We start from the raw sequence: 224,082 nt of genomic DNA on the forward strand, positions 1-224,082 counted from the left end.
CGAGACCGCGGCTGTCGAGCGCAGACGCATCGACCGCGCTGACCGCGATCGGCACATCCTGCAGCCGCTCTTCGCGGCGGCGAGCGGTGACGACGATGTCGCTGCCCTCTGAAGTGGCTGCTCCGGGCGCACTGGTCTGCGCCAGGGCCAGCCCCGGTGCTGCAAGGGCGATGAGTGATACTATCGGATAAAGCGTCTTGCGCATGGTTTCCTCCCCAAAAACCGTTTTATTTTGCGAGCGACTATAACGCCGCCATTCCCATTCTCCAGCAGGCCGCTGCAAAAATGCAGCCGCTGTTGCGTCCGCGCATCATCATCAGGGCGCGGCGGCGTCCACCCAGGCCCGCTTCTGCACTCTTCGGGCGAAACGCCATCCGGCGGCAGTGCGCGTAAGTTCGTCCTCGTACCAGAGGCCGATATGATTGTTCTGCTCGCTTCCGTCCGGCCCCCTGGCTGTCATGACGACATGCGCCGCTGAACGGACGGACGCCCTGTCTCCGTCAAGGTCGCATATGATGCTGGCGGTGGAATGATAACTGCCCGCCAGCCCCTCCACCACCGGCTGTAGAAAGGCGACGAGCATGTCCGCATCACCCTTCGGACCGCCGAACGCGGTGAAATCGACCTGCGCATCATCCGCGAATAACGCCGTAGGTCGTTCCACCGGTGTTGATCGATCGCATGGCAATATCTGGCCAGCAGCTCATGTATGGCGAGCCGGTCAGCGATCTCTTGTCCGTTCATACGCCCCACTTCCGATGCGTCAGGCGGCTTCCCACTCGATCAGATGGCTGATGTCGCTGCGTTCTTCGGGCTTGCGGCCTGCCGTTGCAAGATGATGGGATGTGATTTGCGCGTCAGCGGCGAGCGGCCGGATCATTTCGAACACGCGATCATATTCGGTGCTGGCGATTTTCCACACGCCACCTTCGCGCCGGTAGATGTCGCGATAGATGGCGCTGCCGATCGTGTGGCTGCGCATCTCGGTATTGATGAAGATGTCTTCCAGATACCAGAGGCCCTCCGCGCTGTCTTCGCCGGTCAGAGTGATCTCCGGCATATGGCCATGGTGCATGGCGACAGCGCCCGAATGAAAGCTGTTGGCCAGGAATTCCAGCATGTTGTCGCGGCCCTGCAAACGGACCCGGTAGGTGCCGCCGCGATAATCCACGCGAAGGTCTTCGGTGAACAGGCCGCTCAGCAATTCGATATTCGCCGTGTCGATGCCCCGGAAATAGCGGTGCTTCAGGGTACGGATATCTTCCAGGTCGCTCAGCTGCTGCAGGGTGTAAGCCATGAACCTCTCCATCTGATGACGCAATTTGCGCTTGTTATGCCTCCCTATACCCGATCTGCGTAACAATCTGCAATGGTGGCTGCATAATCACTGGCGAATAAGGGCATGGATTGAGTATGGAGCCTTTCTGTGGTGATGCGCTCGCTGCGCATCATGAAGGAAAGGATTGAGCTGTGGGCGATACGGGTATTGGCAAGGTAGCGATCGTCACGGGCGGCACGCGCGGAATCGGCGCGGCGATTGTGCGACGGCTGTTGGCGGAAGGCTATGCGGTGGCGACATGCGGACGCACTGCGCCTGACGAGCCGATCGGAATCGACGGGCGCGCCGCCGAGTTTGAAGCGTGCGACATTCGTGATCCCGCAGCAGTGGCGGACTGGGTTCAGGCGCTGGTGGCGCGTCATGGTCGGATCGACCTGGTCGTCAACAATGCCGGCGGATCGCCGCAGGCGGAAGCGGCGACCGCCAGCCCACGCTTTTCCGAGCGTATCCTGCAATTGAACCTGCTGGCGCCGCTGCATGTCGCGCAGGCGGCCTATCCGCATCTGAAGGCGGTGGGCGGCTCCATCGTCAACATCGCCAGCGTATCGGGCGCGCGGCCTTCGCCCGATACGGCGATTTACGGCGCGGCGAAGGCCGGGCTGCTCAGCCTCACCACCAGCCTGGCGCAGGAATGGGGGCCGGAGGTTCGCGTGAACGCGATCATCGTCGGCCTTATCGAAACGGAGACGGCGGAGATGACCTACGGCACGCAGGCGGCGCAGGAACGCATCGCCGCGTCGCTGCCGCTCGGCCGGATGGGCCGGGGCAGCGACATCGCCGAAGCGGTCGTGTTTCTGGGCTCCCCCGCCGCCGCCTATGTCAGTGGCGCGAAGCTCGAAGTGCATGGCGGCGGCGAACGGCCGCTGTTCCTGGAAATCGTCAAGGAAGAAGCGGCTAGGGCTTGAACGGCGACGCTCGGTCACCGTTCGCCTTGAGCTTGTCGACGGCTTTGCTGCGCTGGAGAAGCGGCTTCGACAGGCTCAGCCCTAACTGAGGAGGTAAGGTCATACCGTCAGCCGGTACGGCTCAGGCCTCCTTAAGCGTCGCTTTCCCCACCATGCTTCCATAACCGGCCGCGGCCTCCGTCTGCGGTCGGGCCGCGCGCGCCAGATCGGCGGGATAATGGCTCGCCGCGCGCCAGAACAGCCATCCACCCAGCACCGTCAGCACCGACATCGACATCAGGCTGATGCGCAGCGATTCCGCGCCGAACCGGCCGGTCAGCAGATCGCTCACCACGCCGCCCAGCACCGGGCCAAGCGCACTGCCGATCACATTGATGATGACCACCAGCATCGCGGTCGCTTGCGCCCTTTGGTTGGGCAGCACCAGACGGGCTGCAGCGCCGAAGGCAGGGCCGGCCCACATCGCCGACATCATGCCTGTCAGGATCGACAGCAGCGCCACGCCGGGAATGCGGAAGCCGCCCAGATCAACGGCCGCTCCGCCCGGCAGCAGATACATGATCATGAATAGGGGGAAGGCGAGCAGGAAGGCGATGGCAGGAACCCGCAATTGCCAGATCTCCCCACGGACGCGCACCCGATCGACAATGAAGCCGCTCAACATGCTGCCCGTGATGCCGCCGATGGCCGCGCCGATGCCCAGCCATGATCCTGCTTCCACCATCGTCATCCCATGCGATCGCATGAAGAAGGCGGGCTTCCATACGGCAGCGGCATAGCCGAAGATGTTGAAGGTCCCGACACCGATCGCCAGCAGGCGCAGCGACGGAATGGCCCAGAAACGGCGGGTCGATGCCCACAGGCTTTCACTCGGGGCGGCCTTGGCGGTCGGAGCGGCCCTCACTCGTCGCGGGCCGGTCAGCCACAGCAGCAACGCCAAAGGGAAACCAGGGATCGCAAGAGCATAGAAGGCCCAGCGCCAACCCCACAAGGCCGCAACCGCAGCACCGCCGGTCAGACCCAAAACCACGCCGACATAGGTGGCCGACGACAGGACGCCCATCGCGCCAGACCGGCGTCGCTCGTCATACAGGTCCGCCAGCATCGACTGCGCCGGCGGCAATCCGCCCGCCTCACCAATGCCGACGACCAGCCGGGATAAGGCCAGTTGCGCCATGCCGCCCGCAGCGCCGCACGCAGCCGTCGCCGCGCTCCACAGCGTTGCCGACAGCGTCAGTACCCCGCGCCGCGACCAGCGGTCGGCCAGGCGGGCGAGGGGCATGCTGAACAGCACATAGCTGACGATAAAGCCGGGCCCGCCGATAAGCCCCAGCAGCGAGTCCGTCGCCCCAAACTCCGCCTTGATCGAAGGGATCAGTACCGAAAACACATGCCGGTCGGCATAGCTGAGCGCGTTGATCGCCAGCAGCAGGACCAGAATATACAGCGCATATGCCGGACGCGCGGGCCGCTCCTCGCTTGGCAGCATTTCTCTCTCCCTCAGATATTTTGGCAACGGCGACGCCGCACTTCGCAGGGATGGCCGCGCCGCCCTTCCGGCGCAAGCCGCTAACAACAGAATCCGCCAGTGCGGAGCGGGCGGTATCCCGTCAGAGGGCGTTTGCGGCAGGCCCCTTGGGCGGATGACCGACCAGCGCGACCCGTTTCATCACGCGGCGCGTATCATAGTCCGCGATGGCGCAATGCTGCGTCGACCGATTGTCCCAGAAGGCGACGTCGCCGACATTCCAGGAAAAGCGCACCTGAAATTCAGGCCGCTTCACATGATTGAGCAGGAAATCGAGGAGCATGCGGCTCTCCTCCTGGGAAACGCCGACGATCTCCGTCGTCCAATTGGCGTTGACGTTCAACGCCTTGCGCCCGCTCACGGGGTGGACCTCGACAAGGGGGTGGATGGCGGTCGGAAAGCTGTGCAGCCTTTCGCCCAGTGCTTCCCTTATCGGTTCGCTGCGTGCGGCCAGCGGTCGGATCGAATGCAGTGCAGAAAGGCCGTCGATCAGTTTGCGAATGGGTTCGGACAGCGCATCATAGGCGGCGACCGAACTCGTCCAGCATGTGTCGCCGCCTACCTCGGGCTTCACCATACATTGCAGCAGCGATCCCATCGGCGGCGCTTCCAGATAGGTGCGGTCGCGATGCCAATATTCCGCGCCCTTGCCCTTGGCGGACTCGCTTTCCATCCACAGCACTTCGCGGTTGGCCGATGGCTTGGGCTGGATTTCCGAGATGTCGAGCGTCCCGAAATGACGCCCGGCGCGCATATGCTCTTCTTCCGACAGCGGTTTCTGATCGCGGAAAAACACGACATAATTGTCGAACAGCGCGTCCTGTATCGCGGCGATGGTTTCGGGCGGCAATTGGCCCGACAGGTCCACGCCTCTGATTTCCGCGCCGATCGTTCCGGTCAGCTTCTTCACTTCGATCATGATCTTTCCTCCAGCGGCTCAGGCCGCATCCAGTGCGGCGCCCGGCGACACCACATGGCCCGGCATCGCGCCCGTCAGTTCGCCATTCAGCACGATCGGCTCGCCATTGACGATCGTGGCCTTGACCCCGGTGCCCAGCGCCTTCCAACGGCCGATGCCGCCCGGCAGGTCGTGGATGAATTCCTTGCGCCAAGGGCCGATCGTTTCAGGGTCAAAGATCATGATATCGGCCCAGCCGCCGATGCGCAGCGTTCCCCGATCGGCAAAGCCCAGCATCGCTGCGGGAACCTGCGTGATCTGGCGGATGCCTTCCTCCAGCGTCCAGCGCTTGCGGTCCAGCACCCAGGACCGCAGGAAATAGGAACTCCAGTCCGCGCCATCGTCCTTGTGCAGATGCGCGCCGCCGTCGGACACGCCGACGATCATGTTGGGATGCCCTTGCGCCACATCGACGGCGGCAGCCCATTCCGGGCTTTCGGTACGCCAGCGAAAGCTGGTGCGCAGGTCCTCGTCCAGCGCCAGGTCCAGCATGGCGTCCATTGGCGCGACACGCCATTCTTCCGCCAGGGCGGCGATGGACTTGCCCTCCACCAACCGGTTGCGCTCCTCGGCAACCTGAACGACATAAACGTCCCGCCATTGCGGCGGGGGCAGGGTGGTGCCCTTGGCCGGGTCGCGATTGCAGTTTTCGACCGCGTGGCGCACCCGGTCGCGCCAAAGCGTATCGCGGAGCGCTGCGCGCCGTTCCTCTTCCGGCAGGTTCAGCAGGGCGTTGAAGTCGAAGCAGGCTTTATAGTGAACATTATTCGGCCCGATTTCGACAGTGCGGTCGAACGGGCGGCTCATCAGCAGGGAATAGATGGGCGTGCCCCGCGCTGTCGCCTGATCCAGGAAGCGCGACGCCGCCTCCCATCCCGCCGTCGGCACATCGACCTTGCTGCGGCCGCCGATCCCCTGGATGATGACAGGCAGGCCCGACGCCGCGCCCATTTCCAGCAGCAGGTCATAATCCTCCTGCGTCATGCCGCCGATCGCGCTGGCAGGCAGGTAGCAGATGGTGCCCGGCCGCGCCTGGCCAGCGGTTTCGCAAAGGGCCAGCAATTCCTCCCGGCTCGCCTGACGCGAGGGCACAGGCCGTCCCTTGATATCCAGATGCGTCGGCGCCGCAGAGGAGGAGAGGCCCGCCGCCCCTGCCCGGATCGCGTTATCGACGATCGCCTGCATGGCGCCGATCTCCTCGTCCGTCGCATCACGATCATAGGCCGCTTCTCCCATGACCCAGCGGCGCACGTTGGAATGGCCGACATAGCAGGCGAAATTGACGCCCAGCTTGCCCTTCAACGATGTGAGATATTCTGGAAAGGTCTCAAAATTGTCCCATGGTACGCCGGACAGGGCGATGGGATTCATGTCCTCGACGCTCGCGAAAATGTCGGTCAGGAACTCGCGATCGTCGCTACGCACCGGGGCAGCGGAAAAGCCGCAATTGCCTGCCAGCACTGTGGTCACCCCATGAAAGCACGACATGGTGGCATAGGGGTCAAAGGTGATCTGCGGATCATAATGGGTATGCGGATCGACGATGCCCGGCGCGACGATCATACCGGTGGCGTCGATCCGCCGCTGTGCGGCCGCGCCCTCCAAATGGCCGAAGGTGGCAACCCGGCCGTCCTTCACGCCGATGTCCACGCGGCGGCGCGGCAGCCCCGTGCCGTCGATCACGAGACCACCAGTGATGATTAGATCGAATGTCTGTTCTGTCATGACCCTTAATCCGAAACGGGATGATGAAAGATTATTCGATATTTCAAAGAATCATTCCATATCGTCCGCCATCCTGCCGGATAGCCGGAAAAGGGCGCGACGAACCAAGCACGCCTTCGGCATGCGTCGCAGCCAGGGCGCGCTTTTTACTTCTGGAGGATGGTTGCCCTGGAAAGGGCGTCGGTCCGAACTAACTCGCGCCCGGCGATGAAGGCGCTGATGCGGCCGCAGGCTGCACGTAGCCGGTCGCTCATGGCCGCTATCTCCTGACCCTTCGCCGGATGGCTGAAGCCCAGCAGGTTCAGGCTGAACGCCACCTCGCCGCCACGGCCGAATATCGGAACGGAGATGAAGGCGAGATTATAGCTTGCGCCCGGCTTCAGTTCCGCCACGGAATAATCCGTCATATCGCGGCGGCTCTGCAAGGCCAGCGCATGTTCCGGACTATCGAGCGGCGCAAGCCGCACGCCAAAGGTGAAGCCGTTGCGCCGGAGAAACTCGACCGTCCGCAATGCCGCCTCTCGGCCTGTGGCGTCGAGCGGCGGCTCCGCGAGCTCAAGCCAGCGCTCGATGATCTCGCTGCTGCTCCATGCCATGAAGACGCTGCCCGCAGGAGCCGTCGCCTTGTGCGCCGTCAGCGCCTTGGCGTTCCAGGCGATGTTCGACACGGATGCCGCCCGCTCATGAACGATGACATCCTCGCCCTCCAGAAAGGACGCGGAGCAGACGACATCGAATTCATCGGCAAGCAGGCGCATTTCCGGCCGCACGACCTGCATCAGCGTCTGCATGGTCAAGCGGGGCTGAGCGATCTGGCTGAGGGCCGGACCGATCACATAGGATTTGGCGGCTGTCCGATAGACATATCCCGCCTCCGCCAGCGCGCTGAGCAGGCTGTGGCAGGTCGCGCCGCTGATGCGCAGCGACTTGGCGATCTCGGTAAGGGTGAAGGCCTGTCCCGCGTGACCGCCAAGGAAATTGAGCACGGCCACCACACGGGCGATAGGTGGAGAAGAGGACATGAGTGGCGGCAATCCTGAACTCCGCGCCTCCTGGCGTCAATGCCCACCCGTCCCAACAGGTTAAGCCTGGCCGGGCACATACCCGGCCAGGCCCATGGCTTTATTCCGATCCGAAGCGATAGCGGATCTGGAAGCCGAACATCCGCGGCTCATTGTAAACGGAATCGTCAAAGCCTGTAGAGCTGCTCAGGCTGGACGCGGTATTGCTGACCAGGAATGTCGAGTTGGTCAGGTTGGTGACGAACGCACGTAAATCGACGCTCGTCCCGCCCACGCCGTTCCAGTCGATCGATGCGTTAAACAGATTATACGCATCGACATAACCGCCCGGCTGTTCCTGGGGCAGGGTGGTGACCGCCGTCCAATTCTTGTCCGCATGGGAGTAGTTGCCCGACAGGACCAGCGTCCCAAGGTCGCCTTCCAGCTCATGCGAATAACGTACATTGATGGCGAACTGGTTGCGCGGGATGAAGGGGAAGGGTGCGCAGCTCAGGTCCAGTACCGCGCCGGGCACGCCAATCCCCTTGGGAACGGTGACGGGGCCGGTGCAGGTCTGGCGCACACCGCTGCTGGCGCCGGTCGGCGGATCTGGCGGCAGGGTGAGCTGATAATCGAGATATTTGCCCTTGGTGTAGGAATAGCTGCCCGACACTTCAAATCCGGGGAAGAGCCGCGCGGTCGTTTCCAGTTCGATGCCGTGCACACGCGCAGTACCCGCATTATAGGTGATTGCGCCCTGGTCCAGCCCCGTCGTGTTGCAGAAGGGGTTGGCCGCGTTCGGGCATCCATTGGGGTAATTATCGCCCGCAGCGCGCTGGATGCCCTCATAGTCCAGGCGATAGGCCGACACGTTGAAGCGGACCGGCACCGCGCCCACGTTGAAGTCGGTCTTTGCGCCGATTTCATAGCTTTTCACATATTCGGGCGCAAAGGTCAGACCGTCGGGTCGCACGCCCGCATAGTTGAAACCACCCGCCTTATAGCCCTTGGTAACCTTAGCGTAGAGCAGAGCATGCTGCATCTGATAATCGAGGCCGAGCGTCCAGGTCGTCTTCTTGTAGGTATCGCTCGCGGCCGCGACCGGCAGCACCACATAGTTGGGCGAGATGCGGCGTCCGTCAAACTCGTCCTTGGTGTAGCGGATGCCGCCAGTCACCTTCAGCCCGTCGAGTGACGGCGAGAATGCCCCCAGGTTCAGCGTACCCTGCGCATAGGCCGCCGTGCTCTTGGTCGTGATCCAGAAATAGCCGCCGCCATAGGTAGCCGCATTGTAACTGCCGGTGCCCTGCAATCCTTCCGGTTTCGACTTGGAATAGAAGAGGCCGATCACGCCATTCAGATTGCCGTCCAGAAAATTGCCCTGAAGCTGGGGCTCTACGGTCAGCAGGCTGAGGTTGGTGACATCGGCCCGCTTGCCTGCGGTCAGTTCGGGGAAGCGGGCGGCGGTTGCTGCCGTCACGACATTGGGCACCTGCGACAGGATGGGCAGGTAACTGCCGTCGAGATCCCAGCTATAATCCTGCTTCATCCGCTGATAACCGAAGATGTTGCGGAAGGTCAGTGCATCCGACAATTGGACGCTCAGCGTATCGACCAGGCTGTAGGTTTCCAGGCGATAAAACTGGTCCTGGTTAAGCGAAACGCGGCGCGGCCCAAGCGCCTGCTGGCGCGCGACCACCGCCTGGGCGATGGTGGAGTTCGCCGAGGTAAAGGCCGCGGGCGCACCGGGGCCGAAGCTGTTGCCATAGGAATTGGCGACCAGATTGGTCAGCGTCGGGTGATCCGTAGCAACGGCGCGGATGACCTGACCCGTGCCGTTATTGTGCGACTTGGCATAGTTGACCACCAGATAATTTTCGATGGTGTCGGTCGGATTGAACAGGACGCCGATGCGGCCGACCCAATAATGGCGGTCGTCATAATCCTTGCCCCGGAAATCCTGCCGCACGTCATTGACGCCGGGCAGGCCGCGCACGCCGGTGTTGGGGCCATAGCCCGGCAGCACGCGGCCTGAATTATTATAGACGATGGGCGTGAAGCCCGGTCCTTGGAAAGGCAGCGAAACCGGTAGGTCGCCGGTGCCGACGTCTCGGGTATAGCCGTCTCGATCAACCTTCTTGAACGATACGCGCACCGCCAGCTTGTCGGCGATCAGCGGCATGTTGACGACGGCTTCGAACTCGCGATCGTTATAATTGCCGAACTGCGCCGACAGCCAGCCTTCCAACTTGTCGGTGGGCTTTTTGGGTCCGACAAGCAGCGCGCCGCCCGTCGTGTTCTTGCCGAACAGCGTGCCCTGGGGACCGCGCAGCACCTGCAGCGATTCAATGTCGAACATCGTGCCGGGGCCGCCTTGGTTGCCGATGATCGACCCGGCGATCAACGGCACTTCGGCGAAATAGGTGACGACGCCTGTGGGTGCGAGATAGGTCTGGCCCTGACCGCGGATGGTGATCGTTTCCGATTCACGCTGCTGACCGTTGGTGGTGACGTTCAGGGACGGGATGCGGCCCAGCAGGTCGCTCGCGGACGAGATATTCTGTTCGCGCAGCGTTTCGGAACTAAGCGCGGTCACCGCGGTCGCGACCTTCTGCATGCCTTCTTCGCGGCGGTTCGCCGTCACGATGATGTCGGCGATGCCCGGACCGGCCGGATCAGCTGCAGCCTGCGCAAATGCGGCTTCGGGCGCTGCCACGGCAAGGCTTGCGCCTATGCCCAACACGGACGCAGACAGGATAAGGGATTTCCCGTAGTGCAATTTCATCTCCCCATAATGTAGCTGTGTCCGCTCTGACCGATTGTCGGCGGCTCTTCTGGGCTCTGCCGCCGATTAGGCGCGGCGATGAGCGCGGCAGACATGCTGGACTTGCAGCTATCTGCCAATCTTACCTATGTTTATTCCACCAATTCGGAAAATGACTGGTTTTCAATCTGGAAGCGAAGCGTCGCTACTTTAATTGATGGCTGGCGACCGGCCGCCGTCACTCCGAAAATTCGCGCCGTTGATGAAGTCGGCGAGCGGGCTGCAGAGGAATGCTGTCAGCGCCGCTATGTCGCGCACGCGCCCTACGCGTGAGACGGTCTGGTGAACGATATGCTCCATCGCCCAGGCTTCGGCTTGCTTCGCCGCGCCGGCGCCGGTCCAGCCTTTTTCTGCGGCGATCTGCTCGAACCATTCATCCACAGATGGCGTCGCGATCATGCCGGGGCTTACGGTATTCGCCGTTACGCCACTATTGGCGAACGCCTTGGAAAGTCCGACCGTCAGGTTGATGATCGCGGCCTTGGACGCCGCATAATGCGGGACGGCGGAGCTGGGCGAATTGGCGGCGGAGGACGCGAACTGGATCAGCCGGCCCCAGCCCCGTTCCTTCATCGCCGGCGCAAGGCGATGAATCATGCGCAGCGTCGCGATGGTATTTTTCTGGTAGGTATCCGCCCAATCCTGCGCGGACGCGCTCATCCAGTCCGCAGCGCCGTCGCCACCTGATCGGCCGCCAGCATTGTTCACCAATATGTCGATGCCGCCAAAGGCGGCAAGCGCCGCAGCCGCGACGGCGTCAGCCCCCTCGTCGGTCGAAAGGTCGCCGATCGCCACTGCGGCAGTCCCGCCGCCGTCCCGAATGGCGCGAGCGATGGCCTCTGCCCGGCCTTCATGACGGCCATGGACGATGACCAGCGCACCCTCCTGCGCCAGTTCGGCCGCGATGCCCGCGCCGATGCCGGAACTCGATCCGGTCACCAGCGCGCGCTTTCCCGTCAGTTGCAGGTCCATGCCGGTCCTGCGACATGATGAGGCATTCCTGTGCCCTGCACCCTCACCACTCCATTTCGGGCGGAACGACCAGTTCCTTCACCGCGTCGGGCGCGTAAGTCCAGGGCTCGTCGAATCCCACCGAGACCGAGCTATAGCCCATCAACTGGCGCAGCACCTTGGAAGAACCCTTCATCACTTCGGGATTGGTCGTCATCGGGAAGTTGATCATCGGCTTCCACCAGGGCGGGCAGTAGCCGATGATGACCCCTGCACGTTCCAGATTGGACGAGACATTGGCCCCAGTGCCGTGCAGCAGCAGGTCGGTATAGATCAGCACCGACCCGGCGGGTGCTTCGGCGGGGACCGATTCATATTGCACCGTCCAGGATTGCGGTTCGGTATCGCGATGACTGCCGGGCACCACGCGGGTCGCGCCATTTTCCTCGACGAAGTCATCCAGGCACCAGATGAAGCGGGTCTGCGCCGCCCCTGCGATCAGGGGTACCGCGCCGCTGCGGTCGCGATGGATGCCCTGCTGGGCGCTGCCGGGCCGCGTGACGTTCGCGCCATAGCTGTGCACCAGATAGGATTCGTTCAGCGTCTGCGGCCCCAGCAGTTCCTTCGTGATCTGCAGCGGCAGTTCATGCTCCAATATGTCGCGGAAGAAAGGATGCCGGTTGACCAGCTGCGAACCCGACATGCGGCGGTTAAGGTCGTCATTGTCGGTGTAGAAACGCCGCACCCGTTCCTCGTCGATCGCTTCCTCGCGCGCGATTTCCGCCGCAAGGAAGTCCCGCATCTCGCGCGCCTTTTCCTTGGTGAAAACCTCTGCCGCGATGGCATAACCGGCACGATCCAGGTCCGCCCTGATCTGGTCCCGATCTGTAGTAGGCTTCGGCAGCGGACCATCGAATTCGAGCGGCTTTACAGGGCGCGTATCACCGCCGCCCATGTCCTTTGTCACCTGCTTCTTTGCGTTTCCCACGGCCATGTCCATCTCCTGTCTCAATGCCAGGCCGGGTTATCCGGCCTTGATGATTGTTTCACTCTGTCGGCAATCGGCCGACGTCCGCGCCATCCCGCGACCAGCGCCGTGCCCGGTCCAGCGCATCCTGCCGCTTCGCTTCTACCTCATCCTGCCGTGCCTGTGCGAGCGCGGCTTTCGCTTCGTCGAGCGGCACATGCGTGCAATAGACCGGCATGCCCGGTTGCTGCCGCCATGACTGGGCGAGCGGCCCGGCATCCAAGCCATCGAAACCGATGAGGTCCGCCAAGGCGATCGCCCGCGCCTTCGCCGCCACGTCGTCCCCTGCAATCGGCAGGCAGATGCGGTCCGGCGCGCCAGCAGGCCGGTGCGCGTCGGCGATGCGGCCTGCATGGATGGTGTTGAACATCTTGATCACCGGACGGCCGATCTGCTGTTCCACCCACTGGCTGTCCGGCATTCCCGCATCGATCTCCGCGATCGTTCCGTCCCGCAGCCGAGGATAATAATTGCCCGCGTCCAGCACCACCGTTTCCGGATTGGTACTCGCGAACAGCCGGGGCGGCAGCTTCGCGACGGCATGCTGGGGAATGGCGATCAGCACGAAGTCCGCTGCGCCTGCCGCATCCTCCAGCGTCCCTGGGGTGATGCCCAGTCGCCGCGCATGATCGGCAAGGGACAACGGCCCGCGCGAATTGGCCATGATCACCTCATAGCCCACTGCGGTCAGCCTTCCCGCCACGGCGCTGCCGATATTGCCCGATCCGATGATCCCAGCTTGCGGCATGACGAACTCAGGCTCCCGCGCCAGCCGCTGCTGCTTCCCGCCGGAGCAAGCGTGCCGCAAATGCCCAGTGCCATGCGCCCAGCAGAAACAGCACCGTTATGCTCATCATCGCGTCGCGCAGCCCCATGGCCGCGTCGCCGCCCCGCAGCTGCGCGAACCAGTCGCTCAGCACGCCCGTCACCAGCGGCCCCATCGACACGCCGATCAGGTTGGCGGCGACGATATAGACAGCGCTCGCCCGCGCGCGCATCGCGACGGGGGCCAGGCTTTGTGTCAGGGCGATCGACGGCGCGGTCCACAGCGCGCCCAGGATGATGGCGGGGATCAGCATCAGCAGCGCGCTCTGCCCGGTCCCCGTCAGCAGCGCGACGATGTAGAGCGGCCCGCACAGCAGAACGCCCGCGATCGGCACCCATAGCGCCATATGCAGGCCAGACCGGCTGAGGCGCGTGCCCTGCCAGCCGCCCGCCCATGTACCGAGCGCACCGCACAGGCCGGAAAGCAGCCCCAGGCTAAGCCCGACCTGTGCCAGGTTCATGCCATGGTTGCGGATGAGGAAGGATGGCATCCACGCCGATATGCCTGTCTGCGCGAAGGCGATGGCGGCGCTGCCCGCGATCACATGCACAAAGGCGCGCCGCTCGGCGAGGATACGCAGCCCGTGAAGGAAGTTCGCAGGCCGTTGATCCTCCCGCCCGTCATGGACGGCTTCCTCCGTGCCGCCGCGCGCCGGTTCGCGCGCGACAAGCGGAAAGATGATCGCGATCGCTATGCCCGGCAGACCCGCGAGCAGCAGCGCCGTCCGCCAGTCGGTCGCCTGCGCCACGACGCCGCCGATCGACAGGCCGGCCATCACCCCGACAGGCACGCCGATCGCGAACAGGCCCGCCGCTGCCGACCGCTCCCGTGGCGGATAGAGGTCGGAGATCAGCGAGTGGGCGGCCGGGGCAAAGCCCGCTTCGGCAAGGCCGACGCCCATGCGCGCGCCGAAAAATTGGGCGAAGCTGCGCGTCAGCCCGCACAGCGCCGTCATGATGCTCCAGCTCGCCGTGAACAGCGCGATCAGCCGTACCCGATTGACGCCGCGATCGATGACATGCGCGATCGGAATCCCCATTGCCGTATAGAATAGCCCGAACGCCCCGCCCGTCAGCAGGCCCAGCTCCCAATCGGCCAGGCGGAATCGGCCTTGATCGGCTCCTGCAGGATGATGACGATCTGCCGGTCGAGATAATTGAGGCTGTAGATGAAGGCGAGCATCAGCAGCATCGCCGTGCGCCGCCGCTTCATCGATCCTTCGGCTGCGGCCGGGGCATCGGCCGCCATCGCCGGAAAACCATCGGGCGCCGTCAGCGGAACTTGATTTGTCATCGCTCTCCCTCGCCGGGAATCCTGTCCCGCGCATCGCGGCGCAGGATCGGCCGCTGGCCCGCAGGATCAATGCGCGCGAGCAACTTTCCGCGCATATGGAAGCACGCGCCTCATGCTCGCGGCAGGCCCAGATGATGCTGCGCGATGATGCCGCGATGCACTTCGCTGGTGCCGCCATAGATGGTCTGGCCGATCGACTGGCGATAGGATTCCTCGATCTTCGCCAGCGCAGGCGTTTCATGCCGCAGCGTTGCTGGAGCCGCCAGCGCCGCCAGGTCGCCCGCATCCTCCATGTAGATTTCCGTCGCGAACATCTTCGCCATCGGCCCGATCGCGCGATTCATTCGCCCTGCCTCGATCGCCCATGTGACCCGGCGGCACATCAGGTCGGCGATCTCCATGTGCGTGCGCACGCGCGCCAGCCGCGCCCGCACCGTCGCCTTGTCGATCGGCCGCACGCCCTTCGCATCGGCGCTGTTCGCCCATTCCACCGCCGTCTGCATCAGGCTGTGGTGATAGATATGATAGCCCTCGCCGCCATGCTCGATCTCCATGGCCGCCGCCATGACCTTCAGGCCGCCATTGACCTCGCCCAGCCGGTAGCGGTCCGGCACCCGCACCTCATCGTAAAAGGTGATGTTGGTCCGTTCGTCCTGCAGCGTATCGACCGGCTGGATGGTGATGCCGGGCAGGTTCATGGGGAAGAAGAAGATGGTGATCCCCTTATGCTTGGGTGCATCCGGATCGGTGCGCGCCAGCATCAGGATATAATCGGAGATATGCGCTCCGGTCGTGAACATCTTCTGCCCGCTGATGATCCAGTCATCGCCGTCGCGAACGGCCCGTGTGCGCGCCGCATACATGTCCGATCCCGAACCCGGCTCGGTGAAGCCCAGGCAACCGAGCGCCGATCCATCGGCCAGGCGCGGCAGCACTTCCGCTTTCATCTCGGGCGAGCCGAACTTCATTGTCATGCGCGCGCCCATATTGGTGCAGCCGATCGGGATGCGGGAAATGCCGAACTCCTCGAACACGCGGCCCAGAGCGGTGACTTCCATCGGGCTGCGATCCTGCCCGCCCCACTCCCTAGGCCAGTCCGGATAGGCGAGGCCCGCCGCCGCGAGCTTGCGGTGCAGTTCAGGGATATGCCCGTCCGTCGATGCCCTTGCCTGCGCCCGCACTTCAGGCGTCACGGCGGTTTCCAGGAAGCGCCGAACCTCGGCGGCGAAAGCCTGTTCGTCGGGCGTAAAGCCCATCTCCACACCCGTCTCGCCAGCATCGGGCAAGGCCGCATGCGCGCCCGCCCACAGCCGGTCACCCGCCAGCACAAGCCGCTCCTCCGGATCGCCCTCGGCCAGCGCCACCCGATCGATCGCCAGGAAATAGAGGTGAATGTCATATTCGTCCGACAGGCCATAGCCGCCGAATGTGCGTAGCGCTCGCCGCACCGCCGCGCGTGCGGTCGTCGCTGTCCACCAGCTCGTCATGGCGGAGAGGGCGCCCGCATGCGCCTGCCCTTGGGAAATGCCCCAGATGCTGCGCCACAGCAGCAACCGCCCGCCCTCCATGTCAGTTATCGAGTCTGCCAGCGGGAAGGCGACCCCCTGGAAAGCGCCGATCGGCTGGTCGAACTGCTTGCGCTCGGTCGCATAGCCAGAGGCCATTTCGATCGCTCGCGTGCCCGCGCCCACCAGCCAGGCCGATCGCAGCAGCGCGCGTTCGGTCAGCGCCGCCTCGAAAAACTGCCTCGCCGCATTGCCGCTGCCGACAAGCTGCGTTTCACCATCCGGCCGAACGGCATGGATGGCATCGCCGTCCCAGATCAGCTGAACGCATCCCGGCTGCGCGTCGAAACCGATCGGCGTACCCATCGCCTCCTCCAGCAATCCAGCCGCCGCTTCGCCCTCCAGCGCGCCCAGCAGGCCGCATGCGGCGATCCCGTCCGCGATCGGAATGGGGGCGGCGCCCCGGCCCGCCGCCTCGCAGATCAGCGCTGCTTCCATCAGGCCCATGCCCAGGCCGCCCTTGCCCTCCGGCGCGCGCATCGCGACGAAGCCCATGTCAGCCGCTTCGCGCCACAGCGCCGCATCGGCCCCGCCCTTGGCCGCGCGCGCTGCTTTCACCACCTCTTCCCGATCGAAGAAGCGGAGCGCCGCTTCCTGCATCATCACCTGCTGTTCGTTCAGTTCCAGGTTCATCTATATTTCCACCTTGTTCGCGCTCCCATGCTTGGCCATCCTGCGGGCGGCGATGTCAATTTGGCGGCGCAGCGCTTCCGGTCACGCGGAAGGGCGCGGGTAACGGATGTCGGCCGCGCTGATCGCGCGCAACCAGCGGTGCAGGAGACTTTATCAAATGGCACAATTTATCCGTTATGCTGTCGAGGACCGTGTCGCCACGATCACGCTGGATCGCGCCGACCGGGCGAACGCGCAGAATGAACCCTTCCTGCATCAGCTGAACGAAGCGTGGGAGAAAGCGGCGGAGGACGAGTCCGTCCGCGTCATCCTGCTGCGCGCGGAAGGCAAGCATTTCTCCGCCGGTCATGATGTCAGTCCGGAAGCCATTCGGGACGGGTCCTTCAACCGTATCCGCGAAACGATACCCGAACGCGGCCTGCTCGGCATCCATGAATGGGAAGCGAAACATTATCTCGGCTATTCGAAGCGCTGGCGCGACATTCCCAAGCCCTCGATCGCGGCGGTGCAGGGCGCGTGCATCGCGGGGGGCCTGCTGCTCGCCTGGCCATGCGACCTCATCATCGCCGCCGACGATGCGCGCTTTTCCGATCCAGTCGTGCTGATGGGCATCGGCGGCGTCGAATATCATGGCCACACCTGGGAACTAGGCCCCCGCAAGGCGAAGGAGATGCTCTTCACCGCCAAGCCGATCAGCGCCATTGAGGCGGAACGGCGCGGCATGGTGAACCGCGTCGTGCCGCGCGCCGATCTGGATGCAGAGGCGCTCGCGCTCGCTCGCGAAATCGCGCAGATGCACCCCCATGCGCTCGCCATGGCCAAGCGGGCCGTCAACCAGACGCTGGACATCATGGGCCAGAGCGCGGCTCTGCAAAGCTGCTTCGACATTCATCAGCTCGGCCATGCGTCCGCTTTTGGCCAGACCGGCGAATTCATCGTAGCGGGCATGGACAAGGTGAAGTCGCACGCATGAGCATCCTGACGCAGGTAGAGGATGGCGTTGCTAATCTGACGCTCAACCGGCCGGATCGCCTCAACGCGGTGACGGAAGCGATGCTGGACGAAATCGCGCTGACACTGCGCACCTGGTCGATCGACCCGTCGATCCGGTGCGTCGTGCTTGCTGGGGCAGGCCGTGGTTTTTGCGCCGGTTATGACCTTTCGGGAGACGGCAAGGAGGAACGCGCCGAGCCGATGCGCCCCGACGAGGCGGCCGCGCGCATGACGCTGCACGCCGAAATCCCGCTGCTCCTCCACCGCATGCCAAAGCCCACTGTCGCTTGCATTCGTGGGCCTGTAGCGGGCAGCGGCCTCGTCATGGCGGCCGCTTGCGACCTGCGCATCGCGTCGCGTACGGCGAAGTTCAAGCTCGCTTTCGCCAGCGCCGGACGCTGCGGAGATCCGGGCGGCAGCTTCTTCCTGACGCAATTGCTCGGCGCGGCGAAGGCGCGCGAGATGTTCCTGCTCGACGGTCCGATGACCGGCGAAGAGGCGCTGGCCGCAGGGCTCATCACGCGCCTTGCCGACGATGAGGCGTTGGACGCGGAATGCGCGGCCCTGGCGGCGAAACTAGCGAGCGGCCCCACCGCCGCCTATGCCGCGATGAAGCGCAACCTCAACGCCGCGGCGGCTGGCACGCTCGACGAAACCATGGCGCAGGAAGCAGTCGCCAACGCTCAGATTAGCCTGCTGTCCCACGACGCCAGCGAGGCAGGCAAAGCCTTCATGGCACGCCGCCCGCCGCGATTTGTGGGCTACTGAGCCCGCATCTCCTCATCCGTCATCCTGAACTCGTTTCAGGATCCAAGTGCCTCGCAGAGCCGCCGTCCTTGGGGCAAATGGATGCTGAACCAAGTTCAGCGTGACGGACATCTGATCATTTCCGCTATTGCGGAATACAGCGCATCCGCCGTCACCCACCACCAAAAATTCGATATTGCAAAAAACAACAAAGGCCGCGACTCTTGTCATGTCGCGCTGAATCATGGGGTGACGGAAATGGCTACGGCGGCAAAAGCTATCGACACGGACTATATCCGGCGTGCGGTCGAACTGGCGGAGCCCAATGCGCTGCGCGTCGCCCTCTATCAGAATAGCGGCGACGAAGAGATTGCCGCCCTGCCGCCCGCGGCGCGCATGACTCCTGAACAAAAGGCATTGTTGCTCGACCGCGCGACAGACTGGCTCATCGACAATGCGGGTAGCGCGGAGCTGCCCGAACCGCCGGAAGGCGAATTGCGCAAGCTGATGACCATGATCACCGGCCTTGAGATGAACGAGGTCGAGTTCGAGGCGCGCCGCGACCTTCCCGCCTTCCGCCCCTTTCCCTGCGCCGTCCAATGGCAGGGGGAAAAGCCCGACATTCCAGAAGACTTCCGCGTCGTCATCATCGGCAGTGGCCCGGCGGGCATCGTCGCGGGCGTGCAGTGCGAACTGCTCGGCCTTCCCTATATCCTCTTGGAACGTCAGCCCGAAGCGGGCGGCACCTGGACGATCAATCGCTATCCCGATGTGCGCGTCGATACGCCGTCCATCACTTACGAATATAGCTTCGAAAAGCTCTACCCCTGGTCCGAACATTTCAACCGGGGCGAGGAAGTGCGCGCCTATCTCCAGCATGTCTCGCGCAAATATGGCGTGATGGCGAACAGCCGCTTCAACCATGATGTGAAGGGCGCGTCCTTTGACACTGGCCGCAACATCTGGACGATCGACGTCGATACGCCTGCCGGGTCTCAGCAGATCGAGGCCAATGTCATCATCACCGCCTGCGGCACCTTCGCCAACGCCCAGCTTCCTGACATTGAAGGCGTCCCTGACTTCGCGGGCCAGATCGTCCATCCCTCCGCCTGGCCGAAGGATCTGGACCTCACCGGCAAGCGCGTCGCCATCATCGGCAACGGCTCGACCGGCGTGCAGCTTTTGAGCGCCGTCGCGGGAAAGGCCGCTCATGTCACCGTCGTTCAGCGCACCCCGCAATGGATCAGCCCGCGTGAAAAATATGGCTCGCCTATCGAGCCGGAACTCGCCTGGCTTTACGAGAATATGCCCGGCTACTGGAACTGGGCCCGCTACGCCGCCACCGCGCCGCTGTTCGACATCGACCGGCTGCAGCGCGTCGATCGCGAGTGGCAGGCGCAGGGCGGGAAGGTCAGCAAGGCCAATGACGACATGCGCGCCTTCCTCACCAACTATATCCGGCAGGAAACCGGCGGGCGGGAGGATCTCATTGAAAAGCTGATCCCCGACTACGCCCCCATGTCCCGCCGCCCGGTCGTCGATAACGGCTGGTATCGCGCGCTCACCCGCGACAATGTCGAACTGCTGACCGGCTCCGTCGCCCGCTTCACCAAGACCGGCTTCGTCATGGCTGACGGTACTGAGCGCGACTTCGACATCGTCATCGCCGCGACCGGCTTCGACGTCCTCAAATATCTCTGGCCCGCCCGCTACAAGGGCCTTGAAGGGCAGGACCTGCACGACACATGGGACGCCGGCGACGGCCCCCGCGCCTACCTCTCCATGATGGTGCCGCAATTCCCTAATTTATTCATGCTTTACGGCCCCAACTCGCAGCCGCTGACCGGCGGCACCGGCCTGCCGCAATGGTGGCTCATATGGGCCAGCTACGCCGCCCAATGCATGATGCGCATGCTGAAGGAGGGGAAAGGCCGCGTCGATGTGAAGCGCGAGGCGTTCGAACGCTATAACCGCGAACTCGACGAAGAGGCGCAGACCTGGCTGCAGATGACGCCGGAGGGCGGTATCGAAAAAAATTACTATGTGAACCGCGAACATCGCCGCCTGCAGGTGAATGCGCCGTGGCTCAGCCCCGATTATCACCGCATGTGCACGGTGGTGAACTGGGACGATCTGGAACTCAGCTGAGGGAATAGCCGTGCCTCGCCCCGCCTTGGCCGCATCGCGCGCCATCGACATTTTGAACTTCATGGCGGCGGACCCGATGCGGGGCTATTCGCTGACGGAGCTGGTGCGGCATCTGGATCTCAACCCGGCGTCCTGCCACGCACTGCTGGGCGCCATGACGCGCGACGGCTACCTCGTCCGGCAGGAGAGGGGGCGGACTTACCGTCTCGGCCCTGCGCTGATCGCGATCGGCCATGCCGCGCTCCAATGCCATCCGGTGGTGGCGGCGGCACGCGACCAGATCGCCCGCATGTCGGCCGACCTTGACCTGGACAGCCTGCTCACCGCGCGACTTGGGGATCGGCTGATCGCCTTGGCGTCGGAGGGACCGGGGCGGCTCCCCGGCTTGCGCATCGGCCAGCGCGTGCCATTGATCCCGCCACTCGGCACGCCCTTCCTTGCCTGGGCGGATAGCCGGGAAGTGGACGATTGGCTCGGCAAGGCGGCCGGACCGATCGAGCAGGACCGCCTGCGCCAGTCGCTCGCGATGGTGCGCCAGCGCGGATACGCCGTGATGCGCCGCAGCCCGGAGCAGGTGGCGGCAGGTCTTGCGGTACACGACATGGCGGAGGAACCCCTCGCCGACGACCGGCAAAAGCGCGCCGCCGAACTGATCGGCCAGATGGGCGAAGATTATCTGATGATCGAGGCGCAGGCGGATCGCCTCCATTCGGTCGATATGATCTCCGCCCCGGTCTTTGGCCACGATGGTGCGGTGTTGTGCACCCTGTCGCTGTTCGGGTTCGACCGGCCCTTGTCTCTGTCGCGCATCGCCACGCTGGGTGAGGCGATCGGCCGTTACTGCCGCGCCGCCTCGACGGAAAATCAGAACATATTGGGAGAAGCTGAATGCGTGCGCTGATCTATGAAGGTCCCGGCAAAATCCGTTATGTCGAGGATGTGGAGGTGCGTGAGCCCGAAGCGGGCGAAGTGCTGGTGCGCATCGCGGCCAGCGGCATCTGCCATTCCGATATCTCCGTCATCAACGGCACGATCGACTGGCCCGCGCCCGCCGTGCTGGGCCATGAAGGGGCAGGTGTGGTCGAAAAACTTGGTCCCGGGGTCAACGATCTGGCGGTCGGCGATCATGTCGCGCTCCATACGCTCGCCAATTGCGGCCGCTGCGGCCCCTGTGAAAGCGGAAAACCCACCCATTGCCGCCAGTCCTACGGCAACCGCTCGCAGCCCTTCATGCGCAATGGGGAGCCCGTCTCCAGCTTCGCGGCAACATCGACCTTCGTCGAAAAGACGGTGGTGAAGTCCAATCAGGCGGTGAAGATCGACCCAACTGTGCCACTGGACACCGCCTGCGTCGTGGGCTGCGGCGTGCTGACCGGCGTGGGCTCCGTCGTCAACCGCGCGCGGGTGCAGCCGGGCGAGACGGCGGCGGTGTTCGGCATTGGCGGCATCGGCCTCAACGTGCTGCAGGGCCTGCGCCTTGCTGGAGCGAGCCGCATCATCGCCATCGACCTGCTCGCTTCGCGTGAGGAGAAGGCGCGCGAGTTCGGCGCGACCGATTTCATCGACGCGTCGCAGGGCGACACGCCGCAGCGGATCAAGGACATTGTGTCGGGCGGCAACCCGGATCATGGCAGCGGCGTCGATTGGGCGTTCGAGTGCGTCGGCAATACCCGCGTGCTGAACGACGCCATGGCGAGCCTTGGCTGGGGCGGCAACTGCGTGATCGTCGGCACCACGGCGGCGGGCACCACCGCCGAAGTGTCGCTGACCCCGCTTGCCTTTGTAGATCGGGGCGTCATGGGCGCGCGCTATGGCGCATCGAGGCCGCATCGTGACATTCCCTCCTACATCGCCCAATATCGCCAGGGTAAGCTGATGCTGGATGAGCTGGTGACGCAGCGCTATGACCTGGCCGACTTTGAGCAGGCTTTCCACGATCTGGAGGAAGGCAAGCTGGCGCGCGGGGTGTTCGTGCTGTGACCGGCGCTGGCGCCTGGGATCTGCCGCCGTTGCGCGACGGTCATCCTGCAGATGTGGGGCTGCTGGAACGGCGTGCCCGCGCTGGTGGCAGCCTGGGCGAGGGGGACGCTCCCGAGGAAGCCCATATCGGCGGCGTTCGCTGCTTGCTGGTTGAGCCGCAAGACGGCTCGGCACAGGGCGACATCCTCTATCTGCATGGCGGTGGATACCGGCTGGGTTCGCCTGTCGCTTATATCGCTTATGCGCAGGGGATAGCCGATCAAGCTGGGCGGCGGATCATCCTGCCTTTTTATCCGCTCGCACCGGAAAATCCTTTTCCCGCCGCGCTGCACAGCATCGTCGCTGTCTATCGCGCGCTGGAGGACCGCCAGTCTGCGGTCATTGCCGGAGACTCCGCCGGTGGCGGCCTGACCGCCGCGCTCTGCATCCTCGCCGCGCGGGCGGGTGAGCGGCCTGCTGGGGCCATTCTGGTCTCGCCGATGCTCGACCTGACGGCGCAAAGCGAAAGCCTCGATCGCAACGCAGAACGCGATCCGCTTTTTTCCAAGGCGGCGGTTCTGGATTCCGTGCAACTCTATCTTCAGGGCCATGCGCCGGACGATCCGCTGGTGTCCACACTCAACGCCGATCCCGCCGATTTCCCGCCGACGCTGATCCTGACCGGCAGTGCGGAAGTGCTTCTGGACGAAGCGCTTGCCTTCGCAAGAAAGCTGGCGCTCGGCGACCGCCGCGTCACCTTGCATGTCGCACCCGGCATGGGCCATGTCTGGCCGCTCATGGCGCCCGGATCGCCCGAAGCCGTCGGCGCCGTTGCAGCCATGGCGGCCTTTGTCAAAGCCCTGAAACCCGCAGTTTCCCGCGCTTCCATGTAGCCGGAAAGCCGCCTCGCTCAATTGACCGGACCGCCGGGACTGACCGACAAGCAGACCATTATTTCTATCGAGAGACGTCACAATGACCACGCCCAGCCTGCCCTTCCCCGTCTATGATGCGGACAATCATTTTTATGAACCGGAAGACGCGCTGTTCCGTCATCTGCCCAAGAAGTGGCACAAGGATTTCCGTTTCGTGGAAGTCGATGGCCGCAAGCGGCTGGCGATCAAGGGACAGATTTCGGACTATATTCCGAACCCCACGTTCGAGCGCGTCGCGGCTCCGGGCACCCACGTCAATTATTATAAGGCGAACAACCCCGAGGGTCTGACCATGCGTCAGATGACCGGAAAGCCGATCGCCCCCCCGGAATCCTGGCGCACGGGCAAGGAGCGTCTGGCGGTGCTGGACGGCCACAATGTGCATGCCGCGCTCATGTTCCCCACTCTCTTTTCGGTCATCGAAAAGTGGATGAGCTATGATCATGAGTTCCTGCACGACGCCCTGCATGCGCTCAACCAGTGGACCAGTGAGGAATGGGGCTTCGCGCGCGAAAACCGGCTGTTCGGCGTGCCGGTCGTTTCGCTGGCCGACATGGACCGGGCGATCGCGGAAACCGATTGGCTGATCAAGGAAGGCGCGCGCACCATCTGCATCCGTCCATCCCCCGTTCCGGGCTATCGCGGCGGCCGGTCGATGGGCCTCAAGGATTTCGACGCATTCTGGGCGCGGATCGAGGAAGCCAAGATCTTCGTGTCGATCCACGCGTCCAATTCGGACTACGACCATCTCATCGAGATGTGGACCGGCGGCGCGGAGTGGCTGCCGTTTGAATCCGACCCCTTCGTCAACTGCCTGCGCATCATCGAACGGGCGATTTCGGACACCATCGCGGCAATCATCTGCGGCGGCGTGTTCGACCGCTTCCCGGGTGTCCGGCTGGTCAGTGTGGAGAATGGCGCGAAGTGGGTGATCCCGCTGATCGACCAGCTGAAGCATGTTTACGGGCAGATGCCGCAGAAATTCATGAATGATCCCGTTGATCAATTTCACCGCAATGTTTTCGTGACCCCTTTTGTCGAGGACGACTTTGGGCAGTTGAAGGAACATATGCAGGTGAATCGTATCCTGTTCGGCAGCGACTATCCGCATCCGGAAGGAACCGAACATCCTCTCGACTTCCTTCATGAATTGACCAGCTATTCCATGGCGGAAAAGGAAATGGTCATGTCTTCCAACCTCAAGGGCCTGCTGGAAGGCGTGCGGAATTAAGGAAGCGCTGTGAGCCACGACGTCATCGAACAGCTGCGCGCCAATCTGCGCGACCATGCCAGCGAACGCGGTATCGAATTTGAGGGCCGCTGGGTCAGCTGGGGCGATGTCGCGCGCTATGGCGAGGCCGTCGTGGCGCAGCTGGAGGCGGCCGGCTGCTCACCATCGGCGAAGGTGGGGATCATCATCCGCAACCGCCTGGCGCATGCGGCGGCGGTCGTGGGATTGCTGGCGCACCGCCGATCGATCAGCTTCGTCTATCCCTTCCTTCCCGCCACCGCGATCGCCGACAATATCGATAGTCTCGGCGCAGCCGCGATCTTGGCGGACGAGCAGGACTGGCCGAATTTCCGGAAGGCGGCTGAGCAAGCGGGCTGTGCCGGCATTGCTCTGGCAGGCATCGATGCCGCACCAATGCTGGTGGAGGGGCTGGAGAAGTGCACGCGCACCAGCTTCGACGATGCCTTGCCCGACGGCGGCATCGAAGTGCTGTCGAGCGGCACCACCGGCACGCCCAAGCGCATCCCGATGCCGCTCAAGCTGTTGGAACGGGCGGTGATGAGCGCGCCGGGTGCGGAGTCGGGCAAGGCTCCCCCGGTGCAGATCAACATCTGGCCGCTGGGCGGGGTGGGCGGCGTGTGCCTGCTGACGGGCGCGGCGGTCAACAATACGCCGCTGGTGCTGATGGAGCGGTTCACCGTCGATGGCCTGGTGGATGCGCTACGCCGTCACCGGCCCGACACGCTGGGTCTCAATCCCACCGCGATCGCCATGATCATGGACGCCAACGTGTCGCAGGAAGACATGGAGAGCGTGAAAAGCGTCTCGGGCGGCTCGGCCTATCTCGACCCGGACCTGCAGGACCGGTTCGAAAAGCGTTACAATCTGCCGATCCTTTGGGGCATGGGCGCAACGGAGTTTTGCGGCACCATCGTCCGCTGGACGCCGCAGATGCGGGCGGAAAAAGGCGACAGCAAGCGCGGCAGCACCGGCCTACCGATGCCCGGCGTCGAAATCCGCGCGATCGATCCGGAAAGCGGCGCCGAAGTGCCGCGTGGCGCCGAAGGGCTGCTCGAGGTCCATTGCCCATCCGTTCGTCCGGACTGGGTGCGCACCACTGATCTGGTGATGATCGATGAGGACGGCTACGTCTTTCACCGCGGGAGGTTCGACGGCGCCATCGTGCGTGGCGGCTTCAAGATTCTGCCTGAGCGCGTGGTCGATGTGTTGCGCCAGCATCCTGCGGTGGTCGATGCCTCTGTCGTCGGGATTCCCGACGCCCGCCTGGGCGCGGTCCCGGTCGCGGCGGTCGAATTGAGCCAGAGCGCCGGGACGGTCGATGAGCAGGCGCTGCTGGCGCATCTGCGCGCCGAATTGCCGCCTACCCATGTGCCGGTGGAAATCCGCATCGTCGACGCTCTGCCGCGCACGCCGTCGCTGAAGGTCAGCCTGAACGATGTGAAGAAGATGTTCATGGCCGACGCGGCCTGAGAGGATGAGAAAATGACCGTGTCATTGCTGGGTCTGGAAGGAAAGAAGGCGCTGATCGTCGGTGGCGGCCGCGGCATGGGCGAAGCAAGCGCCCTGTTGCTGGCGGAAGCCGGATGCGACATCGCCGTGCTGGACAGCGTGCTTGAAAGGGCCGAGCAGGTCGCGAAGGAAGTGCGGGCGCTGGGCCGCGCGGGCATCCCGATCGAAGCGGACATATTGGACGAAACTTCGGTCAAGCAGGCGCTGGCCGATGCGGAGGCGGCGCTTGGCGGCCTCGACATATTGGTCACGATTGTCGGGCAGGCTTTGTTCAAGCCGCTGCTGGACGTGACGCTGGAGGAATGGGATTATGACCAATCCCGCAACCTCCGCTATTTCTTCGTGACCGGTCGCGCTGTTGCACAATCGATGATCGCACGCGGCGTGCCCGGCTCGCTGATCTGCATCGGATCGGTGGACGGCGCTGTCGGTTCGCCCATGCACGCGCCCTATGGCGCGGCCAAAGCCGGTCTTATGCATCTGGTGAAGTCCATGGCGGCGGAATGGGGGCGTCAGGGCATCCGCGCCAATGCCGTTGCACCGGGCAGCATCACCACCCCCCGTCTGCCGGAGACGCCGGAGTCGCGCGCGCTGATGGAATCGAGCGTTCTGCCGATCGGCAGGCCCGGCACCACGCGCGACGTCGCCGGGGCCGTCCTGTTCCTCGCTTCCGGTCTATCCGAATATGTGACCGGACATACGCTGTTCGTCGATGGCGGATGGATGGCTGCGAACCATTTTGATCCGCGCGTCATGGCGACGAAGAAAAGCAACGAATAACCATGGTGCGGCCGATCATTGAGCCAGAAACTGTTCAATCGCGGCGCGGCACGCGTCGAACGCATCATGCTGCGGCCAATGCCCGCTGTCGGCCAGCCTGACCTCCCGTACATTCGGGATTGCGCTCAGCAGGTCGGCGGGCACGCCGGACGGCCAGCTACGCGCGCCATAGAGCAGCAGCGCCGGGCAAGAAATGTGACGCCACAATGTGCGCGCTTCGTCGGGTGTGATGTCGGGAAAGGGCCAGACGGCGAGATAGGGGTCATGCTTCCACTGCCAGTTCGCCTCGCCCACCCGCTTCAGGCCATGGCGCGTCAGATGATGCGCCTGGGCGGCCGACAGAAACGCGTGGCGTGCCCGCATCCTGTTCACCGCTTCATCGATCGACGCGAACTGGCGGGGGGCCGTCAGCGAAGCAGCATGCCGCTCCTCCAGCCAATCGCCTATCTTCCTTTCGATCGGCTGACCCAGACGGCGCGCTTCGATGGCGGGAGGTGCGCCGACCGCTTCGATCGCTACGACCCGGCGCACCTTGTCCGGGTAAACGGCGCTGAACCGCAGCGCGATATGTGCGCCCAGCGAATGGCCGATCAGCACCGCTTGGCGATCCACGCCAAGGCCAAGCTCCTGCGCCAGCGCTGCCAGATCGGACAGATAGGCGGCGAAGTCATAGCGCCCGTCCTGCGACCAGCCGCTGTCGCCATGGCCACGCAGGTCCGGCGCGATGACATGATAATTTGGCTGCAACGCTTGCGCCATCGCATCCCAGCTGCGGCTATGATCGCGGCTCCCGTGAATCAGGATGACGATGGGCGCTCCCTGATTCGGCCACTCGCTATGGTTGAGCGGCATGCGGCTGTTTAGGAACGGGCGCTGTAAGGCGGCGGTGACGCGGCTTCTTTCTTCCGGCATTCCTCAACGTAAAGAGGAGGGTGCGGCGGTTGGCGACCTGGAAAAGCTTGGTTTCCGCATGGCTGTAACAGCCCTGTTTCGCGGGAATTTGGGACGCTTGAATCCATCGTGCGCTCAGAATATAGTAGCTGTTACTATAAATCGGCGGACGGTACGGCCGGCGTCGAAAAGGCGAGGTGTGTAGGAGGCGGAATGGGCTCTAGCTCACAGGCGGACGGTAGGTCTCGTGGTCGGGGTAGCGTAAAATCCTGTCTGCGGACTTTGGAGGTCCTCGAATATTTCATGAATGCGGGCGTTCCGGCGCGTACGATCGAAATCAGCGAGGCGCTCGGCATCCCCAATTCCAGCGCGGATGAGATATTGCGGACGCTCGCGGCCACCGGCTATCTCACCTACAATCAGGCGACCAAGCTTTACGCTCCGTCCTACAAGATCGTCGCCAACGCCTCCTCGATCGAACAGAGCTTCTTCGGCGGCGGACAGATTAGCGAGATCATGGAGGATATGCGTCGCGAAACCGGCGCGACCGTGTTCGTCACGCAGCAGAATGACTGCTGGTCTGAAAGCATCGCTGAAGTTTCGGGCGACTGGAAAGCATCGCCGGACGTAGCGCCCAGCTATCCGGCCCAGATGGTCTGTTTCGAGCGCGACAGCTGGCGTCCGAGCACCAATTTCACGGCGGCGATGCTGGCACAGCAATCCAATGTCGATATCATTCAGCTCGCCACCCGGACACAGCGGCTGGGCTTTGGTCCAAAAGGGCCGACGCTGATGAAGCATCTGGTGGATCGGATCGCCCAGACGCGCAATCGCGGCTTTTCCATCTGTCGCCGCAGCCGGTCGCAGCCGGTCGATTCCATCGCCATGCCTCTACGGGTGCCGCATGGCGTCGCCTCCTACGCGATTGGCGTCGTGGGCGATCCCTTGTTCTCCAGCGACAATGATGTGCGGCAGATGCTGTCAGCCATGCAGTCGGTGATCTTCCGCTACAATGACGGAATCCGCCGGAGCAAGACGATCAGCATTCAATAGGGGCCGGACGCCTGCAGCGCTTGTTCAATGTCATCGGCGCTGGCGATGCGGGCGACCATGCGCAGCTGGTCCCTTATGATGACTTCATGAGTGGCGGGGTCGGCTGCCGCTATGCAATCTTCTGCGATGATCACATGATAGCCCAGATCAGCCCCAGCCATCGCGCAGCCCGCAACAGCGACATTGGTGGAAACGCCAGTGATCACGATCGTGTCTATGCGCATCCGCCGCAGCATGGCGTCGAGCGCCGTGCCGTGAAGCCCGATCAGCCCCGAACTGCGCGCGACCACGAAATCCTGCGGCGCGGGCACGAGGTCACTTACAATCTCTGCTTCCGGGCTCCCCGCGATCAGCAGGCGGTTCTTGCGCGCCATCACCGCGAGCAGGCTGTTGGGCTGAACATCCGCAAAGTCGGGGCGGTGAGCGATGATCAGGTGGCATACAGGGAGGCCCGCCGCCCTGAACCGCTCGGCAAGACGGGCGATCTTCGGTAGGGTGCGGCGTTCCTCAACCTGCCCGATCAGGCCGGCAAAGCCGCCCATGCCATGTTCCACGATCCCGCGCTGGCATTCGCTGATGATAAGGGCCGCGCGGCCATGAAGTGGAACGGCCAATGTCCTGCTCCTGTCGTAAATGTCTTTGGGAAAGAAGACCGTCGAAGCTGGCCGGGCAAGGCATGGTGCGGCGGCTCCACAGATATGGAAATGCCGGTTTGAACCTTGGTTCCTCCCGGCAGCCCGATAGACCTGCAAGCAATCAGAATAGCGTTTCTTGAGGAGTGAGTGAATGGCTGCCCAATATGCAGATGTGGTGGGGACCGCCCCCGCCGACTTGAAGGCGCGCAAGCTGCCGCTGAAGGATAGGCCGGAATTGCGGCAGGCGCTGGCGGAAGGCGAAATCCACACTCTGCTGATGACCTATGTGCATCTGAGCGGCGATGAGTCGATGCTCGACAAATTCGCTCCGCATATCAAGTCGCCTTATGCCTATCCTCCGGAAGAAATCCCGGCGGAGCTGAGCGAAGAGCTGCGGCAGAAACTGCTCCATGTCCTAACCACGCCGGGCGCGGCGCTGGAGGGTGAAATCTCCGACACGCTGATGCACCGCATGATGACCGTGGGCCTGGCCGAGGAAGTCGCCGACGAATTCCTGCCGCTGCTCTACGACCAGATCGGTTTCCGTCCTGAAGTTCCGCGGCGCGAGCGCAAGGACCGCAAGCCTGCGCCCGCCGGCTTCAAGGTGCTGGTGATCGGCGCGGGCATGACCGGCCTTGCCGCGGGCGTGAAACTGGCCGAAGCGGGTTATGATTGGGAAATCATCGAGAAGAATGAGGAAGTCGGCGGCACCTGGTGGGAAAACCGCTATCCGGGCGTCGGCGTCGATACGCCCAGCCACTTCTACTCCTTCTCCTTCGCGCTCAATTCCGAATGGCATAATTACCATCCGCAGGGCACGGACATGTTCGCCTATCTCAAGCGCGTGGCGGACGACTTCAAGCTGCGGCCGAACATCCGCTTCAACACGATGGTCGAAAAGCTCGTGTGGGACGAAGGGGCTGCGGTCTGGAACGTCACCGTCCGCAAGAAGGACGGCAGTGAAGAGGTTATCCGCGCCAATGCGGTGATCAACGGCCACGGCCCCGTTAATCGGCTGAAGTGGCCCGCCATTCCCGGCCTCGACAGCTTCCAGGGCACGCGGCTGCACACCGCCACCTGGGACACGTCGATGGACCTGAAGGGCAAGCGCGTCGGCGTCATCGGTACGGGCGCCAGCGCGGCGCAGCTGATCCCCGCCATCGCCAAGGATGTAAGCGAACTGCATGTCTTCCAGCGCAGCCGCCATTGGGTGATGCCGAGCCCGGCGGGCGACGATGAAGTCACCGAAGGTGTCAAGTTCGCGATGCGGCATATTCCGCATTATCTGGAATGGTTCCGCTTCCGCATCTACTGGTACGCGGCCGACGGGCTCTATCCCAATGTGCTGCTCGACCCCGAATGGCCGGAGGACTCCCCGTCGGTTTCCGCCGTCAATGAAGGCATGCGCAAGTTCGCGGTCGGCTATATCGAGAAGATGTTCGCCGACCGGCCGGACCTCAGGGAAAAGCTGACGCCGGACTTCCCGGTCTTTTCCAAGCGCATCATCCTTGACCGCGGCCCCTATTTCCCGACCTATCTGCAGCCGCATGTCCATTTGGAGCAAACGGGCATCGAGAAGGTGACGCCCAAGGGTCTGCTGCTGAAGGATGGACGCGAGATCGAGCTGGATGTGCTGATCTGCGCTACCGGCTTCGACGTCGCCAACATGATGGGGAACCTGGAAATCGTCGGCATCGGCGGCAAGCATCTGCGCAGCGAATGGGGCACGGAAGATCCGCGCGCCTATTTCGGCATGCTGATCCCCGGTTTCCCCAATTATTTCCACACGGTCGGGCCGAACAGCGCGCCCAACCATGCGGCTGGGCAGAACCTGATTTCCGAGCGTCAGGTGAATTACGCGATTGAATGTCTCGATTGGATCAATGCCGAGGAAAAGAAGGCGCTGCAGCCCACCAAGCCTGCCTTCGACGCCTGGCAGAAGAAGGTCGAGACCCAGATGGTCAAGATGATCTGGAGCCACCCGCGGGCCTACAGCTATTACAATAATAGCAAGAAGCGGAATTTCCTGTCCTGGCCATGGCGGCTCATCGACTTCTGGAGCGAATGCCAGGGGCCGCGCAAAGAAGACTTTGAATTGCTATAAAGGGGGGCAGGGCGGCCGTTCGCGCGGCCGCCCTCGTTCGCTGACCCGCCGTCAAAGCTGGTCGGTATAGGTGTCGGTGCCCACGACGGTAGGGATGAAGGGTGAGGCGATGGCGATGCTGCCGATCCCACTTTCCTCGATTGCCTGGCCGAGCGGCACATAGGCGCTGTCCCAAACGGCCTTGGGGTCTTCGATCGAGAAGCTCAGGAACACCGCGCGGTCATTCGCCTCGACGGGCACATCCTTCGGACTGGTGGGATCGAGCGGCAGCGGCGATCCGCTGAGCGCCACGTCCCCCGGCAGGTCACGCGCGCGCAGGAAGTCCGAAAGGTCGGCCGCGCTCTTTCCGGGATTAAGGTCGACGATGAAGGCGACCACGCCGCCATAAGCGCGGTCGAGCGCCAGTTCGATCGGCATGCTGCTGCCCGGCGCATTATATTCCGCGTCGAAATTGTAGAAGCTGGTGTGGATATGGTCGCGTTCCTTGAACATGCGGCCGGTCGCGTGCAGGTCATTCACCTGCTTTACCGCCCAGGCGTCCCAATCCTTGTGATGCCCGTCCAATATCCAATAGAGCGCAAGGTAGGACCCCTTGGCCAGGTCCATGCTGCCGGACCCGAAGCGCTTTGCCTTTTCCGCGCGCGTGGCAACATAGCGGCCGCCCGCGACGGTATAGGCGCCGATCATGCAGCCGCTGTAGAAATGGTCGCGCTCATACCAGCGATTATAGGCCGCCTCATATCCGGGACGCGGTTCGACCATGGTGAAGAGCAGCGATCCCAGGCGGATGGGCCGGTCGGCGCGAGGAATGTCGGCTTTGCTGAACAGGGCTTCGCTCGTCTGCATCAATCTCTCCTTTTGGAACGACGTGATTGAACGGCAGGCGGAGCCTTCGTCAAAGCAGGGCGGCGCCTGTTCCGTGTCAGCGGAAAGGTCGCTGGTCGCGCTACCGGCCCGCCAACGCGCGATAGGCTGGGTGGCCCACATCGGAGAGGATGTTGAGATGGCGCGGCGTCCAGCCCAGTTCCCGTCGTGTTCGCGGGCTGCGCGAACGGCTGCAGGTCGCCATGCCGATCAGCGTTTCGAACTTGCCCCAGCGGCGCACGCCTTCGGCGAAATCCACGCTGTGGGCATGGACGCCAAGATCGTGCGCTACCGCCTCGGCCAGCATGCGGTTGTTCAACTCCCCAGCGACGGCATGGTAGAGCGCGCCCGCCATGCCTTTCTCCAGCGCCAGACGATAGACCTCCGCCAGGTCATCGACATGGACGTTGGAATAGAGGTTCAGCCCGGCACCCAGATAGGCGACATCGCCGTTGCGTCCTGCATCCGTGTAGAACATGCGCAGATGGCCGCAGCCGCCATGGCCCCAGATCATCGGCGGCCGGACCACCATGGCGCGGACGCTACCCGATGTTCCCGCCTGCCGGATCATCGTTTCTGTGACGAGGCGATAGCCGATATATTTCGACGGTGTGAAAGGATCGTCTTCGGCGAAATTATCCTCGCTCCACGCCCCGTCCGTCCTTTGCGACAACAGGCCGGTGCCACTGGTGAAGAGAAAGCTATGCGACCTGCCGTCCATCGCCTTCAACAGTGCTGCGATCGTGTCGAACTCCTCCTGCAGCATCAGTTGGGCGGCGTAGATGGTCGCATCATGCTCGCGCACCATGTCGATGACGGCGTCCAGCTGGCCAAGGTCGCCGCGCAGCGGTCTGACGCCCTCTGTCACCAGTGCCGCATCGCGGTCGCTGCTGCGGCTGAGGCCGCTGACCTGATGACCGGACGCCATGAGGTGACGGGCGATATGCGAGCCGAGATAGCCGGTCGCGCCGAGGACAAGAATGCGCATCAATTTCCTTCCGAATGCGCACAAGCAGCAGGACCGGCATAGCGGTCAATCGATCGGTTTGCACCTTCCACCAGCGCGGAATACTTCCTCCTGCCCTATCAACTCACCCTCGTCCGGGCTGAGCTTGTCGATGCCCATCCGATCCTTGTCCGGGATCGCCTCAAACGGGTGAACAGGGCCGATCGTGGCGTGACAGCTAAAGCGAATTCACCATATGCCCGCCGTCCACGACCAGTTCGGCGCCCGTGATATAAGCGCCAAGGTCCGACGCCAGCAGAAGCAATGCGCCGTCCAGATCCTCGGGCTGGCCCAGCCGCCGCTGCGGAATCCGCCCGATCATCGCCTTGCCCGCGTCCATTTCCCAAAACTGCGCGTTGATTGGTGTCATGATATAGCCGGGACATAGCGCATTAACGCGGATGCCGTGCCGCGCCCATTCAAGCGCCATGACCTTGGTCATCTGCACCACGGCTGCCTTGGAGATGGCATAGGGACCCACCTGAGCGGCTTGCCGCAATCCCAGGATCGATGCGATGTTGATGATGCTGCCCCGGCGTCCGTCGGCGACCATCGCGCGTGCCGCGCCACGCGCCACCAGATAGGCGCCGCGCGCGTTGGTATCCATGATGCGGTCCCATTCCGCTTCATCCTGATCCAGAAGCGGACCGCCGCCTGCGATTCCTGCATTGTTGACCAGGATATCGACCGCACCCACCTCGTCCCACAAGCTGTGGATGGACGATCCGTCCTGGACGTCCAGCGTTACCGCGCGTGTGTCCGGCAGAGATTCGGCAAGGGATTGGAGCAGATCGCTCCGCCGCGCGGTCAGGATCAGGCGCACGCCCTGCGCCGCGAGCGTATGGGCGAAATGCGCGCCGATCCCGCTGCTCGCGCCGGTAATGAGCGCCGTCTTGCCTTCAAGGCCGAAGCTGGGAAGCGTCATGCGGCCAGCGCCTCCCGCTGGTCGAGCGGCGCTTCGGCGGGATAGGTGGTCGGGCTGATCGCATAGGCGGCGGTCAGCGTAGCGATGAAGGCGGGGTCAGTCATAGGGTCGGTCGGCACCGTGAAGGCGATGCCCTTCGCCTTGAGATCGGTTATCAGCATGTCGAACGCGCGATCGCGGGTAAGGTCGTCCGTATGGTCATAATAGCGCTTCAGGTCCGCCATATCTGTGAAGACATGGGCGCTATAGTGGAACAGGACGCGCATGTCGCTCGGCGCGTAGCGGGCGATGACCCGATCGCCATCGAGAATCCGCCAGCCATCGTCGCCATCAGCCTCCAGCACCGACTGCAGCGTCATGCCCGCGGGCGTTTCGCGCCGATCGCGCGGCCCGCACGCCTCTCCGCGATGGAACATATGCTGATTTTCGGTGAGCAGCCCGCTGTTCCAGAAGGGCGCTGGAATACGCTGCGGCGCGCGATCGGGGCCATCGGGCCAATAGGTGAAGCCGCCATCGACGTCAGACGGGTAGTAATAGGAAATGACCTGACCGGCCTTGACTTCCCACGCGTCGAACAGGCCGGACTTCGCCATGACCGCGCCCAGCCAGGCCGGCATGTTGGTCGGGTCCATACCGCGCCAGCTGCGCCCGTCAATATGGCCAGGGTCATAGCCATGGGACGGGCCCTGCATGTTGAACTGGAACAGGTAGGGCGCGCCATAGCGCGCGCCGTGCATGTCCTTCACCAGGTCCAGCAGCTTGCGGCTGTAGAATATCTCGTGCGCCTCTTCCTCATAGGGAAGGCCATTATTGCCGAAGAAGCCGCGAAAGGCGGGGGTCAGCATGTCGGATAGCGATCGCGGCCGCGCATTGGCGCCGGGGCTCGACACGGCCAGCAATTCTTCTGCGGACTTGAAGTAGATCGCGGCGATCAGCCGCCAGGGTCCCTTGGTGCGCAGGATGTGGAACAGCCGCGCATTTTCCTCGCTGGTGAAGATATCCTGGAGCAGCCGGGGCGGCGCGATCGGAGTCATGGGACGGCGCCGGTTGGACATGCTCTTTTGATCCTCTCACCCTTGTTTTGTATCTGAATGTCTGTGCCGGCCCCGCGAACGCGGGGCCGGCACATCGTCGTCGGTCAGGCGGCCAGCACTTCTTCCGGTTCAGGCGGAAAGATCGAAGGCTTGCCCGGATCATAGGTCTGGACCAGCAGCGTGATGAACTGCTTGTCGGTCAGCGGATCGGTCGGCACTTCGAACGTCAGGCCGCGCGCCCGCAGGTCGGCGATCAGCATGTCGAACACCTGATCGTGGCCGATGTCGTCGGTATGATCGAGCGACTGCTTGAGTTCGGTATAGTCCATGAAGATGTCCGCGCCCCAGTGGATCAGGAAGCGGAATTCATCTTCCGGAATCTTCTGGATCACCTTGCCGTCAGTGGTGATCTGCCAGCCATTGGGGTCTTCGGGGTCCGCGCTCATCAGAGAATTGATCGCCAGGCCTTCGGGCTGGCGCATCGACGATGGACCGACGGCTTCAGCCGTGTGGTACATCATTTCATTTTCGACGACGACGGCGCGGCTCCACATCGGCGCCTTGATCTGGGCGGGCTGCGCCTTGGGGCCGTCGGGCCAATAGTTGAAGCCGCCGCCGATCTTGCCCTTGTAATACCAGGTGATCACCTGTGCTTTCTTCGCGCGCCAACGTTCGAACAGGCCCGATTTCACCATGATGTTCATCAGCCAGACTGGCGAGGTCTGCATGGAGATGCCGCGGAAGCGGGTCGCATCGACGTGCGGCGTGTCGCTGCCGCGCGAGGGCCCCTGGATGTTGAACAGCATATTTTCGGGGCGGGCATATTCCGCCTTCCAATATCCGCGCACGAGGTCGAGGAACTTGGTGTTGAAGAAGCAATCCTCGATCTCGGGATGCTGGACGGTCGATCCCTGCGCGAAATAGCCGCGGAACACCGGCGACAGGAACATGTCCCAGGTCGGCTTGAACCCCGCAGGTATGTTGCCCGACGTGGTCGCGACGACTTCCTCGGGGGATTTGAAATGCTGCGCCAGGATCAGCGACCAGGGTCCGTTTTCCCGAACGACGTTCAGCATCCGGCGATGCTGGTCTTCGCTATAGGCGCCCTCGATGATCTGGGGCGGGGCGACGGGGCGGAATTGGGTGATCATTCAATGCTCTCCTCGTTCTTATGAACGTTGAACTGGTTTGGATTGGCAGCCTGACTGCGGCGCGCAGGCCCCATCGGCATGCCGATCCTATCTCATCTGCCCGGCAAAGGCAATATATGACAACGAACGATGTAGTTAGGCGGGCTGGCCTTCGGACAAGGCGGGAAGCCATTCGCGCACCGCATTTTTCAGCAGCTTTCCGTTCGGATTGCGGGGCAACGGGCCTTCCACGATATAGACATGATCGGGCACCTTATAGTCCGAAAGGCGCTCCGCGCAGAATTGACGCAGGCTGGCATCGTCCGCCTGTTCCTTCGTCACGACGAACGCCTCTACCCGTTCGCCCAGAACAGGGCAGGGGCGGCCGACCACAACCGCTTCGGCCACGGCCTCATGCGCCATCAGCGTGTTTTCGACCTCGACCGAGTAGATTTTAAATCCGCCTCTATTGATCATATCCTTCATGCGATCGAGTACGCAGATATATCCGTCCGCATCCATCGCGCCGATATCGCCCGACTTCCAATAGCCGGCCGCAAAGCCTTTTTCAGTCGCTTCGGGATTGTTCCAGTAGCGCGGGACCGTCATCGCCCCTGCAATCCAGATTTCGCCCTGCTCGCCGGGCGGCACCTGCCGCCCATCCTCGTCCATGATGACGATATCGGCATAGGGAAGTGGCTTGCCCACCTTGTCGCGATGAGATGCGCATTGTCCCAGCGGCATCATCACCGCAGGGGACGAGGTCTCCGTCGAACCGTAGATGTTCACCAGCGTCAGCTGCGGCACATGTTCGGCCAGCGCCTCGATCGTCGCTTCGGCCATCGGCGCTCCGCCGAATGCGCCGATCCGCCAACTCGACAGATCGAAATTGTCGAAGTCGGGGTCCATCAGGCACAGCTTGTACATCGCCGGAACCATGATGGCGAAGCTCATGCGTTCGGCTTGCGCCAATTCCAGGAACTGCCGCGCCTTGAACGCCTCCTCCACGACCACCTTGCCGGCCACGCGGACGCTGAGCATCAAGACAAGGCCGATGCCGGTAACGTGCGACGCAGGGACGGCCAGGATCATCGACTCGCCGTCTTTCAACTGCAGATGATTTTGACTGCCGATGCAGATGGTGATGAGTCCGAGATGGGTCAGCACCGCGCCCTTCGGCCGCCCGGTGGTGCCGGACGTATATAGGATGCAGAAAGGATCGTCCTCTCCCACTGCGGAGTGATCCGGCCTGTCTGCTCGCGTTTCCGGCCCTGCGGCTGACCAAGCTGCCGCTTCCGCTCGATACGGGAGCCAATGGCGCACCGCGGGCAGGCTGGCGCGGTCGGGCAGTTGGTCTTCCAGCGAGTCGTCATAGATGATCGCCGCCGCGCCGCTATCGGTCAGCGCATAGGCTGTCTCGGGCGGGCGTTGGCGGATGTTCATCGGGACTGCGATGACGCCGAGCCGCGCTGCCGCCATCAGCAAGGTCATGTAGTCAGCGCGGTTGGAAAGAAGGATGCCCATCCGATCGCCAGCGGCAAGGCCGAGCGCGGTCAGCCGCGCGGCGCAGGCGTCCACGCGCACGGAAAGAGCCGCATAAGTCCATCGCACATCGCCTTCTACCAATGCGATCGAGTCAGGCGCGCGCCGCACCGCATCCAGGAACATCGCATAAATGTCCCGCGGCCGATCCGCGTAACAGTCCACCACCCTGCCGTGGTGCAATTCCTTGCGGAGATGCTCTTCCTTCATTTGGATGTCGTTCCTCTCGGCGCGACCGGCTATGGCGTGTTCACACACAGCTCGCCGGGCTCTTTTAATTACACCTTGCATTGTGGTTCTGGCCTTGGCAAGCGCCAACAAACGAAAGGAGCGGAGATGGCGACCATAGATCATGAGGATGGGCGAGCTATAGCCCAAAAGGTCGAAAGGTTCGTCCGCGACATCGTCGTATCCTATGAGACGGACAGCCGCCGGGACGATCATGGGCCGCTCGATTCATTGGTACAGGAAATGCGCGCCAAGGCGCGTGAAGCCGGGGTACTGACGCCGCATATCCGCCCCGACGGCGGCCATCTCAGCCACCGGGCGACGGCGCGGGTTCTGCGCGCGTCGGGACTTTCGCCGCTGGGTCCGTTGGCGTGCAACACCAACGCGCCCGACGAAGGCAATATGTTCCTGCTCGGGAAGGTCGCGACGCCGGAGCAGAAGCAGCAGTTTCTCGACCCCATGGTGGCTGGCGAGGGCCGATCCTGCTTCCTGATGACGGAGCCGGCGGCCGATGGGGGCACCGGGTCCGATCCATCGATGATGCAGACGCGCGCCGAATTACAGGGCGACGAATGGGTCGTGAACGGACGCAAAGCGTTCGCGACGGGTTTCGACGGAGCGAAATTCGCTATCCTTATGGCGAAGACCGAGCGGGAGGATGGCACGCCTTCCGCGACCATGTTCCTGGTCCCCCTGCCGCACCCTGCGCTTCAGCAGGAACGGTTGATCAGCACGATCGACAGTTCAATGCCGGGCGGCCATGCGGTCGTGAAGGTGGAAAATCTGCGCCTGCCTGCGTCGGCGATCCTCGGCGCGGCGCATGAAGGCTTTGCCTATGCGCAGATCCGCCTCGCTCCTGCGCGGTTGACCCATTGCATGCGCTGGCTGGGCGCGGCGACGCGCGCCAATGAGATCGCGACCGAATATGCCGTCAAGCGGCACGCGTTCGGCAAGCCGCTGATCGACCATGAAGGCGTTGGTTTCATGCTGGCCGACAACCTCATCGACCTGAAGCAGTGCGAGTTGATGATCGATTGGTGCGCCGACGCGCTCGATGCCGGGGAGAAGGCGATCACCGAAAGCTCCATGGCAAAGGTCGCGGTATCCGAAACCCTGTTCCGTGTGGCGGATCGCTGTGTTCAGATCATGGGCGGCACCGGCGTCAGCCACGACACGATCGTCGAGCAAGTGTTCCGTGAAATTAGAGCCTTCCGGATCTATGACGGGCCGACCGAGGTGCATAAATGGTCGCTGGCCAAGAAGATCAAGCGCGAGGCATCGGGCCGGTCATGAATGTCGAAGAGCTGAATGCGGGCCTTACCGATGTGCGCGAGGCGCATCGTTTCAATGAGGACGCTCTGCGGGCTTGGTTGCGCGATCATGTGCCGGAGGCGGAAGGGGAGCTGACCGTTCGGCAGTTCAAGGGCGGCCAGTCCAATCCGACCTTCCGGCTGGACACGCCGGGCCGTTCCTTCGTCATGCGGCGCAAGCCGCCGGGTGTGACGGTGCCGGGCGCTCATGCCGTGGATCGGGAGGCGCGGGTGATCAGCGCGTTGGGTAAGGCCGGCTTCCCGGTGCCGCGAGTCTTTGGCCTGTGCACTGACGAAGCTGTGATCGGCAGTTGGTTCTATGTCATGGAATGTGTCGAGGGGCGGGTCTTCTGGAACTCCCGCTTCGAATCCGTGCCCGCAGAAGAGCGGCCTGCTTATTTCGAAGCGATGAATGCGACGCTGGCGCAGCTTCACAATTTTGATCCGGCAGCCTTGGGCCTCGACGACTTCGGAAAGAAGGGCAATTATTTCGAGCGGCAGATCGCGCGCTGGTCCCGCCAATATCTGAGCGATGAGGCCGCGGGCCGCGACGCCAATATGGATCGGCTGATCGAATGGCTTCCGGCGAACATTCCCGCCGGCGATGAGAGCCGGATCGTGCATGGCGACTACCGCGCGGACAATATGGTCTTTCACCCGACCGAGCCGCGCGTGGCGGCAGTACTCGACTGGGAGCTGTCGACGCTGGGGCATCCCTTGGCGGACTTCGTCAATCATATCATGATGTACCGCCTGCCGCCCGAGATCCTGTCCGGATTGCGCGGGGTTGACATCGCGGCGCTGAACCTGATGCCCGAAGAGGATTATATCGCTGCCTATTGCCGCCGGACGGGACGGGATGGGATTGAGAACATCGGTTTTTACCGCGCATTCGCGCTGTTTCGTCTTGCCGCCATTTATCATGGTATCAAGGCCAGAGCATTGCGCGGCACTGCCGCGTCGGCGCACGCAGAAGAACTGGCGGCGCAATATCCTCTGCTCGCTAAATTGGGGTGGGGCGAAGCGGAGGCGGCTTGAACATAAGGGGATTTAATGAATGAAAACGCGGATTACAGAGCTTACGGGGACACGCTATCCTATCATTCAGGGTGGGATGCAGTGGGTTGGGCGTGCGGAACTGGCTTCGGCGGTGTCCAATGCCGGGGGGCTCGGTATCCTGACGGCGTTGACGCAGCCTACCCCTGAGGCGTTGGCGGCTGAAATCGAACGGTGCCGTACGATGACGGACAAGCCGTTCGGCGTGAACCTGACCATCCTGCCGACCGCGCAGCCTGTTCCCTATGAAGCCTATTGCGAGGTGATCGCCGGTTCGGGCGTCGGCGTGGTCGAGACGGCGGGCCGGAGCCCCGCGGAGTTCATCGCCCGCTTCAAGCAGGCGGGGGTGAAGATCGTGCATAAGTGCACGGCCGTCCGCCATGCGCTGTCGGCGCAGCGCGCAGGCGTCGATGCAGTTTCCATCGACGGGTTCGAAGCTGCTGGCCATCCTGGCGAGGACGATATTCCGGGCATGGTGCTGATCCCCGCCGCCGCCCGCGCGCTCGACATCCCCATCCTGGCCGCTGGCGGCATGGCGACCGGCCGCAGCATGGCCGCAGCGCTGGCGCTGGGCGCCGAAGGCGTGACGATGGGAACGCGCTTCATGTTGACGAAGGAAGCGCCGATCCATGAGGCGATCAAGCAGGCGGTCGTCCAGGGCAGCGAGCGCGACACGACGCTGATCTTCCGCCAGCTGCGCAATACGGCGCGCGTTTTCCGCAACGCCGTCGCCGAGGAAGTGAACGTCAAGGAGCGGGAGCCCGGCGCGACCTTCGAGAATATCAAGGCGCTGGTCGCCGGTGCGCGCGGGCGTGCGGCGCTGGAGAGCGGCGAGGTCGATGGCGGCCTGGTCTGGGCGGGCCTGGGCATCGGCCTGATGGACGACATCCCGACCTGCGCCGAATTGATCGAGCGGATCGTGGGCGAGTGCCGCGACGCGCTTGCCCGGGCCACGGCCCTGACTGCGGAGTGACCATGAGCAAGAGCTACAACACCATCCGATATGAAGTCGAGGATGACGGCGTCCTGCTGCTGACGCTCAATCGGCCCGACAATCTGAACGCCTTCACCGTTGAAATGTGCGAGGAGCTGATCGACGCCTATGGCCGCGCGAGCCAGGATGATGCGGTTCGCGTCATCGTCGTGACAGGCGAGGGCCGCGCCTTTTGCGCCGGCATGGACCTGTCGGTCGGCGGTAATGTCTTCGGCCTGGACGAGAGCATGACGCCCACCATGGAGGATCTGCGCGAGCGTAGCGACGATCCGGCGATCCTGAAGGGCGTGCGCGACACCGGCGGCCGCGTGACGATGGCAATGTATGACTGCCTGAAGCCCATCGTGGGCGCGGTGAATGGCGCGGCGGTCGGCATCGGGTCCACCATGTTGCTGCCCATGGATTTCCGGTTCGCGTCGGAAAAGGCGCGCTTCGGTTTCGTCTTCGGGCGGCTGGGCATCACGCTGGAAGCCTGTTCGTCCTTCTTCCTGCCGCGCATCGTCGGGTTGGAGCAGGCGCTGGAATGGGCCTACAAGGCCGATATTTTCGACGCGGCCGAAGCCCATGAAAAGGGTCTGGTGCGCGGTGTGTTCCCGGCCGAAACGCTGGTCGATGAGGCTAAAGCCTTCGCCCGGTCGCTGGTGAAGGATCGTTCGCCTGTGTCGATCGCGCTGATCCGCCAGATGCTGAACCGCAACAGTGCGCAGCCGGACCCATGGCAGGCGCATCTGACCGAGTCTCTTGCGGTGTTCTACACAAGCCAGGCCGATGGACGCGAAGGCGTGCGCGCCTTCAATGAAAAGCGCCCCGCGCAATTTACGGGCAAGGCGTCGCAGATGCCGTCCTTCTTCCCATGGTATGACAAGCAATAATAGTTGGAGAGAGAGATGATCACGCTGGAAGACAAGGTCGCGGTTCAGGAACTGATCGCGCGCTTCACCCGCTGTTCCGACTTCGGCGACTGGGAGGGGCTGGCGAAGATCTATACGCCCGATGTCGTCACCGAAATGGAAGGCATCACCATCCGTTACGAAGGCATCGAAGCGCAGGTCGAACATGCCAAGGAGTCGGATCGGCAGGCTGAGGGCAAGAACCGCCACTATAATTTCAACATGATCGTCAGCGAGGAAAATGGGCAGGTCTTTGCCGACTATGCCTTCATGAACGTCAATGCGGGCCATAACCCGATGGGTTCGCGGATCGTCGTGACCGGCCGTCAACGCGACACGGTCGTCAAGACGGGCGAGGGGTGGAAAATCGCGCGCCGCTTCGTTCAGTTCGATCAGGCGGTAAGCCTGGACTTCTGACCCGAGGGAGAAGCGATTGTGGATGTGAAGGATCTATGTGCAGTCGTAACCGGCGGCGCGTCGGGGCTTGGCACGGCAACCGCCGAAATGCTGGCGAGCCGGGGCGCGCGGGTGGCGATCTTCGACCTTAACGAAGAGGCGGGGCGCGCGCTGGCCGAGCGGCTGGGCGGCAGTTTCCACCGCGTCGATGTGACCAGCGCCGAATCCGTCGATGACGGTCTGGCGGCTGCTGCCGAGCGACTGGGCACGCCGCGCATCTTGGTGAATTGCGCCGGGGTCGCTCCGGGTGCGCGCGTCATTGGCAAGGACGGCGCGCCGCATTCGCTCGATCTCTTCCGCAAGGGGGTCGAGATCAACCTGATCGGCACGTTCAACGTCATCTCGCGTTTCGCCGCCCGGCTCGCCGCCGCCAATGTGGAAGGCGAAGAGGCGGGGGTCATCGTCAACACGGCGTCGGTCGCCGCGTTTGAAGGACAGATCGGTCAGGCGTCCTATGCAGCGTCCAAGGCAGGCGTCGTCGGCATGACTTTGCCGATCGCCCGCGACCTGGCGCAACATCGTATCCGCGTGATGACGATTGCACCGGGCATTTTCCTGACGCCGATGCTGCAGGGTCTGCCCCAGGCGACGCAGGATTCGCTGGGTACGCAGGTGCCGCACCCTTCGCGATTGGGTAAGCCATCCGAATATGCGCAATTGGTGCAGAGCATCATCGACAATCCGATGTTGAACGGCGAAGTTATCCGTCTGGACGGCGCGATCCGCATGGGACCGCGCTGAACGCGCCGCACGAACATGGGCGAGGTCTAACAGCGCCCGGAAGATAGAAGAGGATAGCCGCACATGCCCGAAACGCTGGAGGCCATGATCGACCTGCCGGAAACGGAGGCTACGCTCCACAAATTTATTGAGGATGGCGTCATCCCCGGCGGCATATTGGCATGGGGAACGGTCGGTGGGCCGGTCCGCTATCATTCGGAGGGAAGGCTGGGTTACGAGCGCGGCGCTGCCGTTGATGAACGCTCCGTCTTCCGCATCTATTCCCAGACGAAGCCGATTACCGGCATCGCCGCGATGATGCTGATCGAGGATGGCGTGATCGCGCTGGATCAGCCAATCAGCGAAATCCTGCCCGCCTTCGCAGACATGCGGGTGATGGAAGGCGACGATCCGGAAGTGACGCGTCCCGCCGCGCGTCCAATCACCGTGCGGCATTTGCTGACCCACACCGCCGGATTTGGCATGGCGGGCATGACGCTGGGCGCACTCTACATGAAGCATGGGGTGGCGCCCGGTACGCGCGAACGCATTGCGGGGCCGGGCGAGCTGCCGACGCCGACATCGCTCGCCGAACTGGGCGAGCGGATCGCCGCCCTGCCGCTGGCGACGGATCCGGGCACCCGCTTCGACTACAGCGTGGCGCTTGATGTGCTGGGACTGGTCATTGAAGTCGCGTCGGGCATGCCGTTCGAAACCTTCCTGCAGCGCCGCCTGTTCGAACCGCTAGGCATGGTGGACACCGGCTTTTCGATCCGGCCCGACCAGGTCGCGCGCTTCGCCGACTTGCCCGAGAAGAAGGACGGGAAATGGGCGCTGGCCGATGATGCGTCCGACAGCTTCTATGCGCGGCCCTATTATCCGGCGGGCGGTGGCGGGCTGGTGTCGACGGCGCAAGATTATGTGCGCTTCGCCACCATGTTGCTGAACGACGGCGAGCTGGACGGCGTGCGGGTGCTGAAGCCAGAGACGGTGCGGCTGGCCCGGTCCAACCTGTTGCCCGAGGCTGTCACCCATGTGGACCTGCCCATCGGCCAGACGCTGTCGGGCGTCGGCTTTGGCGCGGGCATGTCCGTTTCCCTGACGCGCAGCGAGCGGACCGGCGGCATGTTCGATTGGCCGGGCGATGTGCCTGCTGGCGTGTTCGGCTGGCCGGGGGCGGCGGGCACGGCGTGCTGGATGGACCCGGAGCGCCGCTTCTTCCTACTCTACCTCGCGCAATATTGGCCAAGCTGGCTGAACGGCGCCATGCGGCCCGACATTGTTGCGGCGGCCTACCGCGACCTGGAGCGGCGATAGAGCATCTTGGGCGCGGTGGTTTGAGGGTGATCCGTTCGCTCGAAACGAACGGAAGAAGGCGGATCGATTTAAAATTGTCGAGCGGTGAAGGGAGAGGTTCGTGGCGGTATTGGACAATCAGGCTGATTTCTCGCCGCAGCTCGGTTCACCCGCGACCGGTGTGGTGATCACCGGCGGCGCGTCGGGCATCGGCCTGGCTGCGGCCCATGCTCTTGCCGCAGTGGGGCGTCCGGTGGCGCTGTGGGATATCAATGCGGATGGCGCGGCAGGCGCGGCGGATATCATCAGCCAGCGTTATGGCGTGCGTGCGGTTGGGTTCAGCGTCGATCTGCGCAACCCGCAGGCGGTGACCCCCGCCGCCATCGCGACGCGGGAGGCGATCGGACCGGTGGGCGGGATCGTTCATTGCGCGGGAACGGCGGAGACGACGGGCATCGATGGCGTGACGCCGGAAAATTGGGACGCCGGGATCGCACTGCATGTCCGGTCCATCGTGCTGATGACACAGGCTTTTCGGGAGGATTTGCGCAGCCTGCCGGGCAGCGCGATCGTGGCGCTGTCGTCGATCAACGCAACGTTGGGCAACGGCATGATCCCGATCTACAGCGCGGCGAAGGGGGCGGTGATCTCGCTCGTCCGCTCGATGGCCGACGAACTGTCAGCCGATGGCGTGCGCATCAATGCGGTGAGTCCCGGGATGATCGACACGCCGATCATGGCGGGGACGAAGGCGGCCCTGCCCGGCCATTATGAGCGCAGGATCATGATGGGCCGCTATGGCGCGCCGGAGGAATTGGGTCGCGTCATCCGCTTTTTGCTGTCGGACGAGGCGAGCTACATGACAGCGGCGGAAATCATCGTCGATGGCGGCAACATCAACTCGCAACGGCAATAGCATGGCCGCCGGAGCGGCCATGCGTATCGAAATCAGAGCTTGTTGACTTCCTTGGCGGTCAGGCTGGTCACCAGACCCTTTTCCGCCGCGCTGAGCGTGGTGGCGGGGATGACGACGAAGCGGCCGCTGTAGATGATCTGCACGCCGGTCGGTTCGCCAGCGGCATTCTTCAGCACGCGGTCGATGAAGCCGACCTTGCGGCCGTCAACGGTCTTCACCAGGGCGCGGTCCTTGATGACGGGTGCGTCGGCGGCGATGGCGGCAGCGGGAAGAGCAAGCGACAAAGCCGCTGCAAAAGCGAAAGAAAACTTCATGATGATCCCCTTTGAAAATGGAATGGGGGGCCGATAGCATGTGGAACAGCAAATAATAAAGACATCCGTCGTTGCAAAATATGCAATTCGGAAGATTGTTCGGAAATTAGCGCCTGAGCGGATTTCATAATCGTCATCTGGAACGCGCGGACGGTAAAATAGAGGGGCATTTTGGCATCATGACGGACCAGGCGCGCGAATCGGGGCCGAGGCTGGCGGCCTTTTCCGTCACCAGCATCGCGACCGGCGGGTTCAATATTCCGCTCCAGACCTATCTGCCGGCCTTTTACGCGACCGCCATCGGCATGGACCTGGCGACCGTGGGGCTGGTCTTCATGATCAGCCGCCTTTGGAGCGCAGCTGCCGATCCGATAATCGGATGGGCGTCGGATCATACGCGCACGAAGATGGGCAGGCGCAAGCCGTGGATATTGGGTGGCGGGCTGCTGTTCCTGCTGTCGCTCTTCGCGGTATTTTCGCCGCCCGTTGGGGCGAGCCCGCTCTATCTGGGCGGCTGGCTGTTGCTGCTGTGCCTGGGCTGGACCGCCACTTCGACGCCGCTTTACGCCTGGGGCGGGGAGATGGCGGCGTCACCCGTCGAGCGTGCGCGCGTGCAGGCCTATATCCAGACGGGATCGTCGATCGGCATCTTTCTGGTCCTCGTCCTGCCTGCGCTGCTCGACGCGATGGGGCGCGGCAATCCGGAGATACGGGTGGGATCGATGGGCGCGCTGGTGGCGGCGGTGCTGGCTGTGGGCATGCTGCTGATCGCGCTGCTGTTCCGTGAGCCGGCTGTTCCGTCGCGGCCGTCCGTCGCGGTGAACTGGCGGCAGGGGATAAGCGCCGTGCTGCGCGACAGGGCGCTCTGGCGGATCGTCGCGTCGGACTTCTTCGTCGCGCTGGGGCAGGGGTTCCGCACCGCCGTCTTTCTGTTTTTCGTCACGCGCTACATGGGCATGGCGTCGCCAGCCCTGCTGCTGATGCTGCAATATGCCTTCGGCATCATCGCGGCGCCATTGTGGGCGCGCATCAGCTACCGCTTCGGGCGGCTGCGCACGCTGGTGATGGCGGAGGCGGTGCAGGTGGCGATCAACCTGATGGTGCTGTTGCTGACGCCGGACCGAATGTGGCTGTTCGTGCTGCTGATCGTGGGGCAGGGGCTGACGCAAGGGTCGGGCAATCTGATGCTGCGGTCGATGATCTACGATGTGGCGGACCGCCATCGGGAAAGCAGCGGGATCGAGCGGGCCGGGCTGTTCTCGTCCGTCTTCAACGTCACCACCAATGCGGCCTATGCCGTGGCGGTGGGGATTGCGCTGCCGGTCATTGGCCTGCTCGGCTTTGACCCGCGATCTTCGGGGACAGAGGGGCTGGCGGGCATGCACCTGTTCTTCGCGGTCGGGCCAGCGCTGGGGCATGCGCTGTCGATCCTCGTCATCTGCTGGCGCGGCAGGGAAGGTAGCGGAGCGGTGGCGGGCGCGAGCCGGTTGCCGTCGGCCTGATCAGAGGTGGAGGGCGCGCCTGGGAGGATCGTCTGTTGCGATCCTCCCCCGCCTCTTCATCAATCGAGCGGTTGGAGCAGTTCCAGCAAATGCCCTTCCGGATCGGCGATATAGGCGACCTTCAGCTGGTGGTCGGGAACATCGACCGGCGGGGTTATCACTGATCCCCCCGCGCCGGTCGCCGCCGCGATCACAGCGTCCATGTCATCGACGGCTAGACCGACGACCGCTTCACCCGGCGTCGGGCAGGGGCGGTCCAGATATTGCACCAGGTTGAGCAATGTTTCGGACTGGCCCACGACCAGCACCGTTTCGCGTATCGCATAGCCTGGCTTGTCCACCGCGATCCGCGTTCGCACTGACAGGCCAAGAACGTCGACATAGAAGCGCTCCATCGCCGCCAGATCGGCGACGATGATCTTGGTGAACGCATAAGCCTTGATCACTGCCCTTGCCCTCCCTTGCACCGTCGCGGCATCAGATGCCGAGCAGGTCGGCGGCCGACTTGCCGAAGAAGCTTTCACGCGTGGACTGGGGCAGGCCCTCCAATTGTGCGTCGTAAAGGGCGACGGCTTCCTGATGTCCCTCGACATGCGGGAAGTCGGAGGAAAAGACGATGATGCCTTCCGGCACGCGTTCGATCGTCGGGCGCAGCATGTCCTGCTGGTGGACCACCGACACGCGCACCTGGCGCTGCACATATTCGCTGGGCTTGAGCGGATAGCTGTAAGGCGCGAAGCTCAACATGCGCGGGCGCTTGTCATCGGCTTCCAAATCGATCGCTTCCAGGAAATCGGGGAGCCAGTCGATTCCCAGTTCCGACACGATGACGGCGAGACGCGGATAACGCTCCAGCACGCCGCCGAAGATGAGCGAGGCGACGGCGAGTTGCGGCACCAAACGGCGCGACAGATTGGCAAGGCGATAGAAGGCCGCGATGTCGCCGCCATTATTCGCCCAGCCCGGGTGCATGGCCGCCCGGCCGCCGCCGACATGGAAGAGGATGGCGACGCCCAGATCCTCGCATGTCGCCCAGAATGGCTCGAAGTCCGGATGGTTGAGCGCCTTGCCCCCGTGCGGATCGGCCTTCACGAATACGGCGCGGGCGCCCCGTTCGCGACCGGCGACGACCTGCGCGATCGACCATTCGACGTCCATCAGATCAACGACCGTGGCGGGGATCAAGCGGTCGGTATAGCCAGCCAGCTGCTCGGTGGACCAGCGATTATAGGTTTCCAGCGTCGCGAGTGCGAGTTCCGGCGCATTGCGCATCGCATGCCGGTAGGGGTGATAGCCGTTGGAGGGCAGAAGGATCTGCTTGTCGATGCCGCGCTGATCCATCCATTTGATGCGCGGTTCGGGCTGATAGGCTTCGGGCGAGAAGGAGCCGGAGTCGATCGCGATCTGCGGCGGGTCGCCACCTGCCAAAGACCGTTCATAGGCGTCCACCACGACGGGCGGGATGAGGGTGAGCGGGTCGGGACGCAGGGCCGGGGGGACGGAGGAGAAGAGGTCGCCGACCAGAATGTCGATCAGCTGTTCGGCGGCCGTCATCTTCGGCAGCTTTGCGGCGAGCGTGGGATTGGCCTTTGCGAACCAATCGGTCGGCTCGTTGAAATGGCTGTCGACGTCGATGATCCGCATGCTGGCTCTCCTGTCACAATCGTGCCGGAATCGCGGTTCCGGCTTTGCTGCGTCACATCCTTTTTATCCGGAGGCGTGCGCCAGTCAATAATTTACGAGCGCCCATTCATTTATTTTTGAAAGGAGGAGGTAAAGGCCATTTCCGCCAGCGGGGAACAAGATCGGGGGCGCTGGAATAGCGGCTTCGCCTGCTGCTACCGCCTCGGCATGATTCGTTTTGACCTGGCGGGCTCCGCCCTCGATCCTTCTCTGCGCCGTTCGATGCTGTTGCGCGCCTTTGTCGCGCAGAATTGCGCGGTGGGCTGCGCCTATGGGGGGTTCGGGGTCAGCATCCTTCCGTTGCAGGACAGGTTCGACGCGAACCGCGCGACCGTTTCCGCTGGATTGTCGCTGGTGGTGCTGATGACGGCACTCTGCGGGCCGCTGGTCGCGTCGCTGGCAAGGCGGTTCGGCCTGCGCTCCATCATGGTGGCGGGCGCACTGCTGTGCTGTGCGGGCTACGCCTTGCTTAGCGTTGCATGGAACATGACGGTCGTGCTCGCAGCTTATGCGTTGCTGGTCGGGCCGGGCGTCGGGCTTTCCGGTACCTTGCCCGCCAGCCTTCTGGCGAGCGGCTGGTTCCCCGAAGCGCGGGGCCGCGCGATCGGCCTTACGACAATGCCGGTGGTGCTGGCCGCAGCGCCCATGGCCGGATTGGCGCTGATCCAGAATTTCGGCCTGCCCGGCCTCTATCTGGCATTGTCCGCGTTGCATCTGCTGACGGTGCCGCTGCTGCTGGGTGTTAGGGAAGCGCCGATCGCGCCGGTAGCGGCGGGTGACGTCCATCAGGACGGAGCGGCGGGGCGGGCGCGGGGCCTGCTTTCTCACCCGCTATTCTGGTTGGCGATGGTGGGGGCCGGACTGCTCAACGCGACCGGCATCGTCGGATCGGTGCATATGGTCGCGGTGTCGGTGGAGCGCGGCCTGCCGATGGCGCAGGCGGCCTTGCTCGCCTCGTTGATGGGCGGGGCGAGTGTGTTGGGCGCGGTCGCGATCGGCTGGCTGTGCGATCATCTGGGCGGCGCACGGTCGCTGGCGGTGGTCGCGAGCGGCCTTGCGCTTGGCTGGACGATCATCGGCCTGACCGGATCGCTGCCGCCGATGACGCTGGCCATCCTGTTGATCGGGGCGAGCGGTCCGGGCGTTTTCCCCAGCGTCAGCCTGCTGTTCGCGCACAGTTTCGGTCCTGCCGCCATGGCGCGCGCGGTCGCGCTGTTCGGCATGTTCAGCGTGCCGCTGACCTTCTTCCTGCCGCCTGCCGCTGGATGGCTGCATGATATGGCTGGCGACTATCAGCCGGTGATGGCGGCGATCGTCTGCACCTGCTCCGTCGTCGCCATGCTGTTCGCGCTGATCGCGCGGCGCGAAGCTGGGAGCGGCAGCGTTTCGTTGGAGGGAGTGGGGGCGTCTGCGCCCCGTTAGAGTATCCGTGATGATCAAGCTGGAGATTGCGTCCAGCATCGATCGGCTTTGAGCAGGGCGTTCGCGGTGACGACGAGCTTTCGCATGACGGCGGTGATGGCGATCTTGGCGGGCTTCCCGGCAGTAACGAGCTGCTGATATTTTGCCTTGAGATCGGGATTGTACCGGGCGGCGACGAGGGCCGGCATATAGAGAGCCTGCCGCACGTTGGCGCGTCCGCCACGGATGAAGCTCTTGCCTTTCCATTGTCCGGACTGTCGAGCGACGGGGGCGAGGCCGGCGAGGGATGCGGCCTGCTTGTTCTCGAGGCTGCCGAGTTCGGGCATGGTGGCGATGAGCTGGTTGGCGGTCAGCGTTCCGACGCCGGCGATGCTGGTGAGGATCTCATGCCGGCGGGCGAGCGCGGCATCGGCGGCGATCAGGTTGGCGATCTCGGTATCGAGCGCCTCGATATGCCGATCGATCTGCTCGAGCCGCTGCCGGCACTGGCGCTTGAGGAAGGCGATGGTGAGGTTCTTCTCGCGATTCTTGAGCGCGGTGCGATCGCGCACGAGGCCGTCTCGGGCATTGATGAGCTCCGCCATCTGCGCCTGCTGTGCGCTTCGAGCGGGTCTGACCGGCGGCTGCAAGGTGGCCGCCATACGGGCCAGCAACATGGCATCGATGCGATCGGTCTTGGCCAGAATGCCAGTCGCCTGGGCGAAGCGCCGGGCGCGCTCCGGGTTGAGCTTCACGCAGGGCCAGGCAGCCAGAGCCGCCTCCAGCGCCCGATGGTAGGTTGCGGTTGCCTCATAGGCGATCCGCTCGACCGGCCATTGTCGCAGCCAGGCGATCAGCGCCTTGTGGCCCTTGGCGGTGTTGGCGAACTGGCGCTCGGCGCCGGCAGGGTGGACATGGCAGTCGAGGCTCGCTTTGGAGATGTCGATGCCGATCGTCTGTGGTAGATTGTCGCTCATCTTTTCCGCTGTCCCATGCTTGTCATCCGGGTCCAAAACCCCGGTATCCGTTCGGGCCTGATGGAAAAGAAAGGGGCGATCCTACTCTAACCCGGTCCCACAACGACCGGCGCTTTCACGATCCGTCCCCTTCCGCCCGGGCCGGGGTGGCCACCCCGGCCCGGGCAATCCAGCATGACCCAAACGGACCGCAATGTCATAAGACAAGCGCTGAACAAGAACAGTTCGCCCTGAGCCTGTCGAAGCGCTCTCCGACAGGCTCAGGGCGAAGGGGGGTGGAGCGGGTCTCTAAGCGGGCACCGCCTGTGCGCCACGGACGAGGCGGCCGGGGCGCGCGCCTGTTGCAGCGTCGCTGCGGCGGATCACCTCGCCCGACACGATCGTCGCGACAAAGCCTGTCGCCTTTTGATCGAGCCTGCGCCCGCCGCCCGGCAGGTCGTAGCGCACATAGGGTGCGTGGAGATGAAGCGCGTCCATGTCGATGATGTTGATGTCCGCCTTATATCCCGGCGCGATCCGGCCGCGGTCCCGCAGTCCCATGGTTTCGGCGGGCCGCGACGACAATGCCTGCACGGCCTTTGCAACGCTTAGCTTCGGACCGTTGCGGTCACGCGTCCAGTAGGTCAGCAGGAAGGTCGGATAGCTGGCGTCGCAGATCGCGGCATAATGGGCTCCGCCATCGCCCAGCCCCATCACGGTCGCCGGATGGTTGATGAGGTCATGGATCGTGTCCAGCCGGTTGCGATAATAGTTGCCGAGCGTGGCATAGAGCATCCCGCGCCCGTCGCCGCCGTTCATCAGCAGATCATAGGCGACTTCTTCGGGCGCGACATTCAGGCTGCGGGCCTGCGCGCCAATGCTGCTTTCGGCGGGCGGCTCGTAATTGGGCGGGTCCGACAGCGGGAAGATCCAGTTCCAATTGCGCGTCATCATCGCCAGCGGGTTGCCCTCATGCGGCGCTTCGGCGATCAGCTTTGCGCGGAAGGCGGGATCGCGCAGATGCACCAGCTGGTCCTCCAGCGGCAGACCGGAAATCGCCTCATAGGTGGGGCAGAGGGAGAAGGGATGGCTGGACAGCTCAAAGCCGCAGATCATGCCGACCGGGCGCGGCAGCACCTGCGGACTGATCTCCATGCCCTTTTCATTGGCTTCCTCGCAAATGCGCAAGGCTTCTTCCCACACCGGCTCACCCCCATTGGAGGTGCCGAGCGTGAAGGTGGCGGGCCTGCCCGCCGTTTCGGCCACCGCCAAAAGGTGCGACAGCTCATCTGACCAGCTTTGGAAAGGCGCATCCAGCACCATCTGCAGCACGCCGGTGCCCGCCTCTCGCATAGCGCCCGCGATCGCTTTCAGTTCCTCGACATCGGCCTGGTAGCTCGGGATATTCTCGCCCGCCTTGGTGCGGTGGATGAGCAGGCGGGAGGTCGCAAAGCCAATGGCGCCTGCGTCGAGCGCTTCACGTGCGATCGCGCGCATCTGTTCCAGGTCTTCGGCCTGCGCAGGCTCGCGTTGCGCGCCGCGCTCTCCCATGACGAATACGCGGAGCGGGCTGTGCGGGAGCAGCGCTGCGACGTCGATGTCGCGGCGGCGTGCATCCAGCGCGTTGAGATAATCGGGGAAGCTTTCCCAATCCCAGCTGAGCCCTTCGGCCATGACGACGCCAGGGATGTCCTCCACGCCCTCCATCACTCGGATCAGACGGTCGTGATCGGTAGCGCGGCAAGGCGCGAAGCCGACGCCGCAATTGCCGATCACGACAGTGGTCACGCCGTGGGAGGAAGAGGGGGAGAGTTCTTCCGACCAGACGGCCTGGCCATCATAATGGGTGTGGATATCGACGAAGCCCGGCGTGACGGTGAGGCCCGTCGCGTCGATCACCTCCTTCGCCTCTCCGCTGAAGGGGCCGACGCTGATGATGCGGCCGTCCCGCACGGCAATGTCGCCGGTGAAGGGCTCACCGCCCCCGCCATCGACGATCGTCCCGCCGCGGATGAGCAGATCGCAAACCTTAGTCATTCCGCCGCCCTCGCAATCGGGTCGAGTGGAACCTTGCCATCCGACGCCCAGAAAGCGCCTTCGCGCGAGGTATCGACATCCTCCACGCCGCGTACGCCCAACGCCTCGCGCGCTTCGGCCAACGGCAGGTGGAATGCGGTCTCCAGCTTCTTCATGAAAAGCGCGTCGCTCTGCTGCCCCACCTTCATGCCGCGCTGGATCGCGTTGACGCAGGTCGGCCACACTTCGGGATAGTGCAGCATGGTGCGCACGGTGTAGCGGAGCGATCCGAAGATGTGGATCATGTTCACTTCGGCCGCCAGATGCGGGTTGTGCATATGTTTGGGCACGTTGGTCAGGCGATACCAGTAGGGGACCAGCTCGCCCATGAAGTTGAAGCCGCCGCCGGTAAGAATATGTTCGAAATCATGCGTCTGACCGGAGCGCAGGTTGTAATATTCAAGCTGGGTCCTGGGCTCTTTCCACGGCGTGATCTGGATTTCATAATCGCCCGCGGTCATTTGGCTGTAGAAGATGCCGCCCAGCGATCCGGGCGCATATTGGGCGAAATCCTCGATTTTGTAGGTGGAGATGAAGCCTTCGCTGAACCAGGCGTCCAGTTCCGGGTTCACCTTGCGCTCTTCGGTGAACATTTGCTCGATAGCGTCATAGTCGCGCAGGGAATCGAGAATAGGCAGGAATTCGTACATTTCCGCAGGCGCAGGCATGTCCGCGCCATTCTTCCGCAGCAGGATCATCGCCAGCCATTCGCGCAGGCGCGGGTTGTTGAGATATTTGGACGAGGAGATGAGGATGCTGCTTTCGGTTTCGACGGGCATCACGCCGCGCATCAGATAGGGAATGTCAGCCATGGTCTGTTTTCCTTCAGTCAAGCACCAGTTGTTTGCCGCCTGAACCCCAGGCGCTGATCCGTTTGTCCCCCACCTCGAATTGCGGGAGCAGGTCGAAGAAGCTTTTGTCGGCGACCACGATGCGCTGCAGCTTGCGCGGGCTCATGCCGGTCAGGTCGCCGCGGGCATGCTGGAGAGCAATATTGTCCCAGATGACGATGTCGCCATTGTTCCAGCGGTGGCGATAGATTCGGTCATCGCGGTAAAGTTCGGCGAACAGCGCGTCGAGCGTCGCGTCGCTTTCTTCCCGATCCATCCCCATGACGCGCGCCGTCTGCATGTCGCTGATATAGAGGACAGGCTCGCCAGTGCGGGGATGGGGGATGATCAGCGGGCGCAGCTGATGCGGCATTTCGTCGGAACTGTCATAGCCGACCGTGCGGTGCGTCTGGATCGGCGCGATCATGGTCATGGCTTCCCGATCGGCCACCTTGGCCTTGAGGTCCGCAGGCAACGCGGCGGCGGTGTCGGCGCCGTTCACGAAATCGGTATAGCTCTGCCCGTCATTCACGGCGACGGCGTGCAGAGAAATGACCTTGAACGGTTCTTCAGTGAACGCCAGATCGCTGTGCCAAGTGAGGGGGCCTGAACCAAGCCCGCCATCGGTGGAAATTTCGCGATATTCGCCATGCGAGCCAAGCACCCGCCCGAAATTTTCGAGCAGCTTCACCTGATCGGATTCGGCCAATTGCTGGTTCCTGAAAACCAGCAGCTTATGGCGATCGAACAATTCGACCATGCGCTGTTCGAAGCCTTCTGGCAGCGGCCATTGCAGCCTGATGCCGATTTCCATGCCGAACGGCGCAAGCGGCCGTTCCGTCCATGGGCTGTCCATGAGTCGCTCTCCCAAAGCAGATTATCTTCCCGAACGGTATCGAACCGTTCGGTTGTCGTCAAGAAGCATGGGTGCATCCTCGCGCCGTGCTGATATAGCGCACCAATGTTTAGCAGTTATGCCGGATGAAAGATGCAGCAGAGGTGAGGACGGAACTGGCGTCGCCGCGCGTCCGGCACCTTTTGGCGTCCGCGCGCGCCCAATTTGTCGAGCGCGGCTTTGACGGGGTGAGTATCGACGCCATCGCGCGCACGGCGGGTGTGAGCAAGGAAACCATCTATCGCCACTTCGCCGACAAGGAGGCGCTGTTCCGCGCGGCTCTGGATGCGCAGGGCGCAGAGTTCATCGCGCGCGCGGCGGCCGTGCATGAAAGCGCAGCGAGTGGCGGGTCGGAGTTGGCAGGGCTCGCCCGCGCGATACTGGATTCGGCGCTCGATCAAGGCATGTTCAGCGCGTTGTGGGTCGCGGCGGGCGTGGCGCACAAGATGCCCGACCTCGCTTCGGCGTTGCAGAATGGCCAGGGCATGCGGCTGGAGCCGGTGCGACAGGCGCTGCAAGATTATGCGCGGGAAAAGGGCATGGATCGTCCCGTGCCTTTGGAACTGGCGCTGGATTTCGGATCATTGGCGGTCGAAGGGCCGGTGGTGCTGATGGGCTTTCCGCCTGCACCGCCTGAAGCGCGCGACCGCATCGCGCATCATGTCGCCGCCCTGTTCGCGCAGGGCATAGGCAGCGCGATCGAGCCCGCTTTGCCTATGCCCGACGCGTTGCCGTCGGTCGCCCCCGAGCCATTCGAGGCACCGCCGTCGCATATCCGCACGCTGCTTGATGTAGCGGGACGCCATTTCCTGGGCCAGGGTTATGAAAGCGCCAATCTGCACCTGATCGGCGAAGAGGCGCGGGTGGGGCGCGGCACGCTTTATCGCCATTTCTCCAGCAAGGCGGGGCTGTTTGCAGCGACCATGCGGGCGCTGGCCCAGGCGTGCGCGCAGGAAGCAGCGCCGCCCGCGATGCCTGAAGGGCGAGCCGACCTGGAAGTGTTGACGGCCTATGTCGAAGCTGCCCTTGCGGTCCTTGCCTCCGCTACGTCGATCCAGCTGCACCGGGTCGTCATCAGCCAATCTCGCCGCGATCCGGCCCTGTCACGCGACGTCTATATGGCTTTGCGCGCGCCTTGGGTGCGGGGCCTCGTCCCCTGGCTGCACAGCATCGGGGTGCGGCAGGGCAGCGAGTGGCATGCGCGCCAGCTGTTGGTGCTGGCGCTACGCGGCAACCGTATGTTCGCTGGTGGGCATCCGGTGTCAGGGCAGGAGAGGCGGCGCTATGCAGAGCGCGCCGCCGGCATCTTCCTGAACGGCTTTATCAGTCTGCTTTGACGCTGGCGTTCAGCCGGGCAAGCCGGTGAAGGCTGTGATCCCGCCATCGACCACCAGTTCGGTGCCGGTGATGTAGCGCGCCTCATCGGAGCTGAGGAACAGCGCGGCATGGGCTACGTCCCAGGCATCGCCCATCCGCCCCATCGGCACCTGTTTGTGACGCTTGGCGACCATGCCTTCATAGTCGCCCTGATTGTAGCGCTGCGCCAGCCGCTCGACGAGGGGGGTGAACATCAGCCCGGGCACGACGCAGTTGAGCCGCACGCCCCTTGCCGCATAGGCCACTGCCGTCACCTTGGTGAACTGGACCAGGCCCGCCTTCGCCGCGGCATAGCCCACCTGATCCTTGCCGACCCAGCGCATGCCCGCGATGGAGGATATGTTGACGATCGCTCCTGCGCCCTGATCGGCCATGACGGGCAGCGCCGCCTTGCTGGTCAGGAAGGCGCTGGTGAGATTGAGGTCCAGCTGGTCCTTCCACACCTGCTCGTCCATCGTTTCCGGTGTGCCGGGTTCGGACCGGCCGACATTGTTGATCAGGATGTCCAACCGGCCGAAGCGCGCAACGCAATCGGCGACCAGGGCATCGACCTGCGCGGAATTGGTGACGTCGCAGGCGGCGGCATGCATGCTGTTGCCTTCACCCTCGACGATGTCCCGCGTCGCTTCGGCTGCTTCCAGGCTGAGGTCGACACCATAGACGGTGGCCCCCTGCCGCGCGAGGAGCGTGGCGATGGCCTTGCCATTGCCCCAGCCGGGTGCGGAACTGCCGCAGCCGGTCACGATCGCGACGCGTCCGTCCAGTCTCAACATGTTCAACACTCCCTTTTGCGTAGCGATTCACCCTTGCCCTGCGCTGATGGCACCGTCATTGCGGCGTGGCAACTTTTGGGACGGAGAGCAGGATGAGCAATGCGCCGCGTATCATGATGATCAGCGCCCTGGCGCAATCGCCGGGACCCGCCATGGCCGCGATGCGCGAAGAATGGCCCGAGGCGGCGGTCCATAATCTCATCGACGACTCTCTGGCATCGGACTTCGCCACAATCGGTGAAATCAGTCCGGCGATCCACGACCGCTTCCAGGCGCTTGGCCGCTATGCCGCCGGAGCCAATGACGGAAAGGCGGAGACGGCGGGCATCCTCTTTACCTGTTCGGCCTTCCGCCCCGCCATCGAACGGGTGAAAGCGGATCTTTCCATCCCGGTTGTCACCCCCAATGAAGGCGCGTTCGACGAGGCCTTGGCGTTGTGCAAGGGCAAAGAAGGGGGCGGGCGGGTTGGCCTGCTGCTGACCTTCCAGGGGTCGGTCGCGCCGCTGGAAGGCGAAATCCACGCGATGGCGGACGCGATCGGTCAGGCGCGGCCGCTGATCGTCCCCGCCGTGGCGACTGGCGCTTTGGAGGCGCTGCAGGCGGGCGATGCGGACGAGCATGACCGTTTGAGCACAGCGGCTGCCGAAGCGATGCCGCCAGTGGACGTGATTGTCGTAGGTCAATTTTCGATGGCCCGCGTCGCTCCGTTGGTCCGGGAAATCCGATCCGAGCCGGTTCTGACGACCCCGCAAATGGCGGTGCGCAAGCTGCGGCGGCTGGTCGAAACGGGGCGCTGATGGGCAGGGGGCGGAAGGTTTCCGCCCCCTCTCTATTGATCAGACAGCCAGCGTTTCGCTGCGGGCCGGGACGATCAGCGGATCGCCTGTCCGCTCAAGGGCCGACAAGAAATTGCCGCCCATGAACAATTCGCGGCGGCGCGCCGGGAAGCGGCCTGCGTGCTTGTCGAAGAATTCGCGATAATGACCGGCCGGGTCGCTGAAGCCTTCAAAATGGGGGAAGTCGGAGGAGAACATCAGCATCTCCTCAGGCAATTGTTCCATGATCAGGTCCAGCGGATTGTCGCTTCCGCAGTTGAGCGGCGTGCCGCGTACGTTGCGGCGGATATAATCGCTGGGCTTCATCGCATATTTCCACTTGCCCAGGAACAGTTCGGCCGTAGGCGTGGCGCGTTCGTCAATGTCGTTGAGGACGAAGGGCATCCAGCCGATACCCAGTTCCGCGATCGTGACGGTCAGCGTCGGATGCCGTTCGAACAGTCCTGAAAAGACCATCGCGTTGATGTTCATCATTGCGGTCACATGGCGGAACCCGCCGCCAAATTGCCGTAGCAGCGTGGGATCGGCCGCCATGTTCGACCAGCCGGGATCATAGGACATGCGCTCAAAGCCCGTGTGCAGCATCGCCATCATGCCGTTGTCGGTCACCGCTCGCCAGAACGGGTCCCAATCGGGATGGACGATCGACTTGCCCGCGACCGGGGCGCCAGGGATCAGGACGATGCGGCTGCCACGGCGGCGCATCCGTTTGAGTTCGGCGATCGCCCAGTCCAGATCCTCATAGTCGAGCGCAGTCACCGGCAGCAGCCGTCCGCCGCCTTCATCGCAGGTGTCCGCCAGCCAGTCATTGGCGGTGCGGATGGTTTCCTGCCGTAGCCCGAGGTCTTCGATGAATGTCTGATAGGTGATGCCCGACAGGCAGATGACATTTTGCAGGTCGATGCCCTGGCTATCCATCCATTTGATGCGCGCCTTGGTATTGGCGACCTCCATCTGGTTCTTGCCTTCAAATTCGGCGCGGCGTCCCTTTTCATCCTCCTTTTCCTTGGCGAAGAGGGTGAGGAGGCCGGGCGGGGTCAGTTCCTCCATGGAGGGACGGCGGTCTTCGGGGATGGATCGCACCAGATCGCCGCAGATCACCTTCACGGCCAAGGCGCCGCCGTCGAGATCAGGCAGCCGCTTAGCGAGATCGGGGTAATTGACGAGCCATTCAGGTCCCGGTTCAAAATGCGCGTCGACATCGATCACCAAGCTCATCGCTCTCTCCTTGTTCATCCGCTTTTGCTGTGCGGAATTTCATGCTTCGTAATTTTACGCGCCTCTTCGCTCATGGTCCATCCGCCTATTCGGAAGCGATAAGATTGAGCGGCTTGCCGGGCTTCTGAAGCGCGTATTTTTAATTCCTGCTTGCGTCCAGTCGCTACGCATTTCAGACATGAATGAAGTCGAACGGGCCAGAAAAGAAAATCCGAGTCCGATTCGAACAGCAGTATTGAGGAGCGGGTTCAGCGTCGTTGCTTCACCAAGTCCGACCGGAATGGGCGATTTCGCCACCGTGAATTCCGCATGTCCAGGTGAAGAAAAGGCGAGGTTGGGTTCGCATGATGAGGATGACATGATCAAAGGCTTTCCCCATTTCGGCATCTATGTGGCTGACATCGCGCTTTCGACGCGTTTCTATGTCGAAGGGCTGGGTTTCGAGCCGCAGGAAAATGGACGCACTGACGCGCCGGGGCCGCTGCTGGAGATGCCGGGCGCAATGATACGCACGCAGTTCATCCGGCATGAGCAAGGCATGCGGATGGAATTGTGGACGGTGGAGGACAGGCCGCCCGCCGGCGTTGCCGATCCTCGGCCAGCCAACCTGCCTGGCCGTCCTCATCTATGCTTCCTGGTGGATGATCTGGAACAGGTCGCCGCGCGCATCGTGGAATTCGGCGGTTCCAAGCTGGACGGAACGCTGTCCGACCTTGGTTATGGCAAGCTCATCTTCTGCGCGGACCCGGACGGGACGCGCATCGAGCTGGTTCAGATCACCAGCGGATGGGCCGGATACGACCAGGAACAAGGCTGATCACGCCTCGCCATAGCCCGGCGCGAACAGGAGACGACCGAATGAATGGATTGACTGGGGCCGCCGTGGCCGGCGCCGCGCCGATCGAACATGCCGGGCAGAGCCGCATGATGGTGGCACGCGCGTTCCTGGCGCAGAATGTGGCGGTGGGCTGCGCCTTTGGCGGTTTCGGGGTGTCCGTCCTGCCGCTGCAACAGCTTTACGGAGCCAGCCGGGGCACGACGACATTGTCGCTTGCCTTGTGCGTGCTGGTGCTGGGGCTTGTCAGCCCGTTGATCGGCACGCTGATCGGCCGCATCGGCCTGCGTTGGACTATGACGATCGGCACACTGATTTCCGGCGCGGGTTACGCGTTGCTGGCCATCGCGCCCAGCATGCCGGTGGTGTTGTTGCTCTACGCGCTGCCGATCGGCGTCGGGCTGGCGATGTTCGGCCCCTTTCCGGCCAGCGTCCTCGCCAGCAACTGGTATCGGCATAATCCCGGCCCCGCGCTGGGCGTGGCGAATACGCCTTTGTTCGTTGCCTTGCTGCCAGTGATCGGGCTGATCGTGATCCGTGATCATGGGCTGGCCGCCTTCTACCTGACCCTGGCGGCGTTGCACGTGGCGCTGCTGCCTATCATGCTGGGTGTGTCTGACGCACCGGCCGACGCGGGGCATCAGGCAGGCCATCCGCACGGCCATGGTGGTGGGGCGATGATCGCTGCCCGTGCGCTGCTTCGCAGCCCGGCCTTCTGGGTCATGAGCCTGGGCGCTGGTTATCTGAATGCGGTGGGCATCACGGGCGTGTCGCACCTTGTCGCCTTCGTCGCTGAACGGGGCGTGGCGGCTGGCGAGGCAGCCGGTCTGCTGTCGATCATGGGCGGCGCTGCAGTGATCGGCTCGCTGGTGATCGGTTTTCTCTGCGGCCGCCTGGGCGCGCCATTTTCGCTTGGGCTGATCGCTGCTGGACTGGCGGTCAGTTGGCTGGCGTTGCTCGGCACGACCTCCTTCCCGCTGATGGCCTTGGCGTCGTTGATGCTGGGCGCAGGCGGGGCAGGCGTTTTCCCGGCCGTTAGCATGCTTTCGGGCCGCCTGTTCGGCCAGGAGTCGCTGCCGCGCGTCATCGGCCTGTTCGGTCTGGTGACGCTGCCGCTGACCTTTTTCCTGCCGCCGCTCGCGGGCGTGCTGCGCGACATGGCCGGGGGTTATGCGCCCGTCGTGATGATCATCATCGGCGGCTGCGCCGTCATGGCCCTGATCTTTTTCGCCATGGCGCGCACTGGCCGCCAGGTGCCGGCCGCAGACCTGTGATTATCTGAACAAGAAAGGGAAAGTCATGACCTATCAGATCGATGCAGACGGATCGGTACAGCTGGGCAAGGCGGTCGTGCCGGTGCCGCGTACGGTGAGCGTGGAGGCGCAGGCATTTCTGGCGACGCCGCCATGGGCGCAGCCGCCCGACCCCGATGCGGAACGCCTGCCCATGTGGGCGCTCCGTTCCTTTGTCGACGAACAGATGAAATTGGGCGGCGAAGCAGCGCTGCAGCAATATCCGGTCGAAGTGCAGGAAATCGAGATCGCCGGAGTGCGATGCCATCTGGTCAAGCCGCACGACATTCCGGAGGAGAATAAGGGCCTGACCCTGATGAACCTGCATGGCGGGGGTTTCGTGATGGGGTCGGGATCGCTGGTTGAAGCCATTCCGATCGCGCATCAGGCCAAAGTGCCGGTGATCGCCGTCGATTATCGCCTGGCGCCCGAGCACCCCTATCCGGCGGCAGTCGATGACGCGGTCGCCGTCTATCGGACGATGCTGGAATATCATCGGCCCGATCAGATCGGCATCTATGGGTCATCGGCGGGCGGGTTCCTGACCGGGCAGACGATCATCCGGCTGGAACGGGAAGGGCTTCCCCTGCCGGCTTGTTGCGGCATTTTCACCGCTGGCGGCGATCTGAGCGATCTTGGCGACACGGCGAAGATATTCACGCTGATGGGATTTTGGGGCGACCTGATCCTGCCGACCGATCACGAGATCAGCGAAATTCGCGCCTATCTGGGTGGTGCGGACCCGAAAAGCCCGGAGGTTTCGCCAATTCATGGGGACCTGTCGCGCTTCCCGCCCACGTTGCTGATGAGCGGCACGCGGGACGCCGTGTTGAGCGCGACCGCGAGTTTTCACCGAGCGCTGCGCCGTGCTGGCGCTGAAGCGGACCTGTTCGTGTTCGAAGCCATGCCGCACGCGCACTGGTATATGTTCCATCTCCCCGAAGCGCAGGAAGCGATCGGGGTGATGTGCGACCATTTCCTGCGGCACTTGCGGCCCCAGGGCTGAACGGCGGCAGGGAGGCCGGCGGCTACCGGTCTCCCTCTGCTGCGGGTTCCATCTGATCGAGGAAGCGGGCTATCCGCTCTTCGGCGATGCCTATGCCGCGAGCGCAGAAGAGGATCGCTTCGCGCAAGGTGCGGTTATCATCCTCATCATAGGGGATGACCATTTTATCGTGGCACCGCGCCATCATCAGCATCGTGCTGATATTTTCCACGAACATCGCGGCATTGGCGGCCGACATCATCTGTCCGGTAAGGCCCCCATCGGCGCGCGCGGCCTTCAGCGCGATCTCAAGATCGGGAAGCGTGAGGCGCATGGCGCGGCGATAGACAAGCCGCGCATAACCGCCGTCGCCTGCGAGGCTACCGACCACCATCCGCATGCCTTCGGCATTGGCAGCTTTCATGCCCTGCATCGCGTAGCTGATCGTGCGCTTTAATATCTCCAGAAGTCCTTCGGTGCTGGGCGCTGCCACACCGTGCATTTGGAAGGTGGCGTTCTGGTCGGCGATGACCTCGCGCAGCACCGCCCGGTAAATATGCGTCTTGGAGGAGAAATGACGGAAAAGCAGCGCTTCGGAAATGCCCGCGGCCTTGGCGATCTGCTGCGTGCGTGCGCCTTCCAGCCCGTGCCGGGCAAAGACCGCCTTCGCCGCGGCGATGATGGAGGCGCGGCGGCCGGCGCTGGAAAGGCGGGTGGCTGACATCGGCGGGAATATCACTCCGGGAAAAGGCAGAGGTTCGGGCAGTTCGTTGCCAGACGAACGCTCCGGGAAGGACAGGGGCGCAGCTTAGGCATTTACGCAGGAGAAACAAGGCAATCACATGCGCGGTATAGGCGGAGCGCCCTTCATCTTGCCGGTTGTGATCCTTGTTCGATGGATTCGATGAAGCGGCTCAGCAATTGTTTCTGCCGGTCGATCATCTCCGGAGACAGCGGGTCCGCGCCTGACAAGCCGCGCGCCAGGGGCGCCGCCCAGAAATAGCCGAACATGAGATTGAAGATCGCGATAATCTGCAGGATCAGGTCCTCCGGCGCGGGCTCGAATTCTGACGCGCGCGTGATCCGCCGTCCGTAATCGGCCAGCCGGTCAACCCAAGCCATGCCGATCTCGTCCCGATGCGAGGGCGGCGACAGCAACGACCGGATGAGCAGCATCGGCACATTGGGATGCTGCGCCAGCACATCGATCAAGCGAGAAGATAGGGTGCGGAAGGACAGCTCCTGCGGGGAGCGCAGAATGGTCTCTTCCATCTCGTCCGCCAGTGGTTGCAGCGCGCGCTGCAGCACGCGGCGGTAGAGTGCATCCTTGCTCTCAAAATGCTTGTAGAGGCCCGGCTGCTGAATATTCGCCGCCGCCGCGATGTCGCGCAGCGATGTCGCGTCATAGCCTTGCTGAGCGAAGAGGAGTTCGGCCGTGTCCATCAGCCGGTCGGCAGTTCGCTGACCCTTGCTCGTCCGGGGCAGGGATGGTTCGCTCATCGGGCTCTGCACTGTGCTGGTCATGACCGCACCGTAGCGGGACGGAAAGGCTTTGGCCATGGCTGGTTATCGATCGATAACCGATCCTGGCTGATGAGCGTGACGAAGGGATAGTTGCTCCACATATCCGGAAGCATGCGGATCACCTGCGTTTACCGCCGGATAGTGCGTCATCATCTGCCTGCGCCCAAAGCGCAAGGGGAGGTGCAGGGGTACAATCACAAGGCGGGGGAACCGCCGGTCATCTCTATACACCCTCTTCAAATAAAATTCAAATCTCATTCGAAAATGAGGAGGAGAGAGGATGGACAGTTTTAAAAGGGGCTATGCCGCATCGCTGCTGGCGAGTGCCGCATTTCTTGGCGTGATGAGCCCGGCGCAAGCGCAGACGGCTCCGCAGGCTGAACCCGCTCAAAATTCACAGATCAGCGACATCATCGTGACGGCGCAGCGGCGCGAGGAACGCGCGCAGGACGTGCCGATCGTCATCAGCGCCTTTTCGCCGGAGAGAATCCGCGAACTGAACATTACCGAACCGCAGAAGCTCTACGGTAACGTCCCGTCGCTGGTGGTCGGTACCCAAGGCCAGGCGAGCCGCGACGTGCAGAGCTTCTCGATCCGTGGGCAATCGACCGGCTTTCTCGCGCTGCCTTCAGTGGCGACCTATATGAACGAAGTGCCGCTGGTGGCGTCGATCAGCCTCAGCCTGCAGGGCGGCCCCGGCCAGTTCGTCGATCTGGAAAATGTGCAGGTGCTTTCGGGTCCGCAAGGCACTCTGTTCGGCCGCAACACGACTGGCGGCGCGGTGCTGCTGTCGGCGCACAAGCCTTCGACCGACCATGTGGAAGCCTATATCCAGGGTTCGTACGGCAATTACGACCTGGTCAATATCGAAGGGGCGCTCAACGTCCCGCTGATCGAGGACAAGCTCGCGATCCGCGTGGCGGGGGCTTATTATGACCGCACCGGCTACACGCAGGATATTGTCTGGAACAAGGATCGCGATAACCAGCATTGGTACACCGGCCGTGTCAGCATCCTGGCGACGCCGACCGATCGGCTGTCGAACAACCTGATGGTCTATGGATCGAAGTCCCGGAATAATGGCGCAGGCTACATCAACCGTGGGTTCCGTATTCCCAGTCTGGTCACCGGCAATTGCGGCACACCCCAATGTATCGCGATCTACAATCGACAGACCCAGATTTCACAGCAGATCGGCCCCCGCAAGACGCGCAACGACGCCGATAGCTATTCCAACATCGACGCATGGGGGGCGATCAACACTACTGACCTGGAACTGACCGACGAGTTGAAGCTGCGAAACATTGTCAGCTATCAGAAGCTGAAGTCGGATTATGGCAATGACAATGACGGTACGCCGCTGCAGGGGTATCAGATCAGCCAGAACGCGAATTTCCCGGACTTCCCCATCCCAGGCCTGACGGATGAGTTCGGGATCCCTGTCGCGGGTTATAATAATGAGGTCAGGTTGGCCCATCCGCGTGACTATCTGGAGCAGATCACCGAGGAACTGCAGCTTCAGGGCAACATGTTGGACAATCACCTGACCTATACCGTTGGCGGGTTCTACATCGACACCAAGCCAGCAGGTCTGTGGGAGTCCGCTGCGGTGCAGTTCTGCTCGCCCATCAATACCGGCAATCCTGTTACTTGCGCCGGATCGCGTGGCAGAGCGGGCGTCACGAACAAGTCCAAGGCGCTCTACGGCCAAGGCACGCTGGATTTCGGTGCGTTCTCCGAGGCGTTGGAGAATCTGCGCTTCACGGCGGGCTATCGCTATACCTGGGACACGGTGAAGGGCTTCTCCGCGTCATGGTCGCCTCTGGCGAACGGCACCGTGCGTTGTTCAGTTGACAATACGATCCGGGCCACGGGCGATGATTGCCGCTTTGATGCGACACTCAAGACCAAGGCTCCGACCTGGACCGTGGGATTGGATTATAAGCCTTTCTCCGGTCTGATGGTCTACGGCAAGGTCACGCGCGGCTATAAGGCGGGCGGTTTCAACTCGGTGGCGGTCAATCCGCAGTTCCGTACGTTTGAGCCGGAAAAACTGACCAGCTACGAAGCTGGCTTCAAGTCCGACTGGCGCATCGGTTCAATGCCAGGCCGCCTGAACGTCACCTATTTCTATTCGGATTATAAGAACATCCAGCGTCCAGGCTCCGACTTCAACCTGACGACCTTTGCTGGCGGCGCCAAGATCCTGTCGGCGACCGCGACCATCCAGGGTGTCGAGGCGGAAGCATCGATCCGTCCGTTCGAGGGACTGGAGATTGGCGGTACGTTCAGCCACACGGACGCCGATTACAAGAAGTACCAGTTCACCTCGCTCGGATCGGATCGCACGTGCCTTCCGGGCGGCGGCTTTGCGAGGGTTCCGTTCGGCGGCACCGTGGATGCGAGCTGCTTGCCGTTCCAGTTCGTGACGCCTTACATCTACAATATCCACGCAACCGCGAAGCTGCCGATGGGTGAGGATCTGGGCGAGCTGTCCTATCTCATCAGCTATTCGCACTTCTCCAAACAGCACACGTCACCCACGGGTGACCCGTCTTTCGAGCCGGGATCCATGCTGGAAGCCTATGGCCTGCTGAATATGTCGCTCGACTGGCGGAACATTCGTCAGACTGGCCTGGACGCGAGCCTGTTTGTCACCAATGCGACGAACAAGCTGTACCGTGTTGCGAACGCCAACAGCTATAACGGCCTTGGCATCTTCTCGTCGCTTTATGGCGAACCGCGCATGTATGGCGTCAAGCTGCGTTACAGCTTCGGGGAACGCTGAGCGGCCGGTTCCGACCGCTTGGGGCCAAAGGCCAGCGCAGCTAAATCGCTCTAGCTGGAAACAGAAAAAGGGGCCGCCCGGACATTCCCGGCGGCCCCCTTTTTGCCCGAAGCGTGGCTCAGGCGGCCAGTTCTTCGATCGGTTCGGGCGGGAAGATTACGGGCTTGCCGAGGTCATAGGCGCGGATCAGCAGGCGGACGAACGCGCGATCGTTCAGCGGATCGGTCGGTTCCTCGAATGTCTCGCCGCGTGCGCGCAGGTCCGCGATCAACATGCCGATGGCGCGTTCGACCGTCAGGTCGTCGCTATGATCCATGGTTACCTTGAGTTCGTCATAGTCCATGAAAAGCTGCGCGCCCCAATGGACCAGGAAGCGGATTTCCTCATCGGGAATTTGCTGGATCACGCGGTCGCCGGTGGTGATCTGCCAGCCATCCGCGCCCGCGCCGATCCGGCTTTCATAGGCCAGTCCTTCGGGCCGGCGCAGCGCCGAAGGCCCGTTCGCTTCAGCCGTGTGGTACATCATTTCATTTTCGACGACGACGCCCTTGCCCCACATCGGCGCCTTGAGCTGCTTGGGCGCATTGCGCGGACCATCGGGCCAATAGGTGAAGCTGCCGCCCACCTTGCCGCGATAATACCAGGCTATGACCTGCGCCTTCTTCGCCTGCCAGCGCTTGAACAGGCCCGACTTGGCCATGATGTTCAGCAGCCAGACGGGCGAACTGTCGAGGTTTAGGCCGCGAAAGCGCGTGCCATCGACATGGGGCGATCCGCCGCCGCCGCAGGGACCCGAAATATTGAACAGCATGGATTCAGGCTGCGCATATCTCGCGCCATAATAAGCGCGCGCCTTGTCCAGAAATGCCGGATTTGTGTAGCAATCCTCTATCTCTGGATAGAGGCACACGCCGCCGCGCGCGAGGTATCCGCGGAACACCGGGTTCAGGAACGGTTCCCAGGTCAGCGTTCCTTCTTCAGGAACTTCGCCCGAACTGGTCGCGATGACTTCTTCGGGCGTTTTGAAATGATGCGCCAGGATCATCGGCCAGGGGCCATGATCGCGCACCACCCCGATCAACCGCCGATATTGGTCGTCGCTATAGACGTTATCGACGATTTGCGGTTCCGCAACAGGGCGGAACGTGTCTGCCAAATCTGTTTTCATTTGCCTCTCCTGCATGCCGCCGGGTTTTCAATCCTATGCCGGCGACTCTGACTGGTGATCAAAGCATCTCCACGACTTCGATCAGGTGCCCGTCGCTGTCCTTGATGAAGGCTACCTTGACGCCATGCTGCGGCTGTGCATGGGCGGCGCGATAGACGCTGCCGCCTTCGGCCCAAGCCTTTTCCACGGTGGCATCGACATCATCGACCACGAAGCCGAGCGTCACTTCGCCCCGGTCCGGGATGGGACGGTTGGGAAAACGCTGGATGACCAGAGTTGGGCTGGAATAGCCCGCCTCATCGGCGCCCATGATGATTTCGTCCAATTCATGCTCGCCTTCGCCCTGCCGGACGCGCGCCTTTTCAACCAGGCCGAAGACCCGATTGTAGAAGCTGTAAAGATTATCGACGTCGGACACGATCAGCTTGGTGAAACTGAAACCCGTCCTGGCGCTGTCTGCCATAATTTCCTCTCCCTCTTTAGTGCATTGCTGGTCCCGATTGTTGCACCCGCCACGCGAGCGGGACAAGAAATTTTTGGCATCTATTCCTAAAATACGGAAAGACCGGATCTGCGGCTTGACAAAATGGGCGTTTGGCCGGTCATGGCGTAATGGATTCTGACTTGCAGCAATTGGCCGCGCCGGTGCGCGCCGGGCGGGGGCGTCCCGCCAAAATTACGGCAGCGTTGATCGTCGCCAAGGCTCGCGAAATGCTGCTGGTGAAGCAGCCGGAGGAGATTACCTTCGCGATGCTGGGGCGGGAACTGCGCGTGCCCAGTTCATCTGTCTACAATTATTTCCCCAACCGCGAAGCGCTGCTCGCTGCCGTCGCGGCGGATGTTTTTGCAAGCTTCCATTTCGACGATCCAGGACCGGACGCGCCTTGGCAGCAGCGGCTGCGCGCCTGGCTCGATGAAATCGACCGCTTCTTTGATCGCAATCCGGTGGCGTTCCGGGTGATGGCGACCAACAGCCAGGCGTCTTCGGCCTGGATCAACGTCCGTGCGCCGCTGCTGGATGTTCTCTATGGCCTTGGCTATTCGGGGCGGGAGTTGACGCTTCTTCATGCCTGGTTCGAAGGGCAGGTCACGGGCATGCTGCTGATCGAATATCATTCGGCGCTGAACCGCGCGATCGCCGGAGACTTCGAACTCGATCTGGCATCGGCGTCGAGCGAGGCGGAACGTTGCGATATGGAACGGCGGCACTATCTTCCCACCATCAGGCGGGAAGAGATTGTGACGATGGGTTATGACAGCTTGATCGGCGCGCTTGAACGCATGGTGGCGGACAAGGCGAAGGGCGGATAGGCGCCACCTATCCAATTTGTCAGAACGCGCGCATCGCCCTTGACAGTTCCGCACGGCGGCGCATGAGCAGCTTCAAATTTTTCCGGCGAGGGGCGCGGGCCCGGCCGATCGTTCAAAGGACCATGAGATGGAAGATATCTATATCGTCAGCGGCGCTCGCACTGCCATCGGCGACTTTGGCGGCTCGCTGAAGCCCTTCAAGCCTTCGGAGCTGGGCAGCATCGTGGTGAAGGAAGCGCTGTCGCGCGCCGGTGTTCCGGCGAGCGATGTCGGTCATGTCGTCATCGGCCAGGTAATGCCGACCAGCGCGCGCGACGGCATGCTGTCGCGGACCATCGCCCTGCAGGCGGGTGTGCCGATGGAGGTTCCTGCCCTGACCCTCAACCGGCTTTGCGGGTCGGGCGTCCAGGCGATCGTATCCGCGGCGCAGATGATGAAGCTGGGCGAGGCGGACATCACCGTCGCAGGTGGTGCGGAATCGATGTCCAACGTGCCCTATCATGACCATGGCCTGCGCTGGGGCCGCAAGATGGGCGACAATGTGGCCGAGGACGCGCTGGTTTGCGGCCTGCAGGATGCGAGCGGCGGCTATCATATGGGCGTTACCGCTGAAAATTGCGCCGAGCGCCATGGCATTACTCGCGAACAGCAGGACGCGCTCGCCGTCGAGGGGCATCAGCGCGCGGTGCGGGCGATCGCCGAGGGCCGCTTTAAGGAGCAGATCGTTCCCGTCGAAATCAAGACCCGCAAGGGCGTCACCATCTTCGACACCGACGAACATCCGCGTGCCGACACCAACGCCGAGACGCTGGCTGCGATGCGCCCCGCCTTCAAGAAGGATGGCAGCGTCACGGCCGGTAATGCGTCGGGCATCAATGACGGGGCGGCGGCCGTGGTGTTGGCGACCGGTAGCGAAGTCGAAAAGCGCGGGCTGAAGCCGCTGGCGAAAATCCTCGCCTGGGGCCATGCGGGCGTCGAACCCGAATATATGGGTGAAGGGCCGATCAAGGCTGCTCCGGTGGCGCTCAAGCGCGCGGGCTTGACGCTGGAGCAGATGGACGTGATCGAGGCGAATGAAGCTTTCGCCGCGCAGGCGCTGGCCGTCGCCAACACGCTGGGTTTCGATCGTGAAAAGCTCAACCCCAATGGATCGGGTATTGCTCTGGGTCATCCGGTCGGCGCGACCGGCGCGATCCTGACGATCAAGGCGGCCTATGAGTTGAAGCGGACCGGCGGCCGCTATGCCCTGATCACCATGTGCATCGGTGGCGGGCAGGGCATCGCCCTTGTGATCGAGAATGTCGGCTGATCACTGACCGCAATTGATAATGCGTGAGAGCGGCGGGATCGGATTCCCGCCGCTCTTTGCGTTTAAATCTTCCACTCGCTCCTTCTGACCAGAACTCAATCACTTGCTGTGCGTTGAGACAAGGCGGCGGCCGATCTGCTGCCTGCTTGGAGCGAACTATGTCTGTTTTCGTCGAGTTTCCCGACGGCGAGTGCCGCGAAGTTCCCGGTCAGCTTCGCATGATATCAATGCAGCAATCCCATGGCCCGGTGGAATTTGAACAGGTCCCGCTGAATTGTGACCCGGTCTGGAAATATGAACGCGACGGCAACCGCTGGGTGGCTGTTCGGCGCACCGGGCAACTGCTGCCGCTGCGCCCCCAGGCTCCCGCCTGGTGGCAATTTGTCGAATTGATGTTGGAGCCGGAAAGGCGTCCCGTTCCCAAACCCTATGCGGACGAGGATGACGATATCAAGCTGCAGTCCGCCGCCTGACGCGCCTGACCGTGCGGTTGAGGCGATGGAATCGCTCCGCTGAACCGTTTGAGGACTCGCATCGGTGAAGAGCAGACATTAACATGGATAAGCTCGCCTCTCTTCTGGCGATCCAACATCGAGGATTTTCATGCCGGTTGAGATCGAGCGCAAATTCCTCGTCATCAATGATAGCTGGCGACATTCCGCCGGGCCCGGGCAGGTGCTGCAGCAAGCCTATGTCGCCCAGGAGGAGCATGCGAGCGTCCGGGTTCGCCTGTCAGCCGAGCGCGCCTGGCTGACGTTGAAGAGCGCGCGGGCGGGCATGGTGCGCGATGAATTCGAATATGAGATTTCCCGCGCCGACGCCCGCGACATGCTGAACAAATTATGTCCCGGTCCGATCATTGAGAAGACACGCTATCGCGTTCCGCACGGCGGGAGGATATGGGAGGTCGATGTGTTCGCCGGTCGCGCCGAGGGGCTGGTGATGGCCGAAGTCGAACTGCCGTCGCCGGACGAGCCGTTGGTTCTGCCCGCATGGGCGGGGCGGGAAGTGACCGACGATCCACGCTTCCGCAATTCCGCTCTGGCGCTCAACCCGCCTGTTCCTGCATGACCGGACGCCGCTTGCTCCACTGAGAGACAAGGTCGCGGAACGCGGCGAGCAGCCCGCCGCCATTTTGCCGCATCCATACCAGATCAAGGTCAAGGCCCACCCGGAACTCGCGCACGCGGCGCAGCGTCACTTCGGCTGGCAGGGTGAAGCGCACCGACGCGTTGACCAGGCCCAGCCCGAGCCCCTGCCGTACCAGTGCGATCTGGAGCCGTTCGGAATCGACTTGTATCACCGGCCGGGGCGTGAAGCCGCTGGCATGGCATCGGGCCGCCAGCTTGCTCTGCGACAGCCAGTGCCGATCGGCGGATATGGCGACGAAGGGCTCGTCCATGATGTCGGCGACGGACACCGTCCGCTGCGCCGCCAGGGGATGATCCCTGTGCAGCGCCACCACGAAATCGTCGCGCGCGATCGGCAGATGGTCGAGTTCGGTCATGGCGCCTGGCCGTTCGATCACGCAGCCCGCATCGATCTGCCGATTGCGCAGGGCGCGGAACTGCTCGATCGAGGTCATCATCATCGCCTTGAGCTGCACGGCGGGATGAAGCCGGACAAACTCGGTGAGCGCCCCGACCACCGTAGGATGGCGCACGGCCAATTCGTTGACGCCGATCGTCAATGAACCCAGAGATCCTGCGGCGGCCATGCGCGCCTGATTGAAGGCATTATCGACCTGCGCCACCGCACCGCGGCAATCGTCGAAGAAGACGCGGCCGACAGGCGTCATGTGAACGCCGCTGGCAGATCGTTCGAGCAGGGGTGCGCCGACGCTTTCCTCCAGCTCGGCGATGTGGCGCGACAGGGCGGATTGAGCGACGTTCAACGCTGCCGCTGCGCGGCTGAAACTTTGATGCTCCGCGACCGCGATGAAGTATCTCAACTTGTGCAGGGACATTCAGTGTCCTCCCTCTCCTCGCGCCACTCTATCTCATTTCAAGATGGCGTCCACGCACATCGCTATTGGACTGCGCCGCGTCGCTTGGTCACAACATCGGACAAAGAGGCTGGCTTACCAGGCCAATTAGGAGAGAGACTTTGGGCCGCATTCCGCCCCGGAATCCTGCGCGGATCGTCCGCGCCACGCCCCGCTTGCGCGCAGGCATGATGCTGATATGACAAGCGTGGGCAAGCAGATCATCCTTGGGGCGCTCGACTGCTTCACCCCCGGCTTTCTGGCGCAGGGCATGTGGGCCCATCCGGCAGACCGGACGGCTGGCTTTAATCAGCTGAGCTATTGGACCGATTATGCCCGCCTGCTTGAGCGCGGGTTGTTCGATCTGCTGTTCCTGGCCGACACGATCGGCGTCTATGATGTGTTCGGCGGATCGCGCGACGCCGCGTTGCGGCTGGGCGTCCAGGTGCCGATCAACGACCCGTTCGTGCTGATATCCGCGCTGGCCGGAACCACTACCAATCTTGGCCTGGCGGCGACCGGGAACCTGCTCTACGAGCCGCCTTATCTCTTCGCCCGCCGCCTTTCGACGCTCGATCATCTGAGCGGCGGCCGGGTGGGCTGGAACATCGTGACCGGCATCCTCGCCAGCGGCGCGCGCGCGTTCGGCCGCAATCTTATGGGCCATGACGAACGCTATGACTTTGGCGACGAGTTCATGGAGATCGTCTATCGCCTTTGGGAGCATAGCTGGGAGGACGGCGCGGTTCTGGAGGACCGGGCGCAGCGTCGCTATGCCGATCCCGCCAAGGTGCATGAGGTCAGCTTCGATGGCGATCACCTGCACATGTCGGGCATCCATCTGGCTGCGCCGTCACCCCAGCGCACGCCTGTGCTGTTCCAGGCGGGCGCCTCGGGCAGGGGCAAGCTCTTCGCCGCGCGTCATGCCGAGTGCATGTTCGTGAACGGCACGTCCCGTTCCTCGCTCGCCCGCGCAGTGGCGGACATGAAGGGCGCGCTGGAACAGCAGGGGCGCAGGCGCGATCAGGTGCGCATCCTCGCAGGGCTGACGGTGATCGTCGGCGATACGGCGGAACAGGCCCGCGAAAAGCATGAAGCCTACAAGGCGGCGGCAAGCGCGGAAGCGACGCTGGTCCACGCTTCTGGAGGGCTGGGCGTGGACTTGTCCCGCTACCCCTATGACAGCGAGATTGAATATAGCGAGACGGACGCCAACCGCACATTGATGGAAAATCTGACGCGCGGCCCGGATGGCAGCCGCTTCACCATCCGGCAGGTGGCGGACAGCATGTCGATATCCTCGCGCAACCTGCTGATCGTCGGCGATGCGGAGCATGTCGCGGAAGAGATGATCGCTATCGTCGATCAGACGGGCATTGACGGCTTCAACCTCGCCCGCGTGCTGATGCCGGATTCGATCGAGGATTTCGTGCGCCTCGTCATCCCGCGTCTGCAGGAGCGTGGGGCATATAAGACTGCCTATCGGCCCGGCTCGCTGCGGGAAAAGCTGGGGCTGGGGGAAGGGGCGCAGATCGCCCCTAATCATTACGCCCGCACGCTTGGAAAGGCTTTCGCCGGGGAGAAATTTGGGTAAGGATAAATCCGGCACACAAAAGAATGATGCCAAAAAAAGAGAGGGGAAAATCATGAAACTGAAGGGAAATTCGGCCTGCCGAAAGGCCGCCATGCTGCTGCTCGGCAGTACCGTCGCCATGCCTCTGTCTGCTCTGGCGGCGCAACCCGCACAAGGCGTAGCTCAACCCGCGGATGAGGCGGATGGCGAGATTGTCGTCACCGGATCGCTGATCAAACAATCGTCCACGCCATCCCCCACCGACGTCGTCAGCGCGCAGACGATCGAGGCGCGCGGCATCGTCAACGCGTCCGAACTGGTGCGTGCCGTCGCCGCGAATGCCGGGTCTGAATCGCAGGTCGATTCCCTCAACCAGACGCTGACGGCCGGTACGGCGCAGTTCAACCTGCGCAACCTTGGCCTCGGCTCCACGCTCGTGCTGCTGAACGGCCGCCGCCAGACGCTGAGCGCCGTCGCTTCCATCGACGGCAGCACCTTTGTCGATATCAACTCGCTCGTTCCGCTGATCGCGATCCAGCGGATTGAAACGGTCAAGGATGGCGGCGCGGCCACCTATGGGTCGGACGCTGTGGCGGGCGTGGTGAACTTCATCACGCGCAAGTCGGTCGATGGTCTTGAGATGAACGCCCGCGCCTATTTCATGGATGGCGCGCAGCAATATTCGATCGAGGGACTGACCGGCTTCAAACTTGGCGGCGGCGATCTGGTGCTGGCTGCATCCTATTATGAAAGCACGCGGCTCGCCAGCTACGAACGGTCATTCAGCCGCGCGCGGACCTTTGGCCGTCCCAGCTGGCATTCGGTGTCCAGCTATGGCCAGCCCGGTTCCTATTTCGTGCCCAGCCAGAACAGGTTCGTGCCGGACCCGAACTGCACCAACGCGGCCTTTCCAGACAGCTATCGCAATTCGCCCGCCGATACCTTCTGCCGCTTCGACTTTTCCGATTTCTACGACCTGGTGCCCAAGGAACAGCGGGCGCAGGCGTTTGCGTCCTACAATGCCGATCTTGGCGACAGCATGACGCTGACGCTGGAGGGCGCCTATGCCTATACCAATTCGGAAACCACCTCTTCGCCGTCCTTCCCGATCCTGTCGATCAGCCCGGTGGTTCCCGCGAGCAATCCCTACAACCCCTTCGGCGAAAATGTGCTGTTCCGCGGCCGTACCCGGGGTGCGGAGTTCGGCCCGACCATCACCATCAACCGCTACAACACCTTCCGCCTCGCGGCGGCGCTGGAAGGAAAGCTGAGCGAGAGCTGGCGCTGGACCACGGCTGCGACCTACAGCCAGCAGACGGTGCTTTACGACAAGCCCGACACGATCGCATCGCGCTTGACCTCTGCGCTGAACGGCTTTGGCGGACCGGGTTGCAATGCCACGACGGGCACGGCCGGGGTGGGCGCATGCCAATATTATAATCCTTTTGGCACGGCTATCCTCAACCCGGCACAGGCGAACAGCCCGCAGCTGATGGAATGGCTGTTCGGTTCGACCGGCATGCATGGCAAGAGTTCGCTTGTAACCGCCGAAGGCGTGCTGAGCGGCGACATCTTCCAATATAGCGGCGGCACAGTCGAGGGTGCCTTTGGCGTCCAATATCGGGGCAGCACCTTCCGCCACAATTGGAGCGACCTGGTCAACGCCGGAGAGTTGATCACCGTGGGGCAGGCGCCCGATTTCTCAGGGCGGCAGGATGTCTATTCGGCCTTTGGCGAATTGCGCATTCCCTTTGGCGAACAGGTCGAGGCGCAGATTTCCGGCCGCTATGAAAAATACAAGTCGAGCTTCAGCAACTTCAGCCCCAAATTCGCGCTGTTGGCGCGTCCGACCGACTGGCTGTCGCTGCGTGGTTCATATGGGAAGGCGTTCCGTGCCCCGTCCATCTACCAGACGGTGGCGGTGCAGAGTTCGCAGCCGTCCGTCAGCGATGGCGGCACCTTCGTCTTCGTCAATACCCAGGCCCGGGGCGACCCGAACCTGCGCCCGGAAAAATCGACCAACTATAATCTGGGCTTCACCGTCAAACCGGCTCGCCAGATCGACCTGTCCCTCGATTATTATTCCTTCGACTATCAGGACCTGATCGTGAAGGAAAATCCGCAGATCTTCATCAATCAGGAACGGGCCGACACAGCCGCTGGCCTCACCAACACCCCTGCGCAGCAGCGGGTGGTGCGCGATCCACTGGGTGCGCTGCGCTTGGTGAAGATCAACTTCATCAACGCTTCGGCGGTGAAGACCAAGGGGCTCGATCTTGCCGCAAATGCGGGTTTCGATACCGGCCTTGGGCATATCGGCCTCAATGCCCAGTGGAACCACATCATCAATTATCGCATCCTGATCGCGCCGGGATCGGCGGTGATCGACGGGGCGGGCAGCGTCAACTTCAACAATCTTGGCCGTTCGCTGCCGCGTGACCGCGTCGAATATGGCGTCAACTGGTCCAGCGGCCGCCACAGCGTCAATGTGCTTGGCCATTATGTCAGCGGCTATACGAACGACCGCACCGGCATTACGGAACGGAAGATCAAGTCGTGGAACACGTTCGACCTGCAATATATACTCGATCTCGACGGGGTAGTTGGAAAGAGCACGCGTCTGACCGTGGGTGCGATCAATATCTCCGATCGCGACCCGCCGCTGGCGCAGCTCAATCTTGGCTATGATCCCATCGTCCACGATCCGAGGGGACGGGTGATCTACGTTTCTATCGGGCAGAAATTCTGATCATGGCACGCGGCGACGAGGAATTGACCATCGAACACCCTATCGGCGTCAGCGAAAAGGCCAGCCTGCGGCAGGCCCATATCGCGCTGGGCATATTCCTCGTCGCCTATATCCTGTCTTTTGTTGACCGGCAGATCCTCAGCCTGATGGTCGAGCCGATCAAGCAGGACCTGGGGCTGAGCGACCTTCAGGTCGGCCTGCTGCAGGGGCTGGCCTTTGCCATGCTCTATGCGGTGGTCGGCATCCCCATCGGCATGCTGGCGGACCGGATCAGCCGTCGACGGATCATCGCGGTGGGCGTGCTGTTCTGGAGCGCCTGCACCGCTGCGTGCGGCTTTGCGGGCAGCTATGCCCATCTCTTTATGGCGCGCATGGGCGTTGGCCTTGGCGAAGCGTCCTTGTCGCCGTCGGCGCATAGCTGGCTGAGCGACGCCTATCCGCCCGCGCAGCTCTCCCGTGCCATGGCGATCTATAATCTTGGTATCACCATCGGCGGCGGCCTGGCGCTGCTGGTGGGCGGTGCGGTGGTCGATATGGTGGCGCAGAGCGGGGCGCTCGTCCTGCCGCTGGTCGGAGCGATGCCAACCTGGCGCGCGGCTTTCCTGCTGGTGGCGCTTCCTGGCGCGCTGGTGGCTGCGCTGGTCTTCGTCGCTCGCGAACCCGCACGGCGCGCCCACTCGGCGGCCGGGATGCCCCTCCGCGCGGCTCTGGCTCACCTGCGCGATTATAAGCGGGCGTTCATTGCGATTTACGCCAATTCGACGCTGCTTTCGATCATGGGCTACGGCCTCACCGCCTGGTATCCGACTTTGCTGATCCGTACTTTCGGCCTGACGCCGGGACAGGCTTCGCTCCGGCTCGGACTCATCTATCTGCTGCTCGGCAGCATCGGATCGCTGGCGGGCGGCTATACGGCGGAGCGGCTGTCACTGCGGGGCGTGCGGGACGCGAACCTGCGGGTCGTGATGATCGTCGCCTTGCTGTGCCTGCTCCCCGCACTGCTCGCGCCGCTGATGCCTTCGCACACACTGCTGCTCATCTTCTTCGCGCTGCTCACGCTCTTCTTCAACGGCTATTTCGGTTGTTCGCTGGCGGCGATCCAGTTGGCGACGCCGCCCCGGATGCGGGCGACCGGCGCGGCGCTCTTCCTGCTCGCCAACAGCCTTGTCGGTTTGTCTCTCGGCACCGCGATCGTGCCGCTCATCGACAGGGCCTTCTTCGGAGGCGATGGGCAGATCGGTCCGGCGCTGGCGACTGTAGGTGTCTGCGCGACGCTGCTGGCGGCCGCGGCGGCATGGTCCGGCCTGCGTGCCTATGCGCAGACGATCGAGTCCGTGGCGCGGACCTGAACGAGCGCACCCATGATCTTTCGCGGTGATGGCGAGGCCGCCAAGGGCTATGACTTTGTCGTCGTAGGCGGAGGCGCGGCGGGATGCGCGGTGGCGGCGCGCCTGTCGCGGATGGCGGGATGCCGCGTCCTGCTGCTGGAGGCGGGCGGCATCGGACGCAGTCCATGGCTGCGGGTGCCCGCCGCAGCTGTGTTCACGATGCGCAACCCGCGTTATGCCTGGCGCTATGATACCGAAGCAGGCGCGGAGGATGATCGCCCATCGGGACTGCTCGCCGGGCGGATGTTGGGAGGCGGGACCGGCATCAACGGCATGATGTATCTGCGTGGCCAGCCCGCAGATTATGACCGTTGGCGCGACGAGGCGGGATGTCCCGGCTGGGGCTATGCCGATCTGCTCCCCTTCTTCCGTCGCACCGAGGCCAGCGATCGCGGCGCCAGCGCCCTGCATGGCGACGCAGGACCGGTCGGGACCAGCAGGGGCGGTTCGTCGCTGCCTATAGCCGAAGCCTTTCTCGACGCCTGCGAACGGAGCGGCCTGCCGCGTGCCGATGACCTCAATGCCCTTAGCAGCGAAGGGGCGGGCTATTATGACGGCATGATCCGCAACGGCCTCCGTTCGACCGCGCGCGATTATTTAAGCCGGGTGGCCGACCCGCGGCAGTTGACCATCCTTACGGGATGCCATGTGACGGGCGTCGACATTGTCCAGGGCCGCGCGGTTGCCGTGCGCTATGTCCGCAAAGGAAAGCCATGCCGCGTCGAAGCCGCGCAGGAAATTCTTCTCGCATCCGGTTGCGTCAACACGACCCAGCTGCTGATGCTCTCGGGCATCGGTCCTGCTGACGACCTGCTGCGCCACGGCATAGCCGTCCATGCCGACGCGCCCGAAGTTGGCGCGAACCTCCAGAACCACGTGGCAGCCACGCTGCAGTTCGGCCTGGATGCCGGGCTCACCGCCACGGACCAGTTGCGCGGAGCCGGTGCGCTGAAGGCAGCCGCGCAATATCTGATCGGCCGCCGGGGTCTGCTGTCCGAACTGCCCACGCCCGCCGGAGCGCTGATCCACGCCGGGGAGGGTGACGGCCCCGATACGCAGATCATCCTGGGCGGCGGCTTGCCGGGGCGGGGGACCGGGTGGAGGGCGGTGCTGTCGAACATGCCTGGCTTCATGCTGATGGTGAATCAGGGACGGCCGCAAAGCCGGGGCAGTATAGCGCTCCGCTCCGCCAACCCGTTCGATCCCCCGCTGATCCATAACGGCTTTCTTCAGCACCCCGCAGATCGGATGACTCTCGCCCATGCAGTGAGCCGTGCCAAGGCGATCGTCCGGTCAGGCTTCCCGGCCGCAGGCGGAGCCGAGCCCCAGCTGCTGAGCCGCTTCGCGCAGCAAGAGGATGTCGAAGCGCTCGCCTCCACCATCCACCGCTATGTCGGAGCCTATTATCACATGGTCGGCACATGCCGCATGGGCAGCGATGCGGGCGCGGTCGTCGATACGTCCCTGCGAGTGCGGGGCGTCTCCGCCTTGCGTATCGCCGATACTTCCGTCGCGCCCCTGCTCGTCAATGGCAATACGACCGCGATGGCCTATATGATCGCGGAGCGCGCGGCCGAATTCATTACAGCTTGACCGAAGTTGCCGCATATTCGCTGGCGAAGGCGAAAGGGAACCGCTTTTTGTAATGGGGAGTTTCGGTCGGGCGGAGCGACCGCATCCCGCTCAACATGAGTTCCGGTCTAGAAGGTGTGCAAAGTGTGACGATTTCGGACCGGAACGCAGAGGGCGACTATCATGATTTTCTGAGCGGCGGCGGAGAGATGGGTGACCTGATCGCCCTTTTCGACTGGTCCACAACCAGCATCGGCCCGATCGACAGCTGGTGCGGCGCGATGAAGAGCATGCTCGGCTTTGTGCTGCATTCCCCAGTCCCGATCGTGACATTGTGGGGCGACAAGGGCGTCATGATCTACAATGACGCCTATCGCTCCTTCGCAGGCGGCCGTCATCCCGCGCTGCTCGGCACCAATGTGCTGGAGGGCTGGCATGAGGTCGCGGACTTCAACGCGAACGTGATGCAGAAGGTTTATCGCGAAGGGGGAACGCTGTCCTACAAGGATCAGGAACTGACGCTGATCCGCGACGGCACGCCCAAGCAGCTGTGGACCGACCTTGAATATTCCCCGGTGCTGGATGAGGGCGGCACGCCGATCGGTGTGGTGGCGATCGTTATTGAAACGACGGAAAAGGTGCTGGCCAGCCGCCGACTTCAGGACGACCGGAACCGGCTCTGGTCTATTTCTCGCGATCTGCTGCTTGTCTGCACGCTGGATGGGACGATCACGGCAGTCAATCCGTCAGCGACGCGCATGCTGGGGTGGGCGGAGGAGGAAATGGTCGGTCATAACCTGGCCGAATTCATCCATCCCGCCGATCTCGACCGCACCAGCGGCGAGATGACCAGTCTGGGCGAGGGCATCAGCACGCTCGCGTTCGAAAACCGCTATCGCACGCGGGAGGGCGGCTATCGCCTGCTTGCATGGACGGCGGTCCCCGACGCCGGGCGCGTCCATGCTGTCGGGCGCGATATCACGGAGGAGCGGCATCTTGCCCGCGACCGCGACCGCATCTGGAACCTGTCGCCGGTGTTGAAGGTCGTGACCGACACGCATGGCTATATCACCGACGTAAATCCGTCCTGGACGGACAAGCTCGGCTGGTCGCGGGAGGAAACGCTGGGCCGCCGCAGCACCGATTTCATGGTGGACGATGAGGCGGGCTGGCACGAGCGTGTCGCCACATTGCGCGGGGGCACGCCGTTGCTCGATTACCGCACGACGCTGCGCGCCAAAAATGGCGATCATCGCACCGTTCAATGGACGACCGTCCCGGAAAACGACACCTTCTATGGCTTCGGGCGCGACGTAACGGCCGAAATAGAGGCGGCGGCCGCCCTCGCCGACGCGGAGGCTGCACTGCGCCAATCGCAGAAGATGGAGGCGGTCGGACAGCTGACCGGCGGCATCGCGCACGACTTCAACAATCTGTTGCAGGGGATCACCGGCAGCCTGGAGATCGTACAGCGGCGGGTGGCGCAGGGCCGGCTGGACGAGTTGGATCGCTTCATCAACGGCGCATCGACCGCCGCCAACCGCGCCGCGGCCCTGACGCATCGCCTGCTCGCATTTTCCCGCCGTCAGCCGCTCGATCCAAAACCAGTTCGCTCCAATGCCCTGGTTTCATCGATGGAGGATCTGCTGCGCCGGACCATCGGGGAAAAGATCGACCTGGAGCTCGTCCTGGCGGGCGGGCTGTGGGTCACCAAATGCGACCCCAACCAGCTGGAAAGCGCCATTCTCAATCTGGTGATCAATGCGCGCGACGCCATGCCCGATGGGGGCAAGCTGACCATCGAGACCTGCAACGCCCATCTCGATCGGGCCTATGTCGCGCGGCAGCGGGGCGTACGGCCGGGACAATATGTGTGCCTGTGCGTCAGCGACACCGGCATCGGCATGAGCCAGGACACGATCAGCAAGGCGTTCGAACCCTTTTTCACGACCAAGCCGATCGGCCAGGGTACGGGTCTGGGCCTGTCGATGATCTACGGCTTTGCGCAGCAGTCCGAAGGCTATGCGAAAATTTACAGCGAGCTGGGGCAAGGAACGACCTTCAAACTCTATCTGCCTCGCTATCGCGGCAGTGCGGAGGAAGAGGACGAGCCGACGCCGCCAAGCGCCATGCAACAGGCCGAAGAAGGCGAAGTCGTGCTGGTGGTCGAGGATGAGTCCGTGGTGCGTGGCCTGATCCTCGAGGAACTGCATGAACTTGGCTATGCGGCGCTGGAGGCGGTTGATGGCGCGAGCGGATTGGAGATGCTGCGGTCGAAACGGCGCATCGACCTTCTGATCACGGACATAGGCTTGCCCGGCCTGAACGGGCGGCAGCTCGCGGACGCCGCGCGGGAGCTGCGGCCTTCGCTCAAGATTTTGTTCATGACGGGCTATGCGGAAAATGCCGCGCTCGCGTCGGGCTTCCTTGAACCGGGGATGGAGATGATCACCAAGCCCTTCGCCATGGAGGCGCTGGCAACGCGCATCCGATCGATGCTGACCGAGTCTTCCTAGGGCAATCCAACCTTCCGACAAACTCCGTTGGGGCCGAGCTTGTCGAAGCCTTTCTCTTCCTGGAGAGCGGTGAAGCCCTTCGACAGGCTCAGGGCGAACGGAGCAGAGTGATCGGCTGCTCACCCCATAGCAGCAGGATCATCCTTCAACCCTTCGATGGGTCACTCCATGATCCCGCCCGCCACTTGCCCTTTACCGAACTTGCGGTGCCCTGACCCCTCGCGATAGCTTTCCTTCAGCACGATCGCCGGCAAACAGGCGACACAGATGCAAGGCTTCGGCCTCGAGGGACAACAAGCCTTCAAGAGGAGAGAGAGATGACGGACATGCTGATCCGCGGCGGCACGGTGGTCGATGGCACGGGTGCGCCCGGCTATGCCGCCGACGTGCGCGTGGCAGGAGGCAAGATCACTGAGATCGGCGCGGGGCTGACCGCCGCCGCCGGTGAGGAGGTGGTGGACGCCAGCGGTTGCTACGTGACCCCCGGTTTTATCGAGAGCCACACCCATTATGACGCGACCATGTGGTGGCAGCCGGACCTTGATCCGTTGCCCGGCAATGGCGCGACCACGGTGATCCTGGGCAATTGCGGCTTCTCCGCCGCCCCGCTGTCGAAGGAAAGGGCCGCGCAGCTGGAGATGATCAAGATCTTCTCCTTCTTCGAGGATATTCCGCTGAAACCCTTCCTTCAGAACGTCCCCTGGGACTGGGAGAAATGGTCGGAATATAAGGCGTCGATGGCGCGCAACATCAGCCTGCCGGCCAACTATTCCGCCTTTGTCGGCCATATTGCCCTTCGTCTCGCGGCCATGGGAATCGAGGCATGGGACCGCGCCGCCACTCCGCAAGAAATCTCACGCATGGCCGAACTGCTGGACGATGCGTTGGCGGCTGGTGCGCTGGGCATGTCGGACAATCTGCACGACCATGACGGCGATGATCGCGCCATCCCGACGCTGCTCGCCGATGACGCCGAATTCGAAGCGCTGTTCGCTGTAATGGAACGCTACCCGGGAACCACCTATCAGGTGATCATCGACACCTTCATGCGCAAGACCGGGCCGGAGAGCCTGGAGCGACTTGGTCGCCTGCTCAAGGCCCGCGCGATCCGCATCCAGGTCGCAGGCGCCGTGCCGACGCTGGAGTTCCAGAAGGATATTCTTCCCCGGCTGCAGGACACGATTGCGAAACTGAAGGCGGAAGGCGTCGACATCTGGCCGGGCTACGCCCATGTGTCGCCCACCAGCACGTTGAGCCTCGTCAAGTCTCTGATCTTCGCTCAGTCCAACGACTATGTGTGGCATGAAGTCGTGCTGGCCGAAACGCATGAGGAAAAGGCGCGGTTGCTCGCCGATCCCGACTGGCGGGCGCGGGCGCGGGAAAGCTGGGATACGAAGGCCTGGCCCCATTCGCCGATGAACAACCCGCAGGACCTTTACCTGCTGGACAGCGAGAATGGCGCGGGCCCCGTCGGCGGCACGCTCAAGGAGTTCGCTGACGCGCGCGGTCTTCATCGATCGGACGCGATGGCGCAGTGGATCCTGGAGAATGGCACCAAGTCCACCGTGCACATGGCGCCCTTCCCCAAGGATGAGGACCTGACCATCCAGCTGATGCTCGACCCAAAGACTGTCGGCAACATCTCCGACGCGGGCGCGCATCTTCAGATGCTGTGCGGTGGGGGCGAGAATATCCTGCTCTTCACCAAATATGTGCGCGAAGGCTTGCTGACCCTGGAGCAGGCCATTCATGTGAAGACGGGCAAGCTCGCCAACTTCTTCGGCCTGCACGATACGGGCGAGATCAAGGTTGGCCGCCGCGCGGACATTGCGGTCTTCAATCTGGACGAAGTCGAATATCGCAACATGGAAAAGCGGTTTGACGTGCCGGATGGCGACGGCGGCACTACCTGGCGCTTCACCCGCCCGGCTGCGCCTATGCGGCTGACGCTGGTGAACGGGATCAAGACGTTCGACGGCAAGAGCTATACCGGCGCACGGCCAGGCGAATATCTTGTTCCCACGGCGGCGGCGAACGACGCGCTGACGTCCCTCGAAGCGGCGGAATAAGGTCGGAAAGGAGCGGGCGGTTCACGCCGCCCGCTCCTCTTTTTTTTTATTAACGCGGGGATGTCGCCTTGGCCAAATTTGGTGCGATCGATCAGACGGGCATATTGGTTCAGGACCTGGACGCCGCCATCGCCCGCTGGATCGCTCATTCGGGCGTGGGACCATGGACTGTCTTTCGCAATGTAAGACTGGACGGCCGCTACCGCGGTGAGCCCACCGTCGTCACCATGGATGTGGGTCTTTCCTATCAGGGCGAGATGCAGATCGAGCTGATCCAGGTCACCAATGATGCGCCGTCACCCTATCGCAGCGATGACGGACGGCCTTTGCTTGGCCTCCACCATCTTGCGCATATCGTCGATGACCTTGACGCTGCGGTGAATGACGCCGTGGCGGGCGGCATGGAAGTGCTGTTCACCGCGCAAAACCCCGCGACCCGCGTTGCCTATCTGCAGGTGCCGGGCGATCCGGGGCAGCTGTTCGAATTCATCTGCGGCGCGGACATGCGCGCCATGTGCGAAGCGGGCATCGCGGCCGCACGGGATTGGGATGGGGGCGATCCTGTAACAGTGATCGACTTCGCGGCTGCGTGAGAGGGTGGCGTAACTGCCACGAAGGCACAACCTTCATCCCAAAACACAAACGTCATCCGGAACTTGTTTTAGGATGACGAGCAGAGGGAAGGGGGCACTGGTCCCCCTCCCGTAAGAGACCTCACTCCGCCGCCATGGACGTCAGACCCTGATGACTGGGCCTCGGGTCCTCACTCACCGTGTTGGTCCACGACCAGATGCCCGGCGCTGGCGGTTCGGTAATGCCGAACTCCTCGCGAATATCCTGCACCTGCCAATCCAGATAATCGCGATAGGGGATGAGGAACAGCGGATGCTTCCAGTTGCGGCCCTGCGCCGCCCCGATATCCTCTGCGTCCAGTTCTATCTTCACCGCCTCAGGATAGAATAGCCCGCTCTTCATGACCGTCTTGGCCTTCAGATAGGAACTCACCCGATTGAAGAAAGACGCCAGTTCCGGCACGAAATATTTGTAGAGCGCACGCATGTTCGCTGCGAGCAGGGCGACTTCACCAGCATGATTTGTCTCAAAACCCGTGATCATATGTTCGATGTCATGGGTATGAGTCCGCTCCTTCATATAGAAGTCGAAGTCGGTCTTGATTTCCATACCCTGGAAGAAGTGATCCATGTTATAGCCGCTGTTGACGACGAAATCATAGATCACGGCGCGCAGCGTACCTGGATCCGCGCCCGCCAGTTCTTCATTCTTGAACAGCGAAACCTTTTTGCCGTCGAGCCAGCTTTTGAACTCGGGCAGGCGCGCCTTTTCCTCCTCGAACAGCTGGAAGATGCGCGGCCAATCCTCCAGCTCCATCAATATCTTCACCACATCGGGGATATAGGCGGTGTTGGGTAGCTCGGCCCCGTTCCGCCGCAGCATTTCCTGCGCGATCAGCGCGCGAAGTTGCGGATGGTTGAGATAGGGCGAAGAACTGATCAGGACAGAGCTTTCCGTCGTGATCGGCGGTCCCGATCCATTGTAATAGGCAAAATCCGCGCTGCTCACCCGCGCTGAAATTTCGTTTTCCATCATCTCTCTCCTTCATGTCTTTTCAGAAGTTGAAGCCGAGTTCCACCCCGTAGGTCCGTCCGCGCTCATAGCTCGTCACCAGTTGCAGCACTGGAGCTCCGAACGGATTATAATGTTCGTTGAACAGGTTCTGCCCGAATACCGAAAGCGAGACCTTCCCGCCGCCAAGCGGCATGTCCACCCACCCGATACGGCCATCGACCAGCCAATAGGCTTTGGTGAAGGCATAGTTCTCCAGCGTGGCTATATTACCGGAAAGGTCCCGAGGGGGCGTTGAAACCAGTGGCGCCTTGCTGCGATAACGGGCGTCCACGCGTGCGGACACATGGCCTCCCACGCCCAACTCCTCGCTGTCATATTGGGCCGATGCACGCCCCTGCCATTTGGAGGCATAGGTGGTGCGGGCGACATCCGCGACATCGACCCCGTTCAGGATGAACGTCTTGTAGTTGAAGTCGGTGTAGCTGAGGTTGCCGCTGAGCGTCAGGCCGCGGACCGGTACGAGATCGACCTCGGCTTCGAAGCCCTTGATGCTCGCCTTGCCCGCATTGTCGAAGAATTGACGGCCGTTGATGAAGTTCTGCGTCTGCAGGTCCTTATAGTCGCTATAATAGACCGCGACATTGGCCCGCAGCCGGTTGCCCCAGCTTTGCGTTTTCAGCCCCAATTCATAGGCGGTCAGCGTCTCCGGCTTGTAGGGGATGCCGCTCAAGATGCCGCCGGCGACATAGCCGGTCGATACCTTGCCATAAGCGGTCAACCGGTCGCTCGGTCGCCAAGTGGCAATCGCGGCCCAGGTCGCCTTCTTGTAATCGACCTTATAGTCACCAATGCCCAGCTGCCCGCCTTGTCCCCCGGCAATCGCGCTGATGCGGTTTTCGCGCTTGTCGATCGTGTAGCGGATGCCGCCGGTCAGATCGATGGTGTCGGTCAGATGGTAGGTCAGCTGGCCATAGGCGGCATAGCTGTCGTTGATCGCCCGCGTGCGCGTGATGCCGCTGCCAAAGATGCTGTCGAGCGAGGGGTTGCTGTCCGCTGCATTCACGACGCCGTCCCCGTTTATATCGAACGGCAGCTGCCCGACAGGGAGGCCCGGAATGACGCCGACGGTGGAAGTATCGACCACCACGCCATTCGCCACGGGCTGGAAAATCCCCAATATATCCGTCGCCGGGGAATTTTCGTGGAAGTAGAATAGCCCCGTCGTCAGGTCGATGGCGTCGGAGGTTAGTTGGAGCTGGAATTCCTGGCTGAACTGCTTCTGGCTTGTCGAGCGTGACGTCAGCAGGGAGAAGAAGGAGTCGTTCGGCCCCGGTGCATTGGCTGGATTCAGCACGCCCGGCACGTTGCCAGCCAGCAACGCCTGCAGCTGTGCCGTCGTAAAGCGCAGGCCGCCGGACGCCGCAAGGTCATAGATGTTCGGGTCCTGCCGGAACTTGCGATAGGCGCTGATGCTTTTGAGCGTGATCGCATCGCTCAAAGGATAGGTCAGCGTCAGGCTGTGCCCCTGTGTCACCACATGTTCGGTGCTGCTGGCGTTGGCGACGGTCGTCAATCGGTCGGTCGAGATGTTGGTGATCCCGCCGAACAGCGGTTGCAAGGCGATGATCGGCCCCAGCAACTGCCCGGACGCATCGGGTAACACGCCAAAGCTTTGCACCATGCGGCCCGTCGCGCGCGCATCGGTATAGTCGAAGCGATAATCGGCGGTCAGGTCGCCCAGCTCCAGCCGTGCCGCCACGCCCACGCCATCCACATTGCGTTCACCCAGCCGGTCGGCGATGCGCTGCACCCCGAAGGCCGGATCACGCTGACGCAGGTCGATCGTGCGGCCGCCCAGCAGGTTCTTGTAATCGCCCTCTATCTCGTCGTGCAGATAGGAGAATTTGAGCGACAGCGGCCCGAACGCGGGCAGATCGACCGACACCTTGGCGCGCTTCGCATCATAATTGCCGTAGGAAACCGATCCGCGAACACCAAACTCGCCGGACGGTGCTGCGGTGACAAGGCTGATCGCGCCGCTGGTCGCATTGCGCCCGAACAGCGTGCCCTGCGGACCGCGCAGCACCTCCACCCGCTGAATGTCGGACAGGTCGAAGATCGACCCCACCGTGCGGCCGATATAGACGCCGTCGAGATAGATGCCGACCTTGGGATCGACGGCGTTGTTCGATGTACCCGACGCAACACCGCGGATGATGATCGTGGGATTGGACTGCAGGCCCTGCGTGTTGATCTGAAGGCTGGGCGCGAGGCCGGCGAGGTTGCGGACATTGGTCACGCGCAGCTGGTCCAGCTGTTCCGCGCCTATAGCGGTCACGGCCACGGGCACCTTTTGCAGGCTTTCCTCGCGGCGCTGCGCCGTCACGATAATGTCGGCCAGCTGTCCCTGAGCCGCGGCCTGCGGGGCCGGGTCGGCAGTCTGTGCCAGAGCCGCTGTCGTGGCGAACGATGATATGCCCGCTAACGCAACGGCAATAGATGAACGCATGGCAATCCCCTTCCTTTCGTCGGGCGATGGCCATCCCTCGGTACGGGCCAGGCTCTTTCAAGAGCCTGATCCCCGCCCGCTTTCGCACGCGTTCAAACGCGCCCAATCACGGACGTCTGGCGGTTTGCCGCCATTATTGTCTTCACGATGCAGCTTGACCCGCGGCGCATGTCCGCGATCCCTTTCTGCATCCTCTCCTAATAGCTCCGGCCACTGCTCATGGCCTCGGTCCGGGCTACCTTCTTTGCGCGCAGCGTGTCTTGAAATGATCCCTTCGTCAAGCGCGATCCGCAATCAACGCGATTTGAGCGGTGAGACCGGGCAGGCCACGGCCAATATGGCGTGCCATTCGCCCGGCAGCGCGGATGTGCGGCGGTCCGCCTGCGCGATTTCCCGCAGTTCGGCCCGGAAACGCTCGATCCTCTCAGCGACGCGGGCTACCCCGACAGGCGACAATTTCACCGTCTCCACGCCAAAGATCGTGTCCGGATCGCCATAGTCGAGCGTGAAGAACAAATGCTTCATATGCTGTTCGAAATGCCGCCGCATCGGCTCGCGCTGCCACACATGGGCCGGGTCCAGCCGTGCGCGGAGCCTTCCGCCGGGCAGTCGGTCGATCAGCGCCAGCCGCTCCAGCCGCTCGACATGCTGGGCGATATGATCGGCCGGTATGCCAAAGCCCTCTTCGGCCTCCGAAACCGGCCAGCCGGTGACGATGATGAAGAAGATGGTGGACAGCTCCGGGCTGCTGGTCAGCGCCTTTTCCTGCGCCAGCGTCAGCTTGTCGGACGATCGGTCGCGCACCGCCGCTTCCTCGGCGATTTCGGTCAGCGTCGTATCGGCCAGCGCGCAAAGCTGCGACAATGTCCGCAAACCCAGCCCCCGGCCGTGCAGCCAACGCTTCACGGTTGCCGTCCCAACCTCCAGCTTTTTCGCGACATCGGCCTGCGTCAGCCCCGCCGCGCGCAGCCTCCGCCGCAGTGCTGCCAGCAGCAGTTCATGTTCCATGCCGAAAGGGTCGTTGGACGGAGGTGCGGGGCTCACCAGATGATCCCCTTCGCCGCTGTGTTGATGCCGCCTTGTGAAGTGCGCGCTAGATTATGTCCTGCGATGTTTGATCGCGGACGGTTCCGAGATCGATATCCATCCCTCGACTCTTCGGCTGCACGGCTTCCGTGCAGCCGAAGCTTGTTCCCTTTCCCGCGCATGACCTCTCCGCCCTTATATGCTGCCGGCCATGGTAAGTCGTGCCCGGCAGCTTACAAGATCGAAGTGTAGCGGGTCACACCTTCTCGTCCTGGCGCACCTGCCTCCGCAGATCCTCGGTCGATCGCCGCTGACCGATCCGCAGCGCCTCTATGTCGCGCGGGGCATATTTCCAGGGGAGGTCAAATCCCATGTTGACGGTGCTGTAGCCCAGCAGCTGGCGCGTACGCTCCGAAGCGCCCGCCATCATCTCTGGATTGAGGAGCAGCGGGTAGAATGCCATCGGCCGCATCCAGGGGTGGATATAGCCGGCGATCACGCCCGCCCGCTCCCGGTCCTTGCTGCTGTTCGCGCCGGTGCCATGATAAAGGCGGCCGTCGTAAATCAACGCCGAACCGGCGGGCCCCTCCGCCGCGACGCTTTCATATTTGACCGAACCATCCTTGACCGGCAGATGGCCCAGCCGATGGCTCCCCGGAACCACGCGGGTCGCGCCGACCTCTTCGTCGAAATCGTCCAGGAACCATATGACGCGGGCGAAAAGTGGCGCGTCATAATGGGGAAGGATATAGTCTGTATCGCCATGGATGCCCATGTCCCGGCTGCCCGGCCGCGTCACATTGGCGCTGAGGCCATGGAGCAGAAAAGGCTCGTTCAGATAGCTGGGGCCCAGAATGAAGCTCGCCATGTCGAGCGCCATCGGGTCTTCGACCAGGTCGCGAAAACAGGGATGCCGGTCCATCAGGATGGACAGACGCCGGTTGGCGGAATCGCGGTCGGTGTAGGATTCCTTGATATTGCCTGCCTTCTCCTCCTTCTCGATCTCGGCGCTCAGGACGGCGCGCATCGATCTGACCTGTTCGGGGGTCAGCGCATCCTTGACGATGCCATAGCCGAATTTGGCGACGTCCGCCTTCACCTGGTCGCGATCCGTAGTGGCGGTGGGGAAAGGGCCCTTGGGCAAGGACATGATCTGCACGGAACGATCCTCTCTTATCTGCTCGTCAATGCGCCATTTGCTAGGATGCGCCTTTCCACCCGGCATCGTCCTGCAGGACCATATGCGTTTGGCTCGTCTGAAACGGGGAATAGTCCTGCGGGACTATGATGGCGCCGTCGCACGCGGCTATGCTGGCCGGTGGCTGTTGTCATGATGTGATAGTCGGATTAGCACTATCAGCAGGGTTACGGGTCGTAAGAGCCTGAACCCTATGAAGCGGGCGCGGTACATCGCCACGCTGGAGGAGAGGCATGGCGATGAACATGGATGATGCCGTTTCGCTAAACGCCGTGATAGATCAGATCTATCGGGATTTCTGCAAGATCCGCCCCGACAGCACCGCGATGAAGATGTTTAGGACCGGGGTCGATGCGGCTACGGCGGGGTTGCAGGCTGCGCCTCTCGGATCATCCTTCCGCTACGAATATCTGGTCCATTCCGGCTTCGACGCGCGTCCTCAGGTCGATGACCGGATCAGGTCGCTCAGCAGGGAAATAGCGGGCAAGATGGGGGAGACTTTTCCCCTGCCTACGGAAGCGGCGATCCGCGTCCTCGATTTCGAAGCCTGTCTTCCTGCAGAGGGGCCAGGTGGCGAGCTGCGGTCCTATTTCGCGCATATCGGCCTGCGCCATGCCATGCTTTCTCCCTGCCTCATCATCCATGACTGGCGCTATGTGCTGTTCGTCGCCCGTTCGCCGGGACAGCCAGCCTTTGGAGATCGGGAACTGGCGTGGATGGAGGCGCTGATACCCCATTTCCGATCCGCCCTGCGCGCGCGCACTCGTCTCGTCGTATCGCAAAGACTGGCCGAAAGTTGCGGGGCGGGGCTGGACCGGCTGGGCATCGGCGTCATCGTCATCGACGCCTGCGGCCAGTTGGTGGAGGTAAGCCCCATCGCGGAAGGCATTTTGGCCGCAAAGGATGGCCTGCTGTCCTCGCCCCGCCTCGCGGCCAGTTGCAATGCCGATAATCGACGTCTCCAGGCACTGCTGCGCCGCGCCGGGTCATCCGATTGGAAAAGGGGCGGGACCGCCCTGTCGATCGAGCGGCCCTCCGGCCAGCCCAATTACCAACTGGTTATCGATGCTCTGCCGCAACCTCCCGGCGTGCCTAGCGACGGCTCCGTCGTGCTCTATCTGCGCGACAGGACCATGGGGCCTGCCAATGCGCTAGAGGCTGGCCTGCTTCAGGACCTGTTCGGGTTGACGGAGGCGGAGGCGCTGGTCGCGCGTGCCGCGGCTGACGGCCGCAGCGCTCATGAAATCGCCAGGGACTTGGGCATCCGTTACAATACTGTGCGGGCGCATTTCCGCTCCATCTTTGCCAAGAGCGGCTTTTCCAGCCGCGCCGATCTGGTGCACATGGTCGTCAACAGCCCGGCCTCGCTCGGCAGACCGGGTCAAGGGGCAGGGGAGGTGCAGGCGCATGCCATATCCGCCTGACCATCTGCCGGATTGCGAGCCACCGATCGCTGTTCTGGACGCCATTTATGATGATTTTGTCCGCGTGCGCATCACGCCGCGCGCTCTGGCGATGGCGCGTGAATGGCTGGGAGCGCTCAGCCTGGATCTCTTGGACCCCGAACAACTGGTTGCAAGCGCCGGGGGCTCGGTGCTGATGAATCTCGCCGCCATCGATGGCGAGAGCGTGGAGCAGGCTCCCGTCCTGCTGGCTCGGTGGTCGGGTGCAGATGATCTAAGCCCGTTGAGGCGCAACCAGTTCGATGCTCTCGTCCGCCATATCCAGCGCGCCAGGACCTTCCGCGCCAAGCTGGTCGAAACGCGCCGGATAGGGGATGTCTTCAACAGCGGCCTTGACCGTCTGTCGATCGGCGTCATGACGATCTTTCCCAACGGCCGTCCCATCGCGGCCAATCGCATCGCGTCGGAAATGCTGCAGGCGGGGGACGGGGTCAGTCTGGTCGCGGGCAAGGTCGCCCTTGCTTTCCCGGCCGATCAAAAGGCTTTCCGGGATATTTGCAACATCGCGCTCTCCGGCGCGGTGCCGCAGGGCGCATTGTGCGTCGGCCGTCCGTCCGGAAAGGCTGATCTCAACCTCCTCATATTGCGCCCGCCGCCAAAGCCCGGCGTCATGCGCAGCGGTCTGCGCATCCTGTTGCGCGATCCGGAACAGCAGACCATTCACTCCCGCAACGCCCTGCGCGATCTTTATGGACTGACTGATACGGAAGCGGCCGTCACCATCCACCTGGCCAATGGCCTGAGCGCGGAGGAGGTCGAAGCGCGCTTCGGCATTCGCCACAACACAATGCGGGCTCACCTGCGGTCGATCTACGCCAAGATCGGCGTCAGCTCGCATGCCGAACTGGTCTATTCCATCCTCGCCGGGGTGAGCGCTATCGCGCTTGAAAACCCTGACGAACTTCCGCCGCTGGAACCCGAAGCGCAGCTCTTGCAATAGGCGCGGATGCGGACGCGCTTAGTCCCGCCGGACTATGTGCCGGGCAGCGCGCCCCGCTATGCCGATCCTGCCAAAGATGGTTGAAATTCAAACCGCTTGGTAGGAGAGCGATGTGAACCAGCATGCGTGGACAACCCCTATGCCCGCGCGGGAAGTTGATCCGGCTACGGCCATCGACATAGCCCGCGTACCTTTCCCGTCTGCACGCACGGCTTGGCGCTCCGTCATCATATTGACGCTGCTCTATTCGCTGTCGCTGATGGATCGTCAGCTCGTTACGCTGCTCGTCACCGACATCAGGGCGGACCTGGGCATCAGCGATTTTCAGATGGGCCTGCTTCACGGCCTCGCCTTCGCGCTCTTCTATGTGACCTTCGGACTGTTGTTCGGCTGGGCGGTCGATCGTTACCCGCGCCGTTCCATCATCTTCTTCGGCGTTCTCTTCTGGTCGCTTGCCACCGCCGCTTGTGGATTTGCCCGGAATTTCGGTCAGTTCCTGGGCGCTCGCTTTGGCGTAGGCGCTGGTGAAGCGGCGCTCAACCCGGCCGCCTATTCCATCATCGGCGACAGCTTCCCAAAGCATCGCCGCGCCGTCGCTCTGTCCGTATTCGGATCGGGCAGCTATTTGGGCGGCGCGTTGGCCGTGGCGCTCGGCGCGTTGCTGATCGGGGCCATACCGTCCGATGGGATCGTGCTGCCGCTGGTCGGCCATCTGCGTCCCTGGCGCATAGCGATGATCGCCGTTGGCCTGCCCGGATTGTTGATCGCCTTCCTGGTGTGGGCAGTCATCGATCCCCCGCGTCAGGAAAAGCAGTCCGACAAAGCCGCCAGCCTCACTGACGCCCTTCGCTTCATGCAGGCCAGATGGCGGCTGTTCGCGTGCCACTTCACCGGTTTCGGGTTGCTCGCTGCCAATGCCTATGGCTTCGGCGCGTGGACGCCCACCTATCTCATCCGCAAGTTCGACCTGCCGATCGCGCTGGTCGGGCTTTCGACCTCGGGTCTGGTGCTTGTCTTCGGCATGGGCGGAACGGTGCTGAGCGGTTGGATCATCGACCGGCTCTTTGCCCGCGGCCGGACCGACATCCACCTGCGCTTCTACATCTTCTGCGCCGCCTTGCAGATCGCCATCCTCTTTTGCGCGGCGGCGGTGGACTCGCTGCCGCTATTTCTCCTGCTCAACGGCTGCGCGATGTTGCTCGCCTCCTACACAGGGGCGGCCGTCGCCGCGTTGCAGATCGCGACCCCCAACGAGTATCGCGGGCAGGTTTCGGCTGTCTATCTCTTCGTCTTCACACTGCTGGGCATTGGCCTTGGCCCCACGCTGGTCGGTGCCATTACGACCTTCGTCTATCGGGACGATGCGATGCTCGGCTGGGCGATTGCCACGGCGGCGGCTATCATCCTGCCGCTTGCCATCACTGCCCTCACGCTTGGCCTGCGCCCGATGCGCGGAGCGGTGGTGCAGGCGCGCCAGTGGTCAGAGGACCGCTAGATGGAAAGCGGGGGCGGATCGTGCCGCCCCCACATCCCTTTTTAGAATTCCACTCCGAAGTCGACGCCATAGGTGCGCGGAGCCTGGAAGGTGCCCAGGGCCCAGGTGTCGAAGATGGGGAACAGGAATTCCGGCTTGTTGGAATTGTTGAGGTTCTTGCCCCACAGTGAAATGCGGCCTTTGACATTCCCTACCGGAATCTCGGCAAAGGTCATGCGCGCGCCAATCTCCCAACTGGACGGGATGACCAGCTGGCGGTCCAGCGCCGCATCGCCGGCACCCAGACAGCCTTCGGTCGGCGACTGGAGCGAACCGATCGGGCACTGCAGCCGGTAATGCTTGCCCTCATATTGGCCGTCTATGCGGAAGCTGAGCTTCGTGCCGTCAGGGAAAGCGGCAGCTTCATAATTGGCGGCCAGATAGGCGGTATGCCGTGGCTGATATGTCCGCACCGGTGTCGCCAGAGGATTGGACGTTTCCGCCTTGGGCTTCACGTCGGTAAAGCCGTAATTGGCCGTCAGCGTCAGGCCGTCCGCCGGAACGAAGGTCGATTCCACTTCCACGCCGCGCGCCCGCTCGGTGCCGGTGTTGAGCAGGATGTTGCCGCCCTGATTGGGGTCGAAGCCCGTCACCTGCAACGCCTTGCGATCCGCCTGGAACAGCGCGACGTTCAGGCGAACGCGCCGGTCGAGGAACTCGGACTTCAGGCCCACTTCATAGGATTTGATCGTCTCCGGATCGAACTCGGCGCCATGGAAGATACCGCCCGACACGAAGCCGGTGGTGAACTTCGCATAGACGCTGCTGTCCTGTGCGAATTTGTAGCGGATCGACGCGTCATAATCGAACCGGCCCTGCTTGGCGCTGAAGCTGCCGCGCGGCACGGTCGGCGTGCGCGGTGCGGCGAGCAGGTCATTTTCCGTCCGGTCGTCCTTGGAATAGCGGGTGCCGCCGCTGATTTCCAGTTCATCGGTCAGGCGGAAATCGACGTGGGCATAGGCCGCATAGGACTTGTTCAGCACCTTGAGCAAATCGCCGCCGGCGAGATAGCTGTCCGGGTTGACGATGGGGATGGGCTGCCCAGGCTGCGTCACCAGGCCGAAGATCACCGGACTGTTGAGGAAAGCCTTCTCGCGATAATAGAAAAGCCCACCGACGAAATCGAGCCGGTCCATATGGCCGAGCAACTGCAGTTCATGCGACCATTGCCGCTGCTTGGCATAGCGCACGGCGGCCAGCGCCTGGTAATAGCCGCCCGTGCCGCCATAGGGATCGACCAGCGCATTGCCGTCCAGATCGGATGAGCTGTTCACCTTAAAGCCGCGCAGCGCCCCGATATATTTGATGCTGATCGCATCATTGAGGTCATAGACCGCTGTCAGGCTGTGCCCCCAAGTCTTCTGGGTGGCGGGCGAAAGCCCGTCGATCGGCACGCTGCTCAGCCGCTTCAGGCTCTCAACAGCGGTGCCGCCCAGCGCGGGCTGGTTCGGGAAATTGGTGATCGCATTGAAAGCCGCGCCGCTGTGCAGCAACTGCATGGCGTCCAGCGTCGTCACCAGATCGGCATAGTCGAAACGGTAATCGAGCGTCAGGCCATCGATGCCCGCATAGCGTACCGCTGCGAAGACGGCTTCATTATTGTTCGCGCCGAAGCTGTCCGCGCTGGTCTGCGGGCCGAAGGGTGCGGGATAGAGATAGGTGCGGCGCGGGCCGCTATTCTTCACATAGCCGGTATTTTCATCATGCGCATAGGTGACGCGCGCCGACAGGCCATGCCATTCGGGCGTGTTGACCGTGATGCGTGCGCGCCGCCGCTGGTAGTTGCCGATCGTGGCCTCAGCGATGACGCCGAACTCGCCAGTGGGCGCCGTCGTCACGAAGCTGATCGCGCCGCCGGTCGAGTTGCGCCCGAACAGCGTGCCCTGCGGCCCGCGCAGCACTTCGATCCGCTCGATGTCGGCAAGGTCGAACGCCGAGTTGCCGGGACGGCCAAGATAGACGCCATCGACATAAAGGGCGACGCCGGAATCGATCTGGAAGTTGATGGAGCCCGAAGATACGCCGCGAATGTTGAACTGCGGCGCGGTCGGTGATCCTGCCTGCTTCTGGATCAAGACGTTCGGCGCGGTCTTGCCGACGTCCTGGAAGCTTTCGATCTGCAGGTCCGCGATCATCTTCGCGTCCATCGCCGTCACGGCGGTCGGAACATCCTGCAGACTTTCCGCACGCTTGCGCGCGGTAACGATGATATCACCCAGCCCGCTCTGTGCCGCAGGGGCGGGTGTCGCCTCCTGTGCGTGGGCGATGCCGGTCATCAAGGCGGCCGGCGCGGCGCATCCGAGCAGCGCGCGGCAGATAAATCGAGACATGTTGGTCCTCCCCATTCTCATGCCAGCGCCTGACGAAGCGGCGAGACTGGCCATGTCGCGGGAGTAAGGGATCGGCGCCAACCCATCTTTTGCAGGCATTGTCTGACCATCCATCCTCTCCACGCGTCTGCTTCAGCAGATCGTCGAGGAAGAGCATCGCGCGGAGCGCGTTCGGGCGATACCTTCAAATCAATTAGGTGAATTGGTAGGGATTGAGAGGTCGCCCGCCTGAAAAAACAGCGTCATCCTGAAACAAGTTCAGGATGACGGCTATTGCGATGTGGCTGGGCCCACCCCCCCCCCCCTTCGCCCTGAGCTTGTCGAAGGGCATTAGTTGGGTTCAGAAAAGACGCCGTGTGAAGCCGCCTCTAGCCCCGCTGCAGCGTCAGTTCCGGCAAACTCGTGTGGATCAGATGTACCAGCTGCGACTGTCGAGCCACCCCGGTCTTCGCAAAGATCGACCGCAAATGCGCGCGCACCGTATTCTCCGCGATCCCCAGCCGGTGCGCGGTGTCGATCACCGAGACGCCGTTCGCCAGGGAAGCGGAGATCGCCGCCTCGGTCGGCGTGAAGTTGAACAGTTTCCGCACCGCGTCCGCCGTCACGACGCATTGGCGCTCCGGATCGCCCAGAAACAGCGCGAGGGCGGGTGAAGTCCCCGTGTGCATGAACCCGGGTATCTGCACCGGCTGCACGACGATGCCGATGTCGCGATGCCCCGAAGGCCGCTCTGCCAGGAAGACCGAACGACCGCCGCCATTGCCGCATTCGGATACCGCTGCCTTCAACCGCTTGCGAAACTCCGCATCGCGTGTGGGATTGGTCAGCGCAACGCGTCCGCCCACCAGGCTGATGCCATCTGAATCCGCCAGGATCGACGCGGCGACCTCGTTCATCTTCAGGACCTTCAGATTATGGTCCAATATTACCGTTCCCACGGCGAACTGTTCGATCGCGCCGATCATCACCGCCTGTTCCGACCGGGACGTTTCCAGCCTTTGATACAGTTCGATCGCTTGTCTCAGATGCGGCACGATCTCTTCGACATGCCGCACTTCTTCCCGGTTGAACGGATCGCCGCTCGGTGCACGGGTCAGCCGCAGGCGCGCCTCGAACCCACCGCTCATGCGCAGATCGACGCCCAGCACATGGGAGCCGTCCATCGATTCAACCCACTCCTTGTAATAGGTGCTGTTCTTGAGCGCCGCCTCGCCCACATATTCGTAAAGCGTCATGACCTTGCCCTCCGGCAGGTTCACAAACGGGTCGATTTCCAGGTAGCGGTCAAGATAGCGCTGGATGGACTCGTTCGGGGCGGTCGGCGTGATCATCGTCGAAAGCGACAGGTCCGGCGGCGTCAGGATCAGCGTGCCGTAGCGCGCATTGGTCTGGTCCCGCAACATCAACAGGAATTCGCGCCACGGATCATCGCCCAGCAGGCCGTTGTTGAGCGCCAGCACCAGGCTCGAAAATTCCGCCAGCCTGCCTGCATCATCATTCATGTCCGTGCCTCTCCTGCACCGGTCCTGTTCGACCCTTCTCAGCATGGTAGAGGCTTGCATGGACATTGCAAATTGCGACAGCCGTTCAGGCTTCCGCGATCATGTAGCCGCCACTGGCGATCAGACATTCGCCGGTGATGAAGCGCGCCGCAGGGCTCGCCAGGAACAGCGTGGGCCCCGCAATATCCTCTGGCGTCCCCCAGCGGCCGAGCGCCATCCGTTGCGCCGTCGCGGGACCATAGACAGGATCATCGGCATAGCGTTCCGTCATCCGTGTCCGCACTGGCCCCGGCGCCACCGCGTTCAGGCGCACGCCCTTCGCCCCCCATTGCTGCGCCAGCGATTTGGTCAGCAGCAGCAATCCTGCCTTGGCTGCGCTGTAGCCGGGGAAAATGGAGTTGCCGAACACCGCCATCATCGACGCGATCGTCACCACCGCGCCGCCGCCGTCATGCTCGCTCCGCTCCAGCAGCGGCAGGCAGGCGGTAGTGAGCGCATGAACCCCTTTCAGGTTCGCGTCGATCGCGGCGTCGAAATCCTCCGGCATGGAGGTGCCGCCCGCATTGTTCACCAATATGTCGAGGCGATCGAGCTCGCTGGCGAGCGCGTGGATGCTTTCCCGGTCATGCAGCCGCAGCGGCCGATAGTCGGCTCCTGCCGGAACAGCGTCCGCCTGCACTTCGTCGCGCGTGCCGGTGATGGTGACGCGCGCCCCCGCTTCGATGAAGGCGGTGGCGATGCCCCCGCCGATGCCACTACTGCCGCCCGTCACCAGCACATGGCGTCCCGTGAAGTCGAACATCGCCTTACCCTTCATCCGATCGCGATGGCGGCGTCAGCCGCATCCTGCATCGCGCCCTCAATATAGCCGACGCCATTGGCGTCGCCGATGCTCTGCACCTGAAAGCCCGCTTCGCGCAACCTGTCCGCCAGGCGGTGGTCCCCCTGCGCACCCTTGGCGATGATCACCTGATCCGCTGCGACAGTCCTGCGCTGGCCAAAGCCGTTTGCGTAGCTGACCTTATGTTCGCCGATCTCGATATCGCTGACGCCTGGCAGCAGTTTGACGTCCAGATGCTTGAGTTCATCCAGCACGCGCCAACGCCGCACGACCTGCAGCCCCGCACCCATGCGCTGCGCTTCGTCCACCACGACAACGCGGCGGCCACGCTTGGCGAGGAACTCGGCCAGTTCCAGCCCCACCAACTCGCCGCCGATGATCACGACCTGCTTGCCGAAGGGCATCCAATATTCGCTGGCCGTGCGAACGAAGCCGGGGCGGGCGGTAAGGCCCGTCACCTTGCCCGCGCGCATCATCAGCCGGGTTTTGCCGTCGATCTTGCCGTCCAGCTGATCCAGATCCTGCGCCAGCATCAGGCTGCGCATTTCATCGCCGCTGAACACATTGTCCCGGTCCGCGCCCGGAATAGGCGGCAGTTCACGCCGCGCGCCGGTTGCGACGATCACTTCGTCAGGGGCCAGCTGCTTCAGCCATTCTGGCGTGGCGCGGCTATTGAGGCGGATGGTGATATTGGCATGGCCTTTCACCTCGCGTTTCAGCCAATCGACGATGCCCTGATTGGGTGCATAGGCGATGGAGGCGAAGCGCGCCGTGCCGCCGAGCCCGCCCGTCGCTTCGATCAGCGTCACGCGATGGCCGCGCTCCGCTGCTCGCCGCGCCGCTTCCATGCCCGCCGGGCCGCCGCCGATGACGGCGACATGGCGGGCCTTGGTGGCGGGCAGAAGGGCGCGCTCGCGCTCGAACCCGGTTTCCGGATTGACCGCGCATTTGACCGGGCGGCTGAAGAAGATCTGGCTGATGCAGGTATAGCAATAGACGCAGGGACGAACTTCCTCGCGTTTTCCCGCCTTCAGCTTGTTGGGCAACGCTGGATCGGCCAGCAGCTTGCGCCCCATCGTCACGAAGTCCAGCTTGCCTGATGCGATGAAGCGGTCGGCATCTTCGGGCTCGATGCGGCCTGGGCAGATGACGGGAATGTCCACCCGCCCCTTGATGCGCGCCGCCGCCTCGACAAAGCCGTTGCGCATGTCGGTGGCGTGACCGGTCGAATAGGTGAGCCCGCGTCCAGGATGGCCATCGGCGGAAATATGGATCGCGTCGGCCCCCGCTTCCTGGGCGAGCCGTGCCGTGGTCGCTGCATCCTCGACCGTGATGCCGCCGTCGATCAGGAAGTGCTGGCTGTCGAGACGCGGCCAGATCGGCATGTCCGGGCCGACCGCCTGCCTGATCCCATGAATGATCTCACAAAGTAATCGCGCCCGGTTCTCGATCGATCCGCCATATTCATCTTTTCGCTGATTCATTAATGGATTCAGGAAAGAGGAAATCAGATATCCATGCCCCGCATGGATCTCCACCGCATCGACCCCGGCCCGTTTCGCCCGTTCTGCGGCACTGGCGAACATCTGCACCAGATGTTCGATATCCTGCGCCGTCATCACCTTGTAGTTCGGCTCCCCCATCGCGGCGAAGGGCGCAGTGAAGATCGCCAGTTCATCCTCCAGGAATCCGTCCATCATGTCGCCGTCGCTCTTGCCGACAGCCGGGATGGAAGGCGTCCAGATCGGCCGCCCGGCAAGCATGTCGTTCATCGCGACCAGCCCGGCATGCTGCAACTGCATCGCCAGCTTCGCCCCATGCGCATGCACCGCATCGGCGAGCGCCTTGACGCCCGGAACATGCCGCTCGTCCGATATCGCCTCGTTGCGCCAGTTGCCCGAACCTTCGGGATAGCCGATCGACACCGAACCCATGGTGATCAGCGCCGCGCCGCCTTTCGCCCGCGCCTCATAATAAGCGCGCAGGCGATCGCCGGTGATGCCGTCCTCATCCGCAAGGTTCGACCCCATCGGCGTCATGAAGATGCGGTTGCGCAGCGGCATCGACCCGATACGGCCGGGGGAGAGCAGATGGCGGTAGGACATGTTCCGTTTTCCCGTCAGATGCCGTAGCCGCCGGACACGTTGATCTGCTGTCCCGTCACATAGGCAGCGCGTTTGGACGCCAGGAACACGGCGGCGTGGCCGATCTCCTCCGGCTGACCCCAGCGCTTGAGGGCCAGACCCTTCTGCACTTCGGCCACCCAGGCGGCGTCGAACACGCCCTGACGAGTAAGTTCGAGGAACATGCCCGCCTCGATCACGCCGACCAGCACGCTGTTGGCGCGGATGTTGTTGCGCCCTTCCTCCTTGGCGATGCCACGCACGAGCGATTCATTGCTCGCCTTGGGCGCGACGGACAGGCCATCCTTGTCCGGCCAGCGCATATGGCCCGCCGAACCCAGCGTCACGAAGGAGCCGCCGCCCTGTTCGCGAAAATGGGGCAGGGCCGCCTGCACCGCGTTGAAGAAGCCGTGCACTTCGGTATCGATCGCCCGCCGCCATTGCTCATGCGTCATTTCGCTCAGCATGACCTGATCGACGAGCGGTCCCGCGCCCCAGACAACTGTATGAATGCGGCCATGCGCTTCCACCGCGGCCTTCATTGTCGCTTCCACCTGCGCCGGGTCGCGCACGTCGCCGCCATGGACCGACGCCTTGCGGCCCAGCTTCTCTATCTCACCAGCCAGCGACTGCGCCGCATCGACCTTTGAATGATAGCCGATCGCCACGTCCGATCCGGATTCCGCAAAACATTGCGCCACGCTGCGGCCAATGCCGCCACTGCCGCCGAACACCAGAGTAGCGCCCGCCGGGAAAAGTGCCTTGTCCATCATCTCTCTTCTTCTTTTGTTATGCGCCGTCAGGCGGCGGATTGTTGCGGGCGGCTGTCATAGGTGGTCACCTGACCTTCCACCCGCCGCTGAAATTCGCCCGCGCGGTCGCGGGGATTGTAGAATTGCCGATACCAGATGCGGACCTTGTGGGTCGGCCCGTCAGCCGGGATCTGAAGCGGATTGAAGCAGGGGCGCTTGTTGCCCCAGATCTCAAAATCCTGCGCCAGCGCGAGACGTCCGGTTTCGGCATAAGCCTCCGCCGCCGCGATGTCTTCGGGCGTTGGCGGCGTGTTCGCTGCCTTGGACATGAGAGCGTGCCAGACCATCACCACGCCATCCTCGACCGGCGTGTGGCAGATCAGCATGAGCGAGGGGTAGGAGCCGGTGAGGCGCGACTGGAGAATGGCGGGGCCGGTGTACCAGGTATCCGTTTCCAGCATCGCCTCGCTGCCGACCAGCGTGCGGTGCCCGGCCCCGAACTTCTGCCAGAGGATGGCGCCTTCAAAGCTGTTGGTGAAATAGGTGCATTCGGTCGAACCATGTACCGGGACCATGTGCGGAGCGTCGGCCATGTTATCGAGGATCTCCTGCGGATGGCAGTCGATGATCCCCAGATGATCGATCTTCCAGCGGACCCAGCTTGGATCATCCCATTCGGCAAAGGGCGGCAGATCGATGTCGGGCTCCAGCCCCTCAGGGTCATGCCAGAACCAGATGATGCCTGCCCGCTCGACGATCGGATAGGTTTTGAGCTTGGCCGTCTTGGGGATGAAGTCTGAATAAGGAATGTTCTTGCACGCGCCGTCGGGGCCGAACTGCCAGCCGTGGAAGGGACAGCGGATCGATTCTCCTTCGATCTGCTCACCGTCTCGCACGATATAGCTGGTCGCATTCTTCGCAAGATGCGCGCCCATGTGCGGGCAGTAGGCGTCGACCATATAGGCCGTTCCGCTCTCGCCCCGGTAGAGGACGAAGTCCTGCCCGAAATAGTGAACCGTGGTTGGCTTGCTGGTCACCTCGGCCGCTTCGGCCACCATGAACCAGCCGCGCGGGTAGGTGTATTCGCCCAGCCCATATTCTGCTGTGCGCGCCATCATCGCTCTCCTTGATCTTTGCCGCAGGGTGGCGTCGGGACAGCCATCCCGATACGTCGAAATCGATTAGGTTCGAGCGTATTGCTCAACCCCGTTCAACTGAGCCTGTCGAAGGGTCTGCGCGGGCTTCGACAAACTCAGCCCGAACGGAGGGGGGTGGTTCAGGCCCGACGTCGCCGGTCAAACCTGACGCTGCGCGCCGCGGTCTTCGCTCCAGGACGCGCCTTCACCCACGGTTTGCGCCACAATTTGCGGGTTCACATATTCGCGCCAGCGGGTGATCCGCCCATCGGCGAAGTCAAACACACTGATGTAGCGGTTCGAATAGGGCGCGCCCGTCGGCAGGTAGCGGCTGTGCGAGCTATATTCCGCGATCAGGCGGTCGTCCGCCGCCAGATCGTGGATCGCCTCTATGCGGTAGGCATAGTCGTCGAAATCCTGCCAGCTGTTCTCCATCGCCTCGCGGAACCAGCGTGCCCCCCTATGCTCGACAGGAAAGCCCTCCATCACCGGGAAGGGCCATTCGAACAATATATCTTCGGCCAGGCAGGGTTCGACCGCATCGAAATCCTTACGCCCGAGCGCGTTCAACATCGTTACAAACAGATCCCGGTTCGCGCTACTCGTCATGATCCTCTCCTTTTCTTTGAAGATAGCGGAGCATGACGAGGCGCGATTACTCGATTTAAAGGACGTCAGTTGGCACCGGTCGCATGGCGCGCGGCGATATAGCCGAAGGTCATGGCGGGGCCGATCGTCGATCCCGCTCCGGGATAGGAGCGGCCAGTGACCGACGCGGCGCTGTTGCCGATGGCGTAGAGCCCTTCGAGCGGCTGGCCCGTCTCATCCACGACACGCGCATATGCGTCGGTCGCCAGTCCGCCATTGGTGCCGATATCGCCCGCCTGGACCGGCAACGCATAAAAGGGCGCTTTTTCCAGCGGCAGCAGATTGGGATTCGGCGTGACCTTGGGATCGCCATAATAGCGGTCATAGGGCTGCTGCCCGCGTCCGAAATCCGGGTCGTCGCCTTGCCGCGCATGATGGTTGAAGCGAGTGACGGTATCCTTGAGAACAGCAGGGTCCACACCAATCTGCCGGGCCAATTGTTCGATGCTGCTGGCCTTGCGGAGTATCCGGCGCACCGCTGGGGGGTGCATCCAGGCGGGGATCATCGGCATCAGCGGCCCCATGGGATATCGCCACTTGAAGCGGGAATCGAGGATCACCCATGCCTGGCCGCCTCCAGCGTCGCGCATGGCTTCGCCTGCCTTGTGATAGGAGGCCGCTTCGTTGAGGAAGCGTCGCCCGGCCGCATCGACGATGATCGATCCGGGCAGGGACCGCTCGAAGAAGAGAGGGCGGGCGCGATCTTCGTCCGGCACCTTGATGGTGGGCGCCCACCACGCCGAATCCATACGGACAGTGGCCGCGCCGACCTGCTGCGCCGCCCGGATGGCATCGCCGGTATTGCCGCTCTGGCTGCCGGACCAGCGGGGATCGGGCGATCCCGTCAGATGCTTACCCCGCATCTGCGGGTCGCGTTCGAACCCACCCGCCGCCAGGATCACGCCGTGCCGCGCGCCGATGCGGCGGACGCCCGAGGGTGTCTGGACGACTGCGCCGCGTACTCGGCCATCCTGCTCGATGAGGGAGGCAAGGGAATGGCCGTAGCGGATCTTCACCTGCCGCGCGTCGAGCGACAGTTTGAGCCGGGCGAGGAGCGCATTGCCGGAAGTGAGAAAACGGCTGCGCTTCGACCGCAGGCGCTGGCCGATGTCCGAATAATGCCGCCACAGCGCGCGGGCTAGCATGCGCTGCCATCCGGCCATGCGCGTGATCATCGGCGCTGCTTCGGCCGCGGTCCAGCTGATCCGGCCGAACAACATGCCGGCGGGATGAGTCGGGCGCAGCCTTGCCAGATCAGCGCCCAGGCGGCGGCCATCGATCGGTTGGGGGTCGTGGCTGCGCCATCCCATTTTGCCGCCCGGCAGTTCGGCATGATAGTCGGTGTAGGGGATGGACGCGTAGCGCACCTCCGTCCGCTCCTCCATGTAGGAGAGCATGCGTGGTGCATTATCGACGAAGGCGCGGATGCGATCGGGTTCCGCGTCGCTTCCGGCGAGCGCGGAGATGTAGCTGGCCGCCTCTTCCGGACTGTCGTCCGCGCCTGCCGCTTTCGCCAGATGGCTCGCGGGAATCCAGATGACGCCGCCCGACGTTGCCGACGTGCCGCCAAACTGGTCACTCTTTTCGATGATGGCGACATTGGCGCGATTGTCTGCGGCGACGATGGCGGCGGTCAGCGCCGCCGCCCCCGATCCGACCACCAGGACGTCAACTTCCTCGTCAAATGCGTCCATCCGGTCAGTCCCTCTCCATCGTCAACATCACCTTGATCGCTTCGGGTGCGCATTGGGCGTCGAATGCCTCAGGCGCTTGCGAAATGGGGAAGCGGTGAGAAATCAGCGCAGTGCGATCGACTTTCCGCTGCGCCATATAGGACAGCGCCTCAACCAGTTCCTCCGCCGCATAGCCGTTCGATCCCATGATGGTGGGCTGCTTCTCGATCATCGGCCCGAAATCGATAGTCATCGGACCTTCATAGGCGCCGAAGCATACGATTCTGCCTTCCTTGAGATCGATCAGGCGCAGCGCGGTTTCCAGCGGGGGCGGTCCTGCCATATGCTTGATATAGCCGGCGCAGTCGATCACCGCGCCGATGCGGGCCGAAACGCCCTGATAGCCTTCTTCGGTGCCGGTTATCGCCGCGATCTGATCGAACACATCCCCGTTGCGGGCGTTGACCGCTTTCGTTGCGCCTTGCGCCAGCGCAGCGTCGAGCCGTGCCTGATGCACATCGACGGCGATTATCTCACCGGCCTGGATGCCGCGTGCATGGATGGCTTGAATGACGCTGAGGCCGATGATGCCGACGCCGAAGATGACGACATTCTCGCCGGGCTGGATGGCTGCCTTTCGTACCATCTGCAGGCCGTCGGCGAGCTGTTCCGTGGTTGCCGCCTCGACCATGCTGACGCCATCAGGAACGCGCACCAGCTGGAAGGGATTTACAGGAACGGCAACATAATCGGCCATGCCGCCGCCAAAGCCGGTGACGCCTACGACCCGGTCGCCGACCGCCCAGCCCTCTACGCCTTCGCCGACCGCCGCGATCGTCCCGGCAAATTCATGGCCGGGCACATGATAGCCCTCCGGCGTCGCGCGGACGAGCTGGTCGCGATAGCTGCCGTTGCGGAACATGTGCAGGTCCGACCCGCAAATGCCGCAGGCCGCGACCCCAACGATCACTTCGCCCGGCGCAGGCGTCGGCGGCGTCGCATCGCTGCGGGCGGCGATCTGTCCCGGATCGATAAAGTCCGCGACGCGCATGGTGGCTTGCATCATCTTGCTCTCCTTCAGCCGGGCATGAATTCGCCGCCGTTGATGTCCAGGCTCGCGCCCGTCACCACGGAGCAATAGTCCGACAGCAGCATGATGATAGGCCGTGCACATTCGCGGTCAGTGGGCATACGGCGGAGCGCGATATTCTGTTCCTGTGCAGCTTTTAGTTCAGCGACGCTCTTGCCGCTTTCCTTCGACATATAATCGAACGCCTGCTCGACCGAATGGCCCCACATCCAACCCATGAAAGTGGAGTTGACGCGGATGTTCCACTGGCCGACTTCCGTCGCCATCTGCACCGTCGCCATGGCGAGCGCCGCCTTCGACGTCGCATAGGCGGCCTGCTGCACCCAAGGCTTGCGCGTCACCTGCGTATTGACGTTGACGATCGAGCCCCCCCCGGTCTCACGCATCTGGCGGATGACCGACTGGCAAAGACCTACCGTGCCGAACAGGTTGACGTCGAAGGTCCGCCGCCATTCGTCGAGATCAGCATCGACCACATCGGTGAAGGCGCCGGGGATGTAGGCGCTGTTGACGAGGCCGTCGATGCGGCCGAAGCGCTCCATGGTCGCGCCGACTAGCCGATCCACATCATCCCGGCTGGAAATGTCGGTGGGGACCTTGAGCACGGTTACGTCATGCCCCGCGTCTCGGATCATGGCTTCGGCTGCGTCAAGCTTCGACGCCGTGCGCGCGGCCAGGACGACATGAGCGCCTTCGGCTGCGGCGAGCGCGGAGAGTTCCTGACCCAGGCCGGGGCCGATGCCCGACACGATGATGACCTTGTCCTTCAATATCACTTCAGTCTCTCCATTTTCGATATGCGGGCGCTGCGCCGCTCCAGGATCAGGAAGATGATCGCGGAGAGGGCGAAGCCCGCGATTTGCATGGCGATTGGTGTCCAGTAGCTGCCGCTTGCATCGAACAGGGCGCTGGCGAGGGGCGCTGCGCCAAAGGTGAAGGGCACGGTGAACAGCGTCACAAGGCCCATCACCTGTGCGAAGTTACGGGGGCCAAACAGGCGCGTGAGCAGAACGCCCTGAGCCGCCGCGATGCCGCCGCCGCAGGCGCCGACGATCACCGCGTCGACCACCAGCAGCCAATAGGGCGCGGGCTGCAGGAAGATGAACCAGACAAGTCCCTGCACGATGCTGTTGATCGCCAGCGCCGTACCGGGTCCCAGCCGGTCGGCGAGCCAACCGAACGCGAGCGCGCCGAGGATGCCGGTGCCACCCGAAACCGCGAAGAGGAAAGATGCTTCCTCCAGGCTCCAGCCCTGGCCCATGATCAACGGAACCATATGCGCCGCCTTCAGCACGCCCCCGCCGACCGCGATCCCCACGGCGATGGTGACGAACCAGAGCGCCGGACGGCTGAGCAGCGTCTTCCAGGGCAGCATCGGTTCCGGCTCGCCGCGCGATGCCGCGTCCTCATAACCGAGCGGCTGCTGGCCAACTTGTTCAGGACGGTCGATGACGAAGGGCATGAGCGGCAGGACGAGCAAATGGGCGAGGCCGACCCCGACCAGCACGGCGCTGAGGCCATAATGATGCAGCGCCCAGGCGCTGATCATCGGCACCAGCATGACGAAGACTGGCATCGTGACGAAGCCGAGCGCCCGCCCCTGATGCCGGACGAACCAGTTGCTGGCGAGGATATTGGAAGGCAGCACACCCAGCAGCAGGAAGGCCGGAGAGATGAGCAGCGCGAAGATCGCGAGGAACTGACCGATGCTGGCGGCGAGCGGCAGCAGGCAATATCCTGCCGCGCCGAGCAACGACCCGATCGTCAGCACCCGGCGGATCGACGTGCGGGCGATCAGCGGACTGATCAGCGGGGCGCTGAGCGAATAAATGAGGATGACGAGCGAGATGCCAAGTGCGGAGAGGGTCCGAGTGGTCGCGAACCGCTGCTCGATGGCGAGAACCAAAGTGCCGAAGGAGCCAAAGGTAAGGCCCACGGCGACATTCTGCGTCACCGCCGCGATCGCGACCATGCGCCATCCCAAGAAGCCGGGCCGCGCGGGTATGTCCTGTGGCGCTTGGTGGGAAGACATGCTGAGGCTGCCCATCATCGTCCCAGCCGTTGGACGTGCAGCGTCTCCGCCCGCGCCTTGAGCGCATGGGCGGTGTCGTCGAATGCGCGCTTCACCCACGGGCCGCAGAAGCGCATGACATGGACGCCATTTTCGCCGAGGAAGGCGTCGGTCGACCAATAGCGGCAATGGCCCCCGTCAACCGGTTCGATGAACTGGTCGCGGCGCGCCGCATAGGGCCAGTCTTCATGCCAGCGCGCTTCCCAGGACAATTGCCGTTCCGGCTCGAGCGCGCAGATATATTCGCATCCCTGCAGCAGAGAGCCGGGATTGGGATAATTGACGAGGCTCATATGCACGGGCGCCCCCATTTTCAGCGTGGAACTGGCGCTCACGCAAAAGGGGTTCCATTCGCCGTAGCGATCAAGGTCGGTCAGGATTTCCCAGACGAGCGAAGGCGACGCTTCGATAATGACCTTTTCCGATGTGACGACATTGGCCGGGTCGTAGCTGGTTTTGGCATCCATGATCTGACGTCTCCGGATTATTGGGCGGGTGCGGGGGGAAAAGCCGACAGTAGGGCTGCGTCCACGAGCTGCGCCTGACCGTTGATCGCGGCCGATGCCGGGCCGAGCAGGAACAGCGCGACCTCCGCGACCATTTGCGGGCTTAGTTCGCCACGATAAGCGGGCGTGCCCAGGTCCGAGGGCGGCACGATGCTGTCCTGCCGTGCTGCGCCGACAAGCGGCGTCGCCACCGCGCCGGGGCAGATGGCGTTGACCCTGAGCCCGCGCTGCGCAAAGTCGCGGGCGGCTGAACGGACCAGCCCCACGACGCCGTGCTTGGCGCTGCTGTATCCTGCCGCATCGGCAAAGCCGGTCAGCCCTGCGGCCGACGCCGTGACCACCGCCGCACCGCCAGGACGCAGCCGCCGCTGCGCTTCCCGCAAGCCGAGGAAGGGGCCGCGCAGGTTGATGGCGATCATGCGGTCGAATTCTTCGACGCTCATCTGGTCGAAGGGGCCATAGCGCTGGATCGCACCGGCGTTGAGGAAGGCGAGGTCGAGGCCATTCAAAGCTGCCTCCGCCTTATCGAAGAAATGGCTATTGTCGGCTTCCAGTGAAATGTCGCCAGCGATCGCCAGCGCCTTGCCACCGCTGCTTTCGATCAAGGCTGCGACACGTTCGGCATCCTCCAACCGGATATCGACGATCGCGACGCGGCATCCTTCGGCCGCCAAGCGCATCGCGGCAGCGGCGCCGATGCCTGACCCACCGCCCGTTACAAGCGCGGACTTCCCCGCTAGGCTCATGCATCTTCTCCATATTTGCCGGTCCTGCGCCGGCTTCCTTTTGGAGCATGGCTGAGCCTAAATGCGTGCGCCTCATCCAAATAGAGGAGGCGCGTAAATGAGCACAAGGGCTCTACTGGTTTCAACGAAGAAGGACGGCCCGTTTGACGGCAGCCAGTCACATGAATGGAGAGATGCGCATGACCGGCGATGATTATTTCGCGATCCAGAACCTGCTCTTTTCCTACCCCTATCTGCTGGACTCGGGGGATTTCGACGGCGTCGGCGAGCTGTTCCGCCATGCCACGGTCCATAGCGGAGGCGCTGTTCTGGCGGACAAGGACCCCGCCGCTATGGCCGCGTCCTTTCGCGACTGGGTCGTCACCTATCCCGACGGGACGCCGCGGACTCGGCATTTCCTGGCCAATGTGATCATCCGTCCGGAAGGGCCGGAGCGGGCGGTCGTCAGTTCCTATGTCATGGTGTTCCAGCAGACCGACGCGCTGCCGCTGCAGCCGGTGATCGGCGGCGATTATCGCGACGTCGTGGAAAAGGTCGACGGCGTCTGGCGCTTTGTCGAGCGGCGGATGGGGAATGATCTGGTCGGAAACCTGACATGCCATGGCCGGGATTTGGGGACAATCCGGCCGAGCCGTGCAAATTCATGAATGAAGAGGCGAATAAAATGCGTTTTCAGAACAAGGTTGTGATCGTCACCGGTGCTGCATCCGGCATCGGGAAGGCGACCGCCCAGCGCCTGGCTGCGGAAGGGGCGCGGCTGGTGCTGGGCGACGTCAATGTGGAGGGGGCGCAGGCCACGGCGGATTTGTTGCGTGAACGCAACGATCATGTCGTTGCCGGATTCGATGCGGGCAATGCGGCGAGTTGCCGCGCTTTCATCGCCGAGGCGGCGGAGAAGGCCGGGCGGATCGACATGCTGTGCAACATCGCCGGGATCATGGACTGGGCGCCGCTCGACCAGTTCACCGAGGAGCGGTGGGAAAGGATGATGCGGGTCAACCTGTCCAGCCATTTCTATCTGTGCCAGGCCGTGATGCCGCATCTGGTCGCGACCAAGGGGAATATCGTCAATATCAGTTCGGCCGCGGGCCTGGTCGGGATCGCCTATACGACCGCCTATTGCGCGGCGAAACATGGGGTGATCGGCCTGACCAAATCGCTCGCCATCGAGTTCGCCAGCGCGGGCGTGCGGGTGAACGCCATCTGCCCGACGGGGGTGAAGACGCCGATGACGTCGGGCGCTTTCCCGGAAGGCGTCGACGTATCGCTGCTGATGCGCAACGCGTCCAAGATGGGCGACATGATCGATGCGGAAGAGGTGGCGGGCGCTATCGCTTATCTCGGCTCTGAAGATGCGCGTAGCGTCAGCGGCATCGCGCTGCCGGTGGATGGCGCGCAGACGGCGGGCTGATCTTTGCCATCGTGCGCGCCGTTGACCTTCGGTCGCCTCCGGCCAGACAGGCTCAGGGCGAACGGAGGTTAGATAAAAGCGGAGATTAAATAACAAGGAGAGGATGATGACGGCGACAGCGGAACAGGTTCGCCAGGTGCTGCAGGATTATATCCGCGCCTGGACGATCAAGGACAAGGCTCTGCTGCTTTCCCTGTTCGCGGAGGATGCGGTGCTGGAGGACCCGGTGGGCACGCCGCCCTTTCGCGGGCATGAAGGCATCGGCAAATTCTGGGACTTTGCGCTGTCCGACAGCACGCGCCAGATCACGCCGCGTTTGGAAGAGATACGGGCCTGCGGCGATCAGGGCATCTTGCGCTTCACCATGGAAGTGCGCCTGCCGGAGGAGGGCAAGGGCCTGAACCTGTCCATCATCGAGCATGCGCAGCTGAACGATGAGGGCAAGCTCAGCCATTTGCGCGCTTTCTGGGATGAAAACTCAGTCGGCTGTCCAGAGGGTTGGGAGTTGTTCGTGCCCAATATCGCTGACGCCTATGACAATGCCGACTGATGCGGAGGCGCTGGCGCGGGTCAAGGTGACTGCGCGGTCCTTTTTCGACCTGCTGAATGACCGGCGGGTGGATGATGCGATGGCGCTGCTCGATGACGGGGGCAGCTGGTGGAATGTCGGCCCGCGCACCGCCGTGCCCATGACGAGTTTCAAGCAGTCGGGCACGGAAATCATGCGCATCATGCCGATGCGCTTCGTCCTGCATGGCGTCCTTGCCGAGGGAGACACGGTGCTGCTGGAGGTGGAGAGCATCTCCCCCAAGCCGGACGGCGGCACCTATAATAACCGCTATTGCTATGTGATGGTCGTGCGGGATGGCCGCATCCTGCACGTCCGCGAATATCCCGATACCAAATATGCCGCGGAAATGCTGCCGCCCGAAGCATGGGCGCATGAGATCGGATCGTGGGAGAAACACCACGGCAGCTATTGGCACAAGGATTTAGGAGCCTGACATGACCTACCCGCATGAGGAAGTCGAAGCGTCGATCATCCGCCTGAAGGAAGCCTTCGTCGAAGCGGAGAAGCGCAATAGCTGGGCGTGGATCGCCGATGAGCTCTATCATGAGGATTGCGTCTATATCTGCCCCTATGCAGGCGCGATGCCGGTGGTGGCGGAAGGGCGCGAGGCGATCCGGCGGACGCATTATGGCCGCGACATGGACGTGGGATCGGGCTGGGCGGGGTGGAGCTTCCCCATCCTGGACTGGGCGATCAATGGCGACCGGATCATCAGCTATTGGGTCAATCGGGGGCCGGGGCAGCGTCCGGACGGCAGCTATTATGAGACCAAGGGGGTGTCCTTCATCACCTATGGCGGGGGCGGGAAATTTTCGTCGCAATATGATCTGTTCGACCTCGCGCACCAGATGAAACTGTGTGACGAGTTGGAGGAAGCGGGGTTGCTTGATCCTCAGTTGAAGCAGGAGTGGGTGGTGCCGACCAAGCGGAAGCTGATTGATATGCTTGAGCAGAATTTTGAGGGGTGATTGGGGGCTGAGCGCGCCCTTCGACAAGCTCAGGGCGAACAGGGCGGGGTTTCACTGTTGGGGTTGAATCATGTTCCTGCGGAGGCAGGAACCCAGTTCTGCCGTCTGAGCTAGGCTCCTGCCTTCGCAGGAAAACGATGTGCGTGTGACAAGGTCGAGGCGAACAGAGCAATTAAAAATCCAAGACCCATCCAGCACGGAAGGGATTCAGCTTACCGCTGCCCTCGCCAGCTTGTGGATGAGTGCGCGGAAGCTTTCCAGTTCGGCGGGGTCGGCCGGATTATAGGCGCGTTCTTCGCCGATTTGGCCGCCATTGCAGACATAGAAGAGCGCGCCGCCCGCGACGCTGTTCAATATGTGCATGGCTGAGACGGGGCGGAATGCGCCTGAACTGACGCCGGCCGCGATCACCATCTCTATGTCGCGCAGGGACGTTTCGGAAAAGCGGACGGGATTGTCGCCGCGCGGGCGGAAATCGGCGATGAGCCGCTGGATGATCCGGGCCGCCGTGGGGCGGGAAACAAGGAAATCGAGCCAGGCGTCGAGCAGCGCGAGCAGCCGGGCCATGGGATCATCGACGTCCGCCACCCGCTTCAGCACAAAATCGTGCATCGACGCGAAGATGTCGGATTCCACTTCGTCGTAAAGCTGCTGCTTGCCCGGAAAATAATAGACGATCGATGGACGGCGGATGCCGACCGCCTGCGCGACATCCTCTAGCCGCGCCGCCGCATAGCCGAGGTCAGCGAACACCTGTTCCGCCGCATCCAGGATCGATTGCCGGGTGGCGTCTCCGCGCGGCTGCCGCGCCACCTGCCTGTTTGCGTCCGCCACCATTGCTCCTTTGCCGCCCATCGCGGCCATCCTGCTGTCCCTATCGGGCAAGCCGAACAGGAAATGCAATCTTCAATCTTGATATTCTACCGTCATGTAGGTAGGAAATCTACCAGAAGGTAGATAAGCCGCGCATGGATGTGGCGAAAAGCCTGATTTTGAGGGAGAGAATATGCCGAATCATTTTGTCGCCTACGCCATTCTCACGCCGCTGCTCGCATCGGTGGCGCTTCCCGCGCTGGCGCAGAGCAGTGCGCCCGAGGGCATTGAGGAAATCGTCGTCACCGCGCAGAAGCGCGAGGAGTCGCTGCAGGACACGCCGGTTTCCATCGCGGCGTTCAGCGCGAAGGATCTGGAGGCGAAGGGGATTAGCGGCCTGACCGATTTGCGCGCCAACGTTCCGGCGTTGCAGCTGACGCCTTTCCCGAACAATGCCGCGACGACGCAGATCTTCATGCGCGGCGTTGGCCTGTCGGATGACCAGATCACGCAGGATGGCGGCGTCGCGGTTTACATGGACGGCGTCTATATCGCACGCAGCCAGGGGCTGGCGGTGGAAGTCGCCGATCTGGAGCGGATCGAGGTGCTGCGCGGGCCGCAGGGTACGCTTTACGGGCGCAATGCGACCGGGGGTGCGATCAATTTCATCACCCGCAAGCCTGACCTCGGCGATTTCGGCTTCAAGGGGCAGGCAACGCTGGGCAATTATGACCATCGGCGGTTCAAGGCGGCGGTCAATGTGCCGATCGGTCAGACCATCGCGGCGCGCTTTTCCTATGTGAACCAGCAGCAGGACGGCTTCATCCGCAATCCGGGGACGGGCATCAAGCGCTGGGGCGACGAGGATCGGCAGGCGATGCGCGCCGATGTGCTGTGGCAGCCGTCCGATAGGTTCAACCTGCGCTACAGCTATGACCGCACCGAAATTGGCGACACGCCCGCTTATGTGGCGGTGTCCCCGCTGTTCCCGCGCGTCGCGGCGCGACCCAAGGCGGGCAGTCCGTTCGTGCGCGACGTTCTGCCCAACGACATCGTATCGCAGGGGCACAGCCTGATCGGCGAATGGGAACCTTCCGATACGCTGACGGTCCGGTCCATCACCGGCTATCGCAAGCTCTTCAATTTCCAGAACCAGGATTATCTGACCGGCGTCACCGGCCCCAATCCGCTGCAGAAGAATAGCAGCCGGACCAAGCAGGACCAGTGGAGCGAGGAATTGCAACTGGTCGGCAATGCGTTCGACGATCTGGTGCAATATGTCGCGGGGCTTTATTACTTCACCGAAGAGGGCAGCAATTTCAGCAACAGCTATAGCCCTCCCACGCTGACGCGCAGCTTCACCACGGCCACGATCAAGAACCGGTCCTATGCGGTGTTCGGGCAGGCGACGGTGACGCCCGATTGGCTGGACAAACGGCTGCACTTCACGGTCGGCGTGCGTCAGAGCTGGGACAAGCGCGAAGCGACGCTGGCGCGGCAGACGCAGATTGCAGGCGGGCCGATCACCACCGTGCCGGGCGTTGGAGATGGCAGCCGCACCTTCAAGGATTTCAGCCCGAGCTTCGTGATCGGCTTTGACGCTTCGCGCGACGTGCATCTCTACGCCAAGGCGGTGAAGGGGTATAAGAGCGGCGGCTTCAATATCCGCGCCAGCTCTATCGCGCGGTTCAATGAAGGCTTCGCGCCTGAGACGCTGTGGTCCTATGAAGCGGGGATGAAGAGCCAGTGGCTCGACAATCGCCTGCGCTTCAACGTTGCGGGCTTCATTTCCAAATATCGCGACATTCAGGTCAATGTGCAGTCCGACCCGACCAATGCGCGCATCACCGACGTGCTGAACGCCGGTAGCGCGACTGTGAAGGGGGTCGAGATGGACCTGACCATCGCGCCGACCCGAGCGCTGCGTGTCACCGCCAACTACAGCTATCTAAAGGCGCGATACGACAGCATCATCAGCGCGACGGGTGCGGATATTTCCAGCAACTACCGATTTACCAATGCGCCTGAACATACGTTCGCGCTGGACGTCACCTATGACTTGCCACGACTGCCGATTGGTCAGCTGACCGCCAACGCCAACTATACGGCGCAGAGCGACAAGTTTACCAATGCGACGATCAGCGGCGGCAAATATATCGTCGGCGACTATGGCCTGATCAATGCGCGGCTGGGGCTGAGCGATATTCCGGGACTGCCGGGGGTGCGGGCGGCTGTGTGGGGCCGCAACCTGGCGGATAAGGAATATTATCTGATGCAGTTCAACATCGGCCGCCCCGGCGCGATCTTCGGCGAGCCGCGCACCTATGGTATCGACCTGAGCGTCGAATTTTAAAAGAGGAGGCGGGGATGAAGCACCGCGCCTTGCTGACCGGAGCGCTCGCGCTGCTGCTATGCGGCGCGGGGGCTCCGGCTGGAGAGTATCGGCCGGGCGCTCCTGATGTGGCGTGGACGGCGAAGGACTTTGCGGGGGGCGGGCAAGAGTTCCGCTTCGCCGTTATCGGGGACCGGACGGGCCAGCACCGGCCCGGCGTGTTCGAGGATGCGCTGCGCAAGGTGAACGGGCTGCGGCCCGACTTCGTCATCAACATCGGTGACCTGATCGAAGGCAATAGCGAAGATCTTGGCCAGATCGATGTGGAATGGAAAGAGGTGGAGGGCGCGACGGCTGGGCTGGACATGCCTTTCTTCTATGTTCCCGGCAATCATGACCTGACCAATGATGTGCAGTTGAAAGAATGGCGCAGGCGGATCGGGGCGGACTATTACAGCTTCACCTACAAGAATGTGCTGTTCCTGGTGCTGAACACGGAAGACCCGCCGCAGCCCAAGATCGCACGGAGCAGGCTGCTGCGTGAATATGGCGCGGAGGCGATGGGCAGGGCGCTGAAGGCTTTGCAGGGCGATCCGGAGGAAGCGAAGGCGCTGTTCGCGCGGGATGCGCGGATCGGTGAGCTGGCGGGCAAGGTGAAGGCGTCGGAAAATGTCGCCTTCAGCGCGGCGCAGGTCGCGATGGTGCGGGCGGCGCTGGCGCGCAACCGGGATGTGCGCTGGACTTTCCTGCTGATGCACCGGCCTGCGTGGAAGGTTGATTCTGCGGCGTTCCACGAGATTGAGGGGATGCTGCGCGGGCGCGACTACACGGTGCTGGCGGGGCACTTCCATAAATATGAGCATCAGCTGCGCGACGGGCATGACTATGTGCAGCTGGGCGTGACCGGGGGCATGCCGGGCGGGCAGGCAGGCGATCCGGCGGTGCTCGACCATGTCATGTGGGTGTCGGTCGCGAAGGGCGCGCCCAGTATCACCAACATAAGGCTGGACGGCTTCCTCCCGAAGGAAGGGCTTGCGCGACCGGCTCCACGGCCCTGAATTTTGAAAAGAGGATATGTGCGATGACTGTTTCTCCTGCTTTGGGAAGTCCCGGAACCGCCGTCGTCGTGACTGGCGGCGCGTCGGGCATTGGGCTGGCCTGCGCCGAAGCGCTGGCGGCGGTCGGCCGCGGGGTCGCGCTGTGGGACATTAATGGCGAGGCGGCGGAAGCTGCGGCCGCACGCATTGCTGGGGAATATGGGGTGAAGGCAGTCGGGGTCCGGGTGGACCTGCGCGATCCTGCTGCCATCGGTCCGGCCCTGGAGGCGAGCCGGGGTGCCGTGGGTGCTTTGGGCGGGCTGGTGCATGCGGCCGGGACGGTCGATACAGCCTCGATCGACGGGCTGACCGTCGAAAGCTGGGACGCGGGAATGGCGGTGCATCTGCGGTCCTTCGCCTTTGTGACGCAGGCGATCCATGCGGACCTAGCTGCGCAGCCGGGGTCGGCGATTGTTGCCATTGCCTCGATCAATGCGACGCTGGGCAATGCGATGAACCCGATCTACTCGGCGGCGAAGGGTGGCATGCTGTCGCTGGTGCGGTCGTTCGCGGACCGGCTGGCGCGCGATGGTATCCGCATCAACTCAGTGTCGCCCGGACAGATATTGACGCCGATGATGCAGCCCGCGATCGATGCGCTTCCGCAAGGCTTCTTTGAAAAGCGCATATTACTTGAACGGATTGGCGATCCTATGGAAATAGGTCGCGTGGTGCGCTTCCTCCTGTCCGATGAAGCAAGCTATATCACCGCCAGCGAAGTGGTGGTGGACGGCGGCAATATCTCATCCCAGCGAGGTTGATCATGAAGCGCGACTTTGTCCTGACAATAATTGCGGCGATGCTCGCCGGTTGTGCGCCGGTAGGAGAACGGCAGCTGGCGAGCGCGCCCAATGCTGCCGTCGCGCAGGTCGCGCAAAGTCCGTTCAAGGCTGCGTCGGTCGAGAAGGGCGCGGACGGGAGCTATCGGGTCGCCTGGCGGGCTCCAGCTACCGGACGCGTTCGCGTCTATGCGGGGGCTGACCCGGCGGGCACCGCGAGCGGCGCTGTCTCAGCAGAGGGCGGCGCGGAAGGCAGCGCAGTCATCAGTGGTCTGGATGCGGGCAAGCGCTGGTATTTCACGCTGGTCCCGGATCGCGGCGCAACGCTGACCGTTGCGGATCAGGGGCTGCATCTGGCGACCGCGCCGAACTTTCGGGATGTTGGCGGATATCGGACGGCCGATGGTCAGTGGGTGAAGCCGGGGCTCATCTTCCGGTCCGATCAGCTCAACCGGCTGAGCGACAAGGATCTGGCCGCCATCGACGCGCTTGGGCCGTCCCTGGTCGTGGATCTGCGCACGCAGTCGGAACGGGATCGCGAGCCGGACCGCATTCCGCCGCGCGGCCGGCCGCTGGTGCTGGACGTGGCGGCCGATGCGAGCGGGACGCTGGGCGGAGACATGCGCCAGGCGCAGGCGGCGATCGCGTCGGGCAAGGGCGCGGAAATGCTGATCAGCGCCAATCGCGACTTCGTAACGCTGCCAAGCGCGCGTGCCGCTTACGCCGCTCTGCTGCGCCGCCTGATCGACGGCGGGCAGGAGCCGGTCATCTATCACTGCACTGCGGGCAAGGATCGCACCGGTTGGGCAACGGCGGTGATCCTGACGCTGCTGGGCGTGCCGCGCGAGACGGTGATGGCGGATTATCTGCGGAGCAATGCGTATCTGCAGGCCAAGAATGACGCGACGATGAAGGCGCTCGCAGCGTCGGGCGCGGGAATAAACCCCGCCTTTCTGGAACCGGTGCTGACGGTCCGGCCCGAATATCTGCAGAGCGCCTTCGATGAGGTCGATCGCAAATATGGTTCCATGGAAGCCTATGCGCGCGACGGACTGGGCTTGTCCGCATTGGACATCGCAGTGCTGCGCCGCAAATATCTGAGTGGGTCGAAATCCTCGCAAGGCTGAAGATCGCACACTGTTACTGATAGGGTTCCGGTGAAGTCAGGTGACGCATGTCGTCTGACTTCGCGGAGATTCGCCTGTTCATTTAGTTTTAGCGCGACTCCGAGCTGATATTTAATCTAGATAAATATAATTGGTCTGATTTCTTAATCTGCATCAAAATTAAGGCTAAGTTAGCTTAAGTGTTGTTTTACGAAGTAAATCTTATTCAAGGAGGCAAGTTGAAAATAACAAATTAAGGGGGGTGTTGTTTTGCTCCGCAATCGATCTTCCTTTTTGAAGCGGCTCGCCAGGAGCGAGGCAGGCAATACATTATCGATCATTGCGGCGTCGATGATTCCGATCATTGGAATATTGGGCAGCGGCCTGGATATGAGCCGCGTGTACCTGGTCCGGTCGCGGATGCAGCAGGCGTGTGACGCATCCGTACTCGCGGGGCGGCGAGCGATGGTTGGATTGTCGTGGACAAGCAATGACGAGGCGCTCGCCAGCCGCTTCTACCATACGAATTTCCCCGACGGGACGTTGGGCACGCAGAATGTCAACCTGCGCTATAGCGCCAGCGGGACGGGAGCGATCACGGCGAACGCATCGACCGTACTTCCCATGACATTGATGCACGTGCTCGGCTTCAATGAAAAGGCGATCGCAGTAACGTGCAAGGCAGAGTTGCAACTGCCCAATTCGGATATCATGTTCGTGCTGGACACCACCGGATCGATGGCCGAGACCAATCCGGGAGATCCCACGACACGCATAATCGCAATGCGTTCGGCGGTGGAATCATTCTACCAGACGCTGGAAAATGCACGGACATCCGGCTCGATCATCCGCTATGGTTTTGTGCCCTATTCGGAGAGTGTGAATGTCGGCCTTCTGCTGAAGCGCGACTGGATGGTGGATAAATGGACTTATCAGTCGCGTCGGCCCAATGGCGTGCCTGAACCGGTGGAAACGACCACTACGACGACCAGCACGAAGACAAACAGCGCCGTGGAATATGTTTCCGGTAAAGTGGAGACCATTAAATCCACACTGCCGCTGGAGGACTGTGCGGCCCCTGCAAGCACGCTCAAGACCACGACGGTGAATATGGCGACGCGGACGAGCCCTTATCCATCCGGCGGTACGCAGACGGAAGTCGACAAGCAGCGCACCCGCGACGGCAGCAGTTTCAGCGTAGCGATGTCGGGTGGCCAGTGCGTTCTTACCGAGACCCGTTACACCGTATATGTCGATAAGTGGACGGAGACGACGATCCCGGTAGGATCGACGACGACGTCTACATCCACCCGTTATTATTGGGATTATGGGCCGATCGAATATGATGTGACGCCCCTTAAGGGAAATCTAGCTTCCAACCTCATGGCGGGCGGTAAGATAACCGCAACGATCGGCAATAATCACTCCAGTCGTCAGGTGACCTGGGCGGGCTGTATCGAGGAGCGGGATACGGTCACCGGCACTGATTATACCAATGCCTATGACATGGACATCGACCTGCTGCCCACCAACGATCCGAAAACACGATGGAGGCCGGCGCTGCCGCAGCTAGTTTTCGCGCGGACGTCGATGACGAGCTATACGATTAATCCCATCATCCGAACGACAACCAATTATCAGAATGTCGGCGATTATTTTGCCGGCACCTATGCGGTATGCCCATATAGCGCGTCCAAGTTGAAGCAGCGGACATCCACGGAAATCGCCACCTATCTCGGCAATCTGAAGCCTTCCGGACAGACCTATCATGATATCGGCCTGATCTGGGGCGCGCGGCTATTGTCGCCAACCGGCATTTTCGCGGATGAAAATTCCATAGCCGCCAATGGCGGTACGATCGCCCGGCACATGATCTTTATGACGGACGGCAACACCGATACCGAAGTCAATCATTATGACGCCTATGGCTGGCCTGCGCTGGATCGACGCCGTTCCCCCGGACTGCAGACAAAGACCGAGCAGGACGCCACCGTTGCCGCTCGCACCGCAGCGATCTGCACGGCGGCCAAGGCGAAGGGCATCACCTTGTGGGTCATCGCGTTCGGCACATCACTAACGTCACTGCTGCAGAATTGCGCCAGTCCCGGACGTGCCTATCAGGCGAATAATACCGCTGAACTGAATGCACGCTTTGCCGAGATCGCGACGCAGATCGCCCAACTGCGGATCACGGACTGACCCATGATGAGCAGCCATATTCACCTGTTGAAACGTGACGAGCGGGGCGTTTCCATCACTGAATTCGCCCTGGTCGTGCCGGTGCTTCTAACGCTTATCCTGGGTCTGTTCGACATTGGTCACGAGCTTTATGTCAAATCGATCACGGAGGGGGAGATGCAGCGCGCGGGCCGTGCATCCGCATTGGAGACGGCCGGCGGGGCCCGCCAGGCGCAACTGGATGAGGATGTCCGTTCGCAGATCATGCGGGTTGCGGGCGCCGGCGGAGACGTCGCTTTCACGCGTCAGGCCTATCTCAGCTATCAAGCGGCGCAGGCGAAGGCGGAGCCGTTTCTGGACGCCAATAATGACGGCCTCTGCAACAATGGCGAGAGCTTCGATGATTGGAACGGCAATGGGACGCGCGACCTGGAGGGCGCGCGCAGCAGTCAGGGCAACGCGCGCGATGCAGTCATCTACACAGCGCATGTGACCTATCCTCGCCTGTTGCCCATGGGGGCGCTGCTGGGATGGTCCAATACCGTCTCGATCACCGCATCGACAGTGTTGCGCAACCAGCCCTATGGAGACCAGGCGGCTACATCCGTCCGGAAATGCATATGAAATGGCTTAGCCCTAAGGTGCTGGTCGCGGATCTGCGCGGCGTGGCGATGACCGAATTCGCGCTCAGCCTGCCCTTCATGGTCATGCTGGGCACGCTGGGCATCGAATATACCCATTATATCGTCATCAAAAAGCGGGTGTCCGAGATTGCCGCGCAGATCGCCGATAATGCTTCGCGAATGGGCGATGTGTCCGTTTTAACGAACAAGCCGGTGAGTGAAGCGGAGATCAACGACCTGTTCGTCGGCGCGTCGCTGCAAGCGGGCGATCGAATGGACCTGCGGGGGAACAGCCGCATCATCCTGTCCAGCCTGGAGCAGAATAGCGAGGGCGGCCAATGGATACATTGGCAGCGCTGTTTCGGAACCAAAGTCCATGCGTCAAGCTATGGCGTCGAAGGCGATGGCGCCAACGGGACAGCCTTTCAGGGAATGGGGCGCCCTGGCACGAAGATCACGGCGAGCCGGGGCAGCGCGGTCATGTATGTGGAGATCGCCTATAGTTACAGGCCTATCATCGGCGTGATGCCCATATCGCTGAACGACATTGTCGAGGTGGCCGCCTATAATATCCGCGACATGCGGGATCTTAGCCAAGTTTATTCAAGCCCCGGGGTTGCTGCATCGACTTGCAGCTGATCAGCTCTTGGTCATGGGATGGAGTCCTGCGGAGTGATTTTCCGGTCGCATTCGCCGCAGCTTTCTATAGTCTTGCGGTGACTTCAACCGGCATGCGGGGGCCTGCATCATGAGCCAGTTTTTCGATTATCTTCAATCCAGGGCCGATAAGGAAGATGTGTCGGACTGGCTGCTGGTCAGTCAGGAGATGATCGATCAATTCGCCGACGCGACCAAGGATCACCAATATATCCATGTCGATCCTGAAGCCGCCAAGCAATCACCCTTTGGCGGCACGATAGCCCATGGCTTTCTGACGTTGTCGCTCTTGTCCTATCTTTGCGCAGATGCGCGGGGGGACATCATTCCCGAGGGTGCGACCGAAATCAATTATGGCAGCAACAAGCTGCGTTTCCTGTCGCCGGTGCGGTCGGGCAAGCGTGTGCGCGGGCGGTTCAAGCCGCTGGAGATCGTCGAGAAGCGGCCGGGGCAGATTCAGGTGACGACCGAGGCAACGGTAGAGATAGAGGGCGAGGATAAACCTGCGCTAATCTGCGAATGGATTACCCAGTTTAAACTTTGAACCAAAGCATCGCCTATCCGTTTGCGTGTCGTAGAGACATAAAGCGGAAACAATTATGGCGGCCGGCAAAGAGGGCAAACCCCGTATCAAGCCATTCCGGGGTCCTGCGGGAGGCTGGGGTTCTGTCCGCTCGCTTGCCGAGATCCTGCCGCGCGAGCATTTCCCCGTTGAAGGCGTGCGGGAATTGGCGCGGCAGAATAAGCCCGATGGCTTCATGTGCGTCAGTTGCGCTTGGGCGAAGCCGGGCGATCCCCATCCGGCGGAGTTTTGCGAGGAAGGCGCCAAGGCGACCGCCTGGGAACTGACCAAATTACGGACGACGCCCGAATTCTTCCTGGAGCATAGCGTCACCAGCCTGCGCGAGTGGCGGGACTATGATCTGGAGCAGCATGGGCGCTTGACCCACCCGCTGCGCTATGACGCGGCGGCGGACAAATATGTCGCCTGCTCATGGGACGAAGCGTTTGACGCCATTGCGGCCAGCCTGCGGCCGATGGATCCCAAGAAGGTGGTGTTCTACTCGTCCGGGCGCACCAGCCTGGAGGCGTCCTACATGTACGGCCTGATGGCGCGGATGTATGGAAACCAGAACCTGCCGGACAGTTCCAACATGTGCCATGAATCCACTTCGGTGGGGTTGAAGGCCGCCATTGGTGTGCCGGTCGGAACGACGCAGTTGAAGGATTTCGACGAGTGCGACGCGATCTTCTTCTTTGGCCAGAATGTCGGGTCCAATTCCCCCCGCATGCTGCACGACCTGCGGCGGGTGCGGAAACGGGGGGTGGAGATCATCACATTCAACCCGCTGCGCGAACGCGGGCTGGAGCGCTTCACCGATCCGCAGAATCCGATCGAGATGGCGACGCTCCAGGAGACCGGCATTTCCACCCAATATCATCAGGTGAAGGCCGGCGGTGACATTGCGGCCATCACGGGGCTGGCCAAGTTCCTGATCGAATGGGACGATGCGGCCAAGGCGGTCGGCGACCCGCCGGTGCTGGATCACCAGTTCATCGAGCAGCATACGAAGGATTTCCACGCCTTTGCGGACAAGGTGCGGGCGTCATCCTGGGAGGAAATAGAGCAGGAATCCGGCCTTACCCGCTGGGCGCTGGAAGAAGCGGCGCGCGTCTATGCCCGGTCCAAGGCGGTGATGGGCATTTACGGCATGGGGCTGACCCAGCATGTGAAGGGGGTCGAGAATGTTCGCATGCTCGTCAACCTGCTGCTGTTGCGCGGAAATATCGGTAAACCCGGCGCTGGACCGATGCCGGTGCGCGGCCACAGCAATGTGCAGGGGCAGCGCACGGTCGGCATCACGGAAAAGACGGAACTGGTGCCCGTTGAGAAGCTGAAGGAGCTTTATGGGTTCGACCCGCCCACGGAAAAAGGGTTCGATACGGTCGAGACATGCCAGGGCATAGTCGATGGATCGGTGAGGGCCTTTGTCGGGCTGGGCGGCAATTTCCTGCGTGCCATCCCCGATACCGAGAAGATGGAGGCGGCCTGGCCGCGCCTGGACCTCGCCGTGCATATCGCGACCAAGCTGAACCGCAGCCACCTGTTTCCGGGCCGCCTGACCTACCTGCTCCCCTGCCTCGGCCGTATCGAGCGGGATGTGCAGCAAAGCGGCCCGCAGGCGGTGTCGATGGAGGATTCCACCAGCTGTATTCATGGGTCGCTGGGCAAGGCGGAGCCTGCGAGCAAGCATCTGCTGTCCGAACCGGCGATCGTGGCGGCGCTGGCCAAGCGGCTGCTGCCGCCCAATTCGCGGATCGATTGGGACAGCTGGGTCGCGGATTACAGCCGGATCAGGGACGCGATCGAAGCGACCTATCCCGACAAGTTCAAGGATTTCAACCAGCGCCTGTTCCAGCCGGGCGGCTTTTGGAAAGGGAACAAGGCGGCGGAGCGGATATGGGAGACGCCGAGCGGCAAGGCGGAATTCCTGCCGCCGTCCGGCATGTCGGCGACCGGCTTTGCGGACAAGGGTGGTCAGTACCGGCTGATGACGCTGCGCTCCAACGATCAGTTCAACACGACCATCTATGGCTATCATGATCGTTTCCGCGGCGTGAAGGGGACGCGCGACGTTCTTTTCATGAACGCAGAAGACATGATGCAGGAAGGGTTGCGGGAAGGCGACGTCGTGACGTTGGAGGGCGCTTCGCAGGACGGGCGGGTGCGGCGGCGGCCGGGCCTGATCGCCACCGTCTATAATATCCCGCGCGGCTGCCTGGGCGCCTATTATCCCGAATGCAATGTGCTGATCCCGATCGAGCATCATGCCGAGGAAAGCCATGTTCCCGCGGCGAAGTCGGTGCCCGTGACGATCAGCCGGGCATCCTGAGGAGGCAGGCGTGGCATGCGACTGCGGATCGGCGCGATCATCACAAGCCTTCTTCTGGCGGGAGGATGCAGTTCCGAACAGCGCGCATTGACAGCGCCGCAGCCGACATCAGCCCCGACCGGGCCGGACGATCCGCGCATCGCCGCCATCAAGGACAATTTCTATCAGATCTCGCAGGGGGGGCGCTATTTCATCTGGTATGGCTGCACCGATTGCCATGGCGAGCCGAAAGCGGGATGGCCGCCGCGCCTGTCGTTCGTGACCTATTATGCGCGGATCGGCCACAAGGGTTATGACCGCAGGATCGCTGCCGAACAAAGATGGCAGATCAGCGCCTATCTCAATTCACTACCCGCCACCGACCCGGCGAAGCGGCACCGGCAGGCGGTGGACCAGAAGGGCGAGCCGATAGCCAAGCAATGGCAGGGGCCCTTATGAGCCGTTGGCTGGCCCTGCTGGCGTTGGCGCTACTGCCGGGATGCGGGCAGCGGCAATCCGCCTTGCACCCGGCGGCCGATCATGCGGCGACGCTCATGTCGCTGTTCCAACTGATGCTGTGGGTGTGCGGCATCGCCTATCTGCTCGTCATCCTGTTCCTCGGCTGGAGCCTGGTAAGGCGGCGCGCCGTCGCTGGCACTGGAGAGCAGGGCGTGCGGGCGGCGCTGGGGGTCTGGATCGGACTGATCCTGTTCGGGCTGGTCATTCTGGTGCTCGGCAGCTTCCTTGCCGACCGGACGCTGGGCGCGGCCCCGCAACAGGCGCTGCGCGTGCGGGTGACCGGGCATCAATGGTGGTGGCGCATCGAATATGAGGCGGGGCGGGGACGATGGATCGAGACCGCGAACGAACTGCACCTTCCGATGGGCGTTCCCGTGGCGCTGGAACTGCGAGCGGCGGATGTGATCCACAGTTTTTGGATTCCCAATCTGGCGGGCAAGATGGACATGATACCGGGGCGGATAAACAGCATGACGGTGACGCCGGGCAAGATCGGATGGTTCAGAGGACAATGCGCTGAATTTTGCGGAACGCAGCACGCCAATATGGCGCTGGTGGCGAAGGTCGAGCAGCCGGGCGAGTTCAGCCGCTGGCTCGCGCATCAGGCGGAGCCTGCGGCGGGCAATGCAGCAGGGCGGGCGATCGTCGAGCAAGGCAGTTGCGCGGTCTGTCACCAGATAAGGGGGACGGGCGCGCAGGGGCGGGTCGGGCCTGATCTTACCCATCTGGCGTCGCGCCGAACGATCGCGGCGGGCATGGCACCGCTGACGCGGGGCAGCTTGCGCGGGTGGATCATACAGTCCCAGGCGATGAAGCCAGGGACGTCCATGCCGCCGAGCGACCTTTCGCCCCGGGATGCCGAGGCCGTGGCCCGCTATCTGGAGACGCTGCGATGAGCGTGGAGCATGACATGCTGCGCGCCACCTGGTCGGACCCGCCGGGGCTGTGGGGTTTCCTGACCAGCGTGAACCCCCGCCGGATCGCCGGGCGATACATATTGACGGCGATGGCGCTGCTGATCCTGTCCGGGTTGCTGGCGCTCGACATGCGCATTCAGCTGAGCCAGCCGCAGATGCACCGGATGACGGCGCAGCTTTATAATGAATCCTTCGCCCTGCATGGATCGACCATGTTGTTCCTGGTGTCGGTGCCGGTGATGGAGGCCATGGCGATGTGGCTGGTGCCGTTGATGCTGGGGCAGCGGACGATGGCCTTTCCCCGCCTTAACGCGTTCAGTTTCTGGTTGTATCTGGGCGGCGTCCTGATGCTGTGGCTGCCGCATATGGTGGGGGTGACGCCGGACCTTGGCTGGTTCGAATATCCCCCCCTGTCTGGGCTATCCTATTCGCCCGGACATCGTGCGGACATTTGGGCGCAGATGATCACATTCACAGAGGTCGCGGCGCTCGCGGTATCGGTCAATGTCGCCGTCACCATATTGAAGATGCGGCCGCCAGGCATGACGCTGGCGCGGATGCCCGCTTTTCTGTGGGCGATGCTGGTGTCGGCGGTGATGACCATTTTGGCGTTGCCCGCGGTGATGCTGGTGACGTCCATGCTGATCGCCGACCGGCTGGTTTCGACGCATTTCTTCAGTCCCGCGAGCGGCGGGGACGTGCTGTTGTTCCAGCATCTCTTCTGGTTCTTCGGCCATCCGGAAGTTTACATCATCTTCCTGCCGGGACTGGGTTTCGTTTCCGCGATCGTGGAGACATTTTCGCGGCGGCGGTTGTTCGGCCATGTCCCGGTGGTGCTGTCGATGCTGGCCATCGCCTTCCTCGCCTTTGGCCTGTGGGTACATCATATGTTCGCCGTGGGCCTGCCCAAGGTCGGCAACGCGCTCTACACGGCGGCGAGCATGGCGATCGCATTGCCGGCCGGTATCCAGATATTCTGCTTCATCGCGACCATTGCCCTTGGACGGCCCAGCTATCGCACGCCGCTGCTGTGGATCGTGGCGTTCATCCTGACGTTCGTCATTGGCGGGCTGTCGGGCGTGATGACCGCGTCCGCGCCGCTGGACCTGCAGCTGACCGACACTTATTTCGTCGTCGCGCACTTGCATTATGTGCTGATCGGCGGCGCGATGTTCCCGCTCTTTGGCGCTTTCACCTATTGGTATCCCAAGGCGACCGGGCGCATGATGTCGGATCGCTGGGGGATAGTCAGCTGCGCGCTGATCGTCGCGGGGTTCAACATCGCCTTCTTTCCCATGCACCTGCTGGGCCTGATGGGCATGCCGCGCCGCATCTACACTTATGGGCCGGAGATGGGCTGGGGCGACCTGAACCTGGTCGCGACAGGAGGCACGGTCATCGCGTCGGCCGGAGCGGCGATCTTCGTCGCCAACGCCTTTTTCAGCTATTGGCGGGGCAGGCATGCGGGCGCCGATCCCTGGGGCGGATCGACGCTGGAATGGGCGGCGAGTTCGCCGCCGCCTGCCTATGGCTTCGCCTATGTGCCGGTCGTCAAGAGCGCCACGCCGATGTGGGATGATGAGCTGGAGCCCTTCCCCGTTCTGCGCGGCCTTTCGAGCCGGGACAGGGAGGTGCTCGTCACCTCGCTGGTCGACGCCAAGCCGCAATATCGCCAGCCGAGCCCTGGGCCGTCAATCTGGCCGCTCGTCTCCGCGCTGGTGACGTCGGCATTGTTCGTGGGGAGCATCTTCACGCCATGGGCGCTGGTTTGGGGCGCGCTGCCGCTCGGCGTGGCTCTGACTTTGTGGTTCTGGCCGACCCGGCGGCGGCGCAAGGAGGCTGTGGCATGAGCGACCGGCCGATCTCCATCCATGGCGACCTGTCGGACCTGCCCGCCAGCAAACATGGCGCGGCGAGCCTGGCCTGGTGGGGCAATACCGGCTTCATGGCGATAGAGGGCACAGCCTTCCTGCTGGCGGGCGGCTCCTATCTGTATCTGATGGTGGCGAGCCCATCCTGGCCGCCCAAGGGCTTTGCTCCGCCGGAATTGCTGTGGGGCGTGGTCTTCACCCTGGGTCTGCTGCTGAGCGAGATACCCAATAGATGGCTGATCAAGAAGGCGCGAGCCCAGGATGAGCGCGCGGTGAGGATCGGCATCATCGTGATGAGTGCGGCCGGATTGATGCTGTTCATTCCGCGCGCGCTGGAGTTCACCGTGCTGGGGCTGCGATGGGATGAGAATGCCTATGGCTCCGTGCTGTGGATGCTGATGATCCTGCATACGGTCCATCTGGTGACCGACTGGGGCGACACGGTGGTGCTGGCGCTTTGGCTGCACACGCATGAGGTGGGCGACCGGCAGTTCGCGGATGTCGAGGATAACGGCAATTACTGGCGGTTCGTGGAGCTGAGCTGGCTGCCGATATATGCGCTGGTCTATTGGGCGCCGAGGCTGGCATGAGCAGGAACGCCCGCTACGCCATCCTCTTCGCCGCGCCGCCGCTGCTGTGGTTTGCAAGCCAGCAGGGCCTGAGCTTCATACTGCACGCGGCCTGTCCGCCAGGGCCGCCCTGGACCGCCGTAGGGATGGCGCTGTTCCTGCTGATCATCGGCCTCGCCAGCTGGGCGCTGGTGCGGCTGGCTCCGGGGAAATGGGGCGCGCTGTTGTGGGTGGGGATATTCTTTCTGGCGCTGCTGTTTCAGGCATTGGCGGTGCTGATCCTGACGGGGTGCCGGGCATGAGGCGCATTCCATCCAGCCTTTGGTTCGCAGCGCTGCTGGGCGGATTCGGCTTGCTGGGCTCGATCGCCAGCTTCGTGGTGCAGCAGCGGCAGGAAAGCAGCATGCAGGAAGCGCATGCGCAGGCCCTGACCGGCGGCGCGGTTGAACGGGGGGAGCGGGCGATCATCGCCCGGCAGTGCAGCGCCTGCCACGAGATACCAGGCATTGCGGGACCGCGCGGCGCGTCCGCGCCTTCGCTGGCGGGTTTTTCGGCGCGCAAGACGGTGGCTGGGGTGCTGCGCAACGATCCGGCCGCGTTGGTGCGCTGGATCCGCTTTCCGCAATCGGTCGTACCGGGCAACGCCATGCCGGACATGGGCATCGGTGATCAGGAAGCGCGGGACATTGCCGCTTATCTTTATACCCTGTCGCCCAGGCCGACATAGGTCAGCGGCTGTTCTTCCGGCTCGGCAAGAATGTGCCAGGCGTAGTAGAGGGTGGCGGCAAGATAGAGCGTGCCGCCCGGTATCCACATGAGGAGCCCCGCCATCTGCTGATCTGCGAGGGGGCTGAAGTCCCAGGCCTGAGTGGTCAGCCAGTGCGGCCGATAGAGGGCCGTGCCCGCGAAAGCAATGAGTGCGCCGAGAAGGCTCATCTGCATCATGGTCGCAAAGAGCGCGATGATCTTGCCCGGCAGCGCCGAGCGTGCGAGCGCATGCCAGAAGGCCGCGGCGGAGATGAGGATGCTGAACTGCATCGCCCAGAAGACGAGCGAGGACGAGAGCGCCCATTCATAGGCGGCAGGGGCATGCCAGAACCAGAGGATCAGCGCCTGCAGGACGGTCCAGGTGGAGAGCGATCCCTTGATACGCCACCCTCCTGCGGCGCGAGCGAGCAGGGGGGCTGCGATCAGGATAAGCGCGAGGTGATGGACAGCGCGTGCCGAGAAGAGGGCCGATCCCAGGGCGCAGAAGGGTGAGACATAGAGGAACGCCCAAAGTCCGGCGAGGCCGAGCGCTGCGCCGCGGCGGCCGGGGGGCAGGCGCAAGGCGATGAACAGGCAGGCAGCGAGGAAGACAAGGAGAAGCGGGTCCCAATTCCACCGCGTCCACAGCTCATCGGGAAGAGGCGCGCCGCCGCAATATGGGACCGGGCTGTGATACAAGGGGAAACCTCATCCTCTCTTCCCCTTGTCCAAGTCATGAGCGCGCGGATCGTTCCCCCCGCTTCGCAGGATCAGGCGAGTTCGACGGCCATGGCGGTCGCTTCCCCGCCGCCGATGCACAGGCTGGCGACTCCGCGCTTTAAACCGCGGCTTTGGAGCGCGGCGATCAAGGTGGTGAGGATACGCGCGCCGCTGGCCCCGATGGGGTGACCGAGGGCCGTCGCGCCGCCGTTGACGTTGAGCTTGTCGGCAGGGATGCCCAGTTCCTTCGCGGCGATCATGGCGACCACGGCGAAGGCTTCGTTGACTTCGAAAAGATCGACGTCCGCCACCGACCATCCAGTGCGGTCGAGCAGTTTGGTCATGGCGGGGACAGGTGCGGTGGTGAAGCGCGAGGGCTCATGGGCATGGGCGGCGCTGGCGACCACGGTGGCGATGACCGGCAGGCCGAGGCGATCGGTAATGCTGCGGCGGGTCATGACGAGCGCGGCCGCGCCGTCGGATATGGAAGAGGAATTGGCGGCGGTGATCGTCCCGTCCTTGACGAAGGCGGGCTTTAGCGAGGGGATTTTCTCCGGGCGGGCCTTGCCCGGCTGCTCGTCGGTGTCGACCAGCGTTTCGCCGGAGCGGCCGGGGACGGACAGGGGCGTGATCTCCTGCTGGAATGCGCCGCTGGCGATGGCCGCCTGTGCCCGTTCCAGCGAGCGGACGGCATAGGCGTCCTGCTGCTCGCGGGTGAACTGATAGTCGCGGACGGCTTCTTCGGCGAAGACGCCCATCGCCTTGCCGGGTTCATAAGCGTCTTCCAGTCCGTCCATCATCATCGTGTCGATGATGCGGTCATGGCCGATGCGCGCGCCGGAGCGATGCTTGGGCAGCGCATAGGGGGCGTTGGTCATGCTTTCCATGCCGCCCGCGACGATGATGTCGGCGCTTCCGGCGAGCAGCGCTTCCTGCGCCATGATCGCGGCCTGCATGCCTGAGCCGCACATCTTGTTGACGGTGGTGGCTTCGACCGAGCGAGGGAGGCCAGCGCCGAGCGCGGCCTGGCGGGCGGGGGCCTGTCCCAAACCGGCGGCGAGGACGCAGCCCATATAGATGCGGTCGATGGCGTCGGAAGAGACGGCCGATCGTTCGACCGCGGCCCTGACGGCGGCTGCGCCGAGGTCTGTCGCCTTGAGAGGAGACAGGACGCCCTGGAAGCCGCCCATGGGGGTTCTGGCGTAGCCTGTGATGACAACCGGATCCTGCATCTTTCTATCCCGTCCCGCGATTATCTTGCGGTTCCTAGATGGGGGCGGAGACGAAATAATGAAGGAAGTGGCGAGAAAAATGCGCTCGGGCAGGAAGGCCATGAAGGGAGGACATGGCGGGCCTGCCCGAGCGCTTCCGGGGGGCTGCGAAATTTAGTCTAGGGGATAGTTTTCAGGCGGCGGTGTTCGCGGCGTGGATGCCGAAGGCCATCCGAGCGGCGCTGATGGTATATTCATATTCCTCGCTACCAGGAACGAGGTCATGCCAGTTTTTATTTGAGATAGCGGCGAAACTGTCTTGCCAGATCTTACAAGCGATCAGTTGTATTTCAGTTTCTTTTGGCGCGCGCTGTGCTTCCAGGCAATCCCGCAAGATTGCGTGGAAGACGGCGCCCCTGACGGGTGCATGTTTCATTGGCATCCTCTCCAGCAGCCGATTCTTTTGTTCAGCTTGCCGTAGGGGAAAGTTACACAGCGAGGAAGCCGCGTCAACTATTGCTCGAAATTTTTCAAAGCCATAACATAAGTAAAGCAGATATATATCTAAATAGCCTGCACCTTTTACTTTAAGGACATGAGCGTTCTTTTAGCCAAATGATAATGGGAAGGCGGCTATCCGCAGTTCCGGCAGCGGCCTTCCCGGTGATCATCAGAAGCTGAACTTCGCGCCGACCCGCAATGTGCGCGGTTCCACGACGCGGCTCAGGCGGCCTTCCACCGGCCCGCCAGCGTCAAAGGACGGAATGTAGGATTCATAATAATAGGCGATGTCCTTGTCTCGGCTGGCAAGGATGTTGAGCAGCTCGCCATAAATCTGGACATGCTTCCCCTTCCAGGCGGCGCGGGCGTTGACGACGGTGCTGCCGGGATCGCGCACGCTATTGTCCTCGATCAGCGGCGAGGGGCCGAGATGGCGCAGGCGGATGCTGGCTTCCCATGGGTCGAGAACGATCGCCGCCCCGGCGGAGGCGGCATTTTTGAACGCGTTGGGAATATGATCGCCATTGTCGTAGCGCGAGTGGCTGGCGGTGTAGTTGCCGTCGAAGGCGAGCCAGGGGAAAGGACGCCAGAAGGCGACCAGTTCATAGCCATGGCGGCTGCTGGCCCCTGACGGTTCGACGGCGTTGGAATCGCCGACGAAGCGCAGTTCGCTACCGACATTCAGCCACCAATAGGTGGCGGTGAAGGAGAAGCCGGGCAGTTGCAGGCGCGCGCCCAATTCCTTGCCGGTGCCGCGGACGAGCAGAGGGACGGGCGTGGTGGCGTTCACCGCGCCGCGCACATCATTGGAATGAAAGCCCCGGCCCCAATTGGCGTAGAGTTCGACGCGGGGACTTAGCTGATAGGCGATCGCGGCCTTGGGCGAAACGAGGGTGTCGGAGCCGCTGCCTTCGCCCAAGGCTGCGGCGGCCGCGTCCTTCGCCGTGACCGAATAATGATAATGGTCGCCGCGCAACCCGCCGGTCAGGCGCAGGCCGGGCAGGGGCGTAAGGGTCGCTTCCCCATAGAGGGCGGCGGAGGCTTCCTTCACCCGGTAGCGGCCGAGCGAGGCCAGGAAGGCGCGGTCTGCGGTGCGGTTGACGCCGACATTGCCGATCGCGTCATAGCGGTTCTCCGTGCCGAGTTTCAGCTGGAGAACGGGACCCAGGTCCCAGCGCTTCTCGCCGGTCAGGCCAAGGACCCAGCGGCGGTCGAACTGTTCGATCTGCGCGCTGGTCCCGTCCGGATCGGCATAGGTGGGATTGGAAAACATCGTCCAGTCGTAGAATTGCGCGTAAAGATTGGCCCGCCACGTCGGCTGGACGGTGGCGAGATTGCCGATGATGCGCGTGGTTTCGCCGCGTGCGGATGGATCGGGCGAGCAAAAGACGTCCGGACATTGGGGCGTGCCGATGATCCGTTCGGGAATCTGCTCGGTCGGGCGCCAGGTCGCACGATAGGCGTGGACCGATGCTTCCAGCTTTCCGGGGCCGGCGGGCAGCGCATATTTGGCGAACCCTGCATAATGGCGCAGATGTTCCGGTTCTTCCCAAGGGCCGTCATAAGCCTTGGCCTGCGCGACGAGAGTGAGGTCGCCGCCGCCCGCTTTCACGGTGCCGCCCGCCGCCAGCCTGCGCCAGCCATAGGAGCCGCCCTCCGCCGATATCCAGGGACGGTCATAGCCGTCGATCGTGGTCATATAGGCCGCGCCCGCCAGCGCGAAGTCGCCGCCGTCCGCGCGGTAGGGACCTTTGCGAAAATCCTCGCGCGCGACGATTTCGGGGATGAGGCCGTTGAGGTCGAGATAGCCATGACCATGGCCATGGGTGCGAAAGTTCATCTGAACGCCGTCGATATAGGTGGTGAAGTCCGACCCATGATCGAGGTTGAACCCGCGCAGGAAATATTGATTGGCCTTGCCGCTGCCCGAATGCTGGGCGGCGACCATGCCGGGCACGGCTTCGAGCAGTTCGGCGACGCGCAGCAGCGGGCGGACGAGCAGGTCCGCGCCGCCGACGCTGCCTTCGCTGGCGGCATGTGCGGTGCCGATCTTATCCTCTCCCCGGCCGAAAACGACGATGGTGGCGGCGGCTTCGGCGGTTTCCGCATCATCGGCGGCACGTGCAGGGGAAGCGGAAAGACTGGTGGTCAGGGCGCAGGCCGCCCATGCCAGTGAGTTACGGGATTTCATGTCATTCACTCCGGGCGTCTGGCGACATCCGGTAAGAGACCTGCCGCCCACGCGAACGGCCGGCGCACGCCGACAGCCGGACGCCCCCAAGGCGGCCGCCAACGTCACCGAAGCGGCCTCCACCGCTCGTTCGTCGCTCAGACGGAAGTTACCGTGCCGCGGCCATCCCCTGGACCAAGGCAAGAGCGACCAGACGCAGGCAGGTCTCCTGGCTCGCGGGTCGTCGCTTGATGCACGGCCTTCCCGGGCCCCGCAGGATTTAGCGTCCGGCCCAGTGACTTGCCCTTCCTGCCTGTGAGGAAGGGCGATGTGCATCGCGCTCGCCGCTTACAGTTGCAGGGACAGCCTTGGCTTGAGGAGGCGGACGCCTCCTGCACCATGTTCCCTTTTAAGCCTCTTTCGAGGCACCGGCGCGATCAAACCGGGGTGACCCGGGTGGAGTGGCGATAGCGAGCGTGCAAGCGGAGGGCAAGGGGGTGAGTTGGTGGGAGCCGCCATCCCCGGCGGAAGCTGGGATCTTAGAGGGCGCGCTGTGGGCAGAGATGCCAGCTTTCGCTGACATGACGGGCTGAGGGCGCAGGGAGCGGGCAGGCCGGAGGTTGCGCAGTTCCCCTCCACCATCGGCGGGGCCGATGGCACCCCTCCCCATCTTTGACGGGGAGGGTTTAGGATTTGAGCTTTCGGATCAGTTCAGCGCGTTGCCGGAGTTGCGCTTCAGGCGCAGGGCCATGGCCTGGTAGCGGACGGCGCGTTCATTGTGCAGGGCGATGGTTGCCTGGTCCGCTCCGCGCAGGCGAGCTTCTCTGGCCTGCTGCGCTTCATGGGCCGCGCAGGCGGTAAAATGTGATGCGTCATGGGGGCGCATGGCCCAAATCCTCTCTCTTATTTCTTATGGCGGTCCCTATATCACCGGGACGCTCGCAGCGGCTATAAAACAGGTTAAACGCGACAAGCATCAACTTTTTTGAAGCAGTTCGCGCGCTTGTCGCGTCTGCGCCGCCTTAGGTCAGGAGGACATAGGCCGCGCCCGCTATTGCCGAGCAGAGGAGGACGGGGAGCACTCCGGCCTTGAAGCGCAGGACGGCGATCAGGGCGGCGGCGGAGAGGATGAGCGCGGGCACGTTGATCGACGCGAGGACCGGCACGTCGAGCGATCCGGTTGGAGTGGGCATGGCGTGGACCCTGGCGAAGAGCGTGTGGATCGCAAACCAGAGAGCAAGGTTCAGGATCACGCCCACGACTGCCGCCGTGATGGCGGTGAGGGCGGAGGACAGGGCGCGGTTGCCGCGCAGGCGTTCGATGAAGGGCGCGCCTGCGAAGATCCAGAGGAAGCAGGGGACGAAGGTCACCCAGGTGGTGAGGATCGCGCCGAGCGTTGCGGCGGCGAGCGGGGCGAGCGCTCCTGAATCGCGGAAGGCGGCGAGGAAGCCGACGAACTGCGTCACCATGATCAGCGGGCCGGGGGTGGTTTCGGCCATGCCGAGGCCGTCGAGCATCTCGCCGGGGCGGAGCCAATCGAAGGTGCCGACCGCTTCCTGCGCGACATAGGCGAGGACCGCATAAGCGCCGCCGAAAGTGACGACCGCCATCTGGCTGAAGAAGCCGGCGATGCGGGTGAAGACGTCATTCGGGCCGAGGATGAGGAAGAGCGCGAGGACCGGGGCGAGCCAGAGAGCCAGGAGCACCGTGGAGATCTGGAGCGACCAGCGCAGATTGGGTCGGGCGTGATCGGGGAGCGTTTCGCCCAGCGCGGTGTCGCGGTCGTGGATGATATTGCCCGAGGCCGAGCCGTGGCCGCCGCCGCCTTTGAATTGCGCGATGCCGCTGCGACCGCCCAGATAGCCGATGAGGCCCGCTGCCAAGATGATCAGGGGGAAGGGTGCGTCGAGGAAGAAGATGGCGACGAAGGCGGCAGCGGCGATGCCGCGCATCACGCCATTCTTGAGCGCGCGGGAGCCGACGCGCACGACCGCTTGCACCACCACGGCGAGGACGGCCGCCTTGAGGCCGAAGAAGAGCCCTTCGATCAGCGGGACCTTGCCGAGGAGGACGTAGATGTAGCTGAGGCCCAAGATGGCGAGGAAGCCGGGGAGGACGAAGAGGATGCCTGCGATCAGGCCGCCCTTCGTCTTGTGGAGGAGCCAGCCGATATAGATGGCGAGCTGCTGCGCTTCCGGGCCGGGGAGGAGCATGCAGTAGTTGAGGGCGTGGAGGAAACGCTCCTCCCCGATCCATTTCTTTTCCTCGACCAACAGGCGGTGCATGACCGCGATCTGGCCCGCGGGACCGCCGAAGCTCAAGGCGGCGATCTTCGTCCAGACGCGGGTGGCTTCGCCGAGCGGGATGCCGTGGTCGGGCGCGGGCGCGGCGGCAGAGGAGAGGGTCGATGCGTTGCTGCTCATCGATCGGCCTTTCGATTGCTGAAGAAAGCGTGGAACTGGTTGAGGGCGTCGCTGGCAAGGGCGATGCGCTGGAGGTCGTCGTCGGTGGAGGCGCAGACGCCCGACAGGATCGCGCCGAGGCCCGCAGTTTCCGGGCGGGCGAATTTGCCGTCGGCTATATCGAGTTCGTGGATGATCTCACCGATGGCGCGCAGGGCGGGATCTTCGGTGAGGGCGGCGCGCAGAAGCAGGGTTTCGAAACTGCAGCGGTCGCCTTCATGAGTGAATTCCGCGTCGGCCATGTCGAAGCGGAGTTCGCCCGGCTCGGGGGTGTGGGAGCGGCTGTCGACGAAGCGGAAGCTGGCCTGAGGGTCGATGAAGCGCTGGATCAGCCAGGCGCAGGCAATGCGATCGACATGGACGCCGCTGCGCGTGACCCAGACGCGGTTGGTGAGATCCTGCGGCGCGGGGGTCTGCGCAGGCTCCGCGCGGGTGACGTCGGGGTGCTGGTAACGACGGCGGTCGAGTTCGGCGAGGGCGGCTTCGGCCTCCTGGCGGCCATGCGCGCCGAAAAAGTCGATGCGACTGATTTCTTCAAGACGCTTCTGGAGCTTGGCGATGTCGGCGGCGGTGGCGGGGCCGGTTTCCATCAGGCGGCGGGCAGATTGGGCGAGATCGTCATAATCTGCGTCGCGGGCGGTGTCGAAGAGGGTGCGGACTTCGGCGTCCGACTGGCCCGCGATGAGGCGGGTTTCGGTGAGGATGGCTTCGCCGCCGCTGCTGGTGATTTCTTCGAGCAGGGCGCGGAAGGCGGCTTCGGAATCGTCCGAATGAGGGAGGACATGGACGGCGTTTTTGAGCGGAACGGCGCCGATGGATTGGAGGCGGCGCCAGATTTTGACGCGCAGATAGGGGGGCTTGGCGGGGAGTTGATGGAGGAGGGCTAGCCAAGAGGTCATGATGCAGGTGTATCATGAGATTTTTTGGAGGGAAATAGCTATATCGTTTGAGTTCGCGCAGAGGCGCAGAGTTCGCGGAGTAAAGTTCAGCGCTCTCTGCGCTTCCGCGCGAACAAAAGGGCGATGGGCTCCTGGCTTTGCAGGAGCAGGGTGAGCGTTAGTTCCGGAGCTGTTCGATGAGCGCTTTTGCGGCCTTGGTCACATCTTCCCAAGTTTCATCGAAGCCTTCGTCCTCGCCGAAATAGGGGTCGGTGACGCTGGTGCCCTCGCGGCCGGGGACGAGGTCCATGAGGAGGCGGAGATCGGCGGTGCCGTTCGATGGGCGGATGCAGCGGAGGTTTTTGAGGTTTTCCGCGTCGAGGGCGAAGATGTGGTCGAAGCGGTGAAAATCCTGGGGCGTGACCTGGCGGCCGCGATAATGGGAGATGTCGATGCCATTGCGCAGGGCCACGGCCTGAGCGCGCTTGTCGGGCGGGCAATCGACATGCCAGTCGCCGGTGCCAGCGGAATCCACTTTGACCGCAAGGTTCGCGCGTTCAGCTTCGGCGCGCAGGGCGGCTTCGGCCAGGGGCGAGCGGCAGATGTTGCCGAGGCAGACGAAGAGGACGGAGACGCTCATCCTTCGGCCGCCGCAGTGGAGAGGCCGAGTTGCGGCACGCCGATCGAGCGGCGGCCGCCGAAATCGGTGCGGGCGACGATGACGCCGATCTTTTCCATATAGTCGATCAGGCGGCGGACGCGGCCGGGCGAGCTGGTGCCATAGGCGCGGGCGAGGGCGGCATCGTCGGGGCAGGGCAGGCCCTGCATCGCGGCGCGGGCGATGAGGAGGAAGGGGGCCAGCATGTCTTCGGGCAGCGGCTGGGCGGCCTTCATCGCATCGTCCCAGCGTGGGTCGGCGGCGTCGAACATGCCCGCCTGCGCCATGGCGAAGCGCTTGCGGAAGGCGGAAAGGTCGAGCGGGGGCGTGCGCAGGCCCTTCATGCGGCAGCGGACGCCGAAATCTTGATAGAGGGTGGAGACGCTGGGCTGCGCATCGCCAAGGTCGGCCACGATCTCTTCGAGGACGGCGATGACCACGGGCTCATTCTGGCCGAAGTCGAGTTCGGGCGCGGCGGGTTTAGCGGAGGGCGCGTTGGCGAGCGCGCGCATCAGTTCCTCGGCCGGGAGCGGCGGCGGGTCGGCGCGGGCCGGGGGAGGCGGCAGCGCGTCATCCTCTCCAGCGCTGGCGAAGAGCAGTTCCTGCATATTTTCGGTCGCCGCGGCCGGGGGCGGCATGAGCTTGTGGGTGCCGCCGCGCGTGCTGGTTTTCACGGCGCCGATCTTCACCGCGACGGGGCGGCGGCAGATGGCGGGGCCGAGCGCGAGGAAGCGTCCGCGCTCCAAATCGCGTATCTGTTCGGCCTGGCGGCGCTCCATGCCGAGCAGGTCGGCGGCGCGGGCCATGTCGATGTCGAGGAAGGTGCGGCCCATGAGGAAGTTCGACGCTTCGGCCGCGACATTCTTGGCGAGCTTGGCAAGGCGCTGGGTGGCGATGACGCCCGCAAGACCACGCTTGCGGCCACGGCACATGAGGTTGGTCATGGCGGCCAGCGACAGGCGGCGGGCTTCGTCGGAGACGTCTCCGGCGGCGACGGGGGCGAACATCTGCGCTTCATCCACCACGACGAGGGCGGGATACCAATGGTCGCGCGGGGCGTCGAACAGGGTAGAAAGGAAGGTCGCGGCGCATTTCATCTGCGCTTCGAGTTCCAGGCTTTCGAGGCTGAGGACGACCGAGGCGCGATGTTCGCGGATGCGCGCGGCCATCTTGACGATCTCGCGTTCATTATAGTCGCCCGCGTCGATGACGACATGGCCATATTCATCGGCGAGCGTGACGAAGTCGCCTTCAGGGTCGATGACGACCTGCTGGACGAGGGTCGCGCTTTCTTCCAGCAAACGGCGTAGGAGGTGCGACTTGCCGGAGCCCGAATTGCCCTGAACGAGCAGGCGGGTGGCGAGCAATTCCTCGACGTCGATCGGAACGGGGTTGCCGTTGCCGTCGGTTCCTATGCTGATGGTGGCGGTCACATATGTCCTTTGGCCCAGGCGGTGGGATTCGCGCAAGGGCGGTGTGGCTAACGGCGTGCGCGGGCGGGCTTCGACAGGCTCAGCCCGAACGGGGGGTGGGGGTGGCGGCTTGGAATTAGAGCCGTAGCCTATTTTCATTGTCGTCACCCCAGGCTTGAGCCGGAGTCTCGCTTCCTTATTCACATGGCTTGAAGAAAAGCGGGATCCCGGGTCAAGCCCGGGATGACGATCTGGATGTTAGGACCCTTGACCCGGCGATTGTTGCGGCGCAGCATCGATTTCATGGCGACTCTTTCCTCTCCCGTTCCTCCGGTTACGCAAAATCCGGATATTCGGTATCTTGGCCGCCTGCTCGGCGATGTGATCCGCGCCTATGGCGGGGACCGGCTTTACCGGCAGACGGAATATATCCGATCCGCTTCGGTCGATCGGGCGCGCGGGCTGCATGGCGCGGATGTGGTGGATACCGGGCTGGAGGCGCTCAGCCTGGACGATACGCTGTCGTTCGTCCGGGGGTTCATGCTGTTTTCGATGCTCGCCAATTTGGCCGAGGACCGGCAGGGCGTCGCGGCCGATCCGGACGCGGATGTGGCTTCGGCCATCGAGCGGCTGGAGGCGCATGGGATCGATCGGGAGGCTGTGCTTTCGCTGCTCAACCATTCGCTGATCGTGCCGGTGCTGACCGCCCACCCGACCGAGGTGCGGCGCAAGAGCATGATCGACCACAAGAACCGCATCGCCGACCTGATGCTGCTGAAGGATGCGGGGCGGAGCGAGACGGAGGATGGCGAGAATCTGGACGAGGCGATCGCCCGGCAGATCGCCCTGTTGTGGCAAACACGGCCGCTGCGGCGGCAGAAGCTGTTCGTGCAGGACGAGATCGACAATGTCCTGACCTATTTCCGCGACGTATTCCTGCCGGTGCTGCCTGCCCTCTATGCGCGGTGGGAGCGGGTGCTGGGGGTGCGGCCGCCCAGTTTCCTGCGGGTGGGCAACTGGATCGGGGGCGACCGCGACGGCAATCCCTTTGTCCAGGCTCCGCAGTTGCGGTCGGCGCTGGCGCGGGGGTGCGAGGCGGCGGTCGCTTATTATCTCGACGCGCTGCATGCCCTGGGCGCGGAACTGTCGCTGTCCACCGAGCTGGCGCATGTGCCGGACGGTGTGCTGGCGCTGGCGGAAGCGAGCGGCGACAGCTCGCCCAGCCGTCAGGATGAGCCCTATCGCCGGGCGATATCGGGCATCTATGCGCGGCTGGCGGCGACCTATCGCAGTTTGACGGGCAAGGAGCCGCCACGGCCTTCGCGGCTGGAGGGTGAGCCCTATGCCCAGCCGGGCGATTTGCGGCGCGATCTGGTGACGGTGGCGCAGGGGCTGGCGAGCGAGGGCGACGGCGCGCTGGCGACCGGGGGCGCTCTGGGGCGGCTGATCCGGGCGGTGGAGACGTTCGGCTTCCACCTTGCCACGCTCGACATGCGGCAGAATAGCGATGTGCATGAGCGGGTCGTCGCGGAGCTGCTGAAGGTCGCGGGCGTGCAGGAGGATTATGCCGCGCTCGATGAATATGCGCGGATCGCGCTGCTGCGGCGGGAGCTGGCGAGCAATCGGCCACTGGGATCGCGCTTTTCGGAATATTCGGAAGAGACGGCATCCGAACTGGCGATCGTGCAGGCCGCGGCCGAGGCGCATCGGACTTATGGGACCGCCTGCATCAGCCATTATATCATTTCCAAGGCGGAAAGCGTTTCGGACCTGCTGGAGGTCAACCTGCTGTTGAAGGAGGCGGGGCTGTGGCGCGCGGCGAAGGGCGATGCCCATGCGCAGGCGGCGATCATGGCGGTGCCGCTGTTCGAGACGATCGCGGACCTTGAGGCCGCGCCCAGCATCATGGCGGCCTATTTCGGCCTGCCCGAGATTGCGGGGGTCGTGCGCGAGCGGGGTCATCAGGAAGTGATGATCGGCTATTCCGACAGCAACAAGGATGGCGGCTATATCACCTCCACCTGGTCGCTCTATCAGGCGAGCAAGGCGCTGGCGCCGGTGTTCGAGAAGGCGGGGACGGCGATGCAGCTGTTCCACGGCCGGGGCGGCGCGGTTGGGCGCGGCGGCGGATCGTCCTTCGCGGCGATCCAGGCGCAGCCCAAGGGGACGGTGCAGGGGCGCATCCGCATCACCGAACAGGGCGAGGTGATCGCGGCGAAGTTCGGCACGCGCGATGTGGCGATGACCAATTTGGAGGCGATGACGAGCGCCACGCTGCTCGCCAGCCTGGAGCCGGAGGGCATTTCGGATCGGGACGCCGCGCGTTTCGCGGTCGCCATGGACGAGCTGTCCAGGACTGCCTTCGCCGCTTATCGCGACCTGGTTTACGGGACGCCGGGCTTCAAGGAGTTCTTCCGCCAGCTGACGCCGATCCAGGAGATTTCGGGCCTGAAGATCGGGTCACGGCCCGCTAGCCGGACGAAGAGCACGCGGATCGAGGATTTGCGCGCCATTCCGTGGGTGTTCAGCTGGTCGCAGGCGCGGGTGATGCTGCCCGGCTGGTATGGCATGGGGCAGGCGTTCGACGCCTTCAAGGATAAGGCGCTGCTGGCCGACATGGCGCAAAGCTGGGCATTCCTGCAGTCCGCGCTCGCCAATCTGGAGATGGTGCTGGCGAAGTCGGACCTGGGGATCGCGGCCCATTATTTGCCGCTGGTCGAAGATCAGGCGAGCGGCGCGGCGATATTCGAGCGTATCCGGGACGGATGGCAGCTGACCCATGATGGGTTGCTCGCGGCGACGGGCCAGTCACGCCTGCTGGAGAAGAATCCCAAGCTGGATGAATCGATCCGGTTGCGCCTGCCCTATATCGAGCCGCTGAACCTGTTGCAGGTCGAATTGATGAAGCGATATCGCGGCGGGGAGGATGACGCTCGGATCAAGGAAGGCATCGAACTGTCGATCAACGCGATCGCGACCGCGCTCCGTAACAGCGGGTAAGATAAGGGAATTCGGGACGGCTGCAGTCCAACACCGCCCCGAACCCCTGGCCTCCCGAAGGAAGGCCGAAGCGGATAAGACAGGGCCAAGGGCCGCCTGTCCAGTGCTTATGAAAACGATTCATCCCTTTCCGACGATGAAGCATGGATGAACGCCAGGTCGGGCTTCTTTGTCTCTTCATTCACAACCAATTCAACCGGGAGACGTTATCCTGCCAATATTGGAGAAAAGGAGAGAGGCGATGACGTGGTCCGGACAGAAGTTTCTGGCTGCGATTGGCCTTGCTAGCGCCGTCGCCCTGGGCGGCTGCGCCTATGACGATGGCTATTATGGCGGCGTGAGTGTGGGTTCGGGTTATTATGGCAGCGGCTATTATGGCGGCTATGATGATTATTGGGGCCCAGGTTATTACGGCCCCGCCTATGGCTGGTATGGCGATTATTATTATCCCGGCAGCGGCTATTATGTCTTTGACCGGGGCGGCCGCCGCCATCGTTGGAGCGAAGGCCAGCGCCGTTACTGGGAAGGCAGGCGCGGCCAGGCCCAGCAAGGCGGGCATTGGCGCGGCAGCATGGCGCAACCTGAACAAGGCCGCACCTGGCAGGGTCAACGCTGGCAAGGTCAGAGCGGGCAGGGTCAGCGTTGGCAGGGCGAGCGCGGGCAGGAACAGTCCTGGCAGGGCCGAGGCTGGCGCGGGCGCGATGGCGCTGGCGCTACGGCCAATCCGCCGGTGACGCGTAGCGAGCCGGGTGCGGGCAGCCCGCGCGGCGGCTGGACTGGCGGCCGGTCGGGTGACTCCGGCGGCAGGCGAGACGGGCGGTCCGATGGCGATCGTTGGCGCGGGACGTTGCGTCGCTGATGCGGGTGAAGGCCGGCGCAGCAGCGCTTATCGCATGCCTCTCGCTCGCCGCCTGTGACGGGCGGGAGGAAAGCGCGATCGACAACCTCGCCAACGGGGCCAATGCCGCGCAGGTGGAGAACAGCTTCCAGGCGGAAGCGCTGGCGGCGTTGGAGCCGCTGAAGCCGCCCGAGCCCGGAACGCCGGGCGGCCTGCCGGACGACAGGACGCCGCTGGAGGAAGGGTCGATCGATCCCAAGGGACCGCAGGGCGCCGCCCAGGTGGTGCAGGGCTATTATGGCCTGCTGGAGGAACGGCGCTTCGACGATGCGCAGGACCTGTGGAACGACCAGAGCGCCGTGGGCGCCGAGGAGGACGAGGTCTTTGCGCGGCGGTTCCGCAATTTCAGCGAAATCCACGCCAATGTCGGCGCGCCCGGCCAGATGGAGGGCGCGGCGGGATCGCTGTATGTGGTCGTGCCGGTGCAGGTCTATGGGCGGCTCGCGGCCAATGGGAAGCCATGGTACAGGCTTCGGCAGGTGACGTTGCGACGGGCCAATGATGTGCCGGGGTCGAGCAAGGCCGACCGGCGGTGGCATATCGAGGCGATCGGGCCTTATGTCGCGCCTGCGGAGGGTGAGGCCGGGAATGCGGCTGTGGCGAATGGTTCGGAATGATGGGGGCGGGAAACCGCGTTCCGTTAGTTAGAGCGAAGTCGAGAAACCTGGCGTAGCGCCATCCGCTTCTCGACTTCGCCGGAAGCGAACGGGGGAGGGGTTTGGATGACGCCCCTACAAAGAAGAAGGGGCTGATCTTTCGATCGGCCCCTTCGCTCTTATCAGGAAATGGTCGCCTTCAGGATCTTGCCCGGGGTGCGGGGCGGTTCGCCCTTGGGGAGGGCGTCCACATGTTCCATGCCGGAGGTGACTTCGCCCCAGACGGTATATTGCCCGTCGAGGAAGGTGGCGTCGTCGAAGCAGATGAAGAACTGGCTGTTCGCGCTGTTCGGGTTCGCCGCGCGGGCCATGGAGCAGACGCCGCGGACATGGGGTTCGCGGCTGAATTCCGCCTTCAGGTCAGGCAGCTTCGATCCGCCCATGCCGGTGCCGGTCGGATCGCCGCCCTGCGCCATGAAGCCGGGGATGACGCGGTGGAAAACCACGCCGTCGTAAAAGCCTTCCTTGGCGAGCTGAGTGATGCGTTCGACATGGCCGGGCGCAAGGTCAGGGCGCAGCTTGATGACGACATCGCCGCCGCTGTCGAGGGTGAGGGTGAGCGTTTCGTCGGCCATGAAAATCTCCTCTTTCGGGGGAGTGGGGAAATGTTGGTCCATATAGAGCGTTAGGCGGGGGATGGAAGCGCCTCAATCAACCTTTGAGGCATTGCATTTATCCCGTTCATCGGCAAAAGCAGCGAAATGTTACAGGAACCGGACAGTAGGGGACGCGATGAGCGAGCGAGCCGATATGGCCGAACCCCGGCCGGACGAACTGCCTGTTGACGGCGCTGTCGTTGATGGCAGGGCCGTCGAGCAGGCGGAATCCCGTCATGACGAAGATGACCGGCTGAGGCCGGACTTTGTTTCCGCCGTGCTGGACGCGGTGGAAGATGGCGACCGCGACCGGGCGCGCGAGCTGGTGTCGCCGCTGCACCCGGCGGATATTGCCGACCTTCTGGAACTGACGCCGTCCGACCGGCGCGGCGATGTGGCGGCTGCGCTGGGCGACCTGGTCGGCGCGGAGGTGCTGTCAGAGCTGAACGATTATGTGCGCGACGACCTGCTCGACGCGCTGGAGCCGCAGCAGGTCGCCGACTTCGCAGCCGAACTCGATACGGACGACGCGGTCGCGATCATCGAGGATATGGAGGAGGCCGACCAGCAGGCCGTCCTCGAAGCGTTGGACCCGGAAGATCGCGCGGCGATCGAAAGCGCGCTGTCCTATCCCGAGGAATCCGCCGGTCGCCTGATGCAGCGCGACCTGGTCGCGGTGCCCGAACATATGACGGTCGGGCAGGTGATCGACTATCTGCGCGACAATCGCGACCTGACCACCGATTTCTGGGAAATCTTCGTGGTGGACGAGGCGCATAAGCCGATCGGCACCTGCCAGTTGAGTTGGATCCTGACCTGCCCGCGATCGGTCGCGATGGCGGACGTCATGAAGCGGGAACAGACGCTGATCCCGGTCGATATGGACCAGGAGGAAGTGGCGCTCCGGTTTCAGAAATATGCGCTGATCTCCGCCGCGGTGGTGGATGCCAGCGGGCGGCTGGTCGGCATGATCACGGTGGACGACATTGTCCACATCATCTCCGAGGAAGCGGGCGAGGATATTCTTCGCCTGTCGGGTGCGGGCGAAGGCGACATCAACCAGCCCATTTTCGAAACGGTGCGCACGCGCCTGTCATGGTTGGTGCTGAATTTGGGGACGGCGGTGCTGGCGGCCTCGGTCGTCGGGCTGTTCCAGGGCACCATTTCCAAATATGTGGTGCTGGCCGTGCTGATGCCGATCGTGTCGGGCATGGGCGGCAATGCGGGGACGCAGACGATGGCGGTGGCAGTTCGGGCGCTGGCGACCAATCAGCTGACCAGTTCCAACACGATCCGCCAGATTGTCCGCGAATTCCGGATCGCGAGCGCGAACGGGACGGCGCTGGGCATATTGATCGGGATCGCGGTGGGGCTGATCTACGGCAATCATGATTTGGGGCTGGTGATTGCTCTGGCCATGCTGATCAACAATCTGGTCGCGGGGCTGGCCGGCATATTGGTGCCGGTTACGCTGGACAGGCTGAATATCGACCCGGCGGTGTCGTCGGCGGTGTTCGTGACGACCATGACCGATGTGATGGGCTTTTTCTCCTTCCTGGGACTGGCGACGATCTGGGGGCTTTGAAGGGGGCTGTCCCTTGACGGCTTCCGGCAAGCGCCCATCTTGATTCCATGCCGCTTCACATCACCAAGATCGCCTTTGGTAGCGAGAGTCCCGCGACCTTGCGGGCGTGGCTGGAAGGCCATGCGGAAGAGGCGCGGCTGACCACCCGCTATCTGCCCAAGCGGGTGAGCGAGATGGAGGGCGGGTCGCTTTACTGGATTCATCAGCATCGGCTGGTGGGACGCAGTCCGCTGATCGGGTTTCAGGAGACGGGGCAGGGACGCTTCTGGATCAGGCTGGAGCCGCGGCTGATCGCGGTGCGGGGTGCGCCGAAGCGGGCGCATCAGGGGTGGCGTTATCTGGAGGGGACGGATGCGCCGCCTGACCTGGGGTCGGATGAAGTGGATGATCTGGACGCGATGCCGCCTGCGATGCTGGGGGAATTGACGCGGTTGGGGCTGGTTTGAGGGCTTTGGGATCGCGCCCATTTACACGCGACTTCATTCTGAACTTGATTCAGCATCCTCGCGCGCGCGGTCCTGTGGGGCGCTATAGATCCTGAAACGAGTTCAGGATGACGGGTGTGGGCTGTTGAAGCGAACGGAGTTGGAGGGCGGCGGACCGGATCAGGCCGCTTTGCCTTGCAGCGCCTTTTGCCGCCGTCGCTGGACGGAGGAGCCGATGCCCAGAGACTCACGATATTTGGCCACCGTGCGGCGCGCTATGTCCATGCCTTTGGCGCGAAGCAGATCGACCAGCGTGTCGTCGGACAGGATGGCGTCCGGGGCTTCTCCGGCGATCAGGGCCTTGATGTGGCTCTTTACCGCTTCGGCCGATACGGCGCCCTCGCCATCGGAAGCCGCGATGCCGCTGGTGAAGAAATATTTGAGTTCATAGACGCCGCGCGGGCAGGCGAGATATTTGTTCGAGGTGACGCGGCTGACGGTCGATTCATGCATGCCGATGGTTTCGGCGACCATCTTGAGCGTCAGCGGTTTCAGGTGCGCGACCCCCTTGCGGAAAAAATCCTCCTGCTGGCGGACGATTTCGGTTGCGACCTTGATGATCGTCTTCTGCCGTTGGTCGAGCGCCTTGACCAGCCAGTTGGCGCTGGCGAGGCAGTCGGCGAGCCATGCCTTTGACGCGCGGTTCTGCGGGCCCGAGGCGAGTTCGACATAATAGCTGCGGTTGATGAGCAGGCGGGGCAGGGTCGCGCTGTTGATTTCGATCGACCAACCTTCGCGGGTAGGATTGACGAATAGGTCGGGGGTGATCGGCGCGGCGCGATCGGCCGAATAGCGGAGGCCCGGCTTTGGGTCATAGGCGCGCAATTCGCGGATCATGTCGGCCATATCCTCCTCATCCACGCCGCAGATACGGCGCAGCTGGGGGAGGGCTCCTCTGGCGAGGAGGTCGAGATTGGCGAGCAGCTTCGCCATGCAGGGGTCGTAGCGGTCGGCTTCCTTCGCCTGTAGCATCAGGCATTCGGCGAGGGAGCGCGCGCCGACGCCGGTGGGATCGAAGCTGTGGATGACGCCTAGCACCTGTTCGGCCTGCGCAAGCGGTACGCCCAGGCCGTGGGCGGTTTCAAGGAGGTTGGCCTCCAGATAACCCGCCTCGTCAATCTGGCCGATTAGCTGAGTGGCGATGAGCAGGTCGATGCCGGAGAGGGCGCTGCGCGCCTGATCCATAAGATGTTCCTGCAGGCCCTGTTCGGGATTGGCGAAGCTGTCGAAGTCGGGGGCTTCGCCGCTGCCGGAGAGCATGTCGATGCCGCCTGATCCGATGGCGGACGCGGCGCGATCGGCCGGGCCGTCGTCGATGAAGGTTTCCGCGCCATAATCCACGTCCAGCGGGGCGTCGGCTTCGCCCAGCCCCTGGCCGATGAGATCGTCCGTTGCGCCGGTTTCAGCGGAAAGGGTTGGACGCTCAATCTGTGCATCGATGCCGTCGGGACTTGCCGTGTCGGTCGGCGCGCCGGTCTCGAGCAGCGGGTTCTTTTCAAGTTCCGCCGCGACGAAGGCGTCGATTTCCAGATTGGAGAGCGCCAGCAGCTTGATCGCCTGCTGGAGCTGCGGCGTCATCACCAGAGACTGGCTTTGCCGCAGGTCGAGGCGCGGCGCGAGAGCCATCAGCCGGCGCCCTTGCGCTTATGGTGCAGGGGGGCGCGGGGGGCGCTCATCAGAGCGAGAAATTCTCGCCCAGGTAGAGGCGGCGGACCTCGGCGTTGGCGACCAGTTCGGTCGGGCTGCCCGCGAAGAGAACCTGGCCGCCATAGATGATACAGGCGCGATCCACGATTTCCAGGGTTTCGCGGACATTATGATCGGTGATGAGGACGCCGATGCCGCGCGTCTTCAACTGTTTCACCAGATCGCGAATGTCGGCGATGGAGAGCGGGTCGATGCCGGCGAAAGGCTCGTCGAGCAGGACGATCGAGGGGTTGGCGGCGAGCGCGCGGGCGATTTCGCAGCGGCGGCGTTCACCGCCCGACAGCGCCATGGCGGAGGAGTTGGCGAGGCGGGTGAGGCCGAATTCATCGAGCAGCTGGGCAAGCCGGGCTTCGCGCGAGGCCTTGTCCGGTTCGGCCAGTTCCAGCACGGCGCTGATATTCTGAGCGACGGTAAGGCCGCGGAAGATGGAGGTTTCCTGAGGCAGATAGCCAAGGCCCAGAATCGCGCGGCGGTACATGGGCAGGCCGGTAATGTCTTCACCATCGAGGATGATGCGGCCGTGATCGGGGCGGACGAGGCCCATGACCGAGTAGAAGCAGGTCGTCTTGCCCGCGCCATTGGGGCCGAGCAGGCCGACGACCTCACCCTTGCCGACGGTCAGCGAGACGTCGGTCAGGACGGCGCGCTTGTCATAGCTTTTGGCGATGGAGATGACCGATAGTCCTTCGCCCAATTCCTGCGGCGAAAGGGGCGCGGACACGCCCTGTCTATCCTGCATCATGAGATCGTCCATCATCCGTCCTTGCTGCTCCGTCGCCCGGAGATAAAATACCAGCACCGCCAAGGCAATTGGCAAGCTTTGTGCATGGGATCGCGGCCGGGGCAAGGGGAAAATGGGGAGCCGTGCCCTTCCCACCGTCAAAAGCTTGATTTAGCGCTCTGCAAGGGTCAGTGCAGGGGTAGGCGGCAACCGCGGCTATGCGGACCGAAAAAAACATCCGCTACTATAAAATTCAGCGGCCAGAATAAGAGGCGAGGAATGAGGATCGAGGATTTGGGTTCGGCCGTGTCATGGGAAGAAGCCCTGACGCGTCAGCCGCTGGAGGCGCTGCTGGAGCAGGCCGAGGCGATGACGCTGGGCTCGTTCGGCGCGACCGTCACCTATTCGCGCAAGGTCTTCATTCCGCTGACTCATCTGTGCCGCGATGTCTGTCATTATTGCACCTTCGCCAAGGCGCCGCGCCATGCAGGGTCGCCCTATCTGTCGATCGAGCAGGTGCTGGAGATTGCGCGGGCGGGCGAAGCGGCAGGGTGCCGGGAGGCGCTGTTCACGCTGGGGGACCGGCCGGAGGACCGCTATGCGGTGGCGCGTGCGGCGCTGGAGCAGATGGGGCACGACTCCACGCTCAGCTATTTGCGGGAGGCTGCTGCGGCGGTGCTGGCGGAAACGAGCCTGCTGCCCCATTTGAACCCCGGCATCATGGGGGACGATGATCTGGCGATGCTGCGGCCCGTTGCGGCGTCGATGGGGCTGATGCTGGAAAGCACGTCTGAGCGGTTGTGCGCCAAGGGTGGCCCGCACTATGGGTCGCCGGACAAGATCCCGGCGGTGCGGCTGGAGGCGATCGAGGCGGCGGGGCGGGCGCGGGTGCCCTTCACCACCGGCTTGCTGATCGGCATTGGCGAGACGCGGGTGGAGCGGATCGAGGCGCTGCTGGCGATCCGCGATGCGCATGCCAGGCATGGGCATGTGCAGGAAGTGATCATCCAGAACTTCCGGGCCAAGCCGGACACGCGGATGGCGGATCATGCCGAGCCGCCGCTGGAGGAGCATCTGTGGACCGTCGCGGCGGCGCGGCTGATCCTGGGGTCGGAAATGACGATCCAGGCTCCGCCCAATTTGCAGCCGGACGGGCTGGCGGCGCTGATGCGGGCGGGGGTGAATGATTGGGGCGGCGTGTCGCCAGTGACGCCCGATCATGTGAACCCGGAAGCGCCGTGGCCGCATCTGATGGCACTGGCGGCTGCAACGGCTGCGGCGGGACGGGTGCTGACGGAGCGGCTGGCTGTTGGACCGGCTTATGCCAAGGAACCGGAGCGGTGGCTGGAGCCTGAAGTCGCGCTGAAGGTGCGGCGGGCGGTGGATGCGCGTGGCCTGCCGATCGTCGAGCATTGGCGTGCGGGTGCGGGCGAAGCGCCGCCGGTGCTGCCCAAGGCCGGGCGGACGCTGATGGGCGGGCGGATCGAGGAGATCATCGCCAAGGCGGGCGAAGGGTTGGACGAGAGCGAGATCGTCACGCTGTTCCAGGCGGCTGGGCCGGACGCCGGGCGGGTCATGGAAGCGGCGGACGCGCTGCGGCGGAAGGCGGTGGGCGACGCGGTCACTTATGTGATCAACCGCAACATCAACTATACCAATATATGCACCTATCGCTGCGGCTTCTGCGCCTTTTCCAAGGGAACGGCGAAGGCTCTGCGCGGACCTGCCTATAAGCTCGATCTGGAAGAAGTTGCGCGCAGGGCGGCCGAGGCACAGGCGCGGGGCGCGACCGAAGTCTGCCTGCAGGGCGGTATTCATCCGGACTATGATGGGCATACCTATCTGTCGATCGTTCGGGCGGTGCGGGATGCGGCTCCGGGCATCCATGTCCACGCCTTTTCGCCGCTGGAGATTTCGCATGGGGCCTCCACGCTGGGCATGGAGCTGGAGCCCTATCTGGCGATGCTGAAGGAGGCGGGGCTTTCGACGCTGCCCGGCACGGCGGCCGAGGTGCTGCATGAGGAAGTGCGGGCGATCATCTGTCCTGACAAGGTATCGACCGACGAGTGGATCGCGGTGATGCGGGCGGCGCATCGGGTGGGGTTGAAGAGTACGGCGACGATCATGTTCGGCCATGTCGATGACTATCGCCATTGGGCGCGGCATTTGAGCGTCGTGCGCGGCCTGCAGGAAGAGACGGGGGGCTTTACCGAGTTCGTGCCGCTGCCCTTCGTCCATATGGAAGCGCCGATGTGGCGCAAGGGCAAGGTTAGATCCGGGCCGAGCTTTCGCGAGGCGCTGCTGATGCAGGCGGTGGCGCGGATCGCGCTGCACGGCGCGATCCCGAACATCCAGGCGAGCTGGGTGAAGCTGGGCGAGCAGGGCGTGATCGCGGCGCTGGGCGCGGGCGTCAATGACCTGGGCGGCGTGCTGATGGACGAATCCATTACGCGTGCGGCTGGCGGGGCGCATGGGCAGTTTTTCGATGTGGAGCGGATGCATCGCACGGCAGAGGCGGCGGGCCGCTTCGGCCGGCAGCGCACGACGCTCTATGGTGCGGTCGAACGGGAGGTTGCGGCCTGATGTATGGGGCGCTGGACGCTCTAGACCCAGCGGTGCTGGAAGAGTGGAAGGCAAGCGTCGGACGGAGCGAGACCCGCACTGAGATATTGGAGCATGAGAGCCTGCGCCGCTATGCGCTGGCGGTGGGGAGTGATCCCAAGATCGAGCAGATCATGCCGCCGCTTGCGCATTGGGCCTTTTTCCTGCCGCAGCCGGAGGATGGCGAGATTGGTGAGGATGGGCACCCCCGGCGCGGCGGCTTTCTGCCTGCCATCACCCTGCCGCGGCGCATGTTCGCGGCGGCGGACATTAGATTTGAAGCGCCGTTGCTGCTGGGCGAAGCTGCGGAAATGCTGAGCAGCATAGCCAATGTCGCGCACAAGAGCGGGCAGTCTGGCGATCTCGTCTTCGTCGATGTCGATCGGACGATTAGTCAGCAGGGGAGCGTCCGCGTGCGGGAGCGGCAAACCTATGTCTATCGGAACATGAGTTCTCCTGCGCCCATGCCGGTTCCGCTGGACCCGCCGGTCGAAGGGGAGTTGTGGCAGCCGGGGCCGGTCACTCTGTTCCGCTTTTCCGCCGCCACCTTCAATGGCCATCGCATCCATTATGACCTGCCCTATGCGCGGGAGGAGGAAGGCTATCCGGCGCTGGTCGTGCATGGGCCATTTACTGGGGCGAAGCTGGCGGCTTTTGCCGGGCGCGAAGGGAGGCTGGCACGCTTCAATTTCCGGGCGCAATCTCCACTGTTCCTGGGGCAGCCGATCCGGTTGCAGCGGGGCGATGGCGAGGTGCGAGCTATGCGCTGCGATGGGGCGACGGCGATGACGGCGAAGGTGGTATATCAATGAGCGGAATAGGCTTGCGTTCGCTGCTGTTCGTGCCTGGCGACCGTCCCGAGCGGATGCGCAAGGCGCTGGGCAGTGGCGCGGACGCGCTGATCCTGGACCTGGAGGACTCCGTCGCGTTGGACGCCAAGGCGCAGGCGCGGAAGGAAGTATCCGCCTTTCTGGAAGAGGCTGGGCGCGAGGATCCCGCGCTGTTCGTTCGTGTTAACCCGCTGGACGGGTGTCTGACCGACGCCGACCTGGACGCGATTGTGGGAGCCCGTCCAACCGGGATCATGTTGCCCAAGGCGGAAGGGGCGGCGTCGATCACTGACCTGGACGCCCGGCTGCGGGCGCGGGGCGACGAGCAGGCGTTGATCCTGCCGATCGTGACGGAGACGCCCAAGGCTCTGTTCCGGCTGGGCGAATATGCCGATGTGCGCGAGCGGCTGGCGGGACTGACATGGGGTGCGGAGGATCTGCCTGCGGCGGTGGGCGCGCTGACCGCACGCCATGCCGATGGCAGCTATACGCCGCCCTATGAGGTGGCGCGCGCACTGACCCTGTTTGCGGCGAGCGCGGCAGAGGTGCCGCCGATCGAGACGGTGTATCCGGCGATCCGCGATCTGGATGGGCTGGCGGTCTATGCGGAGCGGGGGGCGCGTGATGGCTTTCAGGGCATGATGGCGGTGCATCCCGATCAGGTGCCGGTGATCAATGCAGCTTTCACGCCGTCGGCCGAAGAGATTGCGCGGGCGCAGGCGGTGGTTGATGCCTTCGCCGCCAATCCCGGTGCAGGGGTGCTGACGCTGGACGGCAAGATGATCGACCGGCCCCATTTAAAGAGGGCGCAGGCGCTGCTGGATCGTTGCTGACGCGGCATTGACCTTCGACCTCCCATATGGGAGAGCGGGGCATGCCGTCGCTTTGGGCCGATCAGAATGAACTGTTCCTGCCGCTGGTGGACGGCATCCATGAAAGTCCGCCGTTCGGCGCTTTCATCCGTAACCTCGTCAGCCGCACCTATGCGCGCCGGGCCTTCCTGATCATCACGCTGGCCAATGCAATGCCAGAGCAGGAGCCGACGGTGATCCATGTCGCCGCGCCCCGTGCGTCGCAGGAGCCGCCGCTGGATTTCAAGCGGTTGGAAGCGCTGCGGCTGCATCCCTATGGTTCGTTGCGGCCGGGGCGCGTCTATGCGCTCGATGAGATGCTGAATTACGACAATGCGCAAGAGCTGGAGCGCCAGCGCGAGGCGTTGGACGAGATGAACATCCGCTATGGCCGCTGGTTGCGCGTGGCGGCGGGAGGCGCGGCCGATGCGCATTTCCTGCTGGTGCGGGAACGGGAGGATTTTTCCGCTTCCGCCGTCGCCGTGCTGTCTAGCATCGTACCCCATTTCGCGGCGGCGCTGCGGACGCTGGTGGCGTTGATCGAGGCGCGCTTGCAAGTGGGGATGGCACAAGGCGCGCTGGCGCGGCTGGGCGTGGCGCAACTGGCGTTCGATTGGGGCGGGCGGGTGATGGCGGCCGATCCGGCGGCAGAGGCAATGCTGACCTTTACCGTCAAGCCGGGGCCGAGTCCGGAACGGCGGCTGCAGCTGCTGCCCGAGACGGCGCACGCGCTGAATCGGGCTTGCGCGGAGATGGCCTCCGCCGCGCCGGGCGTCACGCGGGTGATCCGGATCGACGAGGCGCGCGAACTGGATCTGCTGTTGCGCAAGTCGGACCTGACGTTGAGCGAACCCTGCGCCCTGCCTGCGGTGATCGGGATAGTGCGCACGCCCCGGCGTGAGCCTGCCGTGGCGGCGACCGGCACTCTGGCTGTGCTGCACGGATTGTCGGCGAGCGAGGCGGCGCTGGCGCATGCGTTGAGCAAGGGTGAGAGCATTGTCGGCGCGGGCGAACAACTGGGCCTGACCAGCGAGACGGCGCGGAACTATTCCAAACGCATCTATGAAAAGACGGGCGCGAAGGGGCAGGCTGATCTGGTGCGGCTGATCCTAACGGGCCTTGCGCCCCTGGCCTGACGCGGTGCTTGCGGGGTTTTCCGGAGCCTTGAAACTGTAGAAAATATCGCGCCTCACCTGCAACTTTCGCGGTCTGTCGTCTGGCGCTTCAACAGAAAAGTGGGTAAAGGGCCGCCCAACTCTACGCATATAAATTTGGACCGGTAGGCGAGTATGACCATTGGAAAGGCAGCCCTGGAGGGCATCCGCGTTATCGACATGAGCCGCGTATTGGCGGGTCCCGTTGGCGGACAGATATTGGGCGACCTGGGCGCCGACGTAATCAAGGTGGAACGTCCCGGCGTCGGCGATGACGGACGGGGCTATGGCCTGGCCGAGGTGCAGGGCAAGGATGGGACGAGTCTCCGCCAAGGAGGGTTTTTCGCGGCGGCAAACCGCAACAAGCGCTCCATCACGCTCAACCATTCCAAGCCTGAGGGCCAGGAAATCCTGCGCAAGCTGGTGGAGAGCGCCGATGTCCTGATCGAAAATTACAAGGTCGGCGATCTGAAGCGGTTCGGGCTGGATTATGAGAGCCTGAAGGCGATCAATCCCGGCCTCATCTATTGCTCCGTCACCGGTTTCGGCCAGACGGGGCCAATGGCCGCGCGTCCCGGCTATGACGGGCTGTTCCAGGCGACGGGCGGCATGATGGCGGTTACCGGTATTCCCGATGGCCAGCCCGGGGCAGGGCCGCTCAAGGCCGGACCCAGCCTGGTCGATTTCATCACGGGCCATAATACCGCCATTGCTGTCTTGGCGGCGCTGCAGCATCGTAACCGCACTGGTGAAGGGCAGCATATCGATATCGCCTTGTTGGATAGTTCCGTGGCGATGCTGAGCCATATCATGCAGGATTATCTGCTCAACGGTGTTCCCCCGCCGCGCCTTGGCAATGGCGGCAATGGCGGTGGGCCGGCGGATCTGGTTCATACCAAGGACGGCATGCTGTATCTGACCGCGGGCGGTGACGAACATTGGCGTCGCCTGACCGTGCTCATGGGGCAGCCTGAATTGTATCAGGACCCGCGCTTCGACGATAATTACAAGCGGGGCAAGTTGAACCGTCTGGAGTTGATGGACATCATCAACGCATGGAGCCGCGGCTTCACTTCGGAAGAACTTCAGGCGAAGTTCGATGAAGTCAGCATCCCCGCCGCCCGCTACAATGAATTGCCTGAAGTCTGGGAAGATCCGCAGGTCCAGCATCGCGGGTTGCGCATCACGACGCCGCATCCATGGGCCGCGACGGGTTCGGTCGACCTCATCGCCAGCCCGCTCGCCAATATGTCGGCCTCCCCGGCCACGATCCGCAGGGCTCCGCCGCTGCTGGGCGAGCATACTGCCGAAGTGTTGGGTGAGCTGGGCTATGATGAAGCGCGTCTGGCCGAGCTGCAGGAACTGAAGGTCATCTGATTTGGGGGCTCCGGCGGCGGTTTCGCGCCGCCGGGCCTTTATTGCATCATCCTCTGGGTTCGCGTGGCATAGCGAGTGCGCGTTCGGATATGATGTTGCGTTGGATTTGGTCTGTGCCTGCGTAGATGGTGTCGGATCGTGACATGAGGTGCATGGTTGTGAGGCTGTTCATGCGTTCGTCGCTGACGCCTATTTCGCCTTGTTGACCCATGACCTCCATGGCGAGTTCGCCGAGCGCCACGTGCCATCGGGACCAGTAGAGTTTGTAGGTGTATGCGGCGCCTGAGAGTTCGGGGTTGTTTTCGCCGCCTGAGAGCATGCGCAGGCCGTTGTAGCGCATGATCTTGAGGCCGGCATGGGCCTGCGCAATCTTCTGGCGGATGAGCGGGTCGGATGCCTTGCCGTTGGTTTTGGCGATGGCGATGATGTCGTCGAGTTCGTTCTTGAAGTGCATTTGCTGGGCGAGGGTGGAGACCCCGCGTTCAAAGCCCAGGAGCGCCATGGCGACCTTCCAGCCTTCGCCTTCCGCGCCGATGCGGTCGATGGCGAGGGCTTCGGCTCCGTCGAAGAACACTTCGGCGAACTCGGCTTCGCCGGTCATCTGGCGGATCGGGCGGGCATCGACCCCGGGCTGGTCCATGGGGACCATGAGGAAGGAGAGGCCCTTGTTGCCCACGCTCCCGGGCTCGGTGCGGGCGACCACGAAGCACCAGTCGGCGATGGTGCCCATCGAGGTCCAGATCTTCTGCCCGTCGATGATGTATTTGTCGCCTTCAAGCCGCGCCTTGGTCTTGACGTTGGCGAGGTCGGAGCCTGCGCCCGGTTCAGAATAGCCCTGGCACCAGATGGCGCGGCCATGGGCGATGTCGGGGAGGAACCGGGCCTTCTGCTCTTCGCTGCCCATGGCGATGAGGGTGGGGCCGAGCAGTTCGACCCCTAAGTGCCCGGCGCGGGGCGGCCCCTTGGCCCGGGCATATTCCTCGGCGAAGATGATCTGCTCGGCGATCGAGGCATTGCGCCCGCCCCATTGCTCGGGCCAGCCAACGACGCTCCAGCGCGCCTCGCCCAGCGCTGCTTCCCAGGCGCGGCGTTCCTCGACATTGTCGACCTGGTTGGTCTGGCCGCGGATGGACTTGAACGGGCCGGAGAGCTGGGCGTTGAGCCAGTCGGCGGCTTCCTGGCGGAAGGCCTTGAGTTCAGGGGCGAAGGCGAGCTGCATGGATCAGGCGACCTCGAACAGGCCGGCAGCGCCCATGCCGCCGGCGACACACATGGAGACGACCACATATTTGACGCCGCGGCGCTTGCCTTCGATGAGGGCATGGCCAACCAGGCGCGATCCGGTCATGGCGAAGGGGTGGCCGATGGCGATGCCGCCGCCATTGACGTTCAATTTCTCAGGATCGATGCCGAGCGTGCGCTGGCAATAGATGGCCTGGTTGGCGAAGGCTTCGTTGATTTCCCAAAGGCCGATGTCGTCGATCTTGAGGCCGGTGCGCTCGAGCAGCTTGGGGATGGCGAACACGGGGCCGATGCCCATCTCGTCCGCGCCGCAGCCTGCGACCTGAAAACCCCGATAGATGCCCAGGACGGGCAGGCCTTCCTTCTGCGCGGTGTCAAGGTCCATGACCACCTGGGCGGACGCGCCGTCGGACAGCTGGCTGGCATTGCCCGCCGTCACATGCTTGCCTTCCTTGATGACCAGGCCGTTCTTGAACACGGGCTTGAGCTCAGAAAGCTTCTCGTAAGTGGTGCCCGCGCGGATGCCCTCGTCCTTTGTGAGGGTGAGTTCCTCCTTGCCGGTCTCATTGCCTTCCTTGTCGAAGAGCGCCTTGGTGACCGTGATGGGGACGATCTCGTCATCGAACTTGCCCGCTTCCTGGGCGGCGGCGGCGCGCTGCTGCGAGAGGGCGGCAAAGCGGTCCTGGTCCTCGCGGCTGATGCCATAGCGTTCCGCAACGATCTCGGCGGTTTCGATCATCACCATGTACGCGTTGGGATCGCGCGCCTTGATGAACTCGGACCGGTTGCGGAAGGCGGGATAATGTTTGTCGATGGTGAGCGAGACATTCTCGACCCCGCCGGAGATGGCGCAGTCGATCTCGTTGGCGATGATGCCGCGCGCGGCAAAGGCGAGCGCGTTGAGGCCCGAGGAGCATTTGCGGTCCATCGAGAAGCCTGCGGTGCTGTCGGGGAGGACCGAGCCGTGGACGGTCAGGCGACCGACATTGTAGCTCTGGGTGTTCCACTGGTTGGCAACGCCGAGATAGACATCGTCGACGCGGGCGGGATCGATGCCTGCGCGGGCGATGGCGGCATCGACCACATGGGAGGACATGAACGGCGCTTCGGTGTCGTTGAACGCGCCGCGATAGGCTTTGCCGACCCCGGTACGGGCGGTGGAGATGATGGCTGCTTCACGCATCGAATGGTCCTTTACTTAAAAGCCGTGCATGTTGGTGGGGCCCCAATAGGCGCGCATTTCGACGACCTCATTGGCTTCGTTGAAGCGGAAGGTGTCGATGACGTCGATGCGCTTGTGGCCGCCGTCATAATTGAGGTTCACCGAAAAGGGGAAGACGGCATAGTCGCCCGCGACCCGGACGGGGCCTTCGAGCTTCAATTTGGCGCCGGTCTTCATGGATTCGGCGTAGAAGGCGCGGATCGCTTCGCGGCCCTTGTGGATGGGTGAGCCGATCGGGTCTTCGACGGTCGCATCCTGCGCATAGAGGGTGGCGACCTGGTCGGCGCTGCCCGCTTCGAAGGCGGCGACATAGGCGTGGACGGCGGCTTCCATCCTGGTGGGATCTGGCATGGTTTTGGCTCCAACGGGACTGGTGGCGAGCAGGCTCAATGTGAGGGCGAGGAAGGCGCGGGCCAAGCGGCTATTCCGGAAAATAGCGGTTGATGGTGTCGACCACGCAGGCGGGCTTGTCCTTACCCTCGATCTCGACGGTGACGCGGATCACCGCCTGGATGGCGCCGCCCTTCACTTCTTCGGCCGAGACGATTTCGCCTGTGCCGCGAATGCGCGAGCCGACCACGACGGGATTGAGGAAGCGGGTCTTGTCCATGCCGACATTCACCCCTGCGGAAAAGCGGCGGACCTCGACGATCTGGGGCATGAACAGGTTGACGAGGCTGAGGGTGAGATAGCCATGCGCGATGGTCGCGCCGAACGGACCGTCTTTCGCGCGGACCGGATCGACATGGATCCACTGATGGTCGCCGGTGCAGTCGGCAAAGGCGTCGATGCGCGACTGCTCGATGGTGAGCCAGTCGGAGGTGTCGAGCTTCGTGCCCTCCTTGCCGAGGAGATCGCGCGGATTTTCGAAGATGGTCGCCATGTTACGCCCGCTGGCTCGAGACCGCGACGATCTCGCCGGTCATGTAGGAGGAGAGATCGGAGGCGAGGAACATCATGACGTTGGCGATTTCCCAGACCTCGGCGGGGCGCTTGAAGGCTTCCTTTTCGACGAGCTTGTCCAATGCTTCCTGGGTGGTCACCTTGGCGAGGAAGGGGTGCATGGCAAGGCTGGGCGAGACCGCGTTGATGCGCACGCCATATTCGGCCGCCTCGATCGCGGCGCAGCGGGTGAAGGCCATGACCCCGGCCTTGGCGGCGGCATAATGGGCCTGGCCCTTTTGCGCGCGCCAGCCCAGCACCGAGGCGTTATTGACCATGACGCCGGACTTGGCGGCGTACATGGAGGGGAGGAACGCGCGGGTCATGCGGAAGAGCGAGGTCAAGGTGACGTCGAACACGCGGGCCCACTGCTCGTCGGTCATGTCGATAATATCGACCTCGCCGCCCAGCCCTGCATTGTTGATGAGGACATCGACCCGGCCCAGCTGGCCAAGCGACGCATCGCGCAAACCCTGCACGGCCTCTTCGCTGGTGACGTCGCAGACGAACAGGGCAGGCCGCTCGCAGCCGACTTCATCGGCGATGCGGTCGGCGGCCTCATTGAGGCGGCGTTCGTGGAAGTCGCTGATGAGGAGCTTGGCGCCCTCTTCGGCGGCGCGCTTGGCGGCGGAGAAACCGATGCCGGTGCCGGCCGCCGCGGTCACGACCACGGTCTTGCCCTTGAGAAGCCCAAGCGGCGTCGGATAGGGCGGCACGGGCGAGGTCGGGGTCATGCGGAATGGTCCTTCATGGTTGCGGCGGTAGTGGCCGCCTGATGGTCTGTGACAAGGATGATCTTGCCGCGCACATGGCCCTCGCGCACGCGCGCCATGGCGGCGGCGGCCTCGCTCAAGGGGAGGGTTTCAAGCGGCGGGGGCGTCATGCGCCCTTGCGCGGTGGCGGTAACGAGCGCTGCGAGATGGGCGGGCGCGCTTTCGAAACTGGCCGAGGTGCGGATCGTGGCTATGCCCTTGGCGGCGAAGCGCTCCGCATCGGGCAGCGTTTCATCAGGAAGCATGGTCTCGATCGCGACATAGCGGCCGCCCGGACGGATCAGCGCGGCGGGATCGGCAATGCTGCCCTGGCCGACCGTGTCGAGGAGGAGATCGACGCCATCGGGCGCCCACTGCGCGATCCTTTGCGCCACATCCTCATGGCGGTAATCGATCGGGCAGGCGACGCCGAGCGCGGCGAGCAAATCCTGGTTGGCGGGCCCTGCGGTCGCGGCGATCTGGGCTCCGGCTTCTCGCGCGATCTGGATGGCCCAGAGGCCCGTGCCGCCCGATCCGCCATTGACGAGTACGCGCTCGCCGGACGCGAGCTGCCCTTGCGCGAGCAGGGCTTCACGCGCGGAGATGCCGGGCACCGGGATGGTGGCGGCAGCGGCAAAGGAGAGGCTTTCGGGCAGGGCGACGGCCTGGGCGGCGAGGCAGATGGCATAGTCGCCCCAGGTGCCGCCGCGCCCCAGCGGCAGGGAGGACAGGAAGGCGACGCGCGTCCCGGGCTCGAGCCCTTCCACCCCTTGCCCGGTCGCCACGACCGTGCCGGTCCCGTCAAAGCCGGGGATCAGGGGCAGGAAGCTGTCGGGCAGGAAGGGGAGAAAGCCCGCGCAGGCTTTCCAGTCGGCCGGGTTGACCCCCACCGCCGCGATCTGGACCAGCGCCTCCCCCGGGCCGGGCGCAGGGACGGGCAGGTCGCGGGCGCGGATCGCCTGCGGCCCGGTAAAGCCGTCCATCGCCATGGCCTGCATGGGGGAGGAGGGGGCGCGGGCGCCCGTCATGCGGCGATCTTGTCTCCGTCGAGCAGCAGCGCGGCCAGGGCTTCGCGGTGCGCATCGGGCGTGCCGAGCCAGCTCGCAGTTGCGCGCGCGCGCTTGAAATAGAGATGGGCGTGATGTTCCCAGGTGAAGCCGATGCCGCCATGGAGCTGGATCGCGTCGCCCGAGACCGAGCGATAGGCGTCCGACACATAGGCCCGCGCGGCATGGGCGGCCTCGGCCAGTTCCTCGCCATTTTCATCGATCGCGGCGGCGGCGTAATAGGCCGCCGAGCGCGAGGCTTCGACCAGCAGCATCATGTCGGCGAGCATATGCTTATAGGCCTGGAAGGAGCCGATGAGACGGCCGAACTGAACGCGCTGCTTGGCGTAATCGACGGTGGCGTCGAGGCTGTATTGCATGCCGCCGGTCTGTTCAGCCGCGAGCAGGCCAGCGCCGATGGTCAGCGTGCGCGCGATCGCCGTCTTGGCGCTGCCGGGTTCGCCCAGGATCATGTCCGGGGTGACGGCGCAGTCGAAGGTGAGGCAAGCAAAGCGGCGGGTGCGGTCGAGGCTGGGGAGCGCTTCGATCGTGAGGCCGGGCGTGTCGGCTTCGAGGACGATGAGGCTCTCATCAGCGGTGGCGACGATGATGAACTCTGCGACATGGGCGAAGGTCACGAACTCGGCCTTGCCGGTCAAGCGGCCGTTCGCCAGGGTCGGACGGCTTGCGGTCCCTGCGAAACTGGCGCGGGTGCCTGATGCGAGGCGCGGCAGCAGCGCCGCCTGCTGTTCCTCGCTGCCTGCGGCAAGCACGGCCTGGACTGCGAGCACGGCGGTCTCGAAAAAGGGAACCGGCGCCAGGACCCGGCCGGTTTCTTCCAAGACCAGCGCCATTTCGACCGCGCCCAGGCCAAGGCCGCCCTGGGCCTCGGGGATCATGAGCCCGGCAAAGCCCATTTCGGCAAAGCTCGCCCAGAGCCCTTCGTCAAAGCCGCTGGCCCCTTCGACCGCGGCGCGGATGACGTCGGGGTTGGCGGCGTCGGTCAGGAAGTCGCGCGCGGCTTCCTGGATCGCGCGCTGGTCGTCGCTGAGCGCAAAGTCCATCAGGCGGCTCCGTAAACCGGCTTTGCAGGCTCGCGGGTTTGGAGGAGCTTGCGCACGATCGCATCCATTTCTTGTGGCTCGAGCCGCGCGCCCTTGTCGAAGGCGGGGCTGTCGGTCCAGCCTTGCGAGAGGAAGACCTGGCCGCCCTTCAGCTCGAACACCTGGCCGGTGACGCCCTTCGACTGTTCCGAGACCAGATAGGCGACGAGCGGGGCCATGTTTTCAGGCGCGAACAGGTCGAACTCGCCTTCCTTGGCCTCCATGTCGAACGCGCCGGTATTGGTCATGCGGGTGCGGGCATTGGGGGCAAGGGCGTTGGCGGTGATGCCAAGGCGGCCAAGTTCGGCCGCCTGCACCAGCGTCAGCGTGGCGATGCCGCCCTTGGCGGTCGAATAGGCCGACTGGCCGACCGAGCCCTGGAGGCCCGCGCCGCTCGTCGTGTTGATGATGCGCGCGTCGACCGGGTTGCCCGCCTTGCTCTGCGCGCGCCAATATTCAGCGGCGTGGCGCGAGGTGCAGAAATGGCCGCGCAGATGGACGCGGATCACCGCGTCCCATTCTTCAGGGGAGCAGGTGAAGAACATGCGGTCGCGCACGAAGCCGGCATTGTTGACCACGGCATGCAAGCTCCCGAAGCTGTCGAGCGCCTGTTCGACCATGCGCTTGCCCGCGTCCCAATCGGCGACGTCGTCGGTGTTGGCAACGGCCTCACCCCCCATCGCCTTGATCTCGTCCACCACCTGTTCGGCCGCGCCCTTGGTCGCGCCCGCCTCGCCATGGGTGCCAACGCCAAGGTCGTTGACCACGACCTTGCAGCCTTCCGCCGCGAGGCCCAGCGCATAGGCCTTGCCCAGGCCATTGCCCGCCCCGGTCACGATCGCAACACGTCCTTCGCAGATACCCACTTGCCTTACTCCTTCAAAAGCCTGTCATGCGGCGACCGGGATCAGCAGATGCTGGCTCACGTCGCCTACCAGATCGAGCAGCGAATAATCCCGCTGCGAAAAATGCCATGCCTTGTCCACCCGGACGAAGGCGTCATGATAGCGGCCCGCGCAGATCGCCTGGAGCGGCAGGTCGGGGGTCGCCTGGAACACGGTGTAATAGGAACGGCAGGTGGCGGTCCCTGCCGCCTCGTCCACCTCGACGATGGGGTTGGTGATGATGTGCTTGGTGCGCGGCGTGCCGCAAGGGTAAAGCCGCACATGGGCGCGCCAGAGCGCGAGCATCGGCGCTGACCCTTCGACCACTTCGCCGCCGCCGGTCTTGACCTGCGCGCGCTCGAACAGCGCGGCGACGCCTTCAAGGTCGCCTGCGTCCATCAGCTCGGCATAGCGGTAGAGGAGGTTGGTGATCGCCGTGGCGCTGCTCATGGCTTGCCTTCCCGCTGCGCCGCTTGGGCTTCGCGATGCTGCGCGGTCTCCCCGGTCAGGCGCACGGCGACCGCCTCCGACTGGCTGCGCTGCGCCTGACGCGCTTCGTCGGCCTCCCGCAGCGGCTGCGCCTCGATGAGGTCGCTGAGCGCCGAGCGGGCGAGCTTCTGATACTCCCCCTCGCCATTGTTGCGCCAGGTGACCTGGTGCGGCTCGAAACTCTTGACCACCTTGGCCGGGTTGCCCACGACCAGGCTGCGCGGCGGGGTGACCGTGTCGGACTTCACCAAGCTAAGCGCCGCGACGAGATTTTCATCGCCAATGACCGCATTGTCGAGGATCACCGCATTCATGCCGATCAGGGCATTTTCGCCGATCTCGCAGCCATGGATGATCGAGCCATGCGCGATCGTCGCCCCGCGCCTGATCACCGTGTCGCGCAGCTGGTTGGCGTGCACCGTGACGCTGTCCTGGATCGAGCTGTCGCCCTCGACGATGATCCGCCCGAAGTCGCCGCGCAGCGACGCGCCCGGGGCGATGAAGCAGCCCGGCCCCACGATCACGTCGCCGATCAGCGAGGCGAGCGGATGGACGTAGCTCGATGGATCGACGACGGGCGTGATCCCCTGATAGGCGTAGCAGGGCATGGGGGCCGCTTTCCCGTCAGAGCCGCTCGATGATGGTGACGTTGGCCTGGCCGCCGCCTTCGCACATGGTCTGGAGGCCATAGCGGCCGCCGGTGCGCTCAAGGGCATTCAAGAGCGTGGTCATGAGCCGCGCGCCGGTGGCCCCGATCGGATGGCCCAGCGCGATCGCGCCGCCCTGCACATTGACCTTCTCATGGGGCACGTCGAGTTCCTTCATCCAGGCCATGGTGACGCTGGCGAAGGCCTCGTTGCATTCAAAGAGGTCGATGTCGTTGATGCTCATGCCCGCCTTTTTGAGCGCATATTGGGTGGCGGGGATGGGGCCGGTCAGCATCCAGACCGGGTTTGCGGCGCGCACCGAAAGATGATGGATGCGGGCGCGGGGTTTGAGGCCATGTTCCTTGACCGCCCTTTCGCTGGCGATGAGGAGGGCGGCTGCCGCGTCGCAATTCTGGCTGGCGACGCCCGCGGTGATGATGCCGCCTTCATTGACGGGCTTCAAGGATGCCAGGCCCTCGAGCGAGGTGGTCGGGCGGATGGTCTCGTCGCGGGCGAGGCCCTCGAACGGAGCCACTTCCTTGTCGAACCAGCCATTGTCCCAGGCGGCCTGGGCGCGCTGGTGCGAGGCGAGGCTGAACTCTTCCATCGCGGCGCGGCTGATGCCCCATTTGTCGGCGATCATCTCGGCCGACTTGATCTGGTTCACTTCTTCATCGCCATAGCGCTCGATCCAGCCCTTCGACCCATGGAAGGGGCTGTCGAAGCCATATTGCGCGCCGGCGATCATCGCGGCCATGATCGGGATCTGGTTCATCGCCTGGCTGCCGCCTGCGACCACCAGGTCCTGCGTGCCGCTCATCACGCCTTGCGCGGCGAAATGGACCGCCTGTTGGCTTGAACCGCACTGGCGATCGACGGTGACGCCGGGCACATCTTCAGGCAGACCCGCGACCAGCCATGCGGTACGGCCGATGTCGCCCGCCTGGCCGCCGATCGTCTCGGTGCAGCCCCAGACGACGTCCTCGACCTGGGAAGGATCGATGCCGGTGCGGGTCACCAGTTCCTTGATCGGATGCGCGCCAAGGTCGGCCGGGTGGACATGGGCAAGGCTGCCCTTCTTGCGGCCGACGGGGGTGCGGACGGCGTCGATGATATAGGCTTCAGGCATTGGCGGCCTCTCGTGCGAAGGTCTGGTCCGGCCCCATGGGCTGGGTGAAGATGCGCGTGGCGATGCGCGCGCGGTGATAGGCAGGCGTGCCCCAGCTTTGCGTCAGGGCGACGGCGCGCTTGAGGAACAGGTGGACGTCCACCTCCCAGCTATAGCCCATCGCGCCATGCACCTGGATCGAGGCGCGGGCGGCCTTGTCGGCCGCTTCCAGGGCAACCAGCTTGGCATGGCTGACGCGGGCGCGGGCTTGCGTGTCGCGCGCGCCGATTTCGGCGGCGGCGGCGGCCACCACAGGCTTGGCGAACTCGATCGCGACCTGCGCGGAGGCGAGGTGATGCTTGACCGCCTGGTAGCTGCCGATCGGCTTGCCGAACTGCTGGCGTTCCTTGGCATAGTCGACCGCAAGGTCGACCGAGCGCTGGGCGAGGCCCAGGGCGAAGGCGGCGTTGAACAGGGCCGCGCGGTCCAAGGCCAGGTCCCAGTCGGCCTTCCCCAGCGCGGTTGCGTTGCTCGGGCTCCACTCGACCGAAAAGAGGCGGCGGAAGGGGTCGATGCTGGGCTGGGCGGTCAGCGTCACCTGGTCGGGCGTGGCGAGATAAGCCTCGCCATCCTGGTGCAGGATGATCGCCGCTGCGCTGTCGGCATTGGCGACATAGGGATTGAGCGGATGCTGGATCGCGATCGCAGCGGTGGGATCGGCGAGCAGTTCATGATCGGGCGCAAGCGCGGCGAGCATCGGGGCGGCGACGCCTGCGCTCTCGATCAGCGGCTCGGGCAGGACGACATAGCCTGCTTCCTGGGCGATCAGGGCAAAGTCGGTTTCGGCAAGCCCGATCCCGCCTGCGCTTTCAGGGAGCAGGACAAGGGTGAGGCCGGTCTCGACGATCGACGCCCAGCGCGTGGGGTCGATCGCCTCGCCCGCTTCCATCATGCGGCGCCAATGGTCGGGCGTCGAGCTGTCGGCGAAGAGCGAGCGCGCGGTCTCGGCAAACATCAGCTGTTCATCGCTGAGGGTGAAATCCATCTCTTTATTCCCCCTTAGCGCGGCAGGCCGAGCATGCGCTCGGCGATGATGTTGCGCTGGATCTCGTTCGATCCGGCATAGATGGGCCCGGCGAGCGCGAAGATATAGTCGTCGATCCAATCGACGGCGTTCGCGTCGGGCGCTTCGTGGGTGAGTTCGGCCTGTGGCCCCAGGATCGAGAGCGCTGTCTGCGTCAGATGAATGTCGAGCTCCGACCAGAAGATCTTGTTGGTGGACGCCTCAGGCCCGATCTTCGCGCCCGCCATCAGCCGCGAGGCGGTCTGGTAGATGTTGAGCGCATAGGCGTCGGCATTCATGTGCGCGCGCACCACATCGGCTTCGAGCGCCGGGTCAGCGCTGTCCTTGTTGGCGGCCCACAGTTCGGCCAGCTTCTTGGCCGCCACCTGGTAGCGGGCGGGCGAGCGTAGCATGAGGCCGCGCTCGAACCCGGCGGTCGCCATGCAGATGTGCCAGCCCTGGCCTTCCTCACCGAGGCGATTGAAGGCGGGGACGCGGACATTTTCAAGGAAAATCTCGGCAAAGCCGACATGGCCGTTGATCTTCTTGATCGCATTGACCGTCACGCCCGGAGCATTGAGCGGGAAGAAGATGAGGCTCATCCCCTTGTGTCGCTCACTGCCCGGTTCGCGGAACAGGCCGAACGCCCAGTCGGCGAACACCGCGCGGCTCGACCAGATTTTGTGGCCATTGAGGATATAGTCGTCGCCCTCCCGCGTCGCGGTGGCGCGCACGCCGGCAAGGTCCGAGCCTGCCTGCGGTTCGGACCAGGCCTGCGCCCAGATTTCCTCGCCCGACGCCATCTTGGGCAGGAAGCGCTGCTTTTGCTCATGGGTGCCGAATTCGATCAGCGTCGGCCCCAGCAGGAAGATGCCGTTCTGGTTGACGCGGCCCGGCGCCCCTGCGCGATAATATTCTTCCTCGAAGATCAGCCACTGGATGAGGTCAAGGCCGCGCCCGCCATATTCGCGTGGCCAGGTCACCATGCCCCAGTCGCCCGACTTCAGGGTTTTTTCCCATTGCCGGTGCGCCTCGAAGCCTTCGCGCGTCGCGTCGAAATGCTCGAGCGGTTCTGATGGCACATGGGCTTCGAGCCAGCTGCGGACTTGCGCGCGGAACGCCTGCTGCTCGGGAGTGTAGTTGAGGTCCATCAGAACTTCGCCGTGCCCTTTCCTTCGGCGAAGGCGTCGCGCGCCTTCTGGCTGTCTTCATGCATGTACATTTCGAGGGTGAAGCCCTGCTCGATCCGGTAATGGGCGGAAGGATCGGTGGGCTCGATGAGATTGAGCGCCTGCTTGGCGATGACGAGCGCCGCGCGGCTCTTGGACGCGATCACCTCGCAGAAGGCGTAGGCCTCTTCCTTGAGCTGCTCGAGCGGCACCACCTTGTGGACCGATCCGTGGCGATAGGCGTCCTCGACCGGGATGCGGCCGCCGGTGAAGAAATTGGCGCGCACCATCTGGACCGGCAGCATGCGGCTCATGAAGGCCGCCCCGCCCATTGCGCCGCGGTCGATCTCGGGCAGCGAGAAATAGGCGCCTTCCGCGGCAATCAGCGCGTCGCAGGCGCCCGCGATATTGACGCCGCCGCCGATGACGAAGCCGTGGAGCGCGCCCACCACCGGGATCTCGCATTCGCGGATCGCCTTGAAGGTGAGATAATTATCCTTGTTGAGCTTTGCGATGCGCTCGGGGTGCGCGGCCATTTCCTTGATGTCGACGCCGCCGCAAAAACCCCGCCCTTCGGCGCGGATCAGGATGCAGCGCACCTCAGGATTGCGCGAGGCTTCCCAGACGAGGCCGGGAATCGATTCCCAGCCCTTGGTGTCGAAGGCGTTGACCGGCGGATGGTCGAACAGGATTTCGGCGATCCGGTCCTTGATGGTGAGCGTAATCGGCATGTCTTGTCCTTCTTCCTCAGGCCCTCTCCTCAGGCCGCGCTGGCGGTCTCGCGGCCGAGCGCAGCGAGCGCTGCAAGGCGCTCATGCGCTTCTGCGACGATGCGGTCGACCAGTTCCTGGCAGCTGGGTATTTCATCGATGCGTCCGCCGACCACGCCGGTCGCCATCACGCCATGTTCGATGTCGCCATCGACCACCGCCTTCTGGATCAGCATCGGCATGGTCGCGGCCATCATCGCCTGTTTCAAGGGCACCTGGCCATGGCCGGTCATCCCCTTGGCCGACTTGATCATGTCGAGCCAGCTTGCCCCGCTCAGCTTCTTCATCGCCGCGCTCGCTTCGATCGCGCGCAGCCACATGCCCAGTTTTCCGGACTTTTCGATCTTGTCCATGAGGCGGGTGCGGACCATCCGCTGGGGGATGCCGTCCAGCTTGGTGGTGACGACGATCCGGTCCGTAGAAGCTTTAAGATATTCCGCCTTGGCGCTGTCGGGGACCGGGCTTTCCTTGGTGAGGAGGAAGCGCGTGCCCATCGCGATGCCGACCGCGCCATAGGCCAGCGCTGCGGCAAGGCCGCGCCCGTCGGCAAAGCCGCCGCTCGCGATCACCGGCACCTTGACGGCATCCAATACCTGGGGGAGCAGCACGGTGGTGGGGACGGACCCTGTATGCCCGCCGCCTTCGCCGCCCTGGACATTGACCATGTCGACGCCCAGTTCGACCATCTTCTGCGCATGCTTGACCGCGCCGACGGTGGGGACGCAGAGGATCCCTGCATCCTTGAAGCGGCCGATCATCTTGGCGTTGGGGCCGCGGCCGAAGCTGACCGCGCGCACCTGATCCTTGTTGGCGAGGATCAGTTCGACGATTTTGTCGGCGCCGGGCTGGAAGCTGTGGAAATTGACGCCGAAGGGCTTGTCGGTGCCACGGCGGACGGCAAGCAGCTTCTCGCGCGCTTCGTCGGGCGTCATCACCGCCGCGCCCAAAAAGCCGAACGCGCCCGCATTGCTGGAACCGATGACGAGGCTCGGCTCGGCGACCCAGCCCATCGCGGTCTGGATGATCGGCCAGCGGCAGCCAAGCCGCTCGGTCATGATCGTGTGCAGCGGATCACCCATCATTCGCTCGCCTGCTTTTTGTTCGCTTCCGCCATCTTCTTGGCGTCGAGGCCCGCAATCGAGCTGCCCTGCGTCAGGTCATTCTGGGCGTGGGCGAAGTGGTGCATATGATATTGCGCCTCCATCGCGTTGCGCTTGCCCATCAGCTCCTCGACATGGTTGATCGCCTGCTTGGTGAGCCAGTTGCCAAGCCGGGGCTGCGCGACGAGCTTGGCCGCCATGGCCGCGACGGTCTCGCGCAGCGCTTCGCGGGGCACGATCTTGTTGACCATGCCGAAGCTTTCGGCTCGGCTCGCGCTCATCCGCTCGCCTAAGAGCAGGAACTCCTTGGCGACGCGCGGCGGCAGTTCATAGGCATGAGCGAAATATTCGACGCCAGGGATGCCCATGCGGTTGACCGGGTCCTGGAAGAAGGCGTCGTCGGTGGCGACGATGAGGTCGCACACCCAGGCGAGCATGAGGCCGCCTGCGACGCAGGCGCCCTGCACCATGGCGATGGTCGGCTTTGGCGCGTCGCGCCAGCGCCGGCACATGCCGACATATTGCTCCTTCTCGCGGGTATAGAGCAGTTCGGCGGCAGGCTTGTTGACATGGCCCGGCACCAGCAGCCGGTTCTCGAAATGCTTGTGCACGTCGCGGCCGGGCGTGCCGATGTCGTGGCCTGCCGAAAAATGCTTGCCGTTGCCGCCCAGCACGATCGCGCGCACATCGTCATCGTTCACGGCGCGCACGAACGCGTCATCAAGCGCATAGGTCATCTGGCCGTTCTGGGCATTGTTGAAGCCCGGGCGGTTCATCATGATCCATGCGACATGATCGATCACCTCATAGGTGACCGGCTCATCCGTCTCGTAAACAATGTCGACCTGCTGCGGTTCGACCAGGCGGTCGGTCTCGTTCATCTCAGGCTGCCCTTCTGTCTCCGGCCGGATTGTCCTTGAACACGGTCGCGCGGACATTGTTGGGATCGATCTTCGCGATCAGCTCCAGCTGCTGCGCGGTCGGCGCAGGCGTGGTTGGGATTTCGCCCTCGACCTTCGCGAGCGGGAAGCCGGTATTGTCCTGCACTTCCTCGAAGGTGACGCCCGGATGCAGCGAGATCACGCGGATCTGGTGATCGGGGCCGCCGAAATCCATCACGCAAAGATTGGTGATGATGCGGCGCAGGTCGAGGCCCTGGGGCGGCCCGCCATTGCGGTAGCGCGCCGGATTGTAGCCCGCCATGCAGACGAAATCGACTTCGCCTTCCACGAACGCACGCTTGTTGTGGTTGGGGAAGAAGAAGCTGTTGGGGTGGCTGATCGAGTTGCCCGGAAAACCGCGCGCGCCCAGCATCGCCGCCTTGGGCTTCTTGTGGTCGCCGATCACCGAGATATTGGCCTGGCCATAGCGGTCGATCTGCACCGGGCCGACCAGCGCGTGGCGGCGGCCGCTCCACAGGGCGGAGAAGACGCGGTCATAATTGGCGATGCCTTCAAACTCGGGCTCGGCGGCGCGCTTGCCGGGGCCGACCGGCTCGCTGGTGTACCAGGCTTCGCCATCGGTGGTCTGGATGGCAGGCGCGAAGCTCAGTTTCGCAAGGCCAGCGCCGATGCGGGGAAGGGGGCCGATGCCGGTCGCCATCACCTCGCCATCCTCGCGCCAGACTTCGGCGCAGGCGGCGATGACGAGTTCAGCGAGCGAATAGCTATTCTGGGTCATGTTCGGTCTCGCTCTTAGTAAATGGGGACGGGGAGCTGCTTGACGGCTTCTTCGCCGCCGATCGCCGCCTGATAGTCCGCTTCGGACACGTCGATATATTTCGCCTTATAGTCGGCCCAGGCTTCGGGCGAGGCGGCGCTTTCGACATAGGTCTTGATGTGCTTGAGATCGAGCTGATAGTCGGGTGCGGCGCTCGACGGGTGGGCACCGAGCGGCGCCTCGGCAACGCCGTTGATCATCGCGCGCTCGACCAGATTGTAGCGGCTGTTCTTCTTCATATCGAGCTCTGCGGTCGGCACGATCTTCTCGACGGTGACAAAGCTCTTCTTCGCCGCGCGCACCAGCAGTTCGTCGAACAGCGAGTCGACCGAGAGGGTGAGGATGTTGCCGCGCTCGTCGGAGCGATGGGCATGGATGAGCGCGATGTCGGGGACGAGTGCGGGCATGGCGACGAATTCCTCGCCATCCTCATAGGGGCTCTTGACGAATTTGAAGTCGAAGCCCGACTGGTTGATGATGTCGGTGCCGATGCCGACGCGCGTCGGCAGGAAGGGCAGCTTCATCGCGCCTGCGCGCAGGCCCCAATGATACATGCCCTCGTCCAGTTCCAGCACCTCGAAGGCGCCGGCCTGGCGGGCGTTGCGGAAATGCGGCTCGAGCGGATAATGATCGAGGCTGGCGAAGGCGAAGACGAGCTTCCTGATCTTGCCGGTGGCGGCGAGCAGGCCGATGTCCATGCCGCCATAGCCCGCCATGACGGTGAGGTCCTTGAGGTTCGACCGGGCGATGGCGCGGATGAGCGCCATGGGCTTGCGGCGGGTGGCCCACCCGCCGATGCCGATGGTCATTCCGTCGGAAATCTGGTCGACGATGTCGTCCACCGTCATGCGCTTGTCGAGCATAGTCTCAGTCATCCTTTTGCGTCAGTCTCGTCCGGTCCCGTGCGCCAGTCCTGCCAGTCGTCCTGCCGGTCAGTCCTGTTCATGGGCCCATTTATGGCCCCAGTCGCTTACCGCGAGGCTGGTGGTGGGGACCCATGTGTCGGGGTCTATTACCAGGCCGTTCCATCCATATTCGATGTCAAAACCGCCTGGTGTCTGCATGTAGAAAGAGGTCATCTTGTCGTTGACATGGCGGCCAAGGCTCGCCGACAGGGGAACTTTGCCCTTGCTCTTCAAGACCCGGTCATAGGCGCGGCCGACATCCTCGAGGCTGCCCACTTCCAGCATCATGTGCACAGCGCCATTGGGGCTTTCGGGCATTTGCCCCAGCGCCAGGCTGTGGTGGCGCGGGTTGCAGTGGAGGAAGGCAAAGCCCACGCCCGGATCGTCCTCGCCGCCGCCCTGCAGGTAGAAGCGGCCAAGGTCGGTGTCGCCAAAGCCCATCACCTGCTTGTAGAAGGCGTGGGTCTCGTCAAAATTGGGGGCGGTGAGCACGACATGGCCCATCCCCATGTCGCCGTCCGCGCCGCCATCGCTGCCGGTCACGAAGCGGCTGACGCCTGCGGGCGAGGTGAAGGGGGCATAGTCGACGAAGCGGCCGTAGAAGATCTCCATGGCGTTGCCGGCCGGGTCCGACGAGCGGGCCAGTTCATAGACCTGCCGCGCGCGCGCCTCCATGACGCCCGCGCGCGTCACCGGCCGCCCGGCGGCCTCGATGCGGGCCAGGAGCGATTCGAAATCCTCGCGATTCGCGCATTCCCAGCCCGGGGCGACGAAGCGGTTCTGCTCCCCCTTTTCCACCCACAGGCGGTAGGGCCGGTCGTCCATGCGGAAGAGCGCGACGTCCTCGCGCGGCGAGGCTGCGGCCATCAATCCTGCGATATTGCAGGCGAAATCCTGCCAGCTCCCGAGGTCCTGCGCCTCGATCACCACATAGCCCAGCGAAATCACTGCCATTCTGCCGCCTCGCCCTTCTTTATCCCACTTGCCCCGCCATGCGCGTTGAGGAGCGTTCCAAAATGACCTTTCCCATACGCATATGGCAAGCACTGCCTTGGATTTTGCGTGGCCCTGGAAAGGTGCATTCGCATGCGCTCAACGAGCTTATGGCAATTCGTTCCCGATCCGCCTATAAGCAACGGCCCAAATGCGCAAGCCCTGTTTGTCTTGACAGTTTGCGTAATAGCAGATTATATAAACTACGCATATAGCAAATTTTGAGCATTGAGTCGCCGACATGGAGAAGATGATGACCGGGGCAGCCGCAACTCGACCCATTGGCCAGGACGAGGAGCTTCCCTCGGCCGAAACCCTGATTGCCCGGGCCAAGGCGATGATCCCGGTGCTGCGCGAACGCGCGCGCGCCTGCACGCTCGCCCATGACGTGCCGGTCGAGACCGTCGCCGAGATGAAGGCGGCCGGCTTCTTCCGCGTGCTCCAGCCCAAGCGCTATGGCGGCTATGAGATGCACCCCAATGTCTTCTTCGAGATTCAGAAGGCGCTGGCTGAAGGCTGCATGTCGACAGGCTGGATCTACGGCGTGCTGGGCTGCCACCCCTATGAACTCGCCCTCTTCCATGACGAGGCGCAGAAGGAAGTATGGGGCGAGGACCCCGACATGCTCGTCTCCTCCACCTATCAGCCGGTCGGCAAGGTGGAAAAGGTCGACGGCGGCTTCTACCTTTCGGGCCGCTGGGGCTTTTCCTCAGGCTCCTCCCATTGCGGATGGGTGCTCCTGGGCGCCATCAATTTCGATACCGATGGCGGTCCGCCCGACATGCGCACCTTCCTGCTGCCGCGCTCGGACTATCAGGTGATCGAAGGCACCTGGGACACGTTCGGCCTGCAGGGCACCGGCAGCTTCGACATCCTCGTCGAGCGCGTCTTCGTGCCCGAATATCGCACCCACCGCGCCGTCGACGGCTTTGCCTGCACCAATCCCGGGCAGAAGACCAATGACGCGCCGCTCTACCGCATCCCCTGGGCGCAGCTCTTCATCCGCTCGGTTTCCAGCGCCGCCTTCGGCGGCATCCGCGCCGCCACCTCGGCCGCGATGGAGATCATGGGCAGCCGCGTCTCGACCAACACCGGCAAGGCCGCCAAGGCCGACCCCCATCTCCACGCCGCCATCGCCCGCGCGATCGCCGAAACCAACGAGATGGAGCTGACCCACCGCACGACCTTCAACGAACTGATGGACTATGCCGAGCGCAATGAGCCGGTGCCGATGGAAAAGCGCGCGCTCTTTGCCTACCAGTCCTCCAATGTCGTGCGCCGCATGGCCGACCTTGCCGACGACATGGTCAAGCTGATGGGCGGCCGGGCGATCTACATGTCGAGCCCGATCCTCCAGCCCTGGCTCGACCTCCACGCCGCGCGCGCCCATGTCGCCAACGACCCGGCCAACCGCACCAGCGACGTCATCGGCACGATGAACGGCGAACCGCCCGCCTTCACCTTCATCTGACAGGCAAAAAAGAGGATCCTCATGGCCAGTGAACTGAGCCGCAAGACCTATAAGGTCGCGGGCGGATATGATATTTCCGTCGCGGAAATTTCAGGTGACGGCCCGGCCGTCATCTTCATCCATGGCAGCGGCCCGGGCGCGTCGGGCGCGTCCAACTTCCGCAACAACGCCCAGACCTTTGCGGACGCTGGCTATCGCGTCATCCTGCCCGACCTTATCGGCTATGGCCAATCCTCCAAGCCCGAAACCGACTATCCGCTCGAGCTGTTCACCCAGACCCTGCTCGATGCCCTGAAGCAGCATGGCGTCACCAGCGGCACGCTGGTGGGCAATTCGCTGGGCGGCGGCATCGCCCTCCAGATCGCGCTCGACCATCCCGAGTTCACGATCGACAAGCTCATCCTGATGGCGCCGGGCTGTGTTGCCGAGCAGGCGAGCTATTTCACCATGCCCGGCATCGCCAAGATGCGCTCGGGCTTTGGCAGCCCCGACTTCAACATCGAGGAACAGCGCCGCCTCATCAGCAACCTCATGCATCCCTCCTCGCTCCACCATGTCACCGACGCGCTGGTCGAGGAGCGGTTCGCGGTCGCGCGCACCCAGCCCAAGGATGTGCTCGCGCGGGTGAAGACCCCGGACCTTGGACCGCGCCTGGGCGAAGTCAAGCAGCCGATCTTCGTCCTCTGGGGCCTCAATGACGAATTCTGCCCCGAAAGCCACGCCCGCCTCTTCCTCGACGCCTGCCCCGACGTGCGCAGCCTCACCTTCGCGCAGACCGGCCATTGGGTGCAGGTCGAACGGGCGGCAGAGTTCAACCGCTATTCGCTGGATTTCCTCAAGAATGGCTGACGCCGCCCCTGCGCAATCCGTGCCTGTTCCGCAGCCCGTGGACGTCACCGCAGGTCTCAAGGGCGCGATGCGCCGCCTCGCCTCGGGCGTGGCGATCGTCACGGCGCTGGGCGAGGAGGCGCCGGTCGGCATGGCCGCGACCTCGATCACCTCGCTCACCATGGACCCGCCCGCGGTCCTCGTCTGCGTCAACCAGTCGGCCGGCATCCACGCCCACCTGACCCCCGGCTGCCCGGTCAGCATCAACCTCCTCTCGCGCCACCAGCGCGACGTGTCCGCCGCCTTTGGCGGCGCGGTGGCGCGCGAGGCCCGCTTTGGCGTCGGCAGCTGGACCGCTGACGCCCATGGCCTGCCGATCCTGGAGGAGGCGCAGGCCAATCTTAGCTGCACCATCGACAGCATGACCCCCTATGGCACCCACAGCATCGTCATTGCGCGGGTCGAGGCGGTGCGCCTGTCGGACGCGGTCGATCCCCTCATCTTCCAGGATGGAGCCTATCTGTGAGCGATCTTGACGCCCAGAGCCTTAACGCCCAGAGCCTTAACGAAAGCCTCGCCGACGAGCTCTACCAGGCGCTGCGCGCGGGGATCACCGTGCCGCCGCTGATGGCGCGTTATCCGCAGCTTACCATCGACGATGCCTATGCCATCTCGCTGGGCGCGCTCGAAAAGCGCAAGGCCGATGGCGAGCGCGTCATCGGCAAGAAGATCGGCGTCACCTCCAAGGCGGTGCAGGACATGCTGGGCGTGCACCAGCCCGACTTCGGCTTCCTCACCGACCGGATGTTCATCGAGGGCGATATCGATGTCGCCGCCAACGGCCTTATCGCCCCGCGCGCCGAGGCCGAGATCGGCTTCATCCTGAAAGACAGCCTCAAGGGGCCGGGGGTGACGGCGCAGCAGGTGATTGCCGCGACCCAGGCCATCGTCCCCTGTTTCGAGATCGTCGACAGCCGCATCCAGGACTGGAAGATCGGCATCGTCGACACCGTCGCGGACAATGCCTCCTGCGGCGTCTATGTGCTGGGGGACGCGCGCGTGGACCCGCGCGATCACGACTTGCCCAACCTTCATGTCACGGTCACCAAAAATGGCGAACCTTTGTCGGAGGGCTATGGTCATGCGGTGCAGGGTTCGCCCGCCCAGGCGGTCGCCTGGCTCGCCAATACGCTGGGCGCCTATGGCGTTACCTTAGAGGCTGGCGATGTGATATTGTCAGGCAGCCTGGTGCCGCTCGAACCGGCACGGCCAGGCGATGTGTTCGAAATGCAGCTGCATGGCGTTGGCAGCTGCACCGCGCGCTTCATATAGGTTGAATGACGCATCGCTTGGGATCTGCGATGCCGTGAGGAGTGAATGATGACGGACAAGGTCAAGGCGGCGATCATCGGGTCGGGCAATATCGGCACCGACCTCATGATCAAGATGATCAAATATCCGCAGAATATGGAACTGGTGGCCGTGGTCGGCATCGACGAGGCGTCCGAAGGGCTCGCCATGGCGCGCGAGCGCGGCGTCGCCACCACCCATGAGGGGATCGAGGGCCTCAAGAAAATGGCCGTCTATCCCGAAATCGGCATCGTGTTCGACGCGACCTCGGCTTACGCCCACAAGGTCCATGACGCAGCGCTGCGCAAGGACGGCAAGCAGGTGGTCGATCTGACCCCCGCCGCGATCGGCCCCTACACCATCCCGACCGTCAATGGCGAAGCCAATCTCGACGCCGGAAACGTCAACATGGTGACCTGCGGCGGACAGGCGACGATCCCGATGGTCGCCGCGGTCTCTGAGGTCGCGACCGTCCATTATGCCGAGATCGTCGCCTCGGTCTCCTCGCGCTCGGCAGGGCCCGGCACCCGCGCCAATATTGACGAGTTCACCCGCACCACCGCGGGCGCGATCGAAAAGGTCGGCGGCGCCGCGCAGGGCAAGGCGATCATCATCCTCAATCCCGCCGAACCGCCGATGATCATGCGCGACACCGTCTTCACCCTGTCCGAAGGCGCCGACGAGGAGACCATCCGCGCCTCGGTCGAAGCCATGGTCAAGAAGGTCCAGGCCTATGTGCCGGGCTACCGCTTGAAGCAGGAAGTGCAGTTCGAGCGCTTTGGCGACAACAACAAGCTCAAGATCCCCGGCCGCGGCGAGTTCACCGGCATCAAGACCATGATCCTGCTCGAGGTCGAGGGCGCGGGCGATTATCTCCCCAGCTATTCGGGCAATCTCGACATCATGACCGCCGCCGCCAAGGCGACCGGCGAGCTGCTCGCGCAGCGCATCCGCGAAGGAAAGAAGGTGGCAGCATGAGCGCCCAGTCCAACAAGCCGTTCAACGTCGAGGCGGGCGACAAGCTCTATATCCAGGACGTCACCCTGCGCGATGGCATGCACGCCATCCGCCACATGTATGGCATCGACCATGTGAAGGCGATCGCCAAGGCATTGGATGACGCGGGCGTCGATGCGATCGAGGTCGCCCATGGCGATGGCCTCAATGGCGCGAGCTTCAACTATGGCTTTGGCGCGCATACCGACTGGGAATGGCTTGAAGCCGTCGCCTCGGTGCTGACAAGGTCGGTACTCACCACCCTCATCCTGCCCGGCGTCGGCACGGTCGAGGAGCTGCGCCGCGCCTATGATATCGGCGTGCGCTCCGTCCGGGTCGCGACCCACTGCACCGAAGCCGACGTCTCCAAGCAGCATATCGGCATCGCCCGGGACCTGGGCATGGACGTGTCCGGCTTCCTGATGATGAGCCACATGATCGATGCGGAGAAGCTCGCCGAGCAGGCTCTCCTCATGGAAAGCTATGGCGCGCAGTGCGTCTATGTGACCGATAGCGGCGGCGCGCTCGACATGGATGGGGTCAAGGCCCGGCTTGAAGCCTATGACCGGGTCTTGAAGCCCGAAACCCAGCGCGGCATCCACGCCCACCACAATCTCTCGCTCGGCGTCGCCAACTCGATCGTCGCGGCGCAGTGCGGCGCGGTGCGCATCGACGCCTCGCTCACCGGCATGGGCGCGGGCGCGGGCAATGCCCCGCTCGAAGTGTTCATCGCCGCTGCCGACCGCAAGGGCTGGAACCATGGCTGCGACGTCAACGCGCTCATGGACGCGGCCGAAGATCTCGTTCGTCCGCTGCAGGACCGCCCGGTCCGGGTCGATCGCGAAACCCTCGCGCTTGGCTATGCCGGGGTCTATTCCTCCTTCCTGCGCCATGCCGAAAAGGCCGCCGAAACCTACGGCCTCGACACCCGCACCATCCTCGTTGAACTGGGACGCCGCAAGATGGTCGGCGGACAGGAAGACATGATCGTCGATGTCGCGCTCGACATGGTCAAGGCGCGCGAAGCCGCGGCCTGACCTTGCGCAGGGGCGCGGCCAACCGCTGCGCCCCTAAGCCTCGCAACCAGCAGGAAGGAGAGGATATGGCCGATAGACGCCTGTCGCTCGACCATATCACCGTCACCGACACCACCCCCTGGCAGCTCGCGGAAATCGCCGCCGAGACAGGGTGCGCCGGCATCTGCCCGTTCCTCCACTCGATGGAGGTGCTGCCCGCCATGCCACCCTATGACCTGGTGCGCGACGCCCAAGCGCTGCGCCGAACCCGCGACGCGCTCGCCGCCACCGGGGTCAGCGTCGATCTCATCTACCCCTTCACCATGGCAGGGCGTACCAACCCCCAGGACTTCGCGCCCGCGCTCGAAACCGGCGCAGCGCTCGGCGCGGGCCTTGCCAATGTCCTGTGCTACGACCGCGATCCCGTCCGCCGCACCGAAAAGCTCATCGAACTGGCCGAACTCGCCGCAACCTACACCATCGCGCTCGCCATCGAATTTTATCCGCCCTCCCAGGTCAGAACCCTCGCCGACACCCTCGACGAAATAGACCGCACAGCCCGCACCGACATCAAGGTCACCCTCGACCTCCTCCACATCATGCGCGGCGGCGATATCGACGCCAGCATGGCCCTCCTCGACCACCCCAGCATCGCCATCGCCCAAATCTCCGACGGACCCGCAACCATCGATCCCACCCAAATCGAATGGGAAGCCGGCATCCAGCGCCTCCTCCCCGGACAAGGCAGCTTCAACATCAGAGCGTTCCTCAACACCCTCAACCCCAACACACCCCTCAGCATCGAAATACCCCAGCAAAACGCCATCAACCTCAATATACCACCCGCACAACGCGCCAAAATCGCTACCGAAAACGTGAGGGAATTAATAAGAAAAGCAGGAGAGAAAAATGCGTGACCTGATCGACCCATCCTTGTTGCCTGGGCTGGACTTCATGCCCTCGCTGGACCTGACGCCGGAAAGCCTGCCCGTCATCCGCGCAGGCATGGAGCAGATGAGCGGCATGGTTCCGGAGCCCCAGGACAGCGGCGTAGAGTGGCGGGAGGAACGCTTCACAGCGCCCGACGGACACGAGCTGCTGGTGAGGATTTACCGGCCATCAAACGTTGATGGCCCGCTCCCTGCTGTGCTGCATGTTCATGGCGGCGGCTATGTCATGGGATCGGTGAGCACCAATCATCTGTCGAACATCGAACTTGCCGCTTCGACTTCGGCGCTCATCCTGTCGGTGGACTATCGCTTGGCCCCCGAAACTGTTGCTCCCGGCGCGGTGGAGGATTGCTATGCGGCACTCCAGTGGCTGCACGACAACGCCGCGGCGCTTGGCGTGAATACCGCCAGGATCGCGGTGCGCGGCGAAAGCGCGGGCGGTGGTTTGGCGGCAGCGCTGGCGCTGCTCGCCCGCGACAGAGGCGGTCCGGCGATCGCGCATCAGAACCTCATCTATCCCATGCTGGACGATCGCACCTGCATCACGCGTTTGCCCGCCCACCTCGGGGCATTTGTATGGACGCCGCAGGCCAACGCCTTTGGATGGCGATCGCTGTTGGGACAGGAGCCGGGTTCAGCGGAAGTGTCGCCCTATGCGGCGCCTGCCCGCGCAGAGGAACTCGCTGGCCTGCCGCCTGCGTTCATCGCGGTCGGGGCGCTCGATCTGTTCCTGGTCGAGGACATGGATTACGCCCGGCGGTTGATCGAAGCGGGCGTAGCTACCGAATTGCACGTTTATCCTGGCGCTTACCACGGATTTGACGTCCTGCCCGATGCCCCGCCGGTCCGACAGATGAAGCGTGATGCCGTGGCGGCGCTGCGCAAGGCGCTGCATACTGGTGAAACAGAGTAGGACAAGCGGCACATAGCTGGGCAAATTGCCCAGATAATAGCATTCAGTCTGGTGCAGTGCGTAAGTGGACGCTATTAAACCGGCTACATTTCTGAAGGCGGGGCAAGAATGCAGATCAGAAGCGGGCGGACAACGACGCCGCCATCGCTGGATAATCTCGATGGGAATATCATAGAGATACTTCGCACCAATGGCCGCGCCACCAATCAGGAAATAGCGGAGCGGCTTTCGGTGACGGCCGCGACCGTTTCGGCGCGGCTTCAGAAGATGGAAGATGCCCGGGCGATGCGGGTCGTTGCCGTCACCGACTTCGCAGCCCACGGTTATAATGTGATCATCGCCCTGGGCGTCAAGGTGCTGGGCCGCAATGTCCAGGATGTCGGGCGTGACCTGGCTGACCTTCCCGAAGTGCTGAGCGTCAATATCATGAGTGGCGAACATGACATCGAACTGCTCGTCGCCCTGCGCGACTTCGGAGAAGTCCAGCAGATGTTGTTCGAACATATTGCGAGTATCGACGGCGTAATTCACATCACATCGGGGGTGGCTGTGGATATTGTGAAATATGAATTCAATGTGGTGCCGCTGTGACCGCAAAAGCGGAATGGGCGCGCCTGGATAAGCTGGACCAGGGAATCGTCGAAAAGCTCGCGCGGGACGCGCGCATTTCCAACCGGGCGATCGCGGCGGAACTGGGCGTGACGGAAGGCACCATCCGTACGCGCATCAAGCGCCTGCAGAATGAAGGGCTGATCCAGTTTACGGTCGTCACCGACTTCCGCATGGCCGGATCGCCTAATCTGTGCATGATGGGAATCGATGCCGACCCGTCCCATGTGTCGGACCTGGCGCGCAGCCTTTCGGAAATTCCGGAAATCACCTGCGTCATCGTGCTTTTGGGCCGTTACAGCTTGCTGGCGATGGGGCTTTTCACCAATATCGAGCAGCTGAATGACCTGGTGACGGAACGTATCCGGCCGCTGCCGGGCGTTCAGCGCGTCGAAACGTCGATATCGGTCCATAACCTCAAATATGAGGCGGGGATCGCCAAGATCATGCGCGAACCTGTCGAAGGTTGATGCTGCCCTAAGGCCGCGCTTCTATGATGAAAGAACAAAGGGCCGGGCCCTGAGGAGAGTATAATGTCGATCAGTCTGGAAGAACTTGCCGCCCGCGTCATCGCGTTGGAAGATGTGAACGCCATTCGCCAGTTGAAGGCGCGCTATCTGCGCGCCTGCGACCTCAAGCTGGTGGATGAGTTGCGCGACACTTTCCTGCCGCAGGGGATCAGGCTGGATTATCAGAACTTCCCGATCTTCACCGATCGCGACGCCTTCATCGCGATTTTCGAGAAGATGGCGATGGCGGGGGGTGTCTATGATATCCACCATGCGACCAACGCCGACATTGAACTGATTAGCCATAGCGAGGCGCGCGGGCGCTGGTCGCTGAATTTCCGCACGATCATCCTCGCTACGCGGTCGGTGACCCGGCTCGCCGTGGAATATCAGGATGTCTATCGCAAGCAGGATGGCCGCTGGTGGATCGAGGAGTCGGTCAGCCGGATCACGTCGATCCTGACGGAAGAGATCGGGGAAGACGGCACGCCGCGTTATGTCGCCTGGGGTGAAATACCCGCGGCGCAATGATGCCGTAGCGGCGGCGCAAGCGAGCTCCTAGCTGATCGGGAGCGCTGGTCGCAGCGCTCCCTGCGGAATCCGGTTGCCGTCATTCATGGGCGGGTTTACAACGCGTATCGTGCAATTGACGGTGCCGAACGCAGGATAATGCGTATCGGGCCGCAGAAAAATCAGAGGAGAGGCAGGGCATTATGGGCCGTTTGGAAGCTAAAGTCGCGATCATCACCGGCGGTGCCCGTGGCATGGGCGCGGCGACGAGCCGCCTGTTCGTTCAGGAAGGCGCGAAGGTCGCCATTGCCGACGTGCTGGATGCTGAAGGCACTGCGCTGGCTTCGGAACTGGGGGATGCCGCCCGCTTCTATCACCATGACGTGACGAGCGAAGAGGGGTGGGCTGAGCTGGTGCGCACGGTGGAAGCGGACTTCGGCCCTATCGACATATTGGTGAATAATGCCGGCATATTGTTGTTCCGCACCCTGCTGGACACGAGCCTGGCCGATTATGAGCGGGTGCTGAAGGTCAACCTGACCGGCGAATTTTTGGGGATCAAGGCAGTTGCGCCGGGCATGATCGCGCGCGGGAAGGGCGCGATCGTCAATATCTCGTCGGTCGATGGGATGAAGGGGGCGAACGGGCTTGCTGCCTATTCCTCCAGCAAATGGGGGGTGAGGGGCCTGACACGCGTGGCGGCGCTGGAGCTTGGCCACCGGGGCATCCGCGTCAATTCCGTGCATCCGGGCGGCGTGGATACGGTCATGACCAATCATGATGGCTCCACGCGCGAGAAGGTGAACGAACGCTTTGGCAATGTGCCCCTTCAGCGTGTCGGCGCGCCGGAGGAAGTTGCGCGCGCTACCTTGTTCCTGGCGAGCGATGACGCGTCCTATCTGGCAGGAGCCGAGATCGCCGTTGATGGCGGCATGCTGACGGGCCAATATTATGAAAATTTCCCCGGCGCGCCGGGTGTGAAGTGAAGGGCAGAGGGCGCCAGATCAGCCGATAAACAGCATATAGGAGAGAAGCCATGATCCGTATCGATGTACCCGAAAAGGACGCTGCCGACCCGTACGGCCACGCATCACGCAATCACGCGCGCGAAATTATGGCGGCGGCGGGTGGCTTTTCCAAAGCTGTGTATCAGCACAGCCTGTTGTCCCTGCGCGAGTTTGAGGGCGCACGGTCGCGTACCGCGCAAATCAATGGCTGCATCATCTGCCAGCAGTTTCGCGCCGCCCGCGATGCGCAGTCGATGTTTGCTGCGACCGGCCAGCGGCCCGACCATACGGTGGCGGACAATGGCCCAGCGCCTGACGAAGCCTTTTATGCGGCGGTCGAGGATTGGCGGACGTCACCCTTGTTCAGCCCGCGCGAGCGCACAGCGATAGAGTTTGCGGAGCGCTTCGCCGAGGAGCCCAAGCAGATCGCGCAGGATGAGGATTTCTGGGAACGCGCTCACGCCCTTTTCTCCGATGCGGAGATTGTCGATCTTGCGCATTGCGTGGCAGCATGGGTCGGCCTGGGCCGCGTTGCCCATGTATTGGGCTTTGACAGCGTCTGCCTGCCTTTCGCTGAAGTCGCCTAAGGACCGAAAGGCGCGGGCAGGTTAGCTACCCGCGCCGGCTTTCCGGTTCAGCCGAGATTGCCTAATTCGGCATGAAGGATCATCGGGTCGCCAGTATGAGCGGCCCAGAGCGCGTCGCGGCGGACAATCCGCCAACCTTCCGGACGCCTTTCCCACTGATCGACATATTCGCCGTTGGAATCAAAGATCGGACCTGCCGGGTCATCCACCCTCTGATGACGCGCCTGTACGTAGGACCGGCTCGTCGCCCGATCCCCCTCCACATCGACCAGGATGCTGCCGATCAGATGCTGCGTCCCGCCGCATCGGTCCAGAAAGCGGCGCATGTTGACCGTCAGGGCCGCCATGCCCTGCTGGTCACCGCCGGTGCCATAGTCGAAGCACAGGTCATGGGCGAAAACATCGCCCAGCCGGTCCCACTGCTTATTGTCGAGGATGCGGGCGAAGCGCGACAGGCCGCGCACAATTTCCCGCTCGTCTAGCAGCGCCTGAGTGGAGACAGCGCGGCTGCTGCTGCTTCCCCGCTCCTCGACGACCATCATGCGCGACGCTCCGCGAGCGAGGAAATTCTCCTCGTCCTCCGCAATCTGCCGGGCGATGTCCGGCTCCCCCGCCGCCGCCGTGAAGCGATCATAGGCTGGCCTGTCGGCCAGCCAGATCTCCGTGATCACGTCGAAGTCGATGGGCGCCGCGTCCGGGAAAATGAAAGCGCCTTCCAGATCCACATAGTTGCGGCGATAATCGATGATGCCGGGCAGCAGGCGCCGGATCAGCGGCGCATGCTGCGTCTCGTAATAATCGATGAACGCCTCGCGCGAGAGGTCCGGTTTGCGCTTCAGCAGGGCGATGCATTTGAACATCGGCAACCTCCCAGCGATCAGGGCGCCATCCACTGACCCCCGTTGACGTCGAGCGCCGCGCCGCTGACCACGCGCGAATAATCCGACACCATCATCAGCACAGCGCGGGCGCAATCATCTTCGGGCGGAATGATGCCGATGGGAATGTTCTTCGTCACGCCAGCTACGACGTCTTCGCGCTTATGACCCGCATCGACCTGCGACTTGATGAACCCTTCGACCGGCTCGCCGTGGATCCAGCCCATGCGGCAGGTGTTCACGCGAATGCCGAAGCGGCCAAGGTCGCTCGCCATATATTTGCCCAGCGTGTTGAGCCCAGCCTTCGCCACCGCATAGCCCATTTCCATGCCATGTTCGGTGCCATAGGGATTGACGCTCGCCATGGTGGAGACGTTCACCACCGCGCCGCCATCGCGCAGATAGGGGACGCAGGCGCGCGTCAGGCGGAGCGCGCCAAGGCAGTTGACGTCGAACGCCTTGGCGAAATCGGCAATATCGGCATTTTCGACCCGGCTCCAATTGCCGTGATAATAGGCGCTGTTGACCAGACCATGGATGCGCCCGCCGAACTCGGCCGCCGCGCGATCGGCCAGCGCCTTGCACTGCGCTTCGTCGCTGACGTCACATGGTACAGCGATCGCCTTGCCGCCCTTGGCCACGATGTCCGCGGCGACTTCATCGAGAAAAGCCTTGTTCCGCGCCGCCAGAACGACGCTGGCGCCTTCGCTTGCCGCGATGCGGGCCAGCGCCTGACCCATGCCCGGGCCCACGCCGCTGACGATCACCACCTTGTCTTTCAGCAACATCCTCTGTTCCTTTCTCGATTCCGTTTCGCGAAATCATTGCCTTGGCAAGGACTTGTCCCAGACCGCCCTGCTTCGCCGCGAAGGATAGGAGAAAAATATATTTGTTCAATGCGCTTTTTGCGGAAGTGCGGGTCATCCATGCTGCATATGCGTAATTTTGTTGGTTCCTAGCCAACGAACGGGGATGGTTGTCTGTTGACTGCCTATCCAGCCGGATGGATAAGGCGGGCAGCATAAGATTACCGGGTTTGGAAGGAGAGGAAGATGCGCTTTCACTTTGGCGAGTCAATGACGCCGATTGAAAACTACATCCCTTTGGCGAAGGCGGCCGAGGCGGCAGGCTATGCCGGGATGACCGTGCCCGACAGCCTCATCTATCCTCAAAGCTCCTCCACCAAATATAGCTACACCGATGATGGCGGCCGTGAATTTCTCGAGAACAAGCCGTTCCTGGAATCGTTCATCCATGTGACGGCTATGCTTGGCGCGACCGAAAAGCTGGAAGTCACGACCAATGTTGTCAAGCTGCCGGTGCGGCCGCCGCTTTATGTCGCGAAGATCGTCGCCTCCATTGAAGCGCTGTACGACAATCGCTTCAACTTTGGCGTTGGCCTGAGCGTCTGGCCGGAAGACTATCAGGTCATGGGCGTTCCTTGGGAAGGTCGCGGCAAGCGCTTCGACGAGTGCATCGACATTGTCCGCGGGCTCACCAATGGCGGCTATTTCGAATATCATGGCGAATTTTTCGACCTGCCCCCCGTGAAGATCAATCCTGTGCCGTCCAAGCCGGTCCCCATCCTGATCGGCGGCCATTCGGACGCAGCACTGAAACGCGCTGCGCGGAACGATGGCTGGATGTATGCGGGCGGCGGGCTGGACGCCATGCTGCCGATGCTGGACAAGCTGGCGACCTATCGCGCGGAGTTGGGTAGAGATCATCCATCCTACCGCATCTTTGCGTCGGCCTTCGGCGACATGGATGTCGACATGGTCCGGCGGCATGAGGACGCGGGCGTCACCGATATCGTCGTTGCCTTCCGCAACCTTTATGCCGTGGAAGAGGACAGCCAACCGATTGAAGAAAAGATCGCCGATCTCAGCCGCTTTGCCGACAATGTCATCGCCCGCTACTGATCGCCGCTATCGGCGGGCTGGTGCAATTCGCGCCAGCGGCTAGGGGAAGCGCCTGTCCATTGCTGGAAAGCGCGGCGGAATGCGCCGGTATCGCTGAACTGCGTCCGCCGCCCGACTTCGGTTATGGTCAGGCGCGGATCGGCAAGGAGGCGGGTGGCGAGCGCGCGCCGCGCTTCCGTCTTCAACTGCACCAATGATGTGCCTTCGTCGGCGAGACGGCGCTTGAGCGTCGCCACGCTGATGCTGAACTGCCGCGCCAGCTGCACCGCGGTCGCGGGCGCTTCGCCGCTAGCGAGCATCGCGCCGAAGAGATGCAGTATCCGCTCCGACAGCGGCGCATCGAGCGATTGTGGCTGTTCCACGTCAAAGGGGAAGCGTTCCAGCAGATGCTCCAGCTCATGATGACTGCGAAGCACCGGGCGATCGAGATAGGCGGCGGGAAAGCGCAGACTGTTTTCCGGCGCGCCATGCTGCATCGGAAAGGGCATCAGGTAGGAAATGGTGCGCTCATCCAGTAGCGGAGGATAGCGCATCGCTGCGCCCAGAAGCGGGATATCCTCGCCGATGAGCCAACCGAACAATTTATAATAGGTCGAAAGGCCCGTCAGATCGGACACATAGGCACTGGCATTACGCACCTGCCGGGGTGTCGCCATTTCAAGGCGGGCGATGCCGTCATCGACTTTGAGCCGAAGGCGGCCTGCGCGTGGGCCTATCAGTTCCGAAAAGCGGTCCGTCCGCTCTATGACGTCGCGCAGGGTGCGGCATGTGATGATGCAATGACAGAGCATGTCCACGCCAGCTTTTGTGAGTGGTTCGCGTCCCTCCTGCCGCGCGGCCTGCGCATCCAGCGCCCAGGTGCAGTGGGCGTATAGGCGCGTAAAATCCTCCTGCGAGAGGCCGCGCGCGACGGACGCCGCGCCAGTCAGCGGAGCGATCAGATGAGGCAGGCCGGCTTGCCGAAGCAGCACGGCCGGATCGGTGCCAATTTCCCTCACCACGCGCAGCAGATCCCGCGCGATCACCACGGATACGCGAGCGGCGACTGGCCGGGACAGATGTTTGGTGTTGAGCCGTTTTGTCATGACCTTTGAGCTATTTTGGCATTTTCAGGCGACCGGGGATAGCGGAAACAGACGGTCTAACAGAGAGGATGTATAGGGTGGCGGACGAAAGCCTGATCGCGCGGATAGATCGTCTGGAATCGCTGGACGCGATCCGGCAGCTTGCCGCGAAATATTCCCTCGCGCTCGACATGCGCGACTCCGACGCCTGGGTGAACCTGTTCCCCGAAGACGTGCGGGTGGGCGGTGGCAAGCAGGGCCGCAAGGCTCTGCGCGATTGGTTCGACGAAACCCATTCGATGCAGTTCGACGGCACTTCGCATCATATCGGCGGCCATATCATCGACTTCGACGATCCGGACAATGCGCAGGGCGTCGTCTATTCCAAGAATGAGCATGAGACCGGTGCGGAGTGGGTCATCATGCAGATGATGTATTTCGACAAATATCAGCGGATTGACGGCCGCTGGTATTTCCGCCGCCGCCTGCCGCTTTACTGGTATGCGACGGACCTCAACAAGCCGCCGATCGGCGACCGGAAGATGCGCTGGCCGGGTGTTCAACCCTATCATGGCAGCTTCCATGATCTGTTCCCGAGCTGGAAGAGCTATTGGGATCGGCAGGGACAGCCCCATGACGGCCCGGTCGAACCAGCAGCCCCACTGGAAAAGTTCATCGAAACTATGCGGCGTGGCTCGCCGCTGCCCAAGCCCCGCGTGAGGAGCTAGGCGCCCATGAGCGCCGCTGAACGCAACGTCGCCGCCGTACGGACGATGTTCGAAGGCTATTTCGATGCCTGGAAAACGCACCAGATGCCCGTCCCGCCGCGCGGGCTGCTGGTCTGGGCTCCCGGCGCGCTTGCCGAGATTGGGGGGCATGTCATTCCGGTCGAGCCGCATGATGTGGCCGATGACCCCTTTTTCCTGCAGATCGAAGCGGAATATTACTGGGCGGCTATTTCAGACTGGCGCGTCACTGAACTGGATGTGGCAGGCAGCGGCGACACCGTGCTGTCTTTCGCCAAATTCGAAGGAACGGGCCCGGACGGCGTTGCGCTTGAACCGATTTGGCTCGCCGATCGATGGCACTTCAACGCGGCGGGTCAGATTGCCCGCTGGCAGCAGATGACGGATTTAGCTGCGTGGGCCCGTTGGAGTGCGCTTACTGAAACCGATTACCCCGCTTATATCGCCGAAGCCTTTGCGAAGGCTGGCCAACCACCAAGGTTCGTACCATGACCGATATTTTCTCTCCCGTGAAGCTCGGCGACATAGCGCTTGCCAATCGCATAGTGATGGCGCCGATGACCCGCGACCGGGCTGGTCCGGGCGATGTGCCCACCGATGTCATGGTGGATTATTACCGTCAGCGTGCGGGCGCGGGATTGATCGTGACGGAGGGCACACAGCCTTCGCCCGTCGGCAAGGGCTATTGGCGCACGCCCGGCATCCATAGCGATGCGCAGGTCGCCGGATGGCGCAAGGTCGCCGACGCCGTGCATGAAGCGGGTGGCAAGATCGTCATGCAGATCATGCATGTGGGCCGCGCCGCTGTGCAGGCCAACAAGGATGCAAATGCGGAAACCATCGCGCCTTCGGCCATCCAGTGCCCGGACAAGATTCCCGGCCCCGACGGCGTTCCTGTCGAAACGGCAATGCCGCGCGCGCTGGAAACCGATGAAATAGCTGGCGTGATCGCCGAATATGTCGCTGCCGCGCGCAACGCGATCGCTGCGGGAATGGACGGGATAGAGCTGCACTGCGCCAGCGGCTACCTGCCGATGCAATTCCTCTCGTCGAACAGCAACCAGCGGACCGACCGCTATGGTGGATCGGTGGAAAATCGTATCCGCTTCGTCGTCGAACTGCTCGAAGCGCTGGCTGGCGCTGTCGGCGCAGGCCGGGTCGGCTTTCGCATCTGTCCGGGCGTCAAGTTCAATGGCATGAACGATGCCAACCCGCATGAAACCTATGCCGCGCTGCTGAAGGCGGTGGATGGTCTGGGCCTTGCCTATTGCCACCTGATCCACATCCCGCTGGAAGGCCAGGATGCCTTGGATCTGGTACGGGAAAATTGGAGCGGCGCGTTAATCGAAAATGGGGGGCTGACGTTCGACAAGGCCCGGGCTGTCGTCGCCGACGGCAAGGCAGAGGCTGTTTCGTTCGGATATCTCTACATCGCCAATCCCGATCTGGTCGACCGCTTCCGCATGGGCGCGCCGCTGGCGAAGGCGGACCGCGCCAACTTCTACACGGGCGAGGGCGACGATCGCAAAGGGTACACCGACTACGCGATGTTAGGGTCCTGAGCCCCGTCAAAAATTGTAAGAAAAGGAGAGGTCAATGGTCAAGCTACTGGAAGGGCGCACCGCGCTGGTGACCGGGGGCGGGCAGGGCGTGGGCCAGGGTATCGCCCGCGCGCTTGCCGAAGCCGGCGCAAATGTCGCCATCGCTCAGCGCAACGCTGATCAGGGTGAAGAAGAAGCGCGCTATCTGCGCGACACGCATGGCGTGGACGCATTCTTCATCCGCACCGACGTCACGAAGCGTGCAGAGGTGGAAGCGATGGTCGAGGCTGCGCATAAGCGCTTTGGCCGCCTCGACATCCTCGTCAACAATGCGGGCGCAAGCTTTCCCAAGCGGATCGAAAAGCACACGGACGAGGATATGGAGGGCTCCTTCGCCCTCAACTATTATGCCGTGTTCTGGGCGATGAAGGCGGCGTTCCCCATCATGAAGGCGCAAGGCTATGGCCGCGTAATCAACCTGGGTTCGCTGAACGGCGTCAATGCGCACATGTTCACTGTGGCCTACAACGCCAGCAAGGAAGCCATGCGCGCGCTGACCCGCACCGCGGCGGTAGAATGGGGTCCGTCTGGCATCACCTGCAACATCATTTGTCCGTCCGCCACGAGCCCGCAGGCGAAGGACTATTTCGCCGCCAATCCCGAAATGACCCAGGCGATCCTGCAGCAGGTTCCGGCCGGCCGATTTGGCGATGCGGAGAAGGATATCGGGCCGGTCGCTGTGTTCCTGGCGAGCGAAGGCGGCGGATATATGAGCGGGAACACCCTCTTCGCTGACGGCGGGGCTCAGGTGAACGGCGTCTCCTGGCGGCCCCAGGTAGAGGACTGACCGGCATGGAGAGGTTGAAAGGAAAGCGCGCAGTCGTCACCGGCGGCGCGCAGGGGATCGGTGCGGCCATCGCACGCCGCCTCGCCGCGGAAGGCGCGACGGTGGCGGTGCTGGATCTGGATGCGGGCGCCGCGGGAGCGGTGCTTCCCGCCCCACATGTGGGGATCGCCTGCAACGTCGCCGACAGTGCATCGGTCGATCGGGCTTTCGCCGAAGTGAAGCAGGCGCTGGGCGGCCTCGATGTGCTGGTGAACAATGCCGGACGGGGCAGCGCGGCGGGCGACGGCATGGACCGCTATTATGCGGCGCAGGCCGAGCGGGGCGAGCAGATTGCGCGCGGCGAAACGCCAGCAACCTTCGTGGATCAGACCATCCATTGCGAAGATGAGGGCTGGGCGGGCGTGCTGGCGGTGACGCTGGACGGCACGTTCAAGTGCAGCCGGGCCGCCGTACGCCTGATGGCAGAGCAGGGCAGCGGCGGCGCGATCGTCAACATCGGATCGACGGCGGCGGTGAAGGGGGATGGCCCCATTCCCTATTGCGCAGCCAAAGCCGCGGTGCTGGGCATGACGCGAGCAATGGCCCGCGAACTGGCTGACCGGGGCATCCGGGTGAATGCGGTGAATCCTGGCGCGACCGAAACGCCGATCTACGCCACCCTGCCGCCCGAAACCAAGGACATGATCGCCGCTGACAGCCTGATGAAGCGTCTCGCTCATCCCGACGAGATCGCTGGGGCGGTGGCTTTTCTCGCAGGCGACGACGGCAGCTTCGCGACGGGCAGCATCGTCACCGTCAATGGCGGCGCATATTTTTCGTAAGGAGCAGGACATGCAGGCACTTGAAGGCAAGGCGGCGATTGTCACGGGCGGCGCGCGCGGCGTGGCTAAGGGGGTGGCAACGGCTTTCGTCAAGGCAGGCGCGAAAGTGCTGATCGTCGATCGTGAGGAAGAGCTAGGCCGCGCGACCGAGGCCGAATTGAGGGGCTTGGGCGGCGATGCCCACTTCCTGCAGATCGATCTGGCGCAGCGCGCCGAACTGCCCAAGATCGTCGAGGCCGCGATCGGTCATTTCGGCAAGCTCGACATTCTGGTCAATGCGGCGCAGGCGTCGCGGCAATTGCTGCTGGCAGAAACCCCTGACGAGGCGATGGACATATCCTTCGACACCGGTTTCTGGCCGACCTTCGTCCTGATGCGCGAAGCCTATCCGCATCTGGTGAAGAGCAAGGGAAGCGTCATCAACTTCGCGACCGGCGCGGCGTTCGACGCCATTCCCACGCAAGGTTCCTACTGCGCCGCGAAGGAGGCGATCCGCGCCATATCCAAGGTGGCGGCGAGCGAATGGGGCGCGGAAGGCGTGCGCGTGAACATCATCTGTCCGTTCGCCAACTCGCCGGGCGTCATGGCCTGGAAGGAATGGGCCCCTGACGATTATAATACGCAGATCAACAAGGTGTCTTTGAAGCGCATCGGAGATTGCGAAAAAGATATCGGATCGGCCGCCGTTTTCTTGGCAAGCGATGCCGCAGGCTATATCACGGGCCAAACGCTGATGGTGGACGGGGGCCAGACCAAGGCTTTCTGATCCGGATCGCCCAGGAGAGGAATTGTCGTTCGTGACGGAAATATCGCTTCATCGCCCTTACCCCGCCGCAAAGGTTCAGCAGTGGGATTATGAAACGGACGTCGCCGTGATCGGTTTCGGCGCGACCGGCGCGTGCGCGGCAATCGAGGCGGCGCAAGGGGGCGCGCGGGTAATGCTGTTCGAACGTGGTTCGGGCAGCGGCGGCGCGTCGGCCTTGTCGGGCGGTGAAATCTATATTGGCGGGGGTGGGGGCACCGATGCCCAGCGCGCAGGTGGTTTCGAAGATTCGACCGAAGATCTCGCCGCTTATCTGAAGGCGGCGGGCGGCCCCTGCGCGGACGAGGCGAAGTGCGACCTTTATGCGCAGGAATCGCTCAACCATTATGCTTGGCTGAAAGAGCAGGGCATCCCCTATCGGGGCAATTACCTACCCGGCAAGCATATCGAGCCGACCGATGATTCCACGCTGATCTGGTCGGGCAGCGAGGCGGCTTGGCCCTTCTGCGACATCGCCAAGCCCGCTCCGCGCGGTCATGTGATCGCACATATGGGCTGGGGCGGCGGGCGGCCGCTGATCGACTTATTGGAAGCTCGGGCGCGTTCGCTGGGCGTCGAAGTCACGACCGACGCCCGCGCCGTCGCCCTTGTGCAGGACGAAGATCGGCGCGTGGTCGGCGTCATCGTGCGCATCGATAACGTCAACCGCTTCGTACGCGCTGCCAAGGGTGTGGTGCTGGCCACCGGCGGCTTTGCCTTCAACGAAGCGATGCGCCGCCGCTATTGCCCGGAAACCTTCAAGATCAGCAGCCCGATCGGCGACCAGGATGACGGCGTGGGTATTGAACTCGGCGTCGGTGCTGGCGGTGACGCGATCCATATGGAGCAGTTCTTCACGACCTGCCCCTGGACCATGCCGGAGCCGCAGGCTCATGGCGTGTTCGTCAATCAGGCGGGTCAGCGCTTCATCAACGAGGATTGCTATCACGGTCGCGTGAGCCGCGCGGCGGTCGATCAGCTGGGCGACCGCGTCTATCTTCTGCTCGACATCGCGCATTTCGACGAGCCGCTTCCCATGGCTGGCATGACCATCGCCGGGACGGGCGAAACATGGGAAGAGGTGGAAGCCGAACTGGAAATGGCGCCCGGCACCTTGTCGGCCACCATGGCCTTCTACAACGCTCATGCCCGCGAAGGGCTCGATCCGTTGTTCCACAAGCGACCGCCGATCCTGACGCCGCTGGACCAGGGGCCGTTCGTTGCGCTGGAGCTGAACTTCGCCACCAGCTATTTCAGCTTCTTCACTCTGGGCGGTCTGCGCACATCTACGGACGGTGAAGTGCTGGACCGCGCGGGTGCGCCAGTCCCGGGCCTGTTCGCCGCAGGACGCTGCACGTCGGGTCTGCCCGCCTGGGGCCATGGCTATAGCTCGGGCCTCAGCCTCGCCGACTGCACTTTCTTTGGCCGTCAAGCCGGGCGCAAAGCCGCAAAAGGCTGATGCTTCTGCGGGCTGATAATTCCTAATCCGTTTGAATGATGCGCTTCGCCTGGCGGAGCGTCATCATCATCGGCAGGAACACAGCCGACAGGAGAGTGACTTGTCTATCGATCGGGGCCGCCAGGGTCTGCGCTTCGCCGTCATCGGGGAGGCATGGCCGGCATCTTGGCCGCTATCCGCCTGCGCCAGGCCGGAGAGAATTTCACCGTCTATGAAAAGGCCAGCCGGCTGGGCGGCACCTGGCGGGAAAACCGCTATCCCGGCCTGACCTGCGACGTGCCCGCGCACGCTTATACCTATAGCTTCGAGCCCTATGCCGAATGGGACGCCTATTATGCCAAGGGCGGCGAGATTCAGACCTATTTCGAAAAGACGGCTGAGAAATACGGCATCATGCCGCATGTCCGCTTCGACAGCGAGGTCGTGTCCACTGTCTGGGATGAGGAAAAGGGCGTCTGGCGTCTGGGCCTCGTCACTGGTGAAGACGTTGAGGCCGATGTCGTTATCGCAGCGTCGGGCGTGCTGCACCATCCCAAGCTGCCCGACATAGAAGGGCTGGACGGCTTCAAGGGCCGCGCATTTCACAGCGCCCGCTGGCAGGATGACGCGCCGATCGATGGGGCGCGCGTAGGCATCATCGGCAATGGTTCGACCGGGGTGCAGATCGTCACGGCGCTCAGCACGCGCGCGTCCCACCTGGTTCATTTCCAGCGTTCGCCGCAATGGATCATGCCCGTTCCTTATTTCCAATATAGCGAGGAGGAGAAGGAAGCCTTCCGCCGCGATCCCGCGCTGATCGAGAATATCCGGAACAACAAGGAATATTGGGACAATATCTACCGCTTCACTCAAGCCATCACCCATACCCATGGACCGGAGATTGCGGCGATCGAGGCCGCATGCCTCGACAATCTCGAAAACAGCATCCGGGACCCTGAACTCAAGGAAAAGCTGCGCCCCGATTATCGCGCGGCGTGCAAGCGGCTGATCTACTCATGGTCCTATTATGACGCCGTGCAGCACCCCAATGTCGAGGTGGAGCGTGATCGTATCGCCCGCATCGAACCGGAAGGCGTGCGGATGGCGGACGGGCGGCTGCACGAACTCGACACGCTGGTGCTGGCGACGGGCTTCCATGCCGATCGCTTCATCCGCCCGACGACCGTGCTGGGACGCGATGGGGTGTCGCTGGACGATGTCTGGTCGGTTCGGCCTACGGCCTATTATGCAGTGACGATCCCCGGGTTCCCGAACTTCTTCATGCTCAATGGTCCCACCGGCCCGGTCGGTAACTTCTCGTTGATCGACATTGCCGAGCGGCAATGGGGTTATATCGATCAGTTGCTGGACCTGCTGCGCAGGGGCGAGGCGCGGACTGTTGAGCCGCGCGCCGAAGCCCATGCCGATTATGAGGAACGGCGGATCGCTGCTGCACGCACGACCATCTTCGGATCGGGCTGCAGCAGCTGGTATCTCGATGCGACCGGCGTGCCCGCAAGCTGGCCGTGGAGCTACGAAGCTTTCGCCGACGCCATGTCAGCGCCGGTCATGGATGATTATGCGACAACGGCGGAAGCGGAATTGGTCGCTCGCTGAACGGATACAGCCTTGAGAGGGAGGGGGAAATCCCCCTCCCGCCCCTTTTCACCGACCCATGGCCGCAACGGCCTCGGCAGCGCCCCGGATAGCCCCTTCGATATAGGTGACGCCGGTGCCGTCGCCGACCTCCACTACATCATGGCCCTGCGCACGCAGAGCATTGGCGAGCGTCGAGTCGCCATGCGCGCCCATCGCGACAACCACATGATCGGCTGCGATGCTCTGCTCTTCGCCCGACTGGCTGGTGAAACTGACTTCATTCTTGCCGATCCGGATACCGCTCGCACCAGGGTACATCGCAACGCCATGTTCGCGCAGTTCGGCGAGCAGACGCATGCGGCGCACCAGCAGCAGACCGCCGCCGAATTTCAGCGCCTCGCCCACGACAGTCACTTCCCGTCCGCGTTCCATCAGGAATTCGGCCAGCTCGACGCCAACCAGCTCGCCGCCGATGATGACGACGCGCTTGCCCAGCGGCATCCACGCATGAGTTGCCTTGCGCACCAGATCCAGATTGGCGGTCGCACCTGTCGCAGCGCCCAGCTTCGTGGCGATCCGGGTGGACCAGCTCGTCTTGCGGCGGATTTCGGCTGAATCCTCGCCCAGCATCATGCCGCGCAGATCGTCGCCAGACAGGACGAAATCCTGGCCGTTGCCGGGGATCGGCGGCATGTCGCGCACCGCGCCCGTCGCCACAATGACCTTGTCCGGCTTTAGGCTAGCGATGAGCTCCGGTGTCGCCACCGTCTTCAGCCGCACATCCACCCTCGACTGCTCGACCTGACGGCGCAGCCAATCGAGCAGCCGCTCATTGGGCTCATAGGCGAGGGCCGCAAAGCGCAGCGTACCGCCGAGGCGATCGGACTTTTCGAGCAGCGTCACCTTGGCCCCTGCAAGGTCGAGCCGCCGCGCGGCCTCCATGCCGCCGGGGCCGCCGCCGACGATCACCACATGACCGGGCACCTTGGCGGGCGACCAGTCCAGATCTTCATAGCCCGTCTCCGACCTGACGGCGCAGCGCACCTGCTCACGCAAATAGGCCGTACTGACGCAGGTGTAGCAATAGATGCACGGTCGGATATCGGCGATCCGTCCTTCCGTCAGTTTGATGGGCAGGTCCGGGTCGGCCAGCAGCTTACGGCCCATCGCCAGGAAATCGAACTCGCCTTGCGCCAGCCCCTTTTCGCCCCGATCAATCTCCACGCGGCCAGAAGCGATGACCGGAATCGACACGGCTTTTCGGATGGCTGCGGCAGAGGACAGATGGACGGCGGGCTCGTGCGGGATGTTGGATGCCGAGTGCAGCTTGCCCTGGCCAACATCATGATAGGCGGTGACGGTTAGGGCATTGGCGCCCGCCGCCTCGACCATGGGCGCCAGTTCCACGGCATGGTCCAGAGTGATGCCATTCTTCTTGCCGATCTCGCGCGAGTCGATCTTTACCCACAGCGGGAAGTCGGGACCGACTGCTGCCCGGACTGCGCGTACGACTTCCAGCAGCAGTCGCGCACGGCCTGCAACATCGCCGCCATATTCGTCCTCGCGCTTGTTGGTGGACGGCGAAACGAAGGAGGAAAGGAGATAGCCATGGCCGCCATGGATTTCCGCGCCATCCATTCCGGCCTTCTTGGCTCGCACTGCGGCGTCGGCGAACTGGCGCACGGCAATGTCGATATCGGCCTTCTCCAGCACCTTGACCTGCGGCACCACGCCGCCCGCGAAGGCAGCCATTTCTTCGGGCAGGAAATAGTCGGGAAAGTCCCCGGCAAAGGCGGGCGGATAGCCCGGCGCCCAGAGAGGATGGCCTTCCTGCGCGCTATGGGTCGCGACCAGCCCGCCATGATGGAGCTGTGCGGCAATTCGGCCGCCTGCTGCATGGACCGCATCCACCAGCCGCGTCAGGCCAGGCAGGAACCGGTCGTCAGAAATCGCGGTTTGATTGGGCTGCACAGCACCCACTGGCCAGGCGACTCCGGTCACGCCCATGATGATCAGACCCGCGCCGCCCTTTGCCTGAGCCACATGATAATCGATCAGCCGCTGCCCGACAGTGCCGTCCGCTTCTGCAAGGCTGACGCCCATGGCGGTAACGATGATTCGGTTGGGTAGGGTCAGAGTACCGATCTGGCCCGGCGTCGTGAGAGAGGCGGGACCAGTGCCCTGCCGTGTTGGAGAGAGGGCGGGGGCAGCGGTCATGACAATCTCCTAAATGCGCCACATGCGTATGGTCTAGCGCCTTTTATCGCGCTCTTATTCGTTAGTCAGGCCAAAATGACAATGATCGCGTAAAATTTTCTTGGCCACATTGTTGACGCCGCGGTTTTTCGGCCAAGTTCCTGGCTGCGTGGCTTTTACCATCTGCAGCAGGCACAAAAAAGCGCGGGGCAACCAGTTCGCTGCCCCGCGCTGCATTATTCGACGAAAGATCAGCCGATCTTAAGCGCCGCCACTTCTTCAGGCGACAGCTTCACCGAAGCCGCCTTCACGCTTTCCTCGATACGGGCCGGGCTCGACGCGCCGAAGATGGGGATCACCTGCTGCGGCTGGTTCACCAGATATGCGAGCGCGATGTCTGCCGCGCTCACGCCATGCTTGGCCGCAATCTCCTTCGCGGCGGCGAAGCGGTCCTTGTTGACCGGATTGTCGTAGAAGCCCTGAAGATGCTCAGGCACTTCGCCCTGTTCCATGAAGCCGAAATAGCCACGGCTCTGGGCGCAGTAAGGAATGATGGCGAGGCCGGCATCCTTGAGCGCGCCGCCATGATCCTCGAAATACATCTGGTAGCCCTGTGCCATGGCATTTGCCTCGTTCGGCTTGGCGAGGCCCCAGAAGGGCTCGACCGCGACGAAGCCGGCCTTGCCATTCGCCTTGGCGTATTCATTGGCCTCCAGAACGCGGGCATCGGTCCAGTTCGATGCACCGAAATAGCGGATCTTCCCGGCATCTTTCTGCTCGTTGAGGAAGTCGATCAGCTCGGCCACCGGGGTTTCCGGATTATCCATGTGCAGCCAGTAGAGATCGATCGCGTCAACACCCAGATGGTCCAGGCTCTCATTCAGGTCGCTGGCGATGTCGGTGGGATTGACGCGGTTGCGGTAGTCGCCGACGCGCATGTCGAAATGACCGCCCTTGGTGGCGACGACCACGTCTTCGCGCTTCTTGCCCTTCAGCCATGCGCCGATCGCCCGCTCGCTTGCACCCTTGGGCGCGGTGGGCATCCAGTCACCATAGGAACGTGCGGAGTCCACGAAATTGCCGCCCAGTTCCACAAACTTGTCCAGGATGGCGTTGCTGCGGTCCTGATCGATGGACCAGCCGAGCATGTTGGTGCCGTAGCACAGACGGCTGACCGAGAGGTCGGTATTGGCGAGCGTGACCTTTGAAAGCATGGCTAACTCCTGCATGGCGGCGTCGCTTGCGGCTGCAAGGACATGCCTTGAATTTCCCAAGCGCTGGACTGCGCGTCACAGCGGGTGCGGACAGTTACGCAGCGGTCGACGAAAAGGAAAGGGAATTGTGTAAATTCGCAGCTGTTCCGCCATGGCGGTAATGAAGCGGCTCAATAGCTGCCGTTGGTGACGATCACCGTCGCGCCCAATGTGGTCGAGGGGAGGGGGATGAAGTTGCCGTAGCGCATCAGGGCGGACCCTCCCATATCGTAGCGCACCTGCACCTTGAACAGGCCGGTGCCGTCCGCCTGTGCCTGAATGTCCGGCGTTCCTCCCGCCGACAGCAGCGAGCCGTAGCCGTCGATCACCGCCTGAGCGCGGGTGCGGGCGAGGGTCGCACGCTCTGCCGCCGAAAGCCCCGCCATCGCCGCGCGCGCCCCTTCGGCCGCGGCATGGCGCACGCCCAGAAGCGCCGAAAACCAGAAGGAATAGATGATGATCGCAAAGACGAGCATCAGCAGCGCTGGAGCGATGAGCGCGAACTCCAGCGCTGCCATGCCTTGCTCGCAGGCAAGGACACGCGGCCTTTGCGTCCTTGATAGGTAGGCGGGCATTGAAATCAGCTGGAAACGCTGTTGAACAGGGCGGTGAACGCGTCTCTCAGTCCGTTGTTGAAGCTTGTCTGCAGAGCGAGGATACCCGCCACGATCACGCCGCCCAACACGGCATATTCGACGGCGGTCAGCCCCTGCTGATCGCGCGCGAGGCGCCTGATGAATTTCTTCGTCACTTCAATCATCGTCAGTCTCCATGTCCCTCCAGCTACAGACGGCGACGCGCGGAGGGGTACGCGCCGCTTGTCTCTTCAGATCAGTACCGGCACGCCGCACCGCGCGCCGGTGACCCACACGGTCGTATGGCCGAGCTGGACGCCGAGCGCGGCGAGCAGGTTGTCGAGCAGCGGATCGGCGGTCGTCCCAACCAGGCCGGCGAGCGGAGCCGTGATCCCGCCGAGCAACTGAGAACGAACCGCGCTGGTGTCGCACAGGGGCCAGAGGCAAAGGTCCAGCGCCTTCACTTGCAGTCCGTTGGACGCCGTCAGACTGCTGGTCAGCGAGGTCAGCAGCGGACCCAATTGTGACCCGTTGCCGATGCTTGCAGGACTGCCCGGTGCGCCGGGCCGGCCGATCGTACCCTGTCCCCCAGGCCCGAAGGTTAGCGTCCCGCTATTCCCCATGACGGGCTGCGCGACCGCACGCGTATCCACCGTGATGAGGTTGAGGACGTTCAGTATCCTGGCGGGCGCGATATCGCTGGCGGACAGCGGCGGCATCGGGCGGCTCATCGCATTGGTCGGGGCGCGGCCGATATAAGCATTGACGAGGCCGGAACTGGCGAGAACGCTTACCCTGCTATCCCGCAACTGCTCTGCCGTGTTGGCGCAATCGATTGCGTTGATCTCAGCGAGCGCAGCGGCGATGTCGATCAGGACAGGCACGGAATCCACGCCGACCCCAAGGATCGAGAGGTTGAGGCCGAGGTTCAACTGGAGCCGTAGCGCCGATGTGCTTGCACTTGTCTCGCCAGCTGGACCGAAGGAGAAGCGCGGCCTGTCGAGCGGACCGGTCGCGACGGCCGCGAGCCGGACGGTGCTGCCCGCGACGACCCTGCTCACCGCGTCGGACAGATCGATCGCGCCCTCACCCGCCTGCGCCGCAAAGGTGAGGAGTTGATATGCGTTGAGACCCGCGCGCAGTCCGGGCTGCTCATCCGCCTCGCCTACCGGCATGTTTTTCCACACGCCCAGGCCGAACAGCCCCTGCAGTGGCACGGAATAGCTGTTGTTCACGCGGCCCGCGACGAGTGTCAGGGTCGCCGCCGTGCCCGGTTGATCGGCCGCGGCCGCCGCGGCCAGCAGCAGGTTGCGCAGTCCGACGCTGCGGCTGGTAAGATCGCTATAGGTGCCGCTCTCGCCAACGCGGCTAGCCAAAGCATCGAAGAAGCGCCCAGCATCGACATAGCCAGCCATCAGCGACTGGACGTCAGCGGCGTTGAGCTGCAACTGAATGCCCAACAGAGCGCCCAACAGGTCATTGACGCTGTTCACTAGTGAGTTGGTCATGGTCAGCACGCCGGAGCTGACGCTCAGCCCCGCTTCATCGATGCGCGCAGCGGTCGCGTTCGCGGCAAGGTCCGGAATAGGATCAGCGCCGCCCAGCACGCGCGTGAAGAATTGCCGACTGGGCTTATCCGTGCGGATGCGCACTGCGTTGACCAGTCCGTTGCCGGGGCAGCGGGTAAGGCTGGGGTCGAAACGCTGCGGCGCGGGCAGGGCAGCATCGGGGCAGTAGCGCCCCAACTCCACCGATCGGAGAATGGCGGGATCATAGCCGTTGCGGCTGAGGCTGTCTCGCGCTCGCGCCGTCGCCTGTGCAGGATACATGACCGCCGCCAGCGCAGCCGCTTCGGTCGCCGCCCGCAAATCGCGGCTCCCGGTATAATAGAGTCCAGCGTCCAGCGCGAAACCGGCCGCGCCGACCAGCATCGTGCCGAGCGCGGCCACCATCGGTGCGACCGCGCCCCGACGGTCGATCCAGAGAAGAGAGAGGATCGCCCGCGTCATTGGCCCGCCGGGCTATCCTGATCCGCAGGCCGGGGCGGCCTCTGGCCGATGCTTTGCAGGTAGCGGCTGCGGATGACCTCCGCCTCTTCCGCGCTGAGGCCGCTGCTTCCCTGCGCCCGCGGGGGCGAAAGAAGCTGCGCTTCGATCACGCGCCGCGCCTGATCTTCAAGCGGCGGCACCGGGGCAGAGGCGAGCAGGAAGAGGGAGAGCATCAATCGTCCTTCCGGATGGAGAGGCGAGCGGCTTCGGCAGCGATCTGGCGGCGCAGCAAGTCGCGTTCGCGCCCGTCGCGGACCTGATCCAGCATCGCGTCGGCCAGTGGTGCTTGACCACCTGCGATCAGCGCCAGCAGCAGATTGTTGCGGATTACGGCTGTTCCGGGCGCGAGGTCGAGCGCGCCGCGCAGGCTTTCTATCGCGCTTGCCGTCTCGCCCGCGCGCAATTGCGCATAGCCAAGCGCGTTGCGGAGCATGGGGTCGGCCGGACTGGCCGTCACCGCTTGCCGATAAAAGTCGGCCGCCTCCACCCAGCGCGCCCGCGCCGCTGACAAATGGCCCCGCACTGCGCTGCCGCCACCATTTGGCAACGCCGCCGCTGCCGTCTCGGCAGCATCGATCTCGCCGAGGTCAAGGAGGGCGTTCACCCGCAGTGTCCGCGCGTCGCGATCGCCCGGATAGCGCCGCTCGAAGTCATCCAGATAGGCGATCGCTGCACGCGGGCGGCCGTCTGCGCGTGCCTGATGGATCAGCTGGAGATAGAGGCTGCGCGTTGATTCCGGCCTGTCGGCGGCAGGGGCGGCGGCCAGCATCAGGGGAATGAGCCACATCATTGCGCGCTGGTCCGCAAGGTGTCGAGGATCGCGACCACCGGCGGTCCCCCCAGCACGATGAAAAGCGCGGGCATGAAGAAAAGGATCATCAGCACCACCATGCGCACGGTGATGCCGCCCATCGCTTCGCGTGCGCGGGCGACCCGTCGCTGGGTGAATTCGCGGGCGAACTCGCGCAGGGCCGGGGCCAGCTCGACCCCCTGGAACATCGCTTGGCGGAACAGCGCGGCAAGTTCCTTCGCGCCACTGATCGCCACGCGCGCGGCCCAGCGGTCGAGCGCCAGTTCATAACGCATGCCGCGATCCAGATCCGTCACCAGCAAGGCGATCAACTGACCATGATTGGGCACAGCGGTCTGCTCATCGCGGGCGATCGAGCGGAAACATTGATCAAGCGAAACGCCGCTTTCCAGCATCATGAGCATGAGGTCGAGGAGGAAGGGAAACTCCGCCGTGATCTTCCGCGCTCGCGCCGACGCCAGCAGGGTCAGGGCCTGCCGCGCGCCGATGAAGACCAGACCCGCACCCATGATAATAAGCAAAGGCCGTGCGAACCATCCGCCCCACAATAGGCGGCTGAGCAGCAGTATGAGCAGCGCCGCTGCGACTGTCGCGCTAAGCCGGAGCCACAGGAAATGATCGACCGAACGCGCGTCCTGATAGCCCGCCAGCTGCAACTGACGCTCCAGGCCGGAACGTTCCCGCCCCTCCGGCCCCGGCAAGGTTGGAAGGCGGAGTAACGCTTTGCCCGCCCCACCGGCCGCAGGCGTCAGTCGCGCGAGCCTCGTCTCCAGCCGCCGGTCCGCCATCAGCATCCGTCCGCCCAGCGCAGCGACGCCGATCGCGACGAGGGCCATGAGCAGGCAGGACAGAAGGAACGCTATCGGCATCAGAAGGTCAGCCGCATCACGCGCCGCATGACCAGCATGCCGGCCAGCTGCAATCCGACAGCGATGATCGCAAGGCGATGCCCTCGCGCGTCTTGCAGGAAGAAGTCGATATAGGCGGGATTTGACGCCATCAGCAGCGCCATTGCGACGAGCGGCATCGCGATCAGCACGCGGGAGCTGACCTTCGCCTCCGATGTTGCTGCCTTCAGCTCGCGGCCGATGCGCACCCGTTCCCGCAAGATCGCTGCAAGGTTCGACAGCACGGCGCTGACCGACCCTCCATAGCGCATGTTGGTGCGGATCGCTGCCGCCAGCATCGACATTTCAGGAACGCGCAGTCGGTCCGCAAGCTGTTGCATCGCCTCGCCCACCGAGGCGCCGAGTTCCAGACGGCGCGCAGCCGGGGCGAGATAACTGCGTACGATGCCGGGCGCTTCAGGAAGGGACCGTTCCAGAGCTTGCAACAGCGAACTCCCGACCGCCTGCATCTGCCGTACGGCATCGATATAGAAGGGCAGCGCGGCGACCAGCGCATCGACCCGCCGCTGCGCTCGCCGCCTGACCCATAGGAACAGCGCCAGCGGGGGAAGCGGCAGCAAGGCGATCGTCAGTACCGGGCCGCCAACCAGCAGCAGGAACAGCATGTAGAGCGCCATGCCGCCTGCGAAGATGCCGATGGCCCTTGAGGTGATTTCCAGCTGCGCCCGCGCCAGCAGCGGAGCTGCGAGGCTGGGAACGGTCAGGCGTGCGCTGTACCGGAGGGCGGGAGCGCTGCCGGGCATTACTCCCGACAGGCGGCGGGTGAGCCGTGCGCGCTCCCGCGCGCGCATCGTCAGCAGGGGGGATGCCGCCGCCGCCAGCATCAGCAGCGCGAGCAGCAGGAAAGCCGCGGCCTTCACCATGATCCCTGCCGCATGGGCCCCGGCGCATAATCCCGGAGCCGGGACGCAAAATAGGGGCGGGGCGAATGAACGCGGAAGTCGCCAAGGCCCGACATGGCGGGCTGTTCCTGAAAACTGAACAGCTCGTTGAAGGAATAGGCTTCGCCTTCGACGCCGGTGACTTCAGTCACGCCGACGACGCGGCGGCTGCCGTTGGAGAGGCGCTGGATATGCACCACGACATGGACGCTGCTGGCGATGAAGCGGCGGATAGCCCGAATGTCGTTCTGCAGTCCGGCAAAGCCGAGCAGCATTTCCAGGCGAGCAAAAGCATCGCGGGGCGAGTTGCCATGCAGCGTCGCCATCGACCCGTCATGACCGGTGGACATGGCCTGTAGCATCTCGACCACTTCCACCCCGCGCACCTCGCCCAGGATGATGCGGTCGGGCCGCATGCGCAGCGCATTGCGGACCAGTTCCCGCGCGCTGATCTCCCGGCTGCCATCCACATTGGGCGGCCGTGTCTCCAATCGAACGACATGGTCCTGCCGCAACTGCAGTTCGGCGGCGTCCTCTATGGTGATCAGCCGCTCCCGGTCGCTGATGAACTGTGACAGCATGTTGAGCAGGGTGGATTTGCCGGCGCCCGTGCCGCCGCAGATCAGAATGTTGAGCCGCGAGCGGACGGCGGCGGCCAGATAGGCGGCCATCTCGGCGCTCATCACCTGGCGGTTGACGAAATCCTCGATGCTGAGCGCCTGCATGCGAAACTTGCGGATCGATAGCAGTGGCCCGTCCAGCGCGACCGGCGGGATGACGATATTGACGCGTGATCCATCCGCCAGCCGGGCATCCACATAGGGGCTCGCCTCATCGACGCGGCGACCGATCGGCCCGACGATGCGCTGAATGATGTTCATGAGATGCGCGTCGTCGCGAAAGCGGCGGTCGGCCTTCTCCAGCAGTCCGCCGCGCTCAACATAGATGGAACCCGGCCCGTTCACGATGATGTCGTCCACGCCGGGATCGCGCAGCAGCGGCGCGAGCGGTCCGAGGCCCGCAACCTCATCCTCCACATCCTCGATCAGCAGCAGCCGCTCCGCCGCGTTGAGCGCGAGCTGCCCGCGGCGGCTGCGGCTCGTGATGACTTGTTCGATCTCCTCCCGCAGTGCCCGCGCGCCCAGCGTCTCCGCCGTGTTGCCGCGCGCCTCCAACTGTTCGATCAGCTGCGCACAGGTCTGCGCCTTTACGGTCTGATAGCTGTCGCTCATCCGCTGCGCCGCGGGCTGCGCGACCGGGGTGAGGCGAGGGGGAGGCTGGCGCGGGCTTTCGTCGAACAGCAGGCTCATGCCGTCTGCTCCGATGGCCGTTTGAGCAAGCGCCGCAGCCGTTCCAGGCCATTTGTAGTCGATCGCGTCGGCACGCCGCACGCTTGCCGGATCGCCCGCATGTATCGGTCCGCGCTGCCCTCCATCGCCAACGGTCGCCCGGCATTCAGCGCATTGCGGGCCCGAGCCTGATCGAGCGGCAGGGGAAGCATGCTGCCGGTCTGCAGCACGTCGCCCATACGTCGGCTGTCGAGCAAGATGGCGGGCTGATGATCCCAGACCAGCAACCGCGTCTTGGCGAGGACTGCTTCGTCACTCCCCATTCGCTCCAGCAGACGGCGGCACGCCTCCATCTCGCGGATCGACTGCGCACACACCAGTTCGATATGATCGGCAAGCGAAGCCAGCGTGCGCAGCAGGCCGTTATGCCGCAGGCCCCCGGCGCACAGCAGCACATCGCCGCAGCATCCGCGCAGCAGCCGGACCAGCGCGGCGATATCGGCTGGAGCGATCCCTGTAGGCTCGGTTCCGGAACCGCCGTCCAGCGTCAACAGCATCAGACCGCTGGGTTCATGCCGCGCCAGCGCGTTGGACAGCAGGCTTGCGTCCAGCCGCTCGATATCGGCAATGGCCGACGCCAGGCCGTAGCTTACCGGCAGATCAAGATAGGCCTCCGCCGCGCTGGTGGGCATGCTGCAGTCGATCAGCAGCGTCGATGATCCAGCCCGCCCACGGCTGACGGCCATGTCGGTCGCCACCATAGCCGCATTCTCCTGATCCGCGCCCAGCACCAGCGTCAGGCGGCCGCCGCTGCCATGATCGGCGACGGCCTGATTGAGTAGGCGGCCCAATATCGCGGCGATGTCGTCGCCTTCGGCCGTGCGCGGGATGACGTCGGCTGCTCCTGAACGGATCGCATGCAATATCTGCTCAGCGCTCGTCTCCTGCGTTGCCAGCACGATAGGGCGGCCGCCGGCGCTGTCCGAGACCGCTGCAAGCGCCACTGCTAGCGAACGCTCCGGCGGGATCGCGTCGCGGTCCATGAGGATGAGGCAGGGGCCTTGGATCAGTTCCGGCGTAACGGCTTGCGCCATTTCGACCGTCGCGCGGCCCTGCATTGCGTCGGTGATCCGCTCGGCCAGGCTGCGGTCGATCGACAAAAGGATGATGCGGCTCATGATCAGGGCCTCACCACGCCGAAGGGAACCACCGGGTCCTTGGTGTCGAGCAGCGATCCGGGGAGCGCGGGGAGGTCCTTTGGCTGCACCGGTCCGACCAGCCGGGGCGTGGCGACGATCACCAATTCCTGCCTTTCCTTCTGCGTCTGCTGCCGCCGAAAAAAGGCACCGATCACGGGAATGTCGCCCAGCAGCGGCGTTTTGTCGCGCGTCGTCGATTGGCTGGAATAGCTGAGACCCGCGATGACGAAGCTCTGCCCGCTGCCCAGTTCCACCGTCGTTTCGGCGGAACGGCGGCGCAAGCCCGGCACGACATAGCCTTGCAACTGCACCCCATTGCCATAGTCCAATTCGCTCACCTCTGGCGCGATCTTCAGGACGATCTGGTCCGGGGACAGCACAAAGGGCGTGACGGAAAGGCGGACGCCGAACTCCTTATATTGGATAGAAATGGCATTGCCGGTCCCCGACGCTTGGGGCACCGGAACAGGAATTTCTCCACCCGCCAGAAAGCTCGCCTGTTCGCCCGACCGCACCAGCAGGGTCGGCTGGGCGAGCAATTCGGACAGCCCGTTGGAGGACAGCGCGCTCAGCACCGCATTGATGCCGCGATTGGGTGCCGACAGGAACAGGTTGAAGGCGTTCTGGATCGGCACGCTCGCATCGACCGTGGACCCGCCGGGCCCAAAGCTGGCGCTGTTCAAGCTGTTTGGCGAAACCACTGCGCCCTGAATATCGCCGCTCAGCTTCGAGAAGTTGAACCCCAAGGCTTTGAGCGTGGACGCAGAAACGGCGGCAAATTGCACATCCACCGCAACCACCTGCTCGCCAGCGATGACCCTGGGGCTGACGATCGCGCCAGGGTCGCTTCCCCCCGGCGACACCGTCAGCGAAGTCTCCGCCATCAGTGCGCCGTCCCGGCCAAAGACGCTTATCGTTGCCTCCCCCGCACCGATGCCCGTCACACTGAGCGAGCGCGTGGTCGGCGCCGCGACCGAGACCACATTGTCGCGGTCCACCTCGACCCGGCCGATCGGACGTGGATAGCTGAGGGTGCGCTTCTGCTGGATCGATAACGGCTTCTGCCCCTGCGCCCAGGTCGAGCCGGGAAGGACGGCAGCGGTCAGCATGGCTGCAGCGAAAAGGGTTCTCAATGCTGACCGCTCCCCGAATAAATGGTTTCACGCCGGTCGCCGACCACCAGTTCGATCGGCTGACGGGGCGCGGCGGGGAGGCGGGCCTGCACTGGGCGCGCGACCTGCACGGTGGTTGAGGCAGCGGGAACGGCTACGGCTGGATCGGGACCGCGCGAAGTGGCGGGCGCCACCGCGACCTGCACGCCGTCCACCGGGTTGCGAAGTGAGAGGGTTAGCGCGCCGGTGCTTTTCGCCAGCGACAGGATTGAAACCTGCTCCGGACTGAGCGCCAGCGTCACTGTGCGAGCGGGCGGGGGTGGCGCGGACAGCTCGTTCTTGCCGGACACTTGCTGCTCCCCCAACACGGCGTCGCCCACCGCAAGAACCTGCACCATCTGCAGCAGGGTTTGCGCCCGGCTCCGTCCTGATCCCCGCGCGCTGATCGCATCGGCGCCGGGATAGACCACCTGCACATCAACCCGGTCGCCCGGACGGACAAGTCCGGCGACGGCGATCTCGGCCGTCGTGTCGATGCTGATCGCCCGCATGCCGACGGGTACGCGGATAGCGAGTTTCTCTCCACTTTCCACGGCGTCACGCGGGATGAGCGCGCCTTCAGCGATGGCGCGGCTCGCCACCTTCCCGATCAGTTCGGTCGGCGTGGCGACGGACGGATGGCGCGCGGGGTCAGCGGCGGCATTGCGGATCATCGCGGCGGTGATCGTCTCACCCGTTCGGATCGGGCGCGCGGCGGCGGCCAGCACGATCGCTTGTGCCGGCGGGTTCACGGCTTCCGAAGATGTGGCAGGCACAGTCGCGGCCGACGACCGCTCCATCTCACGCAGGCCCAGCAGCAGGAAGAGTAGCGCGGCGAGTGTCCCGCCCACCATCATGATCCTGGCTTTCCACCCCAATCGCATCATTTCCCCTGCTCTTGCGTTCACGCAAAACCGTCTCGCCCCCGAGGCAGGTGAGACCCTGCAACGCGGAAACTCTACGCTTTTCAGGTTGGGGGAGGGATCGCAGATGAAACCGATATGATGGGATCGGCGCAGCAAAGATTGCCCGCCGTTAACGTCTTCGCCTGTCTCTTGCGTGCAACTGCGCTGGGCTCGCTATTCGCCACGCGCGACTGGTCGTGGTGAAAGGTTCAATATGGTGCAATTTGTCTGAAACGGCGTCGTCAGGCCGTCTTTTTTAGTGCGCCAGCAGCAGCGGAACATGCACTTCACGCAGCATCGTGCGGGTGACGCCGCCGAACACCAGCTCTCGCAGGCGGCTGTGGCCGAAGGCGCCCATCACCATCCAATCCGGCTTCAATACGCCGATGGCGGCTTTCAGCGTCGCTTCGACGGTACGTCCGTCCTGCGGCCATGTGTGCAGCTGCGTCTTGATGCCATGGCGCGCCAGATATTCCGGCGCGTCCGTGGCGGGGAAGGGATATTTCCCCGCTTCCTCGACGGTCACGACATGCACTTCTTCAGCGCGCTTCAGCAGCGGAACGGATAGCCGCAGCGCCGTCGACGCTTCCTGCGATCCTTCCCAGGCCACCAGCGCCCGGCCTGTGATCATCACCCCCCGCGCGACTTGTGGCACCGCCAACACCGGCGTGCGGCCGCCTAGCGCAAGATCAGCCGCAATGTGCAATGGGTCGCTCATGTCTCGCCGCGGCCCTGACGGCAAGCTCACGATCAACAGGTCGCACAAAGCGGCGGCGGAAAGCAGCCCGTGGACGATATCGCCATCGATCTGCCGCCATTCCCAACTGACACCCTCACGATGCAGCTGCTGTTCCAGCCGCGCCCTCATCCGTGCATCGACTTCGTGAAGCTCCACCATGACCGCAGGCGCCATGGGTGCGCCGCCATATACTTCGGCCGCCATCAGCTTGGGCACCGCGGTGACCTGGACGCAATGGATATGGGCATCCGCGGTCCGCGCGACATCGCAGGCAGCCTGCAGTCGGCTCTCCATGCCGCTGTCGTTGTGGATGTGGAGCAGAATGGATGTCATCGCGCTCTCCAGTCCAAAGGAGGCAGGAGAGTAATATATTCTTTTTTCCCGTTCGCAGTGAGTCTGATTTACGTTATATATCCGAAGGCGGGTGTGGATGCCCTGCCGGACAGTGGCCATTCGCCCCCAGGCCAGACAGGCACTTCGCCGGGCAGAGCGGCAACAATCCCGGAAACGGCAATTCAAAGAAATAGGCGGAAGCCCCTCCTTTCGCGCCACCGACGGCCGTTGTTGAGGCAGACACCCCGGAAATCGCTCGCCTCGCCGGAGCCTTATTGCGAACTATTCGGATGTGCAGGAATAATTTTTTTGCAGTTGTCCAATTGCATGGGCCTGTTTTTGCAGGTTCGTGCGTATTATATTCGTAACATGGCTACTGCGGCGGGAGTCGTCAGTGACGAAAAACGAACTGTTTTCGAGCTTCACGCGGAATTTTGACGAACGGCGTCAAGCCGAGATGTCGATCGAGGATTATTTGCTGGGATGCCGCAATGATCCTCTCATGCACGCATCAGCCCCGGAGCGCCTGCTGGCGGCTATCGGTGAACCCGAGATCATAGATACCTCCCGCGACCAGCGGCTCGGTCGGATCTTCATGAACCGCACCATCCGCCGCTACAAGAGCTTCGCCAATTTCTACGGCATGGAAGGGACGATCGAACATATCGTCAGCTTCCTGCGCCACGCCAGCCAGGGATTGGAGGAGCGCAAGCAAATCCTTTACCTCCTCGGCCCTGTCGGCGGCGGCAAGTCCTCGCTCGCCGAGCGGCTGAAGGCGCTGATGGAAACGCATCCCATTTACGCCCTGAAAGCCGGGGAGGAGATCAGCCCGATCTTCGAAAGCCCGCTCGCGCTGTTCGATGCGGAAACGCATGGCGCCTTCATCGAGGATAATTACGGCATCCCTCGCCGTCGGCTGACCGGCATGATCAGTCCCTGGGCGCGCAAGCGACTGGATGAGTTTTCTGGCGACATTTCCCAGTTCAAGGTCATCCGCCTCATGCCCTCACGCATGCGGCAGATCGCCATCGCCAAGACCGAACCGGGTGACGAGAACAACCAGGACATCAGTTCGCTCGTTGGCAAGGTCGATATCCGCAAGCTGGAGATGCTCTCGCAGAATGATCCGGACGCCTACAGCTATTCGGGCGGGCTCAACCGCGCCAATCAGGGCATGCTCGAATTTGTCGAGATGTTCAAAGCGCCGATCAAGATGCTCCACCCGCTGCTGACTGCCACGCAGGAGGGCAATTATATCGGGACCGAGAATATCGGCGCCATCCCCTTCACCGGCATCATCATGGCCCATAGCAATGAATCGGAATGGGTCAACTTCAAGAACAACAAGAACAACGAAGCCTTCATTGACCGCATTTACGTCATCAAGGTGCCCTATTCGCTGCAGGCGACGGAAGAGCGGCACGTCTATGAAAAGTTGTTGCGAGAGTCCGATCTGAACAAGGCGCCCTGCGCCCCCGGCACGCTGGACATGCTGGCGCGCTTCTCCGTCCTCACCCGCCTGCGGGAGCATGAGAACAGCAATCTCTATTCCAAGATGCGCGTCTATGACGGCGAGATGCTGCGGGAAATCGATCCGCGCGCCAAGAGCATCCAGGAATATCGCGACGCTGCTGGCGTGGATGAGGGTATGTCGGGCACTTCGACCCGCTTTGCCTTCAAGGCGCTGTCCGCGACATTCAACCATGACAGCAGCGAGATTGCGGCCGATCCAGTCCACCTCATGTATGTGCTGGAAGGCATGGTGCGGCAGGAGCAGTTCCCTGCCGAGACAGAGGCCAAATATCTGGAGTTCATCAAGGGCGAACTGGCTCCGCGTTACGCCGAGTTCATCGGTAACGAGATTCAAAAGGCGTATCTGGAATCCTACAACGACTATGGCCAGAACCTGTTCGACCGTTATGTCGCCTATGCCGACGCCTGGATCGAGGATCTGGACTTCAAGGACCCGGACACCGGCCAGCTGCTGGACCGGGAGGTCATAAACCAGGAGCTGTCCAAGACCGAAAAGCCCGCTGGCATCGCCAATCCCAAGGACTTCCGCAACGAAGTCGTGAAATTCGCCCTGCGCATGCGGGCCAGCAATGACGGTCGCAACCCTAGCTGGACCAGCTATGAAAAGATCCGTGAAGTCATTGAAAAGCGGATGTTCAGCCAGGTCGAGGATCTGCTCCCTGTCATCAGCTTCGGCTCCAAGAAGGATGGCGACACGGCCAGCAAGCACGAAGAGTTCGTCTCGCGCATGATCGAGCGAGGTTATACCGAGCGGCAGGTCCGGCGGCTGGTGGAATGGTATATAAGGGTCAAGCAGGCCGGATAAACAGATGGAGGCGCTCGGCGCACCATGCACATAGTTGATAGACGGCTGAACCCCGGGGGAAAGAGCCTGGTCAACCGGCAACGGTTCCTGAGGAGGGCGAGAGCTTATGTCAGCCAGGCGGTGCGTGACAGCCTGAAGGACCGCAGCATCAAGGATCTCGCCAAGGAAGGCGAGATAACGATCCGCCGCGATGCAATTCACGAGCCTACGCTTCACCGGGCAGCCAAGGGCGGCAACAGGGAACGGGTGCTTCCCGGCAACCGCGAATTTCTGGAAGGCGACCGCATCAAACGGCCCGATGGCGGCGGCGGGGGCGGGTCGCAGCCGGGCGAGGGCGAGGATCAGGATGATTTCCGCTTCGCGCTCAGCCGCGAGGAGTTTCTCGACCTCTTCCTCGACGACCTCGAATTGCCTGACATGGCCAAGAAGAAGCTGGTCGCAGGCAAGATCGAAGGGGTGAGGCGGGCCGGCTATTCGACGATCGGCAACCCCTCCAATCTGTCGGTCCCGCGCACAATGCAAAAGGCGATGTCCCGCCGCATTGCGCTGCGCCGTCCCAGTGGCCGGGACCTCAATCGCATCGATGAAGCCATTGCGGAGATAGAGGCCCGCGCCAAGCCTCTACCGGATGATGCCGTCGCGCTCGAAAGGCTGCGCGAGGAGCGGGCGCATGTCATCCGGCGGCGCAACCTCATCGCCTATATCGATCCGGTCGATCTGCGCTTCCGCCGCTTTGAACCCCTGCCCCGGCCGGTCGCGCAGGCGGTGATGTTCTGCCTCATGGACGTGTCGGGTTCCATGACCGCCCATATGAAGGATCTGGCGAAGCGCTTCTTTGCGCTGCTGCACCTGTTCCTCTCGCGCTGTTACGAGCATGTCGACGTCGTGTTTATCCACCATACCGATCGCGCTGCGGAGGTGGATGAGGAAACCTTCTTCTACAGCACGGTAACGGGCGGGACCCTGGTTTCGAGCGCGCTCGACAAGCTGATCGAGGTGGTGAAGGAACGCTATAGCCCGAACGACTGGAACATCTATGTCGCGCAGGCTTCGGATGGCGACACGCTGGCGTCGGACAATGCGCGCGTCGTCAGCTTGATGCAGGACGAAATCCTGCCCTTCTGCCAATATTTCGCCTATCTGGAGGTCGGCCGGGAGGAGTTCGCCTCCATCGAAGCGGCGACGTCGACCACGGGGCTTTGGGATGCTTATGCGCCGGTCAGCGAAAGCCAGCGCCATTTCGCGATGCGCAAGGTGTCGCACCGCCGGGAAATCTATCCCGTCTTCCGTGAACTGTTCCAGCGGCGCGGCGTGGGCGAAAGGACGCGTGCCTGATGGCGGCGCTCGCACCCGCCCCGCTGTTTACTGGCAGCGACTGGGACTTCTCGCTGATCAACCGCATCTATGAAACGGTAGAGCCGATCGCGCTTCAGGAAATGAAGCTCAACATCTATCCCAATCAGATAGAGATCATCAGCGCCGAACAGATGCTGGACGCCTATTCGTCCATCGGCATGCCGCTTTTCTACAAACATTGGTCGTTCGGAAAACAGTTCGTGACTAATGAAATGATGTATCGCAAGGGACTGCGCGGCCTCGCCTATGAGCTGGTGATCAACAGCGATCCCTGCATCAATTATCTGATGCAGGAAAATAGCGCGACCATGCAGACGCTGGTCATAGCCCATGCGGCCTTCGGGCATAACCACTTCTTCAAGAATAATTATGTCTTCCGCCAGTGGACGGACGCGGAAGGCATCCTCGACTATCTGGAGTTCGCCAAGCGCTACATCGCGCAGTGCGAGGAACGCTATGGTCAATTGGCGGTCGAGCGGGTGCTGGACGCCGCCCATGCGCTGATGAACCAGGGCGTCCACCGCTATCCCCGCATCCGCCCCCGCGACATGAAGGCGGAGGCCGAGCGGGAGGCGGAACGGCAGGCGTATCGCGACCGCATCTACGACGACCTGTGGCGCACCGTCCCGGTTGGAGCGAAAGCCGCAGCAGTGCCGAGCGACGAGCGCCGCGCCGCATTGGGCCTGCCACAGGAAAATGTCCTCTATTTCCTCGAAAAGACGGGTCCCCGCCTTGAAAGCTGGCAGCGGGAAATCCTGCGCATCGTCCGCCTGATCGCCCAATATTTCTATCCGCAGCGGCAAACCAAGGCGATGAACGAAGGCTGCGCGACTTATACCCATTATCGCATCATGACGATCCTGCACGATCGCGGCTGGATCACCGATGGCGCCTTCATGGAATTCATCCAGTCGCACACCAACGTCGTCTATCAGCCGACTTTCGATTCCGGCCATTTCAGCGGCTTCAATCCCTATTCGCTCGGCTTCGGCATCATGTCGGACATCGAGAGGATCTGCATGGACCCAACCCAGGAGGATCGCGACTGGTTCGGCGACATTGCAGGCTCCCGCGATCCGGTCGAGGTGTTGAAGGATATCTGGGCCAACTACCGCGACGAAAGCTTCGTCTCGCAGTTCCTGAGCCCGCATCTGATCCGCCAATGGCGTCTGTTCCAGCTGCTCGACCGCGAAAGCGAGTCGGAATTGCGCGTGGAGGCCATTCATGACGAGCGCGGCTATCGCCGTATCCGTCGTGCGCTCGCCCGCGAATATGACATAGCGCGGCAGGAGCCGGACATTCAGGTGGTCGATGTCGATCTGGCGGGCGACCGCACGCTGATGCTGGAGCATGCCGTCACCGACGGAGTCGTGCTGGACGCGTCCGACGCGACCATGGTTTTGCAAAGCCTCGCCAATCTGTGGGGCTACGAAGTCGCGCTGAGCGAGGTGGATGCGGAGAGCCGTAAGGAGCTGAAAAATCACCGTTGCCAGCCACAACCGGGCTGGATCGGCTGAACCGTGGCGTCCTGTCGGCAGGCACGGAGGTCTTATGAAGATTCCATTTCCAAAGCAGCGCCGAAAAGCGTAAATTCCGCCCGGTTTTCGCGAGATGGGCGGGGCTCGCATGATAGCAGGAGAGCATTTTCATGACACATGCCCTCAATGCGCAGGAATGTCTTGAACGGGCCCGGATGCACGAACAACTCGCGGCAACGACCGCTGATGCGTCTGCCCGGATGATGCACCAGGCCATGGCCGCCGAATTTCGCCGTCGTGCAACGATGGGTTCAGTGGATATGGCGCCACCGGTGGTAAACCGGCCCGCGATGGAATTGTGCCCGCCCGCTGCGTGAAGCGTTAGGCGTCAATCAAATTCCGTTCCCCGCTTCTCGACTTCGCTCGAAGCGAACGAAAGGGTGGCGTTCAATCGCAAAAGATAAACGTCCATGATCCATCCATGCCGCTGCCGCAGCAGGGCGCGCTGCTCGACGATCTCTGGTCCCACCCTTGCCAGCGGCCCCTTCGCCAAAGCCTGCTGCTCCATGCCAAGATAGGCGCCCCACCAGATTTCGATGGCCTCGGGCTCCAGCGTCTGAAAAGCGCAATGCCCGTCCAGCATCACCACCAGATCGCGCACGCCCCGCGGCCAGCCCTGCTCCCGCAGCTGCCTGCCCGTGGTGATCAGCACCGGATCGGCCAACCGATTGAGGCAGATGCCGTGCGCGGCGGTCAGCGCCTGGATGCTGGTAATCCCCGGAACGACGCTGATCTCTATGTCAGGTCCCAGCCGCTCGGCGATCCGAAGGCTGCTGTCATAGAGCGAAGGGTCGCCCCATACCAGCAGCGCCAGCGTGCCGCCTTCTGGCAGATGCGCTGCGATCTGCTCCATCCAGATCGCCGCGATCGCATCATGCCAATCGATAACCGCCTCGACATAGGCGGCCTGATCGGCGCGCGCCGGCATGTCGAATTCGACGATGCGCGTCCCGCCCGTCAGCACCTCTGCGCAGATCGCCCGGCGCAAATCGATAAGGTCCGATTTCGCCTCGCCCTTGCGGGGCAGCAGGATCAAGTCAGCTTCATTCATCGCGCGCATCGCCGCGCGGGTGAGATGATCCGGATTGCCCGTACCGATGCCGATCAGGGACAGCCGGATCATGCCGCACCTGCGATGAGGTGGAAGAAGCTGCCCGTCACGCATCCCCTGCGCGACCCACCTGAAGCGACAGCCTCCCCCGCTGCGTCGGTCACATGGGCTAGGGGTTCGTCGGGTTGCTCGATAACCCTCGAATAATGAAATTCATGGCCGCGCAGATCGTTGCCCGTATCATAGCCGCCCATGGCCGAGAGCAATCGCGCCCGGCGGTAGCCGAGTTGCAAGCTCCGTTCGGCAAAGCTGCTCACGAGCCCCAGCAGCCCGGCCATCTTGTGCGCCCGCCCCTCCGCGTCGATGATCGCCTGTCCCAGCACCATATAGCCGCCACATTCGCCATGGACCGGCCGATCCTGGGCATGACGCCGCAAGCCTTCGAGAAAGCGGGCTGCTCCGGCAAGGCGCGGCGCGTGCAATTCGGGATAACCCCCCGGTAGCCAGATGACATCGGCCCGCGCGTCGGGCACTTCATCGGCCAGCGGGGAAAAGGGCAGTATCTCTGCTCCCGCCGAACGCCAGCTCGCGAGCATATGGGCGTAGGTGAAGGAAAAGGCGGCGTCCTGCGCCAGAGCGATGCGCTGCCCCGGCGGTCGTCCGCGATGGCTTGGCAGCGCGCCACAGGGCAGGGCGCTGGCCGACGCCCGCACAGCGGACAGGTCCACATGAGCCTCTACGAGATCTGCAATGGCGTCGATCGCCTTGTCGGCCTCCCTATGCTCCCCTACCTGCACCAGGCCCAAGTGGCGTTCCGTCAGGGCCAGCACGGTGGACCGAGGCACCGTGCCCAGCACCGGCAACGCAATCTCCTCCATCGCATCGCGGATCATCGCTTCATGACGCGGACTGGCGACCCGGTTCAGGATCACGCCGGCGATCCGAACATCTGGCCGCATCGTGCGAAAGCCCTGTGCAAGCGCTGCCGCGGACTGGCTCTGCCCCGAAACGTCGATGATCAGGATGACGGGCCAGCCAAGCGCCGCCGCTATATCGGCGCTGCTGCCATTGCCGCTGCTGCCCTTCGCCCGCGCGCCATCGAACAGGCCCATGACGCCCTCGGCGATCGCCAAGTTGGCGGACGCGGCTTCCCCGGCGAGGCTCCGGATCAACTCAACGCCCATCGCCCAACTGTCGAGATTGAACGCCGCCCGCCCGCTCGCCAGCTGATGATAGGCGGTATCGATATAGTCCGGCCCGCATTTAAAGGGCTGCACCCGAACGCCCCGCCGCGCCAGCGCCCGCAGCAGGCCCAGCGTGATGACCGTCTTGCCGGAGCCTGATCGCGGCGCGGCGACAAGGATGCCCGGCGTCATTCCTCCGATCCGGCGAAGCGAGAGTCGGCCGAATTTGGACGGAAGCGCCGGTCATATCCGGGCGCGTAGAGCTGACTTTCCACAAAGTCGCCATCGCCCAGCACCGGCCCGACCAGGATCAGCGCAGTGCGTTCCGGCCCGTCGGCAGCCTGCGCCTCGATCGTCGAAAGCGTGCCGCGCTCGATCTGCTGGTCGGGCCAACTCGCCCGCCACACGATCGCGGCTGGACAGTCCGCGCCATAGAGCGGCGATAACTCCTCAACGACCGTAGCAATATTATGGATCGACAGATGGATGGCCAGCGTCGCCCCCGTCGCGCCGAACGCCGCCAGCGTCTCGCCCGAAGGCATAGCGCTCGCCCGTCCCGGCGTCCGCGTCAGGACAAGCGATTGGCCCAGCCCTGGCAGGGTCAACTCGGTCCCCAATGCCGCCGCCGCCGCCGCGAAGGAGGGAACGCCGGGCGTCACCGTGTAAGCAATCCCCAGCGCCTTCAGCCTGCGTATCTGCTCCCCCATGGCCGACCAGACCGACAGGTCGCCGGAATGAAGCCGCGCCACATCCTGCCCGGCCGCATTGGCCTCGACGATGATGCCGATGATCTCGTCCAGCGTCAGCGGCGCGCTGTTCACGATGCGCGCGCCCGGCGGGCAGTGGTCGAGTAGCGCGCGCGGCACCAGCGACCCGGCATAAAGGCAGACGGGTGATGCGGCGATCAGGTCGCGGCCGCGCAAGGTGAGCAGGTCGGGCGCGCCGGGCCCCGCGCCGATAAAATGGACAGTCATGCGGAAACTCCTTCGGCAAGGGCGCAGGTCGCCTGCCCATCGACTGATATGATGCGGGTAGAGATCAGCCGCGCGCCCGGCCCGGCAGCGGCCAACGCCACCGCCTCGGCTACGCTGCCGGTCCCGTAAGCGGTCAGGCTGGCGGCGGATCGAGTGGGTGTTTCGACGCCCTCGACGTCCGCAGGCTCGATAAGAATAAGCGGAGCCGCGAGCGCCTCGGCGAGCGATGCGAGCAAACCAGCCTTGTGGCTTAGCGTCGCGATGGCATCCACAGCGACGGCATGCGTCGCCAGCGCCGTTCTCAGCGACTCCTCATCCGCAACGCTGCGGCAACCGAAACCAGCGACGATCACAGCGTCACGCTCCACTGCACCAGCGGATAGGCGGCTTTCCAACCCCGTCGCACGCCCAGTGGCGCGGCGCTCGCCATCTCGATCCGGAGCAATTCGCCGCCCAGCCGCTCATGCCATTGCGCCAGCAGGGCTTCCGATTCCAGCGTCACGGCATTGGCGACCAGCCGCATCTTCCCACCGGGAAGGCCGACCACCGCCCCCAGCAGCGCCTCGCTCAATCCTCCGCCAATGAAGATCGCATCGGGCCGGTCGCGGCCCTCCAATATGGCCGGCGCACGGCCTTCGACAACCGACAGCCGGTCAGCCCCCAGGCGCGCAGCATTGGCGCGAACGCGCGCGGCGCGCACCGGATCAGCCTCGAACGCGACCGCCTGCGTTGCCGGATGGCTGAGCAGCCATTCGATCCCGATCGATCCCGAACCAGCGCCAATGTCCCACAATGTCTCGCCCGGACGCGGGGCGAGCGCGGACAGGGTCAGCGCGCGAACCGGCCGCTTTGTGATCTGCCCGTCATGATCAAACCAGCTGTCGGCGATGCCACTCGCGCGCGGCATGACGTCGCCATCGCCTTCCATGGCGATCCCCACCGCGACCGGATGCGCCACATCATCCCAGGCAAAGCCATCTGCCCGGACAGCCCGGACGCGTTCACGCGGTCCGCCCAGCGCTTCCATGACATGCAGCGTCGATGCGCCGAAACCAACCTCCGCCAGATAGGCCGCAAGCTCCCCCACCGCCGCCGCGTCGCGCAGCAGCAGGATCGCCCTGCCACCCGGCGCAAGGTCGCGCCGCAGCCGGGCCAGTGGGGCGGCGTGGAGGCCATGGCAGGCGATATCCTGCAACGCCCAGCCGAGCTGCGCTGCGGCGATCGAGAAGGTCGACGGAGCCGGATGCGCGATCCACTCGCCCGGCTCCAGATGTCGAGCGATGCTCGCCCCCGCCCCGAACCAGAAAGGATCGCCCGATGCGAGAAGCACCACCGGCTCGCCGCGCCTGGCGAGCAGCGGCGCAATCCCATGCTCAAAGGGGACTGGCCAGGTCAGACGTTCCGCCTTAAGGGGAGGCAGCAACGCCAGCTGGCGCGGCGCGCCGGTGACGATGCGGGCTTGCTCCAGTGCGGCGCGGGCAGCGCCGGAGAGGCCCGCCGCGCCATCCTCGCTTATGCCGATGATCGTCAGCCAGGGACCCTCAGCCGCCATGCGCAACATCCTCATCCTGGGCGGGACCACCGAGGCAAGCGCCCTTGCCAAGGCGCTTGCCGAGCGCGGCGATCTTGCGGTGCTGAGCTATGCCGGGCGCACGGACAATCCCCGTCCGCAACCGGTGCCCGTCCGCGCCGGCGGCTTTGGCGGCGTTGCGGGTCTCGCTGCCTATCTGAAGCAGCAGGCAGTCACGCATCTGATCGACGCGACCCACCCATTCGCCGCCACCATGAGCGCTCATGCCGCGGAGGCGGCACAGGAGGCGGGCGTTGCTCATATGATGCTGACCCGCCCGGTCTGGGAAGCGGGGGAGGGCGACCGTTGGACCCGTGTGGCTGATATAGCGGGCGCCGTGGCTGCGCTTGGCGGAGAGCGGCGCCGCGTCATGCTGGCGCTCGGCCGGATGCATGTCGCGACCTTCGCCGCGCAGCCGCAGCATCATTATCTGCTCCGCTTCGTGGATGCGCCGGACGAGCCGCCTGTGCTGCCGCATCACCATCTGGTCGTGGATCGAGGGCCCTTCACGCAGGCGGGCGACCTTGCCCTGATGCGCGCACAGCGGATCGATCTGGTCGTCGCCAAAAATGCGGGCGGGGAAGGCGCGCGGGCGAAGATCGATGCCGCGCGCGCGATGGGCCTGCCCGTCATCATGATCGATCGCCCGCCCTTGCCGCGGACGCAGGTCGCGCACAGCATCGGCGAAGTGCTGGCCTGGATCGATCATTCGGCCCAACGCGGCGTGTAGAGGATCGGGGAGCCCGGCCGTTCGATCAGCCGGCTGCGGCTTGATCCAATAATGACCATCGTGCGCATGTCCGCCATCTCGGCCGTGGCGTCGCCCAGGCGGACGATGCGCAATTCCTCCTCCGGTGTGGAAACGGCGCGGGCGAAGAGGATCAGCCGGTCGGGGCCGCACTCCTCCCGCAATATGTCGAGTGCGCGGGCAAAGCCGTCCGGCCTCGCCTTCGACCGGGGATTGTAGAAGGCCATGGCGAAATCTGCCTGCGCGGCGAGGCGCAGGCGGCGCTCGATCAGCGGCCAGGGCTTCAGATTGTCGGAAAGGTTGATGGCGCAAAAATCATGGCCCAGCGGCGCGCCAGCCCGCGCAGACGCGGCGAGCATTGCGGTGATGCCGGGCAGGATACGGATATCAATCGCGCGCCAGCTCTCCGGCCCCGCCTCCAGCGCTTCGAACAGCGCGGACGCCATAGCGAACACGCCCGGATCGCCGGACGACGCGATCACCACCTGCTTTCCTGCCGCTGCCATTTGCAGCGCATGGGCAGCGCGCTCCAGCTCCACGCGATTGTCCGAAGCATGGCGCGTCAGGCCGGGTCGTTCAGCCACCCGCGCTACATAGGGCGCGTAGCCGACCAGATCACTCGCCTCGCCCAATGCCTCCGTCACTTCGGGCGTCACCAGTTCTTCCGCGCCGGGACCAAGCCCCGCCACCGCCACCCAGCCAGTCATGGCCGCCGCCCCTGACCGTGGACGAGCAGGATGGAGAAATAGCCGGTGACTGCCTCCGCTTGTCCAAGCGGCGTGATCTTCTGATCGGCCATGGTCGCATATTCGACCAGCCAGGCGCAGTCCTGCTTGCCCGCGGCCTCAACCGCCCGTCGAAGCTTGGGCAGGTTGCGGCCGATCTTCATGACCACCAGCGCGTTGGTGTCATGGATGCGCCGGGCGAGTTCCTCTTCGGGCAGGGTCGCCATCAGCACCGTCAGGACATCGTCGCCCCAGCTGATGGGCGTACCGCTGGCCGTCCAGGCGCCCGACATGCCGGTGATGCCGGGGACGATCCGCACTGGCGCGGAGAGGCGGCTGTGCAAATGCATGAAGGAACCATAGAAAAAAGGATCACCTTCGCAGAGGACGACGATGTCCTCTCCCTGTGCGGCTAGGGTATCCAGATACCCGGTGCAGTCGGCGTAGAATTCGGACAGCAATTGGTTGTAGCGCGGGTCGCTGACCGGAATTTCGGTCGTCACTGGATATTCCATCGGGAACTCGATGGCGTCGGCGCGCAAAAGCCCTTCCACGATGCGGCGGGCATGGCCGTGGCGGCCGGGCTTGCGGAAATAGGCGATGTGTCGGGCGGAGCGGATCAGGCGGTCGGCGCGCACGCTCATCAGGTCCTGCGCGCCGGGACCCAGGCCCACCCCATGAATGACGCCGCTCATTCCGCCGCACTCGCCAGCGCGTTGACGGCGGCCACGGTCATGGCGCTGCCGCCCAGCCGCCCCTCGACGATGCAGCAGGGGACAGGCTGCGCCTCCCAAAGCGCCTCCTTGGACTCTGCCGCGCCGACAAAGCCGACCGGACAGCCGATGATCGCCGCGGGTCGGGGGCAGGCTGGATCTTCCAGCATGTTGAGCAAGTGGAAGAGCGCAGTCGGCGCATTGCCGATCGCCACGACTGCGCCCTCAAGGTGCGGACGCCACAGCTCCAGCGCGGCGGCTGACCGCGTGTTGGCCATGGCGCGGGCGAGACCGGGAACTTGGGCATCGGCCAGCGTGCAGAGTATCGGATTGGCCGCAGGCAGGCGCGCGCGGGTAATCCCCTCGGACACCATGCGCGCGTCGCACAGGATCGGCGCGCCCGCCTCCAGCGCAGCGATGGCGGCGGTGGCGAAGGTCGGGGAGAAGCGGATGCGCGGGGCCAGCTCCACCATTCCGGCGGCGTGGATCATGCGGACGGCCACCCGCTCTTCCTGCGGAGAGAAGCGGGCCAGATCCGCCTCCGCGCGGATGGTGCGGAAGGACTGGCGATAGATTTCCGCCCCATCCTTTTCATAGACATGCGGCATCAAACGACTTTCGAAGAGGGTGAAAATCTGGGCGGGCGAGAGCCCCGCCTGAAGCGGCGGCGCGCCCGCGCGGGCATTGCGGGCGATGTCAAAACGGCCGTAGCGCCCGGTCAGCACGACCGCCGCCTGCGACGGCCGCGCGCATCCCTTGGCGCATCCGGAGACATGAAGCCCCGGAACATGCGGTGCGAGTCGGATCGCAAGTTCACGCGTGGCAACGCTCGCCTGCGGACAGGCGGGCGCGCCGGGACAGGCATCGGCGCAAAGGCGCGGGTCGGCAGGATCGTCCGGCGCGGCATCGCTCCCTTCCAGCAGCACTCCGCGCCAAGGGGTCAGGCGCACTGCCTGCGTGCCATCCTCCATCGCGGCAAGCAGGGCGT

At 63.6% G+C, this 224,082-nt stretch carries 209 protein-coding genes, 1 pseudogene and 1 riboswitch (1 of these 211 only partly in view); of the genes and pseudogenes, 99 read left to right on the plus strand and 111 right to left on the minus strand.

The window, feature by feature from the left end:
* The 4 genes and pseudogenes from ACZ5Y5_RS18390 to ACZ5Y5_RS18405 all read right to left on the minus strand — a co-directional run.
* Positions 1–205 carry the beginning of a TonB-dependent receptor gene (locus ACZ5Y5_RS18390; protein WP_464810863.1) on the minus strand. It extends 2,060 nt beyond the left edge of the window, so only the first 205 of its 2,265 coding nucleotides appear in the window; the start codon lies at positions 203–205; its stop codon lies beyond the left edge, outside the window.
* Positions 206–316: 111 nt separating this feature from the next.
* Positions 317–664, minus strand: coding sequence for a nuclear transport factor 2 family protein (locus tag ACZ5Y5_RS18395; protein WP_464810864.1), 348 nt, complete (start codon positions 662–664; stop codon positions 317–319).
* A gap of 23 nt (positions 665–687) precedes the next feature.
* Positions 688–744 (minus strand): annotated as a pseudogene (locus ACZ5Y5_RS18400) (hypothetical protein); the annotation flags it as partial.
* Between the two features lie 19 nt (positions 745–763).
* Positions 764–1,297, minus strand: a complete 534-nt coding sequence (locus ACZ5Y5_RS18405; protein WP_464810865.1) for a nuclear transport factor 2 family protein — start codon at positions 1,295–1,297, stop codon at positions 764–766.
* Between the two features lie 173 nt (positions 1,298–1,470).
* On the opposite strand from ACZ5Y5_RS18405, the gene ACZ5Y5_RS18410 reads away from it, so the two are divergent.
* Positions 1,471–2,244 carry an SDR family oxidoreductase gene (locus ACZ5Y5_RS18410; RefSeq protein ID WP_464810866.1) on the plus strand — a complete coding sequence of 258 codons (774 nt, stop codon included), beginning with the start codon at positions 1,471–1,473 and terminating at the stop codon, positions 2,242–2,244.
* Between the two features lie 121 nt (positions 2,245–2,365).
* Here ACZ5Y5_RS18410 and ACZ5Y5_RS18415 read toward each other — a convergent pair whose 3' ends face one another.
* The 11 genes from ACZ5Y5_RS18415 to ACZ5Y5_RS18465 all read right to left on the minus strand — a co-directional run bounded on the left by ACZ5Y5_RS18415 (position 2,366) and on the right by ACZ5Y5_RS18465 (position 16,575).
* The gene (locus ACZ5Y5_RS18415; RefSeq protein ID WP_464810867.1) at positions 2,366–3,733 is read right to left on the minus strand and encodes a spinster family MFS transporter; all 1,368 of its coding nucleotides are present in this window, start codon (positions 3,731–3,733) and stop codon (positions 2,366–2,368) included.
* 121 nt (positions 3,734–3,854) lie between these two features.
* Positions 3,855–4,691: a TauD/TfdA dioxygenase family protein gene (locus ACZ5Y5_RS18420; RefSeq protein ID WP_464810868.1), complete on the minus strand. Its 837-nt coding sequence runs from the start codon at positions 4,689–4,691 to the stop codon at positions 3,855–3,857.
* Positions 4,692–4,709: 18 nt separating this feature from the next.
* On the minus strand, positions 4,710–6,455 hold the full coding sequence (locus ACZ5Y5_RS18425) for an N-acyl-D-amino-acid deacylase family protein (protein WP_464810869.1): 1,746 nt from the start codon (positions 6,453–6,455) through the stop codon (positions 4,710–4,712).
* A 146-nt stretch (positions 6,456–6,601) separates the two neighbouring features.
* Positions 6,602–7,477 (minus strand): IclR family transcriptional regulator, encoded by an 876-nt coding sequence (locus ACZ5Y5_RS18430; RefSeq protein ID WP_464810870.1) that lies wholly within the window; start codon positions 7,475–7,477, stop codon positions 6,602–6,604.
* Between the two features lie 100 nt (positions 7,478–7,577).
* Positions 7,578–10,241 carry a TonB-dependent receptor gene (locus ACZ5Y5_RS18435; RefSeq protein ID WP_464810871.1) on the minus strand — a complete coding sequence of 888 codons (2,664 nt, stop codon included), beginning with the start codon at positions 10,239–10,241 and terminating at the stop codon, positions 7,578–7,580.
* A 189-nt stretch (positions 10,242–10,430) separates the two neighbouring features.
* Positions 10,431–11,252, minus strand: a complete 822-nt coding sequence (locus ACZ5Y5_RS18440) for an SDR family NAD(P)-dependent oxidoreductase (RefSeq protein ID WP_464810872.1) — start codon at positions 11,250–11,252, stop codon at positions 10,431–10,433.
* A gap of 43 nt (positions 11,253–11,295) precedes the next feature.
* On the minus strand, positions 11,296–12,225 hold the full coding sequence (locus ACZ5Y5_RS18445) for a phytanoyl-CoA dioxygenase family protein (protein ID WP_464810873.1): 930 nt from the start codon (positions 12,223–12,225) through the stop codon (positions 11,296–11,298).
* A gap of 52 nt (positions 12,226–12,277) precedes the next feature.
* Positions 12,278–13,006 carry an NADPH-dependent F420 reductase gene (locus ACZ5Y5_RS18450; RefSeq protein ID WP_464810874.1) on the minus strand — a complete coding sequence of 243 codons (729 nt, stop codon included), beginning with the start codon at positions 13,004–13,006 and terminating at the stop codon, positions 12,278–12,280.
* A gap of 7 nt (positions 13,007–13,013) precedes the next feature.
* The gene (locus ACZ5Y5_RS18455; RefSeq protein WP_464810875.1) at positions 13,014–14,123 is read right to left on the minus strand and encodes a spinster family MFS transporter; all 1,110 of its coding nucleotides are present in this window, start codon (positions 14,121–14,123) and stop codon (positions 13,014–13,016) included.
* 32 nt (positions 14,124–14,155) lie between these two features.
* Positions 14,156–14,377 carry a hypothetical protein gene (locus tag ACZ5Y5_RS18460; RefSeq protein ID WP_464810876.1) on the minus strand — a complete coding sequence of 74 codons (222 nt, stop codon included), beginning with the start codon at positions 14,375–14,377 and terminating at the stop codon, positions 14,156–14,158.
* Positions 14,378–14,487: 110 nt separating this feature from the next.
* On the minus strand, positions 14,488–16,575 hold the full coding sequence (locus ACZ5Y5_RS18465; RefSeq protein WP_464810877.1) for an acyl-CoA dehydrogenase family protein: 2,088 nt from the start codon (positions 16,573–16,575) through the stop codon (positions 14,488–14,490).
* A 157-nt stretch (positions 16,576–16,732) separates the two neighbouring features.
* On the opposite strand from ACZ5Y5_RS18465, the gene ACZ5Y5_RS18470 reads away from it, so the two are divergent.
* From ACZ5Y5_RS18470 to ACZ5Y5_RS18510, 9 genes are all read left to right on the plus strand, one after another.
* Positions 16,733–17,548 carry an enoyl-CoA hydratase gene (locus tag ACZ5Y5_RS18470; RefSeq protein ID WP_464810878.1) on the plus strand — a complete coding sequence of 272 codons (816 nt, stop codon included), beginning with the start codon at positions 16,733–16,735 and terminating at the stop codon, positions 17,546–17,548.
* Positions 17,545–18,336 carry an enoyl-CoA hydratase-related protein gene (locus ACZ5Y5_RS18475; RefSeq protein ID WP_464810879.1) on the plus strand — a complete coding sequence of 264 codons (792 nt, stop codon included), beginning with the start codon at positions 17,545–17,547 and terminating at the stop codon, positions 18,334–18,336. The genes ACZ5Y5_RS18470 and ACZ5Y5_RS18475 overlap by 4 nt, the downstream gene beginning before the upstream one ends.
* 237 nt (positions 18,337–18,573) lie before the next feature.
* On the plus strand, positions 18,574–20,463 hold the full coding sequence (locus ACZ5Y5_RS18480; RefSeq protein ID WP_464810880.1) for a flavin-containing monooxygenase: 1,890 nt from the start codon (positions 18,574–18,576) through the stop codon (positions 20,461–20,463).
* Positions 20,464–20,473: 10 nt separating this feature from the next.
* Positions 20,474–21,364, plus strand: coding sequence for an IclR family transcriptional regulator (locus ACZ5Y5_RS18485; protein ID WP_464810881.1), 891 nt, complete (start codon positions 20,474–20,476; stop codon positions 21,362–21,364).
* Positions 21,352–22,443 (plus strand): Zn-dependent alcohol dehydrogenase, encoded by a 1,092-nt coding sequence (locus tag ACZ5Y5_RS18490; RefSeq protein WP_464810882.1) that lies wholly within the window; start codon positions 21,352–21,354, stop codon positions 22,441–22,443. The genes ACZ5Y5_RS18485 and ACZ5Y5_RS18490 overlap by 13 nt, the downstream gene beginning before the upstream one ends.
* A complete protein-coding gene (locus tag ACZ5Y5_RS18495; RefSeq protein WP_464810883.1) occupies positions 22,440–23,315 on the plus strand; it encodes an alpha/beta hydrolase in 876 nt (291 codons plus the stop codon). The genes ACZ5Y5_RS18490 and ACZ5Y5_RS18495 overlap by 4 nt, the downstream gene beginning before the upstream one ends.
* Positions 23,316–23,397: 82 nt before the next feature.
* The gene (locus ACZ5Y5_RS18500; RefSeq protein ID WP_464810884.1) at positions 23,398–24,588 is read left to right on the plus strand and encodes an amidohydrolase family protein; all 1,191 of its coding nucleotides are present in this window, start codon (positions 23,398–23,400) and stop codon (positions 24,586–24,588) included.
* 9 nt (positions 24,589–24,597) lie between these two features.
* On the plus strand, positions 24,598–26,079 hold the full coding sequence (locus ACZ5Y5_RS18505) for a class I adenylate-forming enzyme family protein (RefSeq protein ID WP_464810885.1): 1,482 nt from the start codon (positions 24,598–24,600) through the stop codon (positions 26,077–26,079).
* Positions 26,080–26,091: 12 nt separating this feature from the next.
* On the plus strand, positions 26,092–26,898 hold the full coding sequence (locus tag ACZ5Y5_RS18510; RefSeq protein ID WP_464810886.1) for an SDR family NAD(P)-dependent oxidoreductase: 807 nt from the start codon (positions 26,092–26,094) through the stop codon (positions 26,896–26,898).
* Between the two features lie 15 nt (positions 26,899–26,913).
* Here the strand turns inward: ACZ5Y5_RS18510 and ACZ5Y5_RS18515 are convergent, their stop codons facing one another.
* Positions 26,914–27,810, minus strand: a complete 897-nt coding sequence (locus ACZ5Y5_RS18515; protein ID WP_464810887.1) for an alpha/beta fold hydrolase — start codon at positions 27,808–27,810, stop codon at positions 26,914–26,916.
* 192 nt (positions 27,811–28,002) lie between these two features.
* Between ACZ5Y5_RS18515 and ACZ5Y5_RS18520 the strand changes: the two genes are divergently transcribed.
* Positions 28,003–28,842: an IclR family transcriptional regulator gene (locus ACZ5Y5_RS18520; protein ID WP_464810888.1), complete on the plus strand. Its 840-nt coding sequence runs from the start codon at positions 28,003–28,005 to the stop codon at positions 28,840–28,842.
* Here ACZ5Y5_RS18520 and ACZ5Y5_RS18525 read toward each other — a convergent pair.
* Positions 28,836–29,456, minus strand: a complete 621-nt coding sequence (locus ACZ5Y5_RS18525; protein ID WP_464810889.1) for a cysteine hydrolase family protein — start codon at positions 29,454–29,456, stop codon at positions 28,836–28,838. The genes ACZ5Y5_RS18520 and ACZ5Y5_RS18525 overlap by 7 nt on opposite strands.
* Positions 29,457–29,628: 172 nt before the next feature.
* Here ACZ5Y5_RS18525 and ACZ5Y5_RS18530 point away from each other — a divergent pair, with 172 nt between their 5' ends.
* Entirely contained in the window at positions 29,629–31,581 is a 1,953-nt protein-coding gene (locus ACZ5Y5_RS18530) for a flavin-containing monooxygenase (RefSeq protein WP_464810890.1), read from the plus strand.
* A 51-nt stretch (positions 31,582–31,632) separates the two neighbouring features.
* Here the strand turns inward: ACZ5Y5_RS18530 and ACZ5Y5_RS18535 are convergent, their stop codons facing one another.
* The 6 genes from ACZ5Y5_RS18535 to ACZ5Y5_RS18560 all read right to left on the minus strand — a co-directional run bounded on the left by ACZ5Y5_RS18535 (position 31,633) and on the right by ACZ5Y5_RS18560 (position 38,292).
* Positions 31,633–32,427 carry a hypothetical protein gene (locus tag ACZ5Y5_RS18535; RefSeq protein ID WP_464810891.1) on the minus strand — a complete coding sequence of 265 codons (795 nt, stop codon included), beginning with the start codon at positions 32,425–32,427 and terminating at the stop codon, positions 31,633–31,635.
* Positions 32,428–32,527: 100 nt separating this feature from the next.
* Positions 32,528–33,433: an NAD-dependent epimerase/dehydratase family protein gene (locus tag ACZ5Y5_RS18540; RefSeq protein ID WP_464810892.1), complete on the minus strand. Its 906-nt coding sequence runs from the start codon at positions 33,431–33,433 to the stop codon at positions 32,528–32,530.
* Positions 33,434–33,629: 196 nt separating this feature from the next.
* Positions 33,630–34,376: an SDR family NAD(P)-dependent oxidoreductase gene (locus ACZ5Y5_RS18545; RefSeq protein WP_464810893.1), complete on the minus strand. Its 747-nt coding sequence runs from the start codon at positions 34,374–34,376 to the stop codon at positions 33,630–33,632.
* Complete coding sequence (locus ACZ5Y5_RS18550; protein WP_464810894.1) at positions 34,373–35,410, minus strand: hypothetical protein; 1,038 nt, start codon at positions 35,408–35,410, stop codon at positions 34,373–34,375. The genes ACZ5Y5_RS18545 and ACZ5Y5_RS18550 overlap by 4 nt, the downstream gene beginning before the upstream one ends.
* Positions 35,411–35,514: 104 nt before the next feature.
* Positions 35,515–36,561 carry a hypothetical protein gene (locus ACZ5Y5_RS18555; RefSeq protein ID WP_464810895.1) on the minus strand — a complete coding sequence of 349 codons (1,047 nt, stop codon included), beginning with the start codon at positions 36,559–36,561 and terminating at the stop codon, positions 35,515–35,517.
* Positions 36,562–36,696: 135 nt separating this feature from the next.
* Positions 36,697–38,292 carry a class I adenylate-forming enzyme family protein gene (locus ACZ5Y5_RS18560; protein WP_464810896.1) on the minus strand — a complete coding sequence of 532 codons (1,596 nt, stop codon included), beginning with the start codon at positions 38,290–38,292 and terminating at the stop codon, positions 36,697–36,699.
* 126 nt (positions 38,293–38,418) lie between these two features.
* On the opposite strand from ACZ5Y5_RS18560, the gene ACZ5Y5_RS18565 reads away from it, so the two are divergent.
* The 8 genes from ACZ5Y5_RS18565 (at position 38,419) to ACZ5Y5_RS18600 (ending at position 45,948) form a co-directional block, all read left to right on the plus strand.
* The gene (locus tag ACZ5Y5_RS18565) at positions 38,419–39,603 is read left to right on the plus strand and encodes an acyl-CoA dehydrogenase family protein (protein ID WP_464810897.1); all 1,185 of its coding nucleotides are present in this window, start codon (positions 38,419–38,421) and stop codon (positions 39,601–39,603) included.
* Positions 39,600–40,658 carry a phosphotransferase family protein gene (locus tag ACZ5Y5_RS18570; protein ID WP_464810898.1) on the plus strand — a complete coding sequence of 353 codons (1,059 nt, stop codon included), beginning with the start codon at positions 39,600–39,602 and terminating at the stop codon, positions 40,656–40,658. Before ACZ5Y5_RS18565 ends, ACZ5Y5_RS18570 begins: the two co-directional genes overlap by 4 nt.
* 19 nt (positions 40,659–40,677) lie before the next feature.
* Positions 40,678–41,649, plus strand: a complete 972-nt coding sequence (locus ACZ5Y5_RS18575; protein ID WP_464810899.1) for an NAD(P)H-dependent flavin oxidoreductase — start codon at positions 40,678–40,680, stop codon at positions 41,647–41,649.
* Positions 41,650–41,651: 2 nt separating this feature from the next.
* Positions 41,652–42,542 carry a crotonase/enoyl-CoA hydratase family protein gene (locus tag ACZ5Y5_RS18580; RefSeq protein WP_464810900.1) on the plus strand — a complete coding sequence of 297 codons (891 nt, stop codon included), beginning with the start codon at positions 41,652–41,654 and terminating at the stop codon, positions 42,540–42,542.
* Between the two features lie 15 nt (positions 42,543–42,557).
* Entirely contained in the window at positions 42,558–42,977 is a 420-nt protein-coding gene (locus tag ACZ5Y5_RS18585) for a nuclear transport factor 2 family protein (RefSeq protein WP_464810901.1), read from the plus strand.
* 18 nt (positions 42,978–42,995) lie between these two features.
* Complete coding sequence (locus ACZ5Y5_RS18590; RefSeq protein ID WP_464810902.1) at positions 42,996–43,757, plus strand: SDR family NAD(P)-dependent oxidoreductase; 762 nt, start codon at positions 42,996–42,998, stop codon at positions 43,755–43,757.
* Between the two features lie 63 nt (positions 43,758–43,820).
* On the plus strand, positions 43,821–45,053 hold the full coding sequence (locus tag ACZ5Y5_RS18595) for a serine hydrolase domain-containing protein (RefSeq protein ID WP_464810903.1): 1,233 nt from the start codon (positions 43,821–43,823) through the stop codon (positions 45,051–45,053).
* A 100-nt stretch (positions 45,054–45,153) separates the two neighbouring features.
* On the plus strand, positions 45,154–45,948 hold the full coding sequence (locus tag ACZ5Y5_RS18600) for an SDR family NAD(P)-dependent oxidoreductase (protein WP_464810904.1): 795 nt from the start codon (positions 45,154–45,156) through the stop codon (positions 45,946–45,948).
* A gap of 32 nt (positions 45,949–45,980) precedes the next feature.
* Here ACZ5Y5_RS18600 and ACZ5Y5_RS18605 read toward each other — a convergent pair whose 3' ends face one another.
* Positions 45,981–46,262 carry a hypothetical protein gene (locus ACZ5Y5_RS18605; RefSeq protein WP_464810905.1) on the minus strand — a complete coding sequence of 94 codons (282 nt, stop codon included), beginning with the start codon at positions 46,260–46,262 and terminating at the stop codon, positions 45,981–45,983.
* A gap of 179 nt (positions 46,263–46,441) precedes the next feature.
* On the opposite strand from ACZ5Y5_RS18605, the gene ACZ5Y5_RS18610 reads away from it, so the two are divergent.
* Positions 46,442–47,764: an MFS transporter gene (locus ACZ5Y5_RS18610; protein WP_464810906.1), complete on the plus strand. Its 1,323-nt coding sequence runs from the start codon at positions 46,442–46,444 to the stop codon at positions 47,762–47,764.
* A 59-nt stretch (positions 47,765–47,823) separates the two neighbouring features.
* On the opposite strand, the gene ACZ5Y5_RS18615 is transcribed toward ACZ5Y5_RS18610, so the two are convergent.
* Both ACZ5Y5_RS18615 and ACZ5Y5_RS18620 read right to left on the minus strand, forming a co-directional pair.
* Positions 47,824–48,210, minus strand: a complete 387-nt coding sequence (locus tag ACZ5Y5_RS18615; protein ID WP_464810907.1) for a VOC family protein — start codon at positions 48,208–48,210, stop codon at positions 47,824–47,826.
* 31 nt (positions 48,211–48,241) lie between these two features.
* The gene (locus ACZ5Y5_RS18620; RefSeq protein ID WP_464810908.1) at positions 48,242–49,408 is read right to left on the minus strand and encodes an amidohydrolase family protein; all 1,167 of its coding nucleotides are present in this window, start codon (positions 49,406–49,408) and stop codon (positions 48,242–48,244) included.
* Between the two features lie 207 nt (positions 49,409–49,615).
* Here ACZ5Y5_RS18620 and ACZ5Y5_RS18625 point away from each other — a divergent pair, with 207 nt between their 5' ends.
* Positions 49,616–50,869 carry an MFS transporter gene (locus tag ACZ5Y5_RS18625; RefSeq protein ID WP_464810909.1) on the plus strand — a complete coding sequence of 418 codons (1,254 nt, stop codon included), beginning with the start codon at positions 49,616–49,618 and terminating at the stop codon, positions 50,867–50,869.
* A 14-nt stretch (positions 50,870–50,883) separates the two neighbouring features.
* Here ACZ5Y5_RS18625 and ACZ5Y5_RS18630 read toward each other — a convergent pair whose 3' ends face one another.
* The 4 genes from ACZ5Y5_RS18630 to ACZ5Y5_RS18645 form a co-directional block, all read right to left on the minus strand.
* Complete coding sequence (locus tag ACZ5Y5_RS18630) at positions 50,884–51,825, minus strand: IS110 family RNA-guided transposase (RefSeq protein ID WP_464808018.1); 942 nt, start codon at positions 51,823–51,825, stop codon at positions 50,884–50,886.
* Between the two features lie 288 nt (positions 51,826–52,113).
* Positions 52,114–53,841, minus strand: coding sequence for an N-acyl-D-amino-acid deacylase family protein (locus ACZ5Y5_RS18635; RefSeq protein WP_464810910.1), 1,728 nt, complete (start codon positions 53,839–53,841; stop codon positions 52,114–52,116).
* Positions 53,838–54,692 (minus strand): hypothetical protein, encoded by an 855-nt coding sequence (locus tag ACZ5Y5_RS18640; RefSeq protein ID WP_464810911.1) that lies wholly within the window; start codon positions 54,690–54,692, stop codon positions 53,838–53,840. Before ACZ5Y5_RS18640 ends, ACZ5Y5_RS18635 begins: the two co-directional genes overlap by 4 nt.
* 13 nt (positions 54,693–54,705) lie before the next feature.
* Positions 54,706–55,566, minus strand: a complete 861-nt coding sequence (locus ACZ5Y5_RS18645) for a TauD/TfdA dioxygenase family protein (protein WP_464810912.1) — start codon at positions 55,564–55,566, stop codon at positions 54,706–54,708.
* Between the two features lie 125 nt (positions 55,567–55,691).
* On the opposite strand from ACZ5Y5_RS18645, the gene ACZ5Y5_RS18650 reads away from it, so the two are divergent.
* Complete coding sequence (locus ACZ5Y5_RS18650; RefSeq protein WP_464810913.1) at positions 55,692–56,942, plus strand: TetR/AcrR family transcriptional regulator; 1,251 nt, start codon at positions 55,692–55,694, stop codon at positions 56,940–56,942.
* 9 nt (positions 56,943–56,951) lie between these two features.
* On the opposite strand, the gene ACZ5Y5_RS18655 is transcribed toward ACZ5Y5_RS18650, so the two are convergent.
* Positions 56,952–57,755: an SDR family NAD(P)-dependent oxidoreductase gene (locus ACZ5Y5_RS18655; protein ID WP_464810914.1), complete on the minus strand. Its 804-nt coding sequence runs from the start codon at positions 57,753–57,755 to the stop codon at positions 56,952–56,954.
* A gap of 92 nt (positions 57,756–57,847) precedes the next feature.
* On the opposite strand from ACZ5Y5_RS18655, the gene ACZ5Y5_RS18660 reads away from it, so the two are divergent.
* Positions 57,848–58,552: an aspartate/glutamate racemase family protein gene (locus ACZ5Y5_RS18660; RefSeq protein ID WP_464810915.1), complete on the plus strand. Its 705-nt coding sequence runs from the start codon at positions 57,848–57,850 to the stop codon at positions 58,550–58,552.
* Between the two features lie 39 nt (positions 58,553–58,591).
* Here ACZ5Y5_RS18660 and ACZ5Y5_RS18665 read toward each other — a convergent pair whose 3' ends face one another.
* Positions 58,592–59,809 carry an amidohydrolase family protein gene (locus ACZ5Y5_RS18665; RefSeq protein ID WP_464810916.1) on the minus strand — a complete coding sequence of 406 codons (1,218 nt, stop codon included), beginning with the start codon at positions 59,807–59,809 and terminating at the stop codon, positions 58,592–58,594.
* Between the two features lie 358 nt (positions 59,810–60,167).
* Here ACZ5Y5_RS18665 and ACZ5Y5_RS18670 point away from each other — a divergent pair, with 358 nt between their 5' ends.
* The 3 genes from ACZ5Y5_RS18670 to ACZ5Y5_RS18680 are packed head-to-tail and all read left to right on the plus strand — an operon-like array spanning position 60,168 to position 62,942.
* Entirely contained in the window at positions 60,168–60,626 is a 459-nt protein-coding gene (locus tag ACZ5Y5_RS18670) for a VOC family protein (RefSeq protein ID WP_464810917.1), read from the plus strand.
* 41 nt (positions 60,627–60,667) lie between these two features.
* Positions 60,668–61,918, plus strand: a complete 1,251-nt coding sequence (locus ACZ5Y5_RS18675) for an MFS transporter (protein WP_464810918.1) — start codon at positions 60,668–60,670, stop codon at positions 61,916–61,918.
* Between the two features lie 25 nt (positions 61,919–61,943).
* Positions 61,944–62,942 (plus strand): alpha/beta hydrolase, encoded by a 999-nt coding sequence (locus ACZ5Y5_RS18680; RefSeq protein WP_464810919.1) that lies wholly within the window; start codon positions 61,944–61,946, stop codon positions 62,940–62,942.
* A 22-nt stretch (positions 62,943–62,964) separates the two neighbouring features.
* On the opposite strand, the gene ACZ5Y5_RS18685 is transcribed toward ACZ5Y5_RS18680, so the two are convergent.
* Complete coding sequence (locus tag ACZ5Y5_RS18685) at positions 62,965–63,645, minus strand: TetR/AcrR family transcriptional regulator (RefSeq protein WP_464810920.1); 681 nt, start codon at positions 63,643–63,645, stop codon at positions 62,965–62,967.
* Positions 63,646–63,788: 143 nt separating this feature from the next.
* A complete protein-coding gene (locus ACZ5Y5_RS18690) occupies positions 63,789–64,481 on the minus strand; it encodes a TetR/AcrR family transcriptional regulator (RefSeq protein ID WP_464810921.1) in 693 nt (230 codons plus the stop codon).
* A gap of 244 nt (positions 64,482–64,725) precedes the next feature.
* Here ACZ5Y5_RS18690 and ACZ5Y5_RS18695 point away from each other — a divergent pair, with 244 nt between their 5' ends.
* Positions 64,726–67,233 carry a TonB-dependent receptor gene (locus ACZ5Y5_RS18695; RefSeq protein WP_464810922.1) on the plus strand — a complete coding sequence of 836 codons (2,508 nt, stop codon included), beginning with the start codon at positions 64,726–64,728 and terminating at the stop codon, positions 67,231–67,233.
* Between the two features lie 118 nt (positions 67,234–67,351).
* Here the strand turns inward: ACZ5Y5_RS18695 and ACZ5Y5_RS18700 are convergent, their stop codons facing one another.
* Positions 67,352–68,401, minus strand: coding sequence for a hypothetical protein (locus ACZ5Y5_RS18700; protein WP_464810923.1), 1,050 nt, complete (start codon positions 68,399–68,401; stop codon positions 67,352–67,354).
* A 58-nt stretch (positions 68,402–68,459) separates the two neighbouring features.
* The gene (locus tag ACZ5Y5_RS18705; protein WP_464810924.1) at positions 68,460–68,864 is read right to left on the minus strand and encodes a VOC family protein; all 405 of its coding nucleotides are present in this window, start codon (positions 68,862–68,864) and stop codon (positions 68,460–68,462) included.
* A 149-nt stretch (positions 68,865–69,013) separates the two neighbouring features.
* Here ACZ5Y5_RS18705 and ACZ5Y5_RS18710 point away from each other — a divergent pair, with 149 nt between their 5' ends.
* From ACZ5Y5_RS18710 to ACZ5Y5_RS18725, 4 genes are all read left to right on the plus strand, one after another.
* Positions 69,014–69,712, plus strand: a complete 699-nt coding sequence (locus ACZ5Y5_RS18710; RefSeq protein ID WP_464810925.1) for a TetR/AcrR family transcriptional regulator — start codon at positions 69,014–69,016, stop codon at positions 69,710–69,712.
* 127 nt (positions 69,713–69,839) lie between these two features.
* Entirely contained in the window at positions 69,840–71,021 is a 1,182-nt protein-coding gene (gene bktB, locus ACZ5Y5_RS18715) for a beta-ketothiolase BktB (RefSeq protein ID WP_464810926.1), read from the plus strand.
* Between the two features lie 158 nt (positions 71,022–71,179).
* Positions 71,180–71,494, plus strand: coding sequence for a hypothetical protein (locus ACZ5Y5_RS18720; protein ID WP_464810927.1), 315 nt, complete (start codon positions 71,180–71,182; stop codon positions 71,492–71,494).
* Positions 71,495–71,624: 130 nt separating this feature from the next.
* Complete coding sequence (locus ACZ5Y5_RS18725) at positions 71,625–72,092, plus strand: CYTH domain-containing protein (protein WP_464810928.1); 468 nt, start codon at positions 71,625–71,627, stop codon at positions 72,090–72,092.
* On the opposite strand, the gene ACZ5Y5_RS18730 is transcribed toward ACZ5Y5_RS18725, so the two are convergent.
* Positions 72,070–72,987, minus strand: coding sequence for a LysR family transcriptional regulator (locus tag ACZ5Y5_RS18730; protein WP_464810929.1), 918 nt, complete (start codon positions 72,985–72,987; stop codon positions 72,070–72,072). The genes ACZ5Y5_RS18725 and ACZ5Y5_RS18730 overlap by 23 nt on opposite strands.
* 217 nt (positions 72,988–73,204) lie before the next feature.
* Between ACZ5Y5_RS18730 and ACZ5Y5_RS18735 the strand changes: the two genes are divergently transcribed.
* The 7 genes from ACZ5Y5_RS18735 to ACZ5Y5_RS18765 all read left to right on the plus strand — a co-directional run bounded on the left by ACZ5Y5_RS18735 (position 73,205) and on the right by ACZ5Y5_RS18765 (position 85,465).
* The gene (locus ACZ5Y5_RS18735; RefSeq protein WP_464810930.1) at positions 73,205–74,599 is read left to right on the plus strand and encodes an LLM class flavin-dependent oxidoreductase; all 1,395 of its coding nucleotides are present in this window, start codon (positions 73,205–73,207) and stop codon (positions 74,597–74,599) included.
* 52 nt (positions 74,600–74,651) lie between these two features.
* The gene (locus ACZ5Y5_RS18740) at positions 74,652–77,327 is read left to right on the plus strand and encodes a TonB-dependent receptor (protein ID WP_464810931.1); all 2,676 of its coding nucleotides are present in this window, start codon (positions 74,652–74,654) and stop codon (positions 77,325–77,327) included.
* Between the two features lie 2 nt (positions 77,328–77,329).
* On the plus strand, positions 77,330–78,676 hold the full coding sequence (locus ACZ5Y5_RS18745) for an MFS transporter (RefSeq protein WP_464810932.1): 1,347 nt from the start codon (positions 77,330–77,332) through the stop codon (positions 78,674–78,676).
* Positions 78,677–78,688: 12 nt separating this feature from the next.
* Positions 78,689–80,308: a GMC family oxidoreductase gene (locus ACZ5Y5_RS18750; protein WP_464810933.1), complete on the plus strand. Its 1,620-nt coding sequence runs from the start codon at positions 78,689–78,691 to the stop codon at positions 80,306–80,308.
* A gap of 188 nt (positions 80,309–80,496) precedes the next feature.
* Positions 80,497–82,803, plus strand: a complete 2,307-nt coding sequence (locus ACZ5Y5_RS18755) for a PAS domain S-box protein (protein ID WP_464811605.1) — start codon at positions 80,497–80,499, stop codon at positions 82,801–82,803.
* A gap of 317 nt (positions 82,804–83,120) precedes the next feature.
* Positions 83,121–84,872: an N-acyl-D-amino-acid deacylase family protein gene (locus ACZ5Y5_RS18760; RefSeq protein WP_464810934.1), complete on the plus strand. Its 1,752-nt coding sequence runs from the start codon at positions 83,121–83,123 to the stop codon at positions 84,870–84,872.
* 68 nt (positions 84,873–84,940) lie between these two features.
* Complete coding sequence (locus tag ACZ5Y5_RS18765) at positions 84,941–85,465, plus strand: VOC family protein (protein ID WP_464810935.1); 525 nt, start codon at positions 84,941–84,943, stop codon at positions 85,463–85,465.
* A 121-nt stretch (positions 85,466–85,586) separates the two neighbouring features.
* Here the strand turns inward: ACZ5Y5_RS18765 and ACZ5Y5_RS18770 are convergent, their stop codons facing one another.
* The 4 genes from ACZ5Y5_RS18770 to ACZ5Y5_RS18785 form a co-directional block, all read right to left on the minus strand.
* Positions 85,587–86,477, minus strand: coding sequence for a Coq4 family protein (locus ACZ5Y5_RS18770; RefSeq protein WP_464810936.1), 891 nt, complete (start codon positions 86,475–86,477; stop codon positions 85,587–85,589).
* 22 nt (positions 86,478–86,499) lie between these two features.
* Positions 86,500–88,968 (minus strand): TonB-dependent receptor, encoded by a 2,469-nt coding sequence (locus tag ACZ5Y5_RS18775; RefSeq protein ID WP_464810937.1) that lies wholly within the window; start codon positions 88,966–88,968, stop codon positions 86,500–86,502.
* Between the two features lie 294 nt (positions 88,969–89,262).
* Entirely contained in the window at positions 89,263–90,012 is a 750-nt protein-coding gene (locus tag ACZ5Y5_RS18780) for a helix-turn-helix domain-containing protein (RefSeq protein WP_464810938.1), read from the minus strand.
* Positions 90,013–90,250: 238 nt separating this feature from the next.
* Positions 90,251–91,144 carry a phytanoyl-CoA dioxygenase family protein gene (locus tag ACZ5Y5_RS18785; RefSeq protein WP_464811606.1) on the minus strand — a complete coding sequence of 298 codons (894 nt, stop codon included), beginning with the start codon at positions 91,142–91,144 and terminating at the stop codon, positions 90,251–90,253.
* 281 nt (positions 91,145–91,425) lie between these two features.
* On the opposite strand from ACZ5Y5_RS18785, the gene ACZ5Y5_RS18790 reads away from it, so the two are divergent.
* The 3 genes from ACZ5Y5_RS18790 to ACZ5Y5_RS18800 all read left to right on the plus strand — a co-directional run bounded on the left by ACZ5Y5_RS18790 (position 91,426) and on the right by ACZ5Y5_RS18800 (position 95,090).
* A complete protein-coding gene (locus ACZ5Y5_RS18790; RefSeq protein WP_464810939.1) occupies positions 91,426–92,616 on the plus strand; it encodes a helix-turn-helix transcriptional regulator in 1,191 nt (396 codons plus the stop codon).
* Positions 92,600–93,595 carry a helix-turn-helix transcriptional regulator gene (locus ACZ5Y5_RS18795; protein ID WP_464810940.1) on the plus strand — a complete coding sequence of 332 codons (996 nt, stop codon included), beginning with the start codon at positions 92,600–92,602 and terminating at the stop codon, positions 93,593–93,595. Before ACZ5Y5_RS18790 ends, ACZ5Y5_RS18795 begins: the two co-directional genes overlap by 17 nt.
* 112 nt (positions 93,596–93,707) lie before the next feature.
* A complete protein-coding gene (locus tag ACZ5Y5_RS18800; protein WP_464810941.1) occupies positions 93,708–95,090 on the plus strand; it encodes an MFS transporter in 1,383 nt (460 codons plus the stop codon).
* A 41-nt stretch (positions 95,091–95,131) separates the two neighbouring features.
* On the opposite strand, the gene ACZ5Y5_RS18805 is transcribed toward ACZ5Y5_RS18800, so the two are convergent.
* The 13 genes from ACZ5Y5_RS18805 to ACZ5Y5_RS18865 all read right to left on the minus strand — a co-directional run bounded on the left by ACZ5Y5_RS18805 (position 95,132) and on the right by ACZ5Y5_RS18865 (position 110,547).
* Entirely contained in the window at positions 95,132–97,459 is a 2,328-nt protein-coding gene (locus ACZ5Y5_RS18805; protein WP_464810942.1) for a TonB-dependent receptor, read from the minus strand.
* A gap of 368 nt (positions 97,460–97,827) precedes the next feature.
* Positions 97,828–98,961 carry a helix-turn-helix transcriptional regulator gene (locus ACZ5Y5_RS18810; RefSeq protein ID WP_464810943.1) on the minus strand — a complete coding sequence of 378 codons (1,134 nt, stop codon included), beginning with the start codon at positions 98,959–98,961 and terminating at the stop codon, positions 97,828–97,830.
* Between the two features lie 85 nt (positions 98,962–99,046).
* Positions 99,047–99,778: an SDR family NAD(P)-dependent oxidoreductase gene (locus tag ACZ5Y5_RS18815; RefSeq protein WP_464810944.1), complete on the minus strand. Its 732-nt coding sequence runs from the start codon at positions 99,776–99,778 to the stop codon at positions 99,047–99,049.
* The gene (locus ACZ5Y5_RS18820; protein WP_464810945.1) at positions 99,775–101,907 is read right to left on the minus strand and encodes an FAD-dependent oxidoreductase; all 2,133 of its coding nucleotides are present in this window, start codon (positions 101,905–101,907) and stop codon (positions 99,775–99,777) included. The genes ACZ5Y5_RS18815 and ACZ5Y5_RS18820 overlap by 4 nt, the downstream gene beginning before the upstream one ends.
* Positions 101,908–101,921: 14 nt before the next feature.
* On the minus strand, positions 101,922–102,695 hold the full coding sequence (locus ACZ5Y5_RS18825) for an SDR family NAD(P)-dependent oxidoreductase (RefSeq protein ID WP_464810946.1): 774 nt from the start codon (positions 102,693–102,695) through the stop codon (positions 101,922–101,924).
* A gap of 29 nt (positions 102,696–102,724) precedes the next feature.
* Complete coding sequence (locus tag ACZ5Y5_RS18830) at positions 102,725–103,792, minus strand: Rieske 2Fe-2S domain-containing protein (protein ID WP_464810947.1); 1,068 nt, start codon at positions 103,790–103,792, stop codon at positions 102,725–102,727.
* A gap of 180 nt (positions 103,793–103,972) precedes the next feature.
* On the minus strand, positions 103,973–104,422 hold the full coding sequence (locus tag ACZ5Y5_RS18835; RefSeq protein WP_464810948.1) for a nuclear transport factor 2 family protein: 450 nt from the start codon (positions 104,420–104,422) through the stop codon (positions 103,973–103,975).
* Positions 104,423–104,487: 65 nt separating this feature from the next.
* On the minus strand, positions 104,488–106,155 hold the full coding sequence (locus ACZ5Y5_RS18840; RefSeq protein ID WP_464810949.1) for an FAD-dependent oxidoreductase: 1,668 nt from the start codon (positions 106,153–106,155) through the stop codon (positions 104,488–104,490).
* 4 nt (positions 106,156–106,159) lie between these two features.
* Positions 106,160–107,200, minus strand: a complete 1,041-nt coding sequence (locus tag ACZ5Y5_RS18845) for a zinc-dependent alcohol dehydrogenase (RefSeq protein WP_464810950.1) — start codon at positions 107,198–107,200, stop codon at positions 106,160–106,162.
* Positions 107,201–107,211: 11 nt separating this feature from the next.
* A complete protein-coding gene (locus tag ACZ5Y5_RS18850) occupies positions 107,212–108,000 on the minus strand; it encodes an SDR family oxidoreductase (RefSeq protein ID WP_464810951.1) in 789 nt (262 codons plus the stop codon).
* Positions 107,997–109,256 (minus strand): MFS transporter, encoded by a 1,260-nt coding sequence (locus ACZ5Y5_RS18855; RefSeq protein ID WP_464810952.1) that lies wholly within the window; start codon positions 109,254–109,256, stop codon positions 107,997–107,999. Before ACZ5Y5_RS18855 ends, ACZ5Y5_RS18850 begins: the two co-directional genes overlap by 4 nt.
* A gap of 14 nt (positions 109,257–109,270) precedes the next feature.
* Positions 109,271–109,762 (minus strand): SRPBCC domain-containing protein, encoded by a 492-nt coding sequence (locus ACZ5Y5_RS18860; protein WP_464810953.1) that lies wholly within the window; start codon positions 109,760–109,762, stop codon positions 109,271–109,273.
* A 17-nt stretch (positions 109,763–109,779) separates the two neighbouring features.
* On the minus strand, positions 109,780–110,547 hold the full coding sequence (locus ACZ5Y5_RS18865) for an SDR family NAD(P)-dependent oxidoreductase (RefSeq protein WP_464810954.1): 768 nt from the start codon (positions 110,545–110,547) through the stop codon (positions 109,780–109,782).
* 179 nt (positions 110,548–110,726) lie between these two features.
* Between ACZ5Y5_RS18865 and ACZ5Y5_RS18870 the strand changes: the two genes are divergently transcribed.
* The 5 genes from ACZ5Y5_RS18870 to ACZ5Y5_RS18890 all read left to right on the plus strand — a co-directional run bounded on the left by ACZ5Y5_RS18870 (position 110,727) and on the right by ACZ5Y5_RS18890 (position 113,497).
* Positions 110,727–111,194, plus strand: a complete 468-nt coding sequence (locus ACZ5Y5_RS18870) for a nuclear transport factor 2 family protein (protein WP_464810955.1) — start codon at positions 110,727–110,729, stop codon at positions 111,192–111,194.
* Between the two features lie 17 nt (positions 111,195–111,211).
* On the plus strand, positions 111,212–111,958 hold the full coding sequence (locus tag ACZ5Y5_RS18875; RefSeq protein WP_464810956.1) for an SDR family NAD(P)-dependent oxidoreductase: 747 nt from the start codon (positions 111,212–111,214) through the stop codon (positions 111,956–111,958).
* Positions 111,959–112,064: 106 nt separating this feature from the next.
* The gene (locus ACZ5Y5_RS18880) at positions 112,065–112,508 is read left to right on the plus strand and encodes a nuclear transport factor 2 family protein (protein ID WP_464810957.1); all 444 of its coding nucleotides are present in this window, start codon (positions 112,065–112,067) and stop codon (positions 112,506–112,508) included.
* Entirely contained in the window at positions 112,492–112,962 is a 471-nt protein-coding gene (locus ACZ5Y5_RS18885) for a nuclear transport factor 2 family protein (protein ID WP_464810958.1), read from the plus strand. Before ACZ5Y5_RS18880 ends, ACZ5Y5_RS18885 begins: the two co-directional genes overlap by 17 nt.
* Before the next feature lies 1 nt (position 112,963).
* Positions 112,964–113,497 carry a nuclear transport factor 2 family protein gene (locus tag ACZ5Y5_RS18890; RefSeq protein WP_464810959.1) on the plus strand — a complete coding sequence of 178 codons (534 nt, stop codon included), beginning with the start codon at positions 112,964–112,966 and terminating at the stop codon, positions 113,495–113,497.
* A gap of 207 nt (positions 113,498–113,704) precedes the next feature.
* Here ACZ5Y5_RS18890 and ACZ5Y5_RS18895 read toward each other — a convergent pair whose 3' ends face one another.
* Positions 113,705–114,352 carry a TetR/AcrR family transcriptional regulator gene (locus ACZ5Y5_RS18895; RefSeq protein WP_464810960.1) on the minus strand — a complete coding sequence of 216 codons (648 nt, stop codon included), beginning with the start codon at positions 114,350–114,352 and terminating at the stop codon, positions 113,705–113,707.
* Between the two features lie 151 nt (positions 114,353–114,503).
* On the opposite strand from ACZ5Y5_RS18895, the gene ACZ5Y5_RS18900 reads away from it, so the two are divergent.
* From ACZ5Y5_RS18900 to ACZ5Y5_RS18970, 15 genes are all read left to right on the plus strand, one after another.
* The gene (locus tag ACZ5Y5_RS18900; protein WP_464810961.1) at positions 114,504–116,663 is read left to right on the plus strand and encodes a TonB-dependent receptor; all 2,160 of its coding nucleotides are present in this window, start codon (positions 114,504–114,506) and stop codon (positions 116,661–116,663) included.
* 14 nt (positions 116,664–116,677) lie between these two features.
* Entirely contained in the window at positions 116,678–117,700 is a 1,023-nt protein-coding gene (locus ACZ5Y5_RS18905; protein ID WP_464810962.1) for a metallophosphoesterase family protein, read from the plus strand.
* Between the two features lie 23 nt (positions 117,701–117,723).
* Positions 117,724–118,500: an SDR family NAD(P)-dependent oxidoreductase gene (locus ACZ5Y5_RS18910; RefSeq protein ID WP_464810963.1), complete on the plus strand. Its 777-nt coding sequence runs from the start codon at positions 117,724–117,726 to the stop codon at positions 118,498–118,500.
* Positions 118,501–118,502: 2 nt separating this feature from the next.
* Positions 118,503–119,645 carry a tyrosine-protein phosphatase gene (locus ACZ5Y5_RS18915; RefSeq protein ID WP_464810964.1) on the plus strand — a complete coding sequence of 381 codons (1,143 nt, stop codon included), beginning with the start codon at positions 118,503–118,505 and terminating at the stop codon, positions 119,643–119,645.
* Positions 119,646–119,918: 273 nt separating this feature from the next.
* The gene (locus tag ACZ5Y5_RS18920) at positions 119,919–121,823 is read left to right on the plus strand and encodes a pilus assembly protein TadG-related protein (RefSeq protein WP_464810965.1); all 1,905 of its coding nucleotides are present in this window, start codon (positions 119,919–119,921) and stop codon (positions 121,821–121,823) included.
* 6 nt (positions 121,824–121,829) lie between these two features.
* Positions 121,830–122,426: a TadE/TadG family type IV pilus assembly protein gene (locus ACZ5Y5_RS18925; RefSeq protein WP_464810966.1), complete on the plus strand. Its 597-nt coding sequence runs from the start codon at positions 121,830–121,832 to the stop codon at positions 122,424–122,426.
* The gene (locus ACZ5Y5_RS18930; RefSeq protein WP_464810967.1) at positions 122,423–123,064 is read left to right on the plus strand and encodes a TadE/TadG family type IV pilus assembly protein; all 642 of its coding nucleotides are present in this window, start codon (positions 122,423–122,425) and stop codon (positions 123,062–123,064) included. The genes ACZ5Y5_RS18925 and ACZ5Y5_RS18930 overlap by 4 nt, the downstream gene beginning before the upstream one ends.
* A gap of 109 nt (positions 123,065–123,173) precedes the next feature.
* Complete coding sequence (locus ACZ5Y5_RS18935; protein ID WP_464810968.1) at positions 123,174–123,626, plus strand: MaoC family dehydratase; 453 nt, start codon at positions 123,174–123,176, stop codon at positions 123,624–123,626.
* 55 nt (positions 123,627–123,681) lie between these two features.
* Complete coding sequence (locus tag ACZ5Y5_RS18940; RefSeq protein WP_464810969.1) at positions 123,682–125,976, plus strand: FdhF/YdeP family oxidoreductase; 2,295 nt, start codon at positions 123,682–123,684, stop codon at positions 125,974–125,976.
* Positions 125,977–125,991: 15 nt separating this feature from the next.
* Positions 125,992–126,414: a hypothetical protein gene (locus ACZ5Y5_RS18945; protein ID WP_464810970.1), complete on the plus strand. Its 423-nt coding sequence runs from the start codon at positions 125,992–125,994 to the stop codon at positions 126,412–126,414.
* Positions 126,411–127,370, plus strand: a complete 960-nt coding sequence (locus tag ACZ5Y5_RS18950) for a cytochrome c oxidase subunit II (protein ID WP_464810971.1) — start codon at positions 126,411–126,413, stop codon at positions 127,368–127,370. The genes ACZ5Y5_RS18945 and ACZ5Y5_RS18950 overlap by 4 nt, the downstream gene beginning before the upstream one ends.
* The gene (locus ACZ5Y5_RS18955; protein ID WP_464810972.1) at positions 127,367–129,241 is read left to right on the plus strand and encodes a cbb3-type cytochrome c oxidase subunit I; all 1,875 of its coding nucleotides are present in this window, start codon (positions 127,367–127,369) and stop codon (positions 129,239–129,241) included. Before ACZ5Y5_RS18950 ends, ACZ5Y5_RS18955 begins: the two co-directional genes overlap by 4 nt.
* Positions 129,238–129,852, plus strand: a complete 615-nt coding sequence (locus ACZ5Y5_RS18960) for a cytochrome c oxidase subunit 3 (RefSeq protein ID WP_464810973.1) — start codon at positions 129,238–129,240, stop codon at positions 129,850–129,852. Before ACZ5Y5_RS18955 ends, ACZ5Y5_RS18960 begins: the two co-directional genes overlap by 4 nt.
* Entirely contained in the window at positions 129,849–130,133 is a 285-nt protein-coding gene (locus ACZ5Y5_RS18965) for a hypothetical protein (RefSeq protein WP_464810974.1), read from the plus strand. The genes ACZ5Y5_RS18960 and ACZ5Y5_RS18965 overlap by 4 nt, the downstream gene beginning before the upstream one ends.
* Positions 130,130–130,558: a c-type cytochrome gene (locus tag ACZ5Y5_RS18970; protein WP_464810975.1), complete on the plus strand. Its 429-nt coding sequence runs from the start codon at positions 130,130–130,132 to the stop codon at positions 130,556–130,558. The genes ACZ5Y5_RS18965 and ACZ5Y5_RS18970 overlap by 4 nt, the downstream gene beginning before the upstream one ends.
* On the opposite strand, the gene ACZ5Y5_RS18975 is transcribed toward ACZ5Y5_RS18970, so the two are convergent.
* From ACZ5Y5_RS18975 to ACZ5Y5_RS19015, 9 genes are all read right to left on the minus strand, one after another.
* Entirely contained in the window at positions 130,531–131,277 is a 747-nt protein-coding gene (locus ACZ5Y5_RS18975; RefSeq protein WP_464810976.1) for a cytochrome c oxidase assembly protein, read from the minus strand. The two genes, ACZ5Y5_RS18970 and ACZ5Y5_RS18975, sit on opposite strands and share 28 nt — an antisense overlap.
* A 71-nt stretch (positions 131,278–131,348) precedes the next feature.
* On the minus strand, positions 131,349–132,530 hold the full coding sequence (locus ACZ5Y5_RS18980) for an acetyl-CoA C-acyltransferase (RefSeq protein ID WP_464810977.1): 1,182 nt from the start codon (positions 132,528–132,530) through the stop codon (positions 131,349–131,351).
* A 172-nt stretch (positions 132,531–132,702) separates the two neighbouring features.
* Positions 132,703–132,945, minus strand: coding sequence for a hypothetical protein (locus tag ACZ5Y5_RS18985; RefSeq protein ID WP_464810978.1), 243 nt, complete (start codon positions 132,943–132,945; stop codon positions 132,703–132,705).
* 234 nt (positions 132,946–133,179) lie between these two features.
* Positions 133,180–135,201 carry a TonB-dependent receptor gene (locus ACZ5Y5_RS18990; protein ID WP_464810979.1) on the minus strand — a complete coding sequence of 674 codons (2,022 nt, stop codon included), beginning with the start codon at positions 135,199–135,201 and terminating at the stop codon, positions 133,180–133,182.
* 181 nt (positions 135,202–135,382) lie between these two features.
* Positions 135,383–135,628, minus strand: a riboswitch (cobalamin riboswitch).
* Between the two features lie 258 nt (positions 135,629–135,886).
* Positions 135,887–136,066: a hypothetical protein gene (locus ACZ5Y5_RS18995; protein ID WP_464810980.1), complete on the minus strand. Its 180-nt coding sequence runs from the start codon at positions 136,064–136,066 to the stop codon at positions 135,887–135,889.
* Between the two features lie 136 nt (positions 136,067–136,202).
* Positions 136,203–137,603 (minus strand): chromate efflux transporter, encoded by a 1,401-nt coding sequence (gene chrA, locus ACZ5Y5_RS19000; protein ID WP_464810981.1) that lies wholly within the window; start codon positions 137,601–137,603, stop codon positions 136,203–136,205.
* The gene (locus ACZ5Y5_RS19005) at positions 137,600–138,541 is read right to left on the minus strand and encodes a chromate resistance protein ChrB domain-containing protein (RefSeq protein ID WP_464810982.1); all 942 of its coding nucleotides are present in this window, start codon (positions 138,539–138,541) and stop codon (positions 137,600–137,602) included. Before ACZ5Y5_RS19005 ends, chrA begins: the two co-directional genes overlap by 4 nt.
* Positions 138,542–138,698: 157 nt before the next feature.
* Positions 138,699–139,160 carry a low molecular weight protein-tyrosine-phosphatase gene (locus tag ACZ5Y5_RS19010; RefSeq protein WP_464810983.1) on the minus strand — a complete coding sequence of 154 codons (462 nt, stop codon included), beginning with the start codon at positions 139,158–139,160 and terminating at the stop codon, positions 138,699–138,701.
* Positions 139,157–140,611, minus strand: coding sequence for a helicase HerA domain-containing protein (locus tag ACZ5Y5_RS19015; RefSeq protein WP_464810984.1), 1,455 nt, complete (start codon positions 140,609–140,611; stop codon positions 139,157–139,159). The genes ACZ5Y5_RS19010 and ACZ5Y5_RS19015 overlap by 4 nt, the downstream gene beginning before the upstream one ends.
* A gap of 282 nt (positions 140,612–140,893) precedes the next feature.
* Here ACZ5Y5_RS19015 and ppc point away from each other — a divergent pair, with 282 nt between their 5' ends.
* From ppc to ACZ5Y5_RS19030, 3 genes are all read left to right on the plus strand, one after another.
* Positions 140,894–143,590 (plus strand): phosphoenolpyruvate carboxylase, encoded by a 2,697-nt coding sequence (ppc, locus tag ACZ5Y5_RS19020; protein ID WP_464810985.1) that lies wholly within the window; start codon positions 140,894–140,896, stop codon positions 143,588–143,590.
* Positions 143,591–143,831: 241 nt separating this feature from the next.
* Positions 143,832–144,449, plus strand: coding sequence for a hypothetical protein (locus ACZ5Y5_RS19025; RefSeq protein ID WP_464810986.1), 618 nt, complete (start codon positions 143,832–143,834; stop codon positions 144,447–144,449).
* Positions 144,449–145,105 carry a hypothetical protein gene (locus ACZ5Y5_RS19030; RefSeq protein ID WP_464811607.1) on the plus strand — a complete coding sequence of 219 codons (657 nt, stop codon included), beginning with the start codon at positions 144,449–144,451 and terminating at the stop codon, positions 145,103–145,105. Before ACZ5Y5_RS19025 ends, ACZ5Y5_RS19030 begins: the two co-directional genes overlap by 1 nt.
* 161 nt (positions 145,106–145,266) lie before the next feature.
* On the opposite strand, the gene ACZ5Y5_RS19035 is transcribed toward ACZ5Y5_RS19030, so the two are convergent.
* A complete protein-coding gene (locus ACZ5Y5_RS19035; RefSeq protein ID WP_464810987.1) occupies positions 145,267–145,719 on the minus strand; it encodes a peptidylprolyl isomerase in 453 nt (150 codons plus the stop codon).
* 157 nt (positions 145,720–145,876) lie between these two features.
* Between ACZ5Y5_RS19035 and mgtE the strand changes: the two genes are divergently transcribed.
* Positions 145,877–147,325, plus strand: a complete 1,449-nt coding sequence (gene mgtE, locus ACZ5Y5_RS19040) for a magnesium transporter (protein ID WP_464810988.1) — start codon at positions 145,877–145,879, stop codon at positions 147,323–147,325.
* Between the two features lie 47 nt (positions 147,326–147,372).
* A complete protein-coding gene (locus ACZ5Y5_RS19045) occupies positions 147,373–147,771 on the plus strand; it encodes a DUF1489 family protein (protein WP_464810989.1) in 399 nt (132 codons plus the stop codon).
* 159 nt (positions 147,772–147,930) lie between these two features.
* On the opposite strand, the gene rpoN is transcribed toward ACZ5Y5_RS19045, so the two are convergent.
* Together rpoN and lptB are read right to left on the minus strand one after the other, a co-directional pair.
* On the minus strand, positions 147,931–149,436 hold the full coding sequence (gene rpoN, locus ACZ5Y5_RS19050) for an RNA polymerase factor sigma-54 (RefSeq protein ID WP_464810990.1): 1,506 nt from the start codon (positions 149,434–149,436) through the stop codon (positions 147,931–147,933).
* A 49-nt stretch (positions 149,437–149,485) separates the two neighbouring features.
* Positions 149,486–150,271: an LPS export ABC transporter ATP-binding protein gene (lptB, locus tag ACZ5Y5_RS19055; RefSeq protein ID WP_464811608.1), complete on the minus strand. Its 786-nt coding sequence runs from the start codon at positions 150,269–150,271 to the stop codon at positions 149,486–149,488.
* A gap of 246 nt (positions 150,272–150,517) precedes the next feature.
* Between lptB and cofH the strand changes: the two genes are divergently transcribed.
* The 5 genes from cofH (at position 150,518) to ACZ5Y5_RS19080 (ending at position 157,051) form a co-directional block, all read left to right on the plus strand.
* The gene (gene cofH / locus ACZ5Y5_RS19060) at positions 150,518–152,821 is read left to right on the plus strand and encodes a 5-amino-6-(D-ribitylamino)uracil--L-tyrosine 4-hydroxyphenyl transferase CofH (RefSeq protein ID WP_464810991.1); all 2,304 of its coding nucleotides are present in this window, start codon (positions 150,518–150,520) and stop codon (positions 152,819–152,821) included.
* Positions 152,821–153,651, plus strand: coding sequence for an HTD2 family dehydratase (locus ACZ5Y5_RS19065; RefSeq protein WP_464810992.1), 831 nt, complete (start codon positions 152,821–152,823; stop codon positions 153,649–153,651). Before cofH ends, ACZ5Y5_RS19065 begins: the two co-directional genes overlap by 1 nt.
* 5 nt (positions 153,652–153,656) lie before the next feature.
* Positions 153,657–154,502, plus strand: a complete 846-nt coding sequence (locus ACZ5Y5_RS19070; protein WP_464811609.1) for an HpcH/HpaI aldolase/citrate lyase family protein — start codon at positions 153,657–153,659, stop codon at positions 154,500–154,502.
* Between the two features lie 41 nt (positions 154,503–154,543).
* Positions 154,544–155,656, plus strand: a complete 1,113-nt coding sequence (locus tag ACZ5Y5_RS19075; RefSeq protein WP_464810993.1) for a helix-turn-helix transcriptional regulator — start codon at positions 154,544–154,546, stop codon at positions 155,654–155,656.
* 153 nt (positions 155,657–155,809) lie between these two features.
* On the plus strand, positions 155,810–157,051 hold the full coding sequence (locus ACZ5Y5_RS19080) for a CaiB/BaiF CoA transferase family protein (protein ID WP_464810994.1): 1,242 nt from the start codon (positions 155,810–155,812) through the stop codon (positions 157,049–157,051).
* Positions 157,052–157,097: 46 nt separating this feature from the next.
* Here the strand turns inward: ACZ5Y5_RS19080 and ACZ5Y5_RS19085 are convergent, their stop codons facing one another.
* The 19 genes from ACZ5Y5_RS19085 to ACZ5Y5_RS19175 form a co-directional block, all read right to left on the minus strand.
* Positions 157,098–158,270 (minus strand): acyl-CoA dehydrogenase family protein, encoded by a 1,173-nt coding sequence (locus ACZ5Y5_RS19085; RefSeq protein WP_464810995.1) that lies wholly within the window; start codon positions 158,268–158,270, stop codon positions 157,098–157,100.
* Between the two features lie 3 nt (positions 158,271–158,273).
* Positions 158,274–159,476 carry an acetyl-CoA C-acyltransferase gene (locus ACZ5Y5_RS19090; RefSeq protein WP_464810996.1) on the minus strand — a complete coding sequence of 401 codons (1,203 nt, stop codon included), beginning with the start codon at positions 159,474–159,476 and terminating at the stop codon, positions 158,274–158,276.
* A 15-nt stretch (positions 159,477–159,491) separates the two neighbouring features.
* Positions 159,492–159,866, minus strand: a complete 375-nt coding sequence (locus ACZ5Y5_RS19095; RefSeq protein WP_464810997.1) for a nuclear transport factor 2 family protein — start codon at positions 159,864–159,866, stop codon at positions 159,492–159,494.
* Between the two features lie 70 nt (positions 159,867–159,936).
* Positions 159,937–160,398 carry a MaoC family dehydratase gene (locus ACZ5Y5_RS19100; protein WP_464810998.1) on the minus strand — a complete coding sequence of 154 codons (462 nt, stop codon included), beginning with the start codon at positions 160,396–160,398 and terminating at the stop codon, positions 159,937–159,939.
* Position 160,399: 1 nt separating this feature from the next.
* Positions 160,400–161,191 carry an SDR family oxidoreductase gene (locus tag ACZ5Y5_RS19105; protein ID WP_464810999.1) on the minus strand — a complete coding sequence of 264 codons (792 nt, stop codon included), beginning with the start codon at positions 161,189–161,191 and terminating at the stop codon, positions 160,400–160,402.
* Positions 161,188–162,237 (minus strand): NADP-dependent oxidoreductase, encoded by a 1,050-nt coding sequence (locus ACZ5Y5_RS19110; protein WP_464811000.1) that lies wholly within the window; start codon positions 162,235–162,237, stop codon positions 161,188–161,190. The genes ACZ5Y5_RS19105 and ACZ5Y5_RS19110 overlap by 4 nt, the downstream gene beginning before the upstream one ends.
* Positions 162,234–163,319: an acyl-CoA dehydrogenase family protein gene (locus ACZ5Y5_RS19115; RefSeq protein ID WP_464811001.1), complete on the minus strand. Its 1,086-nt coding sequence runs from the start codon at positions 163,317–163,319 to the stop codon at positions 162,234–162,236. Before ACZ5Y5_RS19115 ends, ACZ5Y5_RS19110 begins: the two co-directional genes overlap by 4 nt.
* Positions 163,319–164,224: an SDR family oxidoreductase gene (locus ACZ5Y5_RS19120; protein WP_464811002.1), complete on the minus strand. Its 906-nt coding sequence runs from the start codon at positions 164,222–164,224 to the stop codon at positions 163,319–163,321. Before ACZ5Y5_RS19120 ends, ACZ5Y5_RS19115 begins: the two co-directional genes overlap by 1 nt.
* A 24-nt stretch (positions 164,225–164,248) precedes the next feature.
* The gene (locus ACZ5Y5_RS19125) at positions 164,249–164,692 is read right to left on the minus strand and encodes a nuclear transport factor 2 family protein (RefSeq protein WP_464811003.1); all 444 of its coding nucleotides are present in this window, start codon (positions 164,690–164,692) and stop codon (positions 164,249–164,251) included.
* On the minus strand, positions 164,689–165,339 hold the full coding sequence (locus ACZ5Y5_RS19130) for a gamma carbonic anhydrase family protein (protein ID WP_464811004.1): 651 nt from the start codon (positions 165,337–165,339) through the stop codon (positions 164,689–164,691). The genes ACZ5Y5_RS19125 and ACZ5Y5_RS19130 overlap by 4 nt, the downstream gene beginning before the upstream one ends.
* A gap of 16 nt (positions 165,340–165,355) precedes the next feature.
* Positions 165,356–166,507, minus strand: a complete 1,152-nt coding sequence (locus ACZ5Y5_RS19135; RefSeq protein WP_464811005.1) for an acetyl-CoA C-acetyltransferase — start codon at positions 166,505–166,507, stop codon at positions 165,356–165,358.
* Entirely contained in the window at positions 166,500–167,531 is a 1,032-nt protein-coding gene (locus tag ACZ5Y5_RS19140; RefSeq protein WP_464811006.1) for an acyl-CoA dehydrogenase family protein, read from the minus strand. Before ACZ5Y5_RS19140 ends, ACZ5Y5_RS19135 begins: the two co-directional genes overlap by 8 nt.
* A 14-nt stretch (positions 167,532–167,545) precedes the next feature.
* Positions 167,546–168,700, minus strand: a complete 1,155-nt coding sequence (locus tag ACZ5Y5_RS19145; protein ID WP_464811007.1) for an acyl-CoA dehydrogenase — start codon at positions 168,698–168,700, stop codon at positions 167,546–167,548.
* Complete coding sequence (locus ACZ5Y5_RS19150; RefSeq protein ID WP_464811008.1) at positions 168,700–169,449, minus strand: enoyl-CoA hydratase family protein; 750 nt, start codon at positions 169,447–169,449, stop codon at positions 168,700–168,702. The genes ACZ5Y5_RS19145 and ACZ5Y5_RS19150 overlap by 1 nt, the downstream gene beginning before the upstream one ends.
* A 29-nt stretch (positions 169,450–169,478) precedes the next feature.
* On the minus strand, positions 169,479–170,567 hold the full coding sequence (locus ACZ5Y5_RS19155; RefSeq protein ID WP_464811009.1) for an NAD(P)H-dependent flavin oxidoreductase: 1,089 nt from the start codon (positions 170,565–170,567) through the stop codon (positions 169,479–169,481).
* Positions 170,567–171,469, minus strand: a complete 903-nt coding sequence (locus ACZ5Y5_RS19160) for an enoyl-CoA hydratase (protein ID WP_464811010.1) — start codon at positions 171,467–171,469, stop codon at positions 170,567–170,569. Before ACZ5Y5_RS19160 ends, ACZ5Y5_RS19155 begins: the two co-directional genes overlap by 1 nt.
* Position 171,470: 1 nt before the next feature.
* Positions 171,471–172,268 carry a CoA-transferase subunit beta gene (locus ACZ5Y5_RS19165; RefSeq protein ID WP_464811011.1) on the minus strand — a complete coding sequence of 266 codons (798 nt, stop codon included), beginning with the start codon at positions 172,266–172,268 and terminating at the stop codon, positions 171,471–171,473.
* 14 nt (positions 172,269–172,282) lie between these two features.
* The gene (locus ACZ5Y5_RS19170; protein ID WP_464811012.1) at positions 172,283–173,182 is read right to left on the minus strand and encodes a CoA transferase subunit A; all 900 of its coding nucleotides are present in this window, start codon (positions 173,180–173,182) and stop codon (positions 172,283–172,285) included.
* A 57-nt stretch (positions 173,183–173,239) separates the two neighbouring features.
* The gene (locus ACZ5Y5_RS19175; RefSeq protein WP_464811013.1) at positions 173,240–174,166 is read right to left on the minus strand and encodes a VOC family protein; all 927 of its coding nucleotides are present in this window, start codon (positions 174,164–174,166) and stop codon (positions 173,240–173,242) included.
* Positions 174,167–174,458: 292 nt separating this feature from the next.
* On the opposite strand from ACZ5Y5_RS19175, the gene ACZ5Y5_RS19180 reads away from it, so the two are divergent.
* From ACZ5Y5_RS19180 to ACZ5Y5_RS19240, 13 genes are all read left to right on the plus strand, one after another.
* Entirely contained in the window at positions 174,459–175,676 is a 1,218-nt protein-coding gene (locus tag ACZ5Y5_RS19180; protein ID WP_464811014.1) for an acyl-CoA dehydrogenase family protein, read from the plus strand.
* Positions 175,677–175,697: 21 nt separating this feature from the next.
* Positions 175,698–176,525, plus strand: coding sequence for an alpha/beta fold hydrolase (locus ACZ5Y5_RS19185; RefSeq protein WP_464811015.1), 828 nt, complete (start codon positions 175,698–175,700; stop codon positions 176,523–176,525).
* On the plus strand, positions 176,518–177,030 hold the full coding sequence (locus ACZ5Y5_RS19190) for a flavin reductase family protein (protein ID WP_464811016.1): 513 nt from the start codon (positions 176,518–176,520) through the stop codon (positions 177,028–177,030). The genes ACZ5Y5_RS19185 and ACZ5Y5_RS19190 overlap by 8 nt, the downstream gene beginning before the upstream one ends.
* Before the next feature lie 101 nt (positions 177,031–177,131).
* Positions 177,132–177,836: a fumarylacetoacetate hydrolase family protein gene (locus ACZ5Y5_RS19195; protein ID WP_464811610.1), complete on the plus strand. Its 705-nt coding sequence runs from the start codon at positions 177,132–177,134 to the stop codon at positions 177,834–177,836.
* A 48-nt stretch (positions 177,837–177,884) separates the two neighbouring features.
* Complete coding sequence (locus tag ACZ5Y5_RS19200; RefSeq protein WP_464811017.1) at positions 177,885–178,832, plus strand: acetaldehyde dehydrogenase (acetylating); 948 nt, start codon at positions 177,885–177,887, stop codon at positions 178,830–178,832.
* Positions 178,829–179,887 carry a 4-hydroxy-2-oxovalerate aldolase gene (gene dmpG / locus ACZ5Y5_RS19205; protein ID WP_464811018.1) on the plus strand — a complete coding sequence of 353 codons (1,059 nt, stop codon included), beginning with the start codon at positions 178,829–178,831 and terminating at the stop codon, positions 179,885–179,887. The genes ACZ5Y5_RS19200 and dmpG overlap by 4 nt, the downstream gene beginning before the upstream one ends.
* 65 nt (positions 179,888–179,952) lie before the next feature.
* Positions 179,953–180,783: a sugar phosphate isomerase/epimerase family protein gene (locus ACZ5Y5_RS19210; protein ID WP_464811019.1), complete on the plus strand. Its 831-nt coding sequence runs from the start codon at positions 179,953–179,955 to the stop codon at positions 180,781–180,783.
* Entirely contained in the window at positions 180,776–181,729 is a 954-nt protein-coding gene (locus ACZ5Y5_RS19215) for an alpha/beta hydrolase (RefSeq protein WP_464811020.1), read from the plus strand. The genes ACZ5Y5_RS19210 and ACZ5Y5_RS19215 overlap by 8 nt, the downstream gene beginning before the upstream one ends.
* A gap of 108 nt (positions 181,730–181,837) precedes the next feature.
* Positions 181,838–182,320, plus strand: a complete 483-nt coding sequence (locus tag ACZ5Y5_RS19220) for an Lrp/AsnC family transcriptional regulator (protein WP_464811021.1) — start codon at positions 181,838–181,840, stop codon at positions 182,318–182,320.
* Positions 182,317–182,808: an Lrp/AsnC family transcriptional regulator gene (locus ACZ5Y5_RS19225; RefSeq protein WP_464811022.1), complete on the plus strand. Its 492-nt coding sequence runs from the start codon at positions 182,317–182,319 to the stop codon at positions 182,806–182,808. Before ACZ5Y5_RS19220 ends, ACZ5Y5_RS19225 begins: the two co-directional genes overlap by 4 nt.
* Before the next feature lie 63 nt (positions 182,809–182,871).
* Entirely contained in the window at positions 182,872–183,378 is a 507-nt protein-coding gene (locus tag ACZ5Y5_RS19230; protein WP_464811023.1) for a nuclear transport factor 2 family protein, read from the plus strand.
* A gap of 182 nt (positions 183,379–183,560) precedes the next feature.
* Positions 183,561–184,343, plus strand: a complete 783-nt coding sequence (locus tag ACZ5Y5_RS19235) for a glucose 1-dehydrogenase (protein ID WP_464811024.1) — start codon at positions 183,561–183,563, stop codon at positions 184,341–184,343.
* A 50-nt stretch (positions 184,344–184,393) separates the two neighbouring features.
* Complete coding sequence (locus ACZ5Y5_RS19240; RefSeq protein ID WP_464811025.1) at positions 184,394–184,951, plus strand: carboxymuconolactone decarboxylase family protein; 558 nt, start codon at positions 184,394–184,396, stop codon at positions 184,949–184,951.
* Between the two features lie 47 nt (positions 184,952–184,998).
* On the opposite strand, the gene ACZ5Y5_RS19245 is transcribed toward ACZ5Y5_RS19240, so the two are convergent.
* Positions 184,999–185,811, minus strand: a complete 813-nt coding sequence (locus ACZ5Y5_RS19245; protein WP_464811026.1) for a nuclear transport factor 2 family protein — start codon at positions 185,809–185,811, stop codon at positions 184,999–185,001.
* 17 nt (positions 185,812–185,828) lie between these two features.
* Positions 185,829–186,617: an SDR family oxidoreductase gene (locus ACZ5Y5_RS19250; protein WP_464811027.1), complete on the minus strand. Its 789-nt coding sequence runs from the start codon at positions 186,615–186,617 to the stop codon at positions 185,829–185,831.
* A gap of 264 nt (positions 186,618–186,881) precedes the next feature.
* Here ACZ5Y5_RS19250 and ACZ5Y5_RS19255 point away from each other — a divergent pair, with 264 nt between their 5' ends.
* Positions 186,882–187,751: an LLM class flavin-dependent oxidoreductase gene (locus tag ACZ5Y5_RS19255; protein ID WP_464811028.1), complete on the plus strand. Its 870-nt coding sequence runs from the start codon at positions 186,882–186,884 to the stop codon at positions 187,749–187,751.
* Here the strand turns inward: ACZ5Y5_RS19255 and ACZ5Y5_RS19260 are convergent.
* On the minus strand, positions 187,745–188,836 hold the full coding sequence (locus ACZ5Y5_RS19260; protein WP_464811029.1) for a helix-turn-helix transcriptional regulator: 1,092 nt from the start codon (positions 188,834–188,836) through the stop codon (positions 187,745–187,747). The genes ACZ5Y5_RS19255 and ACZ5Y5_RS19260 overlap by 7 nt on opposite strands.
* A 68-nt stretch (positions 188,837–188,904) precedes the next feature.
* On the opposite strand from ACZ5Y5_RS19260, the gene ACZ5Y5_RS19265 reads away from it, so the two are divergent.
* The 8 genes from ACZ5Y5_RS19265 to ACZ5Y5_RS19300 all read left to right on the plus strand — a co-directional run bounded on the left by ACZ5Y5_RS19265 (position 188,905) and on the right by ACZ5Y5_RS19300 (position 196,627).
* Positions 188,905–189,543, plus strand: coding sequence for a nuclear transport factor 2 family protein (locus ACZ5Y5_RS19265; RefSeq protein WP_464811030.1), 639 nt, complete (start codon positions 188,905–188,907; stop codon positions 189,541–189,543).
* A gap of 6 nt (positions 189,544–189,549) precedes the next feature.
* Positions 189,550–190,053: a nuclear transport factor 2-like protein gene (locus tag ACZ5Y5_RS19270; RefSeq protein ID WP_464811031.1), complete on the plus strand. Its 504-nt coding sequence runs from the start codon at positions 189,550–189,552 to the stop codon at positions 190,051–190,053.
* Positions 190,050–191,123 (plus strand): alkene reductase, encoded by a 1,074-nt coding sequence (locus ACZ5Y5_RS19275; RefSeq protein WP_464811032.1) that lies wholly within the window; start codon positions 190,050–190,052, stop codon positions 191,121–191,123. Before ACZ5Y5_RS19270 ends, ACZ5Y5_RS19275 begins: the two co-directional genes overlap by 4 nt.
* 34 nt (positions 191,124–191,157) lie before the next feature.
* Positions 191,158–191,949, plus strand: coding sequence for an SDR family NAD(P)-dependent oxidoreductase (locus ACZ5Y5_RS19280; RefSeq protein WP_464811033.1), 792 nt, complete (start codon positions 191,158–191,160; stop codon positions 191,947–191,949).
* 5 nt (positions 191,950–191,954) lie between these two features.
* On the plus strand, positions 191,955–192,770 hold the full coding sequence (locus ACZ5Y5_RS19285) for an SDR family NAD(P)-dependent oxidoreductase (protein ID WP_464811034.1): 816 nt from the start codon (positions 191,955–191,957) through the stop codon (positions 192,768–192,770).
* 10 nt (positions 192,771–192,780) lie between these two features.
* Positions 192,781–193,536 carry an SDR family NAD(P)-dependent oxidoreductase gene (locus tag ACZ5Y5_RS19290; RefSeq protein ID WP_464811035.1) on the plus strand — a complete coding sequence of 252 codons (756 nt, stop codon included), beginning with the start codon at positions 192,781–192,783 and terminating at the stop codon, positions 193,534–193,536.
* 31 nt (positions 193,537–193,567) lie between these two features.
* Positions 193,568–195,031 (plus strand): FAD-dependent oxidoreductase, encoded by a 1,464-nt coding sequence (locus ACZ5Y5_RS19295; protein WP_464811611.1) that lies wholly within the window; start codon positions 193,568–193,570, stop codon positions 195,029–195,031.
* Positions 195,032–195,184: 153 nt separating this feature from the next.
* The gene (locus ACZ5Y5_RS19300; protein WP_464811036.1) at positions 195,185–196,627 is read left to right on the plus strand and encodes a flavin-containing monooxygenase; all 1,443 of its coding nucleotides are present in this window, start codon (positions 195,185–195,187) and stop codon (positions 196,625–196,627) included.
* Between the two features lie 48 nt (positions 196,628–196,675).
* Here ACZ5Y5_RS19300 and ACZ5Y5_RS19305 read toward each other — a convergent pair whose 3' ends face one another.
* The 14 genes from ACZ5Y5_RS19305 to ACZ5Y5_RS19370 form a co-directional block, all read right to left on the minus strand.
* Positions 196,676–198,826, minus strand: coding sequence for an oxidoreductase (locus ACZ5Y5_RS19305; protein ID WP_464811037.1), 2,151 nt, complete (start codon positions 198,824–198,826; stop codon positions 196,676–196,678).
* 230 nt (positions 198,827–199,056) lie between these two features.
* Positions 199,057–200,019, minus strand: coding sequence for an aldo/keto reductase (locus tag ACZ5Y5_RS19310; RefSeq protein WP_464811038.1), 963 nt, complete (start codon positions 200,017–200,019; stop codon positions 199,057–199,059).
* Positions 200,020–200,189: 170 nt separating this feature from the next.
* A complete protein-coding gene (locus ACZ5Y5_RS19315) occupies positions 200,190–200,576 on the minus strand; it encodes a TadE family protein (protein WP_464811039.1) in 387 nt (128 codons plus the stop codon).
* A 62-nt stretch (positions 200,577–200,638) separates the two neighbouring features.
* On the minus strand, positions 200,639–200,818 hold the full coding sequence (locus tag ACZ5Y5_RS19320; protein ID WP_464811040.1) for a Flp family type IVb pilin: 180 nt from the start codon (positions 200,816–200,818) through the stop codon (positions 200,639–200,641).
* Between the two features lie 66 nt (positions 200,819–200,884).
* Positions 200,885–202,642 carry a TadG family pilus assembly protein gene (locus ACZ5Y5_RS19325; RefSeq protein WP_464811041.1) on the minus strand — a complete coding sequence of 586 codons (1,758 nt, stop codon included), beginning with the start codon at positions 202,640–202,642 and terminating at the stop codon, positions 200,885–200,887.
* On the minus strand, positions 202,639–202,854 hold the full coding sequence (locus ACZ5Y5_RS19330) for a hypothetical protein (RefSeq protein WP_464811042.1): 216 nt from the start codon (positions 202,852–202,854) through the stop codon (positions 202,639–202,641). The genes ACZ5Y5_RS19325 and ACZ5Y5_RS19330 overlap by 4 nt, the downstream gene beginning before the upstream one ends.
* Entirely contained in the window at positions 202,854–203,468 is a 615-nt protein-coding gene (locus ACZ5Y5_RS19335) for a tetratricopeptide repeat protein (RefSeq protein WP_464811043.1), read from the minus strand. Before ACZ5Y5_RS19335 ends, ACZ5Y5_RS19330 begins: the two co-directional genes overlap by 1 nt.
* Complete coding sequence (locus ACZ5Y5_RS19340) at positions 203,468–204,361, minus strand: type II secretion system F family protein (RefSeq protein ID WP_464811044.1); 894 nt, start codon at positions 204,359–204,361, stop codon at positions 203,468–203,470. The genes ACZ5Y5_RS19335 and ACZ5Y5_RS19340 overlap by 1 nt, the downstream gene beginning before the upstream one ends.
* A complete protein-coding gene (locus tag ACZ5Y5_RS19345) occupies positions 204,361–205,263 on the minus strand; it encodes a type II secretion system F family protein (RefSeq protein ID WP_464811045.1) in 903 nt (300 codons plus the stop codon). Before ACZ5Y5_RS19345 ends, ACZ5Y5_RS19340 begins: the two co-directional genes overlap by 1 nt.
* Entirely contained in the window at positions 205,257–206,591 is a 1,335-nt protein-coding gene (locus tag ACZ5Y5_RS19350; protein WP_464811046.1) for a CpaF family protein, read from the minus strand. Before ACZ5Y5_RS19350 ends, ACZ5Y5_RS19345 begins: the two co-directional genes overlap by 7 nt.
* Positions 206,588–207,748, minus strand: coding sequence for an AAA family ATPase (locus tag ACZ5Y5_RS19355; protein ID WP_464811047.1), 1,161 nt, complete (start codon positions 207,746–207,748; stop codon positions 206,588–206,590). Before ACZ5Y5_RS19355 ends, ACZ5Y5_RS19350 begins: the two co-directional genes overlap by 4 nt.
* A 2-nt stretch (positions 207,749–207,750) precedes the next feature.
* Positions 207,751–208,902, minus strand: a complete 1,152-nt coding sequence (locus ACZ5Y5_RS19360; RefSeq protein WP_464811048.1) for a type II and III secretion system protein family protein — start codon at positions 208,900–208,902, stop codon at positions 207,751–207,753.
* Entirely contained in the window at positions 208,899–209,804 is a 906-nt protein-coding gene (gene cpaB / locus ACZ5Y5_RS19365) for a Flp pilus assembly protein CpaB (protein ID WP_464811049.1), read from the minus strand. Before cpaB ends, ACZ5Y5_RS19360 begins: the two co-directional genes overlap by 4 nt.
* Positions 209,805–210,081: 277 nt before the next feature.
* Complete coding sequence (locus ACZ5Y5_RS19370) at positions 210,082–210,897, minus strand: universal stress protein (RefSeq protein ID WP_464811050.1); 816 nt, start codon at positions 210,895–210,897, stop codon at positions 210,082–210,084.
* 394 nt (positions 210,898–211,291) lie between these two features.
* Here ACZ5Y5_RS19370 and ACZ5Y5_RS19375 point away from each other — a divergent pair, with 394 nt between their 5' ends.
* The 4 genes from ACZ5Y5_RS19375 to ACZ5Y5_RS19390 all read left to right on the plus strand — a co-directional run bounded on the left by ACZ5Y5_RS19375 (position 211,292) and on the right by ACZ5Y5_RS19390 (position 216,446).
* Positions 211,292–213,235, plus strand: a complete 1,944-nt coding sequence (locus tag ACZ5Y5_RS19375) for a PrkA family serine protein kinase (RefSeq protein WP_464811051.1) — start codon at positions 211,292–211,294, stop codon at positions 213,233–213,235.
* A 24-nt stretch (positions 213,236–213,259) separates the two neighbouring features.
* Positions 213,260–214,570 (plus strand): YeaH/YhbH family protein, encoded by a 1,311-nt coding sequence (locus tag ACZ5Y5_RS19380; RefSeq protein ID WP_464811052.1) that lies wholly within the window; start codon positions 213,260–213,262, stop codon positions 214,568–214,570.
* Positions 214,570–216,108, plus strand: a complete 1,539-nt coding sequence (locus ACZ5Y5_RS19385; RefSeq protein WP_464811053.1) for a SpoVR family protein — start codon at positions 214,570–214,572, stop codon at positions 216,106–216,108. Before ACZ5Y5_RS19380 ends, ACZ5Y5_RS19385 begins: the two co-directional genes overlap by 1 nt.
* Before the next feature lie 131 nt (positions 216,109–216,239).
* Complete coding sequence (locus tag ACZ5Y5_RS19390; RefSeq protein WP_464811054.1) at positions 216,240–216,446, plus strand: hypothetical protein; 207 nt, start codon at positions 216,240–216,242, stop codon at positions 216,444–216,446.
* Positions 216,447–216,457: 11 nt separating this feature from the next.
* Here ACZ5Y5_RS19390 and cobF read toward each other — a convergent pair whose 3' ends face one another.
* From cobF to cbiE, 5 genes are read right to left on the minus strand one after another with little or no spacing between them, the layout of a single operon-like run.
* Positions 216,458–217,252, minus strand: a complete 795-nt coding sequence (gene cobF / locus ACZ5Y5_RS19395) for a precorrin-6A synthase (deacetylating) (protein ID WP_464811055.1) — start codon at positions 217,250–217,252, stop codon at positions 216,458–216,460.
* Positions 217,249–218,556 carry a cobyrinate a,c-diamide synthase gene (locus ACZ5Y5_RS19400; RefSeq protein ID WP_464811056.1) on the minus strand — a complete coding sequence of 436 codons (1,308 nt, stop codon included), beginning with the start codon at positions 218,554–218,556 and terminating at the stop codon, positions 217,249–217,251. The genes cobF and ACZ5Y5_RS19400 overlap by 4 nt, the downstream gene beginning before the upstream one ends.
* On the minus strand, positions 218,553–219,338 hold the full coding sequence (cobM, locus tag ACZ5Y5_RS19405) for a precorrin-4 C(11)-methyltransferase (RefSeq protein WP_464811057.1): 786 nt from the start codon (positions 219,336–219,338) through the stop codon (positions 218,553–218,555). Before cobM ends, ACZ5Y5_RS19400 begins: the two co-directional genes overlap by 4 nt.
* Entirely contained in the window at positions 219,335–219,691 is a 357-nt protein-coding gene (locus tag ACZ5Y5_RS19410; RefSeq protein WP_464811058.1) for a cobalamin biosynthesis protein, read from the minus strand. Before ACZ5Y5_RS19410 ends, cobM begins: the two co-directional genes overlap by 4 nt.
* Positions 219,688–220,890, minus strand: a complete 1,203-nt coding sequence (gene cbiE, locus ACZ5Y5_RS19415) for a precorrin-6y C5,15-methyltransferase (decarboxylating) subunit CbiE (RefSeq protein WP_464811059.1) — start codon at positions 220,888–220,890, stop codon at positions 219,688–219,690. Before cbiE ends, ACZ5Y5_RS19410 begins: the two co-directional genes overlap by 4 nt.
* Between cbiE and ACZ5Y5_RS19420 the strand changes: the two genes are divergently transcribed.
* Positions 220,889–221,638 carry a cobalt-precorrin-6A reductase gene (locus ACZ5Y5_RS19420; RefSeq protein ID WP_464811060.1) on the plus strand — a complete coding sequence of 250 codons (750 nt, stop codon included), beginning with the start codon at positions 220,889–220,891 and terminating at the stop codon, positions 221,636–221,638. The two genes, cbiE and ACZ5Y5_RS19420, sit on opposite strands and share 2 nt — an antisense overlap.
* Here the strand turns inward: ACZ5Y5_RS19420 and cobJ are convergent.
* Genes cobJ through ACZ5Y5_RS19435 form a run of 3 tightly spaced genes read right to left on the minus strand, consistent with a single transcriptional unit; the run spans position 221,614 to position 223,702 of the window.
* A complete protein-coding gene (gene cobJ / locus ACZ5Y5_RS19425; protein WP_464811061.1) occupies positions 221,614–222,363 on the minus strand; it encodes a precorrin-3B C(17)-methyltransferase in 750 nt (249 codons plus the stop codon). The genes ACZ5Y5_RS19420 and cobJ overlap by 25 nt on opposite strands.
* Positions 222,360–223,076, minus strand: coding sequence for a precorrin-2 C(20)-methyltransferase (gene cobI / locus ACZ5Y5_RS19430; RefSeq protein ID WP_464811062.1), 717 nt, complete (start codon positions 223,074–223,076; stop codon positions 222,360–222,362). The genes cobJ and cobI overlap by 4 nt, the downstream gene beginning before the upstream one ends.
* Positions 223,073–223,702 (minus strand): precorrin-8X methylmutase, encoded by a 630-nt coding sequence (locus tag ACZ5Y5_RS19435; RefSeq protein WP_464811612.1) that lies wholly within the window; start codon positions 223,700–223,702, stop codon positions 223,073–223,075. The genes cobI and ACZ5Y5_RS19435 overlap by 4 nt, the downstream gene beginning before the upstream one ends.
* Between the last annotated feature and the right edge of the window lie 380 nt (positions 223,703–224,082).

The organism is Sphingobium sp. TomTYG65 (genome assembly GCF_055395525.1).

What these genes read in the sequence shown, in the direction of transcription:
- ACZ5Y5_RS18605 (WP_464810905.1), bottom strand. Translation starts at nt 46,262, where the DNA reads ATGAAGTTTTCTTTCGCTTTTGCAGCGGCTTTGTCGCTTGCTCTTCCC.
- ACZ5Y5_RS19255 (WP_464811028.1), top strand. Translation starts at nt 186,882, where the DNA reads ATGCGCTTTCACTTTGGCGAGTCAATGACGCCGATTGAAAACTACATC.
- ACZ5Y5_RS19170 (WP_464811012.1), bottom strand. Translation starts at nt 173,182, where the DNA reads ATGACTGAGACTATGCTCGACAAGCGCATGACGGTGGACGACATCGTC.
- ACZ5Y5_RS19150 (WP_464811008.1), bottom strand. Translation starts at nt 169,449, where the DNA reads ATGCCGATTACGCTCACCATCAAGGACCGGATCGCCGAAATCCTGTTC.
- ACZ5Y5_RS19160 (WP_464811010.1), bottom strand. Translation starts at nt 171,469, where the DNA reads ATGAACGAGACCGACCGCCTGGTCGAACCGCAGCAGGTCGACATTGTT.
- ACZ5Y5_RS18995 (WP_464810980.1), bottom strand. Translation starts at nt 136,066, where the DNA reads ATGCGCCCCCATGACGCATCACATTTTACCGCCTGCGCGGCCCATGAA.
- ACZ5Y5_RS19370 (WP_464811050.1), bottom strand. Translation starts at nt 210,897, where the DNA reads ATGACATCCATTCTGCTCCACATCCACAACGACAGCGGCATGGAGAGC.
- ACZ5Y5_RS18785 (WP_464811606.1), bottom strand. Translation starts at nt 91,144, where the DNA reads ATGTCCTTGCCCAAGGGCCCTTTCCCCACCGCCACTACGGATCGCGAC.
- ACZ5Y5_RS19350 (WP_464811046.1), bottom strand. Translation starts at nt 206,591, where the DNA reads ATGAGCCTGCTGTTCGACGAAAGCCCGCGCCAGCCTCCCCCTCGCCTC.
- ACZ5Y5_RS18865 (WP_464810954.1), bottom strand. Translation starts at nt 110,547, where the DNA reads ATGAGCCTAGCGGGGAAGTCCGCGCTTGTAACGGGCGGTGGGTCAGGC.
- ACZ5Y5_RS19110 (WP_464811000.1), bottom strand. Translation starts at nt 162,237, where the DNA reads ATGACGGGCGCCCGCGCCCCCTCCTCCCCCATGCAGGCCATGGCGATG.
- ACZ5Y5_RS19190 (WP_464811016.1), top strand. Translation starts at nt 176,518, where the DNA reads ATGGCTGACGCCGCCCCTGCGCAATCCGTGCCTGTTCCGCAGCCCGTG.
- ACZ5Y5_RS18695 (WP_464810922.1), top strand. Translation starts at nt 64,726, where the DNA reads ATGGACAGTTTTAAAAGGGGCTATGCCGCATCGCTGCTGGCGAGTGCC.
- ACZ5Y5_RS18650 (WP_464810913.1), top strand. Translation starts at nt 55,692, where the DNA reads ATGAAAGATGCAGCAGAGGTGAGGACGGAACTGGCGTCGCCGCGCGTC.
- ACZ5Y5_RS18490 (WP_464810882.1), top strand. Translation starts at nt 21,352, where the DNA reads ATGCGTGCGCTGATCTATGAAGGTCCCGGCAAAATCCGTTATGTCGAG.
- ACZ5Y5_RS19310 (WP_464811038.1), bottom strand. Translation starts at nt 200,019, where the DNA reads ATGCTTTCAAAGGTCACGCTCGCCAATACCGACCTCTCGGTCAGCCGT.
- ACZ5Y5_RS18670 (WP_464810917.1), top strand. Translation starts at nt 60,168, where the DNA reads ATGATCAAAGGCTTTCCCCATTTCGGCATCTATGTGGCTGACATCGCG.
- ACZ5Y5_RS18905 (WP_464810962.1), top strand. Translation starts at nt 116,678, where the DNA reads ATGAAGCACCGCGCCTTGCTGACCGGAGCGCTCGCGCTGCTGCTATGC.
- ACZ5Y5_RS19305 (WP_464811037.1), bottom strand. Translation starts at nt 198,826, where the DNA reads ATGACCGCTGCCCCCGCCCTCTCTCCAACACGGCAGGGCACTGGTCCC.
- ACZ5Y5_RS19335 (WP_464811043.1), bottom strand. Translation starts at nt 203,468, where the DNA reads ATGTGGCTCATTCCCCTGATGCTGGCCGCCGCCCCTGCCGCCGACAGG.
- ACZ5Y5_RS19035 (WP_464810987.1), bottom strand. Translation starts at nt 145,719, where the DNA reads ATGGCCGACGAAACGCTCACCCTCACCCTCGACAGCGGCGGCGATGTC.
- cbiE (WP_464811059.1), bottom strand. Translation starts at nt 220,890, where the DNA reads ATGGCGGCTGAGGGTCCCTGGCTGACGATCATCGGCATAAGCGAGGAT.
- ACZ5Y5_RS18685 (WP_464810920.1), bottom strand. Translation starts at nt 63,645, where the DNA reads ATGTCAGCCACCCGCCTTTCCAGCGCCGGCCGCCGCGCCTCCATCATC.
- ACZ5Y5_RS18910 (WP_464810963.1), top strand. Translation starts at nt 117,724, where the DNA reads ATGACTGTTTCTCCTGCTTTGGGAAGTCCCGGAACCGCCGTCGTCGTG.
- ACZ5Y5_RS18595 (WP_464810903.1), top strand. Translation starts at nt 43,821, where the DNA reads ATGCCCGAAACGCTGGAGGCCATGATCGACCTGCCGGAAACGGAGGCT.
- cobM (WP_464811057.1), bottom strand. Translation starts at nt 219,338, where the DNA reads ATGACTGTCCATTTTATCGGCGCGGGGCCCGGCGCGCCCGACCTGCTC.
- ACZ5Y5_RS18840 (WP_464810949.1), bottom strand. Translation starts at nt 106,155, where the DNA reads ATGGACGCATTTGACGAGGAAGTTGACGTCCTGGTGGTCGGATCGGGG.
- ACZ5Y5_RS18985 (WP_464810978.1), bottom strand. Translation starts at nt 132,945, where the DNA reads ATGAAACATGCACCCGTCAGGGGCGCCGTCTTCCACGCAATCTTGCGG.
- ACZ5Y5_RS19265 (WP_464811030.1), top strand. Translation starts at nt 188,905, where the DNA reads ATGTATAGGGTGGCGGACGAAAGCCTGATCGCGCGGATAGATCGTCTG.
- ACZ5Y5_RS18655 (WP_464810914.1), bottom strand. Translation starts at nt 57,755, where the DNA reads ATGTTGAGACTGGACGGACGCGTCGCGATCGTGACCGGCTGCGGCAGT.
- ACZ5Y5_RS18470 (WP_464810878.1), top strand. Translation starts at nt 16,733, where the DNA reads ATGGCACAATTTATCCGTTATGCTGTCGAGGACCGTGTCGCCACGATC.
- ACZ5Y5_RS18805 (WP_464810942.1), bottom strand. Translation starts at nt 97,459, where the DNA reads ATGTCTCGATTTATCTGCCGCGCGCTGCTCGGATGCGCCGCGCCGGCC.
- ACZ5Y5_RS19075 (WP_464810993.1), top strand. Translation starts at nt 154,544, where the DNA reads ATGCCGTCGCTTTGGGCCGATCAGAATGAACTGTTCCTGCCGCTGGTG.
- ACZ5Y5_RS18950 (WP_464810971.1), top strand. Translation starts at nt 126,411, where the DNA reads ATGAGCCGTTGGCTGGCCCTGCTGGCGTTGGCGCTACTGCCGGGATGC.
- ACZ5Y5_RS19245 (WP_464811026.1), bottom strand. Translation starts at nt 185,811, where the DNA reads ATGTTCAAATGCATCGCCCTGCTGAAGCGCAAACCGGACCTCTCGCGC.
- ACZ5Y5_RS18750 (WP_464810933.1), top strand. Translation starts at nt 78,689, where the DNA reads ATGATCTTTCGCGGTGATGGCGAGGCCGCCAAGGGCTATGACTTTGTC.
- ACZ5Y5_RS18415 (WP_464810867.1), bottom strand. Translation starts at nt 3,733, where the DNA reads ATGCTGCCAAGCGAGGAGCGGCCCGCGCGTCCGGCATATGCGCTGTAT.
- ACZ5Y5_RS18815 (WP_464810944.1), bottom strand. Translation starts at nt 99,778, where the DNA reads ATGAAGGGTAAGGCGATGTTCGACTTCACGGGACGCCATGTGCTGGTG.
- ACZ5Y5_RS18640 (WP_464810911.1), bottom strand. Translation starts at nt 54,692, where the DNA reads ATGGCTGACATTCCCTATCTGATGCGCGGCGTGATGCCCGTCGAAACC.
- ACZ5Y5_RS19345 (WP_464811045.1), bottom strand. Translation starts at nt 205,263, where the DNA reads ATGGTGAAGGCCGCGGCTTTCCTGCTGCTCGCGCTGCTGATGCTGGCG.
- ACZ5Y5_RS18665 (WP_464810916.1), bottom strand. Translation starts at nt 59,809, where the DNA reads ATGAGCTTGGTGATCGATGTCGACGCGCATTTTGAACCGGGACCTGAA.
- ACZ5Y5_RS19330 (WP_464811042.1), bottom strand. Translation starts at nt 202,854, where the DNA reads ATGCTCTCCCTCTTCCTGCTCGCCTCTGCCCCGGTGCCGCCGCTTGAA.
- ACZ5Y5_RS18960 (WP_464810973.1), top strand. Translation starts at nt 129,238, where the DNA reads ATGAGCGACCGGCCGATCTCCATCCATGGCGACCTGTCGGACCTGCCC.
- ACZ5Y5_RS18760 (WP_464810934.1), top strand. Translation starts at nt 83,121, where the DNA reads ATGACGGACATGCTGATCCGCGGCGGCACGGTGGTCGATGGCACGGGT.
- ACZ5Y5_RS18630 (WP_464808018.1), bottom strand. Translation starts at nt 51,825, where the DNA reads ATGAGCGACAATCTACCACAGACGATCGGCATCGACATCTCCAAAGCG.
- ACZ5Y5_RS18845 (WP_464810950.1), bottom strand. Translation starts at nt 107,200, where the DNA reads ATGATGCAAGCCACCATGCGCGTCGCGGACTTTATCGATCCGGGACAG.
- ACZ5Y5_RS18645 (WP_464810912.1), bottom strand. Translation starts at nt 55,566, where the DNA reads ATGGACAGCCCATGGACGGAACGGCCGCTTGCGCCGTTCGGCATGGAA.
- ACZ5Y5_RS18430 (WP_464810870.1), bottom strand. Translation starts at nt 7,477, where the DNA reads ATGTCCTCTTCTCCACCTATCGCCCGTGTGGTGGCCGTGCTCAATTTC.
- ACZ5Y5_RS19155 (WP_464811009.1), bottom strand. Translation starts at nt 170,567, where the DNA reads ATGGGTGATCCGCTGCACACGATCATGACCGAGCGGCTTGGCTGCCGC.
- ACZ5Y5_RS19100 (WP_464810998.1), bottom strand. Translation starts at nt 160,398, where the DNA reads ATGGCGACCATCTTCGAAAATCCGCGCGATCTCCTCGGCAAGGAGGGC.
- ACZ5Y5_RS19270 (WP_464811031.1), top strand. Translation starts at nt 189,550, where the DNA reads ATGAGCGCCGCTGAACGCAACGTCGCCGCCGTACGGACGATGTTCGAA.
- ACZ5Y5_RS18740 (WP_464810931.1), top strand. Translation starts at nt 74,652, where the DNA reads ATGAAACTGAAGGGAAATTCGGCCTGCCGAAAGGCCGCCATGCTGCTG.
- ACZ5Y5_RS19355 (WP_464811047.1), bottom strand. Translation starts at nt 207,748, where the DNA reads ATGAGCCGCATCATCCTTTTGTCGATCGACCGCAGCCTGGCCGAGCGG.
- ACZ5Y5_RS18425 (WP_464810869.1), bottom strand. Translation starts at nt 6,455, where the DNA reads ATGACAGAACAGACATTCGATCTAATCATCACTGGTGGTCTCGTGATC.
- ACZ5Y5_RS18555 (WP_464810895.1), bottom strand. Translation starts at nt 36,561, where the DNA reads ATGATCACCCAATTCCGCCCCGTCGCCCCGCCCCAGATCATCGAGGGC.
- ACZ5Y5_RS18880 (WP_464810957.1), top strand. Translation starts at nt 112,065, where the DNA reads ATGACGGCGACAGCGGAACAGGTTCGCCAGGTGCTGCAGGATTATATC.
- ACZ5Y5_RS18580 (WP_464810900.1), top strand. Translation starts at nt 41,652, where the DNA reads ATGAGCAAGAGCTACAACACCATCCGATATGAAGTCGAGGATGACGGC.
- ACZ5Y5_RS19105 (WP_464810999.1), bottom strand. Translation starts at nt 161,191, where the DNA reads ATGACCCCGACCTCGCCCGTGCCGCCCTATCCGACGCCGCTTGGGCTT.
- ACZ5Y5_RS18790 (WP_464810939.1), top strand. Translation starts at nt 91,426, where the DNA reads ATGGCGATGAACATGGATGATGCCGTTTCGCTAAACGCCGTGATAGAT.
- ACZ5Y5_RS18435 (WP_464810871.1), bottom strand. Translation starts at nt 10,241, where the DNA reads ATGAAATTGCACTACGGGAAATCCCTTATCCTGTCTGCGTCCGTGTTG.
- ACZ5Y5_RS18860 (WP_464810953.1), bottom strand. Translation starts at nt 109,762, where the DNA reads ATGGATGCCAAAACCAGCTACGACCCGGCCAATGTCGTCACATCGGAA.
- ACZ5Y5_RS19115 (WP_464811001.1), bottom strand. Translation starts at nt 163,319, where the DNA reads ATGGACTTTGCGCTCAGCGACGACCAGCGCGCGATCCAGGAAGCCGCG.
- cobJ (WP_464811061.1), bottom strand. Translation starts at nt 222,363, where the DNA reads ATGACTGGCTGGGTGGCGGTGGCGGGGCTTGGTCCCGGCGCGGAAGAA.
- ACZ5Y5_RS18625 (WP_464810909.1), top strand. Translation starts at nt 49,616, where the DNA reads ATGATTCGTTTTGACCTGGCGGGCTCCGCCCTCGATCCTTCTCTGCGC.
- ACZ5Y5_RS19275 (WP_464811032.1), top strand. Translation starts at nt 190,050, where the DNA reads ATGACCGATATTTTCTCTCCCGTGAAGCTCGGCGACATAGCGCTTGCC.
- ACZ5Y5_RS18635 (WP_464810910.1), bottom strand. Translation starts at nt 53,841, where the DNA reads ATGACTAAGGTTTGCGATCTGCTCATCCGCGGCGGGACGATCGTCGAT.
- ACZ5Y5_RS18690 (WP_464810921.1), bottom strand. Translation starts at nt 64,481, where the DNA reads ATGGCCAAAGCCTTTCCGTCCCGCTACGGTGCGGTCATGACCAGCACA.
- ACZ5Y5_RS19315 (WP_464811039.1), bottom strand. Translation starts at nt 200,576, where the DNA reads ATGGCAGCGCTGGAGTTCGCGCTCATCGCTCCAGCGCTGCTGATGCTC.
- ACZ5Y5_RS19250 (WP_464811027.1), bottom strand. Translation starts at nt 186,617, where the DNA reads ATGTTGCTGAAAGACAAGGTGGTGATCGTCAGCGGCGTGGGCCCGGGC.
- ACZ5Y5_RS19240 (WP_464811025.1), top strand. Translation starts at nt 184,394, where the DNA reads ATGATCCGTATCGATGTACCCGAAAAGGACGCTGCCGACCCGTACGGC.
- ACZ5Y5_RS18620 (WP_464810908.1), bottom strand. Translation starts at nt 49,408, where the DNA reads ATGCGGATCATCGACGTCGACAGCCATTTCAACGAGCCGACCGATTGG.
- ACZ5Y5_RS18660 (WP_464810915.1), top strand. Translation starts at nt 57,848, where the DNA reads ATGAGCAATGCGCCGCGTATCATGATGATCAGCGCCCTGGCGCAATCG.
- ACZ5Y5_RS19400 (WP_464811056.1), bottom strand. Translation starts at nt 218,556, where the DNA reads ATGACGCCGGGCATCCTTGTCGCCGCGCCGCGATCAGGCTCCGGCAAG.
- ACZ5Y5_RS18990 (WP_464810979.1), bottom strand. Translation starts at nt 135,201, where the DNA reads ATGAAATCCCGTAACTCACTGGCATGGGCGGCCTGCGCCCTGACCACC.
- ACZ5Y5_RS18585 (WP_464810901.1), top strand. Translation starts at nt 42,558, where the DNA reads ATGATCACGCTGGAAGACAAGGTCGCGGTTCAGGAACTGATCGCGCGC.
- ACZ5Y5_RS19320 (WP_464811040.1), bottom strand. Translation starts at nt 200,818, where the DNA reads ATGATTGAAGTGACGAAGAAATTCATCAGGCGCCTCGCGCGCGATCAG.
- ACZ5Y5_RS19260 (WP_464811029.1), bottom strand. Translation starts at nt 188,836, where the DNA reads ATGACAAAACGGCTCAACACCAAACATCTGTCCCGGCCAGTCGCCGCT.
- ACZ5Y5_RS19210 (WP_464811019.1), top strand. Translation starts at nt 179,953, where the DNA reads ATGGCCGATAGACGCCTGTCGCTCGACCATATCACCGTCACCGACACC.
- ACZ5Y5_RS18720 (WP_464810927.1), top strand. Translation starts at nt 71,180, where the DNA reads ATGTCTGTTTTCGTCGAGTTTCCCGACGGCGAGTGCCGCGAAGTTCCC.
- ACZ5Y5_RS18565 (WP_464810897.1), top strand. Translation starts at nt 38,419, where the DNA reads ATGGCGACCATAGATCATGAGGATGGGCGAGCTATAGCCCAAAAGGTC.
- ACZ5Y5_RS18455 (WP_464810875.1), bottom strand. Translation starts at nt 14,123, where the DNA reads ATGGGGATTCCGATCGCGCATGTCATCGATCGCGGCGTCAATCGGGTA.
- ACZ5Y5_RS19215 (WP_464811020.1), top strand. Translation starts at nt 180,776, where the DNA reads ATGCGTGACCTGATCGACCCATCCTTGTTGCCTGGGCTGGACTTCATG.
- ACZ5Y5_RS18825 (WP_464810946.1), bottom strand. Translation starts at nt 102,695, where the DNA reads ATGGACAAGGCACTTTTCCCGGCGGGCGCTACTCTGGTGTTCGGCGGC.
- ACZ5Y5_RS18500 (WP_464810884.1), top strand. Translation starts at nt 23,398, where the DNA reads ATGACCACGCCCAGCCTGCCCTTCCCCGTCTATGATGCGGACAATCAT.
- cpaB (WP_464811049.1), bottom strand. Translation starts at nt 209,804, where the DNA reads ATGCGATTGGGGTGGAAAGCCAGGATCATGATGGTGGGCGGGACACTC.
- ACZ5Y5_RS19175 (WP_464811013.1), bottom strand. Translation starts at nt 174,166, where the DNA reads ATGGCAGTGATTTCGCTGGGCTATGTGGTGATCGAGGCGCAGGACCTC.
- ACZ5Y5_RS18575 (WP_464810899.1), top strand. Translation starts at nt 40,678, where the DNA reads ATGAAAACGCGGATTACAGAGCTTACGGGGACACGCTATCCTATCATT.
- ACZ5Y5_RS18520 (WP_464810888.1), top strand. Translation starts at nt 28,003, where the DNA reads ATGGGCTCTAGCTCACAGGCGGACGGTAGGTCTCGTGGTCGGGGTAGC.
- ACZ5Y5_RS18570 (WP_464810898.1), top strand. Translation starts at nt 39,600, where the DNA reads ATGAATGTCGAAGAGCTGAATGCGGGCCTTACCGATGTGCGCGAGGCG.
- ACZ5Y5_RS19340 (WP_464811044.1), bottom strand. Translation starts at nt 204,361, where the DNA reads ATGCCGATAGCGTTCCTTCTGTCCTGCCTGCTCATGGCCCTCGTCGCG.
- ACZ5Y5_RS18710 (WP_464810925.1), top strand. Translation starts at nt 69,014, where the DNA reads ATGGATTCTGACTTGCAGCAATTGGCCGCGCCGGTGCGCGCCGGGCGG.
- ACZ5Y5_RS18480 (WP_464810880.1), top strand. Translation starts at nt 18,574, where the DNA reads ATGGCTACGGCGGCAAAAGCTATCGACACGGACTATATCCGGCGTGCG.
- ACZ5Y5_RS18900 (WP_464810961.1), top strand. Translation starts at nt 114,504, where the DNA reads ATGCCGAATCATTTTGTCGCCTACGCCATTCTCACGCCGCTGCTCGCA.
- ACZ5Y5_RS19165 (WP_464811011.1), bottom strand. Translation starts at nt 172,268, where the DNA reads ATGACCCAGAATAGCTATTCGCTCGCTGAACTCGTCATCGCCGCCTGC.
- ACZ5Y5_RS18775 (WP_464810937.1), bottom strand. Translation starts at nt 88,968, where the DNA reads ATGCGTTCATCTATTGCCGTTGCGTTAGCGGGCATATCATCGTTCGCC.
- ACZ5Y5_RS19200 (WP_464811017.1), top strand. Translation starts at nt 177,885, where the DNA reads ATGACGGACAAGGTCAAGGCGGCGATCATCGGGTCGGGCAATATCGGC.
- ACZ5Y5_RS19235 (WP_464811024.1), top strand. Translation starts at nt 183,561, where the DNA reads ATGGGCCGTTTGGAAGCTAAAGTCGCGATCATCACCGGCGGTGCCCGT.
- ACZ5Y5_RS19145 (WP_464811007.1), bottom strand. Translation starts at nt 168,700, where the DNA reads ATGGACCTCAACTACACTCCCGAGCAGCAGGCGTTCCGCGCGCAAGTC.
- ACZ5Y5_RS18940 (WP_464810969.1), top strand. Translation starts at nt 123,682, where the DNA reads ATGGCGGCCGGCAAAGAGGGCAAACCCCGTATCAAGCCATTCCGGGGT.
- ACZ5Y5_RS18895 (WP_464810960.1), bottom strand. Translation starts at nt 114,352, where the DNA reads ATGGGCGGCAAAGGAGCAATGGTGGCGGACGCAAACAGGCAGGTGGCG.
- ACZ5Y5_RS19080 (WP_464810994.1), top strand. Translation starts at nt 155,810, where the DNA reads ATGACCATTGGAAAGGCAGCCCTGGAGGGCATCCGCGTTATCGACATG.
- ACZ5Y5_RS19025 (WP_464810986.1), top strand. Translation starts at nt 143,832, where the DNA reads ATGACGTGGTCCGGACAGAAGTTTCTGGCTGCGATTGGCCTTGCTAGC.
- ACZ5Y5_RS18830 (WP_464810947.1), bottom strand. Translation starts at nt 103,792, where the DNA reads ATGGCGCGCACAGCAGAATATGGGCTGGGCGAATACACCTACCCGCGC.
- ACZ5Y5_RS19125 (WP_464811003.1), bottom strand. Translation starts at nt 164,692, where the DNA reads ATGAGCAGCGCCACGGCGATCACCAACCTCCTCTACCGCTATGCCGAG.
- ACZ5Y5_RS18855 (WP_464810952.1), bottom strand. Translation starts at nt 109,256, where the DNA reads ATGTCTTCCCACCAAGCGCCACAGGACATACCCGCGCGGCCCGGCTTC.
- ACZ5Y5_RS18810 (WP_464810943.1), bottom strand. Translation starts at nt 98,961, where the DNA reads ATGAATGATGATGCAGGCAGGCTGGCGGAATTTTCGAGCCTGGTGCTG.
- ACZ5Y5_RS18725 (WP_464810928.1), top strand. Translation starts at nt 71,625, where the DNA reads ATGCCGGTTGAGATCGAGCGCAAATTCCTCGTCATCAATGATAGCTGG.
- ACZ5Y5_RS18465 (WP_464810877.1), bottom strand. Translation starts at nt 16,575, where the DNA reads ATGAACCTGGAACTGAACGAACAGCAGGTGATGATGCAGGAAGCGGCG.
- chrA (WP_464810981.1), bottom strand. Translation starts at nt 137,603, where the DNA reads ATGAGCAGCAACGCATCGACCCTCTCCTCTGCCGCCGCGCCCGCGCCC.
- mgtE (WP_464810988.1), top strand. Translation starts at nt 145,877, where the DNA reads ATGAGCGAGCGAGCCGATATGGCCGAACCCCGGCCGGACGAACTGCCT.
- ACZ5Y5_RS19140 (WP_464811006.1), bottom strand. Translation starts at nt 167,531, where the DNA reads ATGGATTTCACCCTCAGCGATGAACAGCTGATGTTTGCCGAGACCGCG.
- ACZ5Y5_RS18945 (WP_464810970.1), top strand. Translation starts at nt 125,992, where the DNA reads ATGCGACTGCGGATCGGCGCGATCATCACAAGCCTTCTTCTGGCGGGA.
- ACZ5Y5_RS18700 (WP_464810923.1), bottom strand. Translation starts at nt 68,401, where the DNA reads ATGAAAACAGATTTGGCAGACACGTTCCGCCCTGTTGCGGAACCGCAA.
- ACZ5Y5_RS18405 (WP_464810865.1), bottom strand. Translation starts at nt 1,297, where the DNA reads ATGGCTTACACCCTGCAGCAGCTGAGCGACCTGGAAGATATCCGTACC.
- ACZ5Y5_RS18560 (WP_464810896.1), bottom strand. Translation starts at nt 38,292, where the DNA reads ATGAAGGAAGAGCATCTCCGCAAGGAATTGCACCACGGCAGGGTGGTG.
- ACZ5Y5_RS19380 (WP_464811052.1), top strand. Translation starts at nt 213,260, where the DNA reads ATGCACATAGTTGATAGACGGCTGAACCCCGGGGGAAAGAGCCTGGTC.
- cobI (WP_464811062.1), bottom strand. Translation starts at nt 223,076, where the DNA reads ATGAGCGGCGTCATTCATGGGGTGGGCCTGGGTCCCGGCGCGCAGGAC.
- ACZ5Y5_RS19290 (WP_464811035.1), top strand. Translation starts at nt 192,781, where the DNA reads ATGCAGGCACTTGAAGGCAAGGCGGCGATTGTCACGGGCGGCGCGCGC.
- ACZ5Y5_RS18735 (WP_464810930.1), top strand. Translation starts at nt 73,205, where the DNA reads ATGACAAGCGTGGGCAAGCAGATCATCCTTGGGGCGCTCGACTGCTTC.
- ACZ5Y5_RS18530 (WP_464810890.1), top strand. Translation starts at nt 29,629, where the DNA reads ATGGCTGCCCAATATGCAGATGTGGTGGGGACCGCCCCCGCCGACTTG.
- ACZ5Y5_RS18680 (WP_464810919.1), top strand. Translation starts at nt 61,944, where the DNA reads ATGACCTATCAGATCGATGCAGACGGATCGGTACAGCTGGGCAAGGCG.
- ACZ5Y5_RS19180 (WP_464811014.1), top strand. Translation starts at nt 174,459, where the DNA reads ATGACCGGGGCAGCCGCAACTCGACCCATTGGCCAGGACGAGGAGCTT.
- ACZ5Y5_RS18510 (WP_464810886.1), top strand. Translation starts at nt 26,092, where the DNA reads ATGACCGTGTCATTGCTGGGTCTGGAAGGAAAGAAGGCGCTGATCGTC.
- ACZ5Y5_RS18730 (WP_464810929.1), bottom strand. Translation starts at nt 72,987, where the DNA reads ATGTCCCTGCACAAGTTGAGATACTTCATCGCGGTCGCGGAGCATCAA.
- ACZ5Y5_RS18535 (WP_464810891.1), bottom strand. Translation starts at nt 32,427, where the DNA reads ATGCAGACGAGCGAAGCCCTGTTCAGCAAAGCCGACATTCCTCGCGCC.
- cofH (WP_464810991.1), top strand. Translation starts at nt 150,518, where the DNA reads ATGAGGATCGAGGATTTGGGTTCGGCCGTGTCATGGGAAGAAGCCCTG.
- ACZ5Y5_RS19385 (WP_464811053.1), top strand. Translation starts at nt 214,570, where the DNA reads ATGGCGGCGCTCGCACCCGCCCCGCTGTTTACTGGCAGCGACTGGGAC.
- ACZ5Y5_RS18610 (WP_464810906.1), top strand. Translation starts at nt 46,442, where the DNA reads ATGACGGACCAGGCGCGCGAATCGGGGCCGAGGCTGGCGGCCTTTTCC.
- ACZ5Y5_RS18980 (WP_464810977.1), bottom strand. Translation starts at nt 132,530, where the DNA reads ATGCAGGATCCGGTTGTCATCACAGGCTACGCCAGAACCCCCATGGGC.
- ACZ5Y5_RS18445 (WP_464810873.1), bottom strand. Translation starts at nt 12,225, where the DNA reads ATGGCCGTGGGAAACGCAAAGAAGCAGGTGACAAAGGACATGGGCGGC.
- ACZ5Y5_RS19230 (WP_464811023.1), top strand. Translation starts at nt 182,872, where the DNA reads ATGTCGATCAGTCTGGAAGAACTTGCCGCCCGCGTCATCGCGTTGGAA.
- ACZ5Y5_RS19185 (WP_464811015.1), top strand. Translation starts at nt 175,698, where the DNA reads ATGGCCAGTGAACTGAGCCGCAAGACCTATAAGGTCGCGGGCGGATAT.
- ACZ5Y5_RS19030 (WP_464811607.1), top strand. Translation starts at nt 144,449, where the DNA reads ATGCGGGTGAAGGCCGGCGCAGCAGCGCTTATCGCATGCCTCTCGCTC.
- ACZ5Y5_RS18930 (WP_464810967.1), top strand. Translation starts at nt 122,423, where the DNA reads ATGAAATGGCTTAGCCCTAAGGTGCTGGTCGCGGATCTGCGCGGCGTG.
- ACZ5Y5_RS19420 (WP_464811060.1), top strand. Translation starts at nt 220,889, where the DNA reads ATGCGCAACATCCTCATCCTGGGCGGGACCACCGAGGCAAGCGCCCTT.
- ACZ5Y5_RS18745 (WP_464810932.1), top strand. Translation starts at nt 77,330, where the DNA reads ATGGCACGCGGCGACGAGGAATTGACCATCGAACACCCTATCGGCGTC.
- ACZ5Y5_RS18460 (WP_464810876.1), bottom strand. Translation starts at nt 14,377, where the DNA reads ATGACAAATCAAGTTCCGCTGACGGCGCCCGATGGTTTTCCGGCGATG.
- ACZ5Y5_RS19045 (WP_464810989.1), top strand. Translation starts at nt 147,373, where the DNA reads ATGCCGCTTCACATCACCAAGATCGCCTTTGGTAGCGAGAGTCCCGCG.
- ACZ5Y5_RS18835 (WP_464810948.1), bottom strand. Translation starts at nt 104,422, where the DNA reads ATGACGAGTAGCGCGAACCGGGATCTGTTTGTAACGATGTTGAACGCG.
- ACZ5Y5_RS18515 (WP_464810887.1), bottom strand. Translation starts at nt 27,810, where the DNA reads ATGCCGGAAGAAAGAAGCCGCGTCACCGCCGCCTTACAGCGCCCGTTC.
- ACZ5Y5_RS18545 (WP_464810893.1), bottom strand. Translation starts at nt 34,376, where the DNA reads ATGACGCTTCCCAGCTTCGGCCTTGAAGGCAAGACGGCGCTCATTACC.
- rpoN (WP_464810990.1), bottom strand. Translation starts at nt 149,436, where the DNA reads ATGGCTCTCGCGCCGCGCCTCGACCTGCGGCAAAGCCAGTCTCTGGTG.
- ACZ5Y5_RS18450 (WP_464810874.1), bottom strand. Translation starts at nt 13,006, where the DNA reads ATGCCGCAAGCTGGGATCATCGGATCGGGCAATATCGGCAGCGCCGTG.
- ACZ5Y5_RS18965 (WP_464810974.1), top strand. Translation starts at nt 129,849, where the DNA reads ATGAGCAGGAACGCCCGCTACGCCATCCTCTTCGCCGCGCCGCCGCTG.
- ACZ5Y5_RS19130 (WP_464811004.1), bottom strand. Translation starts at nt 165,339, where the DNA reads ATGCCCTGCTACGCCTATCAGGGGATCACGCCCGTCGTCGATCCATCG.
- ACZ5Y5_RS18925 (WP_464810966.1), top strand. Translation starts at nt 121,830, where the DNA reads ATGAGCAGCCATATTCACCTGTTGAAACGTGACGAGCGGGGCGTTTCC.
- ACZ5Y5_RS18540 (WP_464810892.1), bottom strand. Translation starts at nt 33,433, where the DNA reads ATGCGCATTCTTGTCCTCGGCGCGACCGGCTATCTCGGCTCGCATATC.
- ACZ5Y5_RS18755 (WP_464811605.1), top strand. Translation starts at nt 80,497, where the DNA reads ATGGGTGACCTGATCGCCCTTTTCGACTGGTCCACAACCAGCATCGGC.
- ACZ5Y5_RS18885 (WP_464810958.1), top strand. Translation starts at nt 112,492, where the DNA reads ATGACAATGCCGACTGATGCGGAGGCGCTGGCGCGGGTCAAGGTGACT.
- ACZ5Y5_RS18475 (WP_464810879.1), top strand. Translation starts at nt 17,545, where the DNA reads ATGAGCATCCTGACGCAGGTAGAGGATGGCGTTGCTAATCTGACGCTC.
- ACZ5Y5_RS18420 (WP_464810868.1), bottom strand. Translation starts at nt 4,691, where the DNA reads ATGATCGAAGTGAAGAAGCTGACCGGAACGATCGGCGCGGAAATCAGA.
- ACZ5Y5_RS19005 (WP_464810982.1), bottom strand. Translation starts at nt 138,541, where the DNA reads ATGACCTCTTGGCTAGCCCTCCTCCATCAACTCCCCGCCAAGCCCCCC.
- ACZ5Y5_RS18970 (WP_464810975.1), top strand. Translation starts at nt 130,130, where the DNA reads ATGAGGCGCATTCCATCCAGCCTTTGGTTCGCAGCGCTGCTGGGCGGA.
- ACZ5Y5_RS19090 (WP_464810996.1), bottom strand. Translation starts at nt 159,476, where the DNA reads ATGCGTGAAGCAGCCATCATCTCCACCGCCCGTACCGGGGTCGGCAAA.
- lptB (WP_464811608.1), bottom strand. Translation starts at nt 150,271, where the DNA reads ATGGACGATCTCATGATGCAGGATAGACAGGGCGTGTCCGCGCCCCTT.
- ACZ5Y5_RS19435 (WP_464811612.1), bottom strand. Translation starts at nt 223,702, where the DNA reads ATGCCGCATGTCTATGAAAAGGATGGGGCGGAAATCTATCGCCAGTCC.
- ACZ5Y5_RS18955 (WP_464810972.1), top strand. Translation starts at nt 127,367, where the DNA reads ATGAGCGTGGAGCATGACATGCTGCGCGCCACCTGGTCGGACCCGCCG.
- ACZ5Y5_RS18770 (WP_464810936.1), bottom strand. Translation starts at nt 86,477, where the DNA reads ATGGAAAACGAAATTTCAGCGCGGGTGAGCAGCGCGGATTTTGCCTAT.
- ACZ5Y5_RS19095 (WP_464810997.1), bottom strand. Translation starts at nt 159,866, where the DNA reads ATGCCAGATCCCACCAGGATGGAAGCCGCCGTCCACGCCTATGTCGCC.
- ACZ5Y5_RS19220 (WP_464811021.1), top strand. Translation starts at nt 181,838, where the DNA reads ATGCAGATCAGAAGCGGGCGGACAACGACGCCGCCATCGCTGGATAAT.
- ACZ5Y5_RS19325 (WP_464811041.1), bottom strand. Translation starts at nt 202,642, where the DNA reads ATGACGCGGGCGATCCTCTCTCTTCTCTGGATCGACCGTCGGGGCGCG.
- ACZ5Y5_RS19285 (WP_464811034.1), top strand. Translation starts at nt 191,955, where the DNA reads ATGGAGAGGTTGAAAGGAAAGCGCGCAGTCGTCACCGGCGGCGCGCAG.
- ppc (WP_464810985.1), top strand. Translation starts at nt 140,894, where the DNA reads ATGGCGACTCTTTCCTCTCCCGTTCCTCCGGTTACGCAAAATCCGGAT.
- bktB (WP_464810926.1), top strand. Translation starts at nt 69,840, where the DNA reads ATGGAAGATATCTATATCGTCAGCGGCGCTCGCACTGCCATCGGCGAC.
- ACZ5Y5_RS18915 (WP_464810964.1), top strand. Translation starts at nt 118,503, where the DNA reads ATGAAGCGCGACTTTGTCCTGACAATAATTGCGGCGATGCTCGCCGGT.
- ACZ5Y5_RS19010 (WP_464810983.1), bottom strand. Translation starts at nt 139,160, where the DNA reads ATGAGCGTCTCCGTCCTCTTCGTCTGCCTCGGCAACATCTGCCGCTCG.
- ACZ5Y5_RS19065 (WP_464810992.1), top strand. Translation starts at nt 152,821, where the DNA reads ATGTATGGGGCGCTGGACGCTCTAGACCCAGCGGTGCTGGAAGAGTGG.
- dmpG (WP_464811018.1), top strand. Translation starts at nt 178,829, where the DNA reads ATGAGCGCCCAGTCCAACAAGCCGTTCAACGTCGAGGCGGGCGACAAG.
- ACZ5Y5_RS18935 (WP_464810968.1), top strand. Translation starts at nt 123,174, where the DNA reads ATGAGCCAGTTTTTCGATTATCTTCAATCCAGGGCCGATAAGGAAGAT.
- ACZ5Y5_RS18890 (WP_464810959.1), top strand. Translation starts at nt 112,964, where the DNA reads ATGACCTACCCGCATGAGGAAGTCGAAGCGTCGATCATCCGCCTGAAG.
- ACZ5Y5_RS19085 (WP_464810995.1), bottom strand. Translation starts at nt 158,270, where the DNA reads ATGCAGCTCGCCTTCGCCCCTGAACTCAAGGCCTTCCGCCAGGAAGCC.
- ACZ5Y5_RS18550 (WP_464810894.1), bottom strand. Translation starts at nt 35,410, where the DNA reads ATGACTCCGATCGCGCCGCCCCGGCTGCTCCAGGATATCTTCACCAGC.
- ACZ5Y5_RS19280 (WP_464811033.1), top strand. Translation starts at nt 191,158, where the DNA reads ATGGTCAAGCTACTGGAAGGGCGCACCGCGCTGGTGACCGGGGGCGGG.
- ACZ5Y5_RS19390 (WP_464811054.1), top strand. Translation starts at nt 216,240, where the DNA reads ATGACACATGCCCTCAATGCGCAGGAATGTCTTGAACGGGCCCGGATG.
- ACZ5Y5_RS18875 (WP_464810956.1), top strand. Translation starts at nt 111,212, where the DNA reads ATGCGTTTTCAGAACAAGGTTGTGATCGTCACCGGTGCTGCATCCGGC.
- ACZ5Y5_RS18870 (WP_464810955.1), top strand. Translation starts at nt 110,727, where the DNA reads ATGACCGGCGATGATTATTTCGCGATCCAGAACCTGCTCTTTTCCTAC.
- cobF (WP_464811055.1), bottom strand. Translation starts at nt 217,252, where the DNA reads ATGATCCGGCTGTCCCTGATCGGCATCGGTACGGGCAATCCGGATCAT.
- ACZ5Y5_RS18795 (WP_464810940.1), top strand. Translation starts at nt 92,600, where the DNA reads ATGCCATATCCGCCTGACCATCTGCCGGATTGCGAGCCACCGATCGCT.
- ACZ5Y5_RS19135 (WP_464811005.1), bottom strand. Translation starts at nt 166,507, where the DNA reads ATGCCTGAAGCCTATATCATCGACGCCGTCCGCACCCCCGTCGGCCGC.
- ACZ5Y5_RS19300 (WP_464811036.1), top strand. Translation starts at nt 195,185, where the DNA reads ATGGCCGGCATCTTGGCCGCTATCCGCCTGCGCCAGGCCGGAGAGAAT.
- ACZ5Y5_RS18705 (WP_464810924.1), bottom strand. Translation starts at nt 68,864, where the DNA reads ATGGCAGACAGCGCCAGGACGGGTTTCAGTTTCACCAAGCTGATCGTG.
- ACZ5Y5_RS18440 (WP_464810872.1), bottom strand. Translation starts at nt 11,252, where the DNA reads ATGGACCTGCAACTGACGGGAAAGCGCGCGCTGGTGACCGGATCGAGT.
- ACZ5Y5_RS19195 (WP_464811610.1), top strand. Translation starts at nt 177,132, where the DNA reads ATGGCGCGTTATCCGCAGCTTACCATCGACGATGCCTATGCCATCTCG.
- ACZ5Y5_RS18675 (WP_464810918.1), top strand. Translation starts at nt 60,668, where the DNA reads ATGAATGGATTGACTGGGGCCGCCGTGGCCGGCGCCGCGCCGATCGAA.
- ACZ5Y5_RS18820 (WP_464810945.1), bottom strand. Translation starts at nt 101,907, where the DNA reads ATGTCCTACCGCCATCTGCTCTCCCCCGGCCGTATCGGGTCGATGCCG.